Below are 230686 nucleotides of genomic sequence, written 5' to 3' on the forward strand. Positions count from 1 at the left end.
GCCCTCTCCGGCAGAGGAGGACCGCCGTAGGCTGTGCCGCGAGCGAGAGACCTTGATCGCGGAGCGGATCGAGCATGTGAACCGGATCAAGGGTCTTCTGTTCGCGCAAGGGATCTTCGACTACGCGCCGCTGCGGCGAGACCGGCGGAAGCGGCTGGAGGCCTTGCGGACGGGCGACGGGCGCGCCTTGCTGGCGCATCTGAAGGCGCAGATCAGCCGCGAACTCGACCGGCTCGAACTGCTGCTCGACCAGATCACGGCGGTGGAGCGCGAGCAGGATGCGTTGCTGGCCGCGAGCAAGGCGGCGGGGGAGAAGACCGTATCGAACCCGGTGGCAATGCTGCTCGAACTGAAGAGCCTGGGCCCGAACTTCACGGCCGTTCTCTGGTCGGAGGCCTTTTACCGGCAGTTCGCCAACCGCCGCCAGATTGCATCCTATGCCGGCCTTGCAGCCACGCCATGGCGCAGTGGCGGCATCGAGCGCGAGCAAGGCGTGTCGAAGGCTGGCAATCCGCGCCTGAGAACCACGATGATCCAGCTCGCCTGGCTCTGGGTACGCCACCAGCCTCAATCGGCTTTGACCCAGTGGTTCAAGGTGCACAGCCAACGCGGCCGCAAGCGCGCGATCGTGGCGCTCGCGCGCAAGCTGCTCGTGGCCCTCTGGAAGTACGTGACCGCGGGCGTGGTGATCGAGGGAGCCGAGATAAAGGCCGCCGCCTGACACCACGCTCCTCAGCCTCAGCCAATCCGCCGAGATTGATCAGCCTCGGCCGATCCGGGTGGACGAACCGATGGATTGCATGGCTTCAAACGCCGTAACGAAGAATGGTCTCGTCCTCTCGAGCCTGCCCGCCGCAAGCGGAATGTTGGTGCAGCCGCCGCCGCGCGGCGACCGAATGTGAGTTTGATCTGGCAAGCAAACCAGATTGCAAAAACCGGCTCGACCCTTGGATCGCCTGACGAAAAGGAGTTATCCGCCCGCTGCCCCGACTGCCAAAGCCTGATGGCGTGCTCGCTCGAGTCAAGGCCAAGTCGCTTCGCGACGGCCCTACGGGCCGACCTTGACTCGATCTGCGCGCGCCATCCTACGTGCTCCACGGTCGGGACGAAGAGCTGGCCTGCAATCGAACAAAGAGCTGAACAAACCGCCTTGACACACCAAATCCCCATGTGAGCAATCCAGTATCCCTCCGCGGAGACAGTCTGGATTTGCTTCGTCGCAAGGGCTCCTCGCAATGACGATGTGGAGGTAGCGGAGCGCCAACCTATCACGGGCTGAGGGTGTGCGCGCGAAAGGAGGGAGGCTTACGCCCCCGTCACGCAATTCACCCAGAGCACCACGGCCTTCGCATCCTGCGCCGGGTTGGAGAACCGATGCGGCCGGCGGCTGGCGAAACGAAAGCTGTCACCCGTCTTCAGCGACCACGTCCGGCTGTCCACCGTCAGCATCATCTCGCCCTCGAGCACGAGCCCGGCCTCTTCACCATCATGGGTGTAGAGCTCGTCGCCGGTGGAGCCGCCGGGCTCCAGATGCACCAGGAACAGGTTGAGCTTGTTATCGGCGCTGGCCGGGCTCAGCAATTGTTTCGAGACGCCGGTGCGCCAGAGTTTCAGCTCTGGCCGCTGCAGGCCGCGGGTTACCACCTGATCGGAGGAGCCATCGCTGCTCGGGCTTGCGCCGAACAGCGCGGCGATGCCGACGCCGAGCACGTCGGCGAGCGTTGCCAGCACGCGCAGCGACGGCGACGACAGGCCGCGCTCGATCTGGCTGAGAAAACCGATCGACAGATCCGTGCGCGCCGCGACCGTCTCCAGCGAGAATTGCCTGACCCGCCTGAGATCGCGGATGCGACGGCCGACCGCGACGTCCATCGCGGGTTCGGCCGGCTTGGCGACGGCTTTGGCTCTCGCCTTCCTGGCCGGCTTTGCGGCGACCGGTTTGCGCATTCTTTTGCCACCGCTCACGTCAGACAGCCTCCTTCATGTGCATGAAAACCACTTGCATCGTTCGCGAAACTGTGACCAATTTTCATATTGGTGAAACTAGGCCGAAACGGCTGAGCCCGCAACGTCTGGTCACGACATGCGCGAGCGCCGTCACCGGCCAGACCCAAAGGGGGATGCGATGAAGCGTTTTGTCCAGGCCGCGATCGCGGCGCTCGCCATTGCCACAGCCGTGCCGGCGTCGGCGCAACAAGTGCTGAAGGTCGGTTCGACGCCGACGGGCATTCCCTTCACCTTCCTCGACACCAAGACCAACACCATCCAGGGCATCATGGTCGATCTCATCACCGAGGTCGGCAAGGACGCCGGCTTCAACGTTCAGATCGAGCCGATGCAGTTCTCGGCGCTGATCCCCTCGCTGACCTCGAGCAAGATCGACATCATCGCGGCTGCGATGTTCATAACGCCGCCGCGCAAGGAGGTCGTCGACTTCTCCGACCCGATCTACACCTACGGCGAGGGCCTCGTGGTGCCGAAGACCGACACCAAGGCTTACGCCACGCAGGACGACCTGAAGGGCGAGACGGTCGGCGCCCAGGTCGGCACCGCCTTCGTCGACGCGCTGAAGAAGACTGGTCTGTTCGCCGAGGTGAAGGCCTACGACACCATCCCCGACATCCTGCGCGACGTGAACACCGGCCGCCTCAAGGCGGGCTATGCCGACTATCCGATCCTCGCCTACAATCTGAAGCAGGGCGGCTTCCCCGAGGTGCGTCTCGTCGACGGCTATAAGCCGGTCACGGTCGGCTCGGTCGGCATCGGCGTCCGCAAGGGCGAAACTGCGCTGCTCGGCAAGATCAATGCTTCGCTGGCGAAGCTGAAAGCCAACGGCACCATCGACAAGATTCTGGATAAATGGGGCCTGAAGGCACAAGGTTGATCGTGAGCGTCTGACCGATGAAGGCTTCCCGATGAAAGGCTTCTGGCGCGACGCCGTCGAGTTCTTCCCGATCCTGTTGAACGGCGTCGCGTTGACGATCGTCGTCACGGTCGGCTCGCTGCTGCTCTCGACCGTGCTAGGGCTCGTCTGGGCGATGATGCGGGTCTCCGGCATCAAGGCGCTGTCGATGCTCAGCGCCAGCCTGATCAACGTGATCCGCGGCATCCCGATCATCGTGCTGCTGTTCTACCTCTACTTCGTGATGCCCGATCTCGGCGTCACGCTGACGGCCTTGCAGGCTGCGATCCTCGGGCTCGGCATCGCCTATTCGGCCTATCAGGCTGAGAACTTTCGCGCCGGCATCGAGGCGATCGACAAGGGCCAGATCGAGGCGGCGCAGTCGATCGGCATGGGCTGGTGGCTCACCATGCGTCGCGTGGTGCTGCCGCAGGCGGTACGTATCGTGCTGCCGCCCTACGGCAACGTCATGATCATGATGCTGAAGGATTCCTCGCAGGCCTCGACCATCACGGTCGCAGAGCTTGCGTTGCAAGGCAAGCTGATCGCCTCCTCGACCTTCAAGAACACCAGCGTGTTCACCCTGGTGGCGCTGATGTACCTCACCATGAGCATCCCCCTGATCCTGCTGGTCCGTCACTTCGAGAAGCGGGCCCGCAAGCGATGATCGAACTCAACGACGTCCACAAGAGCTTTGGCAAGGTCGAGGTGCTCAAGGGCATCACGGCGAGCGTCGAGAAGGGCGAGGTGGTCTGCATCATCGGGCCATCAGGCTCGGGCAAGTCGACCATCCTGCGCTGCATCAACGGGCTCGAAAGCTACGATCGTGGCGAGATCAGCGTCGAAGGCCTGAAGGTCGATCGCGATGCTCCGTCGATCGTGAACATCCGCACCCAGGTCTCGATGGTGTTCCAGCGCTTCAACCTATTTCCGCATCGGACGGTGCTGGAGAACGTGATTGAGGGGCCGCTCTTCGTGAAGAAGGAGCCGCGCGCCCAGGTGCTCGAGCGCGGCCGCGCTCTGCTCGCCCAGGTCGGGCTTGCCGAGAAGGCCGATGCCCATCCACCGCAACTCTCCGGCGGCCAGCAGCAGCGCGTCGCGATCGCGCGGGCGCTCGCCATGCAACCCAAGGCGATCCTGTTCGACGAGCCGACCTCGGCGCTCGATCCCGAGCTGGTCGGCGAGGTCCTCGGCGTCATGCGCAAGCTCGCCGACGACGGCATGACCATGGTCGTCGTTACCCACGAGATGGGCTTTGCCCGCGATGTCGCCGATCGCGTGCTGTTCATCGACGGCGGAGTCATCGTCGAGCAGGGCCCGGCCAAGGCGCTGCTCAACCAGCCGCAGCATTCGCGCACGCAGGACTTTTTGCGCCGCGTGCTGCATCCGCTCTGACCGGACTTCGCCATGACGCGCCTGCCTCTGCCGCCCTCGCTCTATGCCGACACCGCCGTCGCGCCGGTCGCCACGCCGCCGCTCGACGTCGACAGAAGCGTCTCCGTCGCGATCGTCGGCGGCGGCTACACCGGCCTGTCCACAGCGCTGCATCTGGCCGAGCAAGGCGTCGAGGCGCTGGTGCTTGAGGCGCAGGAACCCGGTTGGGGCGCGTCCGGCAACAATGGCGGCCACACCAATCCCGGACTGAAGCACGATCCCGATCAGATCGAAGCCGATTTCGGCGCAGATCTCGGCCGCCGCATGATCGAGTTCTCCTACGGCACGACGAACTTCACCCACGACCTGATCCGCCGCTACCAGATTCCCTGCGAGGCGCGGCAGAACGGCACGCTGCGCGCGGCTTACAATGAGGCCAGCGCCGCCGCGATCGAGAAGACCGCGCAACAATGTATCCGCCGCGGCATGCCGGTGACCTATCTGAACCGCGAGCAGCTGCGCGAGATGACCGGCACCGACCGTTACATCGGCGCGATGCTGGATACCCGCGGCGGCGATCTGCATCCCCTGAGCTACGCCCGTGGCCTCGCGCGCGCCGCGATCTCCGCGGGCGCGAAGATCCATGGCGAGACGCCGGCATTGTCACTGCGCCGCGACGGCAGGCGCTGGCGCATCGAGACACCGCGCGCAGTGGTTCATGCCGATAAGGTCCTGCTCGCCACCAACGGCTTCACCGACGATCTCTGGCCGGCGCTCCGCCGCACCATCGTGCCGGTGTTTTCCTCGATCGCCGCGACCGCGCCGCTCTCCGACGCGGTCGCCCGTTCGATCATGCCGACGCGTCCGGTCCTCTACGAGAGCGGCCACATCACGGTCTATTACCGCATCGATCAGCAGAACCGTCTCTTGATGGGCGGCCGCGGCCCGATGCGCTGGATCAAGTCGCCGTATGACGTGGCCTATCTCATCCGTTATGCCGAGCGGCTATGGCCCCAGCTCAAAGGCGCCGCCTGGACCCATGGCTGGAACAGCCGGCTCGCCATCACCAAGGACCATTATCCCCACGTGCATGAGCCCGCGGAGAACATCCTGATCTCGCTCGGCTGCAACGGCCGCGGCGTCGCGCTCTCGACCGCGATGGGCGCGCAACTCGCGCGCCGCCTGATCGGCGGCGCCAAGGCCGAAATCGACATGCCGATCACGGGCATCAAGCCGATCCCGATGCACGCGTTCTGGCCGGTCGGCGTGACGACCGCGGTGATCGCGGGCCGGGTGCGGGACCGGCTTGGCATATGAAAAAGGCGCCGCCCGGATTCGGGCGGCGCCGTGTTGGGAGTTGCAGATTGCGTCAGCAGCGGCCCTGCTTCCACAGCCCGGGCGGGCATCCCATGCCGCGCCAGCCGACCTTGCGTCCATGCGACCAGCCGGGCGGTGTGCCATAGTGATAATGGCCCATCGCGTGACCATGGCCGTGACCGCGACCATGTCCATGTCCGCCCTTTGCAACCGCGGGGCCGGCAAACGTAACGCCGGCCGCGATGATCAGGGACGCGGCGAGCGCAAGTTTCTTCATCTTGTCCTCCACTGGGGCGAGCGCATTTGTCCATTCAATGAACGAACTGTGCGCAGGTAAGTTCCCTGCGAATGTGGAGGAGTCGTGACGCTCGTGCAGATGCGCGATCCCGTATCGGCTCAACGAGCGCTCGCATGATCTCGCGTCGATTTCTGCGCTCAGCCTTCCGCGACCGCCGCGGCCCATGGCTGAAAAATCTCGACCGCCCCATAATTCGTGTCGCCCTCGCGCATCACCACGCTCGGGCAGGCGAATTTCTGCGGCAACGTTTGCACCCGGCCTTCTTCGTAGTCGAAGCGTGCGGCCAGCGCCTTGCGTGCTTCCTCCGGAAGTCGGGCGTCTCCGATCACGATCGCGCCTTCGCTGGCGTCGATGCGCGGCTGATGGATGGCGGCGTCCAGATCCATCCTGAAATCCATCGCGAAGGAGACGAGTTGCATCACGGCGGGCAAAATGCGACGTCCGCCGGAGGCGCCGGCGGCGAGGCGTTTGCCGTCCTTCGTCTCGGCGATAACGGGCGTGTAGTTGCAAAGGCAGCGCTTGCCGGGTGCAAGCGAGTTGGTGGTACCCGGCGTCGGATCGAACCACATGATGCCGTTGTTCATGGTGATACCGGTGTGGGGTGTCACATATTTCGAGCCGAAGGACGAGAGCAGCGTCTGCGTCACCGCCGCGATGTTGCCGTGACGGTCGACGACGGAGAAATGCGTGGTGCAGGCGGGCGCCAGATATTCTGCGCCAAGCGAGCGCTTGCCGTCGGCATCGCCCATGTCCCTGAGCCGCTCGCGGAAGGCCGCCTGCAGGGCGAGCGCATATTCGACATAGGCGGCGGCATCCGGCGCGCCTGCGGGCGTCAAGCTCTGCTGCAACAGGCGCAGCGCATGCGCCATCGTCGGTCCCGCCGTGAGCTCCGGCGTCGCAAGCACCTTGCCCTCGCGATAGGGGATCGCCAGTGGCTCGCGCAGGTGGGCGTGGAATGCGGCGAGATCCTCCACCGACAGCGAGCCGCCGTCGGCCTTGATATCGGAGGCAATGCTCCTGGCGAGATCGCCCTGGTAGAAATCGCGAGGGCCGGCCTCGGCGAGATGTGACAAAGTCGCCTTCATGGTGTCCTGGGGCAGCCGTGTCTCGGATTTGATGCCCCATGGCGCGCTCGGCGGCAGACCGTCTTTCAGGTATGCGGCCGCGCTTGCGGGATAGCGCCTGAGATCCGCCGCAGAGCCAGCGATCGTCACGGTCGTCCACCAATCGACCAGCAGGCCTTCGCCGGCGAGCGCGGCAGCCGGCGCGACCAGATCCTTCCACGGCATCTTTGCGTAGCGGCGATGCGCCTCTTCCATGCCGGCGACGACGCCGGGTACCGCAATCGAGCCGGGACCATGGATGTTGCGGTCATCCTTCACCCGGGGCCAGGGAAACAGGTCGGAGGCCGCCGCGCCTTCGCCACTGAGCGGATAGTCGGCAGTGCGCAGGCTCTGCGGCGCGCACATGCCGTAGTCGATCACCTCGTAGCGATTTTCCTTCGCGCGGTAGAGCACCATCGCACCGCCGCCGCCGATACCACTATTCCAGGGCTCCAGGACGTTCAGGGCAAAGGTGGTTGCGACGATCGCGTCCACGCAGTCGCCACCCGCGGCCAGCACCTGCGCCCCGACTTCAGCAGCCCGCCGCGATTGCGAGGCGACGATGCCGCCCTTCGATTTGACTGCAGGTTTGCGGACGGTCTGGTTGAGGCTGAACTGGTGAGGCATGATCTCGTCTTGTTCTGTGTCTTGTTGGTCTGTGTCTTGGCTTCATTGCGCGACCGCGCAAACGGCGGAGCGAGCGCAGAATGACACATTGCCGCCAACGAGAACAAAGGGAGGCGCGACATGGCTGGTGTGAAATAGGCGGTATGGCGGGGCGCTGCCGTCTCCCAAACGCATCATGGCCGGGTTGAACCCGGCCATGATGGGAAAGAGACGGAAATCAGCTCGAACGCAGCGAAGGAGCGCCTAGAGCGAGCGGTCCAGCCGGCTGGCCTGATATTTGGCGCGCCATTTCGGGCCAGGCCCGCGCATGTAATGCAGCTCGGGGCGATAGGGGTTGCCCGCGACGCGGATCAGCGTCTGCCATTTGGTGGCGACGAAGCTCAGGGGCTGGCGGAACAGGCTCAAGGAAGCGAGCAACATGGTATCACCTCAATGCGGCTTGCCGAGCATGGCGGTGAAGGGGAGATCGAAAATCTCCTCACCGTCGTCATCGCTGACATGGATCACCCAATCGCGCCAGTCCTCGGCACCGGGCGTCTGGATCATCGAGTTCATGATCTGGGTGGCGCGGTCGCGCGCCTCGGTCAGATTGGCGACGGCGGCCCCGTAGTGGTCGATCAGCGTGCCCTCGGTGTTGGAGCAGTGAAAATAGACCTGGACCATGAGCGCCTCCTGTAGAAAGCGATTGGGACGGCAAATCGATACCACCCCAAGCCTTCGCGAAACATTCGGGTCGAGCCCGGTAAGGGAATTTACGGAGATTGGTCGGCACCAAGGTCGTTACAGGTTTAATCACAGGCGAGTGATGACTGGACGGCGCCGAGGCGGCATGGAACAACGTCCGCGGGAAGGTCGGGGGCGACCGTGAATCAGTTCACATTCGAGATCGGACGGCGAAATCTGCGCTTGCTTGCAGGGGTCTTGACCGCCGCGCTGCTCGGCTTAGCGCCGGCATCGTCCGAGCCGGTCAGGAAAAGTGGCTATGCGATCGGCACCGAATCCTGCGGCAGCGGCGATCTCGCCTTCCCCAGAATCGAGATCGACATGAAGGCGGGATTCTGCGCCGGCCTCGTCGCCAGCGAACAGGACCGCCTCAAATTCCCGCGCTCGATCGTCCAGGTGCCCGGTCATGACCTGTTCGTCGTCGCCGACATGGGCGGCTGGGGTCATGCCGACGGGCGGCTGCTGCTGCTCGATCCGCATGCGCCCCACGGGCAACGCTTCAAAGAGCTGCTGACGGGGCTCGAATATCCGTTCGGCCTCGTGATCGGTCCCGACAAAAAGCTCTATGCCTCGACCGCGGAGACGATCTTCCGTTTCGATCCGCTCGCCGACAATCCACGGAGCACGGTCGAGACCATCATCCGTCACATGCCCGGCCGCCGAATCACTTTGCCGGACGGCACGAGGCTGGACGAGAGCGCGCATCCGCTGAAGCAATTCGTGCTCGATCGGAATGGACGGCTGTTCGTCAATGTCGGCGCGCACAGCGACGACTGCATCACGCCGGCGCCGATCACCAGGCCCTGCGCTGCGGCCGAAGGCGGCTCCGCGATGGCTGCGATCTGGCTGTTCACGCCGCCACCAGGCGGCGTCTTCCCGGCATTGAAGCCTGGCGATCCCGACCCGCCGCACACCGTCTATGCGCGCTGTCTGCGCAACTCGATGGCGCTGGCGCTGCATCCGAACTTTCCGGATGCCGGCTACGCCTTCCTGCAGGGCGAGAACGGGCGCGATCTGCCCGACATCTTCAAGCCGAACGAGGAGATCAACGCGATCGAGCAGGGCAGGCACTACGGCTGGCCGTATTGCTACGATCTGTCGACGCCGAGTCCCGAATTCAGGCTCGTGCTGCAATCCGGGGTCTACAAGTCGCTCTGCACGGCCAACGCGCTCTATAAGCCGCCGCTCTCGCTGCTGCCGCCGCATGGTGCACCGCTCGCGATGCTCTACTACCACGGCGGCAAATTTCCGGAGCTTGAGGGCAAGCTGCTGGTGGGCCTGCACGGCTATCGCCCGACCGGCAGCCGCTTGCTCGTCTATGATGTCGACGATCACGGCTTCCCCAAACCTGCCCCGGCACCGGTGCGCTATCACGTCAGTTGCGCGGCTGACCCGACCCGCAGATTCCAAACCGAGGCCGGCGAGGTCGCCGCCGCGCCGTTCGAGGAGCTGATCGCCGGCTGGCACCGCGTCAACGGCGCGCGGCCGCAAGGTGCGCCCGTCGGCATGACGGTTGCGGAGGACGGCGCGATCTGGCTGGTGGAGGACAAGAACCGGACCGTGATCCGCGTCGATCGCGCCGCGGGTGAAGCGCCGGCGCCGCTGCCCTGCGACAGCCGCAGCCCGGCGATGATCGATCAGCTCGCGGCCTTGGTCGCCAGGGATGCACGGAACAGCGCCCGGCTGACCACGCTGCGCAAGGGCCTCGTCGAGAAGCATTGCGTCGGCTGCCACTCGGATTTCGGTCTGAAGGCGGGCCAATCGGAGGCAGAGCAGGACGGCGCCGTGCTCCGTTTCATGCTGTCGCAGGATGGCTGGATCTATCCCGGCGATCCCGACGCCGGCAAGCTGCGCACGCGCCTGCGCGGCCTTGGCGCGGAGAAGCTGATGCCGCCGGGTGGCGAGAGCCTGCCGAAGACCGAGCCTGGCTACAAGCGTCTGCTGGATGCGGCGGATCTGCTCGTCGCGAAGATGGTTCCGGGCACGCGGATGCGGATCAAAGCCGGTCCGCCGCAGCGCAAGTTCTATGACAAGTCCGACAAGGAATGCGGCGAAATACCGGCCGCCAAGGTCGTTGTCGTGACACAAAGGAGCGCTGTAGACAGACCCGGCTTCAGCCGATTCTTTCGGCCGGCCGATCCCTATCTGAATGGCGAGTGCTCCGACGGCGATGGCTATTACATCCGGCAGGAATTTCTGGTGCCTGTGCAGTAGCATCCTCTTCGTCGTCGCCACGGCCCCCGCCCAGGCCGAGACCAGGCTGTTCGAAAGCGTGCAGGTGACGCCCGCCGGCGAATATACGTTCGGCATCGAAGGGCCCGCCGCCGACCTCGACGGCAACCTCTTCGTGGTCAATCTCGGCAAGCCCGGCACCATCGGCAGGCTGCCGGCGGGCGGCGCGGCGTCGGAGCCATTCACGGTGCTTCCCGAAGGCAGTGTCGGCAATGCCATCCGCTTTGCACGCGACGGCACCATGTTCATTGCCGATTACAAGAAGCACAACATCTTCGCGATCCCGAAGGGCGCGACCGAGCCCACCGTCTGGTTTCATTCCGACGAGATGAATCAGCCCAACGACATCACCATCGCGCGCGACGGCACGATCTATGCGAGCGATCCGAACTGGAAAGGCAGGGAAGGTCATATTTGGCGCATCGCGAAGCGAGCCGACGGGACGGTGCGGGGGCAGGTGATGCCGGCGCCGCGCGCGATGGGCACCACCAACGGCATCGATCTCAGCCCGGACGGCAAGACGCTCTATGTGGGCGAATCCAGCAGCGGCCAGATCTGGTCCTATGCGATCAGCGGCAACGAGCTCACTGGCGCAAGGCTCGTGAAGTCGTTTCAGCCCGACACCGTCGACGGCCTGCGCACCGACGTCGCCGGCCGCCTCTATGTCGCGCGCATTCTCAAAGGCACGATCGCGCTGATGAAGCCCAATGGCGCGGTCGAGCGGGAGATCGCGCTTCGGGCCAAGGAGCCGACCAACCTCGCCTTCGGCGGCGGTGACGGCAAGACTGTCTTCGTCACCCAGCGCCAGGGTGGCTTCATCGAATCCTTCCGCACCGACCAGCCGGGGCGCGAGCACTGCCTCCAGCGCGGGCGCTGCTAGAGCATGATCTGCTTCCGATGCAGAGCCGCGCGCACGGATGCGGCATTCTTGCTTGCATCTCGCGGCCGCGGAGATCAAGACTTTCGTGGCACGTCAAGCGAACCTGCGACCACGGAAGGCGGTTATCTCTCGAATATCCTCGGCGCGAATTTGACTTCCGTGCTGGCCGGATTCGAAGAGGCGCGGTGATGCGCGTTCTTCGTTTCTCCCCGTAAGAACGGGGAGAGGGAGGAGAAATGCGGCCCCGGAGCGTCGATCGGCCCACCTCAATGCTTGAACAAGATCTGCTCCAGCAGATCGATCCGCCTGATCCGGATGGAGCTGCCGTCGATGGCGATGATGCGGCGGTTTTGGAAGCGCTTCATCATCATCGTCACCCATTGCCGGGTCGAGCCGACCATGGCCGCGATCTGGTCATGAGTGATCTTGCGGTTGATGACGATGGTGTCGCCGTCGGCCACACCGTGCAGCTCTGACAGCGTGAGCAGGAACTGCGCCAGCCGCTCGATCACCGAGCGCGTGCCGAGGATCTGCGCCATCGAGGAATAGCACTTGCCCTTGGCGATGAGGCCGTCGATCAGCGCCAGCGCGAAGCTCGGCATGCCCTTGAGCAGCTTCTCGAGCGCGGGACCGGAGAGTGCCGTCATCTCGCACGCCTCGATGGCGATGCCGGACCACATGTGAATGCCGCCACCGGAAATCTCCGGACCGCCGATGAAATGTCCCGGCGTCCAGTAGGCGAGCGTGATCTCGCGGCCCGACGGCGCCGTGTAGTAGACCCGAACCTGCCCGCGGCGAATGATGAAGATGCCTTCGTGGCCGTCGCCCTGGCTGAACACCATCTCGCCCTGCGGCACAGTGACGGTGCGCCCGGCCGCATGCACGCGGGCCTGCTCGAATGTGGACAGGCGATCGAGGAAATGCGCCCCCGCGTTGAGCCCGTCGATCGTCTCGCTCATGAACAGTGCCGAGCTCGCGGTCTTCGCGCGCGTGTCGCGGGTTCGACGCGCGGTCTCGCGGGCGGGCCAGTCGAACGTAACGCCCGGCCGATCAACAAAAGCGCCAGGCTCTGTCGCGGCAGCTTCCTTGAGAATGGTCATCGCAATCCGTCAGCTCTCAGATGTCTCGCGAATAGGTAAGAGCGGCGGTGGTGCGATGTCCATCTCTTTGCGATCGTTCCAAATCACTTAGCAAAGCTTGATATGTGCGGCGATCGACGGCGGAATGATTCCTCTGTCGGGAACGCGGTCCTGAGAAAATCATTCACGCCATCGCGCGCGGGATTCACGATGCGCGCAGTTCACGATGGCGATGCAAGTAATTGCTTCAAGCGGTTCGCCGCGACTTCGATAGTGCAGGCTGGCATTGTCGCCGGCATCGCCGGTCTCCGAGGACAGTTCGATGATCGATTTCAGCTCTTTGAGAATGAGTGCGGCCATCTTGGCTTTGACAATCGCGATGTTCGGACCGTCACAGGCGGAGACCATCCGCGTGGCGATCGGAACGCAGGATACGACCATCAACTGCGCGACCGGCGGGCTGCTTATCCGCGAGCTCAAACTGCTGGAGCAGTTCCTGCCTCGCGACGGCAAGTACAAGGACGTCACCTACGACATCCAGTGGAAGAACTTTACCAGCGGCGCACCGCTCACCAACGAGATGGTCGCGGGCAAGCTCGACTTCGGAGCGATGGCGGATTTTCCGGGTTCGCTCAACGGCGTTGCGTTCCAGAAGGCAGGACGCCGCAGCCTGTTCATCAGCGTCTTGTCCGGTAGCACCAAGGGCAGCGGTAACGGCATCGTGGTGCCCTCGAATTCGCCGGTGCAGTCGCTCAGCGAGCTCAAGGGCAAGACAATCTCCGTTCCCTTTGCCTCGACCTCGCACGGCATGCTGCTCCGTGCCATCGAAGCCAAGGGCTGGAACCCCGAGACCGACGTCAATATCATCACGCAGGCGCCCGAGATTGCGGGACCTGCCTTGCAGGCCGGCAAGATCGAGGCGCATGCGGACTTCGTCCCGTTCGCGGAGCTGTTCCCGTGGCGCGGCTTTGCGCGGAAGATCTTCGACGGTGCACAGGCAAATGCTCCGACATTCCACGGTGGGCTGGTCGATGCCGAGTATGCCGAAAAATATCCGGAAATCGTCGTCGCCTATTTGCGCGCCGCGCTCGAAGCGGATCGCCTGATCGCGGAGGAGCCCGAGAAATACAGCGAGCTGATCGCGAAGGTGACGGGCATCGAGGCCGAGGTCGACTACCTCTTTCACGGCCCGCTCGGCCTTCAGACCCGCGACGTGACTTGGAAGGCGGAATACCGGCAGGCGGTCGCGACCTCGATCAAGACGCTGAAGCTGCTCAAGCGCGCCGACAGCGATCTCGACATCAACCAGTTCGTCACAGACAAGTTCATCCGCATCGCGGCCGCGCAGGCGGGCCGTGACTATGACGCGGAGCTGAAGAACTATGCGCAGCTCCCGCTCAGGGCCAAAGATGCAGTGACGGGAGCCGAAATCACCGACTTCAGTCGTGTCGCGCAGATCTGGGTCCGGGACGAGGCTCATGTGCGTCACTACGCCTCGCCCGAGAACGCGCTCAAGCCGCTGGCCGGCATCGAGAAGGACGGCAAGACCATCCGCGTCGTCTATGCCCAGGACCGCGAGAGCGGCATCAAGCTGTTCGCAAACCAAGCCTGGTTCGTGCGGTCGTGGAGCGGCGAGCTGAGCGCGTTCCTGCTCAAGGATGCGGCCGAGCGCTGGTCGAAGCAACATGGCGGTGCGGTGCTCGACTTCGCGGCCGCGCGCGAGTCGCTCGTTGCGAGCCGGTGAGGCCATGACCGCCGCTATCCAGGCGCGGCCTGCGGCCATCCGCTGGGTGGTCCGCGGCCTTTCGATTCTCGCCTGCATCGCGCTGTGGCAGGTCGCGTCCGCGACGCATCTCAATCTCGGGATCGTCACCTTCCGCAACGTGCCGCCGCCGCTCGAGGTCGTGCAATCCGCACTCGCTTTGTTTCGGTCGCCGAAACTGGTGCCCCATATCACCAGCAGCCTCTGGCGCGTGTTCGCAGGTTACGGAGCGGCGGTGGTGCTCGGTGTGATCTTCGGTTTCGCGATCGGCCGGTCGCGCGCCACGACCGACCTCTTGCTGCCGCCGCTCGAATTGCTGCGGCCGATTCCGGCGGTGGCGTGGATTCCGCTGTCGATCCTGATCTTCCCGTCGTCCGAACTGTCGATGATCTACATCACCTTCATCGGCGCCTTGTTTCCGATCGTGCTGAACACCGTCCATGGCGTTGCGAATGTCGACCGTCGGCTTCTCGCCTCCGCCCGCAGCCTCGGTGCGGGGGAGCTCGCGATCCTGCGAGAGGTCGTGCTGCCGGACGCCGCGCCCAGCATCGTCACGGGCCTTGCGATCGGTATGGGTACCTCGTGGTTCTGTCTCGTCACCGCGGAGATGATCTCGGGTCAGTTCGGCATCGGCTACTACACCTGGGAAGCCTACACGCTCCAGAACTACGCCGACATCATCGTCGGTATGCTGGTCATCGGCCTGCTCGGCATGGGCTCCAGCTGGCTGCTGACGACCGCCGGCCGGCTTCTGATGCCCTGGCGCAGCCCGAAGGTGGCGCGATGAACATCCGGGTGGCGGATATCGGCACCAAGAGCGTCGGTCGCATCGACATCGCCGGCGTCTCGATTGCGCTCGGCTTCGGCGCCGAGGCAATCGAGGCCGTGAGCGGCCTCGATTTCTCCATTGCGCCGGGCGAGTTCGTCTGCATTCTCGGTCCCTCCGGCTGCGGCAAGTCCACGCTGCTCGGCGCGCTGGCCGGGCATCTGCCGGTCACGGCGGGGCAGCTGACCGTCGACGGGCAGCCGATCCAGGGGCCGAGCCCGGACCGGGGTATGGTGTTCCAGCAGCACACGCTGTTTCCCTGGAAGCGGGTGCGCGACAATGTCGCCTTCGGCCCGAAGATGCGTGGCCTTTCGAAGAAGGAACGCGACCGTGCCGCCGACGCCATCATCAAGCTGGTCGGCCTTTCCGGCTTCGAGACGTTTTACCCTGCGCAATTGTCGGGCGGCATGCAGCAACGCGTCGAGATCGCGCGGGTCCTGATCAACCAGCCGCGGGTGCTGCTGATGGACGAACCCTTCAGCGCGCTCGATGCGCAGACGCGCGGCATGATGCAGGCGGTGCTGCTCGACATCTGGAGCAAAATCCCGACGACCACGGTCTTCGTCACCCACGACATCGACGAGGCCCTCTTCCTCGCCGATCGCATCGTCGTGATGAGCGCAAGACCCGGCCGTGTCATCGAGGACGTCGTCCTGACCTTCGCACGGCCGCGCAGCCACGATCTCGTGACCGAACCCGAGTTCGTGCGGCTGAAGCGGCATGTCATGCAGCTGCTGCGCCGGCCGGAAGGCTCCGAGCCGCTGGCGCGACTGAGCCCGCTCGGCGTGCGGTCCTAAAGCGCGATGAGATTTGGATGAATCGTCATCGCGCTTTAGCTTGTTGTTTGCGCATGATCTTTCCGGAAAACCGCTTCGCACTTTTCCGGATCATGCTTTAGAGCATCCCGCTCGCAGCGAGCGCCTTGCAAACGTGCTGCATCTCGGCTTCGTCCGCTACCATGTCGAGCATAACAGTGGTCAGGCCCTTCGCCGCAAATTCCTTCAGCTTTGCACCGATCTCCTCGTAGCTGCCGACGAGATAGGGGCAGTCGGCCTGGAAGGTGAGGAACGGCAGCAGCCAATAGCCGTTATCGTGAAGCTCACCACTTTGCTCCTCGTAGAGCCGCCGCTTCCACACGGAATCGCTGCTCTCCACGGTGAGCGCGAGCAGTTCGCGATCATCGACACTGTCGCGAAAGCGCGCCCTTGCCGCCTGTCGTGCCTCCTCGCGTCCCGCGCGCGCGAAAATGCCGAAGTTCATCCCAGCCGCGTCGAGGCCGCGATCGAGATCGGGCGGCAGCATCTGCATCTTGATGCAGCCGGTCTCCTTGGCCACGCGCTGCGCCGCGTCCGACTGGCCGGCGATCAAGAATTCCGGCATAAGCTCCGCGGGCAGGCGCGGGCGAAGTTGCAGATTGCGGGCGCGATAGAATTGCCCATCGAAATTCACCGGCCGCGGGCTTGCCAGCAACTGGCGCATCAGCGCGACGAATTCACCGAGCCGAACGTAGCGATCGGCATGCGACTGGTCGTCGCCGAGGCCCTGCAGGTCGCTGACCGCCGTCCCCGTGATCATGTTGAGATAGACCTTGCGGCGGTAGAGCTGTGCGAAGGACGAGACGAATTTCGCCGCCGTGAACGGGTGCATGTAGACCGGATTGACGGCGATCAACGGCGAAGATCGCGTCGTCTCTGCCATGATGTGCTGGGCCATCGCCCAGGGTTCGACGAACACGTCGTTGCCTTCGAACAGCAGGATGCCTTCGAAGCCGTTGCGGCCGGCGAACTGCGCCACCCGCATCAGCTCGCCGACATGGGTCTTGGGATCGCGGTTGCGTGAAATCGCGGCAAAGACGCGCAGCCGCGACGGCGTCATTCGGCCGTTTCCTGGAGCGGCCAGGCATGGCGGCTGATGGGAAGGCCGCCATCAGCACGGGAGCCATCGGCGATCGCGAGGCGGTGCGAGGGCGATGGCGAGCACAGCGAGAAGCGCCAGCCGTCCGGATCGTCGGCAATGCCGGGCTTGAAGCTGATCTCGATGGCCTCGCGCGACACCTGCATCGCGAAGGCATCGAGCGGCAAATTGAGCCCGAAGCCTCTGGCCTTCAGATAGGCCTCCTTGAGCGTCCAATAGTCGAAGAAGCGCTCGATCGCCGCCGGCTCCGGCAGTCCGAGCAGCGTTTCGACCTCCTCCGGTGCAAAGAAGCGATGCGCGGTAGAAAGCGGCGCGACACGCCGCGACACGGTTTCGACGTCGATCCCGACGGCCTCATGCCGCGACACCACGCAGGCGACGCAGCCGTCGGCATGTGACAGGCTGAAATGCAGCGCTGTCGAGGTGACGGGCGCTGCGACGAAGGGGCGCCCATAACGGCCCGCGCCAAACGACCAGTCGGAGGGCGCGACGTTGGAGGCGACCTGCGACAGCGCCAGGCGCAGCATGGCATGCGCGAAGATGTATTGCCGCCGATGCCGCTCGAACATGAAGCGATCGGCCCGGGCCCGTTCGTCGATCGAGAGCAGGCGTCGGCACGCCTCGACTGCGCCCGGCGCGTCAATGGTCTCGATCAGCCCGACAAAGAGTTCGATTCTGTCGTCTGCCATCAATTGGGCCCATGGCGTCAGGCGAGGTCAAGGCCCCGGTCCTGACGGAAGAGTCAGCTGAGCAAGAATCCACGAAGAGGACCTTTCCTAACGGCCCACCCAGGCGAATTCTTGTCGATTTGCAGACCGGTTTACAGGCGCAAGCTTGTCCGAGACCCCAACTCGATAAGCGAGCGGCCCAATTTGAAAACCGGAGGCCGAAAAATGAAGCCTGAAGATTCGTGCGGCGTCCCTGCCGACTAGTCTTACTTTTTCTTCTTCTTGGCCTTCTTCGCCGCGCCCAGCATCGAAAGGCTGGCGTCGACGTCCTTCAGCGCGGACTGGAGCCTCTTCTTCTCTTCAGTCAGCAACTTCTGCAGGGCCTTGCGATCCTTGTCGCTCAGCGAGGTGCCCTTGGTAAATTTGATGAAACCCATAAACACTCCCCCGGTTGAAAATAATCGTCCAAATCAAAACGCGGGAATAATCTTGCGCGGTGACGCCAAATAATCAAGACGCAACTTGATCATTCGCAGCTTTGGCGCGTGAATCCGTACTCGTCCGGATGTAACGCGCTTAAGGCCGCCCTGCGCGCGAGTAACCGGCCGAGCGGCGCATTGGGTTGGGCGACCGCCGCCGTCAGCAGCGCGACGAGATCCTCCATCCACTCGCCGACCATTCGGCCCTCGAGCAACTCGCGCTTGTAATTGCACGAGCCTGTGATGCCGGTCGGGCGCTCCTTGAGCATCAGCGACAGCCAGGTCTGGTCGATCGGCAGCACCGGCTGGCCCTCGCGCGCGACGTTGCCGATCGATGCTGTCGCGAGATCCGGAAGATCGAGCGGCTGGCGCAGCGGATTCTGCAGCGTGAAATAGACCTGGAGCAGCGAGGCCGGATCGATCCCCTCGCGCTCCAGATGATCGGCCAGGATATTGAACGGCAGCTCCTGCCGCGCATGCGCGTCGAGCACGCTCTGGCGAATCCGCGCCAAGGCCTGCGCGAACGACAGATCCGGCGTGATCGTCGTGCGGACGATCACCGTGTTCTCGAACGGGCCGATGATTCGGTCGGTGTCCGGCTGGGCACGATTGGCCATGGCGGTCGCGACCACGATGTCGGTGCGGCCGGTCCGGGCCAGCAGCAGGGCCTTGAGACCTGTGAGCAGGCACATGAACAGCGTGCAATTGTGCCGGCCGGCGAACGCCGTGAGCCGGCCGATCAGCTCACGCTCGAGGTTGATCGGATGGTGCCCTGTGGATGGGCCCGGCCTTGATTCGCGGTCAAAAAGGAGACCCGCTCCGCGTAAATTCTCCGTCCAGTCGGCAGCCTGGCGGCGTGCGGCGTCGGTGTCGCACCACCAGCGCTGCCAGCGTGCGACGGCCGAAAAGGCCGGCGGGGGGCTCTTTAGCGGCACCGACGGATATCCGGCCAGCGCCGCATAGCGGCTCGACAATTCCTCGAACAGCACGCCGATGGACCAGCCGTCGACAACGGCGTGATGCAGCGTCAGCAGCAGCACGTGATCGTCGTCGTGGAGCCGCAACAAGCGGGCGCGCAACAGCGGCGCACGCGTGATGTCGATCGGGACGTAGGTCTCCCGCTGGATCAGGAGATTGATCTTCCTGAGCTCCAGGGCCTTGCGCCGCTTGTTGTTATGAGGATGACCGTCGCCGATCGTCTCGACCGTCACGATTCGGCCGAGGGTGCGCAGCGCGGCGATGCGGCTTTCGGGCGCCTCGCCCTTCCAGCCGAACGCCGTCCGCAGCGATTCGTGCCGGCGCACGACGTCATCGATCGCCTGCGCCAGGGCGGCCGGATCGAGCGGGCCCTGGAGACGGAAGGCGAAGGGCAGGTTGAACAGGGGTAGCCCCGGCAGATTCCGCTCGATCCGCAGCATCTGGTCCTGCGCGATGGAAAGAACGGGAGGCCCGCTTGCAGCTAATCGCGGCACGCTTGCGGCAGGCTTGTGCGGCTTCGCCGCCACGGCCTCGTCGACCCGCCGAGCCAACTCTTCGATCGTCGGCGCCTCGAAGATGGTCTTGATCGGCAGCGACGCGCCGAGCGCGCGGGCAATGCGCGCCATCGCCTGGCCAGCCAGCAGCGAATGGCCACCGAGGTCGAAGAAATTGTCGGTGACACCGAGGTCTTCGACCTTCAGCAAGTCGATCCAGATGTCGGAGAGCACCTTTTCGGTGAAGCGCCGCGCCGCCACGGGCAAGTCCGGCCCGGACGTTTCCGGCTGAGCGGGCGCCAGCAGCGCGGAGCGGTCGATTTTTCCATGGGCGTTGAGCGGCACCCGATCCAGGAACAGGAAGGCGGACGGGATGGCGTGGGCCGGCAGCCTGCCTTTCAGGAACTCGCGCAGCTCGCTGGCGCTGCTCCGGCTACCGGGCTCGGCGACGATATGGGCGATCAGCCTGATATCGCCGCTCGCCTCCCGGCGCGGCTCGACGATGCCGGCGCGCACGTTTGGATGCTCGGCCAGCGCGTTCTCGATCTCCTTGAGCTCGATACGGTAGCCGCGGACCTTGACCTGATGGTCGGCGCGGCCGAGGCATTCGATCGTCCCGTCGGCGCGGCGGCGGGCAAGATCACCCGTCCGGTAGAGCCGGCCGCCGGCCTGGCGCGCGAACGGATCCGGCAGAAAGCGCTGCCGGCTTTGCGCGGGGTCATTGACGTAGCCGCGGCCGACTCCGGCGCCGCCGATGCAGAGCTCGCCGGTCACGCCGATCGGTTGCGGCTGAAGGCTTGCGTCGAGCACGTAGAGCTGGGTGTTCGGCAGCGGCGCGCCGATCGGAACGTTGGTCGCCGCGATCGCCGGCGCCTTGGTCAGGCGATGCAGGGAGACGTCGTCGGAGCATTCCGATGCACCATAGGCATTGATCAGCGGCACTCTCGGACAGCGCGCGAACCAGGCGCGGCAGAGATCAACGGGCAACGGCTCTCCGGTCGAGATCAGCAGCCGCAACCTTGCGAAGGCGCGCTGCACCTGCACCTCGTCCATGCGATCGAGAATGATGCGCAGCAGCGAAGGCACGATCTCGAGCACCGTGATGCCCTCGCGCTCGATCTCCCGCGCCAGCAGGATCGCGTCCTGCACGATCGCGTTGCCGCAGACATGGACGCGCGCGCCCACCATGGGCCCGGCGAGGAACTGCCAGACCGAGATGACGAAGCTCTGCGGTGCGGTCTGCGCGATCACGTCCCTGGCGGAGAGGCCGAGCTCGGAGATGAGTGAGGCCAGATGGTTCGACAGGCCGTGCTGCTCGACCATGACGCCCTTCGGCGCACCGGAGGAGCCGGACGTATAGACGAGATAGGCGAGGCTGGAGGCGGCGCGCCGCAGCGTGCGCGCCGGCTTGCTTGTCCCTGGTGCGATCACGTCTTCGAGCTCGGCCACCTGGATGCGCTCGACCAGCGGCTCGAGCAGGGTCTCGACCATGGCGGACTGGGCCCGCCGCGTCAGCAGCACGCGGGCGCAGCTCGATCCGAGGATCGTCGTGAGCCTTGCCGGCGGCTGGTCAGGATCGAGATTGAGGAACGCCGCGCCGACGCGCTGCACTGCGATCATTGCGGCCAGCAGGTCGGGCCCGCGCTCCGCGAGCAAGGCGACGACGCTCTCGGCGCCGACCCCCTCGCGGGCGAGCCAGCGTGCGGCCGCCTGGCTGCGGCGCGCGAGTTCGCGATAGCTCACCGACGCGCGGCCGTCCGACACCGCAACGGCGTTCGGTGTCTTCTTCGCCTGGCGGTCGAAGCATTCGCTCAAATTGCCGCGTGTGGTGAAATTGACCGGCATGCCCCGGCCTTTCGCCAGCAGCCGACGGCGTTCGGCCTCGGTCAGGAGCGGCAGGCGCGAGATCCGCTGCTCCGGATTGGCGACGACGGCTTTGAGCAGGGTCTTGAACTGGGCGGCCATGCCTTCGATCGTCGCGGTGTCGAACAGATCGGTGGCGTATTCGAAGAAGCCGGCGAAACGGCCGTCGGCCTCGACCAGCTCGAGCGTGATGTCGAAACGCGCCACCTTCGGGTCCACCTCCAGCCGCCGGGTCGACAGCCCCCGGAAGCGTGCCGCCTCGATCGAGGCGTTCTGGAGGATGAACATGATCCGGAACAGCGGATTGCCGTCGCTCCTCCGTGCGATCTGCAGCGCGCGCAGCACCTCCTCGATCGGGAGGTCCTGGTTGCGGTAGGCGTCCAGCGTGACCTGCCGCACCCGCCGCAATATCTCGCCGAAGCTCGGATCGCCGCTAAAATCGTTGCGCAGGACCAGAGTGTTGGCGAACAGCCCGATCAGGCGCTCGCTCTCGATCTGGTTGCGGTTGGCGATCAGCGAGCCGGTGGCGACATCCTCATGCGAGGTATGGCGGAACAACAGGCACTGGAAGACGGCGAGCAGCGCCATGAACGGCGTGACGCCCTGGTTCTGGCTCAGCGCGCGCAGCTGGCTCGACAGCGTTTTGGAGAATTCGAGATAGTGGCGCGCGCCGTGACCGCTCCAGACCTGCGGCCGTGGTCGGTCCGTCCGTAGCGGTAGCGTGGTGACGCCGTCGAGCTGCGCCCTCCAATACTCGAGCTGCTCCTTCGCCGCCGGCGTCCGCGCCCAGCTCTGCTGCCAGAGCGCGAAGTCGCGATACTGGAAGGCAGGCGCAGATAGTGCGGCGGGGTGCTTCTTGCGCGCCGCTGCGTAATGGATGGCGAGCTCTTCCCAGAACAGCCGCTGTGACCAGCCGTCGGTGACGAGGTGATGGACATTGACCACCAGCGCATGGCTGTTCTTGTCGAACGACAGCAGTGCGAGTTTCAGCGGTGGCTCGCGGGCAAGGTCGAACGGATGTTGCGCGAGCTTGAAGGCCTCGCGCCGAACAATTGCGGGCCGCTTCTCTGCAGGGCAGGGCTTCAGCTTGATGCGCTCGACCCGCGGCGGTGATGACAGCACAAGCTGTACCGGCTCGCCCTGGCGTTCGACGAAGACCGAGCGCAGCGCCTCATGGCGCGAGCAGACCGCAGCGAGGCTCGCAGAAAGCGCGGCGACGTCGACCGCGCCGTCGAGGAGTGCGACTTCGACGACATTGTAATTGTAGCGGGTCGGGTCGAGCCGCGAGAGCAGATACATCCGCTGCTGCTGGAACGACAGCGGCGCATCCGGATCCTCGTCGTGGCGCCAGGCGGGCAGCGCCGTCGCGCGCCGGCTTGCGGCGGTCTCGATCCGGTTCGCAAGCGCCGTGACCGTGGAGCAATCGAAGATGTCCTCGAACGAGAAGTCGACATGGTAGCGTTCGCGCAGGCGCGAGCGCATCTGAGTCACCGCGAGCGAGTCCGCACCGAGCGCGAAGACGTCCTGGTCGACGCCGACCTGCGGCAGCTCCAGGAGGCCGGCCCAGATCTCCGCGAGCTGCGTCTCCAGCGCGTTGCGCGGCAGTCGCGTCTCGCCGGCATCCGCCGTCTCCGCGATCAAGCCGGCTAGCGCATTGCGCTTGACCTTGCCGCTGGCACCTTTCGGCAGTGCCGGCACGCTGCGGATCAGGCTGGGTATCTTGTAGGCGGCAAGCCGTTTTCGTGCGAACTGGCGCAACTGGTCGGAGGTTGCCTCGGAATTCGGCCGCAACACCACGACGGCGGCGACGTTCTCGCCGAGCTTTTCGTGTGGAACGGCGAACACCCCGGCCTCCAGCACCGCGGGATGGCTGAGCAGGACCTCTTCCACCTCCAGCGGCGAGATCTTCTGACCGCCGCGGTTGATGACGTCCTTGATGCGGCCGACGATGAAGAGATAGCCATCGGCATCGAGATAACCGAGATCGCCGGTCCGGAACCAGCCGTTGCGGAACGCCGCCTGCGTCGCCGCATCGTCATTGTAGTAGCCGCGGCTCATGTTCGGACCGCGCAGCATGATCTCGCCGTGCGCGCCGCTCGCGAGCGTGCGGCCCCTCTCGTCCATGATCGCGATCTCCGGGCCGGCGGCGCGGCCGACCGATCCGACCTTGCGCAGCTCGAACGGGTTGGCCGCGATCTGCGAGGCAGCTTCCGTCATTCCGTAGGTCTCGAGTACGGGAACGCCGAACGTCGCCTCCAGCCCTTGGAGAATCGGAGGCGCGAGGGAGGCCGAGGCCGAGCGGATCACGCGCAGCGACGACGGTCGGGCGCGGTCCGGGTTCGCTTCCGCCGCGGTCAAGAGGGCGCGGTGAATGGTCGGCACCGCCGTGTACCAGGTCGGCTGCAGCTCCCGCATCCAGCCAAAGAAGGAGGATGCGTCGAAACCGTCGGTGCAGATCACGCTGGAGCCCGCGGCCAGCGCCGTGAGGAGACCGGAAATCAGGCCATGGGCATGAAACAAAGGGAGGACGTTGAGCAGGCGATCATGCGACGTGAGCGACAGCACATGGCCGGCATTGTAAGCGGACAGGCAGACATTGCGATGGGTCAGCGGCACCATCTTCGGCCGCGCCGCCGTGCCCGACGTCAACAGGATGAACGCATCGTCGTCGCCGCGCGCGGCACCGCTGGCATTCGCCGGCCCGATCGTCGGCGCGATGAACGCGCAGCCACCGAGATCGTCGATCGGCCCCGCCACGAAATCGATCACGGCGATATCGAGCGCCCTGGCGACGTCGCGGCTCGCAGAGTTCATGTCGGCCCGGGTCACGAGCGCCGTCAATTTCAATTCGCTGAAATAGCGCTGCAGCTCGTCCGCGGTCAGGTCGGGATTGACCGGGACGCAGGCGCAGGTCGAGGCGACCGCGATCAACGCCAGTGCACTGTCGGCGCCGCGCGGCAGTGCAACCGCGATGCGGCCTGCGGGGCCGATGCCGAGCTCACGCAAGCTACGGACCAGTTGCCGGACTGATCCGTCCAGCGCGCCATAGCTGAGGACCGGCCGGCCGGGGGCGAGGAGTGCGGGCGCCGCCGGTGTCTTGCGGGCGTAAAATTCGAGAAGGCCGCTGATATGCGCGAATATCTGCGTTTCGGCCGTCGTACCGGCTGATCCTTCTTCCGCTCCGGATGCAATGTCCGACAACGCCATTCCCTTTTGATCCGATTAGGCTATTCTTCCAACAAGCTAGGGAACGCGTCCAGTCCGAGGTGAAGTTTGGGTCCAAAATCTGTGGTTGAGGGACCCTGAAGCCCTTCGACGGAGTGATGGTCGGGCAGAATCACCATGCTGGAGAATGAGCCGGACACGGGATCGGAAAGCGGGCTGAAGCGCTGGCTCGAGGGTATCGGCCTCGGGCACTACACCGATCTTTTCGCGCAGCACCGTCTCGATCTCGACGTCATGCGGGACCTGACCGAATCCGATCTGGTCGAGCTTGGATTGCCGCTCGGCGATCGCAAGCGGCTCCAGCGGGCGATGGCGGCGCTGTTTCATGCGGAAACGGCGAAGGCGCCAACCGCGGCGGTCCGTCCGCAAACACGCGCGGAGGTCGGTGCCGAACGCCGCCAGCTCACCACCATGTTCTGCGACATGGTGGATTCCACCTCGCTTTCCGCGCAGTTCGATCCGGAAGACGTCCGCGACATGATCGCGGGCTTTCGCGAAACCTGCGTCCGTGTGGTCAAACATTACGAGGGCTTTGCGGCCCGTTTCGTCGGCGACGGTATCCTGGTCTATTTCGGCTATCCGACCGCACATGAGGACGATGCTGAGCGTGCGGTGCGCGCCGGGCTCGAGATCGTGCGGGCGCTGTCGACGGCTCGCGCGGTCGAGCCGCGGGGCGCGCTCAGCCATTCACCCGCTGTCCGCATCGGGATTGCGACCGGCCTCGTCGTGGTCGGCGACCTCGTCGGGCAGGGCACCGAGGAGCGCGACTCCGCGGTCGGCGAAACCGTCAATCTCGCGGCGCGGCTGCAAGCACTGGCGCCGCCCAATGGCGTCGTGATCTCCGCCTCGACGCAGTCGCTGCTGAAGGGGAAATTCGACTACCGCAATCTCGGTATCCATGCGCTCAAGGGCATCTCGGAGAAGGCGCAGGCCTGGCACGTGGTGCGCGCCACGCGGGTGGAGACCCGCTTCGCCGCCGCGATGGGCGCGCGGCTGACGCCGCTCGTCAACCGCGAGGAGGAGATTGCGCTGTTGATGGGCCGCTGGCAGCAGGCCAAGGACGGCGACGGCCAGGTCGTCGTCAAGTTCGGCGAGCCCGGCATCGGCAAGTCGCGCATCATCCAGGAAATCTTCGAGCGGATATCAGGCGACCGGCATGCGCAGGTCTCGTTCCAGTGCTCGCCCTACTACACCTCGACCGCATTCTATCCGTTCGTCGAGCAGCTCAAATTCTCCCTCGGCCTCGACCGCGAGGACGCTTCCGCGCTGTCGCTGGCGAGCCTGGAGAACGCGATCGCCGCCGCGCATGGCGACATCGAGCAGGTCGCGCCGCTGTTTGCCGCGCTGCTGTCTATACCGACCGGAGACCGGTATCCACCGCTCGACCTATCGCCGCAGCAGCAGAAGGATGCGACCGTCGCGGCGCTGGTGAACCATTTCCTCGGTCTCGCGCGCGAGATGCCGCTGGTGATCGCGTTCGAGGATCTGCACTGGATCGACCCGACCTCCCGCGAGGTGATCGACCTCCTGGTCGATCGGGTGCAGAACCGGGCGATCCTGGTCATCATCACCGCGCGCTCGGAATTCCAGCCGAGCTGGAATGCGCATTCGCACATCACCACCCTGGTCCTGAATCGCCTCAGCCGGCAGCTCCGCACGACGCTGGTCGAGCGTGTTGCGGGACGCGAACTGCCCAAGGAGGTCGTCGAGGAGATCATCGTCAAGACCGACGGCGTCCCGCTCTTCCTGGAAGAGCTGACCAAGACGGTTCTCGAATCCAACCTCCTGACCGAGCGGCACGGGCGCTATGTGTTGTCGGGACAGTGGCGGCAGCTCGCAATTCCGGCGACCCTGACTGATTCGCTGATGGCGCGGCTCGACCGGATGGGACCGTTCAAGCGGATCGCGCAGATCGGCGCCACGATCGGCCGCGAATTTTCCTATGAAACCCTGCACGCCGTCGCCAATACGCCGGCCGAGCAGATCGAGGCGGCGCTCAATCATCTGGAGGAGGCGGGACTGATCATGCGCCGCGGCCATCCGCCGGACGCGATCTACTCCTTCAAGCACGTGATGATCCAGAACGCCGCGCATGCGAGCCTGCTGCACAGCGAGCGGCGCAAGCTGCATTCCCGCATCGCCCAGGTGCTCGCCGAGATGTATCCGGAGAAGACCGAACGCGAACCGGAGCTGCTCGCCTATCACCTGACCGAATCCGGCCAGAGCGAGGGCGCCGCCAGCTTTTGGCTCAAGGCCGGCAAACAGGCGGCCAAGAGTGGCGCCAATCTGGAGGCGATCGGCCATCTGCGCCGCGGCCTCAGCGTCGTTCAGGCCAACGCGCGCATGCAGGGCGCGGACGAGATGGAGCTCGAGCTGCGGATCGCGCTCGGCAACGCGCTGATTGCCGCCAAAGGCTATGCGGTGCAGGAAGTCGAGGAAAACTACATCCGTGCGCTCGAGTTGGGTCGGCAGCTCGAGGACGACGAAAAGGCCTTTGCTGCGACCCGCGGGCTCTGGGTGTGCCATTTCATCCGTGCCGATCTCACGCGCGCGCACGATCTCAGCGTCGAGCTGATGAAGTTCGCCAAGCGCGCGCGGCTGAACGAGCGAGCGCAGCCGGCACAGCAGACCGGCTATTTGATCGAGGCTCACCGCGCGATCGCGATGACCATGCTCTATCGCGGCCGCTTCGCCGCCTCGCAGCATCATCTGCATCGCTGCATCAATCTCTACAGCCCCGATCTGCATTCCGATCTGATCGAGCGGCACGGCACCGATCCCGGCGTCGTTTCGCTGTCCTATCTCGGCTACCTCCTGTGGTTCCTCGGCCGGCCCGACGCGGCGCGCCAGCACAGCGAGCAGGCGATCGCGAATGCGGAGAAGATCCGTCACCCCTTCACCCTCGCCTTCGCACTCGTATTCGGCGCGTATCTTTGCCAGCATTTGCGCGACGTCGAGGGCACGCGCGACCATGCCAACCGCGCCATGATCATTGCTACCGAGCACAATTTCCTGCACTGGAAGCAGCAGGCGGCGATCCTGCGCGGCTGGGCGCTGACGCAGCTTGGCGAGGCCGACGAAGGTCTCAGCCAGATGCGCTTCGGCCTCGACGAATACGAGGCGATGGATTCCTGGCTCGCCGGATGCTGGTTCCGCTGTCTGCTGGCGGAGGCCTATGCCAAGATCGGGATGCGCGATGCCGCCTTGCGCGCGCTCGATGGTGCGCTCGCGACGGCGAAACGGACCGGCGATCACTCCTACCTTGCCGAGGTCTATCGCCTGCAAGGCGAGATCACGCTGTCGGCTCACGACCCGGCCTCGGTACAGGAGGCCGAGGACCTGTTCGGCCTGTCGTTGGAGATCGCACGCAAGCAGGGTGCGCTGTCCTGGGAGCTTCGCACCGCCGTCAGTCTCGCGCGCCTGTCGCATGAAGCCGGCAAACGCGAGCACGCAAGTCTCCTGCTGGTGCCGATCGTGAACAAGTTCAGCGAGGGCTTTTACACCCCGGACCTGAAGAAGGCGATGCAGCTCGTCAACGAGCTCGGGGCGGGCGCGCCCATTCGCGAGCAGGCCGATCTGTGACATGAGCGATCTTGTCGCCGAGCGTGCCCGCTATGTGGAGTTGATTGCCAGGCGCGAGCGGATTTCCTCAAAGCGCCTGCTCGACGCGCTTGCCGCCGTTCCGCGAGAGGAGTTTCTGCCGAGGGGACCCTGGCGCATCAAGAGCGAGGCGGCGCGCAGCTATCGGCTGACGCCCAACGCAGATCCCGTTCATCTCTACGACAACGTACTGGTCGCGATCGACGCGCGCCGCAGGCTCGACACCGGCCTGCCGAGCCTGTGGGCGCATTTCATCGACATGCTCGACATCAGGGAGAAGGACCGTGTCGTGCAGATCGGCTGCGGACTGGGTTATTTCTCGGCCGTGCTGTCGATGATGGTCGGTCCAAAGGGCAGCGTACATGCGATCGAATGCGACGAGCGTCTCGCGGTGCGAGCGGCGAACTGCTTGCGCGGCTATGGTAACGTCAGGGTCGTCAACGGCGACGGATGCAAGGACGTCGGCAAGCCGGCCGACGTGATCATCGTGCATGCCGGCTTCCCGCACCCGCACCCACTCTGGCTTGAGGCGCTCCGTCCGCGCGGCCGCCTCCTGGTGCCGCTGACCCAGCGCGACCGCGAAGGTGCCGCCCTCAAGATCACGCGGAGGGCTAACGGCTTCGAGGCAGAGGCGATCCAGCAGATCCGGATCTTTCCCGGTCACGGCCGCGGTGTGAGCGCGCTCGACGACCGCGTCGCCGACTGGTGGCAGCGGGCCTCAGCCCTGGCACCGCTGCGCTTTCGCAGTCTCGCGCAGGGGCTGCCGTCGGATTAGTTAATGCTTCATTTCATTTTACCTTGATTCCGTTTGTGAGTTTCCAGCGGCTCCCGCCGTCGCTATGAGTGCGGTCTGATCGCCATTCGAGCGCGTTCCATGCATTCCGTTGCACTGCTGACTGCCAGCTACGCCAAGGATATCGAACGTTTTTCGCTGCTCAGCGAGAGCATCGACACTTGGCTGACGGGATACACGCGGCATTATGTTCTCGTCAACGATGAGGACGTGCCGCTGTTCGCGCGGTTCGCCTCCGACAAGCGGGTCATCGTCCCGGCCTCGCGCTATCTGCCGAAATGGCTGTTCGCGCTGCCGCCGGCGCTCCAGTTCATGAGCAAGCGCCGCGTCTGGCTGTCGCTGCTGTCGTCACCGGTGCACGGCTGGCACATCCAGCAGATCCTGAAGATCGCCGGCGTCCTCAATGCGCCGGAGCAGCGCGTCTGCATCCTGGATTCGGATAATCTGTTCTTCCGCGAATTCGACGTCGGCCAGTATGCCGGCGCCGAGCAGACGCCGCTGTTCGTCACGCGCGAGGCGATCGGCGCCGATCACCCGTTGCATGGCCTCTGGCTTCGCACCGTCGATCAGCTTCTCGGTATCAAGCAGCGCTCGTTCCCGGCGGACGATTATGTCGGCAACGCGCTGGTCTGGGACAAGGACACGGCCCGTGCGATGACCGACGCGATCAAGTCGGCGACGGGCTTGAGCTGGGCTCTGGCGCTGTGCCGGAAGAAAAAGTTCTCCGAATATCTGCTTTACGGCAACTTCGTCGCGACCTCGCCGGAACATCTGGCGAGACATCGGATCACCGAAGACAGCCTCGCAGTCTCGCACTGGGACGATACGCCCCTCGACCGCCCGGCCATCGAAGCGATGATGCGCACGGCCTCGCCCGAGCAGGTCGCGCTATGCATCCAGTCCTATTCGTCGACCTCGATCGACGACATCCGCGACGTGTTCCGTCTCTCCTCGCGCGATCGCCGAAGCCCGAGCCTGTCGCCCGAAGACATGGGAGACGCGGCCGCGTTCGAAGTGCCCAAGACGCGCTAAAGCATGATCCGGAAAAGTGCGAAGCGGTTTTCCGGAAAAATCATGCGTAAACAACAAGCTAAAGCGCGATGACGATTCATCCAAATCTCATCGCGCTTTAGTCTTCAAACGTCTTTGGTGAACTTGCTGATGACGTCCATGAACGGCTTCGGCTTGAACTCGCCGTCGAGCGGCAGCGGGCGGTTCGGCTGCTTGTCCGCGCGGGCGAAGGTGCCGTTGATCCAGCTGTAACGGTCCGAGAGGCCCCAGGTCAGGATCGAGCGCACCGGGCCGCTCGCGGAGACGGCGGTGAGCAGGTCGTCGACGCGCTTGGCCACGACGGCGTCGCGCTCCGCAGGACTTCCCGTCAGCTTCTGGTCGTCGACGTCGAGCTCGGTGATGAGCACATCGAGGCCCCAAGAGCGCAGCTCGGTGACGAATTCGGCGAGCCCGTGCGTGTCGATCTCGAGCTCGGCGTGCAGATGCGATTGCAGCCCAACCGCGTGGAGCGGAACGCCCTGATCGAGCAGGTCCATGATGAGGTTGCGATAAGCCGCCCGCTTGGCGACGAACGAGTCTTTCGCCGACTCGATGTCATATTCATTGATCGCGAGCTTGACGAAGGGGTCGGCCGCGGCCGCCGTACGGAACGCCAGGGGAATCCAGCGGCCGCCGAGATGCTGCGTCCAGAACGTGTCGCGCCTGTCTTTCGGGCTGCGGGGGTTATCCGGGATCGGCTCGTTGACGACGTCCCACGACGTCAGCTTGTCCTTGTAGTAGGAGACGACGGTACCGATGTGGTCGAGATAGGCCCGCTCGACGCCCTTGGTGTCCTTGATCCGCTTGGTCCAGTCCGGAATGTCGTGATACCAGGCCAGCGCGTGGCCGCGCATCGTCAGATCGTTGTCTCGCGCGAAATCCAGGATCGCGTCGGCGCGCTCGAAGGCGAACGTGTGGGCGTCCGGCCGCAGCATCGGCCATTTCAGCTCGAGCACCGGCACCACCTGCGTGCAATAGGTGCTGATGGCGTCACCGAGCCGCGGGTCGGCTTGCAGGTCCCAGAGCGTCGCCGCGGCGCCGAAGCCGGGACGGCGCTGGGCGCGTTTGGACGCCGGCACCGCGGACGCCGATGCGCCCGCCGCGAGGGCTGCGGCGCCGCCGAGGAGAAATTCGCGTCTGTCGAGCCTGGTCACCGCAGTCCTCATCGATCCAAGACGGCATCGTACCAAGCGGCGCCTTGCGACGCCTGGGTTTTGGCTCGTTGGGTTAACCTTGCAGTCGCAAGTCATGTTTCTTTCGATCGCCAAACCTTTCCGCTCGAGGAAGGGCAAATTTAACGCTAACGCGCGAAAGCGGCGTCAAAGCCGCATTCGCCGCCCGATCTGGAGACTTATGTGACACTCTTGCGCCATGCTGCGGCGCAGTTCGTTCGCCAAGGCCCCATCGATTAACAGCCGTCATAATCGCAAGACCGCTGCCGGTCCCGTGCTCGCATGCTGAACCGCCATTTCTCGATTTATCTCGTGGCCTACATCCTGCCGGCGGCCGTGGGCTTTTTCGCGGTCACGGCCTATACGCGGCTCGTGAGCCCGGCTGAGTACGGCGTCTATGTCGTCGGTATCAGCCTTGCGGGCATTCTGGGCGCGATCTTCTTCGCCTGGATCAAGCTGTCGGTGTCGCGCTATCAGGCGATGTCGGCGGAGGTCGATTTTCGCGGCACGGCGATGGTCGCCTTCGTCCTCACGGTCGCGGTGCTCTGTGCCACCACACCGCTGGTCTTGCTGTTTCGCAGCGACATCAGTGTCGAGCTGCTGCTCGCCAGCATGTTCGTCGCGATCATGGCCAATGCGGTCGATGTCGGCCAGGAGTTCGAGCGCGCCAAATTGCGTCCCTACCGCTTCGCGGCGATCGCGATCGTGCGCAGCGTCTCCAGCGTCGGCTTCGGCCTCGTCGGCATCTGGCTCGGCTGGGGCGGATTGGGGCTGCTCGCGGCGTTCGGTCTGGGGTCGCTCGCCGGCATCATCCTGAACCTCGCAGGCGACCGCAGCAGGATCGCGCGCTTCCAGCGCAGCCAGTTCATGCAGCTGGCCCGCTACGGTCTGCCGCTGACGTTGGCAGGATTGTCCGTTGCCGTCTATTCGGCCTGCGACCGGCTCATCGTCGCCTATTTGCTCGGCAAGGACGCTGCCGGCATCTTCGGCGTTGCCGCCGATCTGCCGCGCCAGTTCATGGTGATGATCGCATCCAGCGTCGCCGCGGCGACCGTGCCGCTGGTGTTCCGGTCATTGTCCGAGAATAGCAGCGAGACGACGCGGGAGCGGCTGACCGAAAGTCTCGAACTCCTGCTGGCCGTCGTGGCACCCGTCGCGATATGGCTCGCGCTTGCGGCGGACCAGGTCGCCGGCACGCTCGTCGGCATCGACTTCCGCGCCGGCGTCTCGGCGCTGCTGCCGACCCTGGTGCTTGCGCGGCTTTTCGGCATCGCCAATCAGTTCTACGTGCAGATCAGCTTCCAGCTTGCCGAGCGCCCCTTCATGCTGGCGGCGCAATCCTTTCTCACGCTGGTGGTCAGCGTGATCCTGATGTTCGCGCTGATCGCTCCTTACGGCCTTTACGGCGCGGCGCTGGCGACGCTGGCGACCGAGGCGATCGGCTTCCTCGTTGCCGTCGTCCTGATGCATCGGGCCCACCCGGTCCCGTTCGAGCTCAATCGCCTCGCCGGCATTGCCCTCTCCGCAGCGGTGATGGCGGCCGCGATTCTGGTTGCGCGCTCGCAAACTGGCGGCACCGGCCTCGTGTCGCTGATCATCGTGAGCCTTGCCGGCGGCTTTGCTTATGCGGTTGCGGTCTGGCTGCTGAACGTTGCGAACGTGCGAACGTTGTCGCTGCGATTTCTCCGCACGTTCAACCGCAAGGCGCTGGGCGTTTAGTTGCGCGCCGGTGGGCGTCGCCGTCACGACGCACCCCCCGCCAGCTAACCGGACATTCTGCCGCAGCGATCGGGGCCAGCTTCACGCCAGCTTCGACCGGAGGCCGCCTTCCGCCTGTGGCAGCCGTCGTATATGAGTGATTTGTCGCGGGAACATGCCGAATCTCGCCACAGACGGAACGTAAGGCGGCTGCGACTTCTTAATGCAATGATTCCAATCTGGCACGTGATCGGCACAGGCGGACTGGCATTTCGACCGAGGATGGCATGAAAAACCGACCGACGAGGGCGCAATCCACCGTGGCGATGCGGAGTTGGAGGCCTTCCGGACTCGTGGCGCTGGCCGCGGTCGTCGCATTGACGGCGGCGGCCCCGGCGACCGCCGCCAAGCAGCCGCGCCAGGTGACCGAGGCGGTGGCGCCGCGTGTGGCCGGCGAGCCGATCATGGCGATCGTGTCGATCAAGAGCCAGCAGGTCACTTTCTATGATGCCGACGGCTGGATCCTGCGCGCGCCGGTGTCGACCGGCACCACGGGCCGCGAGACGCCGGCCGGCGTGTTCGCCATCATCGAGAAGGACAAGGACCACCGCTCGACCATGTATGACGATGCCTGGATGCCGAACATGCAGCGCATCACCTGGAACGGAATCGCGCTGCATGGCGGGCCGCTGCCCGGTTATGCCGCTTCGCACGGCTGCGTGCGCATGCCGTTCGGCTTTGCCGAGAACCTGTTCGACAAGACCTATATCGGAATGCGGGTGATCATCTCGCCGTATGACACGGTCCCGACCGACTTCTCTCACCCCTCGCTGTTCGTGCCGAAGCCGGAGGCGATCGCGGCGGCGCCCAGCCGGGCCGACAAGCTCTCCGCCGAGGCCGACGAGGCCACAAGGGTGGCCGACGAGGCCAAGAAGGCTGCTTCCGCTGCCGCGAAGGAAGCTGCCTCGCTCCCTGCCGCGCTGCGCAAGCTGGAACAGCAGAAGGCCCGCGCAGATGCCGAGCTCGCCTTCGCCGACAAGACGCTCGTGAACGCCAAAACCGATCAGGCACGCGCCAAGGCCGAGGAGTTGAAGCAAAAGGCGGTGGCCAAGGCTGCCGACGCGGCGACGCAGCTCGACGCCGCCAGGGCCGCCGCGCAGCCGAAGCGCGATGCAGCGGCCGCCACCAAGGAAGCCGCGAAGGCGGCCGCGGCCAGGAAGGCCGACGCCGTCAAGGCGGCGACCGATGCAAAGCTCGCGGGTGAGCCGGTCTCGGTTTACATCAGCCGTGCGACGCAGAAGCTCTACGTGCGGCGGAACACGCACAAGCCAGCGCCCGACGGCGGCGGCGAGGTGTTCGACACCAGCATCGAGGTTCCCGTCACGATCCGCAATCCCGACCAGCCGCTCGGCACGCACATCTTCACGGCGATGGCGAAGACCGATTCGGGCCTGCGCTGGAGCGTGGTCACGATCGACAACGGCGACGACGCCCGCAATGCGCTCGACCGCATCACCATCCCGCAGGACGTGTGGGATCGCATCGGGCCGACCGCATTGCCGCGCTCCTCGATCATCATCTCCGATGAGCCGCTGAGCAGCGAGACCAATTACCGGACAGAGTTCGTCGCAGTGCTGAGCAACGAGCCGCAGGGCGGCTTCATCACGCGCAAGCCGACCGCGCCTGCCATGATCGCCAGCGATGACGGCTGGGACAACGGCGGCAACGGCTTCGGCTTCTTCTTCCAGCAGCGTGATCCCTACGTCCAGCCGGTCAATCCGCGCCCGCGCAGCCAGTACCAGTATTATCAGCCGGCGCAGCCGATGCAGCGGGGCTTTTGGTAAAGGAAGTGCTGCGTCGGCCGGCTCCGAAAGCGTCTACGTCACCGGCAGGCCCTCGCGGCGGATACCGTCCTGAGCGGGATGTAGCTGGGAGCGCAATCCGGGGCCAGTGCTTCAGGGCGCGAGCTGACCCGGATTGCGCTGCGCTTCATCCGGCTACAAACTCGGGTGCAAACTCCGGCGTTCCCGGACGACTCACGATATGAAAACCACATTGCTCAGACCCGAAAACTACACCCGCTCGCCCTGGAAGAACGGCGGCGGCATCTTCACCGACATCGCGGACGCTCATCGGGCCGATGCACGCGAGAAGAGCTGGGACAGCCTGCACTGGCGCTTTGCGTCGACGCCGATCGTGGCGCCGGGTCCCTTCTCCCATATGCCCGGCATCGATCGCTTGCAGATGGTCGTCGATGGGCGCGGGCTGGTGCTGAAGGCCCTCGGGCAGGAATTCGACGAACGTGAACCTTTTACGACCGTGCGCTTCACCGGCGAGCTCGAGATCGTGACCGAGCTCGAGGCCGGGCCCGTCGAGGTCGTGAACCTCATGGCGCGGCGCGGTGCGGCGGAGATCGATCTCATCGCGCTTAAGGAGCCCGGCGACCGGCGGCTGGCCGCCGGCACGCATCTGGTCTACGCACCTCGGGGCGAATGCCGCATCAGTCTCGACAATGAGAATATTGCGATTCCCCACAACGGCACGCTGAAAGTCGAGCTGCTCGGGCCATCGCAGCTCGCGCTCGTCTCGGGTCTGGCGGTGCTGGGGTCGATCCGGCTCCTCGGTTAGCGCCGGTCGCTGCGCACAATCCGTGCAACTGGCTAGGTTGACGCCGCCCGGCCGGAGCACGATATCTGCTTCCCCAAAGACCGCAGCCCGAGGGGCAGGATATGAACGCACCAGACAACCATGTCCCTGCGCAGGCCGACGGCGTCGTCGACTGGCTGACCACCGGCACGCGCGACGAGCGCTTCATCGACAACATCTTCGCGCAGATGTGTATCCGTCTCCAGCAGGCGGGCATTCCGGTGAAGCGCGCGACGCTTCACATCCTGATCAATCACCCGCAGTGGCTGGGGGCCCGCATGATGTGGTCCGACGGGATGCGCGAGGCGGAGATTGCGCTGGTCGACTATGACGTTCGCGAGCGGTCCGAATATATCGGAAGCGCCGCCAACGAGCTCCATGACGGCGCCGCCGAGGTGCGCGAGCGGCTCGAGCAGGATTCTTCGCTCAGCCGCAAGCACGCCCTCTATGACGAGATGCGGGCCAAGGGCCTCACCGACTATGTCGCCTGGCCGCTCTACCATACGCTCGGCAAGCGGCACATCGTCACTTTCGCGACCGATCGGCCCGGCGGGTTCGACGATGCGCATGTCGCCGGCCTGAAGAAGCTGTTGCCGGTGCTGGCGCTGGTCAGCGAGATCCGCGTCAAGAACCGCCTGGCGCGCACGCTGCTGGAGACCTATGTCGGCTCTCATGCCGGCGAGTTGATCCTGGCCGGCGCCACGAGGCGCGGCAGCGGCACGACGGTGCGTGCTGCGATCATGATCTGCGACCTCAGGGATTTCACCAAGATCTCCGACAACTGGCCGCGCGACGACGTGATCGACCTGCTCAACGACTATTTCGACGCGATGTCGGAGCCGATTGCGCGGCACGGCGGCGAGATCCTCAAGTTCATCGGCGACGGACTGCTCGCCATCTTTCCGCTTCATACGCCCAACGCCTGCGCCAATCTGCTCCATGCCGTGGCCGAGGCCCGGCAGGCCATGGCCGCGCTGAACGAACGGAACAGCGCAACCGGCCGCGCGCCGCTGAACTACGGCATCGGCGTCCATGTCGGTGACGTCATGTACGGCAACATCGGATCGGCCAGCCGGCTCGATTTCACCGTGATCGGCCCGGCCGTCAACATGGCCTCCCGCCTCGAGGCGCTGACCAAGAAGCTCGGCAGGAACGTGCTGCTGTCACGCGATTTCGCCGAGCTCGTGGAGAAGGAGTTTCAGCTCGAGCATGTCGGCAGGCACGAGGTGCGCGGCTTCAGCGATCCGATCGAGCTGTTTGCGTATCAGGGCTAAGCGACCTTCCGCCCGCGGCCATTTGCGGTTCGTTCCCGTCGTGCCGGCGCCCGGCGCGTTCATCTGGCCGCTCCGGCTTTGCCTCGTGTCGTTATCCCCGAGGGCGCTCCGCAAACACGGGTGACGGCCATCGTTGCTGTCAAGATGAAGCCTCGCTCAAGGGAGCAACGTCAAGCGCCGCCAATGGCCCGCGTAATGGTGCCACTCCCGCCGCAGGTGGCGCAGGGGGCACCGTCGATGCGACCCTTGCCATGACAGTCGGGACAGACGTCTTCGCCGGTGCCCATGGTTCCGGGCGGGGCTTCATCGCCAGGATTGAGCGTTGGCTGGATCCCGGTCCTTGAGTCCTGCGCGTTGGTCCTGGTCGTCTGCGTCTTGGTCATCTGCGCCTCCTCGAAAAGAGCGCAACGCACCTTGCCGCAGGAAGTGCCAATCGGAGCTCGCAGCGCTGCAGTCGGCGGAACCGCTCTGCCTGCTCCGCCTATGTCTCGACCGCCCCCGTGCCGGGCTGCCGCCGCTTGCTCTGCAGCCTTTCGTCACCGACGAACTGTCGTGAACAAATCGTCACGACCTCGGACTTCGCCGACGTGACGATGCAGTCCTGCCTGATGGGCGCGCCGCAGCTCGCCGCATGGATGGCGCAGCATCCGGCCGAACGTCCGGCTGCATGGCGCTGTACGATCGGCAGGCAGGGCGGGGGGCAGAGGAATTTAGGCTGCGAGCTTGGGATGCGGCGACGGCATGCGGGTTGGCAGCACTGTTGCCAGCGCCGGGTTGTGCGTCTAGGTTTTGCGCCAAGCTACGCCCAAACGGTCCTTGGCCGCTCGTTCATGCCGAAATTCCTACGCATCGGGGTCCATCAGTCGAACGTCTCCGGGTACACGTCGAAGGCGTGGTGCGTCAGGCGTGTTGGCTCGGCAGTCTTCCTGAAGTGGGGCGCCGTGGAGGTGCATGGCGCCGGCGATGGGCGCAAGGTCTATTGGTCGCGTCTGCCGCAGGAGAAGACGGTTCGTTGCGGCACTGCGCAGCGCGCGCAGGACTATACGAAGGCCGCGATCGCGCGGCGCCGCAATCATCGCTATGAGCCGCTGACCGGACCGATCGCGAACCGGCGCCCGTCCGCCGCACGCAGCGCCGAGCTCAAGCAGGCGCTCGCCACCATCCTGATCGTCGACATCGTCGGCTCCACCGCGAAGGCGGCGAAGCTCGGCGATGCGCGCTGGACCAAGGTCATGGGCCATTACTATGCTGCCGTCCGCAAGGAGTTGAAGACGTGCCGCGGCAAGGAGGTCGTGACCACCGGCGACGGCGTGCTGGCGACGTTCAGGAAACCCGCCGCCGGCATTGCTTGCGCGACCGCGATCCAGAAAGCCGTGCGCACGCTCGGCCTCGAGATCCGGGTCGGCCTGCACGCCGGCGAATACACCATCAGCGGCGGCGAAATGGTCGGCCTCGCCTTCCACATCGGCACCCGCGTCGCGGCGAAGGCGCGGGCAGGGGAGGTGCTGGTGTCGAGTGCGGTGAAGGAGCTGATGACGGCGCAGGCGGCGGCGAGCCTGAAGGATCACGGCTTGCACCGGCTGAAGGGCGTGCCGGAAAGATGGAGGCTGTGGCGGGTGGAGGGGTGAGACGGCGTGCGGCAGCCTGCAGCGCCTTCAGCTTTCGAAAGGGCGCGGTATGGATGATGCCGCAGGCGTTGGGTGGCATTGGCAATACGCTCCGACGCGACCCGGTGGAAGCGCGGCTTGCGCATCGCCCGCTCGCTGATCGGCAGCTACGTCACCTCGCTCGACATGGCCGGGTGCTCGCTCACGTTGAGCCTGCTTGATCGTACCAATTCGTCTGCGAAGCGAGGCCCCTGGTGGGATGGCCGCTCGCTGACGAGGCGCTTCTGGTCGCCGGCCCAGCCGAACTCGCGCAGTCCTCGGCGGAACGCCTCCAGGGTGCGCCAGCTAACGGTGCCCCAAGCGTTCCCCTCGGCGCGCACACTCACAGGCAGTGCAATGGCCAGCTGCGGCCTGGGTTTGCTCTTGATCAAGTTCAGTAGCGTCGCCGCCATGATCATCGTCAGGACACCACCAGCGCTGAGCGTGATCTGCATCGCAAGCCCCGCCGATATGTCGAGCAGCGCCAGGAGGCTAGCGAGCGTAAGCAGGACACCGAGGCAGAAGATTGGCAAAGAGTGCCTGCCACAGAGGATGGCGCCGCGCATTACCGCAGTCGTCAATGCTCGTCGATTGGGCGGCACCAACCATACCGCCACAACCGCTAGGGCCAAGAAATGCAACAGACGCAACGGATCGAGATTCGATTTGTCCATCTGGTAGGCCAACTTCGTCAGCCCCTGCGGGATCAATGCTTCCAGCGGCTTGATTCTCCAGCTCAATACGATGACGAGGCTGAAGACCAGATAGAGAACGGCAGGCACGAGCGCCAAAGGTGACGTTAGCCAGGGGCGCACTCTTCCGCCCGCGATTATCACCCACGCGCCAAGGACCACCAGCAGCTGCCAGGCCAGTGGATTGAAAGCCCAGTGGCCGTTTGGCCACGCCGGCAAGGACCAGCCGAACATATGCACCAGTGTATAAAGCGCCAGCGAGGCGCCGAGCGTCACGTTGGGCAGTCGGAGCAGCAACCACAGCAACGGCGCGAACAAGAGGTGGAGGAGCACGAAGATCGGCAACACATCGGTATTGACTGGGCGGTATTGCAGAATCGCCGCGTGCGCGAGCGTTGCGCCCGGCTGATCCAACAGAATGCGCGTATTGCTCTCGTCGGCAAGGCGTTCCACGCCGGCGATGTGGACTAGGGTCGCGCAGGCGAGCGTGAGCAGCAGAAACGCGACATAGATGTCCCAGCTTCGCCGCAGCGTCCGGCGGATCACGCTGCTCCATCCCTCGCGGCCCCATACCTTACCGTAGGCCAGTGCGCAGGTGACCCCTGAGACAAACATGAACACTTCCGCGGCATCGCTGAAGCCGTAGTTCCGCAGCGTCAGCCAGCTTCCAATGTTATTGGGGACATGATCAAGAAAGATGCACCAGAGCGCGATGCCGCGGCAGGCATCAATGCGCACGTCGCGGCCGTTGGCTTTCAGCTCCGACGCCACGTCCGCGGATGGCTTCAGGGTGGCGGTTCGATCATGCATTGGCTTGCCTCGTCCAGCGTGCGCGCACGCTCAAAGAGGAACGATCGAGACGGATCGAACTTGAAAAAAAAGCGCGGCCCTGCGGGTCGTGACAGCGCCGCAGTTCAAGGTTGCTTCACATCGACCTGGCAACGACAGCAATTGCGACAATGATCACATGGCCGCGCTGGGTAGAACGCTGGTGGGAGGACCGACTGTCGACATCATCTTTCAAGTGGCACAGACTGTAAATCGGCCGGAGGTCGGTACAGAGAGGTGCCTAGGTCCTATGACCAAGGTACTATCCCGAACGCGGTATTGAGACCGCATGATGAGCAATTTGTCGCTCGCGTGGACGGAGGGGCTAAGCGAGTTCCGCGCTCCATGCAGCGCGCGCTCCTTACGACTGTGTGCCGTTGCAATCATACCACACAGCAGCGCTCGGCTCCTACTCTGAGTGCCTGACGGCGAACCGCTGGACCAGAGATAGAAGATGGACGGTTTCGAAGGTGGGTGTATGATTTTTCATTGATCTCCGGGCGGTCAGAGGACGGAGAGCATTTTTATGAAAGTGCTTGTTGTTGACGATCACACATTGATTCGCGAGGCGTTGCACGCTGTCCTCAAGCAATTGAAGCGAGAAGCCGTGATATTCGAAGCTTCGAGCAGCCGAGAGGCCATGCACATCGTCGAGGAGCATCCCGATATCAGCCTCATTTTGCTTGACATCAATCTACCTGACCGCGACGGCTTCTCTGTCCTCTGCGAACTGCGCCATCGCTATGCGACCATTGCTATCATCATTCTCTCATCCTCCGATGATCACGATACGGTCAGGCGCGCTTTCAAGCTTGGCGCGCTGGGTTTCATCCCCAAAACCACGGAACGTGAGGTGATGCTCAACGCTATTGAGTTGGTGTTTTCCGGCGGAGTTTACATTCCCTCGGAGATTCTGGAGGAAACAGCGGACCCGCGGTTTGCAGATAAGCCATTGGCTCGCGGCTCGCTCAAGGGGCTTGGATTGACCGATCGTCAGATCGACGTACTTGCGCTGCTGATGAAGGGGAAAACCAACAAGGTCATTGCCAGGACGCTCAATATGGCAGTGCCGACAGTGAAGAATCACATCACGGTCGTTCTCAAGGCGCTCGGCGTAGCGACGCGCACCGAGGCCGTCATTAAGGTCGGAAAAATGGGCTGGGAGGTGCCGCCGAAATCTGATTCATGAAACTGCCCCGGTGCCTCTCCCACCATCGTGATCCCTAAGGAGCTCATGCATGACAGCACGGAGCCGCATCGGATCGACGGGCTTGTGCAGCAAAATGTACCCTCTGTCCCTGGCGTCCCGCAGAGGTTCAGCTGCGGTATCGCCGCTGACGAGAATGGCGGGAATTGGCGAGCCAAACGCCGCATTGACTTGTTCGATTGCCCGGATCCCGGTCCTACCGCTTGCGAGATGATAGTCCGAGATTATGAGATCGGGACGCTGTTCGCGCTCGGCAAGTCGGACAAGTGCAGCTTCGTCGGAGCCGGCGGCAAGTACCGAGTATCCCCATTTGCTAAGCAATCCGCCCGTTCCCTCCTGCACGATCGGAGTATCGGCAATAACAAGAATTGCCTTGCCGTCGACCGCCAAGGCGCCGGCGTGGGGTAAGACGGCGGGCGCCGCGGACCTGATGCATTGATCGACTTTCGGAACCAGGATCGCAAATCGCGAACCTCGGCCCACAGTCGAAACCAGGTCGATTTGATGGTCGAGAAGCAGACGAAGCCTGTCGACGATGGCCAGACCGAGGCCCAGTCCGCCGGACCGGTTCTGTTCTGAGGTGGGAACTTGAAAAAACTCGCGAAAGATATTCTGCTTTTGATCCTCGGGAATGCCAGGACCGGTATCGCATACTTCGATACGCAACATTTCACCGCGCCGACGACATCCGACGAGGATCCCGCCCTGCAACGTATAGCGCACCGCATTTGACACAAGATTCAGCATGATGCGTTCGAGCAGCATCGCGTCGCTTCGCACCCAGGCGTCACTTGGCCTGACGCGTAGCCGCAGCCCCTTTTTTTGCGTGGCCTGGTCAAACGCAGTCTCGATTTTCTGCAACAAGCGCCCGATCGGGAATTCGGTGATTTTGGGGGTAAGCATCCCGGCATCCAGCCTGGAAATGTCCAGGAGCGAATTGAACATTCCATCCATTTCCTTGCGGGTTGCGTCGATCCGTTCGATCGTGTTTGTCCTTTCCTCCGGTTTGAGTGGCGTCCGCAGCTGGGCGACGAACAACCCCAACGCATGTAAGGGCTGCCGCAAATCATGGCTTGCCATGGCGAGAAAGCGCGATTTGGCTGCGTTGGCGAGCTCCAGTTCCTGCGTACGCTCGGCGACCTTCTGCTCGAGTTCGACATGCGCGCGGCGCAGGTTTCCTTCCGCTTTCTCGCGGACCTTAACATCCGCGCTCAGCAGCAGGCTTGGAACGGTAATACTGATCAAGAACATCAACACGAGCAGGAATGACGCGTTGGGATCCGAAATCGCGAAGGGGCCGCCGCCCGCGTGCGTTGCCCAAATCGTGATGCCCGCAAGCACGAGAGCGACCGTTGCGGTATCGCGTGGACCGCGACGAAGCGCCGCCCATAGCATGGGCAGGATGGCCAGAAAGCCGAGTGGATCTCGGCCGGGCGTCTGCTCGATCAGGGGGCTGAAAGCAATGAGGCCGACAGCCGCTGCTGTCGCGAGGACCCCTGCCGTCTCGACAAAATCGTGCCAGTTGGAGGCTTGATGGTGGTTTGATGCCCACAGCACGGTTACGGGGGCAATGACTAGTGCGCCGGTCACGTCGCCCAGCCACCAGGTGATCCACGCGTCCGCAAAATTCTTTGGCTCGATGTATCCGAAGAGTGCCAGGCTGGTCAGTCCAATGGTGGCGCTGATCGGTGTCGCGATCACGACGCAGATCAGGGTAAACTTTGCGACAGAATTTGGTGTCGAAAACGTTTCACACCCGCCCGACCACCGATTGATGAGATACGCGCCGGCAATCGCCTCGAGAGAGTTACCGGTTGCAATCGCAATTGCGGTGGCAAGGGAGCCTGCCGTCGTCGCATTGGCGATCATCGCCGCGGCAAAAATTGCGGGCCAGGTTCGATATCCCCGCAACAACACTGCCGCCAGCGCGACACCTGTCGGCGGCCAAATTGGTGTTGCGCTGGGATGAATAGAGGCGAGGGCGAGGCCAGCCTTTGCCGAGACGAAATAGATCAGTCCAATCACGACCAGACCACCGACGTAGCTGACGCCGCGGTATGAATCCATGTCGGGTGATCGTCGATCGGACATCGTCGGCGCCGGGACTAGGCAATTGGGTCGTTCACCATGACTGAATTTTGAAATCTTGGTCGAAGATCAAAGATCGCTAGCCCGATATGGCAGACGCCTTCAGATCGAATTGATCACCGCAGTCTGCTTTGCGGACTAACGAGACGAACCGTGCGTTCGAGGAGCATCTGGCCGACTTGCGTCAATCCCTCCTCTCAGCTCGCGGGAGACGACAGGCCGCCGTTGCGCACCGGAGGAATTCGCGGCGTCTCGTATTCACCCGACTTGTCGAGGGAGGCATCGTACGACGAAGATAGGCTCTCCGAAAGGCTGGATTTGAACTCGGACAAAGCCGCTGTGTGCGACAAAGGCCTATCTCTCGTTGGAGTCTCCTGGCTAAACCACCTGCACGATAGGTTGCCGTGGCGGACGAGACAGAGCACGGTTGTCGGACATGCTGATGGTGTCAAGGCGCTGGCTTACTCTCCCGATAGTCGCTACGCGGCAGCCAAATCTTGAATGGGAAGGCGTGAAGGCGGGCGAGTAAAACAAGTTCAGGTCGTACCTCCGTGAGAACGTGACGACCCGTCTCGCGTAGGGCGACAATCGCGAATTGAGCCCTTCTCTTGTCGTGCAGCTCTCAAGTCTCTGAATAAGGTCACACGGATGGCTAACGAACCAAGAAAGGTCGGCCGCCACTTCGTCCATGATGGTCTTCATCGCTGCGTCATAAGCCATGATGCGCACGCCACGGCTGAGCATCACGTCGAACGACCCGCTATCAAGATTCAACAAGGCAGCGGACGGCACCTCCGACCCTTGACGCGTCCTGGTTCGTTCACTAGGATAAAATTCGATAAATAATTGTTATTGTTGGATAAATTTGAAAAATGGCGAGCGACAATATAGCTGGCGTATCGGGTAGCATCCTAAAAAAGCTCTACCTGTTTCCTGGCATGGTTATCCAGTGGACCATGTACGTCTCGGTCGGATCGAAATCATACAGCCAGACGCAACAACAAACACGGTTAGCTCGCAGCCCCTTCATGACATTCGCTTACTCTTCGATGTTTTGGTTAGCTTTGGCTGCGTTTTTGCTGGGTGCTTTAGAACGGTAAAGAAGAGTCGCGTTTGCGCAGCATCATCCTCTGAGGGGGCGGCGGATACATGGATCAAAGCCGAATATTCAGATTGCTAAAGAAGAAATTCGCAAAGCAGCCCACTCAAAAAGACGAAATTACGCGCCAGCTCGAAAGAGAGAGAGGTCTCCGAGTTCAGCTCATGCGAATCGGAGTGCCCGCACAACTCTCTTTTTTTGCAGTAGGTTTAGCTTACCCCGACAGCAAGTACATGCTGATCGAATTCATTCCTTTAGTGCTGCTCATTCGATGGTTTGCGTTACAGAGCTTACGTGTCGCTCGGAATTCCGATGGTCGGGAAGAGAATTTCCTGGATGCCGCTGCCCGTGTCCCACGAAGAATTCGAAATGGCGTTACCGCCGACAGGATTCGCGTTATGTCAAAGACGAGATATCGCGGTGTCCGCTGGCCCTTCTCGGTTCTGATCCTCGAACAACGGTGGAAGGCGACCAACGGCCAATTCTTTCTCGTGATAGCACCTGATTTTCATTGGTGGTCGGGCGGATCTATTTGGTTCCCGTGGCACTGGAATTCTGGACGGAATGCTGAACTTCAATTCTCGCGGAGCACCACCGGGCGGCCAGATAGGGCGTTTTGTATCAAGCTTAGCTTTCCGGGAAGTCGAGAATGGAATCTGAGATTCAAAGATGAGAACGACCGAGAGCGAGCTTATCAAGCCCTTGCCTCGATCCGTGGCGGCAATAGGCCGCCGGAGAAGAGCTCCCGGAAATCAGCGGAGCCGGATGAGCCAAACAGAAAAGTCGACTACGAGAAGGCGAGAGTTGATACAAGGTCTCCAGAAAGGGCAATCGAGCAGAAGCGATGGCATGATGTTCTCCGAGTTTCTCCTGAGGCTTCTTCAGAGGAGATCACAGCCGCCTATCGCGACGCCATAAAGAAGTGCCATCCGGACAAGGTGGCAAATCTCAGCGAGCTCATAAAGAAGGCCGCAGAAGATGAGGCGGTCAGAATAAACAAGGCATACGAGGAGGCACGAAGCTCACGCGGATTCTAAGAAGCGATTTCGGTTTTAGGTTGGTCAGCCGAAAGCTCGGCCGGTTTCCCGACATTGCAGCGAGAGCCAGATAGAGCGGGATATTGCAGTAATGTCGTACAACGAAATCAGACTTCCCGCCGAATGGGAGCCTCACGCCTGTTGTCTGATGGCTTGGGCCATACACCGGGAATGGGGGATGTACGCCGATGCTGTCAGGCGCGAACTCCACGAGGTTGTTGTCACCATCGCCGAATATGAAACGGTTTACCTGCTGACACCGTCCGACCAAATTCCGGAGGCCAAGCGCCAGTCATTTGGACCGAACGTGGAGATCCTATCGGCTCCCGTGGACGACATCTGGATGCGCGACATTGCGCCGACGTTTGCGGTGCGGGGTGATGCAGTCGTCGCTGTTGACTGGAATTTCAATTGCTGGGGCTCAACGCGCTCCGCACGCCCTGGAGATGCTCTCGCCGGCCCCTTGGCCGCAAGACTGGGGCTGGCGACCATACGTGCACAGTTTGTCGCAGAAGGAGGAGCGTTCGTGACCGACGGCGAGGGTACCGTTATCGTGACCAAGAGCTGCCTGCTGAACGAAAACCGAAACCCACGAATTGGTCGCAGTGCGCACGAGCAAATGGAGGAAATAGAGCGTGGGTTCTCCGCCGTCGGCGGGCGCAAGATCATATGGCTTGAGGGCGACGCCGATGAACCATTTACCAGTGGCCATGCCGACGGATACCTGCTCTTCACGTCGCCCGGAGCAATTCTGGTCGAAGCGCCCGATCCAGAGATGCCCACGCCCAGAAATCGGTCAAGAGATATCGACGTGCTTCAGAGCGAATCCGACAGTCGAGGTAGCGCGATGACTGTAAACTCGATCCTTCCGCCTCGCAGGCGGCACTGGCGGTTTCGTGGCCGCTCGTTTGCTCCGTCATACCTGAACGCTTACCTGGCGAACGGCGCAGCCATTACTGGGAAGTTCGGAGACCCAGAACGGGACGAGGCGGCGCACTCCGTGTTGCAGAGATCATTTCCAGGCCGAGACATCCGGATGCTGAGCATTGACCACATTGCTCTCGGTGGTGGTGGAATTCATTGTCTGACGCAGCCGATGCCAAGCACGTCACGGAAATAAATGCGGGAAGCAAAGAATGACGCCCACGCCGATCAAACATAAATTTCGGAATCACGAAATAAACCCTGCAACGAGGTGCCTTATCATTGGAACGTTCAATCCGGATACACCCAAGAATACCGCTGACTTCTTTTACGGGACGGGAAGAAACGATCTGTGGAGCCTGTTGCCAGCAGCCTTTGGAGTAGAGGGACATCTAAAGGGTAAAAATCGCAATCCGGAACGGCTGAGGTTCACGCGGGAAAGGGGTATCGACTTCGTCGATATCATTTCAGAGGTGATGGTAGACACTGATCGCGCCCATCATCGAAAAGACAGTTACATCGGCGGACGCGTCTCGGTCTGGCGGGATGTTACGGGACTGATGGACGAGCTACCAAACCTCGAGCGAGCGTGCTTCACGAGGAAGACCTTCAACGACGTTCCCGGAATTGAGGATCATGTCAGGAAAATTGCTTCGTATTGTGATGGAAACAACGCCCGAAACAGGAGAATCGTTTTCCGGTGTCTTGTTTCACCCTCGCGCCTGGCGCCTGGAAAGGACAAGCAGAAGGAATGGAGCGCCTTTTTAATGAGAGCGCGATAATCTGAGTGTGACACGACGCAACGATATGGGCGACTGGCGCGGTGAAATCCTTGGAGGCCGCACGGTTAACCTTGGATAGGTCGTTCAGCCCCGCCCACCGAGGCAGTCCGTTGAGTTCACTTACGTGAAAATGCCCGCTGCCTTTCACGATGCCTGAGGCGCGCTTCACCTGGCCCGGCGTCATGGGCGTCCTGTTACGGGCCGCGAGCACCCTTACTTCTCTACACCCCTCGCTGCAGGTTACGCGCGGGCAGTTTTCGGACATGCTTAGGATGCTTGAGGCGAAGCGCCTCAAGGAGCTTCATTTCACCGTTGAGGACGGACAATTGGACTTCATTGGTGGGCCCGGCAGGACTCGAACCTGCAACCAGACCGTTATGAGCGGCGGAAGATCGATCGTCTTCCTTGATTTTCCGGTGCTTTCGTTCGATTCCGTTTGGGTTCGTCGCGCTTCGGTCGGAGCGTTTCTGGTGCGAAACTGGTGCGGTTCACAATCCCCGCCGAGTTTACGAAACCTGCACTTTTCTGGAATCCGTTACGATGTCGTAGCCCCTTCTCTCTGCGGGCAGAATGCCTTAGGAAGTGGCGGAGATGAGGGTGGACATGGCAAAGCAGACCGCGAAAAAGGAGGCTGGACTCAAGGGCGTATCGGCAGCCGAACGGGCACTCGCGGTATTGACCGCGTTCCGTCGCGGCGACGGTGCTTTGTCGCTGGCGGAGTTGGCCGAGCGGACCGGTCTCGTCAAGAGCACGATCCTGCGGCTTGCTTTGTCGCTGCAACAATACCGCCTGCTCGCGCGCTTGCCGGATGGATCTTATCGGCTCGACGCCGAGACGTTACGTCTTGGCACCGCGTATCAGCAGGCGTTTCGTCTGTCCGACCACGTCATGCCCGTGCTCGAGCAACTCGCGGCAAAAACCGGCGAGACGACATCCTTCTACGTTCGCAACGGCGATGAGCGGCTGTGTCTTTTCCGGGTGGAGAGCACCAACCGGATCCGGATGACCGTGCAGCCGGGGGATACTCGGCCGATGGACAAATCAGCCATCGCGCAAACGCTTCGTCGGTACGAGTCCGGACTACCCGGAGCTGACGACGAACTGCCGCTGTTCACCTCTGGCATCACCGATCCTCACGCCGCCGCCCTCGCCATGCCGGTGTTCGGTATCGGTGATTCCCTGATCGGAGCGCTCGCGATCTCCGGGCCGGTCAGCCGCCTCACCACGGCGCGGGCGGAGCAGATCAAGGGAGCGCTGGTGGAAGCGGCCACCAAGCTCACTTTGGCGTGCGGCGGAACGCTGTGGTCCGGCACCGCAAAGGGGACACGCAAGCGGTCCAACGCAACGGCATAAAACGAAACTCCATTTCATTTTTCTTGCCGAGTGCACTGCCGCGGGCTTATAAGCCTCCCCATAACAAATGATTGGGAGGACGAACGTCGTGGCCGCAGCAACGTTCACACGCAGGACGGTCCTTGCGGGCCTGGGCGCATCGCTCGTTCCGCGCGGAACGACCGCGCAGGCGGAGGACGTGCGCTGGTCGACCGGTTCAGAGAAGCCGCGGTTCGTTGCACCGGCCGGCGCCACGGATTGCCATTTCCACACCTACGACAAGTCCTATCCGGTCATGAAGGGCGCGACCCTGCTGCCGGAGGATGCGTTGCCTGACGATTATCGTGCCCTGCAGCGCCGGATCGGCACCACGCGAGGCGTGATCATCCAGCCGTCCACTTATGGTACCGACAACCGGCTGCAGATCGCTTCGCGGCAGGCGCTCGGCGCGGAGAATTTTCGCGCGATTGCCGTCGTTGCGGAGGACGTCTCCGACGCCGAACTGCGGCGGCTCGACGAGCAAGGTGTTCGCGGGGTTCGCTTCAACCTTGGCTTCCCGGGCGTGCTAACGGTGGAGTCTCTCAAGCTGCTCGCGCCAAGGCTCGCCGATCTCGGCTGGCACTGCCAGATCAACATGCGGCCCAAGCAGATCGAGGATCACGCCGATCTACTGGCCTCTCTGCCGGGGCGTCTCGTGTTCGATCATCTGGCGCAGGTCCCGCAACCGGCCGGCGTCGAGAGCGCGCCCTACAAGATCATCCGTGGCCTGCTCGACCGCGGCAAGACCTGGGTCAAGCTGTCCGGCCCCTACGTGTCGAGCAAGCAGGGCGTGCCTGATTACGCCGACGCAGGCGCCGTTGCGGCAGCCTACGTGAAAGCCGCACCGGAGCGGATGGTCTGGGGTAGCGACTGGCCGCATCCTTCCGAGCGGGACCGCAAGCCGGATGATGCGCGCCTGTTCGATCTCTTCGCCCAATGCGCAGGAAGCGACCTCGCGTTCAAGCGTATCCTCGTCGACAACCCTGCCGAGCTCTACGGCTTTCCGAAAGTCACGCCATGACATTCTTCAGCCCGCCGCGCCGGATCGAGACCAGCATTTTCACGCGCCTTCCGGACCAGTTCCGCAAGCCGCGCCGCACCGCCTGGGCCGATGCCAATCAGGGCGGACGCGAGATCGACTCGTTCCTCGAGGGACCTTCGTTCGATCGGCAGGGCCGGCTTTACGTCACCGACATTCCCTACGGACGCATCTTCCGCGTCAGCGAGGTGGGCGAGTGGGAGCTCGTCTCAGAATATGATGGATGGCCGAACGGACTGAAGATCCATCGCGACGGCCGCGTCTTCATCACCGACTACAAGCGCGGCATCATGCTGCTGGACCCCGCAACCGGCAAGGTGACGCCGTATCTCGAAACCGCTGCGAGCGAGAGCTTCAAGGGCGTCAACGACCTGGTCTTCGCGCCATCAGGAAATCTCTATTTCACCGATCAGGGCCAGACCGGGATGCATGATCCAAGCGGCCGGGTCTGGAAGCTCACGCCGGATGGGCGGCTCACTTGCCTGCTCAACACAATTCCCAGCCCGAACGGCATCGTCGTCGACCCCGAGGAGAGCTTTCTGCTCGTCGCGGTGACGCGCGCCAACCAGATCTGGCGCGTGCCGCTGGCGGCCAGCGGCCTGACGACGAAGGTCGGGATCTTCTCGCATCTGCATGGCGGCCCCGGCGGTCCAGATGGGCTTGCGCTCGACAGCGGCGGCAATCTGCTGGTCTGTCACACCGGCTTCGGCTCGATCTGGCGGCTCTCGCCGCTGGCCGAACCGCTCGACCGCATCGTCTCCTGCGCGGGCGTCGGCACCACCAATCTTGCTTTTGGTGGACCCGAGCGAAAGAGCCTCTTCATCACCGAGAGCCGCACCGGAACATTGCTACGCGCCGAACTCGATACGCCGGGCTTGGCGATGTTCTCCCACGCGGAGTAGTTGCCACACACTCAGTGTCATCGCCCGGCCGCGCCTTAACCGACGGCAGACGCTGCACTTTTCCCTGGGAGCTGCCTTCGATACAGCGACGCACGAGCTTGGGTGCTCGCGGTTAAATGAAACGTCGTTCTAAAATAAATTGCAACGCCGTTCTATTTTTGTTAAGGCGCGTGACATGGCCGGGAGAACACCGGCGGTTCGGAGGGAACCCATGGCAAGCGTCGCAGCCGCTGCAATCCAACAGGGCTTCACACCCGCGAAGGAGAAGATCCTCGCGAAGGTGATGTGGCGGATCGTGCCCTTCCTGCTGCTCTGCTACGTCATCGCTTATCTCGACCGCGTCAATGTCGGCATCGCCAGTCTGACGATGAACGGCGACCTCGGCATCTCGCCGTCCGCATTCGGCTGGAGCGCCGGGCTGTTCTTCTTCGGCTACTTCCTGGCGGAGGTGCCGAGCAACCTTACCCTGCAGGCCATCGGCGCCCGCAAATGGATTGCCCGCATCCTGATCACCTGGGGCCTGATCTCGGCCGCAACGGCCTTCGTGGTCGGCCCCGTCAGCTTCGGCGTGATGCGCTTCCTGCTCGGGCTTGGCGAGGCCGGCTTCACGCCCGGCGTGTTCCTCTATTTCACCTACTGGTTTCCGGCGCGAATCCGCGGCACGGCGACCGCAGCTTTTCTGCTCGGCATCCCGATCGCGAACATCGTCGGCGCACCGATCTCGAGCTCGCTGCTTACCCTCGACGGCCTGGGCGGCCTGCACGGCTGGCAGTGGCTGCTGATCCTTGAAGGCTTGCCGGCAACACTTCTGGGCGTCGTTTGCTTCTTCACGCTCACGGACAAGCCAGAGCAGGCCAAGTGGTTGAGCCCTGACGAGCGGCGTTGGCTCGTCGAGGTGCTGGCGGCAGAGCGCGAGGCCATTGCCTCAAAACATCCCTCCCGTCTCAGGGACGCCTTCGTCAACTGGCGCGTTCTGGCCTGCGCGGCCGTCAATTTCTGCGCCATCATCGGCTCCGTCGGCCTCGGTCTATGGATGCCGCAGATCATCAAGGGCCTCGGCTTCGGCGTCGTCGCTGTCGGCTTCATTGCCGCCATTCCCTACATCTGCGGCGCGATCATGATGATGCTGTGGGCACGTCTGTCGGACAAAGGTGGCGAACGGAGCTGGTTCGTGGCCTCCGCGCTGCTCGTCGGCGCCGCCTCGCTGATCATCTGCGGCTACGCGACATCGTCCCCGTTGGTCTCGATCGTCGCGCTCTGCGGCGCCGTGATCGGCATCATGTGCTACCAGTCGACCTTCTGGCCGATCCCGTCGAGCTTCCTCACCGGCAGCGCCGCCGCAGGCGGCCTCGCGATGATCGTCTCGATCGGCAATCTCGGCGGCTTCGTCGGTCCTTATCTCATCGGTGTGATCAAGCAGTCGACCGACAGTTTCTCATGGGCCCTGATCTCGGTGGCTGCGTTTCTTGCCCTGGCCGCTATCCTGATCCGTCTGGTGGGTGCCAGTCTGCAGCGACAGGCCGGAACGGCTGACGGTCGCACGGTCCCGATTGCTCCCCTCTAGAAAGGAATTTGAAAATGGGCGAACGAAAGCAGTTCCGTCTCGGTCTGGTCGGTTATGGCGAGATCGGCAGCACGTTGGGCAAAGGGCTCCGCGGCGCCGGCCTGCAGAATATCTTCTGCTACGACAAATATGCCTTCGACGGCCCCTATGCCGATCTGATCCAGAGCCGCGCCAAGGCGGCAGGCGTTACGCTCGTCAAGTCCAACCAGGAACTAGCTGACGCAGCCGAGCTGATCTTCAGCGTCACGCCCGGCTCTGCCTCGCTCGAGAGCGCGGCTGCATTCGCGCCCGTGCTCGATGGTCGCCACACCTTCCTCGATTTCGCCTCGGCCACGCCGAAGGTTAAATATGGCTTCGCCGAACGGCTCGCCAGGACGGGCGCGACGCTCGGCGACGGCTCCATCATGGGCACGCCGAAGCACGGCTATGCGATGCACATGATGTCGAGCGGTTCCGCCGGGCAGCGCGTGGTCGACCTGCTTGTGCCCTGGGGCATGAGCATCGAATTCGTCGGCGACAAGCTTGGCACGGCTTCGGGGATCAAGATTCTTCGCTCCGTCCTGATCAAGGGAATCGAAGCCTTGATCGACGAGACGCTGCTCGCGGCCCGGTCCTATGGCCTGGATGAAACCGTCCTGGCGTCGGCCTCGAAGACGCTCACGCGTCCGTTCATGGACACGGTCGAGAGCCTGACGCCCTCAGGCGTGATCCATGCCAAGCGACGGACCGAAGAAGTCGAGATGGCCGCCGAGGCGGTCGCGGATGCCGGCATCGAGCCGTTGATGGCGCGTGCGACGGCCGCGCGCCTGCGCTGGAAGGACAGCCTCGGCCTGAAGGACCACTTCAAGGGCGTCGTGCCCGAAAACTACAAGATCGCCATCGATGCGATCGTGGCCAAGGCGCAGACCAGAGTCAAAGCAGCCGAACAAACCTAAGGCAATAGAGAACAGAACAGGGAGAGAAACGTGGCGGCCGCCCGGACAGACATCGATGAAATCGAGAAGGTAACGATGCGCAGGGTGATCCTGCGCCTCGTTCCGTTCCTGATGATCTGCTACTTCTTTGCGCTGCTCGACCGCGTCAATGTCGGCTTCGCGGCACTGCAGATGAACAAGGATCTCGGGCTCACGCCCGCGATGTTCGGCTTTGCTGCGAGCCTGTTCTTCGTCTCCTATTTCCTGGTGGAGGTGCCGAGCAATCTGGCGCTGCAAAAGGTCGGCGCGCGGCGCTGGATCGCACGCATCATGATCACCTGGGGATTGATCACCGCATGCATGGCGTTTGTGGTTGGTCCGTATTCGCTCTACGCCATGCGCTTCCTCCTAGGAGCGGCGGAGGCCGGTTTCTTTCCCGGCGCCATCCTCTATTTGACCTATTGGCTGCCGTCGCAGTATCGGGCGCGCATCCTGGCGACCTTCACGGTCTCGATCCCGCTTGCGACCTTTCTCGGCTCACCGCTTTCGGTCGGCCTGCTCGAGCTTGACGGCGCGCTTGGCCTGCGCGGCTGGCAGTGGCTGTTCATCCTGGAGGGATTACCGACCGTTTTGCTCGGGCTTGCCTGCCTGTTCGTCCTGACTGACAGGCCCGAAGGGGCGTCCTGGCTGACGAAGGAGCAGCGGGATTGGTTGACGGCCCGCATGGCGGCGGATGCAGCCGCGCGCAAGCCGGTCGGCCACCTCTCACTCTGGCAGCTTGCCACCAACAAATATTTCCTGGTCATGGCCCTGGTCTGCTCCGGCGCCTCCGCCACCGGCAGCGTGCTGTCAGTCTGGCAACCGCAATTGCTGAAATCGTTTGGTCTGACGAACCTGCAGACCGGCTTTGTCAACGCGATCCCCTACGGCATTGCGACCGTGCTCATGGTGTTGTGGGGGCGTCATTCGGACAAGACCAGTGAGCGCCGCTGGCACACGGCGATTCCGCTGCTGTTCGCCGCCGGCGGCTTCACCGCTTTGGGCCTGACCGGAACGGCGGTCGTGCCGACCATCGTCATGGTGACGTTCTGCCTGGTGGGCGCCTACGCCTTCAAGGGGCCGTTCTGGGCGCTGTCGGCGAGCTGGCTTTCGACCAGCACGCTCGCGGCTGGTCTCGCCGGAATCAACGCGATCTCCAATTTGATCGGCGGCGGGTTGATGGTGAACGTTGTTGGCCTTGTCAAGGAATGGACGGGCAGCTTCGTGCTCGGCATGCTGCCGCTTGCGCTGCTGTGCGCCGTGGCCGCGACCTGCGTGCTCGTGCTGGGCCGCAACGTCGCGCGCGCAACCGACATGCTGGCGGTGAAATCATGAGCGAGCACGCCACGACCTCACAGCACGCCATCACCCGGCGTGGCGTCTTCGCGGGCATGCTGGTTGCGAGCACAGGCGCCTGGGCCGGCGGGGTCGACCAAGCCGTGCCCAACAGCACCGGCTCGGCACCGCCGCGCTTGAACGCGCCTGCGGACGCGTGCGATTGCCATCACCATATTTACGACGGACGGTTTCCCGTGTCGCCGCATTGGCACCAGGGCTTTCCGCCGGGCGCGACCGTGGCTGATTATCGGAATCTCCAGCGCCGGCTCGGCACCACCAGGAGCGTGGTGGTGCAGCCGTCGACCTATGGGGTCGACAACCGGTGTCTCGCGGACGCGCTGGGCCAGCTCGGCTCCGCCTCACGCGGCGTTGCCGTCGTCGACACCGACGTCGAGGAAGCAGAGCTGCGAGCGCTGGCCGATGCCGGTGTCTGCGCCATCCGCGTCAATTTCGTCTCTCCGCAGACCTGGGGGACGACAACGCCGGAGATGCTGGCCGCACTCGCCAGGCGCGTCAGCCCGCTTGGCTGGCACGTGCAGATCCTGATGACGGGCGATCAGATCGTCACTCATGAGAAGGTCATTCGGTCGCTGCCCACCAAGGTAGTCATCGACCATCTCGGGCGTATCCCGCAGCCAGACGGCCTCAAGCATCCTGCATTCGCCGCAGTCCGCCGCATGCTGGATCAGGGCCGCACCTGGGTGAAGGTGACAGAGCCCTATGAGGACAGCAAGCTCGGTCCGCCTTACGCCGACTCCAGCGAAGTCGCGCGGGCCTATGTGCAGGCGGCGCCGGAGCGAATCTTATGGGGTACGGACTGGCCGCATCCCACCCAGCGCGGTACCAAGCCGGACGACGCCCTGTTGCTCGATCTGCTCGCAGACTGGGCGCCGGACGAAAAAACGCGCCGGCGCATCCTCGTCGAAAATCCGGCCGAACTGTTCGGTTTCTAGGCTTTCGGCGCTAGGGAACAACGAGAACGCAACGATTTCATTTTTGAGAACACCGAGAGGGACCGACGCATGTCCGTAGGATTTCGAATTCTGAAGCGGCAAAGAAAAGTAGCGACCGAGATCGTCGAGCGCTTTGCCCGCTTGCCGGTCGCAAATGTCAGCGACAGCATGTCCCGGATGACGGCGGCCGGCGCGCGGCTTCGGCCGATGCATCGGACCGCCGGGATGGCGGGCGTGGCGCTCACCGTCAAGACGCGGCCAGGCGACAACCTGATGCTCCACAAGGCGATGGCAATGGCCGAGCCAGGCGATGTCATCGTGGTCGATGCCGGAGGCGATCTCACCAACGCATTGATCGGCGAGATGATGCTGATGCGCATCATCAAGAGCGGCCTTGCAGGCATCGTGATCGATGGCGCGGTTCGGGATGCCGGCTTCATCCGCGGTCAGACGTTTCCCGTGTTCGCGGCAGGTGTCACCCATCGCGGCCCTTACAAGAACGGACCAGGCGAGATTAACGTTCCGATTGCAATCGACGGCATGGTGATCGAGCCGGGCGATCTCATCATCGGCGACGACGATGGATTGCTTTGCGTGCCATTCGACGATGTGGATGAAGTCCTGAAAGCCGCGACGGCGAAGTACCAGGCTGAGCAGAAGCAGATGGAGAACATCAAGGCCGGGACGCACAATGCGGATTGGGTGGACAAGGCACTGCGCGAGTTGAAATGTGAAGGAGTCGACTGAAAGCCGGATTCGCGCAGCGACGATGGTTGAGGGAGGATGACGCTTTCGTGCGGGGCCCATTCTCCCGATCTTGCCGCCGAATCTACGACCGAGTTCAGAACGGAATGGCGGGCGCGGAGACGGTACGGTAGTTTGCTCTTGCCGGAAGATAGGGAGGGGTAACGAAGCGAGACGTTTCTGGTGCGGTGCCCGAAGGAACTGCGCAATTAACTACCTACTAAGCCTGTGCGGACACCGAAAGAACGACTCGCCTATGTCATTGATTTCGCTGAAGGCTAATTAATAGGAGTGACTCGGCTTCTGCTTTAAGAGCGACTCGATTGGCCGCTTTTCGTTTTAAGAGTGACTCGGTTTTGTAAGCCATTCAAATTGCTTGACGAATCCGAAGGCTATTGTCCTACGCGCCGGCTGCTTTGAACGGCCTGCTCGCAGGTTGCCTATCGTGAGCTTGCTCGGACCCTACGCTAGCACTACTTTGGCAGATTGTGTTTTCGCCGCTGTTTTTCACGGATTTGCCTTCGGCAATATGGGCAATGCTGAGACGGCGGCCGAAGGATGAGATCGACGATGGCGTGACGTACGGCTGGCATGGTTGGCTGAGGCGGAGGCCCGTAGATTCTTTTTCCGCCCCGCGTGTGCGAGGCGACGATGTTGCAGGAAGGCGTAGGCAATCATTGTCATCAGGGCGTGGCGATGAAGACCTTGCCATGATCGCCCTTCGAAGTGATCAAGTCCAAGTTCCTCCTTCAACTGCTGATGCGCCTGCTCACAAATCCACCGTGCCTTGATGGTGGCGGCCAGCGTGCGCAGATCCGTCGCCGCCGGAAGATTGGCCAGATAGTATTTCTTCTCCCCGGACGCACGTTGCTCGCCAATGAGCCAGGCTTCGTCGCCTGGGAGATGCTGCTGACCTTTATCCCATATCCGCTGCGGAGGGCCGTCGGCGGTCCGGACACGGACCGCAGCAAATTGGGCTTTAAGCCGACCTTTCGTCCCGCTACGCCAACTCACGGTTTTCCATTTGGCGCCGGCCAGCATTTGCTCGGCCGCAATTGATAAGATATCGGGCACGTGGTGCTTTCGTGGTTTGCCGCGGGCTTTGGTAATCGGCCAAATGAGCTTCACATCGACCGGATACACTTTCAGGTGCCGCGGGATTCCGACAGCCCAGACCAGCCCGCGCTCTGTTAGCCCTTGTCGAAACGGTGCGCTGAGGCCGTATCCTGCATCCGCCAGCACATATCCAAAGCGCACGTTGGCTGCTATCGCGCGGTCAATCTCGGCCAAAGCAATCTCCGGCTTGGACCGTGGCGTTCGATGTTCGACTGGCACGCGAGCGCGCTTCAAACGAGATCGTCGCTTGTCCAACTGTCAGGCAGAAAGAGACGTAACGCGACCATCACGGGTACTTCGCCGCGCGCAAGCGTCAAAGACACCAGTGTTTGGCAATTTGCCGTTTTACCGAGAGCCGAGGCGTATTGAGCCGCAACACCGACCGAGCGCTCACCCTTCTTGGGAAGTGAGGTGTCATCAATAACCAGCACCGCATCCCTGCCGCCGACAAGTCGGTCCGCCTGGTTGAGCAACTCTGTCTCCAGCGGCGTCGCGTCCCAGACACCGTCCGCAATGAAATGGTGCAACTGGTCGTAGGTGCTGGTGGCAAGGCGTTCCGCCATCGGCTGAACGCTCTTACGATCGCCGGGACCGATCAATCCCGCAACATACAGAGGACACATCCGCTGCCGGGTCTTATGACCCAGTCGGTCCAAGAACGGCATCAGCCAGCGTTCGAGTTCGTCTTCCCATCCCGGCATGGTCAGCCCTCCAAGAGCCGACCACCCATGAATCATTGAAAAATTGATTCGGGAATCCTATAAAACGCGCCAAAATCAACAATCTGCCAAAGTAGTGCTAGGCCGTGTACTCATTAAGAAGTTTGCTGCCGGTGTCCGCTCCACCTCCAAACAGGGGCGAAAAAGCGGACGCCTTCCGAGGTCGCTGAAGGGCCATGAGACAAGAGTTCAGGTATGGATAAAGTTCGGCTTCGACCCGTGTCCAGACCCACGCTATTAAAACGCCACCTGGGTCATTCGTTCGGAGATCTCCCATAGCTTGCGTCTAGCGACGGAATCGAGTGCTTGCGGAGGAACGCGTGCGGGGTGCGGGTGCCCGCGGGTTTCACGGAGCCCGTCGGGACCATAGTAGCCACCTCCCTCCGCGTGGCTGGACGTGGCAGCATATAACTGGGGCAGCGCGCCTTGCGATACGGGCTGAAGCAGGAACCAAAAAAGTGTTCGTGCAAGTCCCGCCACGCTTCGCCGACCAAGGGTGTTATGCACTAGATCAGTCCGCGCGATGCCAGGGTGAGCAGCCATGCTTGAGAAACCCCATCCAGCGGCGCGGCTGCGGCTGTCAAGCTCGAGTGCAAACAACAAGCATGCGAGCTTCGATTGGCTGTAGGCGGCCAGTGGCCGATAGTTCTTCTCGGCATTGATGTCATCAAAATCGAAGTGTCCACCGTTAGCAGCAAGGCTTGAGAGCGTGACGACGCGCGCGTCCCTCCCTTTTGCGAGGAGCGATTTCAGACGAGCAGTCAATGCGAAGTGACCGAGGTAGTTCGTACCGAGTTGCAGTTCGAAGCCGTCACTCGTTTCTTGCCGTTTCGGCGGGACCATGACGCCCGCGTTGTTCACCAGAAGGTCCAAGCTCTGCTTCTCATCCTCCATCTGCTGTGCGAATGAGGCAACCGAAGATAGATCTGCAAGATCGAGCTTGCCGAACCGCACAGTCGCACCCGGCACGGCGTGTTCGATGTGAGATACTGCGTGAGCGCCTTTTTGAGGGTTGCGACCGGCTATGGTCACGTCACATCCTGCTCGGGCCAGCGCGAGGGCCGTCTCCAATCCTAATCCACCGGTTCCGGTTACTACGGCGGTTCGTCCATGCTGATCAGGGATGTCGGCTGCGGTCCACTTTGCCATTTAGCGTCGCTTTCACAATTTTCGCACTTGGTGTAGAATAAATATTGCACTAAGTGTAATTTTGCAAGAGGGTGGCTTTGGGCAATTCCGGGCGTGACGATAAAGAGGGCGGCGGCCTGCGGGAGCGGAAGAAGCGCGAGACCAAGAAACGCATCACGGAGAAGGGCATCGCTCTTTTCCTTAAAAATGGCTTCGATCATACAACGCTCGACGAAATCGCTGCCGCAGCAGGAATCTCGCGCAGAACCTTCTTCTACTACTTCACGTCAAAGGACGAGATTTTGCTGTCCCTCCAAAGTGGGATTGGCGAGATGCTGACAGATGCGGTACGAAAGGCTTCCGCAGGCTCGGCGCCGATCGACACGGTTCGGGATGCGGTCGTCAGTGTCTGTAACGCTATTCCGTCGAAAGACATGATCAAGTTGGACCGACTGATGCGGACGAGCCCGAGCGTTCAGGCGCGCAAGCAGGCATACTACGTGCAGCAGGAAGGTGAGATTTACGAAGCGCTCAAAGAGCGGTGGCCCGAGCCCGAACGATCAATGGCGTTGCGGATCGTCGCGATGCTCTCAGTCGGCGCCATACGAATTGCCGGAGACATCTTCAATCAGGAGAAGGGCGCGCGGCCCATAGTCGAACTCCTGGAGGAAATATTCGGCAGCCTCGCCAAGGAGGTCCGCTCAGGCGACACGCACCCGTGATTTCGGAGATGTGCCCCTTGCGGACTCATGCGTCTTAAAAACAGAATGACGCCAAACGCTCTCGTCGCCGCTAACAAAATGTCCAAACACAGCGGCCGCCGGCGATGCGCCTTGCGTTGAGCTTCTCTTGAAGCGTTTGAACCATCGGGAAAATGCAACCGTGGTCGTCGATTTCCTTGTTGGCGATTATTATTCTCTCGTCGCCGACCCTGAGTCCGTCGACGACCGAGATGACGCACACCTTGATCATCTTCCCGGAGTAACGAGTGTCGCGACGTCCCAGTATCTCGGCCAAGACATAGTTCGAGTGATCAGAACCGCTCAAAACGACGTCATCGGACGGTACGGAGGATCCTGCGATGCACTTATCGTGATCGATCAGCTTTGAGGTCAGCCTCACCGCCACGCTGGTGAAGATGACGGTGCCGGCTCTTCGGAAACGACCTGCTCGGCCCAGTTGTCCAGGAACGCCCGCGCACGGCAACCGCCGGAGCGCGTTTGACCTACACCAAGTCGAAAAGACCCCCCTCGACTCCTTCGTCCGCGCGCTTGGGCGTCAGAAAAAATCAGGCGGGAAAACCGAGCGGCATCAGCGGCCTACGAAATCGAGTCACTCTTAAAGGCGGGAATCGAGTCACTCTTATCGCGGAATCGAGTCACTCTTTCGTGTCCGCACAAAGCCATTGATCCGCTGGTGGGCCCGGCAGGACTCGAACCTGCAACCAGACCGTTATGAGCGGCAGACTATCGATCGGCTTCGTTGATTTTGCTACGCTTTCATTTGAATTCGATCACGTTCGTCGCGGTTTGTTTACGTCGTTTCTGGTGCGAAACTGGTGCGGTCAATGACTCAGGTCGGCAGGCTTCATCCGCTATTCGGCACGTTAGGGCTAAGTGTGTCCCATGATGGATTGGACCGGCACATCTCGAAAAGTGAAGCGCGATCAGGACTTAAGCCATGTCGCGCACGGCCATGTCGTACGAAATGTAGTACTGAGCTCAAACGATCGCTTGCGCAGGGAGCGGTATCGCGTGCTGTCGTTTGTTCGGGTGTCGCGGCGTAGCGCGTCGAAGGTTAATTGGGTCTTGTGACATGCGGGGCGACTAGGAATTTCTATGAAGATCTTTTGGTCTTGGCAGTCCGATACGCCTGGTAAGATTGGTCGCCATTTCGTGCGCGACGCCTTGAAGCTCGCCATTGAGACCCTCAAGCAAGCGCCGGATGTCGAGGAGCCCACCGCTGCCGAGGCGCGCGAAAGCATCCATCTCGATCATGATCGGCAAGGTGTGCCCGGCAGCCCTGATCTTGCCCGCACAATATTTGAGAAGATTGAGCGCTCTGCCGTATTCGTAGCCGATGTCACGCTTGTCGGCACCTCGGATGGGGGCTCCAAGCGGCTCATGAATCCCAACGTTGCTATCGAATATGGCCATGCCCATCACGCTCTCGGCGACGAGTCGATCCTGATGGTGCAGAACACGCATTATGGACAACGTGATGCGCTTCCGTTCGACTTGAAGCACAAAGCGGGCCCCATCCAATTCAATCTCGCACCGAGCGCAGTGAAGGCTGAGATTGAGGCCGAACAGAAGAAGCTCGTTACCCAGCTTGTTGCGGCGCTGCGGCCCTATGTCGAGAGGGCAGCCTCTCAGAGTGCCGCTCCATTTCACGAGGCTGCATCGACCAGCAGTCCGGCAGTCTGGTTTGATGCAGCAGAGGTGCTTGGCCGTGTCGGGACTGGCACCGAGGATGAAATCGAATATCGGTTCGGCGAGCCTCGCGTGTTCTATCTGCGGGTCATGCCCGCAGCGGCGCGTCCGCCGATAAGGCAAACCCAACTTATGGACATCGCCAGCCAACACCGCCCCGATGTGCTCTCGCCCTACAGGTACAGTGGCTACTTGGACCGCAACCGCCATGGCGTCATTGCTGTCAGCCAAGCGGCACCGCGACGACACCAAGATCGGTTACCCAACTCTTCGGAACGGGCGAAATATGGGGAATATCGACCCACTTCTTCTCCACCTACCGCGAGCGTCCCTTGATCCCGACGACAAAGCTGGAAAACATCTATCGCCGCGCATTATCCAACTACTGCGACATACTGAGTACAGGTATGCGCACGGGAGCGCCTTACACGATTGTGCTGGGAGCCGTCGGCCTCCAAGGCACGTATGTCGGCGTCGTCAATTCAGCAGAAGGCCCGATTCATACTGATAGTATCGAAGTTCGGCGTGTCCTACATGATCTTGCAAACGAAGGCCAAGAAGCAGTTGTAAGAGAGTTTGTAGATGCCGTCCTCGATCTTGCAGGCGTGAGCCGGGCCTAATCTATTTCGATGGAGATTAGGCGGCAGTGATACGAGGTGCACCAAGCTTTGCCGTCGCGACGGCGCGCGCCAGCAGCGGAGCTAGCTCTTCGTTAATAGACTGTAAAATACGCAAAATATCGACGCCGTCAGGCAAGGTTGCCGCTGGAGCCATGAACGCCATGCTTTCCAGACGGCGGGCCAGCGTCGCAAGCGCCTCGGCCCGGTTGTCCGACGCGGCTGCGCATTCGAGCAAGACGGCCGCTATCGTCATCAAGCGGTCCGTGTCGAGCGTGCTAACGAGGCCTTCAAGCGCTACCGTCGCGACCGCGTCGGCCAGTTCGACATCGCGATTTCCTGCCGCAATGTAAGCGCCGAGTTGCAGTGCTCCTTGAACGAGTATGGGGTTTGTGGCAGCGATCTCCGCCCGAAGGGCTTGGATGGCGGATAGAGCGGGCTGCCGAGCTGCAGGCGGAAATCCAAATGCGTAGGCGAACTGGAGAAAGGTAAGGAACTTTTCTACGGTTGGCGTCGCTGCAAATCTCGTGAACATTTCGCCGACTGGTGTGTCGGGCGGTGGCATCTCTGTTGGCTTTGCGCGGCCACCTTGCAGGAAAGAAGGAAAAGCATGCGTATAAGGTGGCACGTCTTGATTGATCGAGCCTTGAGCATCATCAATCTTCTTGCGCCAGCCCGGGGGCGAAGCATCGGCGAGCCGCTGTAGGACATGACGCAAACGACCGTAGATATCGGCGGCCAGGAAGTTGGCGGTGATCCAATCAGGCCGCCAACGAGGCTCCACATGCGCGTCATTCAGAACGGAGAAGTAAAACGTCTTTCCGGTAAGTCTCATCGCCCAGTCAAAAAGGGGATGTTCGTCGTCGTCTGCTGCCGAACCCAACACGCGGGTAACGAGCGCGGCATGCGCGGCCGCGGCGAGCCGCCTCCAGTACACAGGCTCTCGCCGCAGCCTTTCGTGCTTGGCGAGGTGCGTCGCTGCGATGATGTAGGCGGTAGCATAGGTCGCAAGTTCTCCGTGCAGGCGCTTGGGATCGCCGAGAAGCTGATCGAGAATATCATCACCCAATTCGACGAAACGGGTATCCTCAGAAGAGCGATCTGCGCAGACATCGAGGGCGGCCGCTAATGCATGAGGATCGGGCACGCTTAGCAGCCTGCGAAGGGATTGCAGAAGCCGGTCCGAATCGATTGCGCGCAGGGCATCAAGAGGCACAAGCTCGTACGCGCTAAACGTCAAGGACATGACGTCAACGGCTACAACGGGATCAAGCCTAATGATTGCCGCACGCTCAGCTGCCAACTCATTCGTCGCGAACTCAGCCATCGTCTCCGATGCAAGCCGCCTGGCGGTGATGTTTTCCCAATAAGCATCATGATCGGGTAGAAAGTTCGAAATCGCCAGCGTCCCTATTTTAGCAGCATCCTTTAGAGCATCGGCGAATGGCTCTGGCGCACTCAACAGGATGTTGCAGGCATCAAAGAAATCGTCGTGCGTGTATGGAGTCCTCGCGACGATGCGCTCGAATTGCTCCCGGGACTGCATCGAGAGTGTGAAACGACGAGCGAGTTGTGCGGCGGCCTCTCCACGGCGGCTGGGATTGGCGGAGAGAAGTATCGCTTGCGGGAAGGAGACCCGGTGCGTACCGTAGGTCAGAACCGCAGCATCGCCTACGATCTCAAGATCGATGTCGCGCTTTACACCGCCGATATCGAAGATATCCGGGATTGGTTCGCCATCGGCAGCACACTGAAACGCGGCAAAGAGCACCGTGCGATCAACGGTGATGTCTTCAGGAAGGCGAACGGGATGCGATAAATTGATGTCCATTCGCGCCGCAATGATGCCATCCGAAAGTACGGCGCTCTGCACATCGGTCGACAGGCGGCGTAGTGCAAACGTCGTCCGATAGCGCGCAAGCTCCGCTGGCGGTATGTCGTTGGGATCAATCCGTGCCATCGTGGCTCCACGGAGTAAGGATGAACTCTCGCAGGTAGTTGACAACCTGCTCATACATATCAGGGGAAAGCTTGCGTATGTCCCGCATCACGGTGCCTTCAAGCCACGCTTGATATGCATCTATCTTCGAGCGATCTGTAATCTCGACGGGCAAGGCTAGCCCCCCAATCAGCGCGCGGCGGACGGCGGCGACCCAATTTGGAGGTGGCCGTCCGTTCCAGCGTCCGACCCAGTTCTCTGGAGCAGGGTCGAGACCAAGAGCTTGGGACGCCAGTATACGGGCACGGTCTTCGCTGGGTTCGTTTTTCCAAATCCGCGCGATTGCCGTTTTGACCGCGTGGACATAGCTAAGCAGCCAAGGCATCTCAGCGGGGAACTGCGGCGTTTCGGCCAACCGCGCAAGCTCGAGCGCGTCGCGGATAGCGCGAAACTCCGGTGCCTCATTTTGCCGGTTGCGCATCGCGGCCGCAACGATTTCATCAGCGTTGACGGGAATAAGAAGTGCGCCTGCCGATCGAAGGCGATAACGCAGATGCCGGTATTGGTCCTCGGTAAGCAGCCCTAGCTGGGTAAACTCTTCAAGCAGATCGAGCGTACTGCATATGCGGGCACGCTGACCCGTTGAGTCAGCGACGAAAGGCTCCTTGTTGAGCGCCCTATCGTCGAAGACTGCAATTTCTGCACCAGAGAGGTTGCTTAGCAGGTTAAACGTCGATTGAGGTCCGTCGCCCTCGTTGTCTGAGTCGGATCGGCGAGGGCCAAAGACAACGCGGCCCCCGCTGTGCGCCTGACGGACCGCATTGCGGATATCGTCAATTATCCGGAGCACTTCGCCGACATTTTGGTCGTACTCAATCAGGACATTAGCTTCATCCTGGGTTGATACGTGAATGTAGACAGTCGGAAATGTTCGGAGGAAGGTCTGAAGGAGTTTGGTGTGCTGAAGATAGGCGAGCGCGAGGCCATCTAGAAATACCGGGCGGGCGGGATCGGGTACGGCAGCCTGAGGCCATGCGCGATCTTGAAGGTCGAAGTAGCGCTTGGCCGAACTTTCAGCTTCCTCATCGACGACGTTGAGTTCGGCAAGCATCTTCAGCAGCCCATGCATGTCGCACAGACAGGCAGCGTAAGTACTCATGTTTGCTTCAGCTCGCTCCTCGAGCCCGAGTTTGTTTACTGGAGCGGGGCGGATAACGATGCCATTCGCGGACTGAGCCTCGCGCAGTAACGCAGCCAACTCAACGCCAATTTCAGAGGAAACTGGGTCGCGCGCGAGGCTAGGCGTACGCAATACCCTAATCCGCCCGTTGGCGATGGCTTCTCGTACCTCGACGGCCTTCTGCAAACGGGTCTTCTGGCTCTGGCGGATGCGCTTGCGGCCCTCAAAAAGCTCGATCAACACGCCCGCCGGGAGAATGACCTTGGGGAAAGTGTCCAGCACCTTCGGCAAGAGCCCGAGCCATCCCAGAACGAGAAGCGCGGTGATGTCGAGCGCGATGGAAGCGGGAGCGCCGACTGACTGCGGCAGGCGGCGACCTGTGAAGAGCGGGATAGCCGTTCGCCTACGACCATCGGCAGTGGTGTTGTGGACGAGACTTCGTAGGATGATGTCAACGACGCTGGTACGAAGTCCAGGCCCCGCGATGACCAATGGGAGATCGCCCCGCATCAAGTTTTGACTTATGTTGGCGGAGTGTTCATTCCATTGGATCTGCTGTGACAATAAGTCTTTCAACTCGAAAGATTGGACGGGGCCGTCCGGCCCGGACAATGCCAATGCCTTGCGAAACCACTCGCCAGCCTCCGGTCGCTGCTCCTCAAGCCCTTCCTCAATGAAGAGATGGTACGCACCGAGTAGCACGTGCGGATCGTGTTCGCCTTTGGCAACTGCCGCCATAACAAGATCCATGAGCGGGCCTTGGCCTGACGCCTGGGACAGGTGCGCAGCTCGGATGAGGGCCAAACCGTCTAAGCCCCGCGCTGGTTCGAGCGCGGCGCACAATGGTTCGGCGAGCCTTTCCCAGTCGCCGGAGTCGAGCGCAATCGCATATTCAAGTGATAGATCGCGCGCGGCAGAGTACCGATACTGCATTTCGTCGGTGACGACCCTTGCTTCTTGCAATCGACCTAGACGGAAGAGTTGCCAGCCATAGCTGCGCAACATGTCGGCATCGCGATCTTGCAAACCCGGATGGGCTTCTACTAGGCGAACAAAGGTGTCGCCATCGCCAGCATGTAGGGCAGCTTTAGCCGCGAATGCCAAATCGCGCGGATCATTGGTCTCAGCAAAGAGCAGCTCTGCATATTTAGCAATGCCGATATAGTCTTCCTTCGCCAACAGAGCGGCCACGAGGGCACGGAGGGATTCGGGCGTATTGGTCGCTTCATAGAGACGCAGATGCTCGGCGACAGGGTCCGCGCCTTGGGCCTTGGCGATTTCGGCACGCAACATCGCAATCCGGTTGGAGTCAAATGCCATCAGGCTGTTTTCGAGCACAATTGCTGCCGAAGTCGCATCACCTTTCTTCGCAAGTGCGTGGATTTCGAGCGAGAGGACCTCATCCTTGCCGAACAACGCTTCGGCCTGTTGCCGTTTTGCCGCGATAAGAGCTGCAAGCCCGACGGCGTCATTCTTGTGCAGAAGTATCGCGAACTTCGCGTGAAGCTCTTCGTCCGTGAGGCCGCCGAAGGAGTCGCGTCGTTGCAGATAGGTCTCCAGATTGTCAGGCGAGTAATCGTTATCGTAGGCCAGCGCATACTGCACCCGCGAGACGGCTAGGGCAGGGTCAGCCATATCGCGGCGCAGCTTGGCCAAGGCTGTATCCTTGCGCGGCGGATGGAGGAGCTCGCACCAGAGAATGTACGATTCGATGACACGTGGGGCAAATCGGAGGCCAAGATTCGAGGCGAGCGGCAAGGCTTGCCGTAGATCATTGATGGCCTCGTCAAGCTGAGCAGAGAGCTCGGCGTCGCTGACGATCGGCCTTGCATGATGCACTTGGAGCGGTAAGCCGCTCAAGGCGGTCGCTTGCTCCGGCTTAGGAAGCAGTCGTGCGAAACGCATCGCGCCGCGTAGGAAATAAAGGTACGGCGATTGAGTCAGGTGTGCCGCTGTAGCTTGGTCTAGTACGCGGTTTACCCCGTCGAAGTCGCTTCTCCGCAAATAAAGCAGGGCCAAGGTATGGATTGCGGGTGCTGCAAATTGCGAGAGCGAAAGGCCGCTCTCATTGAACCAACGCAGCGCTTCGTCGTCGCGACGTTCTACAATGACGATGCTGAGAAGCACAGCCCGCGCGTCCGGGTCAGTCTCGTCGCGCAACAATTGAATGGCTTGATTTGGTCGGCCTTGTGCGGCAGCCAGTCGTGCGCGTGCGGATAGGTCAGAAGTTTCGCCGCTGAAGGACTGCCCCGCCGTCAGAAGCCGCGTTGCGTCTTCGATTCGGCCTTTGATCGACGCAGCACGAGAGGCACGCAATAGAATTTGGCGGCGAAGCCCCGGAGAGGGTGAGCCGGGGGGAGCTGCCAAAACATCGGCGGCGAGGGCCGCAAACTCGTCATTTTTGTCGAGTTCGGGATACATCGAGCGTTGCAGGGTGCGGTCGTATCGCGCTGAAAAGTCGCGCTCAAGCGCGTCGGCCAGCCTTTCGCTTAGAGCACTAGGCTGCGTTGGCGGCGCTTGTTCTCGCTCGCTCGGATTGATCGAAGTCTTAGCTTCGCTTAGCCTCTCAATGACGCGGTTGGCAACTGCGTCAGGCATACTCTCTTCCAAACGACGAAGCGTGAAGCTGCTGAAGTGCTTCTTGAGGAGGTCAGGGTGGTCATTTAGCCGTCGGACAAGCTCCCTCCAGCCATAGACCGTTACTCGGAAGAGTCCGTGTTTTTCGTGCTCAGCAGTGATGGCATTGGCACGATCCGTCGTGCGAGTATCATTTTCGGCGGTTGTGACGATAATGAAGGATTTGAGCGTTGGCCTAAATGCCTTGGCCTTCTCGACCTCTCCTTCGATCTCCGCAATGGTCAGCTTGGTCGGCGGCCAGTCACGTTTGCCTTTGCACTGCACACCGGAATCCGCGCCATCGTTCTTGCCGTATATGTCAACCCCGTTTTGGGCTTGCCCCCTCGTGCCGTAACGAACGACCAGCGGATCGTCCCAAATGCGCGAAAAGAGGTCCGCGCAAATCTCCTCGAACTTGTCCCAGTCCGGGGGCGGGCGAAGCTGTTCGTTGTTGGAGTCGGACATGACGGGCAGCGATCGGATACTGAGGCGCGAATCAGCACGCGGCTCTGACCAAGATTATAGGCCGACTCAGACACGCGGAAGTTTATGCTTTAGCGCGGTATAACCAAGGGGATCACATCCTTCAGAAGTAATTTGGCTTCGCCATCTGCGGCATGCATTCAGAACAGATGAGCTCGGTGAAAAAACCGAAACCAAGTGCTCCAAAGTGTCTGAAATTTCGGCCCATCAAATGGCGCAAATCTGCCGCCCAACGATCTCAGAATAGCGTCCGCTCGCAGCGTGGGGCGCTTCTCTCCATCTCCTGGCTGGTGTCCTCCCCATGTCTGTCCCGGTAGGAACGGTATCTAACCGCTCATCGCCTTCTTGGGCTTTGGCGCGCCTTTTTCATCCGAGGCGCAGGTCGCGCACAGACGGGTTGGAATGTCGCTCTCATGACTAGCCGCGTCTTGATGACTGTCTGATGCTTCGGTCTTTCGGCTTGCAAGCGCCGTCAATCGTTTGGCCAGCTGATCGCGCGTCATCGCCAGCATAACACCCCGAGCCCCTTCATAGCCGCAATTGACCGCGGCCAGCGCCTGTCCGAACCGCAATGCCGACAGCAAGCGGGGCTTTTGCAGCGTCTCGAAAACCTTCGCGCCTGTTGTACCCAATTGGTGCAAAAGACCCGCACTGGTCCAGTCGCCTGCGCCGGCGCCATCGACGAATGCCGGCGTCTTGAAAGCAGGCAGCTCACTCCAGTGTCCGCGCCACCTAACCCTCAGCCCCTCCTCGGCAAGTGTCTCCACAATCACCTTGGGCTGCTGCGCCTCTAGTAGGTCGCGCATGTGGCCGAGACGATCATGGGAAAACTTCAAGATGTGACAAAGATCGACGGCCTTTTGGAACTGCCGTTCGTCTCCGATGGACGATGGTTCGAAGACCACCAGAGCGCCATTGTCTTTCGCCCACCCGGCAAGCTTCAGCGCAGCGGGGGAAAGACGGTCCATGTAGAACGCCTTTGGAGCGGTGGCAGACTCTGTCACTTCGGTGGCTTGCTGCAGTGTGGATGCGCGGAATCGCGGCAGCCAACCACCGCATTCCGGACAGGCGAGTGAAAACCGATGGACACGCTTGCCTGCTTTATCCTCCACAAACCGCTGGATGACTATCGGAGTCTGGACGGCCTTCTCGTCAGACAGGAAGTCACCTTCTACACCGATGCTCTCGAATTCCTTCCGGATCACAGTGGCGGCCCAATCGCGACCAAGGCGCGCCACGGGATAGCTCTTCCAGCCGAGCCAAGCCAGGATCGCGAGCACATTGCCGCACGATCCGCCCGCCGCCACGAACTCTTCTGTACGACCTTCCACGATGTCAGCCGCGACGAAACCGGCGCCGACACAAATCGGATGACGGGGCGCTGGCTTCAGTGTGAGGTCGACGCGTGTCATTTTTCCCAATCTCCTCGTATCCAGAGCGAATACACGTCAATACCGGGATCCACAGCATCACTCGGCTCGCCGTAACTAACAGATTCGACGTAGGGAATGCCGACATTCACCCGGTCTGGCCCGGCGCTGTCACCCTTGTGATCATAGCAGGCCAGCAGGGCCCCCACGGACAGCAGTTTGCTCGATAACGGCGACACGTAAACCTTACATCCTCCAAGGTCGCTCAACGAGTCCCGGTAACGGTCAATCGCACCGAAAATTTGGCGATATGCTTCAAACGGGTTGTACTCGGAGGCGTAGAGGATATTGGCGGGCTCGACGCGAAAATCGTCGAACAGGAGCTGCCGGTATTCCTCGATCAGCCGATCGCCGCGTCGCGGGTCGCGACTAGGAAAGGGGAGTGTAGGACAGATTTCATCCGGATCAAGCTCGTCGCGAATACGTTCCAGACGCGCGCTTTGTCCTTCGCCAAGAACGGGGAACCAGACACGGGGAAGATTGATCGTGCTTTCCGCAGTCAGTTGGCCTGAGAAACCGGCGAGGGATGTCACAGTATCACTCAAGCTCCCCGCAGTGAGGCGTCTGTCTGCCACGACACTCTCCGCCACGACGACATGGAGATTGATCGACGGCCCGTCTCTGAACGCGAACTCATCCAATAGTGCGATGAGTTGGGCGATCGCCGTCAATCCGATCGTTCGCGGCATCGCGCTGATATCGACGATCACGTCTGTATATTGCACAAGTTCGTCGCGACGTGTCACGGCCCTCCGCGTGTTGCGCGACGTCGCGTGGCTGTTGCCAGCACCGCGCATGTGGACCTCTATCTCGGTCAGGCCGGTGCCGAAGATCTGCTGGAACGCAGCCGCATTGGCATCAATTCGCTGTTGCGCCTGCGCACTGTTCGGCTGGCCATTTTGATAGTGGAGGACCCATCCATGCAGCGCTGCAACCTTGCCGCGCCCGAGAATGCGCTGCGGGATCATCGCGGCGCGCGCGTCAAATCCGCGGCCCACAATGAAGAGAAGCTTCCGGGAGCAGCTCGCCAGATGCTTGGTCCAGAACGCGTCGAAGTCACCACCCGCGTAGAGCTGATAAGGATCCCATCGCATTGTTCGTTTGATTTTAGACAAGCGACTTCTCCGTCACTGCCGAACGCCCACGCGCCAGCCAATCGGATAGGTCCTTGAGGCTTTTCTTGCGCCAGCCGCCATAACCTAGGGGCAGGTCAAAATGGGCGCAAAGAACCCGGTTGAGATAGAAAACGATGAGATTCTCGCCCTTGTTCTTGTGGTCCAAATTGGGCTCAAGCAAATTCTGCGACACAAGCGCCGCCAGCATCGTCCGCAATTCCGCGAACGCGACGGAGTCTCGGCTGCCGTCGATGAGACGGGCACGATCTTGCATCGTAATTCCAAAGCCAGTCACACCCGGCGGATAAGGGGCAGATGGACGGTAGGTCTGGCCCTCACAGTATGCGCCAACAGCCTCAAGAAAGCGGCGCGCTTCATACCCACGCGGCACGCGCCGTGGAATCCCGTCCCAGCGCCGTTCAGCAGCGCGCTTCAGGATCTGATGTTGTCGCTCGGCGCTCAAGGCCGAGTCAACGCCGCGCCGAACGGCCGTTTTGGCCGCAAGCTCTTCGAAAAGATCGCCGGCCAGCTCGACGAATTGATCGACGTTCGACGATGACAGGGATGCCAGCTTCTGGCGTCCGAAATAGATCGGCGCTTTCGCTTCGCGTGAGAGAAAAAGCTCGGCTGCCGCCTTCACGCCAGCATTTTCCTTGTCGTCAAGATCTTGCTCAGTGAGCGCATCAAAATCGAATGCCTTCTGCGATTTTCCGAGATCACGCTCAATGAGAATCTCGAGCTCACGCCAGCCGAGGGCCCGATCGCGCGGGCTTCCGGAAATGGCCCGACGTTGCGCCATCCATTGCTGGTAACGCTGCTGATGACCGACCCGCAAAACCAGCCGTTTCTCAATTGCGCCGCTTTGGGCATCGAACACTGCATCCCATGATGCAGGATCGAGCTCCTCGGCAAGCGCTGGGAAGAACGCACGTCCCTGAAAGCCGTCGGCGTCGCGCGCGCGCAGGTCGGCGATTTGATCGACAAATTTGACGTAAGCGACGCTCCGTTTACGCCAGCGACGTTCAAGTCGGATCTCGCCGTCATAATCCCTGTCTTCGAGCGCTCCTTCGGCAAGCAGGTCCTCGGCCGGCAGCGCTTCAAGCCGCTCGGCGATCCAAATGCCGCACGACAAACGGGCATTAGTCACGCTCTCACGCAGCCAGTTGCTTTGATCGTCGCTGAGAAACTGCAAATCGTCGAGCAACAAGACACGCTTTTGATTGATCGGCCCCGAGGCATCCGTAAGAGTCGCAGTCGCCAGCCAGTGCAGCGCTTCAAGGCCGGAGGCGGCCCGCGGGACCGACTTGTTCTCGCCGCCCAGGTCATCGAGGATATCGAAGACGCCTTCTTCAATCTGCGATGCCCATTTGTGCAAGTCGCTCCCAGTCGCATTGGCGGGCAGGGTGGCTCCATCGACCGGCTGCCATACCGCTTGAATCTGCCCAAGGTCGTCGGGATAAGATTTTTCCGATCGTTCAAGAGCTGCGCGCAGCGTTGCTAGCACGATGCGGGCATTCACGAGCGCGCGGAAGACAGCGGTCGCTCTCGCGCCGGTTTCGCCGATTTCTTCGAGGTCGCGGTATTCGTTGGTGAAGCCGATCACGACGCCCAAAATTGCAGGGCCGTCGGCCGCGATCGCGCCGGCCTTGAAAAGGGCATCGCGCGTCGGCCGAATATCCTGGTCGTCCTGCATGCGGAAGACCTTCCGCAGGGGGCCGGGCGTCAGAAGCCGCAGCAGCGTCGTCTTGCCGCCGCCCGGCGCGCTCCGCAAAAACACGACACCGGACCAGGGATCTTCGACATCGTTCAACAGGTCCAGCGCGCCGGCCGCGAACAGCCGCACGAATTGCTCATCATGCACCGAACGCTTGGAAGCCCGGAGGCGAAACGGATTTCGCATTCAGCCTCCCCGCTTGTGTCGGCTCACCCGGGGGAACAGTCCGGTGAAAGTTTGTTCATACTCGCCCCACAGAAGATAGAGCGAATTGTTCGGCACATTGTGCGGCAAGACCAGCGGCAGCCGGCAGTCGGCGTAGCCAAACCTCATAGTGGTGCCGCCGACGCCTGCGTGTTCGTCATCGACAACCTCGTCGAAATACCGATCGGCACTGGCAAGCGCGATGATCTTGTCATCGTCGGGCGAGTGCAGGCGCGCCTCTGGCGGCAATGCGTGTACAACCTTTAACCGCACCCGCCCTTTCGGGAAATTGAATTGATTCAGGTCTGCCTCTATGTGATCAATTGCCTGACGCGCGGCCACATAGATGCAAACAACGACTTCAATATTGTCCTTTGTGAAGATTTGACTCAGCGCGCCGTTGTCCTCGCAAAGCTTTTGCAAAATTTTCGGGATCTTGCCGTCCCATTGGCCGTTTTCCAGGCGGCGAATATAAGATGTCCCGCTCGCCGTGAAATCATCGAGTAGGCAGAGCGTGTGGAATTTGCATTCGTCCTCGGTCGGCTCACGCGCCAGCTGCTGCTCCAGCGCCTTCTTCAGCTTCTTGTGCATGGAGGCAGCCTTCTCATCCGAGATGTCATAGGCATGCCAAAGCTGCTCGTTGCTGATCTGCGGGTGTGACCTGCGAAAGACATCGGTCCGCGCGCCATCGCTCAGGCCGAGGAATAGCGTCTGACGCAAGACCTGCGTATAGACCGGGCTCGATACCACAAACTTGGATCGCTGCGGGTCGACGGATAGGGCCGTTGCTGCCTTTGCGATCAAACCCGGCTGGATGATCACAGGGAAAGCCAGCTCAACGAGATGGCGCATTTCCGCGGTGGAAATGAAGATCAGGCGGGTTCGAAAGAAGTCGTAGGCGACCTTGCGTTCAGCCACGGTCTCGAATTGCCGCAGCCAGAGCGCAAGGCTCTCGATAAACCGCCGGCCCGGCGCGTATTGCTGGTACTCGTCGTATTTATAGCGTGCAAAATCCTGCAGGATCGGACGTTCCCGCGCCTTTTCTTCGTCCGACCAGCCCATGACCTTGGCCAGGAGAGCTTCTGCGAGCTCGTCCCTCATCCCTTAATTCCTATTCCAGCTGGATACAACCCGCTCCACCGTGCCAATCGATTCGATCAAGATAGTAAAGGGTCGCCTGCACGCCAAGGAAGCCACGTGGCGACAATCCCCAGCAAGATTCGGCACTCGCGCTGACCTCATCGACACTCAACCCGAAGGGGTCGTCAAGGAGCTCGCAATCATTGCCCGGCCAGCGTCCCTTGTCTCCCAATCGGAGCACAGGGGCGTTCGCATCGCATTGCGCGCGTTCCCGAATGGCCCGCACGACTGCCGTCTTGCCGCCACCTTCTAGAACGACGTCAACCGAATGGTTAGAGCACGCAACCGACGCCTTCACACCAGACTGCTCAACAATTGCGGCTGCGACGCGAACAGAGGTGGTTGCCTCCTCGAGCGTGGGTAGCGAAATCGCAATCTGGCTTGTGTTCGAGCGGAATGAGCAAGTTGAAAAATAGCGTGTCGATCGCAACAGGTTTTCGAGGCGGAGCACCTCGGGTGACGGGTCGCCGCTATTTGGTGGGCCGTCGGACAGGGGTTGCACGACCGCGCCATTATAGAACCCGACAATCACGTTCGACCAGTAGGTCTCGTCGATTGCTTCGCGAATGCGGTCAGCGGCTGAGCCTCCGCGTCCCGTTGCGATCCCGACAAGTGCTCCAGCACCGAGCAGCTTGTTCAAGCTATTCGCGATATCCAATGACAGCGGCTTGAAACGCGCATCCGGTTCGCAAAGCGTACCGTCATAATCGAACACCACCCCCGCAAAGCTGGATCGATTGATCTTCTCAATGCCAATCTTGCAAAACTCGCGTAGCTCTTCGATTTTCGTGGACGTCCGCAGGCCTCCAGCCATTTCCTTTCGCCAGACTGCAACATCAGTCACATCCACCCGTCGCGCCTGACGTCTGCGCGCAGGCGCAAGATGATAGAGTTTGCGGCCGAATTCAGGGACGCCTGGCTTACCCGGGTCTATCTTCCGAACCTGCCCCGCGGCCGCAGCAAGGTGGAGACTGACAATCAAGCCTGCGAGTGCCTGTTCATCGCGCGGGCCCCGGAAATCGATGCGCGCCCGAGGTATTTCGGCTGGAACGAGCTCGAGTGTCCGGGTCGCAAGGGCCTCCTGATCGTCGCCGATCAGCGCCAGAATGGCCGTCGTCTCGGGCCTTTTTGCGAACCAATGGTGCCGGCCATGCCCAAAATTGCGCAAGTCCGTGACGTGCACGTTGCCGAGAGCTGCTTCGACAAAGCGTGACTCAATATCGACTGCCCCGGGCCGCAAGGCCGAAGAACACAGGACACTCGTTGTCTCGCGCGTCACCGCCGGGAGCGTATGCTCGACCAGCTCATCGAGCGAGACGCTGACGCGGCTCTGCATAAATTCGCTGAACGTCGCCGGAAGGGGGGTGTGCTCACCGACTAGTTCCCGGTAAGCTCTTAGCAGAAGAATTGACGCACCGAGCAAGGAGGCGACGGCTAGAAAGCCATCCTCGAACAGCTCAGACGTTGCTGAGACGACCCGGCTATATGTGTACCGTGCCGCAAGATCATGAAGCGGCGACTGCTCCCGCATGACGAGGCCGACCAAGGGCTTGGCTTCTCTCTGTGCGGCTTCGTCGAAGGCTGCACAAATATCCTTGTTGCGGCCGCTGGCGGTGAAACACATCACCGATGCATCGCGCAGCGGGAGTGTCATGTAATCGAGCGGCGTACAGGAACTCGCCAGGCGACCGGTCCGGAGCTGGTGGATGTAGGCCCCAAACGAGGCCACCGAATAGGATCCGCCCGATCCGAGCATGGCGGCGGAGCGGGTGGCGGCTCCCTCAATCGCGGCCTTCAACGGGGTTGGATCGAGGAGGTTTGCGGCTTGATACACTCCGTGAAGGTTTGCCAACTCTTTGAGATATCGTGCAGTCACTGACGCCTCGGCCGACACGGCGGGTTGAATTCAAATCCACGACTTGTCGCAGGGGCTTCCAACCTACGGCGGCGGGAAGTCTCCGAGAAGCCGCAACGTGCAATTTACCACAGGAACAGAACAAGAACAAACAGCTTGGCATGGTAGCTAGATCTATGGATGTCCGAAGGTAAGTAATTGAAATATAAACATTAAAATGAACGAAAGTGGGTGTGCGCCGCCTAGGCCGCCGACATGTCACCCCCGTCCGTCCCCGGCAGCGGTTTCGTACGCTGACCGATGGGTTCGATTCGGCGGGGGACGCGATCTGGCCGTCCATTGCCGAGCGCAATCCCGGCGTGCATTGATCCGCCAAAGGCGACGCAGCGGCTAATTACGGCACGACAATCGGTGAGGACTAGCTTGATCGATGTCAACGATATCAGGGATCCCCAGATCGAGCTCTACGGGCTCGAGCGTGCGGATGAATCCTACACGATCTATTACGACGAAACGAACAACATCCGTCGCCTTCATGTCCGCGCCTCGGGTCTCAATGTCGCGGAACTGAATTCGTTCGTGATTGCCGGCATTGCCTATCGGGGGCAGGCGCGTGATCTCGAGCTCAACGACTTGCGCAAACTCCTCCGGATTCAAGCATCGGCCAAGGAGATCAAACTCGAGCATGTTGCCAAGGGTGATTTTCCTGATCTCTTAAAATCACGAAAGCTCGAACTCTTTCTGAAGTGGCTTCTTGATCAGGAGCTCTATGTTCATTATTCGGCGCTCGATCCGCTCTATTGGTCGATCGTCGACATCGTCGACTCGATCCTGGCCGAACATGGAGATCAACGCCTCTATATGGCAAAATGGCAGCTCAAGAACGCCCTCTACACCATTCTCCGCTACGATCAGCGTGATACCGTCAGTCTGTTTTGGCGCTATTCTTACCCCAATGTCGGCCGCGAGCGCCGAACTGCGTTCATTCAGGATATCCTGGAACGGTTGGAGGTCCGGCGGGATTTGCTCGAACCGTTCGACTTTCAGATGCTCAAGGGAGTGCTGGATATTGCAAAGCGTCTCGAGGCCCTGCCTTTTCTCGAAGACGAAACGTCTAACGTGCTCATCGATGGTTTCGGCATGTTCTTCATCAACCGGATCTGCTTGTTGAAGAATGCCCGTCATGTCCTCGATGTTGAGCAGCTCATCCAGGACTACATTGGAGATCAACCATTCGTCGACGGCGAGAAGCCCCTGGATATCCATCGGTTCGCCAGATCGCATGATGAGCCCGGTGTGCAGATATCCGATGTGATTGCTGGATTACTTGGAAAGTTCTTTTCAATGGTCCAGCGCGAGGAATACGGTGACTTGTGTTTCATTCGTGAGTCCCTTGATCCTCAGCAGCAGCGATGTCTTGGCCTCCTACAAGAGTTACTCGCGCGATCACTCGCTGAAAACAACGCATTTTCCCACTACATTCTCAGTTTGGACGACCAACGTAAGGCGGCCTATTTCCTTGACCAGTGAAGTCATGTGATGTCCGAGCATGGACGAGTTCTGTGAACATCAACGAACCGCCCGCTATTAAGTGAACGCGCTGGCGATAGTGCTGGGCAATTAGGAATACCTCCGATGAAGCGCATCGTCGTCGACAAGAACATGTTGGAAGACTCGAAAGACCTCGGAGCGAAACATCCACTCCGTGCTTGGCTTGCGGCGTCAAAGAATCACATCGTTGTCGTGACCGACTACGCCCATCTTGAGATGTTGAAGGGCAACGCTCTCAAAAATATCCTGAAGTCGACGGAGATTCTCGCTGAATTCCCCAAGCAGGTTCACATCGTCAAGTCCATCACCGCCGTCTCTGCGCTTAGGGGAAAGGACAAGGGGCGCAAGAAGCGAATGACTAGTGGCCGTGGCACGAAATCCTTCCGCAAATGGTGCGACAAGCGAGCCCGCGCGGCGGCAGGGGATCAGAGATTTGAAGGCGCGATTCTCCGCAACGGCGAGCGCGCATCAAAGCAGTTGGCCGACATGCTCGAAAACATGAACGGCTTTGCCGACAATATCAAAGACGCGACCAAGGAGTTTACTGATGACGAGCTCGGAATTCTCCGTCGTCATGAACCCGTTCCGCACGCGATCGTGCTCAAGATCCTCGGCGGCACATTGAAACTCGCGGACAGCTTCTTCCTCATGCATCCCGATATTCGAAGCCAGCCCAAACTGCATGATGTGCCGCATACCTTCACCTTCCGATTCGCGCTCTGTGCGTTCCTGCACGCGCTTCACTGGCGCGTCAAAGGTGGTGCCGAAGACAGGCTCCCCGAGCGGATGCGCAACGATGTCATCGACGTCTCTTATGCCGCCTACGCCCTGTGTTTCGACGGGCTCATGACCGATGACAAGCTCGCCAATGAGATTTACGAAAATGGCCGTGTCATGCTCGACCTGTTCGCCGAACACGCTCCGAAAGCGCCGCGCACGCGTGGCAAAGGCGCGGAGGTGGGGCAAAAGGCCGAGCCGGCAGGTCGGGTCGCTATGCCGGTCTGAAAACTGTCGCGTTCGAACGGCATGGATATTGCAGTAGGGCGCCGATGACAGGGCGAGTGGGGCGACTATCCGAACGTCATTTCGTCATCGCGGCGAATTCCTTTTTTGCTGCCGCGATCCTCGTATCGAGATAATTCGCAAGATCGAGAAGATAGTTCCCTTTCGCACATTTTTGGCTGGCTTCGATCCTAACGAGGGGAATCGGTATCTCGCCAACGCTGAGCTTCGCGATCAACTTGTTGGGGCTCAGATGCGAGAAGTAGTCCCGACAGACCTGTTCGATGGGGATGACGGCCTTTCCGTGATATTGCGCCATTAAAAGAAAGGCGGTGTTCATCCAAGCACTCCGAGATCAGGAGGTATTCTTCAGTCTAACCTGCGACATCCTTGGCTTCATCCTTTGAGCGCGACGATGCGGGTTTTGGCGCCCTTGGCGTACATCAGGCGATTGGTTGCGGTGTCTTGCGAAGGCGGTGGGTCGATCTCACCTAGCGAGCAACGGTGTCGATGCCTGGATGCGACAGAGGCCAGCCGCGCTCGTCTATTGTTATCGTTAGATCGGGCGACCAAGTCGGGACTCTGATTAGTCGCCTTGTAGCGAAGAGAGTGACACTCCCAGAAGCCGCACTGGCTTGGATAAGGCGCTGCTCGACGAATGCGTAGAAGGCGTCCATGTCGACGTGGATGATCTTGCATTGGCGAGGCGGAGGCCCGCCTGGCAGTCGTCCTCGTCGGTCACGTTGTCTGTCCGGCCGGATCTTCCTTGACGCGGAGCAACGATTTTGAGCGATCCGTCCGAAAGGGGCCGCTGCAGCTTCAGGGCCTCGTCCGGAGGAGCCGTCATGCAGGTCTCGACCTCGTCCGGCGTCGTCAGGATCGCGGGCATCGCCTTTGGGTGGATGGCGCCGACCTCAGCGTTGGCCTCAGTCGTGAGAAACGCGAAGAGGTCGTTGGTCGTCTCGCCTTCCTTGACCTTCCGGACGGACGTCCAGTTGGTCCAGATGCCGGCGAAACAGGCGAGGGGGCGGGTTTTGTCGAGCGCGAACCAGATATCTCCACCCTCGGCCTTGTTGAACTCGCTGAAGGAGTTGAACGGGACTACGCAGCGGTTTTCAGGCTCAAGCCATCTCGTCCAGTGCTTGCTCTTCACGTTGCGGATGTTTGTCGTGCCGCCGTCCGGCTCCATCCTCAGCAATTCCTTGAAATCCACTGCCTTTCCTTTGGCCTGCAGCTTTTCGGCTCGCTTTTTCGTGGCGTCCATCAGCGCCTTTGATGACGATGGCATGCCCCATCGCGCCGTAGCGAGCTCGCGGCCCTCGGCTCCGTTCCGCACGATCGGTGCTTGGTAGTCGGGAAACACGCCGGGCATCGGCGCGAGGTTGCCGACGTATCGGTTGACGACGCGGAACAGCGCGCTGATCGCAGCTTGGTTGGTCGTGATCGAATAAAGATTGCACATCGGTCAGGATTTGGTTGGAGGGTGGCGCGGCTGCCACGTCAACTGTAGCAGAGTCGCGGATGGACGCCGGCCCGCCTTGGCGCATTTGCGGCAGCGCAGCCGGCTGGCGAGATCGTGCACGAAGGTGGTCGGAGGGTGCTTCATCGCCGCGAGGTCCACGTCGCTCGGCGTCTTGCAGCGCGCGCACCTGATCTCCAGCCAGGGGAAGCCTCCGTTCACGGCCTGATCGATGGTCGGCGACGGATCGATCGGTTCGCCGTCACTCCACATCCGCTCGTTCCAGCTTTCGCAGAGCAGCCTGTCGGCTTGCTGGATCATCGCCTCGCCTTTGGCCCGCATCTCCGCCGATTGGGTTGCCAGGATGTTTGCCATCGCGCGTGCCTTGCCGAGCTCCTTCGCCAGAGCCTTGCGATCGCCGCCCGACAGGGGCGTAGGGTGATACTTTGGGGCCATCCGGACATCCAGGCGCAACGAGATCGGATCGGCAAATTTAGAGCGACTACGGCGTCTCGAACGCCGGCCAGCACCCATCTTCTTCATGTCTGCCGGTGCGCTGCTGGCAGGTGTTGTCGAGCAGCCGCTGCGCCACGTCCTTCCAGACTGCGTTGGCGCCATACAAGCGGACGGCATCGGCGGTCTGGATTTCCACGGTCCGCTCGCACCGGCGGCAGGAGACGCGCAGCACGTGGCCCTTGATTTCCGAAAGACGTTGCTGTCGGGCCTGGGCCACGGTCGTGCCGGCGCGAGGGTCTTTGAGGACCGATGCCCAATATTCGGCCGGGAGCGGGGCATCTGGACCCGCAGCGGACGGCGTTCGTCTACGGTCGGCTTCAGCGGCCAATTTTTCCATCTGTTTCGGGGTCGGCATGCGCCAGCTCGCGGGTCGGTCGGTCATACCCCAATAACAACATAACGAGAACAAATGTCGAGTCCGATCAGGCCGCGGCTGAGAAAAATCCTCCTCTGGAATGGGGCCGCGATGTCGGAACCAAGCCGGGCCGTTCGTCTTGAATCCGGTATCTGTATCGGAGTTCCCATGGCCCCCCGCGCCAACTGGAAAGGTTTCCTGCGTCTTTCCCTCGTCACCTGTCCGGTAGCGCTCTATCCGGCCACGTCGGAATCCGAAAAGGTCTCGTTCAACCAGCTGAACCGAAAGACCGCCATCGGATCAAGTACGCCAAGGTCGACGCCGACACCGGCGAGGAGGTCGACAACGAGGACATCGTCAAGGGCTACAAGGTTGATACCGATACCTTCATCGAGGTGACCAAAGAGGAGCTTGAGAACGTCGCGCTGGAATCGACGCGAACCATCGAGATCGATGAGTTCGTCGACCGCAGCGAAATCGATCCGCGATATCTCATTCGCCCCTATTACCTGCGTCCTGACGGCAAAGTCGGGCACGATGCCTTCGCCGTCATTCGGGAAACCATCCGAGAGATGAACAAGGTCGCGATCGGCCGTGTGGTGCTGACCAATCGCGAGCACATCATCGCGCTCGAACCTCTCGATAAGGGACTGATGGGGACGCTGCTGCGATACCCCTACGAAGTCCGTCCTGCGGATGAGTATTTCGACGATATCCAGGATGTCAAAGTTACCAAGGACATGCTCGATCTCGCCAAACACATCGTCAATCAGAAGGCGGGCCATTTCGAACCGGAAAAGTTCGAAGACCAGTACGAAGCCGCCCTTATCGATCTCATCAACCAAAAGCGCGCCGGCAAACCCATCACCGCGAAAGCCCGTCCTCGAGGTGAGAACGTCGTGGACCTGATGGACGCGCTTCGCAAGAGCATCGGACGAGAGGGGGCGGCCGCGGCAGAGGCGCCGAAGAAGACAGCCAAGCAGCCGCGCAAGGCGGCCGCCGGGCAGAAGGAAATGCTGATGCCGATCGCAGGCAAGAAGCCGGCGAAAGAGGCCGCGGCGAAGAAGCCGGCGGCCAAGCCGCAGCGGAAGTCGGCTTAGGTGTCGTGAAGCATCCGGTGACGCCGGACGGCCACTACTTCGTGCCCGCGGCAGGCTCTGGCGAATGGCAAATCCCATCTCGACGAGGTCACGCGAGATCATCTCGTCGGCCGTCTATTAGCGGCCCGACGGGTCGGTGCGCCCGCCAGGAAGGCGGCCGACCGCGAGGCCGAAGTAACGGTGCATAGGACCGTGGAGGAGGTTAAGCAGGCGCTCGGCGATCACGGTCCGGGACGACGGATCGCCGGCTCTCGATTGCTCTGCAAAGTTGGAGCGATATGGCTGCGGTGAAAAAGACTTCCAGGAGATCGACCTTGAGTGCGGGTATTCTCGCATACCGCAAGGGCGCTCGTGGGCTCGAGGTCCTGCTCGTTCATCCCGGCGGTCCGTTCTGGCGCAACAAGGATGATGGCACCTGGTCCATTCCTAAGGGCGAAATCGATGCCGATGATGCTCCGGAGAACGTCGCTCAACGCGAATTTGCCGAAGAACTCGGCCCGAGCGCTTCGATTGGTCCACTTCAGGCGCTGGGGGAAGTCCGACAGCGAGGAGGCAAGCGCGTCATCGCATTCGCCGGCGAGGGACACTTTGATCCGGCAGCGCTGACCAATACCTTCGATCTCGAATGGCCGCCTCGAAGCGGTCGACGGCAGAGCTTTCCCGAAGTCGACCGCGCGGAATGATTTGATATCGAGTTAGCGCGGACCAAGATGTTGTCCGCTCAGGTAGAGTTTCTCGATCGTTTTTTGGCAATCGCGATTGGGAGCGCCGGGAAATGATCTTCAGGATTGGAATCATTTCGGACACGCACGGCGTGTTGAGGCCCAAGGCGGAACGAGGCCTGGCTGGCGTCGATCACATCATCCATGCCGGCGACATCGCGGCCCGAGATCGTCGACGCGCTTCGCGGGATCGCGCCCGTCACGGCCATTCGTGGAAACGTAGACAGTGGCGAGTGGGCTCGCGACTACCCCGACACTAAACTCGTACGTCTGGCGGGCAAGTCGATCTACGTTCTGCACGACCTGAAGACGCTGAAGGTTGATCCCGGCGCCGGCATCGACGTCATCGTCTCCGGGCATTCCCTCGTGCCGAAGATCGACACGGTCGATGGCATTCTCTACCTGAATCCCGGCAGCGCGGGACCTCGTCGTTTCAAGCTGCCGATCACGCTAGCGACGCTCGAACTCACGCCTGACGGCACGCGTCCGGAAATCCACGACCTTGAAGACGACTGAGTGCCCGCCGCGGAGGGCTGGAGGAGGCGAGTGCGTCAATCCCTCCGTTTGCCGGGTTACGGCCGGAGGGAAGCGCTATTTGCGCGGACGTTCTCGCTCGCGCACGAATGAGCCCGAGGTAGACGGGCTGGCGCAGTTCGCCCTTGCTCGTCCACTCCGCAAATTTGACCTCGGCAACCAACGAGGGCTTGACCCAGGTCGTGGCAGCCTCGTCCTTCACTTTGGCAGGGAAGGGTGATTTCGGGGTCGTCAGCTTCATGAGCTTGGTGTGGAGGTCTTCCAGGACCTTGTGGCTGAAGCCAGTGCCAACATGTCCGATATAGCGCCATGCGTCGTCTTCCCGCACGGCGAGGACCAGGGCGCCGAAGAACGGCCTTGTGCGCCTGGGTGCCGTGAAGCCGGCGATAACTACCTCCTGTCGCTTCGCCGGCTTGATCTTCAGCCAATCCGAAGTCCGGCTTCCGGACGCATACGCGCTGTCGAAGAATTTCGTGCCGTTCCCTTTACGGTGAGCGCTAAAGGCGATCAACTTGTCGCGCGGCAGTATTGCCTTCAACCGCTTCTTCCGCTCGAGGAGGGGCTGGTTGCGCAAGTCCGCTGCGTTCTCAAACATGAGATCGAAGGCGCAGTACAGCAGCTTCGCCTCATGGCGCAGCGCGTTTTGGAGCAACTGGAAATGTGAGACGCCATCCTTACCGATCGCGACAAGCTCACCGTCGATCACGGCGTCGCCCTTCACGCCCTCCAGCGCATTCGCGACCTCAATATAGCTGCTGCTGACGATCTTGCCGTTGCGGCTGTAGAGCGAAACCTTGCCCCGGCGGATTTCCGCGACCATCCGGAAGCCATCGTACTTATCCTCGAAAACCCAGTCGGGGTCGTCGAACGGCGCGTCGGTGAGCGTAGCGAGCATCGGCTGCAGGCGCTTGGGCAGGGTCGACGTCCGGCTCATTCGAGGCGAATCCTTAAGAGCACGTTGCGAAATGCATGGACGTCCTTCAAGGATTGGGGAACGCTTCGGGACCACGTCGTGTTCCGCAGGCATCGTGGCGTGCGAGACGTTGAGGATCGACCGGGCGAGCGCGGATCAGACCGATGGCCAGAAAACTCAAGACCTACCAGACTTCGCTGGGCTTCTTCGATGTCGCAATCGCCGCTCCCTCCATGAAAGCGGCCCTCGAAGCCTGGGGCGCCGACAGCAATCTCTTCCACCAGGGCGCGGCAAAGGAAAGCGATGATCCGGACGTCATCAAGGCGACCATGGCTGCGCCGGGCGTGGTTCTGAAGAGACCCGTCGGATCCAACGGGCCGTTCAGGGAGAATGCCGAGCTACCGACCGACCTTGCGGGCGGCAGTTCAAACAAGACAGAGCGTCGTCAACCGCGGAGGCCTTCCAAGCGGGCCAATGACGATGCGGCCGACCGGAAGGCCGCACTTGCTTTCGAGAAGGAGCAGAAGCGACGGGAGCGCGAACGCGCCAAGGAGGAGGCCGCCCGGCAGAAGGAGCGCGAGCGACGGCAGCACGCCGTCGACAAGGCGCAAGGTGCCTTGGACACGGCCCGTCGCAAGCACGAAGAAAAGGCCGCTGACATTCAACAACAGCTCGAAGTTCTCGAGGAAAGCGCGCGGGACGAGGAAGCGCGTTGGGAAAAGGAGAAGGCCCGGTTGGAAGAAGCGTTACGACGGGCGCGAGGTTAGGTCTCGAAGTGTGACCATCTCGAGTCTCAGCATCAACGCATGATTTGCCGCTGAGATCGGAAATCGCCAATCTAAACTGCAAGGTCTCCAGTCTTAGCCGTTGCGTTCTTCCCGCAAGATGCGCTCCAGATCATCCTCGAAGATGTTCTGCGTTGCTTCGAAGAGAGCCAGGAGCTTCAGAGCTTCTGCCGTGTTTGCACCAGCCTTGCTGACCATCCGTCGCTGCCTTTCGACGATCTGACGTCCTTTGGCAACATGGCGACGGGCAAGGCTGACACGTTCGGAATCATGAGACATTGGTGGCTCCTGCTGCAGGCGGGAGCGCGATTGGTCTCTCAGCCACCGGTGCCCGCGGGCAGAGTGCCTTTGCCAGTGATGGCCAGATCATACTCCGTTTCGCGAATTCGGACACTGTACGATTCGAGCCGATCAATGTTGAATGCTCGGTCTCGAGCGGGCGTGCTTAGACTGAGCAATCGCTTGTAACCTATCGGCCGGAAACCGCCCGCGCTGCGGATTCATTGACCTCGCGCGGTCCCGTCTGTCCTCCGGAGACAGCTCCATCACCGCTCGATGGAGCTCCGCAGGGATCTCAGCGGACTATCGAGCGGCTTTTCCGCCCACTGCCAGAAGCGGTCAAAGGCATCCATTACAGATCCTCCCGAAGTCCCCTGAAGAAGGGATGGCGGACTTTCCCCTCAGCTGATTTTGCACGGTACTCTATCTCGGCCAGAAGCTTGGGTTCGACCCAGATGCCCTTGTGAGCGATGCGCTTGGCATAAGGCTGGGTCTTGCGGATCAGCGGCTTCAGACGCTTCTGAAGGTCGGCGGCGGATGCCTTGTCGAACCCATGGTCCACCTTCCCGGCGTATATTAGATCGTCGCCCTTCCGGCGGCCGACGTAGAGCCCGTCCCACTTCGTCCCATCGAGTGCGAAACCCGCAATGGTGAGCGTTTCACGCTGCACGCAGGTCTTCTTGACCCAGTCATTCGTGCGTCCCTTTGGATATGGGCTGCCCGACGCCTTTGAGGCCGAGCTTGCTGGCGTGGGCGTACATCTCGCGGCCCTCGATCTCGAAGCTTTCGCTGAACTGGATGTCGGTGCCGCCTAGGATCTTCTTGAGTTCGGCCTTGCGCTGGAAGAGCGATAGCTTCCGGATATCTCGGCCGTTCAGATAGAGCAGATCGAACGCCACAAGTACGATGCTCTTCGATTTGCCCTTGAGCTCGTTCTGCAGGACCGAGAAGTCGGTCGTGCCGTCGGCGGCCGGTACCACGATCTCGCCGTCCACCACCGCCGAGCTCGCCTTGATCCGCCATGCGTCATGAGCGACCTTCTTGAAGCGATGCGTCCAATCGTGGCCACGCCGGGTGAAGATCTTCGCCGTCTCGTTGGCCAGATGGACCTAAACGCGGTAGCAGTCGAACTTGATTTCGTGAATCCAGCGCTCTCCGGACGGCACCTTCTCGGTCGAGGTGGCCAGGGCCGGTTCGATGAAGCCGGGGAGAGGCGCCTTGACGCCGATAGCCGCCGGCTTTTTGCGCTGAAACGCCACTGAAGAACTCCACGCTACAGCCGATTCAAATTGGTACAGTTCGAATCGTTCCGGAACCTGCGAATCCCTGTCGCGTTGCTTCCATGTCACAACAGGAGGCACCGATGGCGGGAGCGAAGAAGAGCAAAACGGCGCGCGGACGAAAGCAGGACCGGGCGCGGGTGGCCGGCGGGCAGGACTACGAGGTGCAGTACGAGGCGAAGAAGACAGGAAAGTCGGCGCCGGCGGTGAAAAAGGCCGTCAAAAAGGTCGGCAACACGCGCAAGCGCGTGGAGAAACGGCTGGGCCGCTGAGTCGGAGAGACGGGCTGGCGTCCGAGGGTGGCTAGTCAGAGGGGCATTCAGGGCAGGTATCACCGATCGAGTCCAGCACGTCACGAACCGCGGCCTCCGCCGCTTGACGGGATACGTCTGCTGGCGGATCTCGACGGGCGATATCGAAGGCCCGCTCCCGTGCATGGGGATCGGCGCGGTCCTGCACCCAACCGTGCTCCTCGCACTCGCGGATGGCGCCCGCTTCGTTCAGCACGTTGATCGCCCAACCGCGCAGGGTGCGGATCGCCGGCCGTCTCTGCTTGGTCATCAGCATTGAAAGGTTCTCCCACGCTGAGACGAATCGTTTAGTCCCGAAGACGTTCCCCATCGCTAACACACGACTGGGATTCCGGATCGTGGGATCTCGTGATTTTTCAAAGGCTAAATTTTCTGCCCGGCCAGGTGCTAGGGTGGGCAAGAACGAACTGAAGAAACCGTTTTTCCGATACTTCAGACGTCCGAGCTCAGGTGGTTGCTCCTTGTCCGTTTTGCGCGTGCGGCTGTCGCCGCATCGGGCTCTCGTGAACCGAGCCGCGCAGCGTCTCGGCCTTGCGGCTTCGATCCCTCGCGCTCGAGCAGATCACGCCCTCGCGGGGCAGAAATGAAAAACCGGACCTTTATGCAGCAGCCACCTGCACAAAGGTCCGGCCTTATCTTAGCGTGCCGCGATACCAAACGGCTGCAAAGGACGCTTCATATCCTTTGGGAGGTCTCGCTTTTCATCCGGGTCTCGACCCGGAGGCGGCAATATATCAGTAGCCGATACGACTACTTCTTTTTCTTTGAAGTCTTCTTTGCCGCCTTCTTGGTAGCTGCCTTCGCGGTCTTCTTTGCCTTCTTCGCTTTCTTGGCCATGTCGTCCTCTGTAAGAATTGACTCTCAGTGAACATGCCCACGCCGTGCATCGACATGCGCACGAGTTAGACGATATCACAAAAGCAAAATTGATACCAAGGAGACGTGAAGCCGCATTGAGTAGCTCGCCGGAGGCACTCGCTCTCGGGTCCCGCCGTCATTGCATGCTGGCGTCGCTATCACTGCCCTTCGGGTCGGGTGCCTCTTAAACGGTCTCGCGGCTGCACTCGGTCCCGGGTCCCGCCGCTACGCGTCGGCGCTATGCTGACCCTCCTGCGGGTGCCTCTTTCGCCGCGTCCGCGAGTGGTCTTCGCTTTCGCTCCGCCCACAGACCTCTCTTCCACAATTGTGAGACCCCTGTGAAAATGCCGGGCGGTTCTCGTATCATTGCCTGCATCACGTTCGCTAGGTTTTGGCGCGTGCGGCCAAGGCGACACCGGGCTCTCGTGAACCGAGCCGCGCAGCGTCTCGGCCTTGCGGCTTCGATCCCTCGCGCTAGAGCTTTGGTGCTCCTCGCCGGGGGCACTCGGGAAAGGGGCTCGCCTGCGGCGATCGCTATCACTGCCCCGTTCCCGGGTGCCGCTATTGAACCGGTCTCGTCGCTGCGCTCGGACCCGCGTGCCCCTTCGGGTCGCTATGCTCACGCTCTCCGGGTGCCATTTTCCGATGAGGCGATGCGCCCTTGGGCGCACGCCTGATCGGGCCTGCGGCCTAAGGCAGATTGCGCTAGAAGCTGAGAGTAAGAGTGCAGGCTGGGTTTTTCCGTGACGGGTTACAAGCTGCGAGAGAGGCTCGTGGCGCCCGTCGCGGAGACCCGCGATGTCGAACCCTACTGCTTGCGCGCGCGTCGGCCAGGACCGGGCAAACCTCTATAACGAAATCACCGACAAGATCATTGCCGAGCTTGAGGCCGGACGCGTCCCCTGGGTTCAGCCCTGGGGTACGGCCGCGGCGAAAGCGCCGCTGGCCATGCCGAAAAACGCGTCGACCAACCGGCAACACAGTGGCGTTAACATCCTCATCCTCTGGGGAGCCGTGATCGAACGCGGATTTGCCGGTCAAAGTTGGCTCACCTTTCGTCAGGCGCTCTCGCTCGGCGGCCACGTTCGCAAGGGAGAGCGCGGCACCACAGTGGTGTACGCTGATCGTTTCGTGCCGAATGACGGAAAGCGCCGGGCGGCCGAGACCGGCGAAGACGCGCAGGCAATTCCATTCCTCAAACGATTTACCGTTTTCAACGTCGAACAGTGCGAGGAACTGCCCGACGCCATCGCAACCGCTGCGCCGCCACCGCCGGCTGGCCTGATTGACCCCACGGTTGACGCCCTGATCAAGGCCAGCGGAATTCCATTTCGCATTGGTGGAGATCGCGCATTCTACGCAACAGCCGAAGACTATGTTCAGGTCCCGCCGCCGCAGGCCTATTTCGAACCGATCAACTGGCACCGTACCGCGTTGCATGAACTCGGTCATGCGACCGGGCATCCCTCGCGCCTCAATCGCGACCAGAGCGGATCCTACGGTACGAAGAAATATGCCTTTGAAGAACTGGTCGCCGAGTTGAGTTCCGCATTCAGCTGCGCGTCGCTCGGGATCGTCCCGACGGTGCGCCATGCCGACTATATCGGCTCCTGGCTTGAAGTCCTGCGCGAAGACAGTCGGGCCATCGTGCGGGCCGCCTCACAGGCGAGCAAGGCCGTGGACTATTTGCTCGGCTTCGTTCCCGGGTCCATTGAGCTTCCGTCGCTGGATTCGGTTGTCGCCGATCACGAGACGGCGTGATGCTTGGCCTGGTGGCTGCGCGAGAGTGAGAGGACGGGAGGCTGTTCGCGACGGGTTGGAAGCCGAGAGAGAGACTCACGGCCGCCCGTCGTGGAGAGCCAAGATGACGAAAGCCCTCCAAAAGATCACGCTGTCGCCTTCCCGGGACATTCGCTTCAGCAAACTCGTGCTCAGCCAGTCGAACGTTCGCCGCGTCAAGGCCGGTGTTTCGATCGAGCAGCTAGCCGAGAGCATCGCGCAGCGTACGCTTCTGCAAAGTCTGAGTGTCCGGGCCGTTGTTGATGCAGTTGGCAGCGAGACCGGCATGTTCGAGGTGCCAGCGGGCGGCAGGCGCTATCGCGCTCTCGAGCTCCTGATGAAACAAAAACGCATGTCAAAGACGCAGGCGGTGCCGTGCGTTGTGCGTGAAGCGGGTATCGCCGCGGACGATTCGGTGGCGAAGAACGATGAGCGGGGGGCCTGCATCCGCTTGATCAGTTTCGGGCCTTCCAGACACTGCGCGATCTCGGCATGAGCGAGGAAGACATTGCCGCGCGCCATTTCGTGAACCCTGCAATCGTCAAGCAGCGCCTGCGCCTGGCCTCGGTCTCTCCAAAGCTGCACGACGTCTATGCCGAAGACGGCATGACGCTCGAGCAGCTCATGGCGTTCTCGGTCACTGCCGATCACGCCCGCCAGGAGCAAATCTGGCAGAATGTCAGCCGTTCCGGCTATGACGAGCCTTACCAGATCCGGCGCTTGCTCACCGAGAACACCGTACGCGGGTCCGATCGCCGCGCCCAATTTGTGGGCCTTGATGCCTATCAGCACGCGGGTGGCGGCGTTCTGCGGGATCTGTTCGAGCACGACGACGGCGGCTGGCTTCAGGACGTCGTCCTGCTCGACCGCCTCCTAACCGAAAAGCTCAAGGCCGAGGCTGAGACGATTGCCGCCGAAGGCTGGAAGTGGATATCGGTCCCCGTAGACTTCTCCTACGGTCACACTCAAGGCCTACGGAAGATCGAAGGCAAGCCTGTCAATCTCTCGCCTGAGGAGCAGGCCACCATCGATGCACTGAACGCCGAGCAGGTCAAGCTGGAAACCGACGACCATGATGCCGACGAATTGCCCGAAGAGGTCGATCAGCGTCCCGGCGAAATCGAGGCGGCACTGGCGGCATTCGAAGACCGGCCGATGTTCTACGAACCGACCGAGATCGCCCGAGCTGGTGTCTTCATCAGCATCAACTCCGAAGGACGCCTCGCCGTGGACCGGGGTTATGTCCGGCCGGAGGACGAGGTGCCGGCAAGTGATCGTGATGTCGGGCAGGGCGCCGATGCGTCGTCGACCGAAGGTCCAGAAGTGGGCCCGTCTGTCCAGCGCGGTCATCGCGGTCGGGGGTAGCGCTCCTGATGCCGAAGAAGATGATGAGGACGCGGCCAAACCTCTGCCGGATCGGCTCATCACCGAGCTGACAACGCATCGTACGCTGGCATTGCGGGATGCGCTGGCAGAAAATCCAGCAGTGGCGTTCCATGCGGTGCTGCATAATGTCGTGCTGACGGCCTTTTACCGGTTCGCGTCGTCCGGGAGCTGTCTCGAAATCGGCTTCGCACGCCGAACTTTCCTGCTCACGCTCCCGGACTGAGGGAAAGCGTCTCGGCCAAGGCTGTCGAGGCGCGACATGAGGCCTGGAAGGCTCGGTTGCCGAAGAGCGAGAACGATCTTTGGGATGCGCTCACAGCTCTCGACGGCGGCGCACAAGCATCCCTGTTCGCCCACTGTGCGTCATTTGCGGTCAACGCCGTCTGTGAACCGGCGAACCGCTACAATCAGGGCCGTGTCTCCGCTCACGGCGTCCGCGCGCGTCTCGACCAGGCTGATGTGCTGGCGCGCGCGGTCGGACTTGACCGTCGACAACTATCTCGGCCGGGTCACCAAACCGCGAATTCTGGAAGCGGTGCGGGAAGTCAAGGGCGAGTCGTCGGCCCAACTGATCGACCATCTGAAGAAGGCTGAGATGGCAAAGGAGGCCGAGCCTCTACTGGATGGCTCGGGCTGGCTCCGGAGCCGCTGCGTCTCGTCGATCCCGATCCCGATGCGGCGCCACTGGGGCAGGAGGGCGAAACAGGCTGCCCGAATTCCTCGCCGACGATGCGGATCCGGAGAATGGCGACCAGAAGATCCGCAGGGCCTTGCCGCGGCTGAGCGAAATCACAGAGCGGGACGGCTCCGGCCGTCTCGCGGTTGCTTGGGGACCAGTGCGCAGCGCTGGTCCCCATTCTTATGGGCGAGGCTTGAGAGGGAGAGCCGGGCCGGGAAGGGTTTGAGCCGTCGGGGTCAGAGGAGAGCGCCTGGTGGCTCGCCCCATTCCTGCTCTCCGAAAGAATCCTGCCATGACCGAATCTCTGCTCTCGATGCGTGCCGCTGCAAGTCTCACCTCCGCCGCCGTCAGGGCCGCGCGACAGCTTCTGACCGAGCTCGAACGCGGCCGGCGCATCGATGCCACTGTTCTGCGTAGCGCCATGGAGGCTGCTTTCGGCGCCTCCGACGCGGCCGGGGTCTGGAACTGGAAAATCGCCTATGACGTCTGCGAGGCCGCAACCGTTCTGTTCCTTCGCAAGTTCGGCCCGGCCATGTGGGCCAAGGCTGGCTCGACGGCAGCAATGCTGCCGATGCTCGCGAAGATCGCGAGCTGTCTGCCGACCCACACGCGGCGTTCCGAGGACAGCCAGGCGCTTCGGCAATTCTCGACGCTGATCCCGCTAGGGCTGGCGGCATCCGCCGCAGCCGGCATTACGCCGGCCGATCGCGTTCTGGAGCCATCCGGAGGGATTGGCCTGCTCGCCGTATTTGCCGAGCTCGCCGGCGGCACCTTGGTGCTGAACGAGTTGGCCAAGGCCCGTGCGGAGATGCTCGATCATCTATTCGCGGGCGTTAAGGTCACGCGGTTCGATGCTGCTCAGATCAATGACCACCTCGATGCGAGTGTCGCACCGAGCGTTGTTTTGATGAACCTGCCGTTCTCCGCGCTGGCGAATGTCGATCGGCGGATGGCGGATGCGGCCCTCCGACACATCGCTTCGGCGCTCGCGCGTCTTTGCAACGGTGGACGTCTCGTCGCCCTGGCTGGCGCGAGCTTCACGCCGGAAAACCCGGCATGGCGAGATAGTTTTGTGAGGCTCCAGGAACACGGTCGGCTGGTGTTTTCTGCGGCGATCGACGGCGCCTTCTACGCGAAGCACGGAACACAAATCGACACACGGCTGCTTGTGATCGACAAGCTGTCAGCTGCCGATCCGACGGCTTTTCCTGCCTCGCCGGGCATGGCGGCCGACGTCGCTACCTTGCTTGGCTGGGTGAACCAGCATGTGCCTCCAAGGCTGCCCGTCGTCATGCCACCGGAGATCGTCGCCATCGAGCGGCCGGCTATGTCGCGATCGCTCGGCGCGGTTGCATTAGGCTCATCGTCTTCTTCGAGAGACGCCGTGCCACTAGGCGCAGAACTGATCTACGAGACGGTCGAATGGTCTCCGCCCGAAGGCGCCCGGCTGACCGATGCGCTTTACGAGGAATACGGACTACAGTCGATCTGCATTCCCGGATCGTGCGCACATCCGACCAAGCTCGTGCAGTCGGCGGCGATGGCCTCCGTTGCGCCACCGAAGCCAACCTATCGTCCGCATCTGCCTGCCAATGTCATAGTGGACGGAGTTCTGTCCGACGCCCAGCTCAAGAGCATCATCTATGCCGGTGAGGCGCATTCTGAGTTTCTCGCGGGCTCCTGGACGGTCGACGCGACCTTTGATGTTGTGGCCGCCGCGCGCGATGACGCGGAAAATGCCGTCCGCTTTCGCCGCGGCTGGTTTTTGGGCGATGGCACCGGGGCGGGCAAGGGGCGGCAGGTCGCGGGGATCCTGCTCGACAACTGGCTCAAGGGCCGTCGTCGTGCGGTCTGGATCAGCAAGTCCGACAAGCTGATTGAAGATGCGCAGCGCGACTGGTCCGCGCTGGGCATGGAGCGATTGCTTGTTACGCCGCTTTCGCGGTTTCGCCAGGGTACCCCGATCCGGCTCTCGGAAGGCGTCCTATTTACCACCTACGCTACGCTACGGACCGACGAGCGTGGCGAAAAGCTTTCGCGTGTCAGACAGATCGTTGAATGGTTGGGCGCCGATTTCGACGGAGTGATCGTCTTCGACGAGAGCCACGCCATGCAGAATGCGGTCGGGGGCAAGGGCGAGCGCGGCGACCAGGCGGCCTCTCAGCAGGGGCGCGCGGGCTTGAGGCTCCAGCACGCGCTGCCGAATGCTCGCGTCGTTTATGTATCGGCGACGGGCGCAACCACGGTCCACAACCTCGCTTATGCCCAACGCCTCGGTCTTTGGGGCGGCTCCGACTTCCCGTTCGCCACACGCGCCGAATTCGTCGAAGCGATCGAGGAGGGTGGAGTCGCGGCCATGGAGGTGCTCGCGCGTGAACTGAAGGCGCTCGGCCTCTACGCGGCCCGCTCGCTTTCCTATGAAGGCGTCGAATACGACCTCGTCGAGCATCAGCTTACGCCGGAGCAGGTTCTCATCTACGACGCCTATGCAGATGCGTTCAGCATCATCCATAACAACCTCGACGCGGCGATGCGGGCCGCCAACATCACCGGCGAAACCGGAACGCTGAACGGGCAGGCGAAATCCGCGGCCCGATCCGCCTTTGAAAGCGCCAAACAGCGCTTCTTTGGCCACCTCCTGACCTCGATGAAGACGCCGTCGCTCATCCGGTCGATCGACCGCGATCTCGCCGCCGGCCACGCCGCTGTCATCCAGATTGTTTCAACGGGCGAAGCGCTGATGGAGCGCCGGCTCGCCGAGATCCCGACCGAAGACTGGCGCGACGTTCAGGTCGACATCACCCCGCGCGAGTATGTGCTCGACTATCTCGCCCATTCCTTCCCGGTCCAGCTCTACGAACCATTCGCTGACTCTGAGGGCAACCTCTGCTCTCGGCCTGTCTATCGCGATGGCCAGCCGGTCGAGAGCCGGGAAGCCGTCGCACGACGCGGCCGCCTCATCGAGAAACTCGCCTCGCTGCCTCCGGTCCCCGGCGCGCTGGATCAAATCGTGCAGCAATTCGGCACCGACATCGTCGCCGAAGTGACCGGCCGCTCGCGCCGCATCATTCGTAAGGGCGATCGGTTGGTGGTCGAAAACCGAGCCGGTTCGGCCAATCTCGCTGAGACATCGGCCTTCATGGACGACCTCAAGCGTATCCTCGTGTTCTCCGACGCAGGCGGCACGGGGAGGAGCTACCATGCCGAGCTCTCGGCCCGGAATCGCCGCTTGCGGGTCCATTATTTGCTCGAGCCCGGCTGGAAGGCCGACGCCGCGATCCAGGGGCTCGATCGCACGAACCGGACCAATCAGGCACAGCCGCCGCTGTTCCGTCCCATTGCGACCGACGTGAAAGCCGAAAAGCGCTTTCTCAGCACCATTGCCCGACGGCTCGACACGTTAGGGGCCATTACGCGCGGCCAGCGCCAGACAGGAGGGCAGGGCCTGTTCCGGCCCGAGGACAATCTCGAAAGCCAGTACGGGCGTGACGCGCTGCGTCAGCTCTATACGCTGCTTGTGCGAGGCAAAGTCGATGGCTGTTCGCTCGAACGGTTCGAGGATGCGACCGGCCTGAAGCTCATGGATGCCAATGGGCTGAGGGATGACCTGCCGCCGATCACCACCTTCCTCAACAGATTGTTGGCACTCACTATCGATCTACAGAATGTGCTGTTCACCGCCTTCGAGCAGCTGTTGACCGCTCGGATCGAGGGCGCGGTCGCGTCGGGTACCTACGACGTCGGCCTGGAAACGCTCCGCGCTGAAAGCTTCGTCGTCGCCGACCGGCGGACGATCTATGACCATCCTGGCACCGGCGCCGAGACCCGGCTGCTCACGGTCGCCCAGCGGCAGCGCAATCATCCGGTGAGTCTGGATGACGCTCTTGCACGTCTTTCCGATCGTCAGGCCGTCCTGCTCGTCAATGAGCGCTCGGGACGAGCCGCCGTGCAGGTCCCTGCGGCGAGCGTCATGCTCGATGATGGCGAGATCGAGCGGCGCGTTCGTCTGATCCGGCCGATGGAGCAGCATCGGGTCGCCCTAAGCATAATGGCAGAAAGCCATTGGGACGAAGCGGATCGTGAACGCTTTGCCTCGGCCTGGCTGGCGGAACTTGCGGAGGTGCCCGAGTTCACGGAAATCACGATCCACGTCGTGGCGGGCTTGCTGCTCCCGATCTGGAAGCGGCTGCCGAACGAATCAACCCGCGTCTATCGGCTCCAGACCGATGCGGGCGAACGCATCATCGGACGCAAGGTCTCCGCGGCGTGGGTCGAAAGCGTCCTTGCAACGGACGCGCCCACGCTGACGCCGGACGCTGCTTTTGCCGCGCTGATGGAGGGACGGACCGTCCTCGATCTTGCGGAGGGGCTCCAGCTTCGCCGCGTCCGGGTGATGGGCGCGTATCGCATCGAGCTGTCGGGATTCAAAGACACGATGCGCGATCGCCTCCGTGCTTACGGCCTCTTTGGGGAGATCATCTCCTGGAAGCTGCGCATGTTCGTGCCCACGGACGCGAGCGGTGTCGAGATCCTGTCGAATGTACTCGACAGCTATCCGGTTGCGCGCATCGGCGAGCGGGAGGCCGCCTGATGTCCCGCGATGCTTCCGAACTGGCACGCCGCCTCTCGCGCGAGGCCGAGGCGGTGTGCCGACACTATCTCTCCAATGGCAGGCGAGCGGGGCGGTACTGGCTGGTCGGCGACGTCCACAACACGCCGGGCCGCTCGTTGTTCGTACGGCTCCAGGAAACGCCGAAGGGACCCGCTGGGAAATGGACCGACGCCGCGACCGGAGAACATGGCGATCTCCTCGACATCATCCGCGAATGTCTGGCCTTGCGAGACTTTCGCGAGGTCGCTGAGGAGGCGAGGCGCTTTCTGAAGCTACCGCGTTCTGAACAGCAACCAGCTCAGAAACCTATTCGTCCAGTAGTGCCGGCCGGATCGCAGGAAGCCGCTCGTCGGCTCTTTGCGATATCCAGTCCGATCGAGGGGACGGCGGCTGAAACGTACTTGCAGCGTCGCGGAATAGCCCGCATCCACCATGGTGGCAGCCTCCGCTTCCACCCGCGTTGCTACTATCGGCCGGACGAGCATTTGCCGACCGAAACCTGGCCGGCGATGATAGGCTCTGTCACGGACCTCGAGGGGCGGATCACCGGCGTGCATCGCACCTGGCTAGATCCAGACGGCTTTGATCGCGTGCGGCTCGGCAAGGCTCCGATCGACACACCACGACGCGCAATGGGCGACCTTCTGGGCAACGCCGTTCATTTCGGCGTGGTCGATGACGTACTTGCTGCCGGCGAGGGGATCGAGACCATGCTGTCACTGCGTTACGCACTGCCGACCTTGCCCATGGCGGCTGCGCTTTCGGCCAATCACCTCGCAGCCATGTTGCTGCCGTCTGGCCTGCGTCGGCTCTATATCGCCCGCGATGACGATGCTGCCGGAGATGCCGTACAGGCGATTCTCACGCAGCGAGCGGAAGCCGTCGGCGTTGAAGCGATCCCGCTGTCGCCCCGGCTGGGGGACTTCAACGAAGATCTGCACCTCTTCGGGATCGATGCCATCCGAGTACGCTTGCGGCTTCAACTCGTACCAGAGGACGTCGCGCGCTTCCTGCATTCTCCGACGGTAGCCGCGGAATAGCCGCGACGTCTCGATCGGCGTCGGCAGATCGGTCATAGCAAGGCGACTGCCGGAAGAGGACTCGACCACGGCCTTCTAGAGGGCGATCGGACGGCAAGCGGCTCGGGCCGGCAATGGCTGCGACCGGCTATTTTCCGCCGCGCGCCCGCGATGAGAAGAAACATGAGCCATCTGAGCGGCGCGCTTTGCATCGCGAAGCAAAATAGCCGGCCTTTGCCATCCTCCGCGGCGCTTCGGCCCTCCGCTCTGCTCCGGGTTCTGGCCCGTTCCGCCTGCCGTCTGAGTGATCGCCACGAAGGCCGCGATGGTCGCGGCCGATCCGGCAAAGGATCGCCTCCATGACCGACCACGACGACATCGAACCGCCGCACGCCGCATCTCCGACCGAACATGTTCTTACCGAATTGCAGCTCTTCGGTTACCGCCCCTTCGACGACCAGCCCGATCCACGGCCGCTTCCCGAGGCCAGGATCATTACCGGTGCCGTCGCTGACATCTTCGATGCCCTGGTCGCCACGTTGAGCGACACGCGGCTCGAGCCGGACCTTGACGATCTGCTCTGGTCTACTGTCAACCTGTTCCACCGAGCCGTCGACCGCATCGGGCGTCAACTTGACGACAACGAACAGGCGCAGCAGAAGAGCCAGCGCGAGCAGGACGGCTCCGAAGTTCGATCCGTCGAACTCGAGCGCGTGACGGCGGAAGGCATCACATTGATCGAGCGGCGCGACTGCCTGGAGCTCTTCCGTGATCGGGCCATCGAGCGCTTCGAGACGCACACCGGCTCATTCTGGCGCCCCCGATCGGGAACGCTGGTGAACCATCGTACGCTGACCGCAGCGATGATCGACTCCCGCGACTTCATCGCGGCGAATCGCCGCGCCGAGACCGAGGTCATGCTGCCCGCTGGGCCGAAGATCGCGCTCACCGGAGGGCTCGACTTTAACGACCACAACCTCATCTGGGACCGCCTCGACAAGGTTCATGCCAAGCATTCCGACATGGTCCTGCTCCATGGTGGCTCCCCGAAGGGCGCTGAACTGATAGCCTCGAAATGGGCGACCACCCGCAAGGTACCTCAGATCGCCTTCAAGCCAGACTGGACGAAGCATGCCAAGGCCGCACCGTTCAAGCGCAACGACGCCATGCTCGAACTCCTGCCGATCGGCGTCATGCACTTCCCGGGCACGGGAATTCAGGACAACCTTGCCGATAAGGCGAAGCGCCTCGGCATCCCCGTCTGGAGGTTCGGCGGGGCGTGAGCGCCGTCTTCTCGATTTCCATCGAAGCGAAATTGCTCGCGCCGCAACTCCGCCTCGTTTCGGTCTCATATCCAGAGTTGCGCCGTGGTGGTGGTGGAAGGCGCGACCAGTACATCTATGCACATGGAGCCACCACCATGCTCGCTATTGGGCTTGTTCTCAACACACTCGGCATCGGCTTGTTCTGCTGGGCGATCTTTACGCTCGCTGTGTATGCATTGCCATTTTTCGTCGCACTGAGTATCGGGATCACGGCGTATCAGCGCGGCGCCGGCCTCGTTGGCACCCCGCTTATCGCAACGGCCGGCGGTACGCTGACGCTCGTGCTAGGCCAGGTCGCCTTTGCTGCTACTCGGTCTTCCGCCTTGCGTATCGCGATCGCGACAGCATTCGCGGTCCCCGCCGCCGTCGCCGGCTATCATGTGGTATTCGCCCTGTCCCAGATCGGAGCGCCTTCACTCGCTGGGCGTGACGTCTTCGCTTGCCTGGGCGCAGTTTGCATTGGCCTTACGTCATGGACGCGCTTGATGGTGTTGGCGAAGCCCCGCCCGTTCGAGCCGGGTGAGGTGGTGGAGAACCCGTCCTAACGCGTTCTTATGGCCGCATGGCCCGAGGGGCTGACCGTTTTCCGCCCTCCGTCGAACAGGTGCGCGTAGATCGGCGCGTTAAAGGAAGGCTGATCGAAACCTGAGCGCGGGAAGGGCCGTCCTCCTCGGAACACCTCGATCAAGCTGCCGGCATTCGGTCTGGCCCACACAGCCGCGTCGGAGCGGTTTTATCTCGATCCGTTCTTGGGGAGACGATTCCGCCCTTTGCAGCAGATTGTTTCTCTTTCTGCGCCAAATCGTTTCGACCGCTTGTTCATCAATACCGAGATAGCCACGCTTCTCCGTAAGATTGTGGTTCAGCACGCGGACGCACGTGGCCTCGTTGATGGCTTGATCTGGCCGAAGACCGGCTTCGCCTCGATCGTCTGAGCCGCAACGCCGTTGATGCGACTTTCTTCCCCTGGGCTTCGCCCATTCCTCGCGAGACAAGAAAGTCGCCACAACGACGTCCTCCGCTGCGCTACGGCCCGACCGGGTGCGTCGCCGATCGTCCTCGGCCCTAGATCGCCATCGAGGCTGCGGTGGTCGCGGGCTCGAAACACAACAGGAGAAGTGACATGGCTAACATCGGTTCTTTCAAGAAGGTCGGCAACGAATTCCAGGGCGAGATCGCCACCCTGAGCCTGAAGGCCAAGGGCGTCCGCATCGTCGCCGAGACCAACCGCTCCAATGACAACGCGCCCAGCCACCGCATTTATGTGGGCCGGGCGGAGATCGGCGCAGCCTGGTCGAAGCGTTCCGAGGAAGGCCGCGACTACCTCTCGCTCAAGCTGGACGACCCTTCGTTCAACGCGCCGATCTACGCGAACCTGTTCGACGAAGAGGGCGGTGAAGGCTACACCCTGCTCTGGTCGCGGCCGCGCAAGACCGGCGAGTAAGAACGCCCCCATCAAGCCCCGTCCGACCAAATCGGACGGGGTTTATTAGCTAAAAGCCCGCCCAGAGCGTAACGCCATTCGCAGCTGCCTGGCCCATCCACGAAACTGCGCTCTGTCTCCCGGGCGTCGCTCATCGCAACAGAGCGGACCAGATTTGCTCAATCTGAGTTTTTTCGCATTGTGACCCTAACGTGACATCTGCCGCTTGTTCGCCGGACTCAGTCAGATGCAGGCAGGTGGTCAGCTAGTCGCGCAGCCTCCATCTTCATGGCTTCGATCGCCAGGTGTTGCGCCTTGGTATCGAAACGGCTTCTCAAATCGGATACAGACAAGGCGCCGCGCAACCGGCCTGCATTGTCGATGACCGGCACCGAAGCGGCGGCGACGTCTGCGTCGCGCTCACCCAACGAGATATAGAAGCCGTCCTCTCGAATCTGCGCTCCTGGCGGCCACTTCGGCGCCGTGTAGGCGCGCAGAACGCGCCCCGCGGCCCCGCGATCGAGCGGGAGCCGTTCTCCCTCTTCAAGATGGTGTCGAACCGCGCGCGGCGAATTCTGGCGATACAGGCAGATGCGCTCGTCGCCGTCGCGGACATAGAACGAGGCGCTCTCCTGGGTTGTATCGACGAGGCGGCGCAGAACCGGCCGGATGAACTCGCCGAGGTCGAGGCCGCGCCGGTAAATTGCTCCAAGACGCCACAACTCCGGTCCGAGCCGGTAGAGCTTGTCCTCTCCTCTCTGCACGAAGCCGCAGGCTTCGAGCGATGCGGTCAAACGCAAGACCGTGCTCTTATACAAGCCGGTGCTTTGCGAGATTTCTGTCAGGCTCATCTGTCGGCGCGTTTCGGAGAAGGCGCGCAAGATGTTGAGTGCGCGCTCGACCGACTCCGCGCCGTCCCTGGTCATCAAAAATCGCCTTACAGGTTCTGTTTTACAGAACTTAGTTCGCGCGAATTCAAAAATCAACCTGCAAGCCCACCTGTATTGGGTTCTTCACAATAGAACTGCCTTGACTCATGCATTGGCGTGAGGTCTGCACAATAGAATAACGCTCTGTGAGACAGAGCGAGGGTTGAACGTCTTACCGAGATCGCCATGAGTTTGCCGCTTGAGGGCGTACGGGTCCTCGATCTGTCCAACGTGCTCGCTGGACCCTTCTGTGGCTACAACTTGGCGCGGCTCGGCGCCGAAGTGATCAAGACGAAAATCCGAAGGGCGGCGATCTGGCTCGCCATCTCGGGGCAGATCCGACGATGGCACAGCGCCTGTTCGGCCTGTACTTCGTTGCGGTGAATGCCTGTAAACAATCGATCGCGATCGACTTGAAATCGCCGGAGGGTCGGGATGCATTCCTTCGACTTGTCGATCAGGCCGACGTGCTGCTCGAGAACTTCCGGCCCAAAGTGATGGAGCGGCTCGGCCCCGGCTATGCGGTTCTCGCGAAGCGCAATCCCCGGCTGATCTACTGCGCCATATCCGGCTTCGGTCAGGAAGGCCCCTGGGCAAACCGGTCCGCCTACGACCAGATCGTGCAAGGTGTCTCGGGCGCGATGAGCGTAACCGGCGATCACCGATCAGCGCCGTTGCGCACCGGCTTTCCGATCTCCGACACCATGGCCGGTATCACAGCAGCCTTCGCAATCTCGGCGGCGCTGGTCGCGCAGCGTTCGACGGGCCGCGGTCGGTTCATCGATGTGTCGCTCCTGGAATCGACTCTGGCGGCAATGGGCTGGGTAGTCTCTAACCACCTCAACGCCGGCATCCTCCCCGAGCCAATGGGGAACGAGAATTTCACGGCGGCGCCATCCGGCACGTTCAAGACGAAGACCGGTCCGCTCAACATTTCCGCCAACGAGCAGAAGCAATTCGAGAAGCTCTGCCAGCTGATCGGACGACCCGATCTCCTGAGCGAGGAGCGGTTCGGTGAACGCCACACGCGCAACCTGCATCGCGCAGCCCTGAGCGACGAGATCAACAAGGCGCTCAAGTCGAAATCCGCCGAGGAATGGGAGGAGATTTTCAACGCCGCCGGCGTTCCCGCGGGGTGCGTGCTCTCAGTCCAGGACGCACTGCAGCAGCCGCAACTGGTCGAACGCCGGTTCGTCGAGAACCTGCCTCTCGCACCGACCGAAGGGCAACAGCTACGGGTGACGCGCCCACGCTTCCTTCTAGACGAAGGCTTTCCCAAACCGTCCGCTCCCCCGCTGCTCGGCGCCGACACGGCGACATGGCTCGAACGGCTCGGCTACACGCGCGCCCAGATCGACGAAATGGCGGACCGCGGCGTGGTCCGCGTCGCTTGAAAAGGAAATCCTGGTCATGCCCGAATCCAATCCCGCCGATCTCCTGACCGAGGCAACAAATTGGTGGTCGACCGACATTATCGACATGAAGCCGGGCGTCATCCGCTTTCGTGGCTTTTCGATCGAGCAGCTGATCGGCTCGGTCAGCTTTCCGCAGATGATATGGCTTCTGTTGCGCGGCGACCTCCCGTCGCCCGATCATGCCGCTCTGCTTGAAGCCGCTCTTGTGGCTGCGGTCGATCACGGACCGCAAGCGCCCTCGATCGCGGTCGGCCGCATGTCCATCACCTGCGGCTTGCCGCTCAATGGAGCAATGGCGTCGGCCATCAATTTGCTCGATGACGTCCATGGAGGCGCCGGCCAACAATGCATGGAGCTGTACGCCGACATCGCTCGACGGATGAGTGAAGGTACGGCGCTTGTAGCGGCGACGCAGGCTGGTATCGCCGCCTTCGTCGAGGCACACGGAAAAATCTTGCCCGGTTCGGCCATCGCCTTCACCCGATCGACCCTCGCTCACCGAGGCTCCTGTCGCTGGTCGATGCTGCTCGTGAGCGCGGCGTGATTTCCGGCAACTTTGCCGACATTGGCCGCGCCGGCGAAACAGCGCGGCGGGTCGGGACCAAGCGCCAAAAGAAGCGCGGTCACCAAATATTGGGCGCGCGAGGTTCTAGCGGCGGTCGTTCCGGTGCCGGTTGCCTTGACGGCCGATCTCGGCTCGGCAGTCTCCCACTGCTCGAGTTAAAGCTGGCCAAGTGCGCCGCGCCGCAGACGGCTGGCATCGTGCTGCGCGTCGGTGCGGTAGATCACCGTGTCTGGTCCAAAGAGCCGCCGGTGCTCGGCGCGTCATACGCAGCCGAATTGCCATTTGATGGCGATTTCGACGCGCGTGCGTATGCAGCCCGCCGGCTGTGGCGCGCGATGAACGGACGCCCGCCCGGTCCAGCCTTTCACCAGTTATCCAGACAGCGGCGCGAACGCCTGAGCGTGGCGATCCGCGCGCTCGATGCGCATAGCGCCGGCGGCAGCTATCGCGTTATCGCCGAAGCGCTGTTCGGCAAAAAGCGAATCCCCGATCGCGCCTGGAAGACGCATGACCTGCGCAATCGAGCAATCCGCCTGGTGTAAGGCGGCGTCGCGTTGATGCGCGGTGGTTACCGCAAACTCCTGCGGCCCGGACGCAGGGCAGAGTAGCGCAGACTCCAAGGGGTGCCGAAAATCGTACCCGCAACATTCGGCATCCCCCTCCGAGATCTTGCTTCTCCATGATGACCGCACACACGCCGGCATAGCCAGGCGTAGTGCGATGTGCTCCTGGAGTCCTCAAATGCCCGATCCAATGGCCGGTCTACCACCGCGATTCCTGCGTACACCGGAGGCCGCGCGCTATCTTGGCCTGTCCGGTCGCACGCTCGAGAAGCACCGCACGTATGGTACTGGACCGACGTATCGGAAGATCGGCGGACGTGTTGTCTACGCCGTCGATGACCTGAAAGCGTGGGCCGACCGCGGCGCCAAGACGTCGACATCCGATCCCGGCAAGGGGACCGTGCTCCCCGCCAAGAAACATCCGGCCCTGCGTCCCTATGCAGGCCAGGAACGTCGTTGATCGCCGCGTGAGAGCAGTGACCATGCGGCGCAAACACCATTCCGAGCGCGAGCAGCTTGAGCTCTTTCGGGCGCTGCCCGGGGATCTTGCGCCCCGTGACGCGCAGGATCTGATGGCTTATCCGTTCTTCTCGCTCGCAAAGACGAAGCGGATCGTGCCGATCGATTTCCGAGCTGGTGCGATCGCAATTCGGGTCGAAGCCGTTCCTGAACACGGCATGGCGACCATTTGGGATGCAGATGTTCTGATCTGGGCTGCGTCCCAGATCGTCGAAGCCCGCGACGCCGGCTTGAAGACGTCGCGCCTGATGGCTGCAACACCTTACGAGATTTTGACGTTTGTCGGCCGCGGCACCAGCGCACGTGACTATGACCGCCTGAAGGCTTGTCTTGACAGACTTCAGTCAACGACCGTGCTGACATCGATCCGCCAGCCGGCAGAGCGGCGACGGCACCGCTTCTCCTGGATCAACGAGTGGAAGGAGACGGCAGATGCAAACGGTCGGCCATTTGGGATCGAGTTGATCCTGCCGGATTGGTTCTACGCTGGAGTCCTCGATGATGCCCTCGTCCTGACGATCGACCGCGCCTATTTCGAGCTCACGGGCGGGCTTGAGCGGTGGCTCTACAGGCTCGTGCGCAAGCACGGTGGACGCCAGGACGGCGGCTGGAGTTTTGATCTTGTGCACCTCCATGCCAAGTCCGGCATCCTCTCGCCGCTCAAGCATTTTGCGTACGACCTACGTCAGATCGTCCAGCGCCAGACATTGCCCGGCTACCAGCTCGTGCTCACGCGCGATTCTGATGGCACCGAGCGACTCAGCTTCGCGCCAGCGCCTTTTGATCCCTTAACGGCACGTCTGCGCCGGCGCGGTCTCATTCGAAATTCGGAGGACAACCTGTGAATCAACTCGTGCTATCGGGGACCGCAACCCTCGTGCTATCGGGAACCCGATCCTCGTGCTTTCGGGGACCGGAATCGACCTTAAGGGCTTGTTTCTCCGAGCTTTCCAGTCGCTCTAACTTTACTAACCAGAAATCCTTCGGATTTCTTCTAACGGACCAGGCCGAAAGCGGAGTTGGTGGCGCTCGGCAACGGCCGTCCGACAGGCCAGCCTGCCTTTGTAGGCCATACACACTCTCCACCGAGCCCCAAGCTCACGGTTGCCAACTCCAGCGTCACGGAGCGGCGGCATGAGCGATCTCACGGAAGTGGAAGTGCTGTGGCTCGAGAAGCGTATTGAAAACCGGATTCGGTTCGGTCGCATCGTCAAGGAACGGAAGCTTGATCGCCACCGGCGCGTCCTGTCATTTGCGCCCGGCAGCATCTTTGCTTTCATCCGGTGGACCTCCAACGACTTTGGGGTAATCATTTCGCGGATCGACATCTTGCGCGCGGTCCCTCCGGGACAGCGCTGCTCGACCGTTCCTTATGTGACACCCGGCGGAGAAATTTTGCTGCGTCTGTCCGGTTGGCCGAAGGTCGAGCGCGTGCTGCAGATGACCGATGCCGTTGAGGCATTCGGCATCGATCCCGCTGATGTCGCGCCTGATCATTGGCATCACGTTCATAACCGTCTGTCCGTCAATGAAAACCCGCGCCCGTATACGAAAGCGCGCCATCAGGCCTGGCTTCATCGCCAAAAGGTGATGCGATGACGGACCGCCCAATAATGTTGGCCGTGACGATTGGGGTCGCTGCTGTCCTCATCGCGACGATCGTGCTGGAGCCGCTTCCGCTTTACATCTGGAACGCATCCGCGAGCGTGCCGATCGGTCTCTACCGCCTCCGGCCGGCGGACCAATTCCGAGTCGCTGAATTGGTCGCCGTGCAGCCGCCGGAGCCGCTTGCGACCTTCCTCGACCTTAACGGCTATTTGCCCATTGGCGTCCCCATGCTGAAGCGCGTGCTCGCCCTTCCCGGGCAGACCGTTTGCAGAACCGGCCTCACGATTTCGGTCGATGAGGTGGCGGTGGGCGAGGCGCGGGACCGCGACGGACGCGGCCGGCCGCTGCCGAAATGGCAGGGCTGCCGCGTCGTCGGCGACGGAGAGCTGTTTCTGATGAACTGGCAGTCCGACGACTCCCTGGATGGCCGATATTTTGGATTCTTGCCTGCGTCGGCGGTGATCGGCCGTGCGCTGCCCGTGTGGACGTGGGAGGAGTGATCGTGCGTGTTCCACGGTCTTACCCAGCCATTCCTCTGTTCGATCGATCACGGGGCGATTCCTCCGTCCCGGCCAACGCTTGCCGCGCGGACGCGCGCCGCGGCAGTCCAGGGCGGCCGCATGGCGGGCGCGAAGCAGCTTTACCCGGGACGGGCGCGAGCACGATGGCATGCCTGGCTCGGTCTGGCGTGCGTGTTTGGGCTGTCGTGTCGCTGCTGCTTGTTTTCGCTGCATCGGACAGTGCCGCTCTAGCCGAGAGTGGATCGGCATTAGCTCAAGCGGTTGTTCAGGCGAGCAACCCGTTTCGAGCTTTCGTCGATGAAGCCTCGAAGCGTTTTGCAATTCCGGTGAACTGGATCGGTTCGGTCATTAACGTCGAAAGCGCTGGAGACGTGCACGCCAAGTCGCCCAAAGGCGCAATGGGCCTGATGCAGATCATGCCGGCGACCTGGGCGAAACTTCGCGAGCGCTACAATCTCGGGAATGACCCCTACGATTCGCACGACAACATTCTGGCCGGTACGGCGTACTTGCGCGAACTGCTCGATCGGTATGGCTCGCCTGGCGTGTTTGCCGCGTACAATGCGGGGCCATCTCGCTATGAAGAGCATCTCGCGGGCGGCCCTCTTCCAGGCGAGACGCGAGCATACGTCGCAAAGCTTGCAGATCTGCTTGCCATCGAACTGCCGCCGAGGTGGGCGTCCAGTGGACAGTCATCGGCAGCTGCAACGCTATTCGTCACGCGATCCGATCTCATGAAAACGCGCGATCGGTTGCTGGCGCTCACGCCGCCGAGCGGTGTCACGACCGCAATCTCGGGCGGCGATGTATTGCCCATAGTCCCTCGGCCTATTGGCATGTTCGTCCCTCGATCGGATTCGGGAGCATCGCGATGACCAAGTGCGCGGGTTCGCAAGCTGATGGCGTATGGGCGATGCCCTCGGCCCGCGCTCTACTCGTCGCTTCGCTCCTCACCGAGCCACCCTTCGGGTGTCTCGGCCCTTCGGGTAACGATCGCTATCGCAAGCGCTCGGAAGCATTGGGGGCTTCGCGACTTGGATGCCAAGTCGCGGCGGCTCTTTCGGCGACCAGGAGACCACGACGGCAGGACGGGCACACGGTTCTCTCGGCCAATTGGCGTGTTCGTGCCTCGATCGATTCGGGAGCATCGCAATGACCAAGCGTGCGGGTTCGCAAGCCTTCGTGTGCTCCACCATTCAAGTGGCACGTGCGGATGGCGTATGGGCGATGCCTTCGGCCCGCGCTCTACTCGTCGCTTCGCTCCTCACCGAGCCACCCTTCGGGTGTCTCGGCCCTTCGGGTAACGATCGCTATCGCAAGCGCTCGGAAGCAGTGGGGGCTTCGCCAGTTGGCAGCCAAGTCGCGGCGGCTCTTTCGGAAACCGGCGACCGGGAGACCACGACGGCAGGACGGCGAGATAAAAGAGGCTCGCCGCTCGAACCGCAAGCCATTGACATGGCTTGGGTTCCGGCGTGCCGGTCGGTCGGGGCGCGTGCCGCGCCTTGCATTTTGAACAATGCAATCAAAGGCGTTTTCGGCACCGTGTGCGATTTTGATTGTGGGGAGGCCCTGCCGTGAGCGTGGGCGACAGCGATCTGCGTATTCGGCCTGGGCGCATCCGCAGTACCCGCGCGCCGAAGCAAAAGAGCTTCATCAACCGGGTGCTGCGCGCGGCAAAGAAAGCCGGACACACGCCGGGGCAAACCATGGCCGGTAAACGTCCGCCGGCCTATGGGCGCTCGACGTTTGGGCGCGGCCGGGTGTCCTTTAGCCGTGCCAGGTTGTTCAGCCCGACGCGGCGCGTTGTGGTGAAGGCGCGCGTGGTTCGCCACAAAGGGCGCGTCTTCCGCTCAGCACCACTGACGGCCCATCTCTCGTATCTGAAGCGCGATGGCGTGACCCGGAGCGGTGAGCATGCCGAGATGTTCGATGCCAGCGGCGATCGCGCCGATAGCGCGGCTTTCGCGGAACGGTGCAAGGACGACCGGCATCATTTCCGATTCATCGTCTCGCCGGAGGATGCCGGCGACATGACTGACCTGAAGGCCTTCACCCGCGACCTCGCCAGGCAGATGGAAGTCGACCTCGGCACGCGGCTCGATTGGGTGGCTGTCGATCATTGGAATACCGACAACCCCCACGTTCACCTTCTCATTCGCGGAGTTGATGGGGAGGGTGGCGATCTCGTGATCTCCCGCGACTACATCAGCCAGGGCCTGCGCTCACGCGCCGAGGAACTGGTCGCCATCGAACTGGGTCCAAAGCCGGAGCACGAGATCCGCAATTCGCTGGAGAGGGAAGTCACGGCAGAACGATGGACACGGCTCGATCGGGAGATCCGGCTGGCGGCCGATGAGACTGGCTACATCGACCTTCGCCCGGAGAATCCCGGCTCTGATCCCGAGATCCGGCGCCTGATGGTGGGGCGTCTTCAACACCTGGAGAAGATGGGTCTTGCCGCATCCGAGTTACCTGGGGAATGGATGGTCGGGCTCGAAGCCGAGCGCAGCTTGCGCGACCTCGGCATGCGCGGCGACATCATCAAGACCATGCACCGCGCCTTTACCGACCGTGGGGAAACGCGCGGCGTTGCCGACTTCGTTATCGAGGGTGGACTGGAGACGTCCCGGATCATCGGACGTCTCGTCGACCGAGGATTGCATGACGAACTGACTGGCGAGGCCTACGCCTTGATCGACGGAACGGACGGGCGCGCACATCACGTGCGCTTCCGCGGGCTCGAGGCTTTCGAGCAGGCGCCGCCGATCGGTGGAATCGTCGAAGTCCGGCGTTTCGGTGCAGCCGGCGATCCGCGGCCGACCCTGGTGCTCGCAACCCGTTCCGATCTTGATCTCGGCGGCCAGATCACGGCACGAGGGGCAACCTGGCTCGATCATAGACTGGTTGAACGCGACCCCATGGCGCTCGCCATGGGCGGCTTCGGCCGCGAGACCCGCAACGCCATGGAAGCCCGTACCGAGCATCTGATCCAGCAAGGTCTGGCGCGGCGTCAGGGACAGCGCATCATCCTTCAGCGCGACGTCCTGAACACGTTGCGCCGACGCGAACTGGACGAGGTGGCCGCAAAGGTCTCGGCCGACACCGGCCGGTCTTACGTGAACGCGGCCTCCGGAGAGCATGTGGCGGGCACGTATCGCCAGCGGCTGACGCTCACCTCGGGACGCTTCGCCATGATCGATAATGGGCTTGGCTTCCAGCTCGTCCCTTGGTCGCGCGAGCTCGAAAAGAGGCTCGGCCAACACGTCACCGGCGTCGTGAAAGACAGCGGTGGCATCGAATGGGGCTTTGGTCGGAAGCGCGACCTCGGTCTCTAGCAATCTCACCAAACCAGTTGCGGAAGGCGTTCGGGATGTCCGGAACTAAAATCCTTTGGGGGCAGGTGATCGTGGTCGGCCTGATCGTCTTGCTGGCCATCTGGGGAGCAACCGAGTGGACGGCTTGGCGGCTCGCTTGGCAGCCGGAGCTTGGGCGGCCCTGGTTCGAACTGTTGGGCTTCAAGGTCTACTACCCGCCAGTCTTCTTCTGGTGGTGGTTCGTCTACGACGCCTATGCGCCTCAGATTTTTGTCGAGGGAGCCTTCATCGCGGCGTCGGGAACCTTCGTTTCGATCGCGGTGGCAATCGGCATGTCGGTGTGGCGGGCGCGCGAAGCCAAGAATGTCGAGACCTATGGTTCGGCGCGCTGGGCTGGTCCGGAAGAGGTGCGGGCGGCCGGACTTCTCGGTCCTGACGGTGTGGTGCTCGGCAAACTCGACCGTGACTATCTCCGTCATGACGGGCCGGAGCACGTCCTGTGTTTTGCACCCACCCGGTCCGGCAAGGGTGTCGGCCTTGTCGTCCCCTCACTGCTGGCTTGGCCCGGCTCGGCCATCGTGCACGACATCAAGGGCGAGAATTGGCAACTGACTGCCGGCTTTCGCTCGCGGCGTGGTCGCGTCCTGTTGTTCGACCCCACCAACCCGAAGTCCTCAGCTTACAATCCGCTGCTCGAAGTCCGGCGCGGGGAATGGGAGGTTCGCGACGTCCAGAACGTGGCCGATGTCCTGGTCGATCCCGAAGGCTCGCTCGATAAGCGGAACCACTGGGAGAAGACCAGTCATTCCCTCCTGGTCGGCGCCATCCTCCACGTCCTCTATGCCGAGGCGGACAAGACCTTGGCTGGCGTCGCCGCCTTTCTGTCCGACCCGAAGCGGCCGATCGAGGCGACGCTGAAGGCGATGATGACAACCGCACATCTTGGCGAGCAGGGCGCCCATCCCGTGGTCGCCTCGACCGCGCGCGAGCTCCTCAACAAATCTGAGAATGAACGCTCCGGCGTCCTGTCCACCGCGATGTCGTTCCTCGGGCTCTACCGTGATCCCGTCGTGGCTCAGGTGACCTGCCGCTGCGACTGGCGCATCGCCGACCTGATCGCCGATCGCAGTCCGACGACGCTTTACCTCGTCGTCCCGCCCTCCGATATCTCGCGGACCAAGCCCCTGATCCGGCTTGTGCTGAATCAGATCGGCCGACGCTTGACCGAAGACCTGCACGCCAGTGATCGCCGGCATCGCGTCCTGATGATGCTTGACGAGTTCCCGGCGCTGGGACGGCTTGATTTCTTCGAGTCTGCGCTCGCCTTCATGGCGGGGTACGGAATCAAGAGTTTTCTGATCGCACAGTCGCTCAATCAGATCGAAAAGGCCTACGGGCCCAACAATGCGATCCTGGACAACTGCCACGTCCGCGTCAGCTTCGCGACCAACGACGAGCGGACCGCCAAGCGGGTTTCCGACGCGCTCGGGACCGCGACCGAGATGCGGGCGATGAAGAACTATGCCGGTCACAGGTTGAACCCGTGGCTGGGGCACCTGATGGTCTCGCGCCAGGAGACGGCAAGGCCGCTGCTGACCCCAGGCGAAGTCATGCAGCTTCCGCCGAAGGACGAGATCGTCATGGTGGCGGGCACGCCGCCGATCCGGGCAAAGAAGGTCCGCTACTACGAGGATCGCCGATTCACCGAGCGGGTTCTGCCGCCCCCCGATCCGGCGAGCGCCGGCCGATCATCGCGAACGGACGGATGGTCAGCGCTGGGACCATTGAAGCCCACGGCAGGTCCAACTGACAAAACCGCGGAATCGGAGGAAGACATGGCGAACAGCGGCCTTCGTCGGGAGCCGGAATTGCCTGATCATGTTGCGATGGTCAAGGAGACGACCGAGCCTACGCCAGCCGAGGAATTTGCGGTTGTGCTTGACGATGACGACGATGCGGTCCGTCAGTCCCGGCTCATACGCCAACAGATGCGCGGTGTCGCCCGTCAAGTCGCCATGGACCCGAATGACGGTATGGAGCTCTGAGGCATATGCGCGATCGGATGAATGTCTACTTCCCGCCAGAACTGCTGAAACAGATATCGGAGCTCGCCGATCGCAAGAAGCTTTCCCGGTCGGCGATCGTGGAAGCGGCCGTTGTCTCGTTTCTGTCACCGGACGGCGCGGATAGGCGGGAGGCCGCGTTCAGCCGTCGTCTTGATCGGCTGTCGCGTCAGATGCAGAGGCTGGAGCGCGACGTTAGTTTGACGGCGGAGACCTTGGCTCTCTTCATTCGGTTCTGGCTGACGATCACGCCACCGTTGCCGAATGACGCGCAGGCGGCCGCGCAGGCAAAAGGCCGAGAACGATTTGAAGGATTTGTCGAGGCGCTCGGGCGTCGCTTGCAAAAAGGGCAAAGCTTTCTCCGCGAGATTCCGGAAGATATCCGCCGCCAGGAATCAGCCGACGAATCCTGACCGAGTATCCTGGATGCGTTATCGCGCCTGACCTTCTTTTTCTACGCCAGCCCACGACGGCAATAATTTAGCCGAACTTGCAAAAAGCTGGACGCGCTATCGGCTCACACGAGCCGACAGCAAGAGGGGCCAGCATGCAAATCTTAACAGCATCGCGTCGAATCGCGTTCGTTTTTCTTCCTTTTGCTGCTGGATACTATCTTTCGTTTCTTTTTCGAACGATCAACGCTTTGATCGCCAGTCGTCTCAGCGCGGATATCGGTCTTGGGACCGCCGACGTCGGATTGCTGACGTCGGTTTATTTCCTAGTCTTCGCGGCCGCGCAGATCCCCGTCGGCGTATTGTTGGACCGCTTTGGCCCGCGGCGCGTCCAAAGTGTTTTGCTCTTGCTCGCCGCAGTGGGCGCTGGGCTGTTCGCTGTATCGACCAGCTTCCGGTCGCTTTTGATCGCCCGAGCAATGATCGGGCTTGGCGTGGCAGCGGCGTTCACGGCAGGACTGAAGTCCATCATCCTTTGGTTCCCCAGCGAGCGAGTTGCCTTGCTGAATGGCTATATGGTCATGCTGGGCTCGCTAGGAGCGGTGACTGCTACGGCTCCCGTCGAGCACCTGCTCGCTTGGATAGGCTGGCGGCAGCTCTTTGAGATCCTGGCAGCCGCTACGGTTGTGACAGCCATTCTCATCTATGTCGTGGTGCCTGAACGACCCAATGTCCCATCAATCGCGCACGCCACCCTTGGCTCCATTTTCGGGGACCGGCGCTTCTGGCGAATCGCACCGTTGTCGGCGACTTGCATTGGATCAGCCTGGTCTCTGCAAGGTTTGTGGGCATCGCCATGGCTGGCAGACGTCGAGGGGTTTGATCGCGCAAGTCTGGTCCGACAGCTTCTTACGATGTCGATCGTCTTGAGCTGCGGTGCCTGGTTGTTCGGTACGACGGTCCATTACACCAAACGGAGGGGAATCGGGGCGGAGAGGATATTGGTGATGGTAGCCGTTCTGTTTGTCACAGCTGAGTTAGCCTTGATCTTGCGAGCACCCTTGCCGTCCATTGTGCCCTGGTCCGTTGTCGTCATTGTCGGAACGGCAACTGTGGTCAGCTTCGCGGTGATGGCGGATTACTTTCCCCCTGAGCTAGCTGGTCGCGCCAATGGCGCCCTAAATGTCCTGCACTTCGGTTGGGCTTTTTTGGCTCAATTCGGGACCGGCCTGATCCTGCAGCAATGGTCTGAGGATGGTGGCCATAGGCCCGTCCAAGCCTATCAAGTCGCGTTCGGCCTCAACGTAGCACTTCAGATCGCGGCGCTGCTCTGGTTCGCGCTGCCTTGGGCCGGATACCTAGCTTCACGGATGAGGCCGATTCCGGTTTTGACGCCGGCCGATGTCTTCGACCTTGTCGTTTCGGTAAGCTCGTATGAGGAGTCGCTCATCCTCCTGCCCGCAAATGACGATGCGGAGTGGTGAGCGGTAGCTCGCCGAGTACAATACAGTTGAGTAGGCATCAAACATCAGTTCTCAGCCTTTCTTTTTCTACGCCAGTCTACGATCAGTGAAGCCGCTTGTTGCGCCATGTCCATCGGTGCCTTTTCTAATAATCCCCATATGAGGACGCCGGTTTGACGTCCTCATTCGGTGGGGACGAACGGTGGCAATCCATTCCATTCAATCGGAAGCGAATTCGCGCGGTGCGCGAATGCTACGCAGCGCACTTGGCCCGGCGATTGCCGGCTACCTTGAAGATGAAGCGATCATCGAGGTGATGCTCAACCCGGATGGGCGGCTGTGGATCGACCGGCTGTCGGGTGGTTTGATCGATACCGGCGCAACCCTGTCGGCTGCGGATGGCGAGCGTATCGTTCGCCTGGTTGCGCATCACGTAGGCGCTGAGGTGCATGCCGGCGCGCCACGGGTTTCGGCCGAACTGCCCGGAACAGGCGAACGCTTCGAAGGTCTCCTGCCTCCGGTCGTTGCCGCCCCGGCCTTTGCTATCCGCAAGCCCGCCGTCGCCGTGTTTACGCTCGACGACTACGTCGCCAAGGAGATCATGACCTCGGAGCAGGCCAGCATCCTGAAGAGCGCGGTCGCTGCACGGAAGAACATCCTCGTCGCCGGTGGGACATCGACCGGCAAGACGACATTCACAAATGCGCTCCTCGCCGAGGTGGCAAAGACTGCCGATCGGGTCGTGTTGATCGAAGATACGCGCGAACTTCAGTGCAAAGCGCCCAATCTTGTAGCGCTCCGGACCAAAGATGGCGTGGCCACGCTATCGGACCTCGTTCGGTCTTCGCTGCGCCTGCGTCCTGATCGCATCCCGATTGGTGAAGTCCGAGGTGCCGAGGCGCTCGATCTGCTCAAGGCCTGGGGTACCGGCCATCCTGGTGGCATTGGGACCATTCATGCGGGTACCGCGCTCGGAGCGCTGCGGCGGCTGGAGCAACTCATCCAGGAAGCCGTCGTCACGGTTCCGCGTGCCCTGATCGCTGAGACCATCAACCTCGTCGCTGTCCTTGCGGGCCGCAGCGCTGATCGTCGCCTCGCTGAGCTCGCCCTCGTTTCGGGGCTCGGGTCCGCCGGCGACTACAACCTTTCATCAGCAGGAGACTGACATGCGTGTGCAATTTCGCTTCCGTCGAGGTGTCGTTTCATTAGCCTGCGGCACGGTCCTTTTGGCGTCGGTGCCGGCGTGGGCGGCTGGCTCGAACATGCCGTGGGAGCAGCCACTCAATCAGATCCTGCAGTCGGTTGAAGGTCCGGTCGCCAAGATCATCGCCGTCATCATCATCGTCGTGACGGGGCTCACGCTCGCGTTCGGGGACTCGTCAGGTGGTTTCCGCAGGCTGATCCAGATCGTGTTCGGTTTGTCGATCGCGTTTGCCGCCTCGAGCTTCTTCCTGTCGTTCTTCTCCTTCGGCGGTGGCGTGGTGATCTGATGGATGATCAGGTGGCAGGCTTTGTGGTGCCCGTTCACCGCGCCCTCACTGAGCCCATCCTGATGGGCGGCGCGCCGCGGTCGGTTGCGATCGTCAATGGCACGCTTGCGGCAGCCCTTGGGCTGGGATTGCGGCTCTGGATCGCGGGTCTTGTCCTCTGGTTCATCGGCCACATGGCCGCCGTCTGGGCCGCCAAGCGCGATCCCGCCTTCGTCGATGTGGTGCGCCGGCATCTACGCATTCCCGCACATCTCAACACCTGAGCCCTTTGTCATGATGAACCTTGCCGAATATCGTCATTCCAGCGCGCGTCTCGCCGACTTCCTGCCCTGGGCAGCCCTCGTCGACGAGGGAATCATCCTGAACAAGGACGGCTCGTTCCAGCGGACAGCAAAGTTCCGCGGGCCCGACCTCGATAGCGCAGTGCCGGCTGAACTCGTCGCCGTCGCGGGTCGCTTGAATAACGCCCTGCGCCGTCTGGGATCTGGTTGGGCCGTATTCGTTGAGGCGCAGCGTCATTTTGCTGGGGTCTATCCGCCGAGTACATTTCCGGATGTCGCGTCCGCGCTGGTCGATGCCGAACGCAGGGCCCAGTTCGAAGAGGCCGGCGCTCACTATGAGTCCAGCTATTTCCTAACTTTCCTCTATCTACCGCCGGAGGAGGGAGCCGCCAGGGCGGAGCGATTGCTCTATGAAGGTCGCGACCGCACCGTTGGAGCGGATGCCCGGGAGGTGCTGCGCGGGTTTGTTGATCAAACCAACCGCGTGCTGCAGCTCGTCCAAGGGTTCATGCCGGAATGCACTTGGCTCGATGATCAGGACACACTGACCTTCCTGCACTCGACGATATCGACCAAGCGTCACCGCGTTCGGGTGCCTGAAATTCCGATGTATATCGATGCGCTGTTGGCCGACCAGCCGTTGACCGGCGGGCTAGAGCCCATGTTGGGCTCAGCCAATCTTCGGGTCCTGACGATTGTCGGCTTTCCGGGTGCCACGACCCCGGGCATCCTGGACGACCTGAATCGCCTGGCATTCTCGTATCGTTGGTCGACCCGGGCGATCATGCTCGACAAGACCGACGCCACCAAGCTGCTGACCAAGATCCGCCGCCAGTGGTTTACGAAGCGAAAATCCATCGGCGCCATCCTCAAGGAGGTCATGACCAACGAGGCATCGACGCTGCTCGATACCGACGCTCACAACAAGGCACTGGATGCCGACGCGGCGTTGCAGCAACTGGGGTCGGACCAGATCGGACAGGCTTTTGTCACGGCGACCGTTACCGTCTGGGACCGCGATCCCAGTGCTGCCGACGAAAGGCTGCGGCTGGTCGAGAAGGTCATTCAGGGCCGCGATTTCACCTGCATGATCGAGACGGTGAACGCTGTCGAAGCCTGGCTCGGCAGTCTGCCCGGGCACGTCTACGCCAACGTGCGGCAGCCTCCGGTTTCGACTCTCAACCTCGCCCATATGATTCCGATGTCGGCCGTGTGGGCGGGCGAGGCGAGGGACCTCCACTTCCAAGGTCCGCCTCTGTTGTTCGGCAAGACAGAGGGATCAACGCCGTTCCGCTTCTCCCTCCACGTCGGCGACGTCGGTCATACCCTGGTGGTGGGACCGACCGGCGCCGGCAAGTCAGTCCTTCTCGCTCTGATGGCGCTACAGTTCAGGCGTTATCCAAACTCCCAGGTCTTTGCGTTCGACTTCGGTGGTTCGATCCGGGCGGCCGCGCTCGCCATGGGGGGCGACTGGCATGATCTCGGCGGTGCATTGTCTGACGGGGACGAAAACCCCGTCGCTCTGCAACCCTTGGCCTGGATCGACGATCCCACTGAGCGCGGATGGGCCACGGAATGGATCGGCGCAATTCTGGCACGGGAAAAGGTCGGGATCACCCCTGAGGTCAAGCATCATCTGTGGTCGGCACTGACGTCTCTCGCCTCGGCGCCGAGGGAGGAACGCACCCTCACGGGCCTGTCAGTCCTGCTGCAATCCAATTCCCTGAAAAGGGCCCTGCAGCCCTATTGCCTGGGCGGTCCCTCCGGACGCCTGCTTGATGCCGAATTCGAGCGCCTTGGCGAAGCTTCGGTTCAGGCGTTTGAGACTGAAGGCTTGATCGGAACGAGTGCTGCCCCAGCCGTTCTGGCTTACCTCTTTCATCGGATCGGAGACCGTCTCGACGGCCGGCCGACACTTCTCATTGTGGACGAGGGTTGGCTTGCCCTCGATGACGAGGATTTTGCGGGGCAGCTCCGGGAATGGCTGAAGACGCTTCGGAAGAAGAACGCGTCCGTCATCTTCGCCACCCAGTCGCTGTCGGATATCGACGGCTCCGCAATCGCGCCGGCAATCATCGAAAGCTGCCCAACGCGCTTATTGTTGCCGAACGAACGGTCGATCGAGCCGCAGATCACGGCCATTTACCGCCGCTTCGGCCTCAACGACCGCCAGATCGAGCTCTTAAGCCGGGCAACGCCGAAGCGCGACTACTATTGCCAGTCCCGCCGCGGCAACCGGATGTTCGAACTCGGGCTTGGTGAGGTTGCGCTCGCCTTTACCGCGGCCTCTTCCAAGACAGACCAGGCTGCCATCGCGCAACTCCTCGCCGAACATGGACCTGACGGCTTCGTGCCGGCCTGGCTCCAGCACCGTGGCGTCGGCTGGGCGACGGATCTGATCCCCAATCTCGTGAATCTGGAGAAATCGCTATGAAGCGTCTTGGCCTATTGGTGGCCGCTGGCACGGCCGCGCTGATGCTCGGCGTCACGCGGCCTGCGAGAGCACAGTGGATCGTCTTTGATCCCAACAACTACGTCCAGAATGTCCTCACGGCTGCGCGGGAGCTCCAGCAGATCAACAACCAGATTACCTCGTTGCAGAACGAGGCGCAGATGCTGGTCAACCAGGCAAAGAATTTGGCAAGCCTGCCGTATTCGTCGCTGCAGCAACTGCAATCATCGATCCAGCGGACCCAACAACTGCTGGCTCAGGCTCAGCGCATCGCCTACGACGTCCAGCAGGTCGATCGTGCGTTCTCGGCGAGCTACGCACCGGCCACTGGCAGCCAGTCGAGCCAAATGTTGGTCACCAACGCTCAATCCCGCTGGCAGAATACTTACGCGGCAACACAGGACGCGCTTCGCGTCCAGGCGGGCATCGTAGGCAACCTCGACACCAACCGTATCCAGACGTCCGCGCTCGTAACGTCCAGCCAAGGTGCAAGCGGCGCTCTGCAGGCGACGCAGGCCGGCAATCAGATTCTCGCGCTGAGCGCGCAGCAACTCGCCGACCTCACCGCTGTCGTGACGGCGCAGGGCAGGGCGCAGAGTCTTGAAGCGGCTCAGCGCGCCGCGGCTCAGGATCAGGGACGAGAACAGCTTCGGCGCTTCCTGACACCGGGGCAGGGCTATCAATCATCCAATGTGCAGATGTTCCACTGATGAACGACATAAGGGCATTCAAGGCGCTGTCGCTGCTTGCGACAATCGGCGTGTTGGTCGTCACAGCCTGCACGATCCAGCTTCGCGGTGGAGAAGATGCTCCGCGATCGCACAACGCGGAGCAGACGATAGATGCAACCAGCTCGGACCTCGCACGCTGCCGCAGCGTCACTGCTGAGGAAACGGTAGGTTATCAGCATTGCAGGCAGCTGTGGGCCGAAAACCGGCGTCGCTTCTTCGGCAAGAAAACCCATGCCGCGGTTCCTGGCCAAGAAGATCCCGCCGCAGGGTTAGCGCCCGCTCCAAAGGACCAGAGCCGGATTCCGCAAGGCTATCCGCAACCGCAGCCGGCGACACCTGAGGCGAACAGGCCATGACGGGTACGGGCATCATCGACCAATTCCTGGATACGTTCACGCGCTATATCGATAACGGCTTCGGGCTGCTGGGTAGCGATGTCGGATATCTCGCCACGACCCTTGCGGCGATCGACATCACGCTTGCTGCGTTGTTCTGGAGTTGGGGGCCGGACGAAGACATCATCGCGCGCCTCGTCAAGAAGACGCTTTTCGTGGGAGTCTTTGCCTACCTCATCGGAAACTGGAACAGCCTTGCGCGCGTCGTTTTCGAGAGCTTTGCCAGCCTTGGGCTGAAAGCATCAGGCGCAAGTCTCTCCGCGTCGGACTTCCTGCGGCCGGGAAAGATCGCGCAAGTCGGACTCGACGCTGGCCGACCGGTGCTCGATTCGATCTCCAACCTGATGGGCTACATCAGCTTCTTCGAGAATTTTGTCCAGATCGTCGTTCTATTGTTTGCCTGGGTCGTAGTGTTGCTCGCCTTCTTCATTTTGGCGATCCAGCTTTTTGTCACCCTGATCGAGTTCAAGCTCACGACGCTGGCCGGCTTCGTGCTCATTCCATTTGGTCTGTTTGGCAAGACCGCCTTTGCGGCGGAGCGGGTTTTGGGCAACGTCATATCTTCGGGGATTAAAGTCCTGGTCCTTGCCGTCATCGTTGGCATCGGCTCGACCCTGTTCTCCCAGTTCACCTCTGGTTTCGGCGGCGCGCAGCCGACCATCGAGGACGCGATGACGCTGGTGCTCGCGGCGCTTTCGTTGCTGGGCTTGGGCATCTTCGGGCCAGGACTCGCCAACGGCCTGGTATCCGGCGGACCGCAGCTCGGCGCCGGTGCGGCGATTGGAACGGGCCTTGCCGCTGGCGGTATTGTTGCCGCCGGCGCAGGTGTTGCCGCCGGCGGCGTTGGACTTGCTGGCGGCGCGATTGCAGGCGCCGCGCGCGGTGGCGGCGCCATCATAAGCGGAGCATCAGCGGCTTATCGAAGCGGAGGCCTTGCTGGTGTCGCGGAGGCTGGCAGCTCGGCTGCGATGAGCCCTTTGCGTCGCGCAGCGGCCGCGTTCGGAGCAGGGGGGCAAACTGGAGGGCAAGCCGCGAGCAGTTCGGCTGATGGGCAGCCAGATTGGGCGCGGCGCATGAAGCGGGCCCAGACCATTCGGCACGGTGCGTCGGCGGTCGGCCACGCGGTTCGCTCAGGCGATCGTGGCGGCAGCGGCTCTTCCGTCGATTTGTCTGAAGGAGAGCGCTGACGCGCGGCCATCGCGCTTTCGCCACCCGCTGTGCAGCAGCGCCTCAAACCCGGGCACCGCACGACTCAACACCCATCTTTGATCTCAGGGGAAATTATCGATGTTCAAGCGACCATCCGTTCATTACGGGCGCATGCCAGAGCCGATCACGCCTTACCAAAAGGCAGCGCAAGTTTGGGACGAACGCATTGGATCTGCCCGCGTGCAGGCCAAGAACTGGCGCTTGATGGCGTTCGGCTGCTTGATTCTATCGGCCGGCCTCGCGGGTAGCCTTATCTGGCAATCGAGCCAGGGATCGATCACGCCCTGGGTAGTCGAAGTCGATCATCTCGGCCAGGCTCAAAGGGTTGCGCCAGCCAACGTCGACTATCAACCCACTGATGCGCAGATCGCTTACCATCTGGCGCGCTTTATCGAAGATGTCAGAGGCCTGCCAGCGGACGGCATCGTTCTGCGGCAAAACTGGCTTAGGGCCTATGATTTTACGACCGATCGCGGCGCCGCTGCGCTCAACGACTACGCGCACAACAATGACCCCTTTGCCAAGCTGGGCAAGGCGCAAGTCTCCGTCGACGTCTCGAGCGTCATTCGTGCTTCTTCGGAGAGCTTTCGGGTCGCGTGGACCCAGCGCACCTACGACAACGGTTCGTTGAGCTCGACTGAGCGGTGGACTGCAATTCTCTCGATCGTGATCGAGACGCCCCGCGATGCCGAACGTCTGCGCAAGAATCCACTTGGTGTTTACGTCCGCGCCATCAACTGGTCAAAGGAGTTGAGCCAGTGACCCAGACGCTGTTTGACGTCTATTCGAAGCGCCCCGTCCCGTACTGTGGGATCGGTCCCACTTGGCGCGAATTCTTGATCGCAAAGCGAGCACTTTTGTTTGCTGTCTTGCTTGGTTCCTCGGTGCTCGGTGGGTGCGCGACCTACATTCCGCCGGAGATCAGCTATGACGCCGAAGTGCCTCCGTTACCGGCGACGCCGGTGGCTCTCGACGACAGATCGCGGCCGCTTCACGTTCCACCTCTCTGGAAGCCGGCTCTCGGCGGCAAGTCGGGAGGGATGGAAGATGTCGAACCCGTGAGCCGGGTTGAAACAGCAAATAGCGCAGCCCGGGTCGAACCGCGCAAGCGGGGTTATTTCAACGCGGCGCAAATCTACGCCTACAGTCCCGGGGCGCTCTACCAGATCTACGCCGCACCAGGGCAGATCACGGATATAGCGCTCGAGGAGGGAGAACAGTTGACGGGATCAGGGCCGATCGCAGCCGGAGATACCGTACGCTGGGTCGTGGGCGATACCGAGAGCGGGAGCGGCGACACACGGCGCGTCCATATCCTGGTCAAGCCGACCCGAGCTTCCATCGAGACCAATCTTGTGATCAACACTGACCGGCGCACCTACTTGATCGAGCTCCGCTCCCGCGAACGGCCATACATGCCATACGTTGCCTGGTACTATCCTGAGGCGGCACGCGAACGGCCGCGTTCAGTTGCTCTGAAGTCCGTTCTTCCGGATCCGGCGCAGCGTATCTCCCGCTATGCCATCGAAGGCGACACTCCTCCTTGGCGGCCGCTCGCCGCATATGACGATGGCCGCAAGGTCTATGTCGAATTCCCGCAAGGCATCGTGCAGGGTGAGATGCCTCCGCTCTTCGTCATCGGTCCAGACGGCAAGACTGAACTCGTCAACTATCGCGCTTACGGCAACGTATTGATCGTCGATCGGCTGTTCGCGGCCGCAGAACTCAGGCTGGGAGGTGAGCACCAGCAGAAGGTCAGGATTGTCCGGACCGACGGGAGGCCGTCATCATGAACACCCGGAATGGAAACGATCAGGAGCAAGCGGCTCGGCCTGAAACACAAGAGGATCAGTCCAGGAGCTTCCGCTTGAGAGCGGAGCATCCGCGCGTGACACGGTTGTCACGGAAAGTACTTGCGGGAGGGAGCGCGGTCGTCCTGCTTGTGGTCGGCGGAGCAGTGCTGTGGTCGCTGCAGAAGAGTCACCCTCGAGACCACGCGGCCGATGAGCTTTACAGTGCCGACCATCACAATATCGCCGACGGCGTTGCGACGCTGCCGAAGGACTACGCTGGCATTCCACGCCAGCCAATGCCGCAACTGGGTCCGCCGCTTCCTGGGGACCTCGGTCGTCCGATCCTTGCGGCCCAAAGCCAGTCGCCGACGATCGGCGCTGATCCGGACCAGCAGCGCCGGGATCAAGAGACTGAGGCCGCCCGCATCAGTCATCTGTTCGCTTCGACCAATGGGAGAGAACTGCGTCCGCCCACCTCTGCGGCGGTTGGAAGCGACCGCGTCGTGCCACCGAAGGCAACGAGTACTGGCGACGATGGATCGGCGGAGAACGGTCAGGACCGCAAGCTTGCCTTCGTCAACGCCTCTGTGGACCGCCGCACGGTCAGCCCTGATCGCGTCACCAATCCGGCCTCACCATATATCGTGCAGGCTGGGACGATTATTTCGGGAGCCCTGATCACCGGAATCCGGTCGGACCTGCCAGGCCAAATTACGGCGCAGGTAACCGAGAATGTCTTTGACACGCCGACTGGCCGCTTTCTGCTTGTGCCTCAGGGAGCGCGTCTGATCGGCATCTACGATAGCCAGGTCAGTTTCGGCCAGTCTCGCGTCCTGCTCGTCTGGACCCGGCTGATCATGCCGAATGGACGTTCCATCTTTCTCGAGCGGCAGCCTGGCGCTGACGCCGGCGGGTATGCGGGCCTCGAAGACCAGGTCGACAATCACTGGGGTGAGCTCTTCAAGGCCGCGGCACTATCCACGTTTCTGGCGGTCGGGACCGAACTGGGTGCCGGCTCGGACACCAACAGCAACGACAGTGCGATCATCCAGGCATTGCGACACGGCGCCTCCGACTCACTGAACCAGACCGGCCAGCAGGTGGTTCGGCGCAGTCTCAACATCCAACCTACTCTGACCGTGCGACCCGGTTTCCCGGTTCGTGTTCTTGTCAATCATGATCTGATACTTCCCCCCTATAGAGGGTGACAACATGCCCAAACTTAAAATAGGAGAGCTTCCAGACGACAAGCCGGTCAAAGTGACTGCGGAGCTGCCCGCGGCCGTGCATCGTGATCTCATTGCATATGCAGAAGTGCTTACGCGTCAGGGTGGTCAACTGGTCGATCCAACTAAACTCATCGGCCCCATGTTGGCGCGCTTTATGGCCGCTGACCGAGGATTTTCTAAACTGAAACGAGAAGGCCACGTACCGGCCGCCGGCGAAGGACAGTGATGCTCGTGATTTCCTCGAAGCCGTTGCCCACGCTAAATAGTTGCCAGCACAGCGAAGCGCTGCCGAGTTGGCATCAAGAGTTGAGATGTGGCGTCGGAAAGTGTGCTTTCGAGTTTGCCCGAAACAACTCCGATTACCAATTTTTCCCAGTTTTCAGCCGGGGCGCTGGGCGTCGACGTGCAGTTAGTCGGTCACCTTCAGTCGCGTTACACTGCTCCGGCCATCGACACTGAGAGGCACGTCCCCCTCGATCGTGGCCCGACGTACGACGCGATGCTGGTCCCCGTAATCGTTGACCGCGTAATGCTGCGTTGCGCGGTTATCCCACAGCGCGATATCGCCCTCTAACCAATTCCAGCGCACAGTGTTTTCGGGCGCGGTGATGTAAGACTGGAGCAGATCGAACAGCTTTTGTCCGTCGTATTTGCGGATTCCAATAAAGTGCTTCACCAAGGCGCCGAGCACTAGCGCCCGCTCGCCTGTTTCGGGATGGACGCGTACGACGGGATGCTCGGTCTCAAAAACCGTTCTGGTGAACACCTCGTCAAAATGTTTTTTGTCGACCTCGCGGACTCGCGCGATGCCGGCGTAATCGAAGACGTTGCTGTGAACGGCCCATAGGTCCTCGGCAAGCCCTTGTAGCGGCGGCGGCAAATCAAGATAAGCGGCAGCTGTGTTCGACCACACGGTGTCCCCCCCGAACGCTGGAATTACAACGGCCCGCAGGACCAAGATCTTGGGATAGGCGTCGGCGAAGGTTCCATCCGCATGCCAAACGTCGGCGCGGCCGCCGCCGCGAGTGGAGTCCAGTTCGAGGAGCGACGCCATCCCCTTGGTAGGACCGAGCATCGGATGTGGCACCAGCTTTCCGAGACGAGCGGCAAAGCGCTCATGCTCGGCGTCATTGAGATGGCCTTGATTGCGGAAGAAGATCACCTTGTGCTCGAGCAATAAGCTGTTGATCGCGGCGATCGTTTGATCCGGTAGATCGCCTGATAACTTGATATTCTTGACTTCGGCACCGATCCGCGCGGCACGTTTCACAACATCGGTACTAGGAATGACGCCTCCGATCAAAGCGTTTGTGCTCATCTTGCTTTTCCAAGCCCTTGCAGTTCTTCCTCGCCCCTTGAAACAAATGATCTTCAGCAAGCATCGTGCCAAGCGAAAGACAAAAATGTACTCGACAACGGGCAGTGAATGATGAGTGGCGTTTGGCGCGAGCCTCGAACTGAGCGTGTGATTGGGCGACTTAAGAAAGAACTCGATCTCCGAGCTCACCCCTTCGAACGTCGAACGCGAAGCGGACAGCAGGAGCGCGCCAACGGCAGATCTCGTTATGCTTTTGTAATCACGCAACTGCGTTGAAAGAGCAATGCTTCTGTAGAATATGTAACAGTTCATGATGGTTAAGAATCATGTAGTCGGGACCTGCCGCGCGGAAGCGCGTCTCGGAAACAAATCATCCAACGATTTGATATGTTGACGAGACCCAGATTTTGGCAAGTTCTGTCTCAACTGGCATATCGCTCACTATGACGATTACGGTTCTTTCTGGGACCAAACGGTGGTCTGCATATACAAGTGCAGCCGCTCTTGCTTGCTCATGCTCCTAAACTGAGTTGAGCGGCTCGAAAATATTAAATGTCGCTGACGCGAGTCTCGAGTCAAAGCCTTTGCACTTGTGCGCAATTGGTTCAACAATGTAATTGCCACTAGGGCGAGATTGAGTTTGGAGAAGGTGGAGAGCAGTGTTGCCTATATGGCTCTGTTTCTGGATCGCTTTGTTTTAACCAATGGCCATCCCAGGCGGCGCGGGATCCGCAAAGTCGAATGGGCTTTCGAAAGTCTGAACGCTTACTGTGGGCGTTGTACTGGACCTGACATGAGATTGTCCCTTTGTCAGAATGCCGACAGGTGTCTGCGCAGTGCGCAAGCCCGAGGCGACGTTTCCGTTCGTGAATTTCGCGAGGTAATTGATGGCCCGACGCTGGAGTCTATGAGAGCTGTAGATGTAAGATGGCTGCGGCGCTGCTGGTCATGCACATTATCGTCTCAGTCCTGAACCAAGATAAGAGCTGAAATTTCCTGGTCCCGTGCCATTTTGCTCGCCGCTAGGCCCGTGGCGATACCAATGCGATCAGGCGCGGGGCGGTTTTGGCTCATCTTGCGTTTGCCTTCGACCATGGTGATCGGGATGCGAACGCCGACTATTGCACGCAACTGAGCGGCGATGAAATCCGCGGGAGCATCGCTGACGGCCCAGGGCGTCGCACGTGACGTTTCATGGATATTCGTCAGACGCGTCACAACCTCAAGCAGGCGAGTGGGATCCTCGAAGAACTCAATCGGCCCATGGGCGTGGACTGCGATGTAATTCCATGTCGGCACCACATGTTCAGCTTGTCGCTTGCTGGGATACCAGGATGGGGTCACATAAGCCTCTGCGCCAGCAAAGATCGCCAGAGCTTCTCCGATCGGGGCCGTGCGCCACTGGGGATTGCCCTTCGCCAGGTGCCCGTATAGCGCGCCGTGTTCGCCTTCGCTCTCATCGAGGAAGAGCGGAAGAGGCGTCGCAAGTGGCCCATCTGATGTCGCTGTCACTAGGTTGGCCAATCGGGCGCAGCGGATTGTCGCTCGAATGTTCTCGATGTCGTCATCTCGAAAGTGGGTTGGTATGTACATGAAGCTCTCCGTTGGCGGTCGTCGAGATAAACCACCTCGATATGCGAGAAAACTGTCAGTTTCGGTCGCTCCCGTATTGCTACTCCGGTTCCTCTTTTGACGTGACGACTTCGGATTTATTCGGGACGCGGGCGATTCCATTCAGCCGCTTCGGTCCGTCGAGCTGCTGTTGGGGTTGTGTTTCCGTAGCTATTCTCCTGCGAGCTGAGCCGGGCATTCATGGACCATTACAGATCTCACCCGGCGGTCGCCTGTATGAAGCGGCCGGCAGCTGTCCTTCGACGCGCACCGAGTCGCGTTTGGCGAGCTAGTCCTTGATCTTAGGAACAGGAATTCGCCCGAGGGCGTCGCCGTGTGCAGGGTCTTGGTCAGCGATCGGAACCGATTGTCCTTGAGCGAGGTCACGATGGCGAGCCGAGCAGCGCATCGCGCTGCAGGTCCGTGTTCTCAGATGCGCATGAGACCAACCAACATGGGCGGATACCCTGACCTGCCCCTGCGTATTTCCTCCAGATGGAGTTAGAGTCCGGCCCGAAGAAGGACGGACAGATGAAGCGAGCAAGGTTCACGGAAGAGCAGATTATCGCAGTGTTGAAGGAGCATGAGGCTGGGGCAAAGACGGCCGACCTGGCTCGCAAGCACGGGGTCTCGGAAGCAACGATCTACAATTGGAAGGCCAAATTCGGCGGCATGGACGTTTCAGAGGCGAAGCGGCTGAGGGCGCTGGAGGACGAGAACGCGAAGCTGAAGAAGCTTCTAGCCGAGCAGATGCTCGACGCCGCCGCCCTTCGCGAGCTTCTTTCAAAAAAATGGTAGGGCCCGCCGCCAAGCGCGCTGCGGTCGCGCATCTGCAGGCCGTCATGAGCCTGTCGGAGCGGCGGGCCTGTTCGATTGTCGGAGCGGATCGGAAGATGATCCGCTATCGCTCCAGCCGTCCTCCGGACGCGACTCTCCGTGGCCGGCTGCGTGACCTTGCCAACGAGCGGCGGCGTTTCGGCTACCGCCGGCTGTTCGTGCTGCTGCGGCGGGAGGGTGAGCCATCGGGGATCAACCGGATCTACCGGCTTTATCGGGAAGAAGGGCTCACCGTCCGCAAGCGGCGGGCTCGCCGCAAGGCCGTGGGGACCCGTGCCCCGATCCTAGTCGAGGCGATGCCCAACGCGCGCTGGTCGCTGGATTTCGTCCACGACCAATTCGCCAACGGTCGGCGCTTCCGCATCCTCAACATCGTCGACGACGTCACCAAGGAATGTCTGGGCGCCATTCCGGATACGTCGATCTCAGGACGACGCGTCGCTCGCGAACTGACGGCCGTCGTCCAACGACGCGGCAAGCCAGGAATGATCGTGTCCGACCACGGCACCGAGTTCACCTGCAATGCCATGCTCGCCTGGTGCAGGGACGCAGCTATCGACTGGCACTTCATTGCACCGGGAAAGCCGATGCAGAACGGCTTCGTCGAGAGTTTCAACGGCCGGATGCGTGACGAGCTGCTCAACGAGACTCTCTTCTTCGATCTCGACCATGCCCGCGCCAAGATCGCCAATTGGGTTGCCGACTACAATCTTCAGCGGCCTCACTCGTCGCTGAAATACATGACCCCCGCGGCTTATGCCGCCCACCTCACCGCAACGGACGATCGGCTACGCAACCCCGACCAGCTCCGCCGATCGTCCGTTGCTCCAACCGCGCCACTTGGCGTACAAAGCTCCGAGACTCTAACCGCTGCCGGATGAAAATTCAGTGGCAGGTCAACCCCTTTAAAATAGGTTTTCCAAATGCAGCGCCTGGCGACAGAGTTTCCGCGTTTTTTCGGCGCCAGGCGCTTAGCGGGCTACTACAAGATTCGGTAGCTGGCCAAAGCCAACTTGAGGCCCTAGGACTCGGTTGCCTTCCCGCCGATCATCATCGACGAACAGAAGTGAACGCAAGCGCACGTAGGGTGACCACAGCGCCTGCGGGCACCTTCCGCCCTTCCATAGTTTAGAGAGTGAAGTGCCACCGTGTCCGAACAACCACTGCCGATGCTGCCGATGTGGCGCGTCGATCACATTGAGCCCTCGCCCGAGATGTTGGCGCTACGCGCGAACGGTCCGATCCACCGCGTGCGTTTCCCGTCCGGGCACGAAGGCTGGTGGGTGACAGGCTACGACGAGGCCAAGGCCGCGCTGTCCGACGCGGCGTTCCGGCCGGCGGGAATGCCGCCGACGGCGTTCACCCCGGATTCGGTGATCCTCGGTTCGCCGGGGTGGCTCGTCTCGCACGAGGGGGGCGAGCATGTCCGGTTACGCACGCTCGTTGCCCCGGCTTTCAGCAGCCGCAGGGTGAAGCTGCTGGCGCCGCATGTCGAGGCGATCGCTGCGCAGTTATTCGAGAACCTGGCAGTCCAGCGCCAGCCCGCCGACTTGCGGCGCCACCTCTCGTTTCCGCTTCCGGCCATGGTCATCAGCGCCCTGATGGGCCTGCTCTACGAGGATCATGCCCTTTTTGCTCGCCTGTCCGACGAAGTGATGACGCACCAGCATGAAAGCGGCCCGCGCAGCGTGTCGCGCTTGGCTTGGGAAGAGCTGCGCGCCTACATTCGCGACAAGATGCGGGATAAGCGCCAGGATCCGGGCGACAACCTGCTGATTGATCTGCTCGCGGCGGTCGACCCAGGGCAAGTCGACCGAGGAAGAAGCGATAGGCCTGGCGGCAGGCATGTTGGTGGCGGGGCACGAGAGCACCGTCGCCCAGATCGAATGCGGCCTACTGGCCATGTTCCGCCATCCGAAACAGCGCGAGCGCCTGGTCGGCGATCCATCCCTGGTGGACAGCGCGGTGGAGGAAATCCTGCGCATGTACCCGCCGGGCGCGGGCTGGGAAGGCATCATGCGCTATCCGAGGACCGACGTGACCATCGCGGGCGTGCATATTCCCGCCGAGAGCAAGGTGCTGGTCGGCCTGCCGGCAATATCGTTCGATCCGCGCCATTTCGACGAGCCGGAAATCTTCGACATCGGGCGCCAGGAAAAGCCGCACCTGGCGTTCTCCTACGGGCCGCACTCCTGCATCGGCGGGGAGCTGGCCAGGCTGGAACTCAAGGCGGTGTTCGGTTCGATCTTCCAGCGCTTTCCCGCGCTGCGCCTAGCCGTCGCGCCTGAACAATTGAGGTTGCGCAAGGAGATCATCACTGGCGGGTTCGAGGAGTTCCCGGTTTTCTGGTGATGGAGCAGCGCTGGGGGAAGCGATCCGTATCCGCGGTTTGCCGGCGCACCTGCCGTGCACCGGTCAGATCAGCCAGCTAACCGTTAACAAAGATGGACGTGCAAGAAACCACGGCAGCATGCCGGGACGCCTTCGCCGAACTCGGGTCGCCGGCGTGGGTCCACGACCCGTATCCGTTCATGCGGTGGTTGCGCGAGCACGACCCGGTGCATCGCGCGGCGTCGGGCCTCTTTCTGTTGAGCCGCCACGCCGACATCTACTGGGCCCTCAAGGCCACGGGCGATGCGTTTCGGGGACCGGCGCCGGGCGAACTGGCGCGCTATTTTCCGCATGCGGCGACCAGCCTGTCGCTCAATCTGCTGGCCTCCACGCTAGCGATGAAGGACCCACCGACGCATACGCATCTGCGCCGGCTGATCTCGCGCGATTTCACCATGGGCCAGATCGACAACCTGCGGCCGAGCATCGCGCGGATCGTCGAAGCGCGGCTGGACGGCTTGGCGCCCGCGCTGGAGCGCGGGGAGGCCGTGGACCTGCATCGGGAATTCGCGCTGGCCGTGCCCATACTGGTCTTCGCCGAACTGTTTGGCATGCCTCGGGACGACATGTTCGGGCTCGCCGCGGGCATCGGCGCCATTCTGGAAGGCCTGAGCCCACACGCCAGCGATTCCCGGCTCGCCGCGGCGGACGCGGCCAGTGCCAAAGTGAAGGCCTATTTCGGCGCTCTCATACAGAGCAAGCGCACCGATCCGTGCCACGACATCGTGTCGATGCTGGTCCTCGCACACGACGATGATGCCGACACGCTTTCAGATGCGGAGTTGATCAGCATGTTGTGGGGCATGCTGCTGGGTGGCTTCGCCACCACTGCTGCGACCATCGACCATGCGGTCCTGGCGATGCTGGCCTATCCCGAACAGCGGCAGTGGCTGCAGGGAGACGCCATGCGGGTGAAGGCATTCGTCGAAGAGGTCCTGCGTTGCGACGCGCCCGCCATGTTCAGCTCCATTCCGCGTATCGCCCAGCACGACATCGAATTAGGCGGCGTAGTGATCCCGAAGAACGCGGACGTGCGCGTGCTGATCGCATCTGGGAATCGCGACCCCGACGCCTTCGCCGATCCCGACCGCTTCGATCCTGCCCGGTTCTACGGCACTAGTCCCGGCATGTCGACCGACGGGAAGATCATGCTGAGCTTCGGCCACGGCATCCACTTCTGCCTCGGTGCGCAACTGGCCCGGGTGCAGTTGGCCGAAAGTTTGCCGCGGATTCAGGCGCGCTTCCCCACGCTGGCATTGGCCGAGCTGCCGACCCGGGAGCCCTCCGCATTCCTTAGGACGTTCCGCGCGCTTCCGGTGCGGCTGCATGCGCAGGGGCTGTGATGCGAGTCTTAGTCGACCAGGATCTGTGCGGAACCAGCGGACAGTGCGCGCTGACGCTACCGGGTATTTTTCGCCAGCGCGAATCGGACGGCGTGGCCGAAGTGTGCCGGGCGACAGTTCCGCAGGCGCTGCACGCGGCCGTGCGGCTCGCAGCTAGCCAGTGCCCGGTCGCCGCCATTCGAGTCATCAGAAGCGAAACTCGCGGTGACGAGCGCGCCAGCGCCGACAGTGCGCCTTCTCCGGCGGACACGGAGCGGCATGCCGCGAGAGACCAACGCAATCCAGGAGGACACCATGGGACGGTTTGAAGGCAAGGTGGCCGTGGTGACCGGCGCCGGCGCCGGGATCGGCAAGGCATGCGCCCTCGCCATCGCGCGCGAGGGCGGCAGAGTGGTGGTAGCCGACATCGATGGTTCGGCGGCCACGACGTGTGCCGCGCAAATCGCGGCCGAGGCGGGCCACGCGCTGGCTCTGGCCATCGACATCGCCGAGGCGCAGGCTGTGGCAGCGCTGTTCGATGCGGCGGAGCGGCACTTCAGTGCGGTCGATCTCCTGGTGAACAATGCGGGCGCCATGCATCTGACCCCGCGCGACTGCGCGATCCTCGACCTGGACCTGGCGGTCTGGGATGAGACCATGGCAACCAATCTGCGCGGCACATTGCTCTGCTGCCGGCGGGCCATCCCGGGGATGATCGCCCGCGGCGGTGGCGCGATCGTCAACATGTCGTCGTGCCAGGGGCTCAGCGGTGACACCACGCTGACGTCCTACGCCGCATCGAAGGCGGCGATGAACATGCTATCGGCCTCGCTCGCCACCCAGTACGGTCATGCGCAGATCCGCTGCAACGCGGTTGCGCCAGGTCTCATCATGACCGAGCGTCTCCTGGCCAAGCTGGACGAGTGCATGCAACGGCATCTGCGCCGGCACCAGCTCCTGCCGCGCGTCGGCAGCCCCGAGGACGTGGCCGCGCTGGTGGCGTTCCTACTCTCTGACGATGCTGCGTTCATCACCGGCCAAGTGGTGTGCATCGACGGCGGCATGCTGGCGCATGTGCCGACGTACGCCGACGGTGGAAACAGCCGCGCCGCGCCGCCTTCCGGCGAGACCACCGAAGCGGCTGCGTCGCCGCGCTGGTGATGGACATGCTGCTCAACCCGCTGAACCGTCGAGATCGGCTGCGGCACGACATCCCGGTCGTGCCCGGCGCTTTCCCCTTGGTCGGGCACCTTCCCGCCATCGTCTGCGACCTGCCGCGCCTGCTGCGGCGTGCGGAACGGACGCTGGGCAGTCACTTCTGGCTGGACTTCGGCCCTGCCGGACACATGGTGACCTGTCTGGATCCGGATGCGATCGCACTGCTCCGGCACAAGGACGTGTCCTCGGCGCTGATCGAAGATATCGCGCCCGAATTGTTTGGTGGAACGTTGGTCGCCCAGGACGGCGGCGCGCACCGGCAGGCGCGCGGTGCGATCCAGGCGGCGTTCCTGCCCACGGGGCTAACCCAGGCTGGCATCGGCGAGCTGTTCGCGCCCGTCATCCGGGCGTGGGTGCAGAGGTGGCGCGACCGGGGAGACGTAACCATCCTGCGCGAAACCGGCGATCTAATGCTCAAACTCATCTTCAGCCTCATGGGAATCCCCGCGCAGGACCTGCCGGAATGGCGTCGCAAGTACCGGCAACTGCTGCAGTTGATCGTCGCGCCCCCGGTCGACCTGCCCGGACTGCCCTTGCGGCGCGGTCGCGCCGCCCGAGACTGGATCGATGCGCGGTTGCGGGAGTTCGTTCGCGACGCGCGCGAACATGCCGCGCGCACCGGGTTGATCAACGACATGGTGAGCGCCTTCGATCGCAGCGACGATGCGCTCTCCGATGAGGTCTTAGTCGCCAATATCCGCTTGCTGCTGCTCGGTGGTCACGACACCACGGCCTCGACTATGGCCTGGATAGTAATCGAGCTGGCGCGGCAGCCTGGGCTATGGGACGCTCTGGTCGAGGAGGCGCAACGCGTGGGCGCGGTGCCGACCCGGCACGCGGACTTGGCGCAGTGTCCGGTCGCCGAAGCGCTGTTCCGTGAGACGCTGCGCATGCATCCGCCGACGCCGCTCCTGGTGCGTCGCGCAGTGCGTGAATTGCCACTCGGCCAACGGCGCATTCGCGCGGGCACCGATCTATGCATCCCGGTGCTGCATTTCTCGACCTCGGCGCTGCTGTACGAGGCGCCTCATCAGTTTCGCCTGACGCGGTGGTTGGAACGCACCGAGCCGATCGGGCCGGTGGACATGCTGCAGTTCGGTACCGGCCCACACGTCTGCATCGGCTACCACCTGGCATGGCTGGAACTGGTGCAATTCTGCATCGCCTTGGCGCTGACCATGCACGAGGGCGGGGCGCGGCCGCGGTTGCTGAGCGGTGCCGAAAAAGGCCGGCGCTATTACCCGACCGCACATCCGTCCATGACTATACGCATCGGATTCTCATGAGCTGGCATCACATGCCCCTGTGGCGCGGCAGCAGTGCCGGCTTACGCGCGGCATTGCTGCACTCCGCGCGCGCACGGTGCGACGCAGACAATACCGCGGCGGCTCGCCTGTCAGGGACAAGGACATGAACAACATGCAGCCCGGTTCTACGCCACAGGATGACATAACTGGTGATTCCGCGCTCGGCGGATTGGGCGCTCAGGCGCGCGACGCATCCGGCGGGCTGCTGCCCGAGATCTGGATGCATGAGGGCGCAAACCGGGTCGAACAGGTGCTGGCGCGTCTTCTCTGCGCCGAGCATGACGGTGAGACCGAGCTGATGGCCGCGATGCGCTACGCCACCTTGCATGGGGGGAAGCGCACCCGCGCCTTGCTATGTCTGGCCGCCGGCACACTGGCCGACGCGCCGGCGCACATCCTAGATAAGGTCGGCGCCGCCATTGAGATGATGCACGCCTGTACCTTGGTCCACGACGATCTGCCCGCGATGGACGACGACGTGCTTCGCCGCGGCCTTCCGACCGTGCACGTCAAGTTCGGCGAAGCTACTGCGATCCTGGTCGGCGATGCGCTGCAGGCGCACGCCTTCCTGACCCTGGCGAGCCTCGGCGCGCCGGGCGAGAGCCGTATCGCGCTTGTGCGCGAACTGGCGCAGGCGGTGTCAGCCGAGGGTGCCGCAGGCGGGCAGGCCAGGGACCTGTCGCTGGTTGGAAAGCACGTCGAGCTGGACAGGATCTTGGCGATGCACCAGATGAAGAGCGGAGCGCTAGTGCGCGCGTCCGTTCGCATGGGCGCGCTATGCGCTGTCGCAGAGAATGCCGCGCACGCTGCGCTGTACTGTGCGCTCGATCACTACAGCGCCTGTTTCGGCCTGGCATTGCAGGTGATCGACGACATTCTCGACGTGACAGCGGATATCGCGACGCTGGGCAAGACCCCCGGTAAGGACGCGGCGGCGCAGAAGCCGACCTGCGCGTCGATCATGGGCCTGCCGGCAGCACGCCAGTTCGCGCTGGATCTGTTGCGCGATGCCGGGGAGGCGATCGCGCCGCTGGGGTCGCGTGCTGAACGGCTGGCACAACTCCTACAGCGCGCCAACGCGTATCTATCCAAGCACGCGTCATGCGCATGAGCGCGCCCGCGTGGAGACGCCCCCCGTGCCGCAGCGATCGACCGGCGACAGAGGTCCATGCTGCACTTTGTTCAAATCGCGGTCCAGATCGCAGCGGTTGCCCGCCGCGGCGTACGCGGCGGCCTGCGCGCAAGCCTACGCGCCGGACCGGCGCCAGCATCGGGGACCGTCGCCGCGCCGGAGCAGGGCGGCCGTCCGGCGCTGCCTATGCGACGCCGCGACATCCGCGGCGTCTGCCCGATCCCGGTTCTTTTCACTGGTGTGCATAAGGGACATCCAGCGTGAACGTGCTGTCCGAACAGATCCTTTCCGAATTGCGCGTCCTGCTGAGCGAAGTGAGCGATGGTGGCAGCGTCGGCCCGTCTGTCTACGACACGGCGCGGGCGCTGCACTTCCACGGCAACGTCACCGGTCGGCAGGACGCGTACGCGTGGCTCATCGCGCAACAACAGGCCGACGGCGGATGGGGAAGCGCGGACTTCCCGCTGTTCCGCCATGCGTCCACCTGGGCAGCGTTACTGGCATTGCAGCGTGCCGATCCTCTTCCCGGTGCTGCCGATGCAGTCCAGGCGGCAACCCGGTTCCTCCAGCGCCAGCCCGATCCCTACGCGCATGCGGTGCCGGAAGACGCGCCGATCGGCGCGGAGCTGATCCTGCCGCAGCTTTGCGGTGAGGCCGCATCCTTGCTGGGTACCGTAGCGTTTCCGCGCCATCCAGCGCTGTTGCCGTTGCGGCAAGCGTGCCTGGACAAGCTGGCGGCGGCGGCGATGTTGCCGAGCGGCCATCCGTTGCTACACTCCTGGGAGGCCTGGGGGACGTCGCCGACGACCGCATGCCCGGATGACGATGGCAGCATCGGCATCAGTCCTTCGGCCACTGCCGCGTGGCTTGCGCACGCCATGACGCGGGGAAGCACGCCGCAGGCCGGGCGCGCCGATGCGTATCTCCGGATGGCATCGCGGGCGACGCGCAGCGGCGTCGAAGGCGTCGTTCCCAACGTCTGGCCGATCAATGTTTTCGAGCCATGCTGGTCGCTGTACACCCTGCATCTGGCCGGACTGTTCGTGCATCCCGGGCTCGCCGAGCCGGTCCGCGTGATTGTCGCACAGCTCGACGCCCGCCTGAGCGTGCGCGGTCTAGGCCCCGCCTTGCATTTCGCAGCTGATGCGGACGACACCGCCATTGCGTTGTGCGTCCTGCACATTGCAGGCCGCGACGCGGCGGTCGATGCATTGCGCCATTTTGAAACCGGCGAGCTGTTCGTCACCTTCCCCGGCGAGCGCAATGCCTCGCTGTCGACCAACATCCACGCCCTGCATGCGTTGCGACTGCTGGGAAAGCCCGCCGCCGGCACCAGCGCCTACGTCGAGGCCAGTCGCAACCCGCACGGTCTCTGGGACAACGAAAAATGGCACGTTTCGTGGCTGTATCCCACCGCGCATGCGGTCGCTGCGCTGGCGCAAGGCAAGCCCGAGTGGCGGGACGAGCGCGCGCTGGCGGCACTGCTGCGGGCGCAGCGCGGCGACGGCGGCTGGGGCGCCGGTCGCGCGTCCACATTCGAGGAAACCGCCTATGCGTTGTTCGCATTACGCGTGATGGACGAGAGAGAAAAAACCCCGGGGCGCCGGCGCATCGCACAGGTGGTGGCGCGTGCGCTAGAGTGGATGCTCGCCCGCCATGCGGCGCATGCATTGCCGAAAACGCCATTGTGGATCGGCAAGGAACTGTATTGCCCCACTCGGGTCGTGCGCGTGGCCGAACTCGCCGGCTTGTGGCTGGCGCTTCGTTGGGGCGGCCCGTCCTGACCGAGAGAGTAGGAGCGACGCCATGATCCAGGCAGAACGCGCGCTGCATCAGGTGCTGGAGTGGGGGCGTACCCTGACCGGGTTCGCCGACGAGCATGCCGTAGAAGCGGTGAACGGCGGCCAGTACATTCTGCAGCGTATCCGCCCGAGCCTGCGCGACATAAGCGTCCGCACCGGTCGCGATCCGCACGACGAAACACTGATCTTGGCGTTCTATCGCGAACTGGCGCTGCTGTTCTGGCTCGACGATTGCAACGACCTTGGCCTGATCGTGCCGGAGCAGCTCGCCGCGGTGGAGCAGGCGCTGGGGCAGGGCGAGCCGTGCGCGCTCCCCGGATTCGAGGGCTGCGCTGTGCTGCGCGCTTCGCTGGCCGCGCTAGCCTACGATCATCGCGACTATGCTCAGCTTCTCGCCGATACCAGGCGCTACTGCGCGGCGCTCCGCGCCGGACACGCGCAGGCGGCAGGGCCGGAACGCTGGTCCTACGCGGAGTACCTGCATAACGGCATCGATTCGATAGCCTACGCCAACGTGTTCTGTTGCCTGTCGTTGCTGTGGGGGCTGGACATGGCGACCTTGCGCGCGCGTCCGGCGTTTCGCCAGGTCCTGCGGCTCATCTCCGCGATAGGGCGCCTGCAGAACGATCTGCATGGACGCGACAAGGACACGTCAGCTGGCGAGGCCGACAACGCGGCGATCCTGCTGCTGCAGCGCTATCCAGCTATGCCTGTGGTGGAGTTCCTCAGCGACGAACTGGCCGGCTATACGCGCATGCTGCACCGGGTGATGGCGGAAGAACGCTTTCCGGCGCCCTGGGGATCGTTGATCGAGGCCATGGCGGCCATCTGCGCGCGGTACTACCAGACCTCGGCCAGCCGCTACCGCAGCGACTCTGCGGGGCGAGGCCAGCGTTCGCCGGCCTGAACGCGCGGGAGGCGGTGGCGTGCGCGCGCTGCCGCGGTTCGGTCCGACGCAACGCCGTCGCCCGGGGCGACGGACGGAGCGAGCATGAGCAACACCGCTCTGAGCCGGCGCAAGGACGACTATCTGGACATGGTGCTGGATCGGCGACACGATTTGGACGTGTGACCTTTGCCTTCGGAGGGCAACGCTCTATCCAGCAACACAAAAATTCGCTGCAAAATCAATGGTACAGCAAAGAGGGGTGGGTTGCAACCCGCTGCGTTGCAGCCGGTGCTGTGACAAGAGTGTGACCGCCGGATTTACGAGAAATTCGAAGATGATAATCAAGAGGCCAAGCTAACAAATGCGCTTCAGGCACTCTCAACGCTGCCTTCGTTCCTAATGGCTAGCCATTAAGAAGCCAGCCTCAAACAGGCCGTCGTAGTCCGTCGTCATTATCATTGAACGCTGACGACCGAATACGATGAAATGCGGCCTTGTCTTCGGCGGGATCTTTTCATTCCATCCGAGAAGGTGGTTGGGTTCAATTCGTAAGGCTTCACAAGCTCGGACAATCGTTTCGTCGGACAGGCGACTCTTACCTGCCTCGTAATTTTGAATTTGCTGGCCCGATACTTCAAGCTGCTCGCCAAGCTGCGCCAATTTGATCCCTGCCGCGCGACGGGCTGCCCGTAGCCGCGCACCGACAGCTAGCGCGAATGGCGATGGAGCCTTCTTCTCTCGCTTCTTTGCCATAGCGGGTTCCGCTTCGATTCAAACAGCCGCTCTCTACCAGAACAGAAAAATCTCGTCACTCAAATTTGGCTCGCTTGATAGGAGGTCGTTGATCCGCGATTTATGGCCAACGAACCGCGATGGCTTCCCAAAGGTCTTGTAATGTCTAGCAGTAACTCAGCAGTCAAGAATGTCACTGCATTCGATCCCCGCAGTATCAAGCGACACCTTGAAATCATCAACGAGCGTGCCCATGGCATAGATGGCAAGCTTGTTGTTTCCGTGTTCATCGAAGGCGCGCCAGGTACGATCACGCACCACCGTGCCGGCGACGTTGCTGGCATGTACGAATCTGTAGTCGCGCACGCGAATACGCCGGGCGCCAACGTTTACGTTCCGTTGTGCGTTATGCGTCGTAATCTGCCACGCGGAAAGAAGGGTGCCGAGTCCGATGTTATCGCAGCACTTGGGCTGGCGGCGGATATGGACGCCGACACAGGCAAGGTCGGTGAAATGCCAGTTGAACCGAGCTTCGTGATCGAAACGTCATCGGGCAACAGTCAACAGGTGATCTTATTTGATAGGCCGCTGTCACTAGAACAGGCTAAACCGCTCGCCGTTGCGCTGAAGAAAGCCAGCGGTTCCGACCACGGCACAGCGGACATATCTCATGTGTGGCGCATTCCCGGCACGCTGAATTGGCCGACCAAGACGAAGCTCGCACGCGGGCGCAGTGCTGAGCCGTGCGTCGTGACTCTGAAAGACCCGTTTCAAGGACTGGTCTATAGCGGGTCTCAATTGGCCGACAGCTTATCGTCTTACCTGAACGAGCCCCAGGCGGAGACGCAGTTCGATGAACGCTTTTCTGGCCGCGTCGAAGCGGAATCGATCTGGGATCGGGCGAGCGATATTCTCCGAGCGGCCTTGCTTTCGGACGGATTGCCCGACAGATCGGAGCACGCCGCCAGTGTCTTCGAGCACTGCGGCTTCGAAGGTTTGTCGCTGGATGAGGCAATTTCGCTTTGTCTCGCTCACGGGGGCGCTTGGAAGGAGAGATATAGCAGCGAAGCGGCCCTCATAGCCGATGCCGAAAGGTGCTGGAATAAATTCGTTCTACCCAAGAGGGCCGAGCGTGAAGCCAATGCACGGGCGGCAGAAGCATTCGTGGAAAACGCACGGGAAAAGCGGAAGGAACAGATAACCGCCACGCCATTCGTCTTTCAAGACCCTTCGACGCTGCCCCGGCGTGATAACCTTTATGGCGGCCACTTTATTCGTAGATACGTGTCGTCAACTGTAGGGGGCGGGGGCGGAGGAAAGTCGTCCCTTGAAATCACCGACACGTTGGGAATGGTTAGCGCGAATCCGCCGCTTAGGGTCTGGTACTTCAATCTTGAAGACCCGATTGACGAGATTCAGCGCCGCGTGACCGCAGCCGCAATGCACCACGGCGTTGACCCGGAAGTGTTGAACGCGAATCTTTTCGTGGATTCTGGGCGCGATCAATCGCTTGTAGTCGTGACGCAGCAAGGTCGCGAGACGAAAATTGTTGAGCCAGTTGTAAAGGCGCTGATAGCCGAAATGAAGTACAAGAGGATCGATGTCCTCATTGTTGACCCCTTTGTGTCAACGCACGAGGTAGAAGAGAACGACAACAACAAGATTCAGCAAGTAGCCAATCAGTTTACGCGCGTTGCGAACGAAGCAAATGCTTCGGTGGAATTGGTCCATCACATCAACAAAGCATCCGGGGATGGGAAGGGCGAGGTAACGGCGGACTCAGGTCGTGGCGCGGGAGCACTAAAAGATAAAGCGCGTGCAGTGCGAGCAATCAATACTATGAGCGAGAAGGAAGCCGAGAAGGCGGGCATCGATCCCAAGGATCGGTTCTCCTATTTCCGCGTGACCAACGTGAAATCAAACATGTCGAAGCGGTCTGGACACGCGGACTGGTACAGGATCGTGTCGGTTGACCTTGGCAACGGCACGAAATGGTCAGCAGGCGATAGCGTTGGCGTTGTGGAGAAATGGCAATGGCCCTCGGAGGCCGATACGGCCGATGAGGTTACGACGGAGCAACTTGAAGAAATCAAGTGGCGGATCAGCTTGGGTCCACACGGCGACAATCACCAGTCGAAGGATTGGGCTGGTCGGGTTTTCGGCGATGTTCTTGGGATCGATGCCAAGGCTGACAAACGCAAAATCGGGCGCTTGATGAAGGCGCTCGTAAAGACAGGGCACTTCGTCGTCGTCGAGCGGAAGTCGGGAAAAGGGCGCCATCGGCCTATGTTCGAAGTCGCACCAGAACCCCACCACTCACAGGGTGGGGTGGGGAGTGGTGACCCCTAGCCCATCAGACACCCCACCACCGCCTTTATTCTTAAAGGCGGATGGTGGTGGTGTGGGGATTAGATCGTAGCAGAACCTAAAGCTGAACAACGCGCCAGTATGCGTGCTGGCGTGCCGGTATAACTGTGCCTGTAGAGGAACTATGATGGCGACCAAAGTACCTAACGTCCTTGAATACAGCCGCGAGCTTCGCGAAGAGACCGCGAAAGGGGAAGAAATCACGGCCCGGAAACAAGACGCCGAACGTAAAGCACGTCAATTGAACGAGCGTGTTCGGTCGGGACCAACGGCCGACGAACGCGCCGCCAACGCTGAACGGGTGGTAAGGGGAGAAACGCTACCTGATTTCGAAGCCGAACTCAAAGTGGCGGTGATGGAATTGCGGGCGTTGGAGGATGCCGAGAAAAGTCAGCTATTCCTCGTCGAGTCAGCGCGTAAAGCAGCGGCGCGCGGGATTAGCGACGAAATGCGACCGCATTATCAGCGGGGGATGAAGAAGCTCGTTCCCCTTCTCTGCGAAGCTCACGCGGTCTGGAGTGACATCTTCGCAATGAAGCAAGCTATGCTCAACCAGGGACTGCAACTGCACGGAATCTTTCAAATCGAACCCTACTTTCTCGGCCTTCCTAATGACCGGACGAGCGAATTTGCGGGTTTTCTACGTGAGTGTGTAGGTGCCGAATATATACGCTCAATGCCAAAGGAATTTGAGCGATGATCAAGCGCGACTATGAGATAGCAGCGGGAAGGCCGCTTGATCTGGAATATGGCGGCGGCGGCTTTGTTACGGCCGTAGATGGGAAATCGATCAGCGCAACCAACGAAGAAGAAGTACGGCAGCACCTGCAAGGTTACGCGCTCCGATGGCGCTCGTTGATTGAGCAGGCCGGAAGGTACTTCTACTTCCTACCCCATTCGATCAAAAATCCGATGTGGGGTGAGCCGAAGCGCCTGCTCTTCGATCACAACGAAGGAGAGGTCATCGCAACGACGCTAAGCGGCTTGCAGCTTTACTGCGACGACAATGGGTTGGCGATGCGGCTTGTGGTTGGCGATAACCCGGTGCGGCGCAAAGCTTTCGAGACCGTCAAGAATGGGGAGCGCACGGCCCTTTCTGTGGGCGTCCTTATGCACGGAGACGAATACGTCGAGATAGATGATGCCCGTGTGAGGATGGTCAGGTCAGCTACATTGCAAGAGGTCAGCCTAGTAGCAGCGGGTGCATGCCGGCAAGCATTCTGTGGCTTGATCGAAGCGGAGGACGCGCGGTCTCTCGAAGAGGATGCAAACTCTTTCAAGATCATGAACGACGGCGCCGCGCACAAATTTCTCAAGGCGCTTGGCAACCTCTTGGAAGCTGTACGAAACGACCGTCCCTAGACTACGGGAGTGACGGTCTAGCGCTCGCGGCGTCCCGACGCTGAGCGTGGCGATGTGGTGGCGGGCTGTCCAACCCGCCACCAGTCGCTCGTAATGGGATGAGTGACGTTATGGTCCAGCGATTTCTTCTCTCATCGAACCGTCCGCCCACGCCTAAGGTGTCTCGGGCTATCGAAATGCGGGACCTTGCGCTCAAGCTGCTGATGTCACCAGAAAGCGCATGGGAGCAAACGTCATTTGGAGTGTTAAGGAAGTTTGCGCACGGCAATTTGTCGATGATGCTGCGAGCCCCGTTTCAGCGTTTTGCGTCCACAACGAAGGCAATGAAGTATCCCATGGCGCTGCAAGGCCTCCCGCCTTTGGAGCGGCCATACGGATTGGACATCTGGATTATCGACGGCGGCAAGTGATGAACATCGAGTGGTCAGACACTGGCGACGTTGATCTGGTTCACTACATCGCGGAGCTTGGGAGGAAGAATTGGAGCAACTAGCTTCCCCGAAATGAAGGCTTTGCCTGTTCCCGCAACTCAACACCTAAAGGCTTACCATGCCGTTTTCTGGCGTCCGTATCGCTTGCGGGTTACACCGGTGCTTGCGCTCGTCGCAGCCGCGTTCGTGAAACGCTTCAGTCTAATGCAATGACCAAGCCTGGATTCACGGAGCTTACAAGCTCGGCTGACCGCTTCTTGATATAGAAGGCGAGCCGGTATTCTTAATCTATTCGAGCGCAGAATGGTGCCGCCGGGGTCGAGCCGGATGCCAAGGGCGGTCCCGGTGACTTCTTCGGGCTAAGACCGCCGTAGAAATACTTGGTGATCGCGCGGGTGGCGAACGCGTCTCTTTCGTGTTTGCCTAGTGCAACCAGTCATCAGACTGAACGCGGCGAGGTGCGAGAGATCCTTTTTTGACGGTACGCTGGCTGAGAGGCCGACTGGGGCGAAGCATAAGTCAAACCGGTAGCAAACACTCGTCGGCAGGGCTCCTCGATCCCCAAAGCAACTTGTAGTAAACTGAACTTAGCCGAGCTAAGTTCTGTCTTCCCTTGGGCGATTATATAAGGATCAGGCAATGGGAGACCTCTTAGGGACAGTTGGAAAGATCGCGGGCATCGGCGGCATAGCACTTGGTGTCCTTCTGGTAGTATTCAGAGACGTTCTACGAAAAAGCATTTTTTCGAAACTTCCGGCGGCGGAGACCTACAAGCTCATCAGACTGCTTGTTGTCCTAACCTTCGCTGTCGCATGTCTCGGCATTTTTGCGTGGCTGGTCGGGTCCGGTGTCTTCGTTCAGATTACGAACGGCGATAACAGCGGAATTTTCAATTTCGGGAGGAAATCGTGAAGACTCCCATCATGACCTTGATTGCGTTGTTTTGCTGTTCCTCCGCGCACGCACTTGATATTCAGGTAACGAAAGGAAATTGCAGTCCCATCATAAACTTGAACCTATCAGACCCTGAGGCGCTGAAGCGCTTATTTGGAGAGTCGCCGTCTGATCTTCAAAACGAGTCCAGAGCGCTCGAATCCGTCGAGAAGATGACGCAAGCGATATCGGCGTTATTGAAGTGTGGCGACCTCTTAAAAGTGTCGCCAAGACGCCGCCTTGAATTGCTGGTGGTTGCGATGAATCAGCAAATCATCATCAAGGAGAAGTTCACTCTTCCAGCGCTAAGGCGATACATTTCGAATCCCGATAGCTCGAACGCCGACGCGCTTAGAGAAATGGTTCGCTTAACAAGCAGAAAGATCGACGCAACTATCGAGCGCTATATTGAGTTTGATTACGACAAGGACGCTTTTGAAATTGACGGCGTAACATGGGATATGCTGGACAGCGTCCTCAACGCGAAATCGGCACTTGCGGCAAGGCTAAATCGACCCGGCGTGGCAGAGGATTTGTTGGAGGAGCAAGTTCGCTTAACGAACGAGCTACGAAGAATTAGAGACGCTTTGGTGCAAACGAAAGACAAGCCCACGCGCTCCAAAAGATAGCTTAGAACAACTGTGAGGCGCGCACATACCTCTAAAAGCTATTACGGTCACAAGGGATTGTTGATCGCCTCTTTGACAACCAAGCACATGGAGCATTCGTGAAAGGAAGTATAATCACGGCAGAGGAAATCAAAGCCCGATGGGCTTACGCGGAAGTGACTTCCGAGAGATTCGGCAAAGCTTATGCGCAGCATCTCCCACCTCAGCTATTTCACGATGCGCATATGGGAAAACCATTCGCTGCCGTTGCGCAAACAGACTGGAAGTTGTTGATCGATGTGCTTGAGAACTATGCCCGCAATAAGGGCTTCATCGACAATATAGATGATTTTGGTGCGCCCGAATAATTTCTAGAGGAATGGGATTTGAGTGCTTTGCTGAATTGCCTCACAATCCCAGCGTTTGGGGAAGTGCTTTACCCCATTTTTTTGGCCCGCCCGCCTGGCACGAGCAACGGCGTGGTTGACGCCGCTGATCCAAGGTATAAGAGCCATTCTATTCCTTTCGATCCTAACTATGCCCCAACCTCCCCGCTGATTGCGATAAACTTTGGCGGACGCTACATGCTGATCGAAGGCTACTTACGAAGCATCCTGTGGCTGAGAAATCCCGTAAGTCCGTTGCAGGTGTGGATACCAAGCCCAACGGTCGGGCCTTGAACCAAAAATCCTCGGCTTGTTGCGCCCCCGGGGGGCGATCAATCTTTGGCACTTAAATGGCCTTGACCGGCCCATAGGAAAACTTACACATCCGCAAAATGGGATTCGTTGGAACCAATCAGATAGGTTCGCTGTCTCCTGAAGGGTGGTGCTGCTCCGCGCCGTAACCCAAGCGCTCACAATATACTATAGCGAGCTCCGCTTGAGAAAGACTGCGCAGATAGTCGATGTCCGTTGCGCCCTCCATCCACTCCAACAATTTCTCCTTAGGCGTGGTCTTGTAGGTCTCATAGAAGAACATCGACAATTCCAGCCAGTTCTTCGCCCGCCTATTTTGCGGCTGCACTTCGCCAAAAAAAGTATCTGGATGGAGACGCCACGCTGCTAATTCATTGTCAGTCAGTGGAGTTCTTATCATGAAGCTGTGGCCCGAAAGAGTTTCATGAATACACATGGCCGCTTTCTCTTCTTCGATAACGATCCCATTAGTAAGTCGGGCCGGAATTTCTCGACCGGTGTGATCAGGCACTAGATATGTCTCACCGATCTTAAGCCGTGCAGGTGCGCCAGCTTCGCCAAACGCAAATTCAGGATTTTCCCCGTCGAACGTCGAAGGGATTTCGTAGTGCTCGCGCATCGAATCTATCAGCGCCAGCATTTCTTTATGACGTTCGTGGGATTCCAGCACATCTTTGAGTCGAGAGAACGCAACGTCCGCCCCAAAATCTGGGATTTGACACCCCGCCGCCAGCACCTGCGTATTTGCGGTTACCGCCCCCAAATTATTATGGAACGCGTGGTTGGTCACGATGACGTATGCAGGCGGTTTAACAGAACCATCCGGCTGCGGAATCTTTTCTGTTCCGCGTATCTGTTCTAGAGCTGCCTGCGCCCATCCCGACAACACGTCTGTCGGCGTGTCAGGGACATTGACTTCAATGAATACAACACGCGCGTGCAGAGCCTGCTTGGCCAACGCTTTGGCAAGCTTATTGCCAACACGTAGCCGTTTCACTTCGTCGGTAGCTCCCTCCTCAGACGGGGCGCGATTGCGGCTCTTCACTTCTACGGAAAATTTCTTGCCGGTGGCAGGAAACGTAGCGACAAATTCAACGTGGGATGAACTTCCGTCTTTTTCGTTTTCATAGCTCAGATGGAAGCCTGCTTTAAGGAAGGCCGCAGCGGCATATGTTTCGAAAAGCTTTCCTACGAAATCGTCCGACCGCTCGCTCTTCAAACGCTCAACGAAACTCGCAACCAATTTTGGAGCAACTTCCGGCTCTGCGTGGTGAGCAATTAGATAAAGGTTGTAAGCCAGGTTGATGAACGCCCGCTGCGCACCTGTCATCGGGCCGACGTTAATTTCGCCAACCTTTTTGCCTAATCGTTGTAGGTCATCGACAGCCCGCGTGAACCATCGGGCAATAGGATGCTGATCAGCCGAACGCTTAGCCATTTCGGCCTTGAACCATTCGTTACCCAACTGCCCAACGAGGTAATCGCGCAAGAAATCCTGAAACGTCCGCCAGTTCTTTGACCAGAACACGGTGTTGCCAACGCCAAGTGTCCTAAGTTGAATTCGAGAGTGTCCTAATTCGCCTTACGGAACGCGCGGTAAGCCAACGCGAGAAGAAGGACCACGCTCAGTAGCCCAAAAAGGGTCTTCATATTGCCAGCCAACTCGCCCAACGAGCTTCTGTCATTAGGGAGGAGAAAAGAAGCGGCGAACAGGGCAACACTCCCCCCGCAGGCAAACTTCAGCCTATCGATCCCCTTTGCGTATTCCGGGTCTCCGATCATTTCCTCGCTCCAAAAGCAAGGCCGACTCAGTTGGCGGCCTCCTTAATTTTTCCAGAGCCGCCGCACTTCGCGCAGGGACGAAACTCATTCTTTTCGCCAAGCCGAACTGGATGCATGGCGCGATCTTGACCTGTCCCGTCGCACTCTGGGCAGGTGCTCTCAATTTCCTTCTCAGTTTCGGTCATTCCAACTCCTTAGGCGGCGCGCCTCGTGTTACCTAGCGTTGTCCAGGACGCTTCCGGGGCAAGTCTAAGTAGTAGCGCCCTGCGATGAGAACGTTCTTTACACCGCCGTGACTGTCGCGGTTCTTGAACTCGCGTGGGACGTTGACGATGTTGGCTAACTTCCGCCAAATCTCTCGAAACTTTTTACTATTCCATGGCTTTGCACTCGCTTCATAAATGATTACCGGTCCTGATTTCGGCAAGGCGCCACGAAGTTCACCCCGATAAAACTCGACAACATGACTTAATTCTTCCCGCACCATCGGAGCCTGTTTCAGGTCGATCAGCCCGTTACAAGTCGCTCCCTTATGATGAAGAATCCAATTCGCGTCTATTTGGTCCCATGTAAGTCCGCCGACCCAAATTGTGTCCCCGTCCTCGAAGCCAATAGGCTCTTTGGCTTCCGAGCGCGGCAACCATTCACCGATGACTTCTCGTTGCGGCAGCATGAGTTCGTACTGGAATGCTTGTGCTAAGGCGATCGAGAAATAACCGATCTCCCTCGCCTTTGCTCGCACAGCGTTGGCGTGTTCTTCCGTCAACTGCGTACCGCGTGGCTTGACACTGCGAGTGCTAATATTATCCAGCGCGATCAGAACGCGGTAACAATCATTGTCGTCGGAAGTAAGCAATCCATGCCTTACGATTGCTCTGAGCTGACCAATGAAAGCGTTGCCTACTGCGAACTTTCGTCCATCCGTCCACCGCCTGTACCACATCCCAAGCGTCTGACCGTTGATCGAGGATAAGGCCCGACTTCCAAAGTCCCTCTCAAGGCGCGAAAGGTAGCGCTCACGATCAATTCGAACTCTGAAACTCAGTTTGTGGTGATCGGAGTTCTCGTCTTCTTTGTATGCTCTGATCAAGTCAGCGATGGTGCGAGACATGGCACTAGCTCAGTAGAACATGGTCATTGCAAGCCAAGAGGCAATAATGGGATAAAACAGGAAGATCAGCAGAACTGCGATGATCGCGCCGACTATTCCGGCGACGCCTTCACCTCGTATGCGAGTACCGAAAGTTTGAACTTCAAAGCGGGGATCTTTCACGGCGTGGTTCTCCATTGAAGAAATTTGAGAACCACCTGCGAGCGTCGGGCTCTAATGGATGCTTGCTCTGTCAAATTTTGACAAGATCAACTGCGGTAATTTTCTAAGATGTTGTAGTTTCAATGACTTAACCTCGCGCAGATCAGTCTGTCGCTCACGGAAAAAGAGTGCGGGCCTGCGTTCGCGGGAAGCCATTCCTCCTAACCCTCTGCCAACGTTTGGGAAATTCTGGGCGATCCGGCGAATCGCTGCCTAGAGTTCGAAGAGTTCCGGCCTGATGGATGGCGCGTCCTGTCCACAGCCACGACGGGGCGGTATCTTGCTCGCGGTTCGATGGCCTATCCATACAAGCGGAGTGCGTTGATCGCGCTTAGGCCAACGAAGATTTCGGCGAGCCATCCGCCGTCAACATGGTGGCGAGGGAAAGATGACGCTAATATTGAACTTCGAATGGGAAGAGGCGCCCGGAGCAAAGACTCTAAGCAAAGCCGGGAATCTGCGGCCTGCTAACGAATTCGCAGACGCGCCAGCGAAGCAAACTGCGCGGCAGTCCGCGTTTTATCGCAACCTCATTCGTCTAGCCGAACAGACGGGAGAGAAGTCGCTCCCTATCACATTTCAGACCAGCGACGGCCAACTGAGGCGGATGGACTATGGCTGCATCAAGATTGCGGAGCACGCTGGTTTCATCGAAGCTATTGAGAACGCTTCTAGTGGCGTGGTGGAGTTCGTTACGCTTAAGTGGAATCCGTCACTTTAGCGTTCGGCATGTGCAACCTCTACAGCATCACGACCAATCAAGCGGCGATCGCCGAACTCTTCCGCGTCGTCAATCGCTACGTCGGCAATCTTGCGCCAATGCCCGGCGTGTTTCCCGATTATCCAGCGCCCGTTGTGCGCAACACGGATAGCGGCACGGAGCTTACGCTGATGCGCTGGGGCATGCCGCCGCCACCGCGCACAGGTGGGCCTCCCGTCACGAACATTCGCAACACTTCATCGCCGCACTGGCGCGGCTGGTTGAAACCTGAAAACCGGTGCTTGGTACCCTTCAATAGCTTCGCGGAATACGCGCCAGAGCCCAACCCCGGGACCAAGAAGAAGGACGTTGTTTGGTTCGCAATAAATGAAGAGCGTCCACTCACAGCGTTCGCCGGCATCTCGACTACGTTCAAAGGTGATCGCGGGACGAAATCCAAGCCTGTGCCTGGTCCACACAACGTCTATGGATTTCTAACGACTACGCCAAACGCTGTTGTCGAGCCGATTCATCCGAAGGCTATGCCAGTGATCCTAACCACCGATGAAGAGCGCGACGTTTGGATGCGGGCGCCATGGGAAGAAGCGAAGGCGTTGCAGCGGCCTCTGGCGGATGATGGGCTGATCATTGTCGCGCGGGGCGAGATAAAAGAAGACGTTGCTGTGACGTGAATACGGCTAATACTTGACGGCGCTTAAGTTTTTGGAAAAATGGGACGCCAACCTGAGGGTATGGGGGGAGTTCCATGCGTGCTATAATTGCCGCACTAGTTCTGTTTGTCACTATTGTGAATCCTGTCCACGCACGCGGTCCCTACGGGAGGATATCCGTAGCCGGATGGTCGGGCGGAGCTTACACGGACGATAAGACCGGCCAATTCTCGAACTGTATTGCGAGCGCGAACTACAAGAGCGGCATCAATTTTGGTGTTCTCGTCACCAAGACTTACAGCTGGGTGCTCGCGTTCACACATCAGAGTTGGACTCTATCCCAAGGACAAAAATTTCCGATCGTTCTGAGTTTTGATGGCCGGAATACGTTCAACGTTGATGCCGTGGCGATGTCGGGGACTATGGTTTTTGTCCCGATGCCGGACAATTCTGCTCTGATTAAGAGTTTTCGCGCAGCGCGCACAATGTCTGCATTTGCCCAAGGCCACCTATTTCAATTTGATCTGAGCGGAACTTCAGTCCTCATTCCCGCGCTGGTAACCTGCGTGAAGACTATCAATGCCGGAGGTATCGCAGCCGCCAGCGACTTTACGGCAGCGGTCACTGCCAACGCCACGCCAAAGCTTGTGGCGCCGAACACGTCGCCGACCAACGCGTCCAGCTTGGAGCCAGCACGTCCACAAGAGGGTTCGGCAGAATTGCAGTTGGAGGCAATGCAGCTAGCGTCGAACTTCATTCTCAAGGCAAATTCTTTGTCTCATCCAGCCTTGGTTAGTCGATCTGAAACACCGGTTGCCCTTGCTTCAACCGGCGCGGCTTGGAAGGCTGACAACGCAACCGGCTTCGTTCGTATTATTCCTCCACAGGCGAATGTAGCTGGTCTTGATGTAGCTGCCGCTATCGTCGGGAATGATGCAAAAGACTGCAAAGGAAAGTTTGCTTCCGCGCGCAATAGCGAGCTTATCGATAGTGAAGTCGTCTTCCGAGGCATGTCCTCTTGCGAGGATTCTGAGAAGTCAGCGATAGCTGAGTATTTCATCCTTCCGCGCAAAGCGGGAGGGTTCATCATGTTTTCGGTGATAACGCCTACGAAGACGATCGGCCAACAGGTTCAAGGTCAACAGCGTGACGAACTGAATGCTGGTTTCCGCAAAGCGGCCTACACCTCAGTAAATCAATGACCTTAAAAATTAGACTCCTCGTCGTATGGGCTCCCATTGTTGCTGTATTCGCGGTTTCGTCCACCCCGAGCTGGGGATGGTTCTGGAGCAAGCGCAGTACCGTGAAGAGCTATGAAAAGTGTCTGCAGGAAAACAAATCGAGCATCGTTAACTGGAAAGTCATCAGCGCGAAGTGCATCGAGAAGCTTGCAACGCCAGTGCCCATCGAGACTGTTGGAGTCGGGTATAAAGAAGATTACGAGACGTACCGGAACGATCAAGAAGGAGTGCAGTTCGACAAGGAGCACGCACTGTTCAGTTGGAAGCGCAACGTCGTCATAGCCAAGCCGGGCGAACACTCCATCACCGATACCTCCTACATCGCGACCTTCTCCGCAGATAACTTTCTCCTGACGAGTGTTTCCGCTGTCATTAGGTTGGAAAATGGAGAGGAGCGGACGATAAGCGCGAGCGAGGACAGTCCTGCTAAGTCCGTGTCTGCTGAGGTCTTGCCATCGGTACGCGTATCAGATTTCGGATCATCCTCTCCCCGTCATACGCAGTGTAGTTCCGCGAATGTTTCTAACTGCATCAGCATCCGAGTCATTTCCGCCGCCGGATTCGAGATAGCGGTTGATTGAGGGCCCTCCATTCAAAAGACCATAGCAAGCCGCTTCTCATTGGTAGCGACTCTCACGGGTTTGGCGACGCTCATCTACAGCGCGTGTGCCGCCTCTGATTTCGCGGGCCGCGCCAGTGTCATCGACGGTGACACCCTTGAAATTCATAGCGCTCGCATCCGGCTATGGGGCATTGATGCGCCTGAGCACGATCAACTTTGCCGTGGCGAAAATAGCCTTCAGTATCGCTGCGGTGCGAAATCTGCGAATGCGCTTGATCAATTCATTGGTACACGCACTGTGGCTTGCTCGGCCGTTGATGCCGACCGATACGGTCGCACAGTTGCATCGTGCTCAGTCGGAAGTGTTGATCTGGCTGATTGGCTTTTCTCGCGCGGTTTTGCCCTCGACTGGCCCCGATATTCCAAAGGTAAGTACGACCGGGCCCAGCGCGAGGCAGAACAAGCCGGGCGAGGCATTTGGGCTGGTAGTTTCAGTAGACCTTGGGAATATCGCGCGTGCATTCGGGCGGGGAGAAGCATCGGGTGGTGTTCGGATGAAGCAAGATGATGATTTCCATATTGATGCACCTACCAAATCCATAGATGCCATCAAAGCGCGCATTCTTGTCGATGCCCTTCATGAATTAGCCGTTGCCGGTGTTGGATACAGCTTCTATGTGAGTAAGATCGTTTGGGGTGTTTCACTATATCTGCAATGTGGGGAGTTTGTAGAGCGTTGGAAATCTTATCCGCGCATAAGCGATGCGGCCCGCAAGATTAGGGATCAGGGCAAGAAGGGTTGGCGGAAGCAGGTGACCTTTGAGCATGCACGCCCTTTAAGCCAAATCTACAGTTTATTACTCGCGCAAGGCCGTCAACTCACGACAGAAGCGATCGTAGAAATCGTGGGCGCGTACCCGCCGGTGCTGGTGACTCGCGAAGAGAACATCGAACTAAACAAACTGTACAAGAAGACAGGCGAACCAGAAGAACGATATCGAGCAATCCCATATTCCGGGTTCGAGCTTCGGTCTAAACCGTTGTACCGTTTGGCCGAGCATTAGCGGTTCTTCCTTCTTCGGAACTCAGCGCGCTCGCCTCAACCGTCTTCGCCCGTCGGGGGGCGATAATGTGGACGATCGATTGGGGCTGAGCAGATCAGAGAGACCGCAGAGATTTCACTCCTTGAGGCTAATCCTTCGCTGCCAATTTCAGTAACCTATGCTCTACGCGATGGCAGTTAGCGCAGAGGCATTCGAGGTCTTCAAGCCGGGTCTTATGGCTTCTCGCCATATCCTTGACCTGCACCGTCTGGTGATGAACCTCAATGCAGGCGGCGCCGTGATCGCCAGCGTAGACTAAAATTGGGTCCATGCCGCAACGCTCGCAAAACAGCCGCCCATGCTTGCGTATGAACCAATCCCTTTTCGCCTGGGCAAGGCCCCATGCTCGTTCTCTTCTTAGATGGGACACTAGGTGGGGCTTACCTTCGGCCCAAGAGCAATCCTCGCTCGATGGTGGAAGATCGATCGGTTCGCTCGTTTCCCCTTTCAACACAATCGCGTATCCTGAGCGCTCTAGAATACGAAAGCAGATCGTACCTATGCCGCCCGAGAAGTGCTTGGGCAGCACCCTAAATCCCAATGCCTCTGTGGCTGCTATTCCGAAGACAGCTTTCGGCGGAAAACGTTCACCCAGGTCAGTTACTAAGTCGTAGTCCGTTGAGGGACCGTAGCTGTGTTCGAAGTCTGGTTGACGTAGCTTTTCTAGCGCATTCCATACATGTTCAGCCGACACTGCATCGAACGCTTCGGCAGAAAGCCTTTCAGCGCTTCTCTTATCAACCCGCCTAGCTTCATCCGCAGCGCGAATCGCTTCAAGCGCGGCAACGACATTAGCATCGCCGATCTTGCTTAGACCACGCGCGAAGTTTGCATGGGAGGTCATTAGCTGTTGAAACCAGCCAACCTTGGTGACATCAATCGGATCAGGGAAATAGTCGATGTCGAACACCACTTCATTCTCGACGCCTCGCTCGATCTTTTTGATGATCCCAGAGCAACTAAGCTCATAGACTCGAGGTGAACCTGCTCCTGTGAATACCCAAAGGCGACTACCGACCAAGGCGTCATCCCGCAACTTATTCTTGGTGGAGAATCTGAGTTGCCGATCCTGACGACTTTTAGCGTCTTGAAAGTACGGTCCTCGCTCGTCGGTTTTGTGGTATGCGACGTAATGGTCCATTCTAATTCCAAAATGTTGAAGCCGCTGAAGGTAGTATGTAAGAAATACTAGCCGGGGATCGAATATCAATTCGATTTGGGTTTTGAGGGGAGACGTATGGCGACCGCGCGTCAGGTGCTTGGAGATTTCGGAGAGACTGTTGTTGCGAAAACATGTAGCTGCCCAAAGTGCAAACGTCCAAAGACGTTGAAGCGTCTCCCAAACAATTTCAAATGCGCCGATTTGATTTGTGACTTCTGCGGGTACCTAGCGCAGGTGAAGGCAGCCACGGTGCGAAATCACGATGTTCTTCCCCAAGCTGTGTTAGGCGCGGCTTGGGCGCCGCAAGCCGAACGCATGAATGCCGCGATCTACTTCCCGCTGTTTCTTGTTTTGGTGTCAGGCAAACACTATTCGATCTTCTATCTGTCCGCCGACCTTCAAAATCCCGAAATGTTCAAAGCACGGAGCCCGCTATCCGCCGATGCTCGGCGGGCGGGCTGGCAAGGGTTCGTCTACGATCTAACTGTGAAGGATAGTTTCGTTAGACTTGGGTGAGGAGGGCTTGCGCTCCCGAGCAACAGCCCGTGCCGAATGGCGGGCGCGGCGTGTGATGCTCGTGTTGAGTTTCCTAAATACTGCGGTTGATGTTGCGTGAGCATATCTGAGCAGCATTGTTGCATCTCGGTGACCGCTTATCGTTGCGACCTCTGGGATAGTTAGCCCTAGCTCGAAGAACCGACTGATTGCTTCGTGGCGAAGATCATGAAATCGCAGGTCGTCGAGTCCAGCACGCTCCGTAATGCGATCCCAAGCTAAATGTATGGCGTTCCCTGTCATCGAAAACACGCGTCCGTCGATTGAGCATCGCCTTGGCAACTTTTTGATGGCATCGTTTGAAAGCGGAATCGTTCTCGCATGACCATTCTTGGTGACGGGAATCGTTAGAAGCCGCCTTTTAAGGTCGAGGTCTTTCCACTGCATATTGGCGATTTCGCCCCTCCTCATACCAGTAGCGAGCGCAAATTGGATTATCTGCACAATTACTGGCCTTCGGCATGAACGAGTGGCTTTCAATAACGTGTTCAATTCTCCGGGGCGTAACCGGCGAGTGCGCATGCGCATTTTCGCGGAGAAGCGAAGCCCCTTGATAGGGTTGTCCTTGATCGGGATCGCCCAATCGCGCTTTGCGACTTCAAACATGTGCTGGATTGGGTTCAACTGTCGCTTAAGAGTGGTAGGTGCGACGCAGGCTAATCGGCGGTCGCGATAACGTGCGAAGTCCGCCGTTCCTAGAGTTGAAAGCGGCAATTTGCAGATGGGGTCGCAAAGCATTCGTGCGAGCACGGAATCTTCGATCTTCCCGCCGCGCTTCTTAGGGGTAACTTCTTTTCGGTAACGGACAATCAGGTCGGCCAGCCTAACAGTCTTGAGCACGCCGTTGTCAGCGGGCAGGTCGGAGCGGTCAGCCCGAATCTCCATCTGCCTCGCCCAAGCCACCGCGTCGATCGTGTCCCGAGGCGTGGTGTAGCTGAGTGCGGGTCACCACGTTCGCCGGCATGGGCCGGATCGGTCAGCTGGCGATTGCCGGGAAGCTGACGGCGGGATCATCGCCCAACGGGGCGATGGTTTCCAGTGTCATGTAGCGGCCGCGTTGAACCGTCCACTCGTCGTTCTGTTCGAGCAGGATGGCACCGATCAGGCGAGTGATGGCGTCCTCATTCGGGAAGATGCCAACCACTTCGGTTCGGCGCTTGATCTCGCCGTTGACCCGTTCGAGCGGATTGGTCGAGTGCAGCTTGGCGCGGTGCGCGGCCGGGAAGCTCATATAGGCCAGCACGTCGGTCTCGGCCTCGTCGAGGAAGGCGGCGAGCTTCGGCAGCTTGGGGCGGAGCTGGTCGGCGATGCGCCGCCATTGCGCCCGTGCTGCCTCGGCGTCGTCCTGGGCAAAGGCGGTGGCGATGAAGGCGGAGACGACGCGCCGGCCGCTCTTGCCAGCATGCGCCAGCGCGTTGCGCATGAAGTGCACGCGGCAGCGTTGCCAAGAGGCGTTGAGCACCTTGCTGACGGTCGCCTTGATGCCCTCATGGACGTCGGAGACGACGAGCTTGACGCCGCGCAGGCCCCGCCGCGCCAGCTTGCGCAGGAACGCCGTCCAGAACGTCTCGGCCTCTGACGGACCGATATCCATGCCGAGCACCTCGCGGCGGCCATCGCTGTTGACTCCCACCGCGATGATCACCGCGACCGAGACGATGCGCCCGTTCTGGCGCACCTTCACGTAGGTCGCGTCGATCCACAGATAGGGCCAGTCGCCCTCGATCGGGCGGTTGAGGAAGGCCTTCACCTTGTCGTCGATCTCGCCGCACAGCCGCGACACCTGGCTCTTGGAGATCCCGCTCATGCCCATCGCCTGCACCAGATCGTCGACCGAGCGGGTGGAGACGCCCTGCACGTAGGCCTCCTGCACCACGGCGGTGAGCGCCTTCTCGGCCATCCGCCGCGGCTCGAGGAAGCCCGGGAAGTAGGAGCCTTTGCGCAGCTTGGGAATGCGCAGCTCGACGGTGCCGGCGCGGGTCTCCCAGCTCCGGTCGCGGTAGCCGTTGCGCTGGACCTGCCGTTCCTGGCTCTTCTCGCCGTACGCGGCCCCGGTCAGGCCCTCGACCTCCAGCTCCATCAGCCGGTGGGCGGCAAAGCCGATCATCTCGCGCAAGAGATCTGCATCGGGGGTCTTCTCTACGAGCGTGCGCAGGTTCATCATGTCGTCGGTCATCGGTGGTTCCTCGAATCAGGTTGGCTGTCGCAATCCAAACCTTACCGACGAATCATCGGTGACCACCCGCAAAGCCGCTCGCTCGCTACGGCGCTATTGAGGGCGCGCTTCGCGAGCGGCTTTGCTAATCAGCTACACCACTCCTCGGGACACGACCACCGCGTCCTTCCTTCGAAGGAAGGATTTTGACACGGCGCCGGAGCCTACCCTTCTGACCTGAACCTGCCATTTCTTGCCTCGCTGCCTGATCGTGGCCATGTGTTTTTCTCGCTGTGACACGGTTGTGACAGCGAGCTTTTCGGGCGCTGGGGCAGGGGGCCTAAACCGCTGGAAATGCCTCTATTTTGGCTTTTCTAGCTTCGCGCACCCGACACGATTCGAACGTGTGACCTTTGCCTTCGGAGGGCAACGGTCAGTCAAGGCTGGGAGGCGCCCAGTGCTTTCCGAATAGAAACTGCGGCAGCCAGCGGAGTGGTCTCGGCAATTGTGGCCGGCTGTACGAAGGTGTCGACGAACATGAGCCACTGTTCGATTTTTCCCGAATTCTGCCGCTTTAGTCAGATACCGAGGTTCGTCACGCTTCCAAGTACGCCACCAAATGCATTCATAAGAGCTTAGCGCGGATCTAGCGGACTGCCTCATGCGAAGGACGGGATAAGATATCGTAGGTTTGGTTGGTGTGGGGAAAGGCGGTAGCGCTCCCCCGCTACCATGAATTACCTGTCCGGCCCGGAGACATGGGTAACGAAACGTACCTAAGAGATGGGTGACAACCTCGTGCCGATCGGGTTGTCGCGGGGTTTCAAAGTCATCTGCTCCAAGTTCGCTTCAAATTGAGATGGCCTGCAATCTGCTGCATTTCAGCGTGACGCATTCATGGCACGGCTATTTTTGCTCGGCTCGCGCTATCGCCGTCAACCCCGCGCGTGCCGCGCCCCTTCGGGCTTCGGGGGTTGACCGCGACAGCGGAGCCAAGCAAGTGGCCTTCCATGCCAAGAATGCACAAGAGCGCGTCTCCGTCAGGGCGCCGTGGTCGTGGCGGGGACATCGGTGATGGGCCTCGGACCGAACGGGTTGTCGAGAGGTTGCAAGGTCTTCTGTTCGAGATCGAAATAGCCGAGATCGTAATGCATGAAGCTGACGAGCCAGATGCCCTCGTCGACCTCCTTGATGCCGAGCTTCTGGCCAGCCAGGACGGTTGAGATGTTGATCCTCTTGCGATGCAGGCAGAGGCGGCCGCAGGCAGTGACGACGACGTCGCGGTCGTGGAAGGGATAGCTCAACTCCGGCAGGCCGGCATAGGCCCGCGCTGAGGCCGTGTAGACCTCGGCAGGGCACTTCATGCCGAGCGCCTCGTGGGGGCGCTCGGTATTGAACTCGTGCACGAAGGCATCGAAGCGCTCCTGCTGTTGCAGGCTGTTGAAGCCAGGCGGCCTGGTGGCCTCCTTCTTGAGGGTGAGGTGCATGCGCTCGTGCCGGCCATTTTGTTGCGGATGACCTGGCTTGATGCGCTCGATGGCGATACCGAGGCGGAGCCACCATACCGAGAGCTTGGAAAGATTGAACAAGGCATTGGGACTGGCAAACGGCACGCCATTGTCGGACCGAATGGCAAGCGGCAGGCCGCGCTCGCGGAACAGGCGCTCGAAGGCGGTCATGGCAGGCTCCTCGCGCGTGGAGTCGAGCGCCTCGCACAGCAGCAGGAAGCGCGCGGCATGATCGCTGACGGTCAGCGGGAAGCAGTAATGGCTGTTGCCAAGCTTGAACTCGCCTTTGAAGTCGGCGCACCAGACATCGTTCGGGGCAGTCCCTTGCGATAGCGACGTGCCGCGCGCGCGATGGCGCGGCCCGCCGCCCCGCCTGACCAGGCCGTGGCGATCGAGCACCGCATGAATGGTGCTTTTGGCCGGCACCCGGACATCGCCGTCGAGCCGTCGCACCAGGAGTTCGCGGATCTTGCGGGCCCCCCAATGCGGCTTCTCGGCCTTGAGCTGGACAATCAGCGTCTCGATCTGGGCCGGCAGTTGATTGGCGTAGCGAACCGGCCGCCTGGAGCGGTCGCTCAGCGCCTCCAGGCCATGTTCCTTGTAGCGATCGAAAATCTTGTAGCCGGTCTTACGGGAGATGCCGAACTCCCGGCAGACATCCGTCATGGCTTCCCCGTCCAACAGGCGGGCGACAAAGCGAAGGCGCTCCTCCATTACCGAACTCGCTTTCCACGGCATCCACACCTCCCGCAGAACAAAAGCGGAAAGTGTAACCCATGTGCCCGGTACGTTCTGTCACCTATGTCTCGGGCCGCTCACCCGTCTTATCAGCAGGTTAGCTGGGTTGAAGGCCGCAGCGCAATGCGCGAAACCTCCCCGTAGCAAAACGGTAGCAGCGCAGCTCTTGTTTTTTCACCGGAAAACGAATCCTTGCTGAGAAGCAAATCTTCTGAAGGGAAGCGCGCGACCAAGTGAAGATCGGTTACTTCACTTAATCCCTTCTCTTTCAAGGATTCCAAGGATTCGCCGTATCGGCCAACTTCGCGATTTGCTGCCACGCCGAGTTCGATCTGATGCGGACAAGACCAGCTGACTCCTAATCAGCGGGTCCCAGGTTCGAGCCCTGGTGCGCCCACCACCCTTAAGAGATTGGCCCGCAAGGGCTTTTTTTAATTTCGCGACAGAACAAGCCGGGTCTCGTGCGACGCTTCTAATGGTCGTACGTCGCACGCCGTGCGACGAGTCGGATAATTAGGGCCGAAGGCCATCCACCGCTGAAACGCGCAGCCAAATGAGACCTATCGGTCTGCGTTCAGCTCTTCATGCCTTCCGTCCGCACCTGCAATTCAAGCCTGTCGATGCCGGAATCGGCGAGAGCCGCATTGCGGGCGCGATAGTGCTTCACGATGGTCTGCGCGCTTCGGTATGAATGCCCTGTGATGTCGCAGATCGTCAGCAAGTCGCAGCCAGCCCGATCGAGAAGCATGACGCAGGTATCGCGTAGGTCCTGGTCATGCTTTTGGTCGAGTTCGCCGGCGCCGTTGACGAACATTAGGGTGGGGCAAGGCTTCACGTGCCATGCTGTCTCGTCGCCATTGCTGTCGCGAGCGGTCTGCGCATCCAGCCATTCCGCTAATGCGCGCTTGCGCTGATCGACCGCTCGAGCGCGCTGCGCTTCCGAGATCATGGACGCACTCACGTTGAACGCAGCGGCGATCCGCCTCTGGGGCTCACCGTTCTGCTGTCCTGCGAGCGCGATCCGCAGCTGCTCGGGGGTCAACTTGAACAAAAGAAGTGGCTCTTCGCCTATCGATGCTCGAGCAGTGTCTTGAGCTGACTGTGGATTATTGTGGAAGCGAAGCCGGAATTTTCGCGAGCCAGGACAGGCACAGGCGAGGCTGAGGGTCCGCCGCGCCGGTGGCATGATTGTACCAGCCGCCCTTAGGCAGCCTGCCGCATGCGTTCGATGCTCTGAGTTATATGATTTCCGGCATCGTCCGCCACCTTCAGAGACAAGTCGGCCATCCGGCGGTGGGTATCCAACGCACTCTTGATCGTGTCACGCATCAGATCGGTTTGCACAGCGGCCAAATCGTGAGGAGTGCGGCAGCTCCAGAGTTCATTCATGCGATCCATGTTCCTCTCGATCTGCTGTCGCATGAAATCGAAGTACTCGCGCGACGCACCGTTCATTCCTTTCGCGACTGCGGTCGTAGAATACATGATTGCTTCGGCATTGCGGACCGAGCGTTCCGCTGCCTGCTGCGCCTCATTGCCGCTCAAACCGAACGTGCGACCCAGCTGATCAGTCGAGCGGCCCATCATGGCCGCCGCCATGTCGAGTCCGAAGCGCCAGGCGTTTTGCAACATCTCGGTATTTTGCCGCAAGAGATGGCCGCTGGCTTGCGCCACCTCCTCCCCAGCCTCGGCGGTGGCCAAGCCGATCCGTCTGGTCTGCTCAGCGGTCCTCTCGCCGGCGCGGCGGATTGTGTCCTCAGGGCTTTGGGTGGGTTTTTCCTCTGGGCGTGGATTGGTCATTTCGTTGCTCCATCGTTCTTGTTCGTGAGGCGGATCGCTTTGCGCTGCGTCACATGCGATCCTTGGCGAGCAAACGTGAGCAATTCTGGACCGTTCCGGGCCGAGCGATCTTTTAATCAATCCTCCGCGATTGCGCGCAGGAACGAGCACTTCAACTTCCAATTATTGCTTGATCTGGCTCGTCTGCTCGCGCTCCGGGCCAGATGTTGTTGGTCCTAGCGCAAGGCTCAGTCATGACCACCGCTGAAACCGTACTGCTCATCGCGACCCTGTTGTTGGCGCTTCTCGTCATCGGCAACATCGGCTTCTCCAAGCTGGCCGAGCGAAGGAATCCGCCTATCGGCAAGTTTCTCGAGTGCGACGGCGTGGTACTCCACTATATCGATCGGGGCGATCCCGCGGCTCCTTGCGTCTTGCTGCTTCATGGCAATGGATCCATGATCCAGGACTTCATAATCGGTGGGCTGGTCGATCTTCTTGCCCGCAGCAATCGCGTGGTATGCTTCGACCGCCCGGGCTTTGGCTACAGTCAGCGGCCGCGGCTCCGAGTATGGAGCGCAGCTGCTCAAGCAGCTCTGCTGGTGAAGGGGCTCGAGCAACTCGGGATCCGCGATCCCGTGGTGCTGGGCCATTCTTGGGGCGCCTTGGTCGCTATCGCTCTCGGCATGCGGAAGGATTATCCGATCCGCGGTCTTGTACTTGCGTCCGGCTACTACTTCCCGACCTTCCGATTGGATGTGTGGTTGATGTCAGGTCCGGCCATACCGGTCTTGGGCGACTTGGTCAGCTACACCGTCGCGCCGATCATCTCGTGGGCCATGTTGCCCGGAGCCCTCCGCAAGATTTTCGCGCCCCGATCCGTCCCGTCGACATTTAAGAATGAATTTCCAGCGTCTCTCGTTCTCAGGCCCACACAATTGAGGGCGGCTGCGCAGGAAAGCGCACTCCTCATTCCAACTGCAACACAGTTCCAAGCTCACTATTCGACTATGGGTCCCCGCGTAAAAATATTCCATGGAGCAGAGGACCAGGTGATCGAACAGAAACAAGCTCGAGATTTACATCAAGCGCTGCCTCGGTCCGATCTTCACCTAATTCCGAATGCCGGACATATGGTCACGCACGCAGAACCCGCTGCCATTGCCGAGGCCATCAATTCAATGACGAAATATTAGGAGGGCTTGTCTAGCCGGCCTATCCTCCGGCTCATCCCGTCTGAACTCACTTGGATCCTCAGAGTAATCGAACAACCCGCCCGCGACACTGCGCCAGCACGTTGCGACTTCACGCAGGTCTGCGCGAGGCCCGACCGCGATACGTCTCCGGCGAAGAATGATATTTCCCCGCACCACCTCGAAGTTTAATCTGCTTGCGCGTTGAGCGACTAAAGCAGTCTTAGACGAATAACCTATCGCGATTGACCGTGTTGGCGTTTTCACACACAGCCAAGACCCTTACCGGTCCGCAGCCCTCGGAGGTGAAACAGCTCGTGCCGGAATTATGACTACGCGGCCTAGCACTACTTTGGCAGATTGTTGATTTTGGCGCGTTTTATAGGATTCCCGAATCAATTTTTCAATGATTCATGGGTGGTCGGCTCTTGGAGGGCTGACCATGCCGGGATTGGAAGACGAACTCGAACGCTGGCTGATGCCGTTCTTGGACCGACTGGGTCATAAGACCCGGCAGCGGATGTGTCCTCTGTATGTTGCGGGATTGATCGGTCCCGGCGATCGTAAGAGCGTTCAGCCGATGGCGGAACGCCTTGCCACCAGCACCTACGACCAGTTGCACCATTTCATTGCGGACGGTGTCTGGGACGCGACGCCGCTGGAGACAGAGTTGCTCAACCAGGCGGACCGACTTGTCGGCGGCAGGGATGCGGTGCTGGTTATTGATGACACCTCACTTCCCAAGAAGGGTGAGCGCTCGGTCGGTGTTGCGGCTCAATACGCCTCGGCTCTCGGTAAAACGGCAAATTGCCAAACACTGGTGTCTTTGACGCTTGCGCGCGGCGAAGTACCCGTGATGGTCGCGTTACGTCTCTTTCTGCCTGACAGTTGGATAAGCGACGAATCTCGTTTGAAGCGCGCTCGCGTGCCAGTCGAACATCGAAAACGCCACGGTCCAAGCCGGAGATTGCTTTGGCCGAGATTGACCGCGCGATAGCAGCCAACGTGCGCTTTGGATATGTGCTGGCGGATGCAGGATACGGCCTCAGCGCACCGTTTCGACAAGGGCTAACAGAGCGCGGGCTGGTCTGGGCTGTCGGAATCCCGCGGCACCTGAAAGTGTATCCGGTCGATGTGAAGCTCATTTGGCCGATTACCAAAGCCCGGAAACCACGAAAGCACCACGTGCCCGATATCTTATCAATTGCGGCCGAGCAAATGCTGGCCGGCGCCAAATGGAAAACCGTGAGTTGGCGTAGCGGGTCGAAAGGTCGGCTTAAAGCCCAATTTGCTGCGGTCCGTGTCCGGACCGCCGACGGCCCTCCGCAGCGGATATGGGATAAAGGTCAGCAGCATCTCCCAGGCGACGAAGCCTGGCTCATTGGCGAGCAACGTGCGTCCGGGGAGAAGAAATACTATCTGGCCAATCTTCCGGCGGCGACGGATCTGCGCACGCTGGCCGCCACCATCAAGGCACGGTGGATTTGTGAGCAGGCGCATCAGCAGTTGAAGGAGGAACTTGGACTTGATCACTTCGAAGGGCGATCATGGCAAGGTCTTCATCGCCACGCCCTGATGACAATGATTGCCTACGCCTTCCTGCAACATCGTCGCCTCGCATACGCGGGGCGGAAAAAAAAGAATCTACGGGCCTCCGCCTCAGCCAACCATGCCAGCCGTACGTCACGCCATCGTTGATCTCATCCTTCGGCCGCCGTCTCAGCATTGCCCATATTGCCGAAGGCAAATCCGTGAAAAACAGCGGCGAAAACAGAATCTGCCAAAGTAGTGCTAGTTTCGTCGCTGCTGCAGCGAGTGTTCAAGAAAAAAACGCAGCATCTCCCTCGTCGCGTCCGGTCCGTCCGGATCGGTGTAGGATCCGGCGGGGCTACCTCCCGACCATGCGTGTCCGGCTCCGTGGATTTCCCAGTGTTCGAGGATTCCGCGCCCGCCGGCGTCGGTGTGGATCGTGCGAGTGTAGGCATGCCCTCCAGGTACCCGACCGCGATGCACTTTGGCCTTCGTGCGGAATCCGCCGAGCGACTGTCGGACGATCCGAGCGCCATTCTTGGAATGCACCGTGGTGTCGCGATCGCCGTGAAAGACGATTGTCGGCACGGGCGGGCCGCCGCTCGGCATTGCCTCAGGTCCGCCGCCTTGCTTCATGGCCATCAGCGCCGAGGGAAGGTCGCTGGCTGCTCCGCAGGCCAATCCGGAATGAATGCCGATCGCCGCGTACAAATCGCCGTAGGTCGATCCCATGACGGCCGCGGCCGCGGCCCCGGCGGACAGTCCGGCGACGTAGACGCGTTCCGGATCGACCGAATGGTCGCACATGATCTGGCGGGTGATGCCGGCGATGAGCGAGGGCTCGCCTGCGCCGCGTTGCTGGTCGGCTGGACGAAACCAATTCCAGCATTTCGCCTGGTTCGCTTCCGCCCGCTGCGCGGGATAGGCGACGAAGCAGGTCTGTTCTTCGGCGATGAAGTTCATCCGCGTGCCGGCGGCGAAATCCTCCGGCGACTGCGTGCAGCCGTGGAGCATGATCACCAGCGGAATGGCCTGGCCATGATAGCCGCTCGGGATGAAGAGCCGGTAGGCGCGGCTTCCCGCAGCATTTGCGTAGACGCCTTCGAGGAACCTGGCGCCGTCCGGCACGATGTCCGCCATGGAAGGCGGCGCACGCCTCAGGGCTCCTCCCAGTCCGAGCCCGTGAAGGTTTTTGGCGATATCCACTGCCGGCTGGGCCGCCGGACGCGGACGCCTCGTCTCGGCGGCGTTCGCCTTGGCCTCGATGGTCGGCGGTTCTATTCCTGCAGCAGGGGCGGGGTGGCCGGTCGTCGGTGCGGTAGTGCCCCGCTCTTTCTCGCCCCGAAGCATGCGCTGAAGCAGCGCGGTGGCCTCGACGAGTTGGCCCGAGCGTGTGAGGCGTGTGGCTTCGCGAATGATGTCGTGGTTCAACATGACCTTACCTCGTCCTGTCGGCAAGTGCGGACTTGACCGCCGGACTGGCATGCAGGGCGCCCAGCACAGAGACCGATGCAATCGTCGCGCGGGCAAGCTCGGGCGTGACGTCCTGCGCGATGGTGGCGAGACCCAGAACATTGATGTGCAGCATCTCGCCCGCCCTCCGCGCCGCCTCGAGATCCTCGCGGCTGTAGTTTCGCAAGCCGAGGTCCAGGCTCTTTCGCGCCGTGGACTGCTTGACCACGTCGGCATGGCGTTCGAGCTGGTTGCGGATCGCGGTGCGGATGAAATCCGTGCGGTTCGAGTAGAAGCCTTCCTGCACCATCAAATCGACCTGACCGAGATCGATAAAACCAAGGTTGATCGTGATTTTTTCCGTATCGGGAGGCTTTGGTCGCATTTCGTAAACGTTGCTCGGCATCGCATCACCTTCCTATCGCCATCCAATTGGATGGTATATGGATGGTAAATTTCAGGGGTCAAGAGGGACACACGCGATTGCGGCATACGGGCCGGGATACCTGGGAGAGCGCTTTTGCGTGGCTTACGCGTCTGCGGGCGGCCCGACGACATCGCGGATCTCGGCTACGGTCTCGGCAGGGGAGATGCCCGGCGGCGGATCCCGACGTGCGATGTCGAGGGCCGCTCGCGCGCGTGCGGATCGGCGCGGTCCTGCGGCCTCTCGCTTCTTTGCGCCCATGGCAGATAGAAGGCGAACGTGAGGGGAGGCAAGCCACTAGAAACGGAGAGGTTCGGGAAGGTCATGCCAAAAGTCGCGGTATATGCCGCGCAGCATGATTTGATGATTGTTCGAACCTGTGCGGACCAGGACGTAGCGGCCTTCGTATCGATCGATGCGACGGGTACACTGACCGCGGCAGTTAGGAACACACGGCGCAAACGCAAGTTCGGCTGCAGTAGTGGAGATTCAAATGGGGTCCATCGCGAGCGCTCTCGTGTTCGCCCTGGCCATGTCGGCTTCGGCCGCATTTGCCCAGACAGCCAAACCGGATGTCTCGCCCGCGCCGAGCGCGCAGAACGTCCGTGAAGCCCCCGTGACGGAAAGACGTGAATGAGAGTTCAATTCGGATGCCGGCTTCGACAATGATGTCCTTAACGACACTTCGCAGGTAGCGCAGATCCTTACGTTCGGTGATCCAGGGCAGGGGAGTGGATGCCCTGCGGTGTGCAATCTCGCCGGAAAACCGGCCCGAGACCATCGTCCTCTTAACCTCATCGAGCTCCGCCATCAGTTCAGGGGAGAGTGGCTCGCCCGTTTCATCGAATAGCGGCCACCAAGCCTCTTCGCCGTTTTTTGCATGTACGATCTTTACGCCATTCGGCCGCTCCTTGGGCCGATAGTGCGCAATCTCAAAGGCGCCGAAGACGTGCTCTTCTCTTTGCAACCATTCCCCGGCGACCAGTGCGGCTGTAGCCACTGAACTATATCCGAGTTTCTTTGCGGCGACGCGAAACGCGACCGGTTCGTCCCACGTGGCCGTGGCGTCTACCGCGCAGGCTGGTTGGGCGCCTTCAGGCCCATCCGGGAGAATGGATTGATAGCCGGCACAAGCTTTTCCTGCGCACGCTGGCCAACAAACCAAGCGCGCCTGCAAGCGGTCATCGCCGCGTTCGCAAACCGGCGGCGTTCGCGCTTGACGATGTTGCCGTCTTCATCCTTGTCTTCCACCACCAACAGCTTGGCGTAGATTGCATCGACAAAGCCTTTGCTAAATTGCGGTATCTGCTTCGAGTCCGCGCGCGTCCCGTCTTTCAGCTCACGATCGGCAAAGAGTGCCAAGCCCTGCTCGTTGAGGCGCTGCGTCTTATGATCGATCTCTCTCCATTCCTGATGTCCCTTGAAAGTGCCGACGAGCCAGTCTTGGGATCAGGCCGGTGATCGCCGCGATTCTGGCCTGACGTCGGCTGAGTTTGGGCCTTCAGACCGATGGCCTTGTAAGGCCGTTTTTACACGACCAAGACCCACAGCGGTCATAGCCCGGCCCGAAATCTCGCGCCGGGCCGTCTCCTGCCGTATCGCCGTGTGATATCCTCACTCGCAAGAAGTGGAGGGACCGCACAGTGAAACTGCCGCGAGTTCATTACGCTGCTAGGCGCCGCGGCGGTGGCGCACGACGTGGTCGGTAAGCGCCGATGGGTATGGCAAGCAAGACGGTCAACCTCGCTTTACAGGGTGGCGGTGCGCATGGCGCCTTCACCTGGGGCGTTTTGGATCGCCTGCTTGAAGATGAGCGGATGTCGTTTGAGGGGATCTGCGCTACCAGCGCTGGCGCCATGAACGGCACGGTCATGGCGTACGGTCTGACGATAGGCGGCCGCGAAGGCGCAAAACTCTCTCTCGCCGAGTATTGGCGCCGCATCAGCGAAGCTGCGGCCTGGGGACCGCTGCAGCCGTCCATTTTCGATCGTCTGTCGCAAAATCGTTCGATCGAGGGATCGCCGGCCTTCATGTTCTTCGACATGATGACACGACTGATGTCACCTTATCAGTTTAACCCGTTGAACTACAACCCGTTGCGTGACGTGCTCGAGAAGACCATCGATTTCGACCGGCTGCGCAGGGAGAATGTCGTCAAGCTGTTCCTTTGTGCGACAAACGTCCGCACTGGAAAGGTGAAGATCTTTGAGAACCATGAACTCACCGTCTCGGCCGTTCTCGCTTCCGGGTGCCTTCCGCAGCTCTTTCAGGCTATTGAAATCGATGGCGAAGCCTATTGGGATGGCGGCTACATGGGCAACCCAGCAATCTTCCCGTTGATCTATGGTTGCCAATCCACAGACGTCATTGTTATTCACATCAATCCAATTGTGCGTGGGGAAATTCCTCGCACGGCGAGCGACATACTAAATCGATTGAACGAAATTAGCTTCAATTCGTCGCTGATGCGCGAGATGCGAGCAATTGCCTTCGCCAACAAGCTCGTCAGCAGAGGCGCGCTGCGCGACGAGATAAAGACGATGCTGATTCATGCCATAGAGGCGGAATCGTTCATGAAAGACCTGGGCGTCGCCTCCAAGTTTAATGCAGACTGGGAGTTTCTCACCTATCTGCGCGACGTGGGCCGTACCTGCGCTGAGGAGTGGTTAGCCGCAAATTATTGCCATATCGGTGTGCGTTCGACCATCGACATTCACGGCAGATACTTGTAGCGCGTTTAGAGTGCGGCAATACAAGCAACCCCAAATTGTCACCAGGAATTTGGTTCTCCATGACAACGCTCCCATGTTCTTGATCGTGGAGGCGCAACCACCAACGCTCGCTGATAAGATTCGTGACGTCATTCCGGTGGGTGTCCCGAGCAGACCTGCGAGTCAACCAAACGAGACCGCCTGTGCCACCATGAGGCCGGCACCCAGGATGCAGATTAGGCCAGCAAAAAGCTCAAAGATCGACGGTCCGGGGCGGCCCACCGCTAGCAGCGCAAGGATGGTCGCGATGCCTAGCCGAATGCCCTGTGGCGTGAGGCTATCCCATCCGATAATATCCCAGCCCACTAAAGGAAAACTCATTCCGGCCTCCTGTGTTTGAACATTCTGTTCCCAAGATTTCTGTACACGCAAAGCCTATGACGCCGTGGAAGGCCCGTGGCGGAGGCGACCGATGCGGAGGGTGCCAATCAGCAAAGACGCGCAGCCGCCCGCGTGGGGTCTATCACTGGTCATAGCCCGCTGACCCGGTGGAGAACACTGGACATCGGAGCCGCAGGCTCGAGGCTGTTGGCGTCTTGTGGCAAGTTTACCTGACGATCGCGAGCGGTCTCCTGATCTGTTGAAATAGAATCGACGAAGTTCAACTGGTCTTCCCTCGTGTCCTGCGGGGATCGTCGCGACGAAGGCAACAACGAAAGGGGCTGGTTAGGGCAGCACTGGAGACAGATATGGGCGAGCAATCGTCCTCGCGAACAAGGCCCGTCGAATGGGAAGGGGCGCCGGTCTCATCGAAAGAAGCATTGCTCACGGCTGCCACCGCCGAATGCTGCGGCAAACGGAAACAAAAGAGGCCGCCCTACCGAGGCGGCCTAACTGCCGTCGCCCCCGCTAGCAGGATGGCGTCACGATGCCGGCGACACCTTCACCTCTGTGGTGGGCCTTTCGTCGCCGAACGTAGCCATCCCCTGATATGCAGATCGGAGAATGCTTGCAACCGACTCAAGCGCAACCTTACGCCGGTGGACGATACGGATACGGGCGCCGCGAATGGTTCGCCAGCTATGGGAAATCCTAATCCGAGTCATTTAACCTCCGAGGTTCAATGGATGGTGACGGTTGGCTCAGCAGCGTGCTTTCCAACTCACGCCCGGGATAGCCGATCCCAAGGTCAATGACCGTGATGCGCGTCACTGGAACTTCGAGGAGTGAATTGGCTCGTGACTTGTAGGACCAGGACGGCGATGAGGTCGGTGCTCTTGGCCGGCACTCTCAGCGCTTATGCTGCACAAATCGACGCGTACATCTTTTAGCGGATTCGAACGCTCGCCAGCGATCAACGGCTGAGCGGCTTTCGCTGGGACTTAGCTATCGCGCCTCAAGGCAGCGAACAAGCACGCGGCTTTTTGCAACATGTGACCATGATCACGGCCCTGACCCACGACTTGTAGGATTGTCGCGTCTATCAGTTGTTTGCGGCTCTTCGAGGGAACACACTATGAACGTCGTGATTCAAAGACTTAATGGCCTGTGGCACCTCGTCGTCGGGTCATGCCAGCTCCGAACACCTTTCCTTGAGACTCAGGACCGGGAGCGGGTCGTTACGTACGCCCGGCGAATTTACCCTGGTGCCAAAGTCTTCGAACGCAGCTGATCTCAAAGCGACGCACTCGAGCGGATGCTGTCCGGTACTTGAGGATTGGCAGGTGCCTTCGCGTGGAACCACTCGGCTCACTCGTTAGAGCGCGTCTGGCGAGCGTTCCGATCCGGTCACGGTCGGATGGCTATTGTTGTGTCGAGCTTCAATCGTGAAATGTCCCGACACACAGTGAAGTGTCCAGGCGAGATCAAGGAGCGACGCTCTCGCGCAATCGGCGGAGCTGCGACCGGAGCCGTTCGCAACTCAATTCCCTCTCGAAATTGGTGATCGCCTGAAGTGTAGGTTCAGCGCGCAGGCGCTGCAACCGCGCCATGTCGCGGGTGCAGGTATCTTCGGAGCGGACATCCTCATTCCGTACCTGCTGCTTCGCAGCCGCTTGGGGCGCCGCATTTCCATCAGAAGGCAGAGCGCCAGTGCTAACAATACTCTCAAATAGACGCTGTATCTGTGGACGCAGCCGCGTGCAAACGACCTCGCGTTGGAAGTTGATGATCTCGTTCGGCACAGGGGTGGCGCGCAGACGTGCCAGCCTCGCTTCGTCGCGGACACAGGGGTCCGTAATTTCGGAGGGCGGCTGCGCGGGAGGCGGCTGCCTGGGAAGTTCCGCCTTTACCGCCGGCGGCGCGCTTGGCGGCGCTGGATTGACCGGCGGAGCGGGCGGCGGTACCGGCGGTGCATTTGTTGTAACAAACTGCGGCACCAGGGCGATAGTGGCGCCGCCGAGCGAACCATAGATGAACGGCTCCTGCCGTCCACCGGTCATGGTGATGACCTCATCGCGCACGCGGCCAAGCGCGATCCGAATGTCGACACCGGGCGCGGCAAGGTGCCGGAGCAGCGCAGTTGCATAGGGGCTGTTCACGCCGTCGCCGTCATAGGATATCGAGCCTGCCTTCGCCGCGAAAGCCACCAGGGTGTCGGCGCTGATTTCATCAAGCTTTGCGAGACCGCCTCTTGTCGGCGAGCGGCTTGCGGACCGCAACTTGGCCGCAAACGGGTTGTCGCGGCATGCGTCGAGCAGTATCAAACGCAGGCGGCGTACCGGTTGCAGCGCCCAGATGATGCGATCGAGCGCGATAGCCTCGTCGTCGACGTCGTAGTCGTGGCTCAGCTTGGCATCCATCGGTATCAGATAATTCACGCCGCCGATCTCGATGCCGTGGCCGGCGTAATAGACCACTGCCACATCGGCATTCTCTGCAGTAATGAGGAACTCGCGCACAGTACGCTTGAAGTCGACGACACCGAGATCGTTGCGTGCAATGACGACGTCGAAACCGATAGACTTGAACAGCGCTGCGATCGCTTTGGAGTCGTTGCCGGTGTTGGGCAGCGGCGGTGCGTTCGTATAGGAGGAGATTCCGACCACAAGCGCGACCCGACGCTCCGCTGCGGCCCCATCGGCGAACATCGCGCTGATGACGAGGCAGAGGATGTAGATCAAGAGGCGGCGCGGTTTCATCGTTGCATCAATATCCGTAACTCCGCCAAGGACGATGGCGGTACTTGCGCTTTTTCGGCGGCTGGCCGTTCTCCGTCACGGTGACGTTGATGACATCGGAGAACACCGCTGGATCGTGCGGCACGTGGGCATAGTCGGCGAACAGAAGGCGCAGCTTGTGCTGGCCGATCGGGAGCGTGATCTTCGCTTCAGTCTGGCCAGCGCCGAAGTGCAGGTGGTTGAAATCGTTTGGGATTGGTTGGTCGAGTGGAGGCAACTCGGCATCCACGAGCAAATGATGATGTCCGGTGTTGGGTTTGTCGAAGCCCGCCGGCGCCACGCCCATGTTCAACAAACCGAAGCGGATAACCGGGTTCGGAGAAATATAGGAGCCGTTCTTTGGATAGATGAAATAGACCTTCGCGTCCTTCGGCGCGGAACGACGTCCACCCACCGCAGGGGGTGCTTGCGCCACCGCGGCGCCGGTTTGGTCAGCTACCCTGACCTTGATCCGCTCGGAGACCACCGGCGGCGAATGCGGGACGTGATTCTTGTCGGCGAACACCAGCTGCAAAGTGTGCTCACCGGGGGTCAGCGAAATCTCTGCCTCGGTCTGTCCAGCCCCGAAATGGAGGTGCTGGAAGTCGTTAGGAATTTCAGCATTCAGCGCGGGCGTTGGCGAGTCGACGATCAAATGATGGTGACCACTGTTGGCGCGGTCCGAACCTGCCGGGGCAACGCCCATGCCGTGCAGGCCAAAGTGTAGAGTGGTCTTGGTTGGCACCGTATCGCCGTCCTTCAAGCCAATGAAATAAACGGCCGCCCCGGGCGGCGAGGGCGTTGGGCCGCCCGTCTGGGCTTGAGCCTGTGCGGCGTGCCAGTGCATCAAGCCGCCGATAAATGGAACCAGAACCGCTATGAGCAAACGTTGCATCATCGCAATCTTCCCAATGGATAGACCACAATCTGGACCGCAAGAGCCGCGGGAATCTGAAATAGCTGCAACTATCGATAATGGGCCCGTCCCACCGGCAAACAGAACGGGGCTGAAACGATATCCCTTTGCTCGCCAATGTAAACCACAATCGAGCGGGGCGACTGTCGCCTTGCCGGTCGCAGCCGAATGAAGCATGCTATGCGGCATAGAATGTGACGTGTGCATACTCCTGATCGTTCGAGCCGACCGGAGATCACAAGATGAAATCCGCCGTCTTGTCTGTGATTTTTCTCACAGCACTATTTGCAAGTACTACGGCAATTGCCCAGCGAGGGCTAAGCAGCGGCCCGTCTGGCGACCAATCATCCGCGCCATCTGACACCAGAGTGGCTCAACAACAGGGCGCCAGTCTGGATCCTGGAGAGTTGTTTCGCGATTGCGATAATTGCCCTGAGCTCGTGGTTGTGCCTCCGGCAGACTTTGTGATGGGATCCAATGACACGCCCTATGAGAAGCCTGAGCACCTGATCAGCATTCGCAAGCCCTTCGCGATCGGGCGCCGCGAGGTGACGTTCGCGGAGTGGGACTCGTGTGCCGATGCTGGCGCCTGCAAAGTGCGTCCCGAGGATCACGGCTGGGGTCGCGGTGACCGTCCAGTCATCAACGTCAGCTGGGAAGATACCAAGCTGTACGTCGCCTGGCTGTCGCAGAAGACCGGACAGAAATACCGTCTGCCCAGCGAAGCGGAGTGGGAGTATGCCGCGCGCGCGGGGACCAGAACGGCATTCTGGTGGGGCAAAGAGGCCGGCGCGGGTCATGCGCAGTGCGACGGGTGCGGAAGTCCAATCAAGCAGCAGGTCGTGCCAACGGGCTCCTTTCGGCCAAATGGATTTGGGCTCTACGACACTTCTGGCAATGCTGCGGAATGGGTCGAGGATTGCTGGAATGATTCCTATCGCAATGCGCCCAAGGACGCGTTGCCCTGGACGTCGGGCGACTGCCGCCTGCGGGTGCTGCGCGGCGGCAACTTCCTCAGCAAGGCCAGCGACGTCCGATCTTCGGCGCGATTTCGCTACGACGTTGACGTGCGCTACTATGCCAACGGATTTCGCGTTCTGCGGGAGTTGCCGTAATCATGCGGCGGACGGAAACGATGCGCGCGATCGTCGGAGCAATACTGGTGTTGTTTGCTGCAGCCCCTGCCGCTCGGGCGCAGTCCTACTCTGCCAGCGGGCAAATCGGCTATCTGCACGAATGGGAAATAACGGGTAATCTCGGGAAAACGGTTACGAGTCCAGGTACTGAATATTCAGGGACGATCACGCTGCGCCACGTCGGCCTGTGCAGCGTCAATGGCGTAGAGCAAAAGCAGGCTCGTTTGCAGCTGAAAGTGTCCTCCAGGCGGCTGGAAGGCGTATTGATCATGGACGAGGATCGATGCCGCATTGTCGCATCCGGATCATCAGGTTCGGGGCAGCTGACCTGCGGCAGTGGACAAGACGTTCCGATCAATCTCCTGATCGGCAAAGCGGTTGAGATCGAGGCGGCTGATCGTACGCGACTTTAGAGCGCAACGATTCCTATCCTAAGTGCTGCTGCTCGCTGCGCGACTGTCTGCGACCACTATGATACCGGCGACCGCGCCAACACACGCTGCGGGCGCGACTGGCTTGGCCGCTCCGCCTCATCCGCAAACTCCATTGGAGAGGAGTGCACGATTCCGCGAGGCAAGAGCTTTACGTGGTCTTTCCCAAATGTGCCGTTGGAGCCGCAGGCTGTTCTAGAGATCGTGTCCGGGCTGTGACGGAAGTGCCTTTGGGCGAATATCGCTCCGGCGAAGGCACACCGGATGGTTGCCGTCGTGACCGCATTCACCCCCTGACGAAGAAGTATCAATGATTGTAGCTCTGGCAGCATAGCACTCTCTCAGTGCGGATTGCCGAGCACGAATGCGAACGGCAGAACGAAAATCTCGTCGCCGGCCTCATCGCTGACATGCAGAGCCCACTGACGCCAATCTTCCAGGTTGGCAGCTGCGACCAGAGAGCGCACCCTGCGAGTAGCCTCCTCACACGCTTCGATTAGGTCGGATACGAACGTACCGCGACGATCCATCAGTACGCCCTTGGTGTTCGAGCAATGGAAATAGACCTGAGTCATGTACGCCTCCTTTCCAATATTTGGGTCAGCAAGCCCGACCCTGCATGTCGGAGTCATACTAGGCCGCAGAGCAGATTGTCCGTGATCACCCGCACATTGCGCGGTTTGGTGGCCCCGCGGGCCGTGGTCGGGCACGCCACATATCAACCGGCAAGGTATGGATCCAACGTCGGCGTTAGGCCAATGGCTGGTGTCAGCCGTGCCCGCTCTGTCAGCGGCCGAAACCTCCGCGGCAGCCGTCGATCGTACGTCGGGTTTGGCTCGGGCGGCGTCGCTGGAAGCGGGCGCATGCCGGCAGAGATTGCAACGGAGCGCGGCATCATCTTGCAGTGCTTGCAAACGCGATGCAGCGAGGAGGCTGGGAGGTCTGTCTAGAATGGTGGCGGGACCGAATTGCCCCGCCATTGACCCACAGAGGGCCGTACGAGCATTCTTTATTGATCGGCTAGTCTAGGTCGTTACCCCGCGGCCATAGATCGAACCCACCGCCAACTCTGAGTGATAAAGCGGGGGCTTCAGGGTGGTCATAAACGCCACAAAGCACAGCGCTCCGATGGCGAAGAGGATAGAACTAAATAACTGGTTCAGGTTCATCGGTGTTCCTCGCTGCCTCTCGTTTGGGGCCCAATCAATACAGCCGTGAACCGGAGCATGAAGAGATCGACCCGCTTCTTCCGTGACGCCGCTCACATCGAGAGAATTGCCTCCTCCGCCTCCCCTGAGTCACGCAGCGGCCATTTGCTTGGCTACCTTCGCGATGGCCATGGGCGCGTTGCCGTGGCCGCCGCGTGATTTCCGTCACAGATCGAAAAGTCAACCTCCCGTATGGTTCGAGCCACATGTTGTTCATTGCAAACCCTGAGGAGGGAACATGAGTGGAATGCGTGAACTGATCGATACTGAACTCGACACCGTGAGCGGCGGGCATCACGGGCATCATCATGGACATCACGGGCTCTTCAGCTTCGGTAACATCGGCAATATCGGCCAATTCGGCAATATCGTCATAGAGCAAAACATTGCCGTGCAGATTGGCGTGGCTATCGGCAATAACGCCAGTGTCACGCAGCAGCTCGGTCAGCTGAACTTCAGCGCTATCCACTAAATGGCGGATCCCGAACACTGCTTGCCCGCTCCCGATGGTGTTCGGTTACGAATTCAATCGAGAACTCTCATGGATACGGTCGCCGTGACTCAGGGCGCTCGAAGAGTATCGACACGGTGTCGATGCCCGACGAGCGTACCTGTTTCTCATTCTGCGAGGCGCCAGTTCGTGTCTATTCCGATCGCGTCACCGCCCAAGCGCGCACAGGGTTCATGCGGTAGTTGCCGATCCAGTTCGCAGTAGCGCCCAAGAGGATCAGCTTGTCGGGAAGCTGCTGTCTCACCTCAGGGCTGGGTCAACATTTGTTGTCGACCGTGGCTGCAACGCCGATTTAGATCAAAGACCTCGCAATCAGGTGTGGCGGCTAGGCCCAACGTCCGGCCGAACAGCAATCGCGAGGCCAGGCTGGTTTTTTCCCATACCTCTACCGAACCCGGAATGTCGTGGAACGCTTCGCCCTATGGCGAGCTCGCGGCCGTCTCACTCGCGCTCGATCAGCTTGTTGCGCAAAATGGGCGTTTGGCTCGGCGCTAGATCCTTACGCGTCGTGCCTGAGACAGCCAGATTCGCTTGAGACATGCGAGAGTCCAGGCCATATGAATCGGAACCGCCGTGGGAGCAAACAGCGTGGGTCCGGCGGGCCATATCGTAGCCAAAGCTGACTGCCGCGGGGCGAGCCGTGATTTCTGTCACAGATAGAAAAACCATCCTTCAGTATCAACACGCATAGTGAGGCACTGGCTTGCTTTGAGCTGGATGTTGTTCACCCCGCAACCCTGAGGAGGGATTCATGAATGAAGTGCGTGAACTGGTCGATATGGAACTCGAATCCGTATCTGGTGGAGGGCTATTCGACGTGAGCAACTTGTCCGGCAATATCGTCGTACAGCCGCAGATTGCTACGCAGGTCGGTGTTGCCGTCGGCGGCTTCAGCGTCTTCGGCAATGGCGGCAACGCAAACCTCACACAGCTGCTCGCTCAGGCGAACGTCAGCTCGATCGGCTAAGTCTTGAATGCCCGCACACTCCCGGCTGCTCCCGGGAGTGTGGGGGTACAACTTAAATCATTGTACAGTGCCCGCTGCAAAGTGTTCCTCCATCGGTTGAACGCCTTTAGCCACCAGGGCCGGTCAATCCCGCAACTTAATTCGACACATCCCCTGCCAGGTCTTATGACCTGCTGATCCGGGAAATGGCTTTAGCCAGCATTCGAGCTTGTCTCTCCACGCCGACATGGTCAGCCCTCCAAGAGCCGACCACCCAATGAACCATTGAGAAATCGGTTCGGAGATCGTTTGCGAACGCCAACCAACAATCTGCCAAGGTATCGTCGGGCCATGAACTCATAGAACCGGTGGCTTGGCACCGGAGTCAATGTCCGCCTTGATGTCCTAAGGCCACGCGGTTGCCGCGCGGCAGCGCTTCGCGAGTCGACATCTGCACGGCGTTCGATCAGATCGGCGCGCTATCGTCGTACATTCTTTCTCCAAAAACCTTTCCGTGGGTGTGAACACCCAAGGAATCGGTTGTTAGCAACTTGATTGAACCCTCTATTGGGCCGCAGCGCGGAACGAGCAAGACAGCTGTGACAGCGCGGAGAGCGGGACGACTGCTCGCGACCCGGTAGATCTCAGTAAAGATCGGATCCGCCAAACCGCGTTCGCAGAGTTGAGTGCTGGCACACCGTACGGCGGGACGTACAATCAGTCGCTGCGGGCAGGTTCGTATCAAGTCAGATTGCCTGACCGCCGAAGCTGACGACGTCGATAGCTATGTACGATACGACATGACTCGTCCTGTCCGATAGGTTCGCAGAAATTGTCCACGTCAGTCTGAGAGGATAACGATCTCTATAGATCGATGTCCCGCGCCGGCAGTCACAACCGAGCAAGTACAGCGGCGGTGGCCACTGTGAGTCGTGCGTGATTCTTCTCACAGATAGAAAAACAACCCTCCGGTAAGAACACGAGCAGTGAGGCGCTGGTTTGCTTTGAGCCAGATGCCGTTCACAGCAACCCCTGAGGAGGGAAGTCATGATGGAAGCGTGTGAGCTGATCGATCTGGAACTCGACGCCGTGTCTGGTGGGTTCTTCGATTTTAGCAATTTGTCTAACAACATCGTCGCGCAGGCGAACACTGCGACGCAGGTTGGTGTCGCTCAGGGCGGCTCCAGCGTCTTCGGTGCCGGTGGTGCCGCTGCCGTCACGCAGCTGCTTGCCCAGGCGAACACCAGCTCAATCGGCTAAGTCAAACATAACTGAGGAGGGAACGTCATGATTAAAGCGTACGAACTGATCGATATGGAACTCGACGCCGTGTCTGGAGGGATCTTCGACCTGAGCAATTTGTCCAACAACATCGTCGCGCAGGCGAACTCTGCGACGCAGGTTGGCGTGGCTCAGGGCGGCTCCAGTGTCTTCGGTGCGGGTGGTGCCGCTGCCGTCACCCAGCTGCTCGCGCAGGGGAATACCAGCTCGATAGGCTAAGTCACCAATACCCGCACACTCCCTTGGTTGCTTCCGGGGGTGTGCGGGTACTCATTTCAATCGAGAACTCTCATGGACACAAGCGGCCCTGATAACGAGAGCGGTGGATCTGGCAGAGCCACACGATGCGCGGTTTGTGACCGCAAGTTTGGACTCGTCCGCCACTATTGGTGGCGCACCCCTTTATGCTCCAAGAAGTGCGTCAATCGCTACAGAGTTCGCCAGGCGAGTGATGGAAACTGGCTATGCTGGCTTCTCACTTTAGACCAGGCGCCAGAGATCCGAGCGAGGGCTTAATGGCTTCCCAGATTTCACAACGAGGCAGGGAATACCGACAAATAGCACAGAGCTTGCTCCGCGCTGTCAAAACCATGACTGACCGAACGATTGCCGCCCAGCTCAAGGCTCTCGCCGACGACTACGAGCGACGAGCGGAGAAAGCTTCGCATGATGGTGCGGCCAAAACAATCACGCGATCGGCCGCCAGTGCTGAACGCGAGTGGCGCACGTGACAAAACGGGCGATTCATAGCCATCCTGTGGAAGAATGTTGGGGCCGACGCGTCAAGTCGCGACAGTTTTCATAACCCAAGGCCACTCGGGTGAGTACTCGGCTGGTAGGGTGCCTGGGAATCCAAGCCTGACTACGCTTGGCCTGGAGGCGCGGCATAGAAGCCCGCGGACTCGCGCTGCAACGGCGGCGGGAAGAACATGAATACGCTGTACCTATCCGATTGATCGCTGCTGGTAGGACATGAGTGGCTCGATTCAGCAGGAAGCTGCTTTACTCATCGCTTTAGGCTTCCGCGTCGCGAATAGCCAGGTAATGGCCGGCGACCGCCCGTGTGAGAATTCTCTCCGTTCTGAAAGAAGACTCTATCTGCCGCGGGCAGCGCTCGACGCGATCGCCGATGCGCCGCCCTGAATGTTGAGGGTGAGAAGGCGATAACGCAATCAGCATTGCCAACCTCGGGAGTTTGGTGCTGTCCGCCTTCAGGCATGCCCCGATTTAGCTGAGGGGTGGCTTCTCGAGTGCGTCAGGCTCACGTCGGGGTGAATCGCTCAGACCCATGAAGGCATGCGGCCAGTGTCGAGACTGGTTCGGATGGTCGCGCCATGGCAGGTACGACACTCAAGGCAAATTCGTCTCGTCAACTTCGGTGGTGTGTCGTCTAAAGAGCTGGTGCGGGAGGCGGCCTATGAGTGGTGTTATTTCTCGCCGCGGCTTCCGGTGCTCGCTGGGAGCGACGCTGCACCAGGCGATTCGTGGAGCAGCCCAACGCGCCATTCAAAGCTGCGTGATAGCCCACTACCGCTCACAGATGTGTCGGAGGAGTGCAGCTTCAGCAATCAAACGTCACGCGACTCTTCCACCGCATGATTGGCCTAACTCCGGGACGCGTGGTGCCGGGTTGCGAAGCCAATCGCGAACCGAAGCTGTTGCGGACTAACAAGCTAAGTCCAGCGGCTAGTCAGAGCACGATGACCGAGTAGTCCATTTCCGCAGCTCCATGGTCGGATAGCAAGAAGCATCTCAAGCCAAGGCAGACTGCGAACTGTGGGTCGTGCGTGATTCTTCTCACAGATAGAAAAACAATCCTCCGGTAAGAACACGGGCAGTGAGGCGCTGGTTTGCTTTGAGCCAGATGTCTATCACAGCAACAAGAGGGAAGTCATGATTGAAGCGTGTGAACTGATCGATATGGAACTCGACGCCGTGTCTGGAGGGTTCTTCGACCTGAGCAATCTGTCCAACAACATCGTCGCGCAGGCGAACACTGCGACGCAGGTCGGTGTGGCTCAGGGCGGCTCCAGCGTCTTCGGCGCCGGTGGTGCCGCTGCCGTCACGCAGCTGCTCGCGCAGTCGAACACCAGTTCGATCGGCTAAGTCACAGATACCAGAGGAGGGAAGTCATGATTGAAGCGTGTGAACTGATCGACATGGAACTCGACGCCGTGTCTGGCGGGTTCTTCGACCTGAGCAATCTGTCCAACAACATCGTCGCGCAGGCGAACACTGCGACGCAGGTCGGTGTGGCTCAGGGCGGCTCCAGCGTCTTCGGTGCCGGTGGTGCCGCTGCCGTCACGCAGCTGCTCGCTCAGTCGAACACCAGTTCGATCGGCTAAGTCACAGATACCAGAGGAGGGAAGTCATGATTGAAGCGTGTGAACTGATCGACATGGAACTCGACGCCGTGGCTGGCGGGTTCTTCGACCTGAGCAATCTGTCCAACAACATCGTTGCGCAGACGAACTCTGCCACGCAGGTCGGTGTGGCTCAGGGCGGCTCCAGCGTCTTCGGTGCCGGTGGTGCGGCTGCCGTCACCCAGCTGCTCGCGCAGGGGAATACCAGCTCGATCGGCTAAGTCACTAATACCCGCACACTCCTTGGTTGCTTCCGGGGTGTGCGGGACTCATTTCAATCGAGAACTCTCATGGACACAAGCATCCTCGCGCAATGAACTGCGGGAAGAGGTCGCGACACGGTGTCGATGCCCAACGAGCGTACTCGTGTCCACCGGCCGAGAGATCCTCATCCACAGGGAATGACCCGGCCCAGCGATGCGTCCGGATTATCGTCTCCGCCGCCGTTAGGCTAGCGTTGAGCCGATTCGAGCAACTGCCGCTTGGCAAAATCCGCAAACGGCCCCGGCTCGTTCATGAGCTCCGCGTAGCTTCCCGCTTGCACCACCTTGCCGCGCAAAAGCATGACAATACGATCCGCATTGCGCACGGTGCTGAGGCGATGCGCAATCACAATCCTCGTAATGCTCAAGCGTTCCAGCGAGGTGCCGACGATGCTTTGGGTTTGGTTGTCGAGTGCGCTGGTTGCCTCATCAAACAGAAGAATCCGTGGTGAGCGCGCAAGAGCGCGGGCGATCAATAGTCGCTGCCGCTGACCGCCTGATAGCGTAGTCACGCCTTCCGCAACCAGCGTATGCATGCCCATCGGCATCTGCGCGATGTCGGCATCCAGCGCGGCCAGGCGGGCGGCTTCCCAGGCCTTCTCCAGCGGCAAATCAACGCCGCCGCAAATGTTGTCGTAAAGGCTTCCGGTTGCGAGCTTGGTATCTTGCAGCACTACGCCAAGCTGCCGGCGCACGGCGCTGATGTCGAGCGTGTTGAGGGCCTTGCCATCGTAAAACACCGTGCCGGCTTCCGCCCGCTCAAAACCGAGCAGCAAACGAAAGAGCGACGATTTCCCGCTGCCCGAGGGACCGACGATCGCGACGTAGTCACCCGTCGCAATGCTTAGGCTGACGTCATCCAGGACCTTCGGCCCGCCCTTCATATAGCGGAAGACGATGCCGGAAAGTTCAATCTCCCCGGAGAGTTCCCCGGGCGATCGGCGTTCTTCGGAGATCTCGGCAGGAGTGGAAATCACGGGCTTCAGGCGGCTGAGGTGAGGAATGGCCACCAGGGACTCGCTGACGCTCGAGGCCCAACTGCCGATCGCGGCCGTTGTCTGTCCGAAGGCTGCCAGAAAGCCGAGAAATGCGCCGAGGTCGAGTAGGATATGACTGTTTGTGTAGGAGGCAAGCGCAAAGATGGTCAACGTCGCCAGCATCGGAAAAGCGGTGTCAAAGGTGCTCAGCGCGTTGGCCGCTTGCTGCGATGCGATGAAATACCGCCTCTGTACGGCAAATTGTTGCGACCAGCGCGCCAGCGCGCGCGATGTTGCGCCGGCCACGCGAAGCTTGCCTACTCCTGCAATCAATTGCAGGACAAAGCCGCTGGCCTTGCCTTGCAGGTTGAAATGCTTGGTTTCGTAATAGAGTCGCACGGCGCTCGCGGCTAGAATTGCAGCCGCTCTAACCATAGTGAGCAGCAGTGCAATGCTGCCCAGTCGGAGGTCATAGTAGAGCATCAGCCCAATGCTGAAGAGACAAAAGAACGAGGCCGTAAAGCCGCCCAGCACACGTCCGGTGAAGATCCGGCGCGTGGCGTCGATGCCCATGGCGCGATCGACCAAATCGCCGCTGGTATATTCGCGAAACAGGGAGGTTGGTAGGCGGAGCAGTCGGTCGATCAGCGCGGCCTGAAGCTTGTAGTCGAGCAGACCTTCGAGCCTTAACGTGACCCGTCCTTGCATCACCTGTAGGCTGGCGATCGCCACAGCGGTGACCGTCAGCGCAAGCGCACAAACAACGAGTTGGTCGATCTCGGTTCGCGGGATAACCGAATTCACCAAGACATTGGTGATCAGTGGCGGCATCAGCGACAGTAGGCCGATTACCATAACGGCCAACGCGATGCGCGCGATGCTGTCGGAGACGCCTCGCATCGCGAAGGCAAGCAAATCGCGATATTGGAGCGGGCGGGACGGCAACGCCGGATAGAAGGTGATGGCCTCTGGCTTGAGCTCACCGGCAACGGAGCGATCGACGAAGCGGCGAGTTCCACTCTTTGGGTCGAACATCGTGTAAGTGTTCACCCGCTTGCGCACCAGAGCCACTGGACTGCGTTCGGCTCCGTGCCAACCGAGGAGCGGTCCAGCATCGGTCGTCCACCAGACATCGCGCAGAAGCACACGGCGGATCCGCAACTGGGCTGTGCGAGCGATCTCCAGAATGTCGCTGAAGGCCTGTCTTGTGGGTTGAGCGCGCTGCGAAAGTGCAACCGGTATTCCCAGTTCTTCTCCGACAACCCGGCAACTGCAAAGCAGCGGGTCTGCCGGATCCCATTCGGATTGCGCGCGATCGGCTTTCTTGACCACGACATCGGCGAGCCGCTCAAACGAGTCGAGCGTTTGCGACACAGTGAGTTCGTCGCGGCGGACCAGGCGTTCCCGCTCTCGAATGAGGCCCTCTGCCAGGCTGCGCTCAAGATGGGAAATGAATGCAATCTGCAATCGGTCAATGGCGGGCCAGAGAACCAGGGTATCTGGCGGGTTCGGGTCGAGACGCAATTTGCACCCATGCTCGCCAGCTTCCACCCACATCCCGGCGGTCAAAGGGAAGGGAGGCTGCCCGGGAGCGAAGCTCGAGCCGAGGTCCATGACCTTTGCGGTCCCGGTGTCGAGGTGTGCCCACACGAGGTCCCGCATCGGACCACGACGTCGATCGCCTGGGTGCAGTTCAATCGCCTCGCCGCTCAGCAACTCGGAGATGGCTTCGTTTGCCGCCGAGCGGACCATGAACGCCGCCAATTGGGCGATCCAGCTAGACACAGAGCCAAATGACGCTGCGCTGCGCGGCACCTCCAAAACTGCATTCCCAGGCGGGCCGACAGCGATGATTTGCAGTCGGCTGCCCGAGGTTTCGCAGGCATTGTGCAGGTCCAGAATGCATCCGCCGTTTTCGACACGAAACAAATGCTGGCGCGTGCCTGTCGGCCGAACTGCAAACAAATCGACGTGACCAGCTGCCACTTGAAGAACGTGTTCATGGTCGCTGAGAAGCATTGGGCGACGCGCATCGAGCGAAGTCCGGTGCGGCAGACCGATCGGGGCCTCGCGTTGTTGCCCAACGAAATTCTCGCTGACAAATCGATCCGTCATTCGCGCGCCACCAGTTTGGCATAGGAGGCCTGAAGCGCAAGAAGCTCTTCATGCGTGCCACGCTCAACGATGCGACCGCGTTCAAGCACGACGATTTCGTCGCAATCGCGTATCGTGCTCAAGCGGTGGGCGATGATGATGCAGCTGCAGCCCCGGCGCCGCAGGTTGTCGTCGATGGATTTTTCCGTAATCGGGTCAAGTGCAGCCGTCGCTTCATCCAAGACAAGGATCGAGGGATTACAAACCAGAGCTCGGGCGATTTCGATGCGCTGACGCTGACCGCCGCTGAAGTTCGTGCCGCCCTCGTTTACGTGGCAGTCATAATTGCCTGGTCTCGTCGCAAGGTCTTGATGAATCAGCGCGTCCTTGGCCGCCGTCAGGAGGTGACGCTCATCGGTTGTCGAATCCCAGAGCGTCAAATTGTCTCGCGCCGTTCCCTCGAACAGAAAGACGTCCTGGTCGACATAGGCGACGGAGTTCGCAAAAATGTCCGCAGGGATATCCGTCAGCCTACATCCATCAAAACGAATCTCGCCCGACCAGGGTTTGTACAGTCCGCAGATGAGTTTGCCGAGGGTTGATTTTCCGCTGCCCGACATGCCAACGAGTGCCACGCGTGAACCGGCAGGTATCACCAGCGAAAGATCGGCCAAAAGCGGCGGTTCGAGCACCGAATAGCCGAAGCTGATGTTGTGAAGTTCGAGCCGGCCGGTAAGCTTCGGCGGCAGGGCACTCGAATGTGTCGGTGGTTGCGGCGCTAGCGGGTATCGGTAGACATCCTCGAGCCGTTCGAGTGCTCCCTTGATGGTTTGCAGTCCACCGAAATAATTCACGAGGTTGACGAAAGGCTCGGAGAAACTCAGTGCTAGAGATTGGAAGGCTACGAGGCTTCCCAGTGTCAGGGAGCCCTGAATGACCCGCAAGCCTCCGACACCAAGAATCGCTGCGATCATGAGACCCGTGAGCAAGGTCGGGACCATGTCCAATATGATGGCGGAGGCGCCGATCCTCTGTTCGGCGTTGAGGTTTTTAGCTTGAAGACCGGCCCACCGGCCGAAGGCGTCGTCTTCCAACCCACTTGCTTTGATGGTTTCGATAGTCCGCACCATGCTCACGGTTGCTCCGAGCAGCTTTCCCTGATCGAGCGCCAGCCGATAGCTCAGTTCCTGGCGGCGTGAAGCGACAAGCCGCAGGAGAAGAACATTTATCAAAGAGATTGCGACGCAAAGAGCGGTCAGGCTGACGTCGTAGACGGCCATGGCTGCGGCGAACAAGACCACCGACATCAGGCTGAGCGCATTAGCTGCAATGCCGCTTGAAAGCAGACGGGCGATCTGTTCGTTGGCTGCAATACGACCCGCAATGTCGCCCGCGTGGCGTTGGGTGAAGAATTCCAGCGGCAGCATCATGAGGCGCCAGAGAAAACGGCTGGTCATCACGACTGCGAGCTTGGTCTGCAGCCGCAATAGCAGCGATTGACGTATGATCGTCAGGACGGCCCGCAGGGTCGCCGTCAGCGCCATGCCGATCAGGAGCGGCACAAGCCAGTTGGGCGTGTGCTGAATTAAAATTTCATCGACAAAGATTTTTGAGAATCCCGCGGCAACAATATTGGGCAGGACCGCGGCGATGCTGACCACAACTAGCAGGGCCACCGCCTGCTTTGAGTGGCGCAGCTCCCGTATGAGCAGGTTTATTCCCTTCGGTTTGCTGCCAACTTTCTCGAACCTTTCGTCCCGTTCAAACACCAGAACGACCCCGGTGAAGGCGAGGTCAAGCTCGACCAGATCGATCCGCCGACGTCCGCTCGCGGGGTCGTTTATATAGGCGTGCTTCTTGTCAATTCCTTCCAGGACTACGAAATGGTTGAAATTCCAGTGAATGATGCACGGGGTTGGAATCTCGGCGAGCGCCGGAGGTTCGACGCTGTAGCCCTTCGCCGCCAGCCCGTATCGGCGCGCCGCCCTGATGATGTTGCTCGCCTTGCTGCCGTCGCGCGATACGCCGCATGCGATACGAAGCTGCTCCAACGGGATCCACGCGCCGTGATAGCCGAGGATAATGCCGAGCGCTGCCGCTCCGCATTCGACGGCTTCCATCTGCAGTAGGATGGGTGTCCGCCGGATGCGTTGCTGCGGCAACCAGCTCGCCATGCGGCTGACGTAAGATTTTGGTCGGCCGCGCTCGCTGGTTGGCTGGTTTGGAGAGGGCTTATCCATCAATTCCCGTGAGGTGCTTGAGCAGGGGTATCACCAGATCGATCGGGCGCCGGCGGCGTGTTGTGATCTCGGCCCGCGCCAACGTTCCGCTGGTGAGATGAATGTTCGGCCCCTCGCCAACGGCCCATCTATATCCGGTTGCAGTGGAGGTATCTTCATCGAGTGCAACCATCGCGGCGTAAGGCGCACCGTCGCGCGAGAAGCGTGAAACCAGGCTTTCGTTATGCAGCAGCGCACCCATGCCTTGCGGCGTCATCGGGAAATCAGAGATGCTGACCACCTGGCCTAGCATCATACCAAATTCCTCGCGCTTCACCGTGCTCGGCTCCAGTTGCACCTGCATGCCAGGCTTGATCTGTTTGCCCCGTTCGGCAGAAACATAGACGACGGCTTGGAGCTTGGTGCCTTCGCTTTCGATCGCAATAACCGGTGTACCGACGGCTAGCACCGAACCGGACGAAATCTTCACTTCCAAAACCCGCCCGTCCATCGGGCTGATCACCTGGGTGTTCTGGCTCAGCTGTTCGGCGGCGGCATTCATTTGCCGCCGGGCCTCGTTGAGCGCAAACTCGGACTGCTGAATTTCGCGCCCGCGCTCCGTTTCCAGATCCGTCTTCTGCGACCGCAGCTTTAAGATTTCGTTCTGGGCGTCAGTACGGCGCTGTTGCGCATCGGTCAGCTCCTGACGTCGCTCTTCCAGATTGCGCCGCGTCGTGTATCCCTTAGCCAGCAAATCCTCCAGGTTTTTGACGTCGACGGTGAGATACTCGATACGTTGGCTCGTTGCCTTGATCACCTGTTGCAGGGCGATTTCAAGCTTTGCAAAGTTCTGGCTCTTGGCGGCGAGCTCGCTTGCAGCTTTCGATACCCGATCGGCGTGCTCCCGCTCGCGTTCATGAAAGACCTCGGTAGCTGCGTTGTGCTTTTGCTGGATCTCGGTCTGAACGATCTGAGCGATGGGTTGGTCCTTCTTGACGTGATCGCCGACCGAAACTGCGACCGACTGCAGCCGTCCGGCAGCGGCGGATACAGCGTCGACGACCTTACCGCCACTGCCAATGAGGATACCTTCGCCTGAGACGCGAGTGGGCACGCGCCCGAAGATGCCCCACAGCACGGCCGCCCCGAGCGCAATGCAGAGCACGAGGGTCAGAATCCAGTCAGCGGGCTTGGTGATAACAACGAGATGATCGAGCTGCTCGGGAGACGCAGCCCGGTCAAGGGCCGCGGCGCGAAACGCCCGTTGCGGCCGGTCGGTCATGCTCTTATGCTCCGGCTTTGGGAGCGGTTCAGACGCCGACATGTCTGCACGCAAAGCAAGTGTGAACTGAAGTCGACGATGGCTGATCTTTGCACAAGATCGACCGTCCAACAATAAGGGGCGAGCAGGGAGAGCGGCTGAAATGCACGGGCTGATGGGCACCACGTTGTTTTCGTTCCCAGCGCGAGCGCGTCGAAAAATGCTGGCCGCCGGCTTGGGGCTTGCCTTGGTCTTACCCGGTGTGTGCGGTGCGGGCGTCCTGTCCGAGAGCGATTTCCGGCAGGCGGAGAGCCTTAAGCCACTCTTTGCCAACCTCATGAACGACCTTGTCGCAACCGCGAAGCGCCCTGATGTTTCCAGCGGCGACGCCGAGTGTGTCAACTCGACTGTCCGGGAACTTCTGCAAATCTCCGACGAACTCGCAAGCTACGAGTATCTGATCACCATGGAGAAGGATCTGACCGACTTCGGCGACAAGAGTCCGATGCGGGACATCGTCAAGTTTGCCGTCGACAAGAGCAGCACGATCCTGACCGGCGAAAGAAAACGATTAGTTCAGATCTCCGAGCGGTGTTCCAAATATCCGTTGGGGCAAGGCAAGATTGAGCAGGCCGTAACCGTCATCGACACGACGACAGGCATATTGGCTTCCATTCGAGCTCGCCTTTGACCGGGGGGAAGGAAGCGCCCGCGCGGTAGGCGATCTCGACGTGCGGAGATGAGCGCGAAGGACCACTTGCAGATCGGAGAAAAGCGCGCCCAGGTCGACCAGTAAGTAGCCGAGCACCTCGAGAACACCTTGGTGCTTTTTGTAAACTGGGCGGCAAGCTTCCGGCGATGTAGGCCCTGACTGTCTTTCGATCGGCCCGAAGTTGCTGGGTGAGGGCGGTGACCCGACAGATCTTTGCGATGCAAATGCCCGATCATGACAAGTTCCCGAGGTTGGATCACCGCGCTCGTCCTGCTGCCTGCGGCAGCAGCGTCGACGTCTCGGCGGCTTGCCACCGCTGGTCGCGGGAGTATATTTTGTCAATGGCTGTCAGCTCGCCCGATCTGAAAGCGTTTTTGCTTGCCACACCGTTCTTCGGTGGTCTCTCAGACGCGAGTTGCGATCTCTTGGTCTCAATGCTGGTCGAGCGCAGCTTCGACGTCGGTGACACTGTCGTGGCGGAAGGAGAGCCGGGCCGCTCAATGTTCGTTGTTCAGTCCGGCGAGCTCCTGGTGAGCAAGATCGGGCGCTCGGGGCGCATAATTCGCATGGCGAGCCTCGGGCCTGGCGACTTTTTTGGCGAAATGACGCTTATCGAAATGCAGAACCGGTCAGCGACCATCGTCGCGCAGAGCCAAACTCTGCTGTACGAGCTCACGGCTCGACAACTTTACGCGTACTACAAGGCCGATATCTACGCGTATGTGATGGTGATGCAGAACGTCAACCGCGAGCTTTGTCGGCGGCTTCGTCGCGCCGACAATCGCATCGCGGAGTTGCAGATGCTTCACGCGAGTCAGTGACGAAGTGACGACCTGCTCTTCGCCGAGAAGCGGGCCATTCCGACAAGGACAAAACCTTGGGGGTCAATGCAGGTTTCAAGACGCCATTGTCGGAATAGCCATTGATTTTACTCGGAAATCATACGTCTCTTAATCAGCGGGGCCCAGGTTCGAGCCCTGGTGCGCCCACCAAGCTTTTCAATGGCTTGGGTACCCTCGGGACAGCCATTCCGACAAGCGGTCAGCGGCTGCACCTGGCCCAGTTCACACTTCGTGGCCACGAAATCCTTTCCTTGAGGCTGTTGGCCGACGCTGGGTTACATGCATTCCCGACGAGCGGAGCCGAACGCTCCGCGTCACCTGAGCCAGCACTTGCGACGCTTGTAGTGCTTCACGTCGCGGAATGATTTTCGCCTGTCACCGGCAACGCCAAGTGCGATAATCTGCTCTTCCGTGAACCTTGCTCGCTTCATCTGTCCGTCCTTCTTCGGGCCGGACTCTAACTCCATCTGGAGGAAATACGCAGGGGCAGGTCAGTGGCAGCTTGCGAACGTCCGCCCGGGCGTTTGCTACGTGGGCCTGGCTTATAAGAGGCTTGACCCTACCGGTGATGATGGTTTCGCGTGCTGCGCGGCACAAATGTTTTTGGCTAGTGGCGAAGGCGTCGTCTTCCGCGGGGCATTGGGGCCGTGGTTCCGAGCAGATTCGAAGCAATTTCATTTGGATGCGCCAGCCGCTAAAGCGCTTCTGGAAGTCGTTATTCGTGAATATCGAGACAAGCACGAAGGCAAAGCACCAACGCAACTGTTCATCCATGCTAAGTCATCTTTCCAGGATGAAGAATGGAGAGGCTTCTTGGCGAGCGCTCCGCCGGAGACGAGCGTCGTTGGGGTGCAGATAGCTGACGGACGCGATAGCCTAAAGCTGTTCCGCCCGGCAAAATATCCTGTGCTGCGAGGGACAGCGTTGGTCTATCAAGACAACGAAGCGTTCCTATGGACTTCTGGATACGTGCCGCGTCTCGACACCTACATTGGACCCGAGACACCCAATCCACTGATTGTCCGGGTGCAAAAAGGAACCTGCCCCCTTGAGCAGGTGCTTTCGGACGTCATGGGTTTAACAAAGATCAACTTCAATTCCTGTCTCCACAACGACAGGCTACCGGTTACCATACGGTTTGCAGATGCTGTGGGCGATGTGATCCTCGGCGCGCCACAAACTGGCGAACCGAAGTTGCCGTTCAAGTTTTACGTTTGATGGGCCCTTCGAATGCAGATCGGGCGCTTGCCCGGTGCTTTGATCACGCGACGCAACACTTTAGATCCTCGTTGATGCCGGCGGTGTCAAAGGCTTTGCCCCAGGACGAGCGGAATCCGTCTTCGGTCCAAGGCTGATCGCGGGTGTTCATCAAGATGTAGATGCCTCGCTTCTTGCTTGAGTCGAGATACGTCTTGAGCGGTCTGCTGACTGGAATAGTGACGCGCTTGGCTTTGCTCCTCTTGCCGTGGCGGATGGTTTTGGATTGGACTAGGCGAATGTATTGGCCGTCGTAATCGGACCATTTCAGCTTCAGAAGATCACCCTCGCGTTGACCGGTCCAGAGCGCCAACATCATTGCATCGGACCAGACGCGGTCTCGATCATTTGTTGGATAGCGTTCTCGCCCCATACCTTTTCTAGTCGGTCACCACTCTCATAAAGCCTGCCGCCCCGCTCGCACGGATTGATACTGATCCGGCCGCGGTCCTTAATCGATCATTGGTGGATGCGGCGATGAGCAACCCACGACCTTAGCCGACGAGAATGCGCCCTGGCAAAGTCCACGATGCGTCTCAGACGATGGATAAGCTGTCAGCATCACTGACGTGCCGCAGCAAAAAAATCTTTTTTGGCAGCTATCGATCCCGAGGAGGAAATTCTTAGTAAGAAGTCCGTTTATCTTCTCGGCCGCTCGGACCTAGAGCACCATTATGATCAAAACGCCAATCGCTACTGCTGCTGCGGCCGCAGTAGAACTTTGGTTCTGCGCAACAAGAACGTTGGAAATTGGAGGTGCCCCCAATGACAACAGAGATGCGGAAGGCCGGTATCGACGTCGTTGGCGACATGGTGGCCTGGGGTGCCCACTTTTGCCTCTTTTATGAGACGAGAGAGGATCTCCTCGACACATTGATCGAATTCTTCAAGTCGGGTTTGGGAAGGGAGGAGTACTGCCTGTGGGTTGTTGCCGCGCCTTTTACGATCGAAGAAGCCACAGCTGCTTTGAAAGCCGCGGTGCCTGACCTGGGTCGCCACCTGGCGGACTCCAGGATGGAAATTGGGTCGGCAAGCGATTGGTTTCTCCAGGGCGGGACGTTTGATGGCAAGAGAGTGACAGACGCTTTGTATGAGAAGTTTGCTCGCGTATCGGCGAAAGGGTACGCCGGCATGAGAGCGAGCGCGGATACCACCTGGCTATCAAAGAAGGACTTCTGGCGACACTTTTGCGACTATGAAGATGGTCTCAACGAGGTTATCGGCAATCAGAGCCTCGCCCTGCTGTGCACGTACCCGCTTGCGACGTGCGGAGCTCATGAAATCCTGGATGTGGTGCGTACACACCAGTTTGTCCTCGCAAGGCGACACGGGAATTGGGACATTGTCGAAACCGCCGCGCTCAAGCGAGCCAAGGCCGAAATCAAGGGGCTCAATGAGGAACTCGAACAACGTGTCGTAGAACGGACCAACCAGCTGATGTTAGCGTCGGAAGCGTTGCGTGAGGCGCAGACGCAGCTCGCGCACGTCAATCGCGTCGCAACGATGGGAGAGCTGTCGGCCTCGATTGCCCATGAAGTCATGCAGCCAATCGCGGCGACAGTTACCAATGCCGGAGCTGCCTTGCGCTGGCTAAATGCCCAGCCGCCAAATCTGGAGCGGGCCCGGGAGGCGCTCGGCAACACCGTCAAGGCAGGCAACCGAGCCACCGACGTCATAGGCCGGATCCGTGCCCTAATCAAGAAGGCGCCCCCACTGAAGGATACCTTGGAGATCAACGGAGCAATCCTTGAGGTCATTGCCTTGACCCGGGGCGAAATTTTAAAGAACGGCGTCTCGGTGCAGACACAACTCGCGGAGGGCTTGCCGCTCATTCAAGGAGATCGAGTCCAACTGCAACAAGTGATCCTCAACTTGATCATCAACGCCGTCGAAGCGATGAGCGAGGTCAGTGAAGGGGCGCGAGAGTTGCTAATCAGCACCGGAAAAGATGCGTCGGGCGGGGTGCTCGTCGCCGTGCGGGATTCGGGCCCGGGACTGAAGCCGGAGAGTTTTGACCGCCTGTTCGACGCATTCTACACCACCAAGCCCGGTGGCATGGGCATGGGATTATCGATCTGCCGATCGATCGTCGAAGCTCATGGGGGACGAATATGGGCCTCTCGTTCGGCCGGCCCGGGTACAGCCCTTCAATTTACCCTGCCAATGGGGTGAGACTGTAAACGCAAAATTGCACTCGTCTTCGCAGCCCCCCACGTCGTGAACGGTAGTCCCCGCCGTTCCGGAGGGAATTGTTGCCTGAAGTTCCGTAATGGGTCATTTTCGATGGTTTCAGCGGAGATTGTCGGCTGGCTGATGTCCGCTTCTACCCCGTAAGCGTCCAACCGGGGCCTGCCTGGAAGCGTTGCGTCTGGCGAGACTCCTATAATTTAAGCTTCCAAACTGGAGGCTCGAACCATGCGCTACGAACTCGCCGATTATGAATGGATTGCAATCAAGCCCATGCTGCCGAACAAGCCGCGTGGCGTTCCTCGGGCTAACGACCGTCGTGTCCTCAATGGCATCTTCTGGGTCTTGCGCTCTGGAGCACCATCGCGTGATCTGCCCGAGATGTTTGGTCCGTACACCACATGCTACAACCGCTTCCTAGTCGCTCCGGGCAAGTAGCGGGCGCTATGCGGTCCAGCGACACGAAGCTGAGGCTCCTTTAGATCAAGGCTAGTCCGGTGGACAATCGTGGCAGGTGTCCCCGATCGAGTCTAAGACCTCAGTAATTGCGGCTGCGGCTGCGGCGGCGGCCGGCGAGACGCGCGGCGGCGGCGCCTCACGGGCGATCTGGAATGCGCGGTCTCGGACGTGAGGGGGCGGCCCGGTCCTGCATCCAAGCGTGCTCCTCGCATTTGGCGGATGGCACCGGCGTCTCTCAGCGCCAAAATGGCCCAGCTGCGCAGGGTCCGTATTGCCGGCCATCTCTCCTTCGTCATCAGCATAGAGATCACTCCTGCCGGGACGAATCCTTCCGCCCGCCTGCTCGTTCCGGGCGGTTAGCACGGGTCACGACGACGTAGTCGAGGAATTTATCGAACGCATTCCAGAAAGGAATTGGCGGTTTGCCGTGGGTCGTCACAGCATTGACGGGAGTTGCCGAAGTCAATGACCCATCAGCAACTCGAGTCCGCGAAAGGTCAATCGAACGGTGGAAAGGTTCTCCACGCTGATTTTCGACGTCAATGAGACTTTGATCGACCCCGTATCGATTGCGCCAAAGGAAAGGCCGAGACGATTGTCGCAGACTTCTGTGAGTGGGTCTTCAATGCAGAACAAAACGGAGTACGGCGAATGCCGACCTACAGGAAAAACCCCGAAGCGGTCTCGAAGTTGACTCCCGAGCAGTACCGCGTCACGCAGACTGACGGGACCGAGCGCCCCTTCGCCAACGAATACTGGGACAACAAGGAGCCCGGTCTCTACGTCGACGTGGTTTCCGGCGAGCCGCTCTTTGCGTCCTTCGACAAGTTCGACAGCGGGACGGGATGGCCGAGTTTCACGCGGCCTCTCGAGGCCGCAAATGTCGTCGAGAACGTTGACAGCTCGCACGGCATGACACGGACCGAGGTTCGCTCCAAGCACGGCGACAGCCATCTTGGCCACGTCTTCCCGGATGGGCCGCGCGACAAGGGCGGGTTGAGGTACTGCATGAATTCGGCCTCCTTGAGGTTCATCCACCGCGACCAATTGGAGAGCGAAGGATACGGCAAGTACTCAAAGCTGTTCTCAAAGCAGTAGGTCTGACGATGGCAGCGACTACAGAACGCGCGATCCTGGCAGGAGGTTGCTTCTGGGGAATGCAGCAGCTGGTGCGGCGCCTACCCGGCGTCGTCTCGACGCGGGTCGGCTACTCGGGCGGCGACGTCAAGAACGCCACATATCGCAACCATGGCACGCACGCGGAAGCGATCGAGATCACGTTCGACTCGAGTCAGACGAGCTTCCGCGACCTGCTCGAGTTTTTCTTCCAGATCCACGATCCGACGACGCTCAACCGGCAGGGAAACGACCGAGGCACAAGCTACAGGTCGGCGATTTTTTACACGAGCGAGGAGCAGCGCCGCATCGCCAAGGACACCATCGCCGACATCGAGGCGTCAGGGCTATGGCCGGGCAAGGTTGTGACCGAGCTTTCACACGCCGGCGATTTCTGGGAGGCCGAGCCCGAGCACCAGGATTACCTGGAACGGCATCCGAACGGCTACACCTGCCATTTCGTCCGGCCCCAGTGGAAGTTGCCGGTCAGAATTCGGGCCTAAGGAGATTAACTATATGACCCGTCCGCGATCGTCGAAGCTCTTCCTTATACCTCTCGTGCTGCTTCTGTTCGGGACTCTCGGAATAGAAGCACGCGCTTCTGAGCTTGTAGGTCATGTCTACGTGCAGACCAATGAAACCCAGAACCGCATCATGCACTTCGGTCGCAACGCCGATGGGCAACTCAAACTACTCGAGAGTATCCCTACCGGGGGCGCTGGGTCTGGCGTCTTCAAGCCGATCAGCGGCCAAAAGAGTGCGCCCAACGCATTCGAGGGCGCTGGCAGCGTGATCCTGGCCGAATCCAACACTCTGCTGTTCACGACGAACGGCGGCGACAACAGCGTGACGAGCTTCCGGGAGAGTCCAGACGGCAAGCTGACACTGATCGATCGACAACCGACTGGCGAGCCCGTAATAGGGCGCGGCGGAACGGCGAAGTCGCTCGCCTACCGCTCCCAAAGTCGAACTCTATACGTGCTCCATGCCTTCGGCCCCAACCACCTCCGGTCATACACGGTTGCCGAGGACGGCAAGCTGAAGCTGCGCCCGGAGCGGGCTTCGGTAAATACCGCAACAAAGACCGATCGCGTGGCGACACAAGCTGTCCTGTCGCCCGACGGCCGGTTCCTGCTGGTCGATATTCTTTTCGACGCTCGTCCAGCCGTCAATCCGGACGGGTCGCCAAATCTGGTCGTGGCGAACGCCCCCGATCCAGACGGGCTCGTGATATTCCCGGTGCGCGACGACGGCGCACTCGGCGAGGCCTCCTTCGCCAATGCCGGCGGCGCGGGACCATTCTATATCGCCTTCCTCAACCGGAGCCGCGATACTTTCCTGAACGGTTTCGCGGTAGGAGACGGCGTACTAGCACTACTTTGGCAGATTGTTGATTTTGGCGCGTTTTATAGGATTCCCGAATCAATTTTTCAATGATTCATGGGTGGTCGGCTCTTGGAGGGCTGACCATGCTGGGATGGGAAGACGAACTCGAACGCTGGCTGATGCCGTTCTTGGACCGACTGGGTCATAAGACCCGGCAGCGGATGTGTCCTCTGTATGTTGCGGGATTGATCGGTCCCGGCGATCGTAAGAGCGTTCAGCCGATGGCGGAACGCCTTGCCACCAGCACCTACGACCAGTTGCACCATTTCATTGCGGACGGTGTCTGGGACGCGACGCCGCTGGAGACAGAGTTGCTCAACCAGGCGGACCGACTTGTCGGCGGCAGGGATGCGGTGCTGGTTATTGATGACACCTCACTTCCCAAGAAGGGTGAGCGCTCGGTCGGTGTTGCGGCTCAATACGCCTCGGCTCTCGGTAAAACGGCAAATTGCCAAACACTGGTGTCTTTGACGCTTGCGCGCGGCGAAGTACCCGTGATGGTCGCGTTACGTCTCTTTCTGCCTGACAGTTGGATAAGCGACGAATCTCGTTTGAAGCGCGCTCGCGTGCCAGTCGAACATCGAACGCCACGGTCCAAGCCGGAGATTGCTTTGGCCGAGATTGACCGCGCGATAGCAGCCAACGTGCGCTTTGGATATGTGCTGGCGGATGCAGGATACGGCCTCAGCGCACCGTTTCGACAAGGGCTAACAGAGCGCGGGCTGGTCTGGGCTGTCGGAATCCCGCGGCACCTGAAAGTGTATCCGGTCGATGTGAAGCTCATTTGGCCGATTACCAAAGCCCGCGGGAAACCACGAAAGCACCACGTGCCCGATATCTTATCAATTGCGGCCGAGCAAATGCTGGCCGGCGCCAAATGGAAAACCGTGAGTTGGCGTAGCGGGACGAAAGGTCGGCTTAAAGCCCAATTTGCTGCGGTCCGTGTCCGGACCGCCGACGGCCCTCCGCAGCGGATATGGGATAAAGGTCAGCAGCATCTCCCAGGCGACGAAGCCTGGCTCATTGGCGAGCAACGTGCGTCCGGGGAGAAGAAATACTATCTGGCCAATCTTCCGGCGGCGACGGATCTGCGCACGCTGGCCGCCACCATCAAGGCACGGTGGATTTGTGAGCAGGCGCATCAGCAGTTGAAGGAGGAACTTGGACTTGATCACTTCGAAGGGCGATCATGGCAAGGTCTTCATCGCCACGCCCTGATGACAATGATTGCCTACGCCTTCCTGCAACATCGTCGCCTCGCACACGCGGGGCGGAAAAAGAATCTACGGGCCTCCGCCTCAGCCAACCATGCCAGCCGTACGTCACGCCATCGTCGATCTCATCCTTCGGCCGCAGTCTCAGCATTGCCCATATTGCCGAAGGCAAATCCGTGAAAAACAGCGGCGAAAACACAATCTGCCAAAGTAGTGCTAGGGTCCGGACTCAATTGATCCACCAAGTAACGGCGGCGACCAAGAGGATGGCCGAGAGGAAGTTGTCGGCTCGCTTGTCGTAGCGGGTCGCAATCCGCCTGAAGTCCTTGAGGCGGCAAAACATGCGTTCGATGAGATTGCGTCCTTTGTAGGCCTTCACGTCGTACCGGTGCGGATGCTTGCGAGTTGGGTTGGGCGGAATTACTGCCTTTGTTCCGCGCTCGGCCAACCACTCACGCAGGCTATTGGCGTCATAGGCCCCTGTCAGCAAGCAATCGTCGAGCAGGTGAGACGGCAGGCAGCAGATCGCGCGCCGCCGTGAGGTCATGGCAGTTGCCAGGCGTGATCACGAAGGCGATCGGACGTCCATAATCCTCGGTCAGCGCGTGGATTTTGGTGGTGCGTCCGCCTCGCGAGCGGCCGACCGCCTGCTGGAAGTCCCCCTTTTGCGCCCGCCGCCGAGCGGTGGGCTTTGATGTGGGTCGCGTCGATGGACATTGTCCCGACCCGGCCGGTTGAGCCAGTCAAGGCGTAGAAAATATTGCCCCACACGCCTTGGCGGCTCCAGCGATTGAAGCGGTTATAGATGGTCGTGTAGGGGCCGTAATCTGCCGGGCAGTCTCGCCAGCGTGCGCCCGATCGCAGCATGTGGAGGATCCCGCTGATCACGCGTCGGTCATCCACGCGATGGGCGCCGCGCCGCCCACGTGGCAACAGCGGTTCAATCCGCTTCCACTCCGCCTCACTCAGCCAATATAGCTTTTGCCCCATCAAGCCCCCCTTCGACTCGGAGGTCTTGAATCACAACTCCGCCTCAGCGGGAATCCCTATTGAGTACAGACCCTAGTGAGCCGCATTAACGGCGACGGTCGCGTGACCGACGGTCCGTTGGCCCCGATCGATACCGCGCTCGGGAAGCCATCTGAGCTCTGCTGGCTGCAAGTGACATCTGACAACTCGCTGGTGCTCGCGACCAACTTCGGATACGGAACGGCTTCTACCTACCGGCTTGTAGACGGCCGATTGAGCCTTCTCCAGGACCCGGCCAACAAAGCGATACCGGGCGACGGTACCTTCCGCGCTGTGAACGGGCTCGTCAGCAGCGGACCCAGCGACAGCTGGTTGACTCCCGACGACCAGTACTTCTACCAGATCTTTGGAAATGCCCAGGTGCTTGTCGGCTACCGCCTCGACAAGACGAGCGGCAGACTGACGGAGATTGGTCGAAACCCGATTCCCTACAACAGCACCCAGGGCCTCGCGGGATTCTAGACATCTACCGACGGAGCGCGGTCGACCAGGCAAGATCCAGCTAATCCACTGTGATGCGTCTGGCAGACGCGCTCTCAGCCCTTTGCAGCCTTGCCGCGCAAATCAGTCAATCGCAAGATACAGTGGCGCAGGTTTCCCTCTCGCACGGTTGGACGCTCGACGAGCTTAGCGATCTCCTCGTCGGTTTGGTCGCAAATGGAGTCAGTTGGCGTCTCAAAATGGCCAATTGCTTGCTGCTACCGCCGCAGTAGCGGGGTTACGCAACAGGAAGATGCGGAAAAGAATCGACGTCGTTGGCGACATGGTAGCCTGGGGTGCCCACTTTTGTCTCTTCTACGAAACCAGAGAGGATCTCGTCGTTGGTCCGGAGAATTATTCCCTAGAGCTCGACAGGGCGATATGAACTCCTTCAAGCAAATCTCGGCAAACGGCTTTACCAGGTACCTGACAATTCCGGCGTCCCGAGCACGCGAGCGATCGTTCTCCGTCGGGTAAGCCGTTATGAGGACTGTCAGAATCTTTTTGCCGAGCTTTGACAGCTCGAAATAGACGTCGAATCCACTCATTTCGGGCATCTGCACATCGGCAATCAGGCATGCCGTTTGGCCGACTCGCGATCAAGACAGGACAAAACTGGCATTCTCGCTCGCGCTGGAGCATGCCGAATGCACGTTCCTCAGCGGCGATTTGACGAAGGCGCTCGGCCCCGCGCGTGAGCAGCAATACCGCTCCTGCCGGCTCCGGCGTGCTCGATGGAGCGGCCGGAAGCGGACCTTATAGAGTTCGACGGCAGGGTATTGCGCCTCGCTTCCAGCTCGGTCAGCCAACTGTGCCGATCTCCAGGCTGGAGAAGACCGCGGTCCGCTCCCGCGTGACTCTCGGCGAAGCGCAGGTCCGGCGCAGCGAGGCGGCATTGCGGCAAGCCGAAGCCGATTTAGAACGCACCGTGATCCGTGCGCCGATGGACGGTGTGGTCATCGAACGAAGCGTTACGGCGGGCCAGACGGTCGCCGCCAGCTTTCAGGCGCCGACGCTGTTCACAATCGGTGATCTTGGCGCAGTCTCGATCGAGATCGCCATTGATGAGGCCGACATCGGCCAGATCGCTCTCGGCCAACCGGTCACGTTCTCAGTAGACGCATACCCAGACAAAGCCTTCGATGGCCGTGTTGTGCAAATTCGGAAAGCTCCGCACGCGCAAGACAACGTGGTGACATACACCGTCGTCGCATCCGCAAAGAACGAAGGCGGGCTGCTGTTTCCCGGGATGACCGCCAAGGCCGAGATCATTGCCGATGAGCGACCCGATGCGCTGCAGGTTCCCAGTGCTGCCCTCCGCTATCGGCCGCAAGGTATCGCCGAACCATCCGGATCACATGTTTGGGTATTTGATCGTGACAGCGTCCATCCCATCACCGTGCGAGTGGGGGTTAGCAGCGGCGGCTTGACCGAGATCGTTGGGCCTCTGCGAGAAGGGACGACGATCGTCGTCGACAAGCTCGTCCAGGAGGGCCACCGGGGTACTGTAGCGCAAACGCTCCGCCTGATGCTCGCGAGTTGGGCCGGATGGGTGCGTGCTGCGGTGGCCGAACGAGCCCCGTCTTAGGAGGCTAAGTGTGCCCGGGTACGTCATTGAAGGGGATAGGCTAAGCAAACACTACACCCTGGGGGGGCGCACCGTGACCGCTCTCGATGATGTCTCGCTGGTGGTCGAACCAGGGGACTACGTTGCCGTTACCGGTGCTTCGGGCTCCGGCAAGACGACTCTCATGAAAATCCTGGGCTGCCTGGAACGCCCCAGTAATGGAAAATATCGCCTCAGCGGCATCGATGTCGCGGGCCTGACTGCGGACCAAATGGCAGACGTCCGCAATCGCACCATCGGCTTTCTGTTCCAGTCCTTTCTGCTGCTGCCACAGAGCACGGCCGTTGAGAACGTCGAGATGCCGCTTGCCTATGCGGGGGTACCGCGGTCGGAACGACAATTGCGGGCGCGCGCTGCGCTGGCGAGCGTCGGACTGGCTGATCGCGAGGATCACCGTCCCGGGCGCTTATCCGGCGGGGAGCAGCAACGGGTGGCCCTCGCGCGGGCCGTCGTCAACCGCCCCAAACTCCTGCTCGCTGACGAGCCGACCGGAGCGCTCGACGGTGTCTCGGCGAGCGAGGTGATGCGCCTCTTCGCCGAACTGAACCACTCGGGTGTCACGATTGTGCTGGTGACTCATGACATGTCCATCGCGGCCCACGCCCAACGCGTGTTGCGCTTCAAGCTGGGGCGGTTGGAGGCGGAGGAGATGATTGCTCGATGAGGCTCGCGACAACACTGGTGCCAGCGGTACATGCGCTCAGGGTGCATCGACTTCGCACCGGACTGGCGCTGCTTGGCATCTGTTTCGGTGTTGCGGCGATAGTACTCATAGTCGTCCTAGGCTCGACCACCCGGGCGAAGCTCGACGCGGAGATCAGGGAACTCGGGGCTGACGTGCTTCTCGTGCTGCCTGGCCCAGCGCGAAGCAAGGGCGCCTGGAGCACCAAGGGCAAGCCGGCGGTGACCGAAGCGGACGGCGAGGCGATCGCACAGGAAATTTCGGGGCTCGCCGCAGTGGCTCCCGCCCTGCGCGGGTCGACGCAGGTGGTCGCCGGAAACCGCAATCAGTCCACCACGGTGCGCGGAGTTACGCCCGGAATGTTCGAGGCACGGCCGTGGCCGCTGACAACAGGGCGACCACTCGTCGAGGAGGATGTCCGGCGATCCGCCAAGGTGGCGCTGCTCGCGCATGGAATCGCGAGAACTCTGTTCGGCGATGAGGATCCGACCGGCCAAGTTGTCCGCATCAAGCAGATTCCGTTCGTTGTCGCTGGCGTTCTGGAGGAGAAGGGGCATAGTCTGGACGGCGATGATCTCGACAACCAGATCTTCATTCCCATAACGACCGCGCGTAAGCGTGTCTTGGGCTTCTTCCGGGGCCACCCGACAGCCGTTGGAGGGATCACGTTGCGAGTGGCCAACACGGCCGAAATGGAGCGTTTGAGCGGAGGTGTGCGCGCTCTATTGCGCGAACGTCACCGGATCAACGATCTTGACGACTTCGTTGTGCGTGATCTGGCGTCAGCGCAGCGCGCGCAATCACGATCGGCCTGGCTTACCACATTGATGCTCGCGGGAGCCGCTGCCGTATCACTTGTCGTTGGCGGCGTTGGAATCATGAACGTGATGCTGGTCTCGGTGAGTGAGCGCCGACAGGAGATCGGGTTGCGCATGGCAATTGGCGCGCGCCGTCGCGAGATCGGCTGCCAGTTCATGATCGAAGCCGGCTTGCTCGCACTTCTGGGGTCGGGAGTCGGCGTGGTGCTGGGAGTGTGCGGAGCGCTCCTTTTTGGAGCGGGGCCAGCAATCGAGCGTCCGGAAACGGGGCTGGTCATTCTATGCGCGGTAGGTGCGGCAACGCTCATCACCATCGTGTCCAGCCTCTATCCATCGCGAAAAGCAGCCCGCTTGGACCCTGCCGAGGCACTGACCCAAGGCTGACGCACGCTATATCCAATCGCGGTTAGATGACGGCGCCGATGCGACTCCTGGACCTTGACTGTTCCGGTGTGGCGGACTCAGACATATAGCGATAGGACCCCTCCGGGAAAATACAGTACCGATTTACAGTAAGCATGGGCCAAGATGTCTTCCCGGCTGATCTTGTCGTACAGGGCATAAAAGCGGTAGCCGGCTTCTGCCTTCGCTTTCGCGTGCAACGCCGTCTGCAGTTTCTGAACACTCTTCGGAGTTGATAGGTTGCCCAATCCCCAGGTCCCTCACTACGTCTTGCGTTCGTCTTGAACTGAGGTCCCTTCCCTCCCCCGGCGTTACCCGGCTTCAGCGGTATTACGAACCTCTCCGCATCCCCACGGCGCCCGGCCTGTCCCTCGCGGGCGTCCGGTTGATCATCCCTGACCACGTCGTAGGGCCTCCCGTGTTGCGTACGCTTTCCTTGTGTACATGCTGTCGCCACTACCCCGGCGCAGCGGCTGGGCGTACTACTTCGCTCAATCCCCCAGCCGTATCAGCCTTCCCCGAAAGGGTCGTCGGGTCGGCCTGCGCATCGTCCTTTTCGAGGCTTGCTCGGCGTTCACTCGCGTTACGGCCTGCACACTCGCGCTGTCACCAATTCGTGACACGCTAATCGAAGGCTTCAGCCACTTCGTTACCTCCATGACTGCTCCGATTGCTTCCGGCTGGAGCGTTTGCCGGGTGGGACTTGCACCCACTGGAAAGCGCCGCCTTTTCACGGCGCACACCCTGAGCGGACGTTGCTACGGGGCAACACCGGCCGGAAATCTGGGAGTGCGCCGGCTCTTGGAAAGATTCCGAATTGCAATCGCCGCGAATGGCAATGAGAATCTCTTGGGGGTGGTCAGATGAGTAACCGACTTATTTCCATTATTATTTGCGGGAGCGTTTTAATCGTAGCAAAAAGCGCCCCTGTCTTTGCCGCTGATATGGCCGTCAAAGCTCTTCCGTCAGCGCCGCCGCCTGCTAAGTGGGATTGGTCCGGGTTCTATATCGGTGTGGGCGGCAGCTATAACTGGACCCGTTTCGACCAATCGCTGCAGGGCATATCCGGCCTCATCAGTGTATTTGATGCGGGGGTGCTAACCGCCCAAGGGCAAGAGGGTGGCCCCTTTTTCGACTACAATCGAAACAAATCCGGTTTCGCCCCCGATGTTCAGTTCGGCTATATGCATCCGTTTGCCGGGGGCGACTGGCTGGCTGGGCTCAAGTTCAATTATAAATACGCAAACGTCGACTCGAAGCAGAACGTGAGCATTCCGCAAAATGGGACCGGCACCGTGGTAAGCGGACCGAACGCCGGAACCTCTGGACCTATCACTGGGTTCTTGGCGATCAGCCCAGCCGAAATCAATCTCAAGCATCAGTTTTCGCTTATCGGCACCATCGGCCGGGCATTCGGCAATTTTACGCTATACGCCGGTGGTGGTCCGGCCCTGTTCGGCGTGGAATCCAATTTTATCAATGGGATTCCCTTTGCCACCCAGTCGTTGAGAGGAACGTTCCCCACCAGCCTGCCGATCACCGTATTTAATCAGAATTGGGTGTGGGGTGGCGCGGCGCAAATTGGTACTACCTATTCCTTTGCCGGCGGCTGGTTCTTAGATTTTGCCTACACCTATGCGCGTTCCACGAGCTTCACCATCTCCGACACGGTCACTGTGTTCAACCAGAATGGGACGTTGTCGACCTCTGGGTCTGCTGTCTTGAACGCCCAAGAGCGGGTCACCAATCAATCCGTGACGCTAACGCTCAATTATCAATTCCACTGATCTGATAACGGCGACTTCAGCTTCTGGCCCTAAGCGGCGGTTGAGGGATGTCTGCTATTCTGCCGCTGTCGGGAGACAAGCGGACATCTGAGGTCCGACCGAAAATGGCGCGATTGACCCAAACCCGACCAACTGCAGGAGCGGTTAGCTTTGATCGGCGTCAGCTGCTTTTACAAGACGAGGAACCACAAGCGATCAGCGCCGGGGATGGTAGCCGGCCCTGAAACTGAGGCATTTTGTACCCGTTCCAAGAAACTCGCGCGCAGCAGGAGAGCCTCGATACTGGCGCGCCTTCTAGTCCAGAAACTGGACTACCTTGGTGGCTCTAGTGATGCTAAAGTTCTCGCCATGAAAGGCTATGGATCATTTTGCCCCGTAGCCAAAGCTGCGGAGATTCTCACGGAGCGGTGGACACCGCTCGTGATCCGCGAGCTGTTGCTAGGATCCCGCCACTTCAACCAGCTTCGCCGCGGCATCCCTCAGATGTCGCCGACCCTCCTCTCTAAGCGCCTTCAAACGCTAGAAGAAGCTGGGCTAATCTCGCGCCAGTCAGACGGCAATGGGCATTGGGAGTACCACCCGACCCAAGCGGCCAGAGAAGCCCGGCCAATCATCGATGCATTGGGCTATTGGGGTCACAGGTGGGCGCGCAGCCAGCTCACGCCCAACGAACTCCACGCGGGCCGCCTCATGTGGAATATGCGCCGATCGTTCGATCTAAAGCGCATTCCATGCGACTTCGTGCTGTATATCGAGATTGCAGACGCTCGGCCGAAGCGCTGGTGGTTTGTTGTGAAGGAGGAGGATGCCGATCTCTGCTGGGATGATCCCGGCTTCGAGGTCGATATCAGCGTCTACGCGAGTCTTCGGACGCTTGTGCAGATTTTCATAGGCGAGATGCCACTGCTACGGGCGCGTGAGCTCGGCAAAATCGAGATCGACGGACCTCAGCATCTTGTGAACAGCATGCGCACTTGGTTCCCACACAGCAAATACGCCAACGAGACGCCTGCGCTCACAGATCAACTCTGAGCCGGCTGACGACAGTCTCTCCAGTCCACTTTTTATACTAGTTGCCCGCTTCCCTCAGCGGTAGCGTTTGCAAGTGCGCTCATGCGCCATGTACCGTACGCATACGACGAAGGCCGCCTGATTGACGCATGCGCGCGAGCACGGCGAGTTCTACGATGGCGTTGCGTGAAGGGTCAGGCGGCTTGCTGATTGGCGGACTTGCCGGCTTGGTGCAGGAGCTTCCATTCCCAGGGCAGCAGTTCGCGCAGACGCGAGGTGGGAAGATCAGCGATCCGGGCGAGGACGTCGGCGAGCCAAGCCTTGGGATCGACGTCGTTGAGGCGACAGGTCGTGATCATCGTCAGCATGATAGCTGCACGATCGGCGCCACGCTGGCTGCCAGCGAAGGTCCAGTTGCGCCTTCCCAAGGCAATGCCTCTCAATGCACGCTCAGCGCAATTGTTGGTCAAGCAGATCCTGCCATCGTCGAGGAAGCGGACGAAGTCGTCCCAGCGCTTAAGCATGTAGTTCATGGGCTTCAGGACCTCGGCGGAGCGCGAGAGGCTTTCTCGCTCGCGGAGCAGCCAGTCGTGCATGTCGTCGAGCAGCGGCTTGCTCCGCTCCTGGCGCACGGCACGCCGCTCGTCGGCACTACGGCCGTTGATGGCGCGCTCGATCTCGAACAACGCATCCAGACGCCTGACCGCCTCCAGCGCGATCGGAGAGACCGGTTTGCCCTTGCCTTCCCGGGCGGCTTTCTCGATGTCAGCCAGCTCGAAGAATCCCCGCCGCGCATGGGCCAGGCAAAATGCCGGCGTGATCGGCATTGCTTTCCTTTTTGGGTCGAACAACGGCTCGAAGCCGCCATAGCAATCCGCCTGCAGAATGCCGACGAAGGCGGCCAGATGCCTCTGAGGATTTTCGCCCCGTCGATTGCCCGAGGCATAATAGACCGCCGCCGGCGGCGCAGGCCCGGCGAACGGCCGGTCATCCCGCACATACGTCCAGATCCGGCCGGTCGTGCATTTGCCCTTCGCCAGGACGCGGATGGTGGTGTCGTCGCCATGAAGGCGCTCGGCCGCGAGCACATGACGCTCGATCAGCTGGAACAGCGGCATGACGGCGAAGGTTCCGTGGCCGACCTGGTCGGCCAGCGTCGACAGCGGCAGATCGATCCTCTCGGCCTTGAAGCGCACGCTCTGGCGGTTGAGCGGGATATGCATGCCGAATTTGTCGAACAAAATCGTCGCCAGCAATTGTGGGCCGATGAAGCCGCGGGGCGTCGCATGGAACGGTGCCGGCGGCTGGCTGATCTTCTCGCAATCGCGGCAGGTGAACTTCTCGCGTACCGTCTCGATGACCTTAAAGCGACGCGGAATCTCCTCCAGCGTCTTGGTCACATCCTCGCCGACCTTCGCCAGCCGCGATCCGCCGCAGCAGGCGCAGGTCGTTGGAGCCTTGATGACGACGCGCTCACGTTCGATGTCGTCCGGCCACGGTTTGCGCACCGGCCGCTTGCGCGTGAAGGCGCTCACGCTCTGGGTTTTTGCCGCGGCAGCCTGCGCAGCCAGCTCATTCTCGGTCGCCGTGGTGGCGAGTTCTTCGAGCTCCAATTCCAACTGCTCGAGTAGCCGCGCCGTGCGCTCGGAGCGCTGCCCGTGCAGTTCGCGTTTGAGCTTCTCGATCCGTAGCTCAAGATGAGCGATCAGCACCTCGCTGTCCGACAGCTCCGCCCGCGCGTTGGCGGCATCCGCGACTGCCACATCGCGTTCAGCCTGCAACGCCTCGCGCTCGGCCAGCAGCGCAAGGTAGGCGCTTGCGAGATCCGACGGAAGATCGTCCGGCTTCGATGTCATGAAGTCATTGAATCAGATCGAGCATCAGATTCAAACCCAAAACGATTATCCGACCCGCGTCGGGCGCTGGGTTTCTTGCGGATTGCGCCAGTCGATCCCGGACAGCAGGTAGCTCAACTGCGCCAGCGAGATCGTTACCGCTTCACCGGCAACCGATGGCCAGATAAACTTTCCTCTCTCGAGTTTTTTGTGAACAAGCAGGCTCCCTGACCATCGTGCCAGATCACCTTCACAAGATCGCTGCGGCGACCACGGAAGACAAACAAATGACCGCTAAGCGGTTCTTTGTGCAGCACCTCCTGCACTTGGAGGGCCAGCGATGGAAAGCCTCTGCGCATATCCGTGTAGCCTGTAGCCAGCCACACTCGCACATTCCCTGGTACAGAAATCATCGGCGTCCAAGCACATCGAGGACCCGCGCCAACGCCTCCGGATCGACGTGCGCATCCACCCGGATGCACCGTCGGTTGCCGAGATCGATCTCTATCAATCCAGTACGCGCAGCTGCCGCCGAACGAACTCGGCCATCAACCGTAGGCAAAAGCTTCGGAGTTTCTTCAGCCGAGGCTGCTACGGCGGCGATCTGCACCGGCGTAAAAGATGGCGCAACTTGTTCCGATGTCCGTGCTTGGCGACGCCAGGTAAACACCAGGCTGGCCGCTACTCCGTTGCGCCGCGCAACCTCAGTTACCTTCGCGCCCGGTGCCAGCGTCTCCTCGACAATCCGTGCCTTGTCGTCCTGCGACCAACGCCGCCGCCGCTCGAGCCCGCCCAAAACCTCGACCCGCATCGCCTGATGACCTTAAAGCTAGACTTAAGGTCACACGCTTCGCGAATTACCACCCGTCACGCAAGACGGTCCTCGTCGGAGGCGTACCATGTACCTCGGCCAAAAGCTAAAGCATCAGCCAAAGGAGGCAAAGATGAGCCGACATTCCCTTCGTTCATACGCCATGCTGTTGATCTTTACTTGTGCTTGCGTTGGCCATGCAGGAGCAGACCCACTTGCCGACGATATTTCCTCGTTGGCTGCCAAGTGGGATGCTGCCATCAACAACGCAGACTTTGATGCCCTGCTTCCATTGTATACCGCGGACGGCAGATTGATGCCGCCTGGTGCGCGGCCCGTCGCCGGCCCTTTGGCAATCCGTGATTTTTTTGCGGGGCGGGGTAGAAGCGTCAGAGATCACAGGGTGGAGCTGGTCGATGTGTTGCCCATCGGGAACTACGCCTATACCACCTCCCATTTCACGGCCACGTTAGTGGTGAATGAGAAGGCGACGCCAATTTCCGGCAGCACCGTGAGACTCCTTGAACACCAACCCGACGGACAGTGGAGGATAAAGTCTCATATCTTCGTTAGAGAATAAACTCGCGGCTGCGCCAGAAAAGCAACCAAGAGCTGAGTTTCCGGGGACGCAGTTCGATAATCCCGGTCAGCCAACGCAGACTGCTGAAGGCCAGTTCAGATGTTGGCTTCTGGCCCATCGCTTCACTGGCTGCGATGCCGTGGCACGTCTGGAGTTTGGGGTAGACCGGAAGTGGTTGGCAGACGATCAAACCGACGCGATTGACCCTGGCTGTGTGAAAACGAAGAGCGGCTGTTATGATTCCCTGTGATTCTTTTGGGGGAATCGATGAGGCGCTTCGTTGAGAGGCGGATCGTGGGCAGCGGACGCTGTTGCCCGAATGCCTCGATGACTTCATTGACGAGTAACCCAGTTCGCGTGATCGACGTATTTGTCGATGCGCTCAGTTTGGCTGAGATGGGCTTTGCGGGTGCGGAGCCGGCGGCGACCGGTCGGCCGTCGTACCATCCCTCGGTTCTCCTTAAGCTTTACATTTACGGCTATCTGAACCGAGTGCAGTCGAGCCGGCGGCTGGAACGGGAGGCCGGGCGCAATGTCGAGGTGATGTGGCTGCTGGGTCGGCTCGCTCCCGATCACAAGACGATTGCGGACTTTCGCAAGGACAATGGCCTGGCGCTGCGCAAGGTATGTGCGCAGTTTGTCGAGCTCTGCCGCGGGATGGGCCTTCTCACGACGTCCAGCGTCGCCATTGACGGGAGCAAGTTCAAGGCCGTGAACAACCGGGACAGGAACTTCACGCGCGCGAAGGTGGAGCGGCGGCGGGCCCAGTTGGAGGAGAGCGTCGCGCGCTATCTGAGCCAACTTGATACGGCCGACCGACAGGAGCCGAGCGAGGCGCTTGCGGGGAAGGTGACGAGGCTTACCGAGAAGCTGACGAAGCTGAAGGAGGAGATGGGCAAGCTTGCCGCCTACGAGAAGCAGATGCTCGCTTCACCGGATCAGCAAATCTCACTGACCGACCCGGACAGCCGTTCGATGGCAACCAGTGGCCGTGGATCCGGCGTTGTCGGCTACAATGTCCAGGTCGCCGTCGACACCGACCATCACCTGATCATCGCGCATGAGGTGACGAACAGCGGTTCAGATCGGGCACAACTTGCCAATATGGCTATGCAGGCGAAGGCTGTTCTGAAGACTGAGACGCTCGAGGCCGTCGCCGATCGCGGCTACTTCAGCAGCCCGGAGATCCTGGCCTGCCACGAGGCTGGCATCACGGTAACTCTGCCCAAGCCGATGACTTCGGGTGCCAAGTCAGACGGACGCTTCGGTAAGCAGGACTTCGTCTATTTGCCTGAGGAAGACGCCTATCGTTGTCCGGCCGGGGAGCGATTGCCGTATCGCTATACAAACGAAGAAGCCGCCAAGATGCTGCGGCGCTACTGGACCAACGCCTGTAAGAGCTGTTCGATCAAGGCCCAGTGCACGCCCGGGTCAGAGCGACGGATCACGCGATGGGAGCACGAGGATCTGCTCGACGCCGTGCAGCAGCGGCTCGATGCGAACCCGCTCGCTATGCGCCTTCGTCGCGAGACTGTCGAGCATCCGTTCGGCACGATGAAGGCACGCATGGGAGCGACGCACTTCCTGACCAAGACCCTTCCAAAGGTAGCCGGTGAGATGGCCCTATCGGTTTTGGCCTACAATCTGACCCGAGTAATAAATATCCTTGGGATCAGGCCGCTGATCGACGCGATCCTGACCTGACGTCGGCTCAGTTTTGGCCTCTAGACCGACCGCCTTGTAAGGTCGTTTTTACACGACCAAGACCCGTTGCAGACATTTGTCGATGGAAAGCTCGTACGGATCTCGGGAAGGCCCCCTATCTCGACTTTTTCGACAGAATCGGCCCATCTGAGACATTCGGCCGGGCCGGGCGAAATGCGCTGGTTAACGCGACCAATATCGAATAAGGCGCGGACCGAAACTGTTTGCCTTGCCACCGAACGGCGAATATCGGGCTTTGCTGCATCCCGGCAGAGCCTGGGCGCATATCTTGTCGTGTTGCGACTGCAAGCTTGCGACGTAGTCTCTCAAGAGGCTAATTGTGCTGACTGGACTTGGCTTGATCTGCCTCAGGGGGTGAGGAGTGAACAAAGCACTGGGTCTTCGCTTCGGAGACCTGATTCTTGACGAAACGTGCCTCTTCGCGAGCCGCAACGGGCAGATGATTCAGTTCACCAGAAACGAGCGCGCGCTGCTGCTCGCCCTCACGCGCAATCCGCAGCGCCTGATGCGCCGCGGCCGTCTGCTCGATGAGGTCGCTTCGGAATCCGACATATCCGACCGCAACATCGACTTCCTGGTGAACAGGCTGCGGGCAAAACTGGGCGACAGCGCCAGATCGCCAAAGTACATCGCCACGCAATATGGCGAGGGCTATATTTGGATCGCTGCACCATCTCCAGCGCTGCCGATCGACGCGTTCCTGGTTATTGCGCCGTCCTTCGGGCCGCAGGGGCATCCGTTCAGCAAGCAAGCGTCCTCCCTGGTCGGTCAAATTCGCGACATTGTCGCTGCCGGCCTTGACCAAAAGATCGCGGTTGCCGACGATTGGCGCCCTGCCGCCACCGACACACTTCGCTATTTTCTTCAGATGAGCTTTCTCGGCGGTGACGGGCAGCTTGATTGCGCCGCCACCTTGCGAGAAATGCCGTCAAAGCGGATCTTGAAGGCATTGCGGCTTGATCTGGACATAGCGGATCCCGAATCGTTCACGGCAGAGGCAACTCGAATTGCGAATGAGGTCGTCGGCGACCTGTCGCAGGCTCTGATTGACGCCTCCAGGGGTCTCGGCACACCTGTGGACGAGCCGCTTGAAGCGCGCCTGCACAAGGCTGCAAGCCTGCTGTCGGTCTCAAATCCATCGTGGCTGGCAAGTGGCGAGCAACTGAGCAGGGACCGCGCGCAGGATCCTCTCAATACAGACATCGCTCTGCAATGGTGTCTGCATCTGTTCGCGCGCGTCATCCTGACCAGTCCGTTCGGCGGGATGAGCCTGGAAGAACGCTACCGCATCGAGAGCGAGATCGACGCCACAGTGCTGGAGTGCCTGCCCGCCATCGAGGCGAACCCGCTGCTGATGGTGGCGGCCGCCAAGCTGTTGTACTTCATCAACCGGGGGCATCTCGATCTCGCGGAGGACATTGCCGAGCGAGCCTTCGCCCGCACTGCGGACTTTGCCGCAGCCTTGCCCATCCTGGGGCAATTGCGCTACGCGCGCGGCCGTTTCGACGAAGCGGTCAAATTCTTCGATCGCGGCATCGAGATGGCCGAGCTGGGGCCCGCACTTCATTTGCACATGAGGGTGCTGAAGTGCATCGCCCTGCTTGCTGCCGGCGATCGCGCCGCGCTGGAAGCCGCGGCCGTCGATATCGGCAACATGGGTCCGCTCTGCCCGCCCGAAATCGCCCTGATGATCGGCTGGATGGTCGCAGCGCCCGATCAGACGCCGCCGGCGGCGGATGCCCTCGCCGCGCTTGGTCCTGTGGGCGCCGCAAGCGCGGTCGAATATCTCTACTTCACCTCGGCGCGTCACCTCGTCTCGGAGCAGGCCCGCGCTAATGTCATGCGTGGCCTGATCACGCATGCGAGGAGGCTGCACGGCGAAGAGGCGGTGCCCGCCTTCGTTCTCAGGAGTATCGGTTCGATCGCCCCGGGCTGAACTGTTGCCCGCATGCCGCATCAGCGGTTGAGCTGTTTCAACCAGCCCTGATTAAGAGCAATTTTGGAATCCTCAAATATTGTCCAAACAATTGCCTGCTAGCGACGGCTGACCGGCGCGATCGTGCCGGTCAAACGTGCAAGGGGCGGGTATGGTCGTTCGTTCAGTCCAGTTGCAATGCTGGGCTTCAATTCTTGGTAGATCATCTCCCGCGATACACGGTCTGCTCTCGCGCTGGAGTCTGCTTCAAACGGTCTCCGTGCTTTCGCTTGCCGTGATGCTGAGCTTTTCCACCGCGCCCGCATGGGCGGGTGGACGAGGTGGGGCAGCCGGACCGGGTCCGGGCGGCGGCGCCGGCGGCAACGGGAGTAGCGGCATCGTTCCTGCAACAGACGGCACTGCGGGGACGACGCCGGGATCAGGCGGTTCGGCCGCTAGTGACCCAGCTGCAATTGCAACCGATCAAACCATTACGGCTGTGATCTTCGGCGGCAACGGCGGATCCGGCAGCGACACCAGCGGTGGTGGCGGCGGCGGCGGAGCGGCCGTTGTTGTCCTTGATGGCGTCTCGATCACGACCTCTGCCGCGTCGGCGATCGTCGGCGGCGGCGGCGGCGGTGGTGCTTTCAGTGGTGCTGGTGGTGGCGGCGGTGGCGGCGGCGACGCTGTCGCCTTCCTCGGCTCCGGCGCGCTGGTTCATTCAGGCTTGATCATCGGCGGCCGCGGCGGTAGCGGCGGCGAGAACGACAGCATCACCGGGGGCGGCCACGGCGGTGGCGGCGGCTCGGGCGTTTCCGGCGCAGTGTCCATCACCAATTCCGGCACGATTCGGGGCGGCGTTGGCGGCGGTGGCACCGACGGCGGCGGCGGCGACGGCGGCTCCGGCGTTTCCGGCGCTTTGTCCCTCACCAACTCCGGTACAGTTGAGGGCGGCGGCGGTGGTAGCGGCGGCGGTTTCGGGGCTGGTGGCCGCGGCGGCTCGGGCGTTTCCGGCACCTCGACCGTCACCAACTCCGGCACAATTCGGGGTGGCACCGGCGGCGGTGGCGACTTCGGGTCCGGCAACCAGGGCGGCTCAGGCGTTTCCGGCGCCACGACGCTCACCAACTTCGGCACAATTCAGGGCGGCACCGGCGGCACCGGCACCAATTCCGGTGGCAGTAGCGGCGAAGGCGGCGTAGGCGTTTTCGGCACCTCGTTCATCACTAACGCCGGCACGATCCAAGGCGGTGACGGCGGCGACAACAACGGCGGAGTCAACGGCCGCGGCGGCGCCGGCATCGTCGGCAGCAATCTCACGATCATCAACAGCGGATCCATTAGCGGCGGCATGCCCGGCCAAGGACTAGTGTCCTTCGGCAGGGCCGACGCCATCACCTTCACCGGCGGCAGCGACACGCTGACGCTGCAAGGCACGTCCTGGTCGCTCACCGGAAACCTTGCCATCAACGGTGGCGGCAGCTTGACTTTCGATCAAGCAATCGCCCAGACGCTCGGCAACATCATTACCGGCAACGGCTCGGTCATCCAGAATGGTGCGGGCACACTGACGCTAACGGGCGCGAACACCTACATCGGCGGTACGACGATCAGCACCGGCACGCTGCAGATCGGCAATGGCGGCACGACCGGGTCGATCGTCGGCAATGTCACCGACAATGCGACCCTTGCATTCAACCGCTCCGATGCAGTGACGTTTGGCGGCGCGATCTCCGGTTCGGGCGGCGTCAACCAGATTGGCAGCGGCACGACGACGTTGACGGGCACCAATACCTACACTGGCACGACCATTGTCTCGGCCGGCACGCTGGTCCTGGCGTCGGCAGCATCGATCACATCGAACGTCACCAACGCCGCGACATTTCAAAACTCCGGCACGGTCACCGCGACAGTCAGCAACGCGAACACATTCGACAACGCTGCGACGGGTGTGGTGTCGGGTCGTGTGACCAACACGGTAGGCACGTCGACCAACGCCGGTGCGCTCAACGGCGGCGTGACCGTCAGCGGCGGTACGTTTACGCAAACCGGCGGATCCGTGGGTGGCGGCCTGAGCAATGCCGCGACCGTGAATGCGAATGGCGGCGCGATCAATGGCGCGATCGCCAACGCCGCCGGTACCTTCAGCGTCGGCGGCACAGTGACCAGCGATTCGACCTTCGACAACGCCGGCGGGGCGACGCTCGCCATCGGCGCAGCCGGCAACTACACGCTGCAGGGACTTCTGACCAACAGCGGCGTCATTACCGTGGCAAGCGGGGGGCAATTGGATGCGACGGTCGGCGGCATCACCAATGCGGCAGGCGGCAGCCTCAATGTCGCCGTTGGCGGCACTGTGAAGGACGATCTCAACAATGCCGGCACCGTGACCAACAATGGTGCTTATCTCGCCAACGTCGCGACCAACACCGGCATCATCACCAACAACAGCGTCTGGACCGGCAATGTCGCCTCCAGCGCCGGCACCATCACCAACAATCTCACCTGGAACGGTGCGATCACGACGTCAGGCACGTTCACCAATTCCGCCGGCGCCACGGTGACGGGATTGGTGACCAACAGTGGCACGGGTGCCAACCTCGGCACTTTGAGCGGCGGCCTCACCCTTACAGGCGGCACCTTCAACAATGCCGGCACGATTGCCGGCGCCGTCACCGTCTCGGGCGGCTCATTGTTCGGCACCGGCTCGATCGGCACGCTGAACATTGCCAATGGCGGCACCTTCGCGGCCGGCGACGGAACGGCAGGAACGTCCACGACCATTGCCGGCAGCCTCGCTTTCGCATCGGGCGCGATCTACCTCGTGCAGGTCAACCCGACGACGTCATCGTACTCGACCGTCACCGGCACGGCGATGCTCGGCGGCGCCACCGTGAGCGCCAGTTTCGCGGGCGGATCTTATGTCGAAAAGCAGTACATGATCCTGACCGCCGGCAGCATCAGCGGCACGTTCAACCCGACTGTGGCCAACATCGGCCTGCCGTCGGGTTTCAAGACCACGTTGAGCTATGACGGCACGCATGCCTATCTCGATCTCGCCATCGGCTTCGTGGCGCCGTCGGGCACGGGATTGTCCGGCAACCAGCAGAACGTCGGAAATGCGCTCGTCAACTTCTTCAACAGCAATGGCAGCATTCCGATCGTATTCGGCAGCCTCACACCGGCCGGGCTGACGCAGCTCTCGGGCGAACTCGGCGGCGCCCCGCAGCAGACCACGTTCAACGCCATGAGCCAGTTCATGGGTCTCTTGACCGATCCGCTCACGGGTCGCGGCAACGGCATCAATGGCGCGACGTCAGCGCCGGGATATGCGGAGGAGAGCAGCGCCAGCGCCTATGCCGCGAGGCGGACGCCGAAGGATGCGTTCGCGATGTTCAGCAAGGCGCCGCCGATTCCCTTCGTGCCGCGCTGGAGCGTGTGGGCGGCGGGCTATGGCGGCTCGCAGACCACCGATGGCAATGCGCTGGCCGGATCGAACCGCGCAACCAGCAATATTTTCGGCACCGCCGTCGGCGCCGACTATCAGTTGTCGCCGAACACGCTCGCCGGCTTTGCGCTTGCTGGCGGCGGCACCAATTTCAGTGTCAGCAATCTTGGCAGCGGACGCTCCGATCTGTTCCAGGCCGCCGCTTACATGCGGCACACCAATGGCGCAACCTATGTCACGGGTGCGCTGGCCTATGGCTGGCAGGACATCACCACCAATCGCACCGTGACCGTCGCCGGCCTCGATCAGCTGCGGGCGGAGTTCAAGGCGAATGCCTGGTCCGGCCGGCTCGAAGGCGGCTTTCGCTTCGTCGCGCCGTGGCTCAGTGGCGTCGGCATTACGCCCTATGCGGCGGGACAGTTCACGACGTTCGATCTGCCGGCCTATGCCGAAAGCGTGGTCACGGGCACGGCGAACTTCGCGCTCGCCTACGCTGCGAAGAGCGTCACTGCGCCGCGCAGCGAGCTCGGCCTGCGCACTGACAAGTCCTTCGCGATGACCGACGGCATTCTCACGCTGCGCGGCCGCCTCGCCTGGGCCCATGATTTCAGTCCGGACCGGAGCATCGGGGCGATCTTCCAGTCGCTGCCGGGGGCGAGCTTCGTTGTTAACGGCGCGGCGCAGGCGCGTGACTCCGCGCTCACCGCCGCGTCCGCGGAGATGAAATGGGCCAACGGCTGGTCGGCGGCCGCGACGTTCGAAGGCGAGTTCTCCAACGTGACGCGCAGCTACGCCGGCAAGGCCGCGGTTCGTTACGCCTGGTAACCGAGGCCCTGCGCGGTCAGCTCGCCGCAGCCCGAACTGTTGCCAGCATGCCGCATCACCGGCCCGATCGGTTCACGCGCGCCAGGATTCCCGGATGTCTGGCGCTCCTCAAATATTGCCCAAACAATTGCCTGCTAGCGACGTCGGGACCCAATGTTAAGCGCATACGGAAGGTTGGCCATGACGGCAGCAGCATACTCGCATCTCCCGAGCCGGGAATCGACTCGCGCGCGATGGGTGCTGAGTGCGGGCGCAACCGCGCTCGCGTTGATCGGGTTCTCTCCTGCGGCTCATGCTGCCTGCGACCCTGCGGCCGCCAGCAACGTGGCGGCCAATTGCACCGGCGCGACCGTCGACCAGGGCGGCGGCGCTCCCGGAACCAGCGCGGATATCATCGGCTACGGCACGGGCTTTGAAACCCACCTGACGGTCAACGTCGTATCGGGCGCAAGCGTTACGGGCTCGCTCATCGGTATCTCCGCGCAGAGCATTACCGTGACCAATTCCGGCAGCATCTCGGGTTCGAACTTCGGCATTTTCGCCCCCGCTGCGGTCACCGTCACCAATTCGGGCTCCATCTCGGGGGCCACCGGTATTGCTGCCACCATCGCTACCGTGACCAATTCCGGCACCATCTCCGGTGATACTCAAGACGGCATCTCCGCCTTCACGGCCACCGTGATGAATTCGGGCACCATCTCGGGTTCGCTTCGAGGCATCATCGCCGACACCGCCAATGTGACCAATTCGGGCACCATTTCGGGGGACTTCGGTATTGCCGTCGCCACCACCGCTAACGTGACCAATTCAGGCACCATCTCGGGTTCGACCTCCGGAGTCTTCGCCACCACCACCGCCAACGTGATCAATTCCGGCACCATCTCGGCTTCGACCTACGGAGTGTTCGCCACCACCGCCAACGTGACCAATACCGGCACGATCTCGGCTGCGGCGGGCGCCGGTGTCGGCGCCGTCACCGCCAATGTGAGCAATTCCGGCACCATCGCGGGCGATAGCGTTGGCATCGGTGGCATCTTGGCTGCCAACGTGACGAATACAGGCACCATCTCGGGCGGCGTCTACGGCATCCGGTCCGCCACCACCACCGTAACCAACTCAGGCACTATCACCGGCAATGTCGGCATTGATTCGACACTTTTCGGTGGAGGTGCCGCCAACGTCACCAACTCCGGCACCATCATCGGCACCGGGGGGACCGCGCTCCAGTTCTCGGGCAACGACGACACGCTGACGCTGCTGCCGGGCTCGCGCATCGTCGGCGCGATCGACATGGGTGGCGGCGCGGACGTGGTGAACTTCACCGCCGGCCGCGGCGCCTCCTGGCTGGTGACGTTGAACAACTTCACCGGCACGATCAACGGCTCCGGCGACGCGCCATTCGTCATTCGCGGAAACCAGTTCGCCGCGCTCGACCCGACCCCCTTTGCGGTGGCCGACCGCAGCCTGATGGACTTCACCCGCAGCATTTCCGGCATTCTCGGCTCGCTCGGCGGCACCGGCGCAGCACAAAACGGGCCGCTCGCCTCGGCCTTCGCGCCGGACGACTCGTCCGCCCAGCGCATCGACACCTTCGCGGGGATTCCGGCGCTCGCCTATGCGAGCGATGCCATTCTGTTCAAGAACCCGACCGTGGTGACCGCCGACGGCCGCAGCGTTTGGGCGCGCGGCTTCGTCGGCCAGCACACGCAGGATGCGGACGGCGTGCTGCTGGGCTCGACCACGATGTTCTCGGGCGGCGCTGTCGGCTTCGACCTGCTGGTGCAACCCGACCTGCGGCTCGGGGCTTTCGTGGGCGGCGGACAGAGCTATCTCTCGCTCGACCAGAGCGCCGGCAATACCAGGACCGACACCGGGTTCGGCGGTCTCTACGGCCGCTATGCGTTCACGTCCTTCGGCGCCCCCTCAATCCTTAAGGTCGCACTGCACGGCGGTGCCGGCACCAGCACGGTCTCGCGCTCGGTCAACAGCAATCTCGGCACCGAGGTCGCGACCGCCAGCTACAACACTTCGTATGTGAGCCCGGAGGCGAAATACTCGGTCAATGTTCCGCTGTGGTCGCAATACACCCTCACGCCGTCCTTCGAGGTGCGCTACGTGGCGGGCTTTTTCGACGGCTATACGGAGACCGGCGCGACTGCACCGCTGACGGTCGCGAGCCGCACGATCCAGAACGTCGAGGAGCGTGGCGAGTTGAAGCTCACGCGCGCGACGCCGGTCGGACCGGATCTCCTGCTCACCAACGTCTATGTGGGCGCGCTCGGCATCCAACGGCTTGGCGACACGACGGTCAACACGGTGCTGCTCGGCGCGAACCTGCCCTTCGTCACACCGGGGAAGAACAAAGTGGCGGGCGTCCTGGGCGGCGGCGGACTCGAATGGCAGACGCGCAAAGGCGTCTCGTTCTTCGGCGCCGCCGAGGCGATTGGCATGTCGGATTCGAGCACCGTCGTCAGCGCGCGCGGCGGCCTGCGGGTGGCGTTCTGAGCGGCGCGATGCCGGTGCCGCGCTCGACACGGCGTCAGCCGAAACGAAATGGTCGAACGGCTGGTCCGCGGCAGTGACGTTCGAAGGCGAGTTCTCCAACGCCACCCGCAGCTACGCCGGTAAGGGCATAGCGCGTTATCGGTGGTGAGCTGGAAATAATCTCGCAAAGTGATGTCTGCTGTTGGCCTGTGGCTGACCTCCCCATTTGGGCCCCGTACGGTCCGCTTCCAAGGGTTGAGCGGAAAGCCATCGTGGAGCCACCGAGGGCAGCCTTTGACCCTGGCTGTGTGAAAACGAAGAGCGGCTGTTATGATTCCCTGTGATTCTTTTGGGGGAATCGATGAGGCGCTTCGTTGAGAGGCGGATCGTGGGCAGCGGACGCTGTTGCCCGAATGCCTCGATGACTTCATTGACGAGAGTAACCCAGTTCGCGTGATCGACGTATTTGTCGATGCGCTCAGTTTGGCTGAGATGGGCTTTGCGGGTGCGGAGCCGGCGGCGACCGGTCGGCCGTCGTACCATCCCTCGGTTCTCCTTAAGCTTTACATTTACGGCTATCTGAACCGAGTGCAGTCGAGCCGGCGGCTGGAACGGGAGGCCGGGCGCAATGTCGAGGTGATGTGGCTGCTGGGTCGGCTCGCTCCCGATCACAAGACGATTGCGGACTTTCGCAAGGACAATGGCCTGGCGCTGCGCAAGGTATGTGCGCAGTTTGTCGAGCTCTGCCGCGGGATGGGCCTTCTCACGACGTCCAGCGTCGCCATTGACGGGAGCAAGTTCAAGGCCGTGAACAACCGGGACAGGAACTTCACGCGCGCGAAGGTGGAGCGGCGGCGGGCCCAGTTGGAGGAGAGCGTCGCGCGCTATCTGAGCCAACTTGATACGGCCGACCGACAGGAGCCGAGCGAGGCGCTTGCGGGGAAGGTGACGAGGCTTACCGAGAAGCTGACGAAGCTGAAGGAGGAGATGGGCAAGCTTGCCGCCTACGAGAAGCAGATGCTCGCTTCACCGGATCAGCAAATCTCACTGACCGACCCGGACAGCCGTTCGATGGCACCAGTGGCCGTGGATCCGGCGTTGTCGGCTACAATGTCCAGGTCGCCGTCGACACCGACCATCACCTGATCATCGCGCATGAGGTGACGAACAGCGGTTCAGATCGGGCACAACTTGCCAATATGGCTATGCAGGCGAAGGCTGTTCTGAAGACTGAGACGCTCGAGGCCGTCGCCGATCGCGGCTACTTCAGCAGCCCGGAGATCCTGGCCTGCCACGAGGCTGGCATCACGGTAACTCTGCCCAAGCCGATGACTTCGGGTGCCAAGTCAGACGGACGCTTCGGTAAGCAGGACTTCGTCTATTTGCCTGAGGAAGACGCCTATCGTTGTCCGGCCGGGGAGCGATTGCTGTATCGCTATACAAACGAAGAAGCCGCCAAGATGCTGCGGCGCTACTGGACCAACGCCTGTAAGAGCTTTTCGATCAAGGCCCAGTGCACGCCCGGGTCAGAGCGACGGATCACGCGATGGGAGCACGAGGATCTGCTCGACGCCGTGCAGCAGCGGCTCGATGCGAACCCGCTCGCTATGCGCCTTCGTCGCGAGACTGTCGAGCATCCGTTCGGCACGATGAAGGCACGCATGGGAGCGACGCACTTCCTGACCAAGACCCTTCCAAAGGTAGCCGGTGAGATGGCCCTATCGGTTTTGGCCTACAATCTGACCCGAGTAATAAATATCCTTGGGATCAGGCCGCTGATCGACGCGATCCTGACCTGACGTCGGCTCAGTTTTGGCCTCTAGACCGACCGCCTTGTAAGGTCGTTTTTACACGACCAAGACCCATTGCAGACGTTTTCACTCAGCCCGGGGACCGCCGGCTTTGACCCCAGCCGGACTTAGACTATTTTTTCGGAGCCGCGAACCGTTTCTCATTTTCCAAGCCTCTAAGTCTCTGGGGCGTCAGAAAGGACGCTACAAAGGCAGGAGGTTGCTATGCTGTATAAGAAGAACGTGGCTGGCTGGGAAATTTGGGTCCGGCTCTTGGCTGGGGCAATTATGATCGCTTGTGGGCTACTAGGTCTTAAAGGTATGCCCGTTGGATACCTGATCGCCGCTGTCGGGGTCCTGACCGCGCTTACAGGCGTTTTCGGATACTGCCCGGCATGCGCAGTAGCAGGTCGAAAGCTGCGCGCCAAACCATGAGCACACCTTTTTCATCGCCGAGCATGATGGAAGCGGCAATAGGCGGGGACGCTGACGCCATTCTGGCGCTGCTCAAAATGTCGCAGCCCGACATACGCCGGTACGCGCGAAGAACCTGCCGCACGACAAGCGATGTGGAAGACGCGGTTCAGGAAACGTTATGGATCGTGTACCGTCGCATTGGTCGTCTCCGACGTGCCGGAGCCTTTTCTCTCTGGCTTTTTCAGATAGTTCATCGAACCTGCTTGAGATTGGCAAAGCAGCATATCGGTCTTCCCGATGACGTCTCTTCCTTGGAAAATGACATGCAGCTTTCGAAGAGGCCAGAATCAGAACTTCGCATCGATATAGCTGCCGCGATCCAGTCGCTGCCGAGCCATTACCGGCAGGTGCTCATTTGCGGGATGTGGACGAAATGACGATTAGCGAAATAGCGCAATCGCTGGAGCTAACCCGAGAAACTGTGAAGGCTCGACTGCATCGCGGTCGAGCGCTCGTGCGTGAATATATGATGCGCTGAGGAGTGAAAATGTTCGCTAGCAGTTCACTCACCGAGCACCTTGTCCGAGGTCTTGTCGGAATTGGAGCTCTCTCGACGGCGGTGTGGGTCGGGACAGACGCAGGTTGGCCTGCAGTATTAGGTTCCGTCACTCTGGGGCTAGTATCATTGATAGCCTTTCGAGGATGCCCGGTCTGCTGGTCTATAGGCCTGTTTTCGATGGCACGCCGGTCGTTGACCTCGCTGTAATCGCGTTCACTTCTGCTTTTGGTCCTAGGCTGCCTTCGCTGTAACTGCCCGTTGGGTCTGCTCTTCGGGGCAGAGCGGACGCACGTCAGGGCTAGCCGCCACAGACGGCCGTCGCTCCCGGTCACACCTCGCCGGGCAGTAGAAAGGAAAGGGGCCGCTCGTCGGCGGCCCCAACGTGGTCCTAACGGCAGGGTTTCCCTGACATCTGAGCCGCTCGGCTGTGACAGCCGTCATGCATTCTGGCCTTCGCCTTTGGAGCATTCGATGACTTAGTCGCCGGCGGCTGTGTTTGTGCGAACGCCGTCAGCGGTGAACCGAAGAGAATAAGTGCTAAGGCAACCTTCAAAATGGACTTCATGATAATCACCCGTCCGGTTGGTTCAAACGTACGCAGCATAACGATTTCTCATGGTTGTGTCAGCTGCGTCTATCACGCCGTCCAAACGCTCGGGTTGGCCGTTGCTAGCTAAGCGGTCGGACTGAAGGAGGTCAGCTTTTGGCCTGTGACTGACCTTAGCTCAGAGCGCCACGACGGCCGCTTCGGGGAGGTAAGCCGAATAACGTCATGCTAGGTACCGAGGGCAGCCTTTGACCCGCACCGGACCTTGTCAAGGTTTCAATGCCCGCGGCGGCGGGTCTCCGATACGACACAGGATATAGTTACATTCCTTGTTTGAACTGCTTAACTCTCTAATCAACTAATAAACATTTCAAAAAAAATCATAGGAGCCGCAATGTACTCTCCAGAAGACGATCGGCGCGAGTTTTTAAGATCCTGCGGCAGGTTCGCCTGCGTAACACCTCCGAAGATCACAGCCTTGCTTTCGACCTCACTTACTAGCAGCGCAATTACCACCTCAGAAGGTCGGGGTCGTGTATGCCTAATAACCGGCGAACTTGCTTCGGCAGAACGATCGGATCAATGCATTGCTGAAGCAAAGCGATACCGCGACAAGGCTGCCGAGGCAGAACAACTGGCTGAACTCGCGGTAACGGCGGCCCGTCGCCAAAAACTGACCATCATCGCTCGCACTTATCTCCGAACGGCGGCGCAGCTGGAGAGCGTCGCGGAAGCGATTGCAGAAGTGAAGCGGAGCGATTGCAGAAGTAAAGTCAAGTAGCTGACGATATGCAGGACCGGTCCTCCCAGCGCCGTCGCATTCTCAAGGCCGGCAAAATTGTATTCGGCTCATCGGCCGTTGATTGCATCGTGCGCGATATCTCCAGGCCCGCTTTGGTTTCCTGACAGCCTCGTGCTCGCGATAGTCTCGGATGGCACTTCTTGGCGCTGCCATATTGTTTGGCGAAAGGACGGTCAGATCGGCGTAGCTTTCGACGAGTAACGCCGCATCAGCTAGAGACCCTCATCCTTTCGAATGTCGCTTGTGGCCCGAAACAGACGTGAAGGCAGGGAGCTTTGATGCTAAAATTTTGCGCACTGACGTAGATGTATCCTTTTCAAAGAAACCGGTATTTCTTTCGAACGAGAGGTAGTGTCATGCGATCATCTTTAGCAATGGCTGGCGCCGCGATCTCACTGAACATCGGGCTATTGTCGTTTGCTTCCAATGCATTGGCCGAACCGAACGCGGAGATAGCAACGGCGACTTCAGCGTGGGGACAGGGACTTGCCGATCCCGAAAAAGTATCATCGCTCTATTCGGATGATGCCGTGCTCTGGGGTACGGCGGCACCGAAAATACGTTCAGGCCGGGGAGCGGTACGCGAGTATTTCGTTGGCGTGGCCAAAGCTGTGCCCGGCATCAAGGTTGAGTTTGGCGATCAACTAATCCGCGTCTACGGCAACACGGCTATCAATTCCGGTTATTACACCTTCTCTTGGGTTAGGGACGGCGAGACGAAAAGCTTACCCGCACGCTACAGCTTCACCTACGTCAAGGACGGTGATCGCTGGCTAATTGTCGATCACCATTCCTCAGCGTTACCGTCGCCCCCGAAGTGAGTTCGTCCAGGTTGGCGAGGCGGTGCTAAGTCAGCTATTGGCGCCTTAGGCGACCTGTCGCGCCTTCCGGCGCGTCGTCAGCTTCGGACCCTGAGTCGACTGTTCAGGAGCACGCCGCGCAACGCACGCCGAGCGAGCCGGACTCCACGTGACCATTCGCGTTGCTTTACGCGGCGCGTTCCTTGTCTGACTGTTCCTCTACGGCGGTCGCGGTTTCTTCCGTAAGCCTCCGAGGAGAGACGCCTTGCGGCGGGCTGGCCTGATGGTTGAGAACTGTACGTATGGACAGCCATACGATCAGTACGTTGAATCGACTGGAAGTGGTTGATACGGGCCGGCGGCGGCGTTGGTCTGAGGAAGAGAAGGCGCGGATTGTTTTGGAGAGCCTATCCGAGCCGCGCCTGGTTGCGGCGACAGCCCGGCGGTACGGCTTGTCGCGTTCTCTATTGGTGACCTGGCGAAGAGCCTTCGCGGCGACGGGGACCAAATCCGAGGCTGGCTTTGTCAGGGCAGTTGTGGCCGAGGGGGTGCCCGCGGCGTCGGTGGCGGCGTCATCGGAGAGCGCGACCGTACATTCGACGGAGCGTCGGATCGAGATCGAGCTAACCGGCAGGCGGCGGGTCATTGTTGATGCGGGCGTTGACGTTGAGGCGCTTCGCCGGATCATCGAGGTTTTGGATCCGCGATGATTCCGGTTCCTACGGGAGTTCGGGTGTGGCTGGCGACGGGCCACACCGACATGCGTAAAGGCTTCGCCTCATTGTCACTGCAGGTGCAAGAGGTGCTGCGCCGCGATCCGCTGAGTGGTCATTGTTCTGCTTCCGCGGACGCAGAGGCGATCTATTGAAAGTGATCTGGCATGACGGCCAGGGAGCATGCCTGTTTACGAAAAAACTCGAGAGAGGTCGTTTTGTCTGGCCGTCGCTGGCGGACGGCGTAGTGTCGATCTCGCAGGCGCAGATGAGCTATCTGTTGTCCGGCATCGACTGGCGCAATCCCCAGGAGTCCTGGCGTCCGACCAGTGTGGGCTGAGACTTTGTTATTTGAGTTTGGCCGCGAATGTGATTCCATCTGGCTATGGACTCCAGCGCCGACCTGCCGCCCGATCTTGTCGCCGCGCATGCAATGATCCTGGCCGAGCGCGCTGCCAGGCTTGCGGCGGAAGCCAGGCTTGCTGAAGCGGCCAATGCCCAGGCGAAGCAATCGAGCACCGAAGCGCTGATTGCCCACCTCAAGCTCGAGATCGAGAAGCTACGACGCACGATATATGGCGCACGCTCCGAGCGGTCGGCGCGGCTGCTCGATCAGCTGGAGCTAGAGCTTGAGGAACTCGAGGCGGGGGCGACCGAGGATGAGCTGGCCGCCGAGAAGGCGGCCGAGAAGACGCAGACGGTGCGTTCGTTTGAGCGCAAGCGGCCGGTGCGTCAGCCCTTCCCCGACGACATCGAGCGAGAACGCGTCATCCTGCCGGCTCCGACGCAATGCCCCTGCTGCGGGTCGACGCGGCTGTCGAAGCTCGGCGAAAGCGTGACCTCGACACTGGAGGAGATCCCACGCCGGTTCAAGGTGATCGACACAGTCCGGGAGAAGTTCAGTTGTCGGGATTGCGAGGCGATCACGCAGCCGCCGGCGCCGTTCCATGCCACAGCCCGGGGCTATATCGGACCGCAGCTTCTGGCGACGATCCTGTACGACAAATTTGGTCAGCATCAGCCGTTGAACCGACAGAGCCAGCGCTTCAAATGCGAGGGGATCGACCTGTCGGTCTCGACGCTGGCGGACCAGGTGGGCGCAGGAGCCTTTGCGGTCAGGCCGCTCTTTGAACTGATCGAAGCCTATGTGCTCTCCGCCGACAGGCTCCACGGTGACGACACCAAGATACCGATCCTGGCGAAAGGGAAAGCAGATACCGGCCGGATTTGGACCTATGTTCGCGACGATCGGCCATTCGGCGGGCGAGATCCACCGGCGGCGCTGTTCTACGCCTCACGTGATCGGCGCGGCGAGCATCCCGCGCGGCATCTTCAGAACTTCGCTGGCATCCTGCAGGCCGATGCCTATAGCGGGTTCAACGCTCTCTTCGATCCCGGACGCAAGGCGTTGCCGGCCACGCCCGCCTTCTGTTGGGCACATGGACGGAGGGCGTTCTTCGAACTTGCCGACATCGCCCAGAACGCTCGCCGCGGAAGATCGGCGACCGCGATCTCGCCCATTGCGCTGGAAGCGGTTCGTCGGATTGACCAATTGTTCGAGATCGAGCGCGACATCTATGGGCTGAGCGCTGAGGAGCGGCTGCAGATCCGCCGGGAGAGAAGCGCGCCACTGCTGACCGACCTTGAGGCTTGGCTCCGAGCGGAATCTGCCCGGCTCTCACGCTCGTCCAACGTGATTAAGCCGATCAACTATCTGCTCAACCGCTGGGAGGGCTTTGCCCGCCTTGTCCACGACGGACGGATCTGCATGACGAACAATGCAGCGGAGCGAGCGTTGCGCGGTTTTGCTCTGGGAAGAAAGGCATGGCTGTTCGCCGGTTCTGATCGCGGCGCCGAGCGGGCTGCCGTGATGGCCACGCTTCTCATGACGGCGCGTCTCAACGACATCGACCCGAAAGCCTGGCTTGCCGACGTCTTCGCGCGCATCGCCGACATGCCGCAGAACCGCCTGCGCGAGTTGCTGCCCTGGAACTGGACGCCTCCTGCGCCGAGGTCCTCCGCCCCGGCGGCGTAGCCATGCACGTCAACAAGGTTCACGCCGTCTTCACCATCGCTCGCGTCGCAAAAGACCTCGGCGAAGACGAGGACTGGCTCTGGGACGTGGCCAACGGAATGGACACTGAGGATGGCGTCATCTGGGTTTACGGCATAGGTGACGACCAGGTCATGGCGTTCACCGACTTCGGCATCGAGAACCTGACCGAGCTCATCAGGATGCACAAGGACGACCCCGAGCTCCTCAAGCGCTGGGATCGGTGAGCTCCTGTCCGCGGTCTAGCCCGGATGGATACTTTCTTCCAACCCCTTTTTGTAATTGCCCGCGAACCTCTCAATACTATCGGCCCACATCCTCAGCATTGAGACCTGAAAGCGCATGATTGGGTTCAAGGCATTCATGCCGATTGCTGTCGCTGCGGCGATGCGTCTTTGTGGTTCGCGCGCGAACTCTGAGTTAGCGGATTTGTCTGCCATGCTGCTCGCTCCTTCTTTTAGTGTTACTTGCCTGAAGCGAAGTGACGGGTTGTGCAATGCGTGATTCTAAACGTTCGGCCAAAATTTGATCTACCGCGAGTCTCGCAGATCGGTCGTCATGCAATTCGTCGAGTTTTTTCAAGTAAGCGACCGCCGCTATTTGCAAGAGATCGAAATCATCTTCGCCGGTATCACGAAGATTGACGACGTAGCGATAGAGGGCGGAACGCCGAGCATCGTTCTCGCTGATGCCGTTGTGAAGCAGCAAGTAGTTCCGCCAAGCGAACGCACAGGCGCCTTCTATGGTCTGAGAAGTCACGTGCACCTCCCAAAGGCCAGAGAAAGACTGACGAACCGTTTCGTTCCGCGGATCTCGCGGATGTAATATTGTTCCGTAGCTGCGCTGCAGGATGTTTTGCAGTCGGGCGGCGACGATGCTGCAGTCGGCAACTGTCGATAGCGCATTCGGTCAATGCGATTGGGCTCGAAAACCGTCTTCGAGCGCACGCATTTCGAGTGGCGGATGTGCCCGGCTGATCGTGCGTGTGTTCCCAGAAGAACGGGGTTGCGCTACGTGCGAGACTTCCGGTTCTGGCCCTTCGCGACCGTTTGCCCGGCGCGGGGACATGTCGGAAGTGTGGGGCAGACCGGAAGTGATTGGCCGAGGCTCAAATCGCCACTGTTGATCTAACCGGAACCGCCAGCAACCAACTCTGCGCGTGCATTTTAGGAGTTCGCCCAGAAACTAGGGTAGTATGGGTGTGGAGCGACAAATTCAGAAGGCCGCGAGAAAGGAGGCGTCTGATGTCGACCGAAGAAAACAAGCGCATCGTACGCCGGTTCTACGAAGAGATTGACAATGGCAATCTCGACGCCATGGATGAACTGGTTGCTGAGGACTATCAGGATCATAATCCCCCACCTTTTCCCGGATTACGGGTGGGACGCGACGGCCTCAAGCAGGTCTTCGAGATCTTCTGGAAAGCGACGCCAGGCTATCACAAAATCGAGGATCAAATTGCCGAAGGAGATAAAGTCGTCACACGCCTCACTTCCTACGGCAAGCATGAAGGCGACCTGCCCGGAGCTCCGCGCACCGGCAACGACTTAATGATGACCTCCATAACCATTCATCGCATCGCAAACGGCAAGCTCGCCGAGAAATGGGCGGAAAAGGACGTCATCGGATTCCTGAAGCAGATCGGTGTGATGCCTCGTTGATCTTCAACTGAACGCGGCGGAATGTCTGCGTGTGAGGCCCTTCGCGACCGTTTGCCCGGCGTTTGCCCGGCGCAGGACATGTCGGAAGTGTGGGGCAGACCGGAAGTCATTGGCCGAGGCTCAAATCGCTGCTGTTGATCCAACTCGGACCTCAGGACGGCGGCCTGAATCGCCAGCAAAGCCAATTGCTCCAGCGCGGATTCGTCATTAATTTACCTGTCTTCGTCTGGGCAGATAGGCCGGAGGCGAGCATGGCACGATTGGGACTGGCCGCTCAGGCGGTAAGTGCACTCACCATGACTTTCGTATGTACGGCGGGCGCGCACGCGCAGATCACCGGCAAGCCGCCGTTCTGGGCCTACACTTACAACCCGCCCGACTTCAAGCCGCCCCCAGACGACGGCCAACCTCGCCACGTTCCCGATAGCACGGCGAGCTATACAGTCCCACAAACGCGTGATCGCTTCCTGGCGCCGGATTGGCACCCAGGTGATCATCCAGCGATGCCGGCGGTAGTGGCGAGCGGCCGCCAGCCTGACGTCTACGCCTGCGGCTTCTGCCATCGTGCCTCTGGCACGGGGGGCCGGAGAACGCTGACATCGCCGGCCTGCCGGTCGCATGTTTTATTCAGCAGATACAGGACTATAGGAGCGGCAAACGCTCGACAGCACTGCCCGACCGCATTCCCCAAGCATGGATGATCTCGCTCGCGAAGGCAGCGAACGACGACGAGATCAAGGCGGCGGCTGAATATTTCGCCGCCATCAAGCCAAAGAAGTTGGTCGATGTGGTGGAGACTGAGACCGTGCCGAAACCGACGGTCGCCGGCTGGTTTTTCGTCACTAAAGGCGATGAACGCGAGCCGATCGGAATGCGCATCATCGAGACGCCGACGGACGTCGGGCGCTTCGTCAACCGCGACGCGCGCGTCCGCTTTACCGCCTACGTGCCGCCCGGTAGCGTCGCCGCCGGCCGCGGGCTGGCCGTGAAGCCGGAGATCGCCTGCGCCGCCTGCCACGGCGAGAGGCTGACCGGCACCGACGTCGTGCCGGGCATCGCCGGGCGTTCGCCCACCTACATCTTCCGCCAGCTCTACGAATACCAGCACGGCTTCCGCGCTGGGCCGGAGAGCCAGCCGATGATCGAAGTGGGTCAAAGCGCTCAACGAGGCAGACTTTTTGGCGCTTGCCGCCTATCTCGGCACGCTGGAGCGGTGAAGCGGCCGACGGTCACCCGTTGAACTTGTCATATGGGCGGGTGCGCAATAGCCAATCAGGGCCGCGCCGGGATACTGGCGTTCGCTCTGCCTTCAAAGGCGAGGATTCGTGGTCTGTTGCTGGCCCATCGCTGCCCCATGCCACGGCCCAAGATATGTCGGCTGTCAGGGATAGACCGAACCTAACTTAAACCGGGCTAAACCGTCGCGATTGACCCAAAGCGGCATCCTCGCAGCCAGTCAACAGCTGATTTGGACGAATCCGACCCTTTTGCTCCGACACCGCAGACAGATAAAATGCGGGCTCTGGACCCAGGGGCGGGAAATGGCGCGCGCGTCAAAGACCGGCAACAAAGCAGGCAGGGCGAAAGCCGGCAGGAAGAGAAGTTCGCAATACGGACGCAAATCGACCCAGACCAAGCGCGGGACAGCGTCTCGTCACAAGGCACTCTCTGTTGCCGTTCTACGGCGTAAGCTTGAACGTCAGAGTATAGAGCTCGATCAAGCTCACGAGCAGCAGACGGCGACGGCCGACGTGCTCAGGCTCATCAGCCGCTCGACATTTGATTTGCAGAGGGTGCTCGATACTCTGACGGAGTCGGCGTGTCGCCTGTGCGATGCATATGACGCCGTCCTGTTGCTGCGCGAGGACGATTTTCTCCGTATCGCAGCTCATCACGGCGACATCCCCGTCGTCGACAAATGGCCGATTTCCCGCGACTGGGTTAGTGGGCGTTGTGTAGTGGACCGCAAACCCATTCATGTTCACGATTTGTGGGCCGAAGAAGTCGAGTTTCCGAGAGCTCGAGCCTTCTCGCTGAATACCGGGCACCGCTCGCTCTTTGCCGTTCCGCTGATGCGCGAGCAGGAAGCTATCGGCGCGATCAACATTCGTCGCACTGAAGTGCGTCCCTTCACGGACAAGCAGATCGACTTGTTGCAAACTTTTGCCGACCAGGCTGTGATTGCCATCGAGAACGTGCGTCTGTTCAACGAGACGCAGGAAGCGCTGGAGCGGCAGACCGCGACGGCCGACGTCCTCAAGGTGATCAGCCGCTCATCCGTCGACCTGGAGACGGTACTCGAAACTCTGGTTGAGACGGTGGCGCGCCTCTGCCGGGCTGACCAGGTGTACATGTTCCATCTTCGGCATGACCTCTGGCACTTGATCGCCGATTACGGGCTATCGATCGAGGCAAGAGAATTCTTCAAGACGAACCCATTCACGCCCGGCCGGGGCTCGACGTCTGGCCGAGCAGCGATGGAGCTTCGCGCCGTTTCCATCGCTGACGTCTTGCAGGATCCGGAATACACTCTCAGCAAAGGGCAGGCGATCGCCGGCTATCGGTCGACGCTTGGCGTTCCGTTGCTTCGCGAGAATACGCTGATAGGCGTTTTCAGCATTGTGCGTACGCGCGTTGAACCCTTCGCGAGCAAGGACGTCGAACTCGCCACCAGCTTCGCCGACCAGGCGGTGATCGCGATCGAGAACGCGCGGCTATTCGATGAGTTGCGCGAGCGCCAGGCGGAGCTGCGCGTTACCTTCGACAATATGGGGGACGCGGTCGCGATGTTCGGCGCCGACAAGCGGCTTGCCGCGTGGAATCGCAATCTGCAGGACATGCTCGATCTGCCAGACGACCTGCTCGTCAGCCGTCCGAACTTCGCAGAGTTGTTCCGCTACTTGGCCGCCAGAGGCGAGTTTGGTTCGGGCGATCTCGAGGCGGAACTCGCGAGGAGCGTTGACGATATCGGCCGCGAAATGCGTTACGAACGGGTCCGTCCCGATGGCTGCATTGTCGAGGTCCGCCGCAACCCGGTACCAGATGGCGGCTTTGTGCTGATCTATGCCGATATCACCGAGCGTAAGCGTTCCGAGGACGCTGTTCGCATGGCTCGCGAAGCCGCCGAGAAGGCGTTGCTTGATTTGCAGGGCGGCCCAGGACCGTCTGGTCCAGACCGAGAAGCTGGCTTCGCTCGGTCAGCTCACCGCAGGCATCGCGCATGAAATCAAGAACCCGCTCAACTTCGTCAACAACTTCTCGACGCTTTCGGTCGAACTCACCGACGAACTCAACGACGTCTTGAGGCAGGCCGAGCTCGTCGAGACGATCCGCAAGGAGACAGACGAGCTGACCGGCATGCTAAAGGACAATCTTTCCAAGATCGTGCAGCACGGCAAGCGTGCGGACTCCATCGTCAAGAACATGCTGCTGCATTCGCGCGAAGGCTCCCGCGAGCAACGCGTAGCCGATGTCAATGCGCTGGTCGAAGAAAGTCTCAACCTTGCCTATCACGGCGCCCGGGCCGAAAAGTCAGGCTTCGAGATCTTCTTGCAACGAGAGCTCGATGCCAATGCCGGCACAATCGAGGTGTTTCCTCAGGAAGTCAGTCGCGCGTTGCTCAACCTGATTTCGAACGGCTTCTATGCCGCGACCAAACGCAGGATCGAGAATGGAGGGACGGGCGCCGAGCCGACTGTGCTGGCCAGCACCAAAGATCTAGGCAGCAGCGTGGAAATCCGCATTCGCGACAACGGGACCGGCATCCCGCCGGAAGTCAGAGAGAAGATATTCGACCCCTTCTTCACCACGAAACCGACCGGGGAAGGGACGGGCCTGGGCCTCTCGATGACCCATGACATCATTGTCAAGCAACATGGCGGCAGGATCGACGTCGAAACCAAGCTCGGCGAATTCACGGAATTCATCATTACCCTGCCACGCAACAATCGTAAGGCCAGTGGCTAGAACCCGGAATGACCGTTTTTGGCCCATGGCAGCCGCATCCCACTGCAGAGGCTCTGTCGGCTCTCAGGGGTAGACCGGACCAGCCTTAACCCGAGCCAAACCGTCGCGATTGACCCATCGGCGAAATTACTCCTCTGGCACCCCGGCCAGACGCATGCCCTGAATGACGCGCCTGCCTTGCTCGCGAAACGTCGGATCATCGCTAAATGGAATACTCCTCAAGCGACGAATGGTGAGAGTTGGATTAAGCGCAAGCGCCTTGTTCGTGGAAGCCCGCGCCTCATCCAGTTTTCCGAGATGGGCAAGCGCAGCGGCGAGGTCCAAATGCGCTATGGGATTGTTCGGGTTACTATTCAGACCTCGACGAAACCATACAACTGCTTCGGCGTCGGCTCCTAGCAGCAATTTGCTGAACCCGACCCACGTCATCCATCGATATGTACCTTCATCACGGGAGACAAGCGCATTGCCTTGTGTACATGTGCCTCTGTTTCTTTGGCGAGTCCGATAAAGGCTTTGGCGCAACCAATGAAAGCATGGGCCTCCGCCAAATTCGGGTTTAATTCCAACGCGTGCTCGCATTCCGCGATGCCTTCCATCGCGCGTTTGGTACACAATAAGACAGAACCCAAAAATGCGTGAGCAAGGGCATGCTGCGGCGCCAAGTATATCGCCTTGTTCAAGTCCGCCTCGGCCGCGGCAAAAAGCGCGTCCGTCGGCGAGAAAAAAGCCAGCTCTTGTTACGTCGACAGCTCCGATGCCCACCAGCGCCTCAACGTTGTCTGGATCAAGCTCTAAAGCACGTTCGAAAAAGCTTCGTGCCTGCGCCATGTGGGCAGGGGTCACACCTTTGTTCCAGCGAGCCATACACTGGAAGTACAAGTCTAGGGCGCTCGGGTGCAATGAGTGTTCCGATCGCCTCGCCTCAGCGGCGATAAGCTGAGCATTCAACGCGTTGGCCAATCTCGATACAATTTCATCTTGCATCTCGAAGAGATCACAGATCGGCTTATCAAAACGGTCGGCCCAAAGGTGAGCGCCTGATTCGGCATCGACAAACTGCACGTTCACCCGGAGCTGGTTCGCGCTCCGCTGCACCGAGCCTTCCAGCACATAGAGAACATGCAACTCGCGGCCGATCTGCTTTAAGTCGATTGACTTTCCCTTATAGGAAAATGCGGTGTGGCGACCGATAACGAACAAGCCCCTGATGCGGGACAAGTCGGTAGTAAGGCTCTCCGTCACGCCATCGACGAAATAGTCCTGCTCGGGATCGCCGCCGATGTTTGCGAACGGCAGCACCACCATAGACAAGCGTGACGCTCGGGTGGGATAGGTGTCGTGCCGCCGCCCTTTGCTGTCGAGGCAAACTTATCTCGAGCTACGGCATAGGCACGAACCGGACGAGCGATGTTTTTGAGGTGCTGGTCGCCCAGGTCGGCGAAGTCAACCTCGATCTTGCCCGCTACTTGATCGTAGGCAGAAGACGAGATGCAGATGCCGCCAGGGTCTGCGATGCCCTCAAGCCTCGCCGCAATGTTAACTCCATCTCCAAATATGTCATGGGGCTCAACGATTACGTCGCCAACATTGATGCCGACCCGGAAAGCAATTCGCCGGTCCTCGACGCGCATGAGAACGTCGGTTTCTGAAGGCGTCAGCCGCGCAGCACAGCGGGCAGTGACAAGGCCGTCCGGGACTTCTATCGACCAGTTCACACGGTCGCCATCGCGCTCCAATCGGAGGCGATAGCCATCGTACTTAAGTTCGTGAAGCCAGTCGGGGCCTGGCCTG

At 60.9% G+C, this 230686-nt stretch carries 194 protein-coding genes, 1 tRNA gene and 23 pseudogenes (1 of these 218 cut by a window edge); 147 read left to right on the top strand and 71 right to left on the bottom strand.

All coding sequences use genetic code 11. The features are described from left to right. Window positions 1–721, top strand: partial view of an IS110 family transposase gene (locus P6U27_RS06790; RefSeq protein WP_122406387.1) — the 3' portion only. 446 nt of this gene lie to the left of the window's left edge; 721 of the gene's 1167 nt are visible here — the last part of the coding sequence; its start codon lies off the left edge, out of view; it ends in the stop codon at window positions 719–721. A gap of 584 nt (window positions 722–1305) precedes the next feature. On the opposite strand, the gene P6U27_RS06795 is transcribed toward P6U27_RS06790, so the two are convergent. After that, window positions 1306–1947 carry a helix-turn-helix domain-containing protein gene (locus P6U27_RS06795; protein WP_162500144.1) on the bottom strand — a complete coding sequence of 214 codons (642 nt, stop codon included), beginning with the start codon at window positions 1945–1947 and terminating at the stop codon, window positions 1306–1308. A 178-nt stretch (window positions 1948–2125) separates the two neighbouring features. On the opposite strand from P6U27_RS06795, the gene P6U27_RS06800 reads away from it, so the two are divergent. From P6U27_RS06800 to P6U27_RS06815, 4 genes are read left to right on the top strand one after another with little or no spacing between them, the layout of a single operon-like run. Further along, window positions 2126–2884: an ABC transporter substrate-binding protein gene (locus tag P6U27_RS06800; protein ID WP_122401204.1), complete on the top strand. Its 759-nt coding sequence runs from the start codon at window positions 2126–2128 to the stop codon at window positions 2882–2884. A 31-nt stretch (window positions 2885–2915) separates the two neighbouring features. Continuing rightward, complete coding sequence (locus P6U27_RS06805; RefSeq protein WP_122401205.1) at window positions 2916–3569, top strand: amino acid ABC transporter permease; 654 nt, start codon at window positions 2916–2918, stop codon at window positions 3567–3569. Further along, complete coding sequence (locus P6U27_RS06810; protein ID WP_122401206.1) at window positions 3566–4297, top strand: amino acid ABC transporter ATP-binding protein; 732 nt, start codon at window positions 3566–3568, stop codon at window positions 4295–4297. Before P6U27_RS06805 ends, P6U27_RS06810 begins: the two co-directional genes overlap by 4 nt. 12 nt (window positions 4298–4309) lie before the next feature. Continuing rightward, the gene (locus P6U27_RS06815) at window positions 4310–5593 is read left to right on the top strand and encodes an FAD-binding oxidoreductase (protein ID WP_122401207.1); all 1284 of its coding nucleotides are present in this window, start codon (window positions 4310–4312) and stop codon (window positions 5591–5593) included. Window positions 5594–5645: 52 nt separating this feature from the next. On the opposite strand, the gene P6U27_RS06820 is transcribed toward P6U27_RS06815, so the two are convergent. The 4 genes from P6U27_RS06820 to P6U27_RS06835 all read right to left on the bottom strand — a co-directional run bounded on the left by P6U27_RS06820 (window position 5646) and on the right by P6U27_RS06835 (window position 8284). Continuing rightward, the gene (locus P6U27_RS06820) at window positions 5646–5870 is read right to left on the bottom strand and encodes a hypothetical protein (RefSeq protein ID WP_162500145.1); all 225 of its coding nucleotides are present in this window, start codon (window positions 5868–5870) and stop codon (window positions 5646–5648) included. A gap of 158 nt (window positions 5871–6028) precedes the next feature. Continuing rightward, window positions 6029–7621, bottom strand: a complete 1593-nt coding sequence (locus tag P6U27_RS06825) for a gamma-glutamyltransferase family protein (protein ID WP_122401209.1) — start codon at window positions 7619–7621, stop codon at window positions 6029–6031. A gap of 243 nt (window positions 7622–7864) precedes the next feature. After that, window positions 7865–8041 carry a hypothetical protein gene (locus P6U27_RS06830; RefSeq protein ID WP_164937212.1) on the bottom strand — a complete coding sequence of 59 codons (177 nt, stop codon included), beginning with the start codon at window positions 8039–8041 and terminating at the stop codon, window positions 7865–7867. 9 nt (window positions 8042–8050) lie between these two features. Next, window positions 8051–8284 (bottom strand): DUF6894 family protein, encoded by a 234-nt coding sequence (locus P6U27_RS06835; protein WP_122401210.1) that lies wholly within the window; start codon window positions 8282–8284, stop codon window positions 8051–8053. A gap of 201 nt (window positions 8285–8485) precedes the next feature. Between P6U27_RS06835 and P6U27_RS06840 the strand changes: the two genes are divergently transcribed. Continuing rightward, window positions 8486–10558: a PQQ-dependent sugar dehydrogenase gene (locus tag P6U27_RS06840; RefSeq protein WP_407193753.1), complete on the top strand. Its 2073-nt coding sequence runs from the start codon at window positions 8486–8488 to the stop codon at window positions 10556–10558. Next, window positions 10515–11456 (top strand): SMP-30/gluconolactonase/LRE family protein, encoded by a 942-nt coding sequence (locus P6U27_RS06845; RefSeq protein WP_162500146.1) that lies wholly within the window; start codon window positions 10515–10517, stop codon window positions 11454–11456. Before P6U27_RS06840 ends, P6U27_RS06845 begins: the two co-directional genes overlap by 44 nt. A 266-nt stretch (window positions 11457–11722) precedes the next feature. Here the strand turns inward: P6U27_RS06845 and P6U27_RS06850 are convergent, their stop codons facing one another. Together P6U27_RS06850 and P6U27_RS06855 are read right to left on the bottom strand one after the other, a co-directional pair. Further along, a complete protein-coding gene (locus tag P6U27_RS06850) occupies window positions 11723–12556 on the bottom strand; it encodes a Crp/Fnr family transcriptional regulator (protein ID WP_122401213.1) in 834 nt (277 codons plus the stop codon). A gap of 159 nt (window positions 12557–12715) precedes the next feature. Next, a complete protein-coding gene (locus P6U27_RS06855; protein ID WP_122401214.1) occupies window positions 12716–12895 on the bottom strand; it encodes a hypothetical protein in 180 nt (59 codons plus the stop codon). Between P6U27_RS06855 and P6U27_RS06860 the strand changes: the two genes are divergently transcribed. From P6U27_RS06860 to P6U27_RS06870, 3 genes are read left to right on the top strand one after another with little or no spacing between them, the layout of a single operon-like run. Next, on the top strand, window positions 12882–14279 hold the full coding sequence (locus tag P6U27_RS06860) for an ABC transporter substrate-binding protein (RefSeq protein WP_407193754.1): 1398 nt from the start codon (window positions 12882–12884) through the stop codon (window positions 14277–14279). The genes P6U27_RS06855 and P6U27_RS06860 overlap by 14 nt on opposite strands. Window positions 14280–14283: 4 nt before the next feature. Beyond that, entirely contained in the window at window positions 14284–15084 is an 801-nt protein-coding gene (locus P6U27_RS06865) for an ABC transporter permease (RefSeq protein WP_174221550.1), read from the top strand. After that, the gene (locus P6U27_RS06870; protein WP_122401217.1) at window positions 15081–15920 is read left to right on the top strand and encodes an ABC transporter ATP-binding protein; all 840 of its coding nucleotides are present in this window, start codon (window positions 15081–15083) and stop codon (window positions 15918–15920) included. Before P6U27_RS06865 ends, P6U27_RS06870 begins: the two co-directional genes overlap by 4 nt. A gap of 97 nt (window positions 15921–16017) precedes the next feature. Here the strand turns inward: P6U27_RS06870 and P6U27_RS06875 are convergent, their stop codons facing one another. The 4 genes from P6U27_RS06875 to P6U27_RS06890 all read right to left on the bottom strand — a co-directional run bounded on the left by P6U27_RS06875 (window position 16018) and on the right by P6U27_RS06890 (window position 24726). Next, window positions 16018–16998 carry an LLM class flavin-dependent oxidoreductase gene (locus P6U27_RS06875; protein ID WP_122401218.1) on the bottom strand — a complete coding sequence of 327 codons (981 nt, stop codon included), beginning with the start codon at window positions 16996–16998 and terminating at the stop codon, window positions 16018–16020. Next, window positions 16995–17726, bottom strand: coding sequence for a 4'-phosphopantetheinyl transferase superfamily protein (locus P6U27_RS06880; protein ID WP_122401219.1), 732 nt, complete (start codon window positions 17724–17726; stop codon window positions 16995–16997). Before P6U27_RS06880 ends, P6U27_RS06875 begins: the two co-directional genes overlap by 4 nt. Before the next feature lie 245 nt (window positions 17727–17971). Then, the gene (locus P6U27_RS06885) at window positions 17972–18142 is read right to left on the bottom strand and encodes a hypothetical protein (RefSeq protein ID WP_164937211.1); all 171 of its coding nucleotides are present in this window, start codon (window positions 18140–18142) and stop codon (window positions 17972–17974) included. 89 nt (window positions 18143–18231) lie between these two features. After that, a complete protein-coding gene (locus P6U27_RS06890) occupies window positions 18232–24726 on the bottom strand; it encodes an amino acid adenylation domain-containing protein (RefSeq protein WP_407193755.1) in 6495 nt (2164 codons plus the stop codon). A gap of 135 nt (window positions 24727–24861) precedes the next feature. On the opposite strand from P6U27_RS06890, the gene P6U27_RS06895 reads away from it, so the two are divergent. The 3 genes from P6U27_RS06895 to P6U27_RS06905 all read left to right on the top strand — a co-directional run bounded on the left by P6U27_RS06895 (window position 24862) and on the right by P6U27_RS06905 (window position 30169). Continuing rightward, window positions 24862–28326: an AAA family ATPase gene (locus P6U27_RS06895; protein WP_122401221.1), complete on the top strand. Its 3465-nt coding sequence runs from the start codon at window positions 24862–24864 to the stop codon at window positions 28324–28326. Between the two features lies 1 nt (window position 28327). Continuing rightward, window positions 28328–29119, top strand: coding sequence for a protein-L-isoaspartate O-methyltransferase (locus P6U27_RS06900; protein ID WP_122401222.1), 792 nt, complete (start codon window positions 28328–28330; stop codon window positions 29117–29119). A 99-nt stretch (window positions 29120–29218) separates the two neighbouring features. Then, entirely contained in the window at window positions 29219–30169 is a 951-nt protein-coding gene (locus P6U27_RS06905; protein ID WP_162500147.1) for a DUF6492 family protein, read from the top strand. Window positions 30170–30273: 104 nt separating this feature from the next. On the opposite strand, the gene P6U27_RS06910 is transcribed toward P6U27_RS06905, so the two are convergent. Further along, on the bottom strand, window positions 30274–31341 hold the full coding sequence (locus P6U27_RS06910; RefSeq protein ID WP_122406409.1) for an endo-1,4-beta-xylanase: 1068 nt from the start codon (window positions 31339–31341) through the stop codon (window positions 30274–30276). A 300-nt stretch (window positions 31342–31641) separates the two neighbouring features. Here P6U27_RS06910 and P6U27_RS06915 point away from each other — a divergent pair, with 300 nt between their 5' ends. From P6U27_RS06915 to P6U27_RS06930, 4 genes are all read left to right on the top strand, one after another. Next, a complete protein-coding gene (locus P6U27_RS06915; protein WP_122401224.1) occupies window positions 31642–33078 on the top strand; it encodes a lipopolysaccharide biosynthesis protein in 1437 nt (478 codons plus the stop codon). Between the two features lie 266 nt (window positions 33079–33344). Continuing rightward, window positions 33345–34901, top strand: coding sequence for a L,D-transpeptidase (locus tag P6U27_RS06920; RefSeq protein ID WP_122401225.1), 1557 nt, complete (start codon window positions 33345–33347; stop codon window positions 34899–34901). Window positions 34902–35100: 199 nt separating this feature from the next. Continuing rightward, window positions 35101–35685: a HutD family protein gene (locus P6U27_RS06925; RefSeq protein ID WP_122401226.1), complete on the top strand. Its 585-nt coding sequence runs from the start codon at window positions 35101–35103 to the stop codon at window positions 35683–35685. A 101-nt stretch (window positions 35686–35786) separates the two neighbouring features. Continuing rightward, window positions 35787–36977, top strand: a complete 1191-nt coding sequence (locus tag P6U27_RS06930; protein ID WP_407193756.1) for an adenylate/guanylate cyclase domain-containing protein — start codon at window positions 35787–35789, stop codon at window positions 36975–36977. 170 nt (window positions 36978–37147) lie between these two features. Here P6U27_RS06930 and P6U27_RS06935 read toward each other — a convergent pair whose 3' ends face one another. Continuing rightward, complete coding sequence (locus tag P6U27_RS06935; protein ID WP_122406410.1) at window positions 37148–37360, bottom strand: hypothetical protein; 213 nt, start codon at window positions 37358–37360, stop codon at window positions 37148–37150. A gap of 117 nt (window positions 37361–37477) precedes the next feature. Here P6U27_RS06935 and P6U27_RS06940 point away from each other — a divergent pair. From P6U27_RS06940 to P6U27_RS06950, 3 genes and pseudogenes are all read left to right on the top strand, one after another. Continuing rightward, window positions 37478–37675 (top strand): annotated as a pseudogene (locus tag P6U27_RS06940) (hypothetical protein); the annotation flags it as partial. Between the two features lie 132 nt (window positions 37676–37807). After that, a complete protein-coding gene (locus tag P6U27_RS06945; protein ID WP_122406411.1) occupies window positions 37808–38605 on the top strand; it encodes an adenylate/guanylate cyclase domain-containing protein in 798 nt (265 codons plus the stop codon). 111 nt (window positions 38606–38716) lie between these two features. Then, window positions 38717–38812 (top strand): annotated as a pseudogene (locus P6U27_RS06950) (dihydroxyacetone kinase subunit DhaK); the annotation flags it as partial. Window positions 38813–39066: 254 nt separating this feature from the next. Here P6U27_RS06950 and P6U27_RS06955 read toward each other — a convergent pair. Then, window positions 39067–40125: pseudogene (locus P6U27_RS06955) on the bottom strand (OpgC domain-containing protein); the annotation flags it as partial. A gap of 544 nt (window positions 40126–40669) precedes the next feature. Between P6U27_RS06955 and P6U27_RS06960 the strand changes: the two are divergent. Beyond that, a complete protein-coding gene (locus tag P6U27_RS06960) occupies window positions 40670–41332 on the top strand; it encodes a response regulator transcription factor (protein ID WP_122401229.1) in 663 nt (220 codons plus the stop codon). On the opposite strand, the gene P6U27_RS06965 is transcribed toward P6U27_RS06960, so the two are convergent. After that, complete coding sequence (locus P6U27_RS06965; protein WP_407193757.1) at window positions 41327–43417, bottom strand: MASE1 domain-containing protein; 2091 nt, start codon at window positions 43415–43417, stop codon at window positions 41327–41329. The genes P6U27_RS06960 and P6U27_RS06965 overlap by 6 nt on opposite strands. A 1170-nt stretch (window positions 43418–44587) precedes the next feature. Between P6U27_RS06965 and P6U27_RS06970 the strand changes: the two genes are divergently transcribed. The 11 genes from P6U27_RS06970 to P6U27_RS07020 all read left to right on the top strand — a co-directional run bounded on the left by P6U27_RS06970 (window position 44588) and on the right by P6U27_RS07020 (window position 56147). Beyond that, a complete protein-coding gene (locus tag P6U27_RS06970) occupies window positions 44588–45574 on the top strand; it encodes a DnaJ family molecular chaperone (protein ID WP_122401233.1) in 987 nt (328 codons plus the stop codon). Between the two features lie 148 nt (window positions 45575–45722). Next, on the top strand, window positions 45723–46694 hold the full coding sequence (locus tag P6U27_RS06975; RefSeq protein WP_244607998.1) for an agmatine deiminase family protein: 972 nt from the start codon (window positions 45723–45725) through the stop codon (window positions 46692–46694). A gap of 16 nt (window positions 46695–46710) precedes the next feature. Beyond that, entirely contained in the window at window positions 46711–47280 is a 570-nt protein-coding gene (locus P6U27_RS06980; RefSeq protein WP_129145799.1) for a hypothetical protein, read from the top strand. A gap of 603 nt (window positions 47281–47883) precedes the next feature. After that, window positions 47884–48633, top strand: coding sequence for an IclR family transcriptional regulator (locus P6U27_RS06985; protein ID WP_129146452.1), 750 nt, complete (start codon window positions 47884–47886; stop codon window positions 48631–48633). An 88-nt stretch (window positions 48634–48721) separates the two neighbouring features. Beyond that, window positions 48722–49672 (top strand): amidohydrolase family protein, encoded by a 951-nt coding sequence (locus tag P6U27_RS06990; protein ID WP_407193758.1) that lies wholly within the window; start codon window positions 48722–48724, stop codon window positions 49670–49672. Next, the gene (locus P6U27_RS06995; protein ID WP_164937301.1) at window positions 49669–50592 is read left to right on the top strand and encodes an SMP-30/gluconolactonase/LRE family protein; all 924 of its coding nucleotides are present in this window, start codon (window positions 49669–49671) and stop codon (window positions 50590–50592) included. Before P6U27_RS06990 ends, P6U27_RS06995 begins: the two co-directional genes overlap by 4 nt. Window positions 50593–50803: 211 nt before the next feature. Then, entirely contained in the window at window positions 50804–52156 is a 1353-nt protein-coding gene (locus P6U27_RS07000) for an MFS transporter (RefSeq protein WP_407193759.1), read from the top strand. Window positions 52157–52170: 14 nt separating this feature from the next. Next, window positions 52171–53091 carry a DUF1932 domain-containing protein gene (locus tag P6U27_RS07005; RefSeq protein ID WP_407193760.1) on the top strand — a complete coding sequence of 307 codons (921 nt, stop codon included), beginning with the start codon at window positions 52171–52173 and terminating at the stop codon, window positions 53089–53091. A gap of 30 nt (window positions 53092–53121) precedes the next feature. Next, on the top strand, window positions 53122–54444 hold the full coding sequence (locus P6U27_RS07010; RefSeq protein ID WP_407193761.1) for an MFS transporter: 1323 nt from the start codon (window positions 53122–53124) through the stop codon (window positions 54442–54444). After that, entirely contained in the window at window positions 54441–55400 is a 960-nt protein-coding gene (locus P6U27_RS07015; RefSeq protein ID WP_407193762.1) for an amidohydrolase family protein, read from the top strand. The genes P6U27_RS07010 and P6U27_RS07015 overlap by 4 nt, the downstream gene beginning before the upstream one ends. A gap of 69 nt (window positions 55401–55469) precedes the next feature. After that, on the top strand, window positions 55470–56147 hold the full coding sequence (locus P6U27_RS07020; protein ID WP_407193763.1) for an RraA family protein: 678 nt from the start codon (window positions 55470–55472) through the stop codon (window positions 56145–56147). Window positions 56148–56651: 504 nt separating this feature from the next. Here the strand turns inward: P6U27_RS07020 and P6U27_RS07025 are convergent. Next, a pseudogene (locus P6U27_RS07025) lies at window positions 56652–57997 on the bottom strand (IS701 family transposase). Between the two features lie 219 nt (window positions 57998–58216). After that, the gene (locus tag P6U27_RS07030; RefSeq protein WP_129146448.1) at window positions 58217–59128 is read right to left on the bottom strand and encodes an SDR family oxidoreductase; all 912 of its coding nucleotides are present in this window, start codon (window positions 59126–59128) and stop codon (window positions 58217–58219) included. 77 nt (window positions 59129–59205) lie between these two features. On the opposite strand from P6U27_RS07030, the gene P6U27_RS07035 reads away from it, so the two are divergent. Beyond that, window positions 59206–59829 (top strand): TetR family transcriptional regulator, encoded by a 624-nt coding sequence (locus tag P6U27_RS07035; protein ID WP_129146449.1) that lies wholly within the window; start codon window positions 59206–59208, stop codon window positions 59827–59829. A gap of 70 nt (window positions 59830–59899) precedes the next feature. On the opposite strand, the gene P6U27_RS07040 is transcribed toward P6U27_RS07035, so the two are convergent. Further along, entirely contained in the window at window positions 59900–60124 is a 225-nt protein-coding gene (locus P6U27_RS07040) for a hypothetical protein (protein WP_129146450.1), read from the bottom strand. An 821-nt stretch (window positions 60125–60945) separates the two neighbouring features. On the opposite strand from P6U27_RS07040, the gene P6U27_RS07045 reads away from it, so the two are divergent. Both P6U27_RS07045 and P6U27_RS07050 read left to right on the top strand, forming a co-directional pair. Beyond that, window positions 60946–61875, top strand: coding sequence for a hypothetical protein (locus P6U27_RS07045; RefSeq protein WP_407193764.1), 930 nt, complete (start codon window positions 60946–60948; stop codon window positions 61873–61875). Then, window positions 61872–62159, top strand: coding sequence for a hypothetical protein (locus P6U27_RS07050; RefSeq protein ID WP_407193765.1), 288 nt, complete (start codon window positions 61872–61874; stop codon window positions 62157–62159). Before P6U27_RS07045 ends, P6U27_RS07050 begins: the two co-directional genes overlap by 4 nt. Before the next feature lie 16 nt (window positions 62160–62175). On the opposite strand, the gene P6U27_RS07055 is transcribed toward P6U27_RS07050, so the two are convergent. The 7 genes from P6U27_RS07055 to P6U27_RS07085 form a co-directional block, all read right to left on the bottom strand. After that, the gene (locus P6U27_RS07055; RefSeq protein ID WP_407193766.1) at window positions 62176–64116 is read right to left on the bottom strand and encodes a hypothetical protein; all 1941 of its coding nucleotides are present in this window, start codon (window positions 64114–64116) and stop codon (window positions 62176–62178) included. Then, window positions 64103–68356: a tetratricopeptide repeat protein gene (locus tag P6U27_RS07060; protein WP_407193767.1), complete on the bottom strand. Its 4254-nt coding sequence runs from the start codon at window positions 68354–68356 to the stop codon at window positions 64103–64105. Before P6U27_RS07060 ends, P6U27_RS07055 begins: the two co-directional genes overlap by 14 nt. A 344-nt stretch (window positions 68357–68700) precedes the next feature. Then, window positions 68701–69786: a PfkB family carbohydrate kinase gene (locus P6U27_RS07065; RefSeq protein WP_407193768.1), complete on the bottom strand. Its 1086-nt coding sequence runs from the start codon at window positions 69784–69786 to the stop codon at window positions 68701–68703. Next, window positions 69783–70919 carry a hypothetical protein gene (locus P6U27_RS07070; RefSeq protein ID WP_407193769.1) on the bottom strand — a complete coding sequence of 379 codons (1137 nt, stop codon included), beginning with the start codon at window positions 70917–70919 and terminating at the stop codon, window positions 69783–69785. Before P6U27_RS07070 ends, P6U27_RS07065 begins: the two co-directional genes overlap by 4 nt. Continuing rightward, window positions 70912–72819 (bottom strand): hypothetical protein, encoded by a 1908-nt coding sequence (locus P6U27_RS07075; protein WP_407193770.1) that lies wholly within the window; start codon window positions 72817–72819, stop codon window positions 70912–70914. Before P6U27_RS07075 ends, P6U27_RS07070 begins: the two co-directional genes overlap by 8 nt. Then, window positions 72820–73938: a hypothetical protein gene (locus P6U27_RS07080; protein WP_407193771.1), complete on the bottom strand. Its 1119-nt coding sequence runs from the start codon at window positions 73936–73938 to the stop codon at window positions 72820–72822. It abuts the gene before it with no gap. Between the two features lie 10 nt (window positions 73939–73948). Further along, entirely contained in the window at window positions 73949–75853 is a 1905-nt protein-coding gene (locus P6U27_RS07085; protein WP_407193772.1) for an HAD hydrolase family protein, read from the bottom strand. A gap of 402 nt (window positions 75854–76255) precedes the next feature. Between P6U27_RS07085 and P6U27_RS07090 the strand changes: the two genes are divergently transcribed. After that, window positions 76256–77362: a DUF3800 domain-containing protein gene (locus P6U27_RS07090; protein WP_407193773.1), complete on the top strand. Its 1107-nt coding sequence runs from the start codon at window positions 76256–76258 to the stop codon at window positions 77360–77362. A 105-nt stretch (window positions 77363–77467) separates the two neighbouring features. Next, window positions 77468–78388, top strand: coding sequence for a hypothetical protein (locus P6U27_RS07095; RefSeq protein ID WP_407193774.1), 921 nt, complete (start codon window positions 77468–77470; stop codon window positions 78386–78388). 76 nt (window positions 78389–78464) lie between these two features. Here the strand turns inward: P6U27_RS07095 and P6U27_RS07100 are convergent, their stop codons facing one another. The 4 genes and pseudogenes from P6U27_RS07100 to P6U27_RS07115 form a co-directional block, all read right to left on the bottom strand. Beyond that, on the bottom strand, window positions 78465–78725 hold the full coding sequence (locus tag P6U27_RS07100) for a pyocin activator PrtN family protein (RefSeq protein ID WP_407193775.1): 261 nt from the start codon (window positions 78723–78725) through the stop codon (window positions 78465–78467). A 398-nt stretch (window positions 78726–79123) separates the two neighbouring features. Beyond that, a pseudogene (locus P6U27_RS07105) lies at window positions 79124–79847 on the bottom strand (SOS response-associated peptidase). 3 nt (window positions 79848–79850) lie between these two features. Continuing rightward, window positions 79851–80300 (bottom strand): hypothetical protein, encoded by a 450-nt coding sequence (locus tag P6U27_RS07110; RefSeq protein ID WP_407193776.1) that lies wholly within the window; start codon window positions 80298–80300, stop codon window positions 79851–79853. 46 nt (window positions 80301–80346) lie between these two features. Continuing rightward, window positions 80347–80742, bottom strand: coding sequence for a hypothetical protein (locus P6U27_RS07115; RefSeq protein WP_407193777.1), 396 nt, complete (start codon window positions 80740–80742; stop codon window positions 80347–80349). A 141-nt stretch (window positions 80743–80883) separates the two neighbouring features. Between P6U27_RS07115 and P6U27_RS07120 the strand changes: the two are divergent. The 3 pseudogenes from P6U27_RS07120 (at window position 80884) to P6U27_RS07130 (ending at window position 83053) form a co-directional block, all read left to right on the top strand. Then, window positions 80884–81815: pseudogene (locus P6U27_RS07120) on the top strand (Ku protein). 278 nt (window positions 81816–82093) lie between these two features. Beyond that, window positions 82094–82594 (top strand): annotated as a pseudogene (locus P6U27_RS07125) (NUDIX domain-containing protein). Continuing rightward, window positions 82591–83053, top strand: a pseudogene (locus tag P6U27_RS07130) (metallophosphoesterase family protein). The pseudogenes P6U27_RS07125 and P6U27_RS07130 overlap by 4 nt, the downstream one beginning before the upstream one ends. Here P6U27_RS07130 and ligD (P6U27_RS07135) read toward each other — a convergent pair. Then, a complete protein-coding gene (ligD, locus tag P6U27_RS07135; RefSeq protein WP_407193778.1) occupies window positions 83004–84005 on the bottom strand; it encodes a non-homologous end-joining DNA ligase in 1002 nt (333 codons plus the stop codon). The pseudogene P6U27_RS07130 and the gene ligD (P6U27_RS07135) overlap by 50 nt on opposite strands. 143 nt (window positions 84006–84148) lie before the next feature. Between ligD (P6U27_RS07135) and P6U27_RS07140 the strand changes: the two genes are divergently transcribed. Then, complete coding sequence (locus P6U27_RS07140; RefSeq protein ID WP_407193779.1) at window positions 84149–84751, top strand: cell envelope biogenesis protein TolA; 603 nt, start codon at window positions 84149–84151, stop codon at window positions 84749–84751. Between the two features lie 93 nt (window positions 84752–84844). On the opposite strand, the gene P6U27_RS07145 is transcribed toward P6U27_RS07140, so the two are convergent. Next, entirely contained in the window at window positions 84845–85048 is a 204-nt protein-coding gene (locus P6U27_RS07145; protein WP_407193780.1) for a hypothetical protein, read from the bottom strand. A gap of 352 nt (window positions 85049–85400) precedes the next feature. Next, window positions 85401–86307: pseudogene (gene ligD / locus P6U27_RS07150) on the bottom strand (non-homologous end-joining DNA ligase). Between the two features lie 104 nt (window positions 86308–86411). On the opposite strand from ligD (P6U27_RS07150), the gene P6U27_RS07155 reads away from it, so the two are divergent. Next, window positions 86412–86600 (top strand): DUF3606 domain-containing protein, encoded by a 189-nt coding sequence (locus tag P6U27_RS07155; RefSeq protein ID WP_407193781.1) that lies wholly within the window; start codon window positions 86412–86414, stop codon window positions 86598–86600. Window positions 86601–86631: 31 nt separating this feature from the next. Here P6U27_RS07155 and P6U27_RS07160 read toward each other — a convergent pair whose 3' ends face one another. Next, window positions 86632–86895 carry a hypothetical protein gene (locus tag P6U27_RS07160; RefSeq protein ID WP_407193782.1) on the bottom strand — a complete coding sequence of 88 codons (264 nt, stop codon included), beginning with the start codon at window positions 86893–86895 and terminating at the stop codon, window positions 86632–86634. A gap of 1400 nt (window positions 86896–88295) precedes the next feature. Between P6U27_RS07160 and P6U27_RS07165 the strand changes: the two genes are divergently transcribed. The 8 genes and pseudogenes from P6U27_RS07165 (at window position 88296) to P6U27_RS07200 (ending at window position 99741) form a co-directional block, all read left to right on the top strand. After that, a complete protein-coding gene (locus P6U27_RS07165) occupies window positions 88296–89258 on the top strand; it encodes an ArdC family protein (protein WP_407193783.1) in 963 nt (320 codons plus the stop codon). A 103-nt stretch (window positions 89259–89361) separates the two neighbouring features. Continuing rightward, window positions 89362–91446: pseudogene (locus tag P6U27_RS07170) on the top strand (ParB/RepB/Spo0J family partition protein); the annotation flags it as partial. A gap of 187 nt (window positions 91447–91633) precedes the next feature. Beyond that, complete coding sequence (locus tag P6U27_RS07175; RefSeq protein ID WP_407193784.1) at window positions 91634–95932, top strand: strawberry notch-like NTP hydrolase domain-containing protein; 4299 nt, start codon at window positions 91634–91636, stop codon at window positions 95930–95932. After that, window positions 95932–96993 carry a toprim domain-containing protein gene (locus tag P6U27_RS07180; protein WP_407193785.1) on the top strand — a complete coding sequence of 354 codons (1062 nt, stop codon included), beginning with the start codon at window positions 95932–95934 and terminating at the stop codon, window positions 96991–96993. The genes P6U27_RS07175 and P6U27_RS07180 overlap by 1 nt, the downstream gene beginning before the upstream one ends. Window positions 96994–97331: 338 nt before the next feature. Further along, a complete protein-coding gene (locus P6U27_RS07185) occupies window positions 97332–98255 on the top strand; it encodes a DUF2493 domain-containing protein (protein WP_407193786.1) in 924 nt (307 codons plus the stop codon). Further along, a complete protein-coding gene (locus P6U27_RS07190) occupies window positions 98252–98842 on the top strand; it encodes a hypothetical protein (RefSeq protein WP_244607874.1) in 591 nt (196 codons plus the stop codon). Before P6U27_RS07185 ends, P6U27_RS07190 begins: the two co-directional genes overlap by 4 nt. 225 nt (window positions 98843–99067) lie before the next feature. Continuing rightward, window positions 99068–99232 carry a hypothetical protein gene (locus P6U27_RS07195; protein WP_407193787.1) on the top strand — a complete coding sequence of 55 codons (165 nt, stop codon included), beginning with the start codon at window positions 99068–99070 and terminating at the stop codon, window positions 99230–99232. A 188-nt stretch (window positions 99233–99420) separates the two neighbouring features. Then, window positions 99421–99741, top strand: a complete 321-nt coding sequence (locus P6U27_RS07200) for a DUF736 domain-containing protein (RefSeq protein WP_129145587.1) — start codon at window positions 99421–99423, stop codon at window positions 99739–99741. A gap of 218 nt (window positions 99742–99959) precedes the next feature. Here the strand turns inward: P6U27_RS07200 and P6U27_RS07205 are convergent, their stop codons facing one another. Beyond that, window positions 99960–100646 carry an IclR family transcriptional regulator gene (locus tag P6U27_RS07205; RefSeq protein ID WP_122401261.1) on the bottom strand — a complete coding sequence of 229 codons (687 nt, stop codon included), beginning with the start codon at window positions 100644–100646 and terminating at the stop codon, window positions 99960–99962. Window positions 100647–100835: 189 nt separating this feature from the next. Between P6U27_RS07205 and P6U27_RS07210 the strand changes: the two genes are divergently transcribed. The 25 genes from P6U27_RS07210 (at window position 100836) to P6U27_RS07330 (ending at window position 122878) form a co-directional block, all read left to right on the top strand. Beyond that, window positions 100836–101033, top strand: coding sequence for a CoA transferase (locus tag P6U27_RS07210; protein WP_283809939.1), 198 nt, complete (start codon window positions 100836–100838; stop codon window positions 101031–101033). Further along, window positions 100994–102043: a CaiB/BaiF CoA transferase family protein gene (locus P6U27_RS07215; RefSeq protein ID WP_407193788.1), complete on the top strand. Its 1050-nt coding sequence runs from the start codon at window positions 100994–100996 to the stop codon at window positions 102041–102043. Before P6U27_RS07210 ends, P6U27_RS07215 begins: the two co-directional genes overlap by 40 nt. Before the next feature lie 16 nt (window positions 102044–102059). Then, window positions 102060–102608: a citrate/2-methylcitrate synthase gene (locus tag P6U27_RS07220; protein WP_197711527.1), complete on the top strand. Its 549-nt coding sequence runs from the start codon at window positions 102060–102062 to the stop codon at window positions 102606–102608. After that, window positions 102605–103171: a DUF2285 domain-containing protein gene (locus P6U27_RS07225; protein ID WP_407193789.1), complete on the top strand. Its 567-nt coding sequence runs from the start codon at window positions 102605–102607 to the stop codon at window positions 103169–103171. The genes P6U27_RS07220 and P6U27_RS07225 overlap by 4 nt, the downstream gene beginning before the upstream one ends. Before the next feature lie 199 nt (window positions 103172–103370). Then, entirely contained in the window at window positions 103371–103652 is a 282-nt protein-coding gene (locus P6U27_RS07230) for an AlpA family transcriptional regulator (RefSeq protein ID WP_008561544.1), read from the top strand. Between the two features lie 22 nt (window positions 103653–103674). After that, window positions 103675–104556, top strand: a complete 882-nt coding sequence (locus tag P6U27_RS07235) for a replication initiator protein A (protein ID WP_407194419.1) — start codon at window positions 103675–103677, stop codon at window positions 104554–104556. 289 nt (window positions 104557–104845) lie between these two features. After that, complete coding sequence (locus tag P6U27_RS07240) at window positions 104846–105310, top strand: DUF2840 domain-containing protein (protein WP_122401263.1); 465 nt, start codon at window positions 104846–104848, stop codon at window positions 105308–105310. Further along, window positions 105307–105819, top strand: coding sequence for a S26 family signal peptidase (locus P6U27_RS07245; protein WP_407193790.1), 513 nt, complete (start codon window positions 105307–105309; stop codon window positions 105817–105819). Before P6U27_RS07240 ends, P6U27_RS07245 begins: the two co-directional genes overlap by 4 nt. A 206-nt stretch (window positions 105820–106025) precedes the next feature. After that, window positions 106026–106715: a lytic transglycosylase domain-containing protein gene (locus tag P6U27_RS07250; protein WP_407193791.1), complete on the top strand. Its 690-nt coding sequence runs from the start codon at window positions 106026–106028 to the stop codon at window positions 106713–106715. 277 nt (window positions 106716–106992) lie between these two features. Further along, window positions 106993–107418 (top strand): hypothetical protein, encoded by a 426-nt coding sequence (locus P6U27_RS07255; protein ID WP_407193792.1) that lies wholly within the window; start codon window positions 106993–106995, stop codon window positions 107416–107418. Further along, window positions 107415–109175, top strand: a complete 1761-nt coding sequence (locus P6U27_RS07260) for a relaxase/mobilization nuclease domain-containing protein (RefSeq protein WP_407193793.1) — start codon at window positions 107415–107417, stop codon at window positions 109173–109175. The genes P6U27_RS07255 and P6U27_RS07260 overlap by 4 nt, the downstream gene beginning before the upstream one ends. Window positions 109176–109210: 35 nt before the next feature. Then, on the top strand, window positions 109211–111199 hold the full coding sequence (locus P6U27_RS07265) for a conjugal transfer protein TraG (protein ID WP_407193794.1): 1989 nt from the start codon (window positions 109211–109213) through the stop codon (window positions 111197–111199). A gap of 5 nt (window positions 111200–111204) precedes the next feature. Beyond that, window positions 111205–111630, top strand: coding sequence for a CopG family transcriptional regulator (locus P6U27_RS07270; protein ID WP_122401267.1), 426 nt, complete (start codon window positions 111205–111207; stop codon window positions 111628–111630). Between the two features lie 134 nt (window positions 111631–111764). After that, window positions 111765–113093: a nitrate/nitrite transporter gene (locus P6U27_RS07275; RefSeq protein WP_407193795.1), complete on the top strand. Its 1329-nt coding sequence runs from the start codon at window positions 111765–111767 to the stop codon at window positions 113091–113093. 229 nt (window positions 113094–113322) lie between these two features. Further along, a complete protein-coding gene (trbB, locus tag P6U27_RS07280; protein WP_174221554.1) occupies window positions 113323–114237 on the top strand; it encodes a P-type conjugative transfer ATPase TrbB in 915 nt (304 codons plus the stop codon). Between the two features lies 1 nt (window position 114238). Beyond that, complete coding sequence (locus tag P6U27_RS07285) at window positions 114239–114562, top strand: TrbC/VirB2 family protein (RefSeq protein WP_122401270.1); 324 nt, start codon at window positions 114239–114241, stop codon at window positions 114560–114562. Continuing rightward, entirely contained in the window at window positions 114562–114825 is a 264-nt protein-coding gene (locus P6U27_RS07290) for a VirB3 family type IV secretion system protein (RefSeq protein ID WP_129145598.1), read from the top strand. Before P6U27_RS07285 ends, P6U27_RS07290 begins: the two co-directional genes overlap by 1 nt. A 10-nt stretch (window positions 114826–114835) precedes the next feature. Next, window positions 114836–117277, top strand: a complete 2442-nt coding sequence (gene trbE, locus P6U27_RS07295; protein ID WP_122401272.1) for a conjugal transfer protein TrbE — start codon at window positions 114836–114838, stop codon at window positions 117275–117277. Beyond that, a complete protein-coding gene (gene trbJ, locus P6U27_RS07300) occupies window positions 117274–118005 on the top strand; it encodes a P-type conjugative transfer protein TrbJ (protein ID WP_122401273.1) in 732 nt (243 codons plus the stop codon). Before trbE ends, trbJ begins: the two co-directional genes overlap by 4 nt. Beyond that, window positions 118005–118382 (top strand): putative entry exclusion protein TrbK-alt, encoded by a 378-nt coding sequence (gene trbK-alt / locus P6U27_RS07305; RefSeq protein WP_407193796.1) that lies wholly within the window; start codon window positions 118005–118007, stop codon window positions 118380–118382. Before trbJ ends, trbK-alt begins: the two co-directional genes overlap by 1 nt. Next, entirely contained in the window at window positions 118379–119608 is a 1230-nt protein-coding gene (trbL, locus tag P6U27_RS07310) for a P-type conjugative transfer protein TrbL (protein ID WP_407193797.1), read from the top strand. The genes trbK-alt and trbL overlap by 4 nt, the downstream gene beginning before the upstream one ends. A 100-nt stretch (window positions 119609–119708) precedes the next feature. Further along, on the top strand, window positions 119709–120392 hold the full coding sequence (gene trbF, locus P6U27_RS07315; RefSeq protein WP_407193798.1) for a conjugal transfer protein TrbF: 684 nt from the start codon (window positions 119709–119711) through the stop codon (window positions 120390–120392). Continuing rightward, window positions 120389–121423: a P-type conjugative transfer protein TrbG gene (trbG, locus tag P6U27_RS07320; RefSeq protein WP_407120190.1), complete on the top strand. Its 1035-nt coding sequence runs from the start codon at window positions 120389–120391 to the stop codon at window positions 121421–121423. The genes trbF and trbG overlap by 4 nt, the downstream gene beginning before the upstream one ends. After that, complete coding sequence (locus P6U27_RS07325; RefSeq protein ID WP_122401277.1) at window positions 121420–122631, top strand: TrbI/VirB10 family protein; 1212 nt, start codon at window positions 121420–121422, stop codon at window positions 122629–122631. Before trbG ends, P6U27_RS07325 begins: the two co-directional genes overlap by 4 nt. A gap of 4 nt (window positions 122632–122635) precedes the next feature. Then, complete coding sequence (locus tag P6U27_RS07330; RefSeq protein WP_122401278.1) at window positions 122636–122878, top strand: DUF2274 domain-containing protein; 243 nt, start codon at window positions 122636–122638, stop codon at window positions 122876–122878. Window positions 122879–123061: 183 nt separating this feature from the next. Here the strand turns inward: P6U27_RS07330 and P6U27_RS07335 are convergent, their stop codons facing one another. Together P6U27_RS07335 and P6U27_RS07340 are read right to left on the bottom strand one after the other, a co-directional pair. After that, window positions 123062–123970, bottom strand: a complete 909-nt coding sequence (locus tag P6U27_RS07335; RefSeq protein WP_407193799.1) for a TauD/TfdA dioxygenase family protein — start codon at window positions 123968–123970, stop codon at window positions 123062–123064. Between the two features lie 963 nt (window positions 123971–124933). Continuing rightward, window positions 124934–125563 carry an FMN-binding negative transcriptional regulator gene (locus tag P6U27_RS07340; RefSeq protein WP_407193800.1) on the bottom strand — a complete coding sequence of 210 codons (630 nt, stop codon included), beginning with the start codon at window positions 125561–125563 and terminating at the stop codon, window positions 124934–124936. Window positions 125564–126112: 549 nt separating this feature from the next. Here P6U27_RS07340 and P6U27_RS07345 point away from each other — a divergent pair. The 10 genes and pseudogenes from P6U27_RS07345 to P6U27_RS07390 all read left to right on the top strand — a co-directional run. After that, window positions 126113–126265 (top strand): annotated as a pseudogene (locus P6U27_RS07345) (transposase); the annotation flags it as partial. Continuing rightward, the gene (locus P6U27_RS07350; RefSeq protein WP_407192984.1) at window positions 126232–127299 is read left to right on the top strand and encodes an IS3 family transposase; all 1068 of its coding nucleotides are present in this window, start codon (window positions 126232–126234) and stop codon (window positions 127297–127299) included. The pseudogene P6U27_RS07345 and the gene P6U27_RS07350, both read left to right, overlap by 34 nt. Window positions 127300–127566: 267 nt before the next feature. Then, a pseudogene (locus P6U27_RS07355) lies at window positions 127567–128770 on the top strand (cytochrome P450). A 92-nt stretch (window positions 128771–128862) separates the two neighbouring features. Then, window positions 128863–130152, top strand: coding sequence for a cytochrome P450 (locus P6U27_RS07360; RefSeq protein ID WP_122401281.1), 1290 nt, complete (start codon window positions 128863–128865; stop codon window positions 130150–130152). Beyond that, complete coding sequence (locus tag P6U27_RS07365) at window positions 130152–130460, top strand: ferredoxin (RefSeq protein ID WP_122401282.1); 309 nt, start codon at window positions 130152–130154, stop codon at window positions 130458–130460. The genes P6U27_RS07360 and P6U27_RS07365 overlap by 1 nt, the downstream gene beginning before the upstream one ends. After that, the gene (locus P6U27_RS07370) at window positions 130447–131292 is read left to right on the top strand and encodes an SDR family oxidoreductase (RefSeq protein WP_129145608.1); all 846 of its coding nucleotides are present in this window, start codon (window positions 130447–130449) and stop codon (window positions 131290–131292) included. The genes P6U27_RS07365 and P6U27_RS07370 overlap by 14 nt, the downstream gene beginning before the upstream one ends. Further along, entirely contained in the window at window positions 131292–132635 is a 1344-nt protein-coding gene (locus tag P6U27_RS07375) for a cytochrome P450 (RefSeq protein WP_407193801.1), read from the top strand. Before P6U27_RS07370 ends, P6U27_RS07375 begins: the two co-directional genes overlap by 1 nt. A gap of 133 nt (window positions 132636–132768) precedes the next feature. Continuing rightward, window positions 132769–133767 (top strand): polyprenyl synthetase family protein, encoded by a 999-nt coding sequence (locus P6U27_RS07380; RefSeq protein WP_129145612.1) that lies wholly within the window; start codon window positions 132769–132771, stop codon window positions 133765–133767. Window positions 133768–134048: 281 nt separating this feature from the next. After that, window positions 134049–135572: a hypothetical protein gene (locus P6U27_RS07385; protein ID WP_407193802.1), complete on the top strand. Its 1524-nt coding sequence runs from the start codon at window positions 134049–134051 to the stop codon at window positions 135570–135572. 22 nt (window positions 135573–135594) lie between these two features. Next, window positions 135595–136497, top strand: coding sequence for a terpene synthase family protein (locus tag P6U27_RS07390; RefSeq protein ID WP_122401287.1), 903 nt, complete (start codon window positions 135595–135597; stop codon window positions 136495–136497). Window positions 136498–136875: 378 nt separating this feature from the next. Here the strand turns inward: P6U27_RS07390 and P6U27_RS07395 are convergent, their stop codons facing one another. Beyond that, window positions 136876–137232: a helix-turn-helix domain-containing protein gene (locus P6U27_RS07395; RefSeq protein ID WP_407193803.1), complete on the bottom strand. Its 357-nt coding sequence runs from the start codon at window positions 137230–137232 to the stop codon at window positions 136876–136878. 102 nt (window positions 137233–137334) lie between these two features. Here P6U27_RS07395 and P6U27_RS07400 point away from each other — a divergent pair, with 102 nt between their 5' ends. The 7 genes from P6U27_RS07400 to P6U27_RS07430 all read left to right on the top strand — a co-directional run bounded on the left by P6U27_RS07400 (window position 137335) and on the right by P6U27_RS07430 (window position 143280). Next, window positions 137335–139560, top strand: a complete 2226-nt coding sequence (locus P6U27_RS07400; protein WP_407193804.1) for an AAA family ATPase — start codon at window positions 137335–137337, stop codon at window positions 139558–139560. A gap of 142 nt (window positions 139561–139702) precedes the next feature. Next, window positions 139703–140278, top strand: a complete 576-nt coding sequence (locus P6U27_RS07405) for a hypothetical protein (protein WP_407193805.1) — start codon at window positions 139703–139705, stop codon at window positions 140276–140278. Further along, window positions 140275–140940, top strand: a complete 666-nt coding sequence (locus tag P6U27_RS07410; RefSeq protein WP_407193806.1) for an HK97 family phage prohead protease — start codon at window positions 140275–140277, stop codon at window positions 140938–140940. Before P6U27_RS07405 ends, P6U27_RS07410 begins: the two co-directional genes overlap by 4 nt. A gap of 176 nt (window positions 140941–141116) precedes the next feature. Further along, complete coding sequence (locus P6U27_RS07415; protein WP_209296651.1) at window positions 141117–141350, top strand: hypothetical protein; 234 nt, start codon at window positions 141117–141119, stop codon at window positions 141348–141350. Between the two features lie 660 nt (window positions 141351–142010). Then, window positions 142011–142283 (top strand): hypothetical protein, encoded by a 273-nt coding sequence (locus P6U27_RS07420; RefSeq protein ID WP_209296650.1) that lies wholly within the window; start codon window positions 142011–142013, stop codon window positions 142281–142283. Beyond that, on the top strand, window positions 142280–142933 hold the full coding sequence (locus P6U27_RS07425; RefSeq protein ID WP_407193807.1) for a hypothetical protein: 654 nt from the start codon (window positions 142280–142282) through the stop codon (window positions 142931–142933). Before P6U27_RS07420 ends, P6U27_RS07425 begins: the two co-directional genes overlap by 4 nt. Window positions 142934–143031: 98 nt before the next feature. Next, window positions 143032–143280: a hypothetical protein gene (locus P6U27_RS07430; RefSeq protein ID WP_407193808.1), complete on the top strand. Its 249-nt coding sequence runs from the start codon at window positions 143032–143034 to the stop codon at window positions 143278–143280. Window positions 143281–143710: 430 nt separating this feature from the next. On the opposite strand, the gene P6U27_RS07435 is transcribed toward P6U27_RS07430, so the two are convergent. The 4 genes from P6U27_RS07435 to P6U27_RS07450 form a co-directional block, all read right to left on the bottom strand. Further along, window positions 143711–145138, bottom strand: a complete 1428-nt coding sequence (locus P6U27_RS07435; RefSeq protein ID WP_407193809.1) for a hypothetical protein — start codon at window positions 145136–145138, stop codon at window positions 143711–143713. 280 nt (window positions 145139–145418) lie between these two features. After that, window positions 145419–145577 (bottom strand): zinc finger domain-containing protein, encoded by a 159-nt coding sequence (locus P6U27_RS07440; RefSeq protein WP_407193810.1) that lies wholly within the window; start codon window positions 145575–145577, stop codon window positions 145419–145421. Window positions 145578–145609: 32 nt separating this feature from the next. Next, entirely contained in the window at window positions 145610–146503 is an 894-nt protein-coding gene (locus P6U27_RS07445; RefSeq protein ID WP_407193811.1) for a hypothetical protein, read from the bottom strand. 9 nt (window positions 146504–146512) lie between these two features. After that, on the bottom strand, window positions 146513–146665 hold the full coding sequence (locus P6U27_RS07450) for a hypothetical protein (protein WP_209296643.1): 153 nt from the start codon (window positions 146663–146665) through the stop codon (window positions 146513–146515). Window positions 146666–147092: 427 nt separating this feature from the next. Between P6U27_RS07450 and P6U27_RS07455 the strand changes: the two genes are divergently transcribed. The 6 genes from P6U27_RS07455 to P6U27_RS07480 all read left to right on the top strand — a co-directional run bounded on the left by P6U27_RS07455 (window position 147093) and on the right by P6U27_RS07480 (window position 150942). Then, the gene (locus tag P6U27_RS07455; protein WP_407194553.1) at window positions 147093–147425 is read left to right on the top strand and encodes a hypothetical protein; all 333 of its coding nucleotides are present in this window, start codon (window positions 147093–147095) and stop codon (window positions 147423–147425) included. 8 nt (window positions 147426–147433) lie between these two features. Beyond that, window positions 147434–148096, top strand: a complete 663-nt coding sequence (locus tag P6U27_RS07460) for an SOS response-associated peptidase (RefSeq protein WP_407193812.1) — start codon at window positions 147434–147436, stop codon at window positions 148094–148096. A gap of 74 nt (window positions 148097–148170) precedes the next feature. Continuing rightward, window positions 148171–149277, top strand: a complete 1107-nt coding sequence (locus P6U27_RS07465) for a hypothetical protein (RefSeq protein ID WP_407193813.1) — start codon at window positions 148171–148173, stop codon at window positions 149275–149277. Between the two features lie 101 nt (window positions 149278–149378). Next, the gene (locus P6U27_RS07470; RefSeq protein WP_407193814.1) at window positions 149379–149897 is read left to right on the top strand and encodes a hypothetical protein; all 519 of its coding nucleotides are present in this window, start codon (window positions 149379–149381) and stop codon (window positions 149895–149897) included. Between the two features lie 60 nt (window positions 149898–149957). Next, window positions 149958–150446, top strand: a complete 489-nt coding sequence (locus P6U27_RS07475; RefSeq protein WP_407193815.1) for a thermonuclease family protein — start codon at window positions 149958–149960, stop codon at window positions 150444–150446. Continuing rightward, window positions 150433–150942, top strand: coding sequence for a hypothetical protein (locus P6U27_RS07480; RefSeq protein WP_407193816.1), 510 nt, complete (start codon window positions 150433–150435; stop codon window positions 150940–150942). Before P6U27_RS07475 ends, P6U27_RS07480 begins: the two co-directional genes overlap by 14 nt. A 127-nt stretch (window positions 150943–151069) precedes the next feature. Here P6U27_RS07480 and P6U27_RS07485 read toward each other — a convergent pair whose 3' ends face one another. Next, a complete protein-coding gene (locus P6U27_RS07485) occupies window positions 151070–152122 on the bottom strand; it encodes a hypothetical protein (protein ID WP_407193817.1) in 1053 nt (350 codons plus the stop codon). 96 nt (window positions 152123–152218) lie between these two features. Here P6U27_RS07485 and P6U27_RS07490 point away from each other — a divergent pair, with 96 nt between their 5' ends. After that, a complete protein-coding gene (locus tag P6U27_RS07490) occupies window positions 152219–152659 on the top strand; it encodes a DpnI domain-containing protein (RefSeq protein WP_407193818.1) in 441 nt (146 codons plus the stop codon). Here P6U27_RS07490 and P6U27_RS07495 read toward each other — a convergent pair. The 6 genes from P6U27_RS07495 to P6U27_RS07520 all read right to left on the bottom strand — a co-directional run bounded on the left by P6U27_RS07495 (window position 152624) and on the right by P6U27_RS07520 (window position 158899). After that, window positions 152624–153583, bottom strand: coding sequence for a site-specific integrase (locus P6U27_RS07495; RefSeq protein WP_407193819.1), 960 nt, complete (start codon window positions 153581–153583; stop codon window positions 152624–152626). The genes P6U27_RS07490 and P6U27_RS07495 overlap by 36 nt on opposite strands. Before the next feature lie 91 nt (window positions 153584–153674). Then, on the bottom strand, window positions 153675–154874 hold the full coding sequence (locus tag P6U27_RS07500; RefSeq protein ID WP_407193820.1) for an IS256 family transposase: 1200 nt from the start codon (window positions 154872–154874) through the stop codon (window positions 153675–153677). 362 nt (window positions 154875–155236) lie between these two features. Further along, window positions 155237–155332: transfer RNA gene (locus tag P6U27_RS07505), tRNA-Arg, on the bottom strand. 561 nt (window positions 155333–155893) lie between these two features. Beyond that, window positions 155894–157099, bottom strand: a complete 1206-nt coding sequence (locus P6U27_RS07510) for an integrase core domain-containing protein (protein WP_122400437.1) — start codon at window positions 157097–157099, stop codon at window positions 155894–155896. Window positions 157100–157673: 574 nt separating this feature from the next. Next, window positions 157674–158048, bottom strand: a complete 375-nt coding sequence (locus P6U27_RS07515) for a hypothetical protein (RefSeq protein ID WP_129146445.1) — start codon at window positions 158046–158048, stop codon at window positions 157674–157676. Between the two features lie 254 nt (window positions 158049–158302). Next, complete coding sequence (locus P6U27_RS07520) at window positions 158303–158899, bottom strand: phasin family protein (protein WP_129146444.1); 597 nt, start codon at window positions 158897–158899, stop codon at window positions 158303–158305. A gap of 233 nt (window positions 158900–159132) precedes the next feature. Here P6U27_RS07520 and P6U27_RS07525 point away from each other — a divergent pair, with 233 nt between their 5' ends. After that, window positions 159133–160074: an alpha/beta fold hydrolase gene (locus P6U27_RS07525; RefSeq protein WP_129146443.1), complete on the top strand. Its 942-nt coding sequence runs from the start codon at window positions 159133–159135 to the stop codon at window positions 160072–160074. A 403-nt stretch (window positions 160075–160477) separates the two neighbouring features. Next, window positions 160478–161769: pseudogene (locus P6U27_RS07530) on the top strand (IS701 family transposase). Window positions 161770–161862: 93 nt separating this feature from the next. On the opposite strand, the gene P6U27_RS07535 reads toward P6U27_RS07530, so the two are convergent. Together P6U27_RS07535 and P6U27_RS07540 are read right to left on the bottom strand one after the other, a co-directional pair. Further along, entirely contained in the window at window positions 161863–163035 is a 1173-nt protein-coding gene (locus P6U27_RS07535) for a PHB depolymerase family esterase (RefSeq protein WP_129146118.1), read from the bottom strand. A gap of 4 nt (window positions 163036–163039) precedes the next feature. Then, window positions 163040–163459: a CopG family transcriptional regulator gene (locus P6U27_RS07540; protein ID WP_129146117.1), complete on the bottom strand. Its 420-nt coding sequence runs from the start codon at window positions 163457–163459 to the stop codon at window positions 163040–163042. Between the two features lie 511 nt (window positions 163460–163970). Between P6U27_RS07540 and P6U27_RS07545 the strand changes: the two genes are divergently transcribed. Next, the gene (locus tag P6U27_RS07545) at window positions 163971–164114 is read left to right on the top strand and encodes a hypothetical protein (protein ID WP_164937247.1); all 144 of its coding nucleotides are present in this window, start codon (window positions 163971–163973) and stop codon (window positions 164112–164114) included. Window positions 164115–164545: 431 nt separating this feature from the next. Here P6U27_RS07545 and P6U27_RS07550 read toward each other — a convergent pair whose 3' ends face one another. After that, on the bottom strand, window positions 164546–164839 hold the full coding sequence (locus tag P6U27_RS07550; RefSeq protein ID WP_129146116.1) for a hypothetical protein: 294 nt from the start codon (window positions 164837–164839) through the stop codon (window positions 164546–164548). A 353-nt stretch (window positions 164840–165192) separates the two neighbouring features. Between P6U27_RS07550 and P6U27_RS07555 the strand changes: the two genes are divergently transcribed. Then, window positions 165193–166209 carry a patatin-like phospholipase family protein gene (locus P6U27_RS07555; RefSeq protein ID WP_129146115.1) on the top strand — a complete coding sequence of 339 codons (1017 nt, stop codon included), beginning with the start codon at window positions 165193–165195 and terminating at the stop codon, window positions 166207–166209. 162 nt (window positions 166210–166371) lie between these two features. Here the strand turns inward: P6U27_RS07555 and P6U27_RS07560 are convergent, their stop codons facing one another. The 3 genes from P6U27_RS07560 to P6U27_RS07570 all read right to left on the bottom strand — a co-directional run bounded on the left by P6U27_RS07560 (window position 166372) and on the right by P6U27_RS07570 (window position 170244). Then, window positions 166372–166569, bottom strand: a complete 198-nt coding sequence (locus P6U27_RS07560; RefSeq protein ID WP_407193821.1) for a hypothetical protein — start codon at window positions 166567–166569, stop codon at window positions 166372–166374. Between the two features lie 1484 nt (window positions 166570–168053). After that, entirely contained in the window at window positions 168054–169328 is a 1275-nt protein-coding gene (locus tag P6U27_RS07565) for a caspase family protein (protein ID WP_129146113.1), read from the bottom strand. A 7-nt stretch (window positions 169329–169335) separates the two neighbouring features. Continuing rightward, window positions 169336–170244 (bottom strand): DUF4399 domain-containing protein, encoded by a 909-nt coding sequence (locus tag P6U27_RS07570; protein WP_129146112.1) that lies wholly within the window; start codon window positions 170242–170244, stop codon window positions 169336–169338. Window positions 170245–170504: 260 nt separating this feature from the next. Here P6U27_RS07570 and P6U27_RS07575 point away from each other — a divergent pair, with 260 nt between their 5' ends. Both P6U27_RS07575 and P6U27_RS07580 read left to right on the top strand, forming a co-directional pair. After that, on the top strand, window positions 170505–171377 hold the full coding sequence (locus P6U27_RS07575; RefSeq protein ID WP_129146111.1) for a formylglycine-generating enzyme family protein: 873 nt from the start codon (window positions 170505–170507) through the stop codon (window positions 171375–171377). A 20-nt stretch (window positions 171378–171397) separates the two neighbouring features. After that, window positions 171398–171811, top strand: a complete 414-nt coding sequence (locus P6U27_RS07580; protein ID WP_129146110.1) for a hypothetical protein — start codon at window positions 171398–171400, stop codon at window positions 171809–171811. 359 nt (window positions 171812–172170) lie between these two features. Here P6U27_RS07580 and P6U27_RS07585 read toward each other — a convergent pair whose 3' ends face one another. Next, entirely contained in the window at window positions 172171–172404 is a 234-nt protein-coding gene (locus tag P6U27_RS07585) for a DUF6894 family protein (protein ID WP_129146109.1), read from the bottom strand. A 450-nt stretch (window positions 172405–172854) separates the two neighbouring features. Then, window positions 172855–172998 carry a hypothetical protein gene (locus tag P6U27_RS07590; RefSeq protein WP_164937249.1) on the bottom strand — a complete coding sequence of 48 codons (144 nt, stop codon included), beginning with the start codon at window positions 172996–172998 and terminating at the stop codon, window positions 172855–172857. 286 nt (window positions 172999–173284) lie between these two features. Between P6U27_RS07590 and P6U27_RS07595 the strand changes: the two genes are divergently transcribed. Both P6U27_RS07595 and P6U27_RS07600 read left to right on the top strand, forming a co-directional pair. Beyond that, the gene (locus P6U27_RS07595; RefSeq protein ID WP_129146108.1) at window positions 173285–173509 is read left to right on the top strand and encodes a hypothetical protein; all 225 of its coding nucleotides are present in this window, start codon (window positions 173285–173287) and stop codon (window positions 173507–173509) included. A gap of 790 nt (window positions 173510–174299) precedes the next feature. Next, entirely contained in the window at window positions 174300–174515 is a 216-nt protein-coding gene (locus P6U27_RS07600) for a hypothetical protein (RefSeq protein ID WP_209296633.1), read from the top strand. A gap of 84 nt (window positions 174516–174599) precedes the next feature. On the opposite strand, the pseudogene P6U27_RS07605 reads toward P6U27_RS07600, so the two are convergent. Continuing rightward, window positions 174600–174743, bottom strand: a pseudogene (locus P6U27_RS07605) (IS701 family transposase); the annotation flags it as partial. Window positions 174744–175541: 798 nt separating this feature from the next. Between P6U27_RS07605 and P6U27_RS07610 the strand changes: the two are divergent. The 5 genes from P6U27_RS07610 (at window position 175542) to P6U27_RS07630 (ending at window position 178359) form a co-directional block, all read left to right on the top strand. Beyond that, window positions 175542–175754 (top strand): hypothetical protein, encoded by a 213-nt coding sequence (locus P6U27_RS07610; protein ID WP_129146106.1) that lies wholly within the window; start codon window positions 175542–175544, stop codon window positions 175752–175754. 27 nt (window positions 175755–175781) lie between these two features. Continuing rightward, the gene (locus tag P6U27_RS07615) at window positions 175782–175994 is read left to right on the top strand and encodes a hypothetical protein (protein ID WP_129146105.1); all 213 of its coding nucleotides are present in this window, start codon (window positions 175782–175784) and stop codon (window positions 175992–175994) included. A gap of 1674 nt (window positions 175995–177668) precedes the next feature. Continuing rightward, window positions 177669–177881 (top strand): hypothetical protein, encoded by a 213-nt coding sequence (locus P6U27_RS07620; RefSeq protein WP_129146102.1) that lies wholly within the window; start codon window positions 177669–177671, stop codon window positions 177879–177881. Window positions 177882–177907: 26 nt separating this feature from the next. Next, window positions 177908–178120, top strand: coding sequence for a hypothetical protein (locus P6U27_RS07625; RefSeq protein ID WP_129146102.1), 213 nt, complete (start codon window positions 177908–177910; stop codon window positions 178118–178120). A gap of 26 nt (window positions 178121–178146) precedes the next feature. Beyond that, the gene (locus P6U27_RS07630; protein ID WP_129146101.1) at window positions 178147–178359 is read left to right on the top strand and encodes a hypothetical protein; all 213 of its coding nucleotides are present in this window, start codon (window positions 178147–178149) and stop codon (window positions 178357–178359) included. A 230-nt stretch (window positions 178360–178589) separates the two neighbouring features. Here P6U27_RS07630 and P6U27_RS07635 read toward each other — a convergent pair whose 3' ends face one another. Genes P6U27_RS07635 through P6U27_RS07645 form a run of 3 tightly spaced genes read right to left on the bottom strand, consistent with a single transcriptional unit; the run spans window position 178590 to window position 184973 of the window. Further along, on the bottom strand, window positions 178590–181493 hold the full coding sequence (locus P6U27_RS07635; RefSeq protein ID WP_129146100.1) for an NHLP bacteriocin export ABC transporter permease/ATPase subunit: 2904 nt from the start codon (window positions 181491–181493) through the stop codon (window positions 178590–178592). Beyond that, complete coding sequence (locus P6U27_RS07640) at window positions 181490–183712, bottom strand: NHLP family bacteriocin export ABC transporter peptidase/permease/ATPase subunit (protein WP_245163260.1); 2223 nt, start codon at window positions 183710–183712, stop codon at window positions 181490–181492. The genes P6U27_RS07635 and P6U27_RS07640 overlap by 4 nt, the downstream gene beginning before the upstream one ends. After that, window positions 183705–184973 (bottom strand): NHLP bacteriocin system secretion protein, encoded by a 1269-nt coding sequence (locus P6U27_RS07645; protein WP_129146099.1) that lies wholly within the window; start codon window positions 184971–184973, stop codon window positions 183705–183707. The genes P6U27_RS07640 and P6U27_RS07645 overlap by 8 nt, the downstream gene beginning before the upstream one ends. Window positions 184974–185115: 142 nt before the next feature. Between P6U27_RS07645 and P6U27_RS07650 the strand changes: the two genes are divergently transcribed. The 3 genes from P6U27_RS07650 to P6U27_RS07660 all read left to right on the top strand — a co-directional run bounded on the left by P6U27_RS07650 (window position 185116) and on the right by P6U27_RS07660 (window position 187724). Then, window positions 185116–185643: a hypothetical protein gene (locus tag P6U27_RS07650; protein WP_245163261.1), complete on the top strand. Its 528-nt coding sequence runs from the start codon at window positions 185116–185118 to the stop codon at window positions 185641–185643. Window positions 185644–186005: 362 nt separating this feature from the next. Beyond that, the gene (locus P6U27_RS07655; protein ID WP_129146119.1) at window positions 186006–186485 is read left to right on the top strand and encodes a Crp/Fnr family transcriptional regulator; all 480 of its coding nucleotides are present in this window, start codon (window positions 186006–186008) and stop codon (window positions 186483–186485) included. Between the two features lie 552 nt (window positions 186486–187037). After that, window positions 187038–187724: a hypothetical protein gene (locus tag P6U27_RS07660; protein ID WP_208738573.1), complete on the top strand. Its 687-nt coding sequence runs from the start codon at window positions 187038–187040 to the stop codon at window positions 187722–187724. Between the two features lie 43 nt (window positions 187725–187767). Here the strand turns inward: P6U27_RS07660 and P6U27_RS07665 are convergent, their stop codons facing one another. Continuing rightward, the gene (locus P6U27_RS07665) at window positions 187768–188136 is read right to left on the bottom strand and encodes a tyrosine-type recombinase/integrase (protein ID WP_407120186.1); all 369 of its coding nucleotides are present in this window, start codon (window positions 188134–188136) and stop codon (window positions 187768–187770) included. Window positions 188137–188528: 392 nt separating this feature from the next. On the opposite strand from P6U27_RS07665, the gene P6U27_RS07670 reads away from it, so the two are divergent. After that, window positions 188529–189935, top strand: a complete 1407-nt coding sequence (locus P6U27_RS07670; protein WP_209296259.1) for an MEDS domain-containing protein — start codon at window positions 188529–188531, stop codon at window positions 189933–189935. Between the two features lie 243 nt (window positions 189936–190178). Next, window positions 190179–190370, top strand: a pseudogene (locus P6U27_RS07675) (transposase); the annotation flags it as partial. Window positions 190371–190439: 69 nt separating this feature from the next. Here P6U27_RS07675 and P6U27_RS07680 read toward each other — a convergent pair. Continuing rightward, a pseudogene (locus tag P6U27_RS07680) lies at window positions 190440–190711 on the bottom strand (hypothetical protein). Between the two features lie 349 nt (window positions 190712–191060). Between P6U27_RS07680 and msrB the strand changes: the two are divergent. The 4 genes from msrB to P6U27_RS07700 are packed head-to-tail and all read left to right on the top strand — an operon-like array spanning window position 191061 to window position 194305. Beyond that, window positions 191061–191507: a peptide-methionine (R)-S-oxide reductase MsrB gene (gene msrB, locus P6U27_RS07685; RefSeq protein WP_209296260.1), complete on the top strand. Its 447-nt coding sequence runs from the start codon at window positions 191061–191063 to the stop codon at window positions 191505–191507. Window positions 191508–191515: 8 nt separating this feature from the next. Then, window positions 191516–192028, top strand: a complete 513-nt coding sequence (msrA, locus tag P6U27_RS07690; protein ID WP_209296261.1) for a peptide-methionine (S)-S-oxide reductase MsrA — start codon at window positions 191516–191518, stop codon at window positions 192026–192028. Between the two features lie 13 nt (window positions 192029–192041). After that, window positions 192042–192962, top strand: coding sequence for a hypothetical protein (locus P6U27_RS07695; protein WP_209296262.1), 921 nt, complete (start codon window positions 192042–192044; stop codon window positions 192960–192962). Then, window positions 192959–194305 carry an IS701 family transposase gene (locus P6U27_RS07700; RefSeq protein WP_407193822.1) on the top strand — a complete coding sequence of 449 codons (1347 nt, stop codon included), beginning with the start codon at window positions 192959–192961 and terminating at the stop codon, window positions 194303–194305. The genes P6U27_RS07695 and P6U27_RS07700 overlap by 4 nt, the downstream gene beginning before the upstream one ends. A 49-nt stretch (window positions 194306–194354) precedes the next feature. Here the strand turns inward: P6U27_RS07700 and P6U27_RS07705 are convergent. Further along, window positions 194355–195115, bottom strand: a pseudogene (locus P6U27_RS07705) (IS5 family transposase). A gap of 102 nt (window positions 195116–195217) precedes the next feature. On the opposite strand from P6U27_RS07705, the gene P6U27_RS07710 reads away from it, so the two are divergent. After that, window positions 195218–195616, top strand: coding sequence for a hypothetical protein (locus P6U27_RS07710; RefSeq protein ID WP_407193823.1), 399 nt, complete (start codon window positions 195218–195220; stop codon window positions 195614–195616). 236 nt (window positions 195617–195852) lie between these two features. On the opposite strand, the gene P6U27_RS07715 is transcribed toward P6U27_RS07710, so the two are convergent. Beyond that, a complete protein-coding gene (locus P6U27_RS07715) occupies window positions 195853–196191 on the bottom strand; it encodes a response regulator (RefSeq protein ID WP_407193824.1) in 339 nt (112 codons plus the stop codon). A gap of 137 nt (window positions 196192–196328) precedes the next feature. Here P6U27_RS07715 and P6U27_RS07720 point away from each other — a divergent pair, with 137 nt between their 5' ends. The 5 genes from P6U27_RS07720 to P6U27_RS07740 all read left to right on the top strand — a co-directional run bounded on the left by P6U27_RS07720 (window position 196329) and on the right by P6U27_RS07740 (window position 201982). Continuing rightward, entirely contained in the window at window positions 196329–197222 is an 894-nt protein-coding gene (locus P6U27_RS07720; protein ID WP_407193825.1) for an efflux RND transporter periplasmic adaptor subunit, read from the top strand. Window positions 197223–197295: 73 nt separating this feature from the next. After that, the gene (locus tag P6U27_RS07725) at window positions 197296–197925 is read left to right on the top strand and encodes an ABC transporter ATP-binding protein (RefSeq protein ID WP_244607899.1); all 630 of its coding nucleotides are present in this window, start codon (window positions 197296–197298) and stop codon (window positions 197923–197925) included. Continuing rightward, on the top strand, window positions 197922–199145 hold the full coding sequence (locus P6U27_RS07730) for an ABC transporter permease (protein WP_122401566.1): 1224 nt from the start codon (window positions 197922–197924) through the stop codon (window positions 199143–199145). The genes P6U27_RS07725 and P6U27_RS07730 overlap by 4 nt, the downstream gene beginning before the upstream one ends. Window positions 199146–200026: 881 nt before the next feature. Next, the gene (locus P6U27_RS07735) at window positions 200027–200950 is read left to right on the top strand and encodes an outer membrane protein (protein WP_122401571.1); all 924 of its coding nucleotides are present in this window, start codon (window positions 200027–200029) and stop codon (window positions 200948–200950) included. A gap of 420 nt (window positions 200951–201370) precedes the next feature. Beyond that, window positions 201371–201982, top strand: a complete 612-nt coding sequence (locus P6U27_RS07740; RefSeq protein WP_160118786.1) for a winged helix-turn-helix transcriptional regulator — start codon at window positions 201371–201373, stop codon at window positions 201980–201982. 173 nt (window positions 201983–202155) lie between these two features. On the opposite strand, the gene tnpC (P6U27_RS07745) is transcribed toward P6U27_RS07740, so the two are convergent. The 3 genes and pseudogenes from tnpC (P6U27_RS07745) to tnpA (P6U27_RS07755) all read right to left on the bottom strand — a co-directional run bounded on the left by tnpC (P6U27_RS07745) (window position 202156) and on the right by tnpA (P6U27_RS07755) (window position 204607). After that, entirely contained in the window at window positions 202156–203817 is a 1662-nt protein-coding gene (gene tnpC / locus P6U27_RS07745) for an IS66 family transposase (RefSeq protein ID WP_122401599.1), read from the bottom strand. 45 nt (window positions 203818–203862) lie between these two features. Continuing rightward, window positions 203863–204209, bottom strand: a pseudogene (gene tnpB / locus P6U27_RS07750) (IS66 family insertion sequence element accessory protein TnpB). Continuing rightward, entirely contained in the window at window positions 204206–204607 is a 402-nt protein-coding gene (gene tnpA / locus P6U27_RS07755; protein WP_074448291.1) for an IS66-like element accessory protein TnpA, read from the bottom strand. Before tnpA (P6U27_RS07755) ends, tnpB (P6U27_RS07750) begins: the two are co-directional and overlap by 4 nt. A 133-nt stretch (window positions 204608–204740) precedes the next feature. Here tnpA (P6U27_RS07755) and P6U27_RS07760 point away from each other — a divergent pair, with 133 nt between their 5' ends. The 16 genes and pseudogenes from P6U27_RS07760 to P6U27_RS07835 all read left to right on the top strand — a co-directional run bounded on the left by P6U27_RS07760 (window position 204741) and on the right by P6U27_RS07835 (window position 223492). Next, window positions 204741–205187, top strand: a complete 447-nt coding sequence (locus P6U27_RS07760) for a YybH family protein (protein ID WP_407120136.1) — start codon at window positions 204741–204743, stop codon at window positions 205185–205187. Window positions 205188–205454: 267 nt separating this feature from the next. Further along, a pseudogene (locus P6U27_RS07765) lies at window positions 205455–206891 on the top strand (IS1182 family transposase). Window positions 206892–207351: 460 nt separating this feature from the next. After that, window positions 207352–208848: a winged helix-turn-helix domain-containing protein gene (locus P6U27_RS07770; protein ID WP_407193826.1), complete on the top strand. Its 1497-nt coding sequence runs from the start codon at window positions 207352–207354 to the stop codon at window positions 208846–208848. A 478-nt stretch (window positions 208849–209326) separates the two neighbouring features. Then, on the top strand, window positions 209327–213100 hold the full coding sequence (locus tag P6U27_RS07775; RefSeq protein WP_407193827.1) for an autotransporter domain-containing protein: 3774 nt from the start codon (window positions 209327–209329) through the stop codon (window positions 213098–213100). 180 nt (window positions 213101–213280) lie between these two features. Then, complete coding sequence (locus P6U27_RS07780; RefSeq protein WP_407193828.1) at window positions 213281–215605, top strand: autotransporter domain-containing protein; 2325 nt, start codon at window positions 213281–213283, stop codon at window positions 215603–215605. Window positions 215606–215621: 16 nt separating this feature from the next. Continuing rightward, window positions 215622–215753: pseudogene (locus P6U27_RS07785) on the top strand (autotransporter outer membrane beta-barrel domain-containing protein); the annotation flags it as partial. 192 nt (window positions 215754–215945) lie between these two features. Continuing rightward, window positions 215946–217383 (top strand): annotated as a pseudogene (locus P6U27_RS07790) (IS1182 family transposase). A 216-nt stretch (window positions 217384–217599) separates the two neighbouring features. Further along, entirely contained in the window at window positions 217600–217809 is a 210-nt protein-coding gene (locus tag P6U27_RS07795) for a DUF2892 domain-containing protein (RefSeq protein ID WP_122401578.1), read from the top strand. Further along, on the top strand, window positions 217806–218228 hold the full coding sequence (locus P6U27_RS07800) for an RNA polymerase sigma factor (RefSeq protein WP_407193829.1): 423 nt from the start codon (window positions 217806–217808) through the stop codon (window positions 218226–218228). Before P6U27_RS07795 ends, P6U27_RS07800 begins: the two co-directional genes overlap by 4 nt. After that, entirely contained in the window at window positions 218225–218329 is a 105-nt protein-coding gene (locus P6U27_RS07805) for a sigma factor-like helix-turn-helix DNA-binding protein (protein ID WP_407193830.1), read from the top strand. Before P6U27_RS07800 ends, P6U27_RS07805 begins: the two co-directional genes overlap by 4 nt. Before the next feature lie 962 nt (window positions 218330–219291). Further along, window positions 219292–219678: a hypothetical protein gene (locus P6U27_RS07810; RefSeq protein WP_407194554.1), complete on the top strand. Its 387-nt coding sequence runs from the start codon at window positions 219292–219294 to the stop codon at window positions 219676–219678. Window positions 219679–220055: 377 nt separating this feature from the next. Then, a complete protein-coding gene (locus tag P6U27_RS07815; protein WP_209295739.1) occupies window positions 220056–220520 on the top strand; it encodes an SgcJ/EcaC family oxidoreductase in 465 nt (154 codons plus the stop codon). 281 nt (window positions 220521–220801) lie between these two features. Next, the gene (tnpA, locus tag P6U27_RS07820; protein WP_209296671.1) at window positions 220802–221209 is read left to right on the top strand and encodes an IS66-like element accessory protein TnpA; all 408 of its coding nucleotides are present in this window, start codon (window positions 220802–220804) and stop codon (window positions 221207–221209) included. Between the two features lie 50 nt (window positions 221210–221259). Continuing rightward, window positions 221260–221552: pseudogene (gene tnpB / locus P6U27_RS07825) on the top strand (IS66 family insertion sequence element accessory protein TnpB). Window positions 221553–221597: 45 nt separating this feature from the next. Next, window positions 221598–223247, top strand: coding sequence for an IS66 family transposase (gene tnpC / locus P6U27_RS07830; RefSeq protein ID WP_407121193.1), 1650 nt, complete (start codon window positions 221598–221600; stop codon window positions 223245–223247). A 2-nt stretch (window positions 223248–223249) separates the two neighbouring features. Next, complete coding sequence (locus P6U27_RS07835; protein ID WP_209296668.1) at window positions 223250–223492, top strand: hypothetical protein; 243 nt, start codon at window positions 223250–223252, stop codon at window positions 223490–223492. A gap of 15 nt (window positions 223493–223507) precedes the next feature. Here P6U27_RS07835 and P6U27_RS07840 read toward each other — a convergent pair whose 3' ends face one another. After that, the gene (locus P6U27_RS07840) at window positions 223508–223705 is read right to left on the bottom strand and encodes a hypothetical protein (protein ID WP_407193831.1); all 198 of its coding nucleotides are present in this window, start codon (window positions 223703–223705) and stop codon (window positions 223508–223510) included. After that, window positions 223686–224024 (bottom strand): hypothetical protein, encoded by a 339-nt coding sequence (locus tag P6U27_RS07845; protein ID WP_122406450.1) that lies wholly within the window; start codon window positions 224022–224024, stop codon window positions 223686–223688. Before P6U27_RS07845 ends, P6U27_RS07840 begins: the two co-directional genes overlap by 20 nt. Before the next feature lie 485 nt (window positions 224025–224509). On the opposite strand from P6U27_RS07845, the gene P6U27_RS07850 reads away from it, so the two are divergent. The 4 genes and pseudogenes from P6U27_RS07850 to P6U27_RS07865 form a co-directional block, all read left to right on the top strand. Then, entirely contained in the window at window positions 224510–224926 is a 417-nt protein-coding gene (locus tag P6U27_RS07850) for an ester cyclase (RefSeq protein ID WP_209295738.1), read from the top strand. A 697-nt stretch (window positions 224927–225623) separates the two neighbouring features. After that, entirely contained in the window at window positions 225624–226166 is a 543-nt protein-coding gene (locus P6U27_RS07855) for a c-type cytochrome (RefSeq protein ID WP_407193832.1), read from the top strand. A 301-nt stretch (window positions 226167–226467) separates the two neighbouring features. Next, window positions 226468–228150 carry a GAF domain-containing protein gene (locus P6U27_RS07860; RefSeq protein WP_407193833.1) on the top strand — a complete coding sequence of 561 codons (1683 nt, stop codon included), beginning with the start codon at window positions 226468–226470 and terminating at the stop codon, window positions 228148–228150. Beyond that, window positions 228074–228892: pseudogene (locus tag P6U27_RS07865) on the top strand (sensor histidine kinase); the annotation flags it as partial. The gene P6U27_RS07860 and the pseudogene P6U27_RS07865, both read left to right, overlap by 77 nt. Window positions 228893–229018: 126 nt before the next feature. On the opposite strand, the gene P6U27_RS07870 reads toward P6U27_RS07865, so the two are convergent. Both P6U27_RS07870 and P6U27_RS07875 read right to left on the bottom strand, forming a co-directional pair. Then, window positions 229019–230200 (bottom strand): tetratricopeptide repeat protein, encoded by a 1182-nt coding sequence (locus tag P6U27_RS07870; RefSeq protein WP_407194420.1) that lies wholly within the window; start codon window positions 230198–230200, stop codon window positions 229019–229021. Continuing rightward, the gene (locus P6U27_RS07875; RefSeq protein WP_244608004.1) at window positions 230134–230526 is read right to left on the bottom strand and encodes an adenylate/guanylate cyclase domain-containing protein; all 393 of its coding nucleotides are present in this window, start codon (window positions 230524–230526) and stop codon (window positions 230134–230136) included. The genes P6U27_RS07870 and P6U27_RS07875 overlap by 67 nt, the downstream gene beginning before the upstream one ends. Window positions 230527–230686: the final 160 nt, after the last annotated feature.

Origin of the sequence: Bradyrhizobium sp. STM 3566 (assembly GCF_045571445.1) — a bacterium.
Taxonomy (GTDB): Bacteria; Pseudomonadota; Alphaproteobacteria; order Rhizobiales; family Xanthobacteraceae; genus Bradyrhizobium; species Bradyrhizobium vignae.

Bases quoted from the DNA above. Each gene is read 5' to 3' on its own strand.
- P6U27_RS06795 (WP_162500144.1), bottom strand. From the start codon at position 1,947: ATGCGCAAACCGGTCGCCGCAAAGCCGGCCAGGAAGGCGAGAGCCAAA.
- P6U27_RS06800 (WP_122401204.1), top strand. From the start codon at position 2,126: ATGAAGCGTTTTGTCCAGGCCGCGATCGCGGCGCTCGCCATTGCCACA.
- P6U27_RS06805 (WP_122401205.1), top strand. From the start codon at position 2,916: ATGAAAGGCTTCTGGCGCGACGCCGTCGAGTTCTTCCCGATCCTGTTG.
- P6U27_RS06810 (WP_122401206.1), top strand. From the start codon at position 3,566: ATGATCGAACTCAACGACGTCCACAAGAGCTTTGGCAAGGTCGAGGTG.
- P6U27_RS06815 (WP_122401207.1), top strand. From the start codon at position 4,310: ATGACGCGCCTGCCTCTGCCGCCCTCGCTCTATGCCGACACCGCCGTC.
- P6U27_RS06820 (WP_162500145.1), bottom strand. From the start codon at position 5,870: ATGAAGAAACTTGCGCTCGCCGCGTCCCTGATCATCGCGGCCGGCGTT.
- P6U27_RS06825 (WP_122401209.1), bottom strand. From the start codon at position 7,621: ATGCCTCACCAGTTCAGCCTCAACCAGACCGTCCGCAAACCTGCAGTC.
- P6U27_RS06830 (WP_164937212.1), bottom strand. From the start codon at position 8,041: ATGTTGCTCGCTTCCTTGAGCCTGTTCCGCCAGCCCCTGAGCTTCGTC.
- P6U27_RS06835 (WP_122401210.1), bottom strand. From the start codon at position 8,284: ATGGTCCAGGTCTATTTTCACTGCTCCAACACCGAGGGCACGCTGATC.
- P6U27_RS06845 (WP_162500146.1), top strand. From the start codon at position 10,515: ATGGCTATTACATCCGGCAGGAATTTCTGGTGCCTGTGCAGTAGCATC.
- P6U27_RS06850 (WP_122401213.1), bottom strand. From the start codon at position 12,556: ATGACCATTCTCAAGGAAGCTGCCGCGACAGAGCCTGGCGCTTTTGTT.
- P6U27_RS06860 (WP_407193754.1), top strand. From the start codon at position 12,882: ATGAGTGCGGCCATCTTGGCTTTGACAATCGCGATGTTCGGACCGTCA.
- P6U27_RS06855 (WP_122401214.1), bottom strand. From the start codon at position 12,895: ATGGCCGCACTCATTCTCAAAGAGCTGAAATCGATCATCGAACTGTCC.
- P6U27_RS06865 (WP_174221550.1), top strand. From the start codon at position 14,284: ATGACCGCCGCTATCCAGGCGCGGCCTGCGGCCATCCGCTGGGTGGTC.
- P6U27_RS06870 (WP_122401217.1), top strand. From the start codon at position 15,081: ATGAACATCCGGGTGGCGGATATCGGCACCAAGAGCGTCGGTCGCATC.
- P6U27_RS06875 (WP_122401218.1), bottom strand. From the start codon at position 16,998: ATGACGCCGTCGCGGCTGCGCGTCTTTGCCGCGATTTCACGCAACCGC.
- P6U27_RS06880 (WP_122401219.1), bottom strand. From the start codon at position 17,726: ATGGCAGACGACAGAATCGAACTCTTTGTCGGGCTGATCGAGACCATT.
- P6U27_RS06885 (WP_164937211.1), bottom strand. From the start codon at position 18,142: ATGGGTTTCATCAAATTTACCAAGGGCACCTCGCTGAGCGACAAGGAT.
- P6U27_RS06890 (WP_407193755.1), bottom strand. From the start codon at position 24,726: ATGGCGTTGTCGGACATTGCATCCGGAGCGGAAGAAGGATCAGCCGGT.
- P6U27_RS06895 (WP_122401221.1), top strand. From the start codon at position 24,862: ATGCTGGAGAATGAGCCGGACACGGGATCGGAAAGCGGGCTGAAGCGC.
- P6U27_RS06900 (WP_122401222.1), top strand. From the start codon at position 28,328: ATGAGCGATCTTGTCGCCGAGCGTGCCCGCTATGTGGAGTTGATTGCC.
- P6U27_RS06905 (WP_162500147.1), top strand. From the start codon at position 29,219: ATGCATTCCGTTGCACTGCTGACTGCCAGCTACGCCAAGGATATCGAA.
- P6U27_RS06915 (WP_122401224.1), top strand. From the start codon at position 31,642: ATGCTGAACCGCCATTTCTCGATTTATCTCGTGGCCTACATCCTGCCG.
- P6U27_RS06920 (WP_122401225.1), top strand. From the start codon at position 33,345: ATGAAAAACCGACCGACGAGGGCGCAATCCACCGTGGCGATGCGGAGT.
- P6U27_RS06925 (WP_122401226.1), top strand. From the start codon at position 35,101: ATGAAAACCACATTGCTCAGACCCGAAAACTACACCCGCTCGCCCTGG.
- P6U27_RS06930 (WP_407193756.1), top strand. From the start codon at position 35,787: ATGAACGCACCAGACAACCATGTCCCTGCGCAGGCCGACGGCGTCGTC.
- P6U27_RS06935 (WP_122406410.1), bottom strand. From the start codon at position 37,360: ATGACCAAGACGCAGACGACCAGGACCAACGCGCAGGACTCAAGGACC.
- P6U27_RS06945 (WP_122406411.1), top strand. From the start codon at position 37,808: ATGCCGAAATTCCTACGCATCGGGGTCCATCAGTCGAACGTCTCCGGG.
- P6U27_RS06960 (WP_122401229.1), top strand. From the start codon at position 40,670: ATGAAAGTGCTTGTTGTTGACGATCACACATTGATTCGCGAGGCGTTG.
- P6U27_RS06965 (WP_407193757.1), bottom strand. From the start codon at position 43,417: ATGGATTCATACCGCGGCGTCAGCTACGTCGGTGGTCTGGTCGTGATT.
- P6U27_RS06970 (WP_122401233.1), top strand. From the start codon at position 44,588: ATGGATCAAAGCCGAATATTCAGATTGCTAAAGAAGAAATTCGCAAAG.
- P6U27_RS06975 (WP_244607998.1), top strand. From the start codon at position 45,723: ATGGCTTGGGCCATACACCGGGAATGGGGGATGTACGCCGATGCTGTC.
- P6U27_RS06980 (WP_129145799.1), top strand. From the start codon at position 46,711: ATGACGCCCACGCCGATCAAACATAAATTTCGGAATCACGAAATAAAC.
- P6U27_RS06985 (WP_129146452.1), top strand. From the start codon at position 47,884: ATGGCAAAGCAGACCGCGAAAAAGGAGGCTGGACTCAAGGGCGTATCG.
- P6U27_RS06995 (WP_164937301.1), top strand. From the start codon at position 49,669: ATGACATTCTTCAGCCCGCCGCGCCGGATCGAGACCAGCATTTTCACG.
- P6U27_RS07000 (WP_407193759.1), top strand. From the start codon at position 50,804: ATGGCAAGCGTCGCAGCCGCTGCAATCCAACAGGGCTTCACACCCGCG.
- P6U27_RS07005 (WP_407193760.1), top strand. From the start codon at position 52,171: ATGGGCGAACGAAAGCAGTTCCGTCTCGGTCTGGTCGGTTATGGCGAG.
- P6U27_RS07015 (WP_407193762.1), top strand. From the start codon at position 54,441: ATGAGCGAGCACGCCACGACCTCACAGCACGCCATCACCCGGCGTGGC.
- P6U27_RS07020 (WP_407193763.1), top strand. From the start codon at position 55,470: ATGTCCGTAGGATTTCGAATTCTGAAGCGGCAAAGAAAAGTAGCGACC.
- P6U27_RS07030 (WP_129146448.1), bottom strand. From the start codon at position 59,128: ATGGCAAAGTGGACCGCAGCCGACATCCCTGATCAGCATGGACGAACC.
- P6U27_RS07045 (WP_407193764.1), top strand. From the start codon at position 60,946: ATGAAGATCTTTTGGTCTTGGCAGTCCGATACGCCTGGTAAGATTGGT.
- P6U27_RS07055 (WP_407193766.1), bottom strand. From the start codon at position 64,116: ATGGCACGGATTGATCCCAACGACATACCGCCAGCGGAGCTTGCGCGC.
- P6U27_RS07060 (WP_407193767.1), bottom strand. From the start codon at position 68,356: ATGTCCGACTCCAACAACGAACAGCTTCGCCCGCCCCCGGACTGGGAC.
- P6U27_RS07065 (WP_407193768.1), bottom strand. From the start codon at position 69,786: ATGACACGCGTCGACCTCACACTGAAGCCAGCGCCCCGTCATCCGATT.
- P6U27_RS07075 (WP_407193770.1), bottom strand. From the start codon at position 72,819: ATGCGAAATCCGTTTCGCCTCCGGGCTTCCAAGCGTTCGGTGCATGAT.
- P6U27_RS07080 (WP_407193771.1), bottom strand. From the start codon at position 73,938: ATGAGGGACGAGCTCGCAGAAGCTCTCCTGGCCAAGGTCATGGGCTGG.
- P6U27_RS07095 (WP_407193774.1), top strand. From the start codon at position 77,468: ATGAAGCGCATCGTCGTCGACAAGAACATGTTGGAAGACTCGAAAGAC.
- P6U27_RS07100 (WP_407193775.1), bottom strand. From the start codon at position 78,725: ATGAACACCGCCTTTCTTTTAATGGCGCAATATCACGGAAAGGCCGTC.
- P6U27_RS07110 (WP_407193776.1), bottom strand. From the start codon at position 80,300: ATGGCCCCAAAGTATCACCCTACGCCCCTGTCGGGCGGCGATCGCAAG.
- P6U27_RS07115 (WP_407193777.1), bottom strand. From the start codon at position 80,742: ATGACCGACCGACCCGCGAGCTGGCGCATGCCGACCCCGAAACAGATG.
- ligD (WP_407193778.1), bottom strand. From the start codon at position 84,005: ATGAGCCGGACGTCGACCCTGCCCAAGCGCCTGCAGCCGATGCTCGCT.
- P6U27_RS07140 (WP_407193779.1), top strand. From the start codon at position 84,149: ATGGCCAGAAAACTCAAGACCTACCAGACTTCGCTGGGCTTCTTCGAT.
- P6U27_RS07145 (WP_407193780.1), bottom strand. From the start codon at position 85,048: ATGTCTCATGATTCCGAACGTGTCAGCCTTGCCCGTCGCCATGTTGCC.
- P6U27_RS07155 (WP_407193781.1), top strand. From the start codon at position 86,412: ATGGCGGGAGCGAAGAAGAGCAAAACGGCGCGCGGACGAAAGCAGGAC.
- P6U27_RS07160 (WP_407193782.1), bottom strand. From the start codon at position 86,895: ATGCTGATGACCAAGCAGAGACGGCCGGCGATCCGCACCCTGCGCGGT.
- P6U27_RS07165 (WP_407193783.1), top strand. From the start codon at position 88,296: ATGTCGAACCCTACTGCTTGCGCGCGCGTCGGCCAGGACCGGGCAAAC.
- P6U27_RS07175 (WP_407193784.1), top strand. From the start codon at position 91,634: ATGACCGAATCTCTGCTCTCGATGCGTGCCGCTGCAAGTCTCACCTCC.
- P6U27_RS07180 (WP_407193785.1), top strand. From the start codon at position 95,932: ATGTCCCGCGATGCTTCCGAACTGGCACGCCGCCTCTCGCGCGAGGCC.
- P6U27_RS07185 (WP_407193786.1), top strand. From the start codon at position 97,332: ATGACCGACCACGACGACATCGAACCGCCGCACGCCGCATCTCCGACC.
- P6U27_RS07200 (WP_129145587.1), top strand. From the start codon at position 99,421: ATGGCTAACATCGGTTCTTTCAAGAAGGTCGGCAACGAATTCCAGGGC.
- P6U27_RS07205 (WP_122401261.1), bottom strand. From the start codon at position 100,646: ATGACCAGGGACGGCGCGGAGTCGGTCGAGCGCGCACTCAACATCTTG.
- P6U27_RS07210 (WP_283809939.1), top strand. From the start codon at position 100,836: ATGAGTTTGCCGCTTGAGGGCGTACGGGTCCTCGATCTGTCCAACGTG.
- P6U27_RS07215 (WP_407193788.1), top strand. From the start codon at position 100,994: ATGGCACAGCGCCTGTTCGGCCTGTACTTCGTTGCGGTGAATGCCTGT.
- P6U27_RS07220 (WP_197711527.1), top strand. From the start codon at position 102,060: ATGCCCGAATCCAATCCCGCCGATCTCCTGACCGAGGCAACAAATTGG.
- P6U27_RS07230 (WP_008561544.1), top strand. From the start codon at position 103,371: ATGCCCGATCCAATGGCCGGTCTACCACCGCGATTCCTGCGTACACCG.
- P6U27_RS07235 (WP_407194419.1), top strand. From the start codon at position 103,675: ATGCGGCGCAAACACCATTCCGAGCGCGAGCAGCTTGAGCTCTTTCGG.
- P6U27_RS07240 (WP_122401263.1), top strand. From the start codon at position 104,846: ATGAGCGATCTCACGGAAGTGGAAGTGCTGTGGCTCGAGAAGCGTATT.
- P6U27_RS07245 (WP_407193790.1), top strand. From the start codon at position 105,307: ATGACGGACCGCCCAATAATGTTGGCCGTGACGATTGGGGTCGCTGCT.
- P6U27_RS07255 (WP_407193792.1), top strand. From the start codon at position 106,993: ATGACCAAGCGTGCGGGTTCGCAAGCCTTCGTGTGCTCCACCATTCAA.
- P6U27_RS07265 (WP_407193794.1), top strand. From the start codon at position 109,211: ATGTCCGGAACTAAAATCCTTTGGGGGCAGGTGATCGTGGTCGGCCTG.
- P6U27_RS07270 (WP_122401267.1), top strand. From the start codon at position 111,205: ATGCGCGATCGGATGAATGTCTACTTCCCGCCAGAACTGCTGAAACAG.
- P6U27_RS07275 (WP_407193795.1), top strand. From the start codon at position 111,765: ATGCAAATCTTAACAGCATCGCGTCGAATCGCGTTCGTTTTTCTTCCT.
- trbB (WP_174221554.1), top strand. From the start codon at position 113,323: ATGCTACGCAGCGCACTTGGCCCGGCGATTGCCGGCTACCTTGAAGAT.
- P6U27_RS07285 (WP_122401270.1), top strand. From the start codon at position 114,239: ATGCGTGTGCAATTTCGCTTCCGTCGAGGTGTCGTTTCATTAGCCTGC.
- P6U27_RS07290 (WP_129145598.1), top strand. From the start codon at position 114,562: ATGGATGATCAGGTGGCAGGCTTTGTGGTGCCCGTTCACCGCGCCCTC.
- trbE (WP_122401272.1), top strand. From the start codon at position 114,836: ATGATGAACCTTGCCGAATATCGTCATTCCAGCGCGCGTCTCGCCGAC.
- trbJ (WP_122401273.1), top strand. From the start codon at position 117,274: ATGAAGCGTCTTGGCCTATTGGTGGCCGCTGGCACGGCCGCGCTGATG.
- trbK-alt (WP_407193796.1), top strand. From the start codon at position 118,005: ATGAACGACATAAGGGCATTCAAGGCGCTGTCGCTGCTTGCGACAATC.
- trbL (WP_407193797.1), top strand. From the start codon at position 118,379: ATGACGGGTACGGGCATCATCGACCAATTCCTGGATACGTTCACGCGC.
- trbF (WP_407193798.1), top strand. From the start codon at position 119,709: ATGTTCAAGCGACCATCCGTTCATTACGGGCGCATGCCAGAGCCGATC.
- P6U27_RS07325 (WP_122401277.1), top strand. From the start codon at position 121,420: ATGAACACCCGGAATGGAAACGATCAGGAGCAAGCGGCTCGGCCTGAA.
- P6U27_RS07330 (WP_122401278.1), top strand. From the start codon at position 122,636: ATGCCCAAACTTAAAATAGGAGAGCTTCCAGACGACAAGCCGGTCAAA.
- P6U27_RS07335 (WP_407193799.1), bottom strand. From the start codon at position 123,970: ATGAGCACAAACGCTTTGATCGGAGGCGTCATTCCTAGTACCGATGTT.
- P6U27_RS07340 (WP_407193800.1), bottom strand. From the start codon at position 125,563: ATGTACATACCAACCCACTTTCGAGATGACGACATCGAGAACATTCGA.
- P6U27_RS07360 (WP_122401281.1), top strand. From the start codon at position 128,863: ATGGACGTGCAAGAAACCACGGCAGCATGCCGGGACGCCTTCGCCGAA.
- P6U27_RS07365 (WP_122401282.1), top strand. From the start codon at position 130,152: ATGCGAGTCTTAGTCGACCAGGATCTGTGCGGAACCAGCGGACAGTGC.
- P6U27_RS07370 (WP_129145608.1), top strand. From the start codon at position 130,447: ATGGGACGGTTTGAAGGCAAGGTGGCCGTGGTGACCGGCGCCGGCGCC.
- P6U27_RS07375 (WP_407193801.1), top strand. From the start codon at position 131,292: ATGGACATGCTGCTCAACCCGCTGAACCGTCGAGATCGGCTGCGGCAC.
- P6U27_RS07380 (WP_129145612.1), top strand. From the start codon at position 132,769: ATGCAGCCCGGTTCTACGCCACAGGATGACATAACTGGTGATTCCGCG.
- P6U27_RS07390 (WP_122401287.1), top strand. From the start codon at position 135,595: ATGATCCAGGCAGAACGCGCGCTGCATCAGGTGCTGGAGTGGGGGCGT.
- P6U27_RS07395 (WP_407193803.1), bottom strand. From the start codon at position 137,232: ATGGCAAAGAAGCGAGAGAAGAAGGCTCCATCGCCATTCGCGCTAGCT.
- P6U27_RS07400 (WP_407193804.1), top strand. From the start codon at position 137,335: ATGGCCAACGAACCGCGATGGCTTCCCAAAGGTCTTGTAATGTCTAGC.
- P6U27_RS07405 (WP_407193805.1), top strand. From the start codon at position 139,703: ATGATGGCGACCAAAGTACCTAACGTCCTTGAATACAGCCGCGAGCTT.
- P6U27_RS07410 (WP_407193806.1), top strand. From the start codon at position 140,275: ATGATCAAGCGCGACTATGAGATAGCAGCGGGAAGGCCGCTTGATCTG.
- P6U27_RS07415 (WP_209296651.1), top strand. From the start codon at position 141,117: ATGCGGGACCTTGCGCTCAAGCTGCTGATGTCACCAGAAAGCGCATGG.
- P6U27_RS07420 (WP_209296650.1), top strand. From the start codon at position 142,011: ATGGGAGACCTCTTAGGGACAGTTGGAAAGATCGCGGGCATCGGCGGC.
- P6U27_RS07440 (WP_407193810.1), bottom strand. From the start codon at position 145,577: ATGACCGAAACTGAGAAGGAAATTGAGAGCACCTGCCCAGAGTGCGAC.
- P6U27_RS07445 (WP_407193811.1), bottom strand. From the start codon at position 146,503: ATGTCTCGCACCATCGCTGACTTGATCAGAGCATACAAAGAAGACGAG.
- P6U27_RS07455 (WP_407194553.1), top strand. From the start codon at position 147,093: ATGACGCTAATATTGAACTTCGAATGGGAAGAGGCGCCCGGAGCAAAG.
- P6U27_RS07460 (WP_407193812.1), top strand. From the start codon at position 147,434: ATGTGCAACCTCTACAGCATCACGACCAATCAAGCGGCGATCGCCGAA.
- P6U27_RS07465 (WP_407193813.1), top strand. From the start codon at position 148,171: ATGCGTGCTATAATTGCCGCACTAGTTCTGTTTGTCACTATTGTGAAT.
- P6U27_RS07480 (WP_407193816.1), top strand. From the start codon at position 150,433: ATGAAGCAAGATGATGATTTCCATATTGATGCACCTACCAAATCCATA.
- P6U27_RS07485 (WP_407193817.1), bottom strand. From the start codon at position 152,122: ATGGACCATTACGTCGCATACCACAAAACCGACGAGCGAGGACCGTAC.
- P6U27_RS07490 (WP_407193818.1), top strand. From the start codon at position 152,219: ATGGCGACCGCGCGTCAGGTGCTTGGAGATTTCGGAGAGACTGTTGTT.
- P6U27_RS07495 (WP_407193819.1), bottom strand. From the start codon at position 153,583: ATGGAGATTCGGGCTGACCGCTCCGACCTGCCCGCTGACAACGGCGTG.
- P6U27_RS07500 (WP_407193820.1), bottom strand. From the start codon at position 154,874: ATGACCGACGACATGATGAACCTGCGCACGCTCGTAGAGAAGACCCCC.
- P6U27_RS07510 (WP_122400437.1), bottom strand. From the start codon at position 157,099: ATGCCGTGGAAAGCGAGTTCGGTAATGGAGGAGCGCCTTCGCTTTGTC.
- P6U27_RS07515 (WP_129146445.1), bottom strand. From the start codon at position 158,048: ATGATCTCGGAAGCGCAGCGCGCTCGAGCGGTCGATCAGCGCAAGCGC.
- P6U27_RS07520 (WP_129146444.1), bottom strand. From the start codon at position 158,899: ATGACCAATCCACGCCCAGAGGAAAAACCCACCCAAAGCCCTGAGGAC.
- P6U27_RS07525 (WP_129146443.1), top strand. From the start codon at position 159,133: ATGACCACCGCTGAAACCGTACTGCTCATCGCGACCCTGTTGTTGGCG.
- P6U27_RS07535 (WP_129146118.1), bottom strand. From the start codon at position 163,035: ATGTTGAACCACGACATCATTCGCGAAGCCACACGCCTCACACGCTCG.
- P6U27_RS07540 (WP_129146117.1), bottom strand. From the start codon at position 163,459: ATGCCGAGCAACGTTTACGAAATGCGACCAAAGCCTCCCGATACGGAA.
- P6U27_RS07545 (WP_164937247.1), top strand. From the start codon at position 163,971: ATGGGGTCCATCGCGAGCGCTCTCGTGTTCGCCCTGGCCATGTCGGCT.
- P6U27_RS07555 (WP_129146115.1), top strand. From the start codon at position 165,193: ATGGGTATGGCAAGCAAGACGGTCAACCTCGCTTTACAGGGTGGCGGT.
- P6U27_RS07560 (WP_407193821.1), bottom strand. From the start codon at position 166,569: ATGAGTTTTCCTTTAGTGGGCTGGGATATTATCGGATGGGATAGCCTC.
- P6U27_RS07565 (WP_129146113.1), bottom strand. From the start codon at position 169,328: ATGAAACCGCGCCGCCTCTTGATCTACATCCTCTGCCTCGTCATCAGC.
- P6U27_RS07570 (WP_129146112.1), bottom strand. From the start codon at position 170,244: ATGATGCAACGTTTGCTCATAGCGGTTCTGGTTCCATTTATCGGCGGC.
- P6U27_RS07575 (WP_129146111.1), top strand. From the start codon at position 170,505: ATGAAATCCGCCGTCTTGTCTGTGATTTTTCTCACAGCACTATTTGCA.
- P6U27_RS07580 (WP_129146110.1), top strand. From the start codon at position 171,398: ATGCGCGCGATCGTCGGAGCAATACTGGTGTTGTTTGCTGCAGCCCCT.
- P6U27_RS07585 (WP_129146109.1), bottom strand. From the start codon at position 172,404: ATGACTCAGGTCTATTTCCATTGCTCGAACACCAAGGGCGTACTGATG.
- P6U27_RS07590 (WP_164937249.1), bottom strand. From the start codon at position 172,998: ATGAACCTGAACCAGTTATTTAGTTCTATCCTCTTCGCCATCGGAGCG.
- P6U27_RS07595 (WP_129146108.1), top strand. From the start codon at position 173,285: ATGCGTGAACTGATCGATACTGAACTCGACACCGTGAGCGGCGGGCAT.
- P6U27_RS07600 (WP_209296633.1), top strand. From the start codon at position 174,300: ATGAATGAAGTGCGTGAACTGGTCGATATGGAACTCGAATCCGTATCT.
- P6U27_RS07610 (WP_129146106.1), top strand. From the start codon at position 175,542: ATGATGGAAGCGTGTGAGCTGATCGATCTGGAACTCGACGCCGTGTCT.
- P6U27_RS07615 (WP_129146105.1), top strand. From the start codon at position 175,782: ATGATTAAAGCGTACGAACTGATCGATATGGAACTCGACGCCGTGTCT.
- P6U27_RS07620 (WP_129146102.1), top strand. From the start codon at position 177,669: ATGATTGAAGCGTGTGAACTGATCGATATGGAACTCGACGCCGTGTCT.
- P6U27_RS07625 (WP_129146102.1), top strand. From the start codon at position 177,908: ATGATTGAAGCGTGTGAACTGATCGACATGGAACTCGACGCCGTGTCT.
- P6U27_RS07630 (WP_129146101.1), top strand. From the start codon at position 178,147: ATGATTGAAGCGTGTGAACTGATCGACATGGAACTCGACGCCGTGGCT.
- P6U27_RS07635 (WP_129146100.1), bottom strand. From the start codon at position 181,493: ATGACGGATCGATTTGTCAGCGAGAATTTCGTTGGGCAACAACGCGAG.
- P6U27_RS07640 (WP_245163260.1), bottom strand. From the start codon at position 183,712: ATGGATAAGCCCTCTCCAAACCAGCCAACCAGCGAGCGCGGCCGACCA.
- P6U27_RS07645 (WP_129146099.1), bottom strand. From the start codon at position 184,973: ATGACCGACCGGCCGCAACGGGCGTTTCGCGCCGCGGCCCTTGACCGG.
- P6U27_RS07650 (WP_245163261.1), top strand. From the start codon at position 185,116: ATGCACGGGCTGATGGGCACCACGTTGTTTTCGTTCCCAGCGCGAGCG.
- P6U27_RS07655 (WP_129146119.1), top strand. From the start codon at position 186,006: ATGGCTGTCAGCTCGCCCGATCTGAAAGCGTTTTTGCTTGCCACACCG.
- P6U27_RS07665 (WP_407120186.1), bottom strand. From the start codon at position 188,136: ATGGGGCGAGAACGCTATCCAACAAATGATCGAGACCGCGTCTGGTCC.
- P6U27_RS07670 (WP_209296259.1), top strand. From the start codon at position 188,529: ATGACAACAGAGATGCGGAAGGCCGGTATCGACGTCGTTGGCGACATG.
- msrB (WP_209296260.1), top strand. From the start codon at position 191,061: ATGCCGACCTACAGGAAAAACCCCGAAGCGGTCTCGAAGTTGACTCCC.
- msrA (WP_209296261.1), top strand. From the start codon at position 191,516: ATGGCAGCGACTACAGAACGCGCGATCCTGGCAGGAGGTTGCTTCTGG.
- P6U27_RS07695 (WP_209296262.1), top strand. From the start codon at position 192,042: ATGACCCGTCCGCGATCGTCGAAGCTCTTCCTTATACCTCTCGTGCTG.
- P6U27_RS07700 (WP_407193822.1), top strand. From the start codon at position 192,959: ATGATTCATGGGTGGTCGGCTCTTGGAGGGCTGACCATGCTGGGATGG.
- P6U27_RS07715 (WP_407193824.1), bottom strand. From the start codon at position 196,191: ATGCCCGAAATGAGTGGATTCGACGTCTATTTCGAGCTGTCAAAGCTC.
- P6U27_RS07730 (WP_122401566.1), top strand. From the start codon at position 197,922: ATGAGGCTCGCGACAACACTGGTGCCAGCGGTACATGCGCTCAGGGTG.
- P6U27_RS07735 (WP_122401571.1), top strand. From the start codon at position 200,027: ATGAGTAACCGACTTATTTCCATTATTATTTGCGGGAGCGTTTTAATC.
- tnpC (WP_122401599.1), bottom strand. From the start codon at position 203,817: ATGACATCGAAGCCGGACGATCTTCCGTCGGATCTCGCAAGCGCCTAC.
- tnpA (WP_074448291.1), bottom strand. From the start codon at position 204,607: ATGCGGGTCGAGGTTTTGGGCGGGCTCGAGCGGCGGCGGCGTTGGTCG.
- P6U27_RS07760 (WP_407120136.1), top strand. From the start codon at position 204,741: ATGAGCCGACATTCCCTTCGTTCATACGCCATGCTGTTGATCTTTACT.
- P6U27_RS07770 (WP_407193826.1), top strand. From the start codon at position 207,352: ATGATTCAGTTCACCAGAAACGAGCGCGCGCTGCTGCTCGCCCTCACG.
- P6U27_RS07780 (WP_407193828.1), top strand. From the start codon at position 213,281: ATGACGGCAGCAGCATACTCGCATCTCCCGAGCCGGGAATCGACTCGC.
- P6U27_RS07795 (WP_122401578.1), top strand. From the start codon at position 217,600: ATGCTGTATAAGAAGAACGTGGCTGGCTGGGAAATTTGGGTCCGGCTC.
- P6U27_RS07800 (WP_407193829.1), top strand. From the start codon at position 217,806: ATGAGCACACCTTTTTCATCGCCGAGCATGATGGAAGCGGCAATAGGC.
- P6U27_RS07805 (WP_407193830.1), top strand. From the start codon at position 218,225: ATGACGATTAGCGAAATAGCGCAATCGCTGGAGCTAACCCGAGAAACT.
- P6U27_RS07810 (WP_407194554.1), top strand. From the start codon at position 219,292: ATGTACTCTCCAGAAGACGATCGGCGCGAGTTTTTAAGATCCTGCGGC.
- P6U27_RS07815 (WP_209295739.1), top strand. From the start codon at position 220,056: ATGCGATCATCTTTAGCAATGGCTGGCGCCGCGATCTCACTGAACATC.
- tnpA (WP_209296671.1), top strand. From the start codon at position 220,802: ATGGACAGCCATACGATCAGTACGTTGAATCGACTGGAAGTGGTTGAT.
- tnpC (WP_407121193.1), top strand. From the start codon at position 221,598: ATGGACTCCAGCGCCGACCTGCCGCCCGATCTTGTCGCCGCGCATGCA.
- P6U27_RS07835 (WP_209296668.1), top strand. From the start codon at position 223,250: ATGCACGTCAACAAGGTTCACGCCGTCTTCACCATCGCTCGCGTCGCA.
- P6U27_RS07840 (WP_407193831.1), bottom strand. From the start codon at position 223,705: ATGGCAGACAAATCCGCTAACTCAGAGTTCGCGCGCGAACCACAAAGA.
- P6U27_RS07850 (WP_209295738.1), top strand. From the start codon at position 224,510: ATGTCGACCGAAGAAAACAAGCGCATCGTACGCCGGTTCTACGAAGAG.
- P6U27_RS07855 (WP_407193832.1), top strand. From the start codon at position 225,624: ATGATCTCGCTCGCGAAGGCAGCGAACGACGACGAGATCAAGGCGGCG.
- P6U27_RS07860 (WP_407193833.1), top strand. From the start codon at position 226,468: ATGGCGCGCGCGTCAAAGACCGGCAACAAAGCAGGCAGGGCGAAAGCC.
- P6U27_RS07870 (WP_407194420.1), bottom strand. From the start codon at position 230,200: ATGGTGGTGCTGCCGTTCGCAAACATCGGCGGCGATCCCGAGCAGGAC.
- P6U27_RS07875 (WP_244608004.1), bottom strand. From the start codon at position 230,526: ATGCGCGTCGAGGACCGGCGAATTGCTTTCCGGGTCGGCATCAATGTT.